A 227,048-nucleotide genomic window follows, 5' to 3' on the forward strand; every position below is an offset into this window, starting at 1 on the left:
GCAGATGTCGCAATCCACACCGAACCCGGAGGCCCTCCCTCATTCCAAGATCATCCGATCACGTGTCGCCCTGTTCACAACCTCTCCGGGCAGTACAGCTAGCCGAGCAGTTCGGCGAACCGGGCGAGGTAGAGCGGCCACCCGCCGTCGCCGCCGACGCCCTCGCCGACCGACTCCCAGCCGGGGCCGTGGCGGTCGAGGTGGCGGTGTTCGAGTTCGACGCGGGTCCGGCCCGGGGCCTCGGCGACGAACCGGACCTCGACCTCGCTGGTCCGCGCGGGATCGGTCTCGACCGTCCACTGCGGACCGATGTCCCAGCTGAACACGACGCGGTGCGGCGGCTCGTAGGCCAGGACGCGCGCCCAGCGGCACTCGGTGCCGTCGGTGGCGCGGTCGTAGACGTGCCCGCCGACGTGCGGCTCGAACACGGTCTCGGCGATCGGGGTCCGCATCAGGTTGTGCTCCCGCGGCTTGAAGTCCCCGAACCGCTCGGTGAAGGTCTTGAAGGCCTGCGCGATCTCCGCGTCGACCACGACGTGCCTGCGGACGACTTCGCTCATGCTTCCTCCTCGGTGGCTTGCGCGGCGACGTCGGCGTAGTTGGCGAGCGCCCGTTGCCAGAAGGTGTCGAGCTGGTCGCGCAACGCCGCCACCGCCGTCGGGTTCAGCCGGTAGATGCGCCGGGTGCCGACGGCGTGCTCGCTGACCAGCCCGGCGTTCTTGAGCACCTTGAGGTGCTGCGACACGGCGGACCGCGTGACGGGCAGGTGGTCGGCCAACTGCCCCACCGCCTGCGGCCCCTCGGCCAGGCGGTCCACGATGGCCCGCCGGGTGCCGTCCGCCAGCGCGCTCCAGACGTCTCCTGCTCCGTTAGTATCCACTAACGGTTAGCGTCCACTAATATTGCCGGGCGGTCAAGGGGTGCCGAGGAAGAAGGTCCGCTCCCGAGGAGCTAGAGGCGGTTGAAGGGTTCGGCGTAGCGGAACGCGCCCCGCACCTCCGGCCGGTACGCGCTCAACGTCCGCACCTGGAAGTACTGCGCCCACTCCGGGTTCGGCGGCACGACCCCGAACTCCGACGCCGCCCGGAACCCGTACCGGGAGTAGTAGGCCGGGTCGCCCAACAACGCCACCAACGGCTCGTCCAACGCGTCCGCCGCGCCCAGCACCGCGTGCACCAACGCCTTGCCGACACCCCGCCGCTGCACGTCCGGCCGCACGCTCAACGGCCCCAACCCCAACGCCGGCGTCTCGCCCACGAAGCCCCGCGTGCACACCACGTGCCCGACGACCTCGCCCTCGACCTCCGCCACCAGGGACAGCGCGGGCAGCCACCCCGGGTCCTCGCGCAACGCCCCCACCAGCCACACCTCGCCACCGGGGCGGTCCGCGAAGGCCGCCTCCGTGACGTTCGCGATCGCCTCGACGTCGGCCGCGCTCTCCCGGCGAATGATCATGCGCGCGACCCTACCGCTCGACCAGGTGAACCCCGGCGGGCATTTCCGCGCCCCTGAGAAAGCTGAGAAGCACGTCCTGGAAAGCCCGCGCCGCCGACGTCGGGGCCACGTCCGCCCGGTGCGCCAGACCCACGGTCCGGGACGTGCCCGGCGTGAGCGGCGTCCCGTGCAGGGACCGCGCCGCCAGCACGGTGCTCGGCACGATCGCCACGCCCAACCCGACCTCCACGAACCGCAGCACCGCGTCCATCTCGCCGCCCTCGACCGCGAACGTCGGCTCGAACCCGGCGCCCCGGCACGCGGCCAGGGTCGTCTCCCGCAGGTCGTAGCCCGGCCGGAACATCACCAGCGGGTGTTCGCGCAGGTCCAGCAACGACATCCGGTCCACGCCCAGCGGCGACGCGGAGGCGACCACCAACTCCTCCCGCAGCACCGGCGCCACGGTCAGCGCCCGGTGCGCGTCCACCGGCGACACGATGACCAGCGCCAGGTCCAGCGACCCCGCCTCCAACGCCTGCACCAGGTCCCGGGACCCGCCCTCGGTGACCGAGACCTGGATGCCGGGGTAGGCGTCGTGGTACCGCTTGATCACGTCCGCGAAGATGCTGCCGCACAGGCTCGGCGTCGCACCCACCCGCACCCGCCCGCGCCGCAGCCCGACCAGCTCGGCCACCTCCAGCCGGGCGGTGTCCACATCGGACAGGATGCGGCTCGCCACCGGCAGCAGCGCCTCACCGGCCGGGGTCAGCGTGACGTTGCCGCGCGCCCGGCTGAACAGCTCCGCCCCCAGCTCCTTCTCCAGCGCGTGGATCTGCTTGGACAGTGAGGGCTGCGCCACACGCACCTCCTCGGCCGCCCGCGTGAAGTGCCGCGTCCGGGCCACTGCCAGGAAGTACACGAGCTGCTGGAGGGTCATAGCCCCAGGCTATCCTCAGCCAGCTCACGATGTATTGGACGACTCGTCACGCCCGTTCCTAGCGTCGTCGGCGTGGACACGATCCGGCTCTACCGCAGCACGATCGGCAAGAAGGCCGTCATGGCGGTCACCGGCGCGGTGCTGTTCCTCTACGTCGTCGTGCACATGCTCGGCAACCTGTCGATCTTCGCCGGGCCGGGCGCGCTCGACGCCTATGGGAAGTTCCTGCGCGACATCAACGTCGTCTGGCCGACGCGGTTCGGGCTGCTCATCGCCGTCACGCTGCACTTCGTCGCGGCCTACCAACTGACCGCGAGGGCCCGCAAGGCCCGTGGCCGGTACGAGCACCGCCGGCCCGTCCAGGGCTCCTACGCCGCGCGCACCATGCGCTGGGGCGGCGTGATCATCGGCCTGTTCGTGGTCTACCACCTGCTGGACCTGACCGCCGGCGTGCTCAACCCGCACGGGGTGCCCGGCGAGATCCACGCGAACGTCGTCGCCGACTTCCAGCACTGGTACGTGGTGCTGGCCTACACGGTCGCGGTGGTCGCGCTGGGCTTCCACATCCGGCACGGCGTGTGGAGCGCGACCCGCACGCTCGGCGTCGTCACCTCGCGGACCATCGGGCTGGCCGTGGCCGTGGTCGTCTGCGCCGGCTTCCTCTCCGTCCCCTTCGCCGTCTTCACCGGATTGGTGGGCTGACATGAGCTTCCACACCGAAGGCCCGCCGATCGCCGACCAGCGCGTCCCGGACGGCCCGATCGAGAACCGCTGGGACCGCCGCCGCTTCTCCGCCCGCCTGGTCAACCCGGCCAACCGCCGCAACCGCACGGTCATCGTCGTGGGCACCGGCCTGGCCGGCGGGTCGGCCGCCGCGACCCTGGGCGAACTCGGCTACAACGTCAAGTCGTTCTGCTACCAGGACTCCCCGCGCCGCGCGCACAGCATCGCCGCGCAGGGCGGGATCAACGCGGCCAAGAACTACCGCAACGACGGCGACTCCGTGCACCGCCTGTTCCACGACACGGTCAAGGGCGGCGACTTCCGCTCCCGCGAGTCGAACGTGCACCGGTTGGCGCAGATCAGCGTGGAGATCATCGACCAGTGCGTGGCGCAGGGCGTGCCGTTCGCCCGCGAGTACGGCGGCCTGCTGGACACGAGGTCTTTCGGCGGGGCGCAGGTCTCCCGCACGTTCTACGCCCGGGGGCAGACCGGGCAGCAACTCCTCCTGGGCGCCTACCAGGCGTTGGAACGCCAGGTCAACGCCGGACGCGTCGAGGTGCACGCCCGCCACGAGATGCTCGACCTGGTCGTGGTCGACGGCCGGGCGCGCGGGATCGTCGTCCGCGACCTGGTGTCCGGCGAGGTCTCCACGCACTTCGCCGATGCCGTCGTGCTGGCCACCGGCGGGTACGGCAACGTGTTCCACCTGTCCACCAACGCCAAGGGCTGCAACACCACGGCGATCTGGCGGGCGCACCGCCGGGGCGCGCTGTTCGCGAACCCGTGCTTCACCCAGATCCACCCCACGTGCATCCCGATCAGCGGCGACCACCAGTCCAAGCTCACCCTGATGAGCGAGTCGCTGCGCAACGACGGCCGCGTGTGGGTGCCGAAGAACCCGAACGACCCGCGCGAGCCCAACGACATCCCGGAAGCCGAGCGGGACTACTTCCTCGAACGCATGTACCCCAGCTTCGGCAACCTGGTGCCGCGCGACATCGCGTCCCGGGCGGCGAAGAACATCTCCGACGAGAAGCGCGGTGTCTACCTCGACTTCGCGGACGCACTCAAGCGCCTCGGCCCGCTCGCGGTGCAGGAGCGTTACGGGAACCTCTTCGAGATGTACCAGCGCATCACGGGCGACGACCCGTACAAGGTGCCGATGCGCATCTACCCGGCTGTCCACTACACGATGGGTGGACTGTGGGTGGACTACGACCTGCGGTCGAACATCCCCGGCCTGTACGTGATCGGCGAGGCGAACTTCTCCGACCACGGCGCGAACCGGTTGGGCGCGAGCGCGTTGATGCAGGGCCTGGCGGACGGGTACTTCGTGCTGCCCGGCGTGATCGGCGACTACCTGGCGGACGGGCCGTTCGAGGCCTTGGACGGGACGCACCCGGCCGTCGCCGACACGGTGTCCGAGGTGCGCGGCCGGATCAAGACGCTGTTGGCGGTGGACGGCGACCGGACCGCGGAGTCGTTCCACCGCGAACTCGGCCGGCTGATGTGGGACGAGTGCGGCATGGAGCGCAACGAGGCCGGGTTGCGCAAGGCGTTGGACCGGATTCCCGAGCTGCGCGAGGAGTTCTGGCAGCGGGTCAAGGTGCCGGGCACGGGCGCGGAGCTGAACCAGCAGCTGGAGAAGGCGGGCCGGGTGGCGGACTTCTTCGAGCTGGCCGAGCTGATGTGCGTGGACGCGCTGCACCGCGAGGAGTCCTGCGGCGGCCACTTCCGGTCCGAGAGCCAGACCCCCGACGGCGAGGCGCTGCGCGACGACACCCGCTTCTCCTACGTCGCCGCGTGGGAGTTCACCGGCGACAAGCCCGTGCTGCACAAGGAAGAGCTGGTCTTCGAACACGTCCAGCCGACGACCCGGAGCTACGCGTGAAACTGACCCTGCGGATCTGGCGGCAGCACGGCTCGTCGGGGCGGCTCGTCGAGTACGCCATGGACGACCTGTCGCCGGACATGTCGTTCCTGGAAGCGCTGGACGTGCTCAACGAGAAGCTCATCCTGGCCGGCGAGGAGCCGGTGGCGTTCGACCACGACTGCCGTGAGGGCATCTGCGGCATGTGCGGCGTGATGATCAACGGTGTCGCGCACGGGCCGCAGAAGGCGACCACGGCGTGCCAGTTGCACCTGCGGCACTTCAAGGACGGCGACGTGCTCACGGTGGAGCCGTGGCGCGCGGACCCGTTCCCCGTGGTGCGGGACCTGGTGGTGGACCGGTCGGCGTTCGACCGGATCATCGCCGCCGGCGGGTACGTCAGCGTGCCCACCGGCAGCGCACCCGACGCCCACGCCCTGCCGGTGCCCAAGCCGGACGCGGACACGGCGTTCGAGGCGGCGGCGTGCATCGGGTGCGGGGCGTGCGTGGCGGCGTGCCCGAACGGGTCGGCGATGCTGTTCACCGCCGCGAAGGCCACCCACCTGGGCGTGCTGCCGCAGGGCCAGCCCGAGCGGTACCAGCGGGCGCGGAACATGGTGGCCGAGCACGACGCCCTCGGGTTCGGCGGCTGCACCAACACCGGCGAGTGCACTTCTGTGTGCCCCAAGGGCATCCCGCTGACCACGATCGCGCGCCTGAACGCGGACCTGTTGAAGGCTCACACCACCCGCAGCGACAGGTAGCTCACCGAGCACACCAGGAGCGTCGCCAGCAACCCGAGCAGCATGGCCCGCGGTCCGGTCGCGAGCAGTCGCCGCGGCCGGACCGCCGTGCCCAGCCCGAACATGGCGGCGGCGAACAGCACCGTCGTGAGCGTCTTCAGGCCGTCGAGCACCGGCGCCGGCACCACGCCGGTCGAGCGCACGGCCACCATCACCACGAAACCGACCAGGAACAACGGCACCGGCGGCGTGTCCCGCTGCCGCCCGACCAGCGCCGCGACCGGGGCCAGCAGCGCCACCCGGCTCAGCTTCACCGCCATCGCCGTCGCGGCGCCCGCCGCCGGCGCGGCCACGGCGACCTGCGCCACCTCGTGGACGCTCAGCCCGATCCACTCCGGCGACGCCCCGAGCAGCGGCAGGGCGATCATGGTCACCGTCCCGTAGAGCGTCACCAGCGCGACGCTGGTGGCCACGTGGTCCTCGTCCTCCTCGGACGCCACGGCGGCGATCGCCGACGCGCCGCAGATCGAGAACCCGCTCGCCATCAGCACGGCCAGCTCACGCGGCACCCGCAAACGTTTGCCCAGCCACAGCGTGCCGGTGAACGTGACGGCCACGGTGAGGACGGCGGCGACCAGGACGCCCGGCCCCAGGTCGAGGAGTTGCGGCAGGGACAGTTGCAGGCCCAGGAGCACGACACCGGCCCGCAGCAGCCGCCGGGTCACGGCGGCGAGCGGCGGCAGGTGTCCACCCAGGACGACCCCCAGCACCAACGCGCAGATCAGCACGGTTGTCAGCGTGCGGGCCCCGGCGGGGGCGCGGTAGGCGGCAACGTGCGATGAAGTCATACCCTGGGGCTATGACCGACCTGGAGTCGCTGCGGTTGTTGGTGCTGGTCGGCGAGCTGGGCAGCCTCGGCCGGGCGGCGCGGGAGCTGGGCATCGCGCAGCCGTCGGCGAGCAAGCGGCTGGCCACCCTCGAACGCGGCCTGGGCCTGGCGCTGGTCGACCGGGGCCGGCGGGGTTCCGCGCTGACCCCGGCGGGCGTGGTCGTGACCGAACGCGCCCGGGTCGTGCTGGACGAGCTGGACCGGCTCACCGAGAGCGCCCGCGCGCTGCGGTCGGCGCAACAGGCCGAACTGCGGGTCGCGGCGAGCATGACCGTGGCCGAGCACCTCGCGCCGGGTTGGATCGGCGAACTGCGCCGCACCCGTCCGGAGCTGCACGTGGGCCTGCGCGTGACCAACTCGGAGACCGTCGGCCGGCTGGTCCGCGAGGGCGCGGTGGACCTCGGGTTCGTGGAGACGCCCGGACCGCTCGACGGCCTGTCCACGCGCAAGGTCGCGGTGGACCGCTTGGCCGTGGTCGTCCCTCCGGGGCACCGCTGGGTCCGCCGCCGCCCGACCACCCGGGACCTGGCCGCCACCCCGTTGGTCGTGCGCGAACGCGGTTCGGGCACCCGCGACACCCTGGACCGCGCGCTGCCCGACGCGTGCCCACCCGCGCTCGAATTGGGCTCTACAACGGCCGTGCGCGGGGCAGTGGTGGCGGGCGTCGCACCGGCAGTCTTGAGCGTGCTGGCCGTGGCGCTGGACCTGGCCGACGGACGGCTGGTGGAGGTGCCGGTCGAAGGGCTGGATCTGCGGCGCGTGCTGCGGGCGGTGTGGCCGGGCGGGCGGAAGCTCGTGGGACCCGCGGCGGAACTCCTCGCCGTCGCCGTGCGCCGTAGTTCAATGGGGACATGAGCTGGTTCCGCCGACGCCCCGAGCCCACGCCCGCCCCGCGCCACCTGCCCAACCCGGACGAGGCGGCGGCGCAGTTCTGGCGGCGGTGGTTCGAGCTGCTGCCGGAGGTCAACGCGGCGCTGGGCGAGCGCGAGCCGCACCGGCTGGAGAACGAGCTGTGCGAGCTGGTCGCCGGCGTCCACCCCGACCTGCACTTCTCCCTCGACCGCGGCCAACGGGCCATCTACTCGCTGGTGCTCAGCGGCCAGGAGGACCCGCGGCTGCGGCCCTACACCGACGCGTGGAAGGCCGCCGCGCCGGCCGACGACATGATCTGGGAGTTCCACGACTCCGTCCCGCCGGTGCCCGACCCGACCGGGGTGACCGTCAACCTGGGCGCGAAGCGCGTGCCGCTGGCCGACGTGCGGGTCGTGGCGCAGGTCGGCGAGGGCCTGGTGGACGTCGCCGTCTACCACCCGGAGTTCGGCGCGCTGTCGGAGGAGCAGCGGCGGACCATGACGTTCCTGTCCCTGGACGTCACGCTCGGTGAGCGGTTGGCGGGGGAGCGGCTGGGCCGCGTGGAGACCGCGGTAGCGGAGCCGGCGAGCACGATCGGCCTGCTGGAGCTGCGCGAGCTGGTCCGGTCCCTCGTGGACTGAAATTGTCGTACCCGCTGGTTAACATCCTCCCGTGACCAGCGACCCACTCGACCAGACCAACGGTGCCGCGCAGGGCGTGGAGGACGTGCCCGCCCCCGCGCGGGAGCGCCACGCCGCGCTCGCGGAGGAGGTCCGGGGCCACCAGTTCCGCTACTACGTCCTCGACGCGCCCACGATCAGTGACGGTGAGTTCGACGGGTTGCTGCGCGAGCTGGAGGCGTTGGAGGCCGAGCACCCCGGGCTGGCCACACCCGACTCGCCCACCCAGCTGGTCGGCGGCACGTTCTCCACGGAGTTCGCGGCGGTCGACCACCTGGAGCGGATGCTGAGCCTGGACAACGTGTTCTCCGCCGACGGGCTGCGCGCGTGGTGCGAGCGGGTGGCGAAGGAGGTCGGGGACGACGCGCACTACCTGTGCGAGTTGAAGATCGACGGCCTGGCGGTCAACCTGCTCTACGAGCGCGGGCGGCTGGTGCGGGCGCTGACCCGCGGCGACGGGCGGACCGGCGAGGACGTCACGCTGAACGTGCGGACGCTGGAGGACGTGCCCGAGGTGCTGACCGGGACCGACGAGTACCCGGTGCCGGCGCTGGTCGAGGTGCGCGGCGAGGTGTTCTTCGCGGTCGAGGACTTCCTGGAGCTCAACGCGAAGCTGGTCGAGGCGGGGAAGGCGCCGTTCGCCAACCCGCGCAACACCGCGGCGGGGTCGTTGCGGCAGAAGGACCCGAAGGTGACGGCGTCCCGGCGGCTGCGGATGATCTGCCACGGCCTGGGCAAGCGGGAGGGCTTCGAGCTGACCCGCCAGTCCGAGGCGTACGAGGCGCTGCGGGCCTGGGGCCTGCCGGTGTCGTCGCACACGCGGGTGCTGACGTCGTTCGAGGAGATGAAGGCCCACGTCGAGTACTGGGGCAGCCACCGGCACGACGCCGTGCACGAGATCGACGGCGTGGTGGTGAAGGTGGACGAGGTCGCCCTCCAGCGCCGCCTGGGCTCCACCTCGCGCGCGCCCCGGTGGGCGATCGCCTACAAGTACCCGCCGGAGGAAGCGACGACCACGTTGCTGGACATCAAGGTGCAGGTCGGGCGGACCGGTCGGGTCACACCGTTCGCGGTGATGGAACCGGTGAAGGTGGCCGGTTCCACGGTCGCGCGCGCGACCCTGCACAACGCGAGCGAGGTCAAGCGCAAGGGCGTGCTGATCGGCGACCGGATCGTGATCCGCAAGGCGGGCGACGTGATCCCGGAGGTCCTGGGCCCGGTGATCGACGCCCGGCCGGCCGACGCGCGCGAGTTCGAGATGCCGGCCGCGTGCCCGTCGTGCGGCACGGTCCTGCGCCCGATGAAGGAGGGCGACGTCGACATCCGCTGCCCGAACGCGGCGACGTGCCCGGCGCAGCTGAAGGGGCGCCTGGAGTACCTGGCGTCCCGGGCGGCGCTGGACATCGAGGTGCTGGGGGCCGAGGGCGCGGCGGCCCTGGTCGACTCGGAGGTCTACGGCGACGAGGGCGACCTGTTCGCGCTGACCGCGGAGGAGTTGGCGGCGGTGGACCTGTTCCGGACGATGTCCGGCGAGCTGAGCGCCAACGCGGTGAAGCTGCTGGACAACCTGGAGGCGGCGAAGGACCGTCCACTGTGGAGGTACCTGGTGGCGCTGTCGATCCGGCACGTCGGCCCCACGGCGGCGCGGGCGCTGGCCCAGGAGTTCGGTTCGATCGAGCGCATCAAGGCCGCGTCGGAGGAGGAGCTGGCGGCGGCCGAGGGCGTGGGGCCGACCATCGCGACGGCGGTGCGCGAGTGGGTCGAGACGCCGTGGCGGCAGGAGGTCGTGCGCAAGTGGACCGAGGCCGGCGTGCGGATGGCGGAGGAACGCGACGAGTCGATCCCGCGCAACCTGGAGGGCCTGTCGATCGTGGTGACGGGTTCGCTGGAGAGTTTCTCGCGGGACGAGGCGAAGGAGGCGATCCTGTCGCGGGGCGGGAAGGCGGCGGGCTCGGTGTCGAAGAAGACGGCCTTCGTGGTCGTGGGCGAGTCCCCGGGCTCGAAGGCCGACAAAGCCCTGCAACTCAAGGTCCCGGTCCTGGACGAGGCGGGCTTCCGAGTCCTGCTGACCGACGGCCCGGACGCGGCCCGCGAGGTCGCCACGGTGGCCCCGGAGGCCGCAGAGGCCCCGGAGGCTCTGGAGGCCCCGGAGGCTCCGGAGGAAGATCACCCGAAGGAGTGAGCGCATCCTGACCGCGTTTTCGGCCCCTCGCGCGTCCCGGTAAACAAGGAGCGGCGGCACCCCGGCCCAACCGCCCCCACCCAGACCCCCACCGCCCTCCACCCCCCGCACCCAGCCGACACCCCAGCCACCTCACACCAACCACCCGCCGCTACCGCCGAACCCCCAACCACCGCCTCCGCCTCCCCACCGCCCCCGCCTCCCTGCCGCCCCCGCGCTGACGCCGCCCCGGCCCGGCCGGGGTCTGCCGCGGGGCGGCTGCGCTGGGCCGCCGTACCCGGGTGGCTACCCTCGGTACCTGCGTGACCACGCCGAGAGGGGTCGCCTGTGGACGTGCACAACGTGATGAGCGGGAACACCCGCATCTCCGTCCAGGCCGGGAGGATCGGCGGTTCCGTCGTCCTGCGGACCCCGTGGCTGCCGATCGCGCTGGTCGTGGCGCTGGTCGCCGCCGCCGCCACCTACGTCGCCGCCGTCGCGCAGCAACCCCGGTACGACGTCGCGCTCGCCACCCGCCTGCCGCGCGTCCCGCAGGTCACGCCGAGCCCGTTGCCGCCCGGCACCCGCCGGGCCTCCGAGTACGTCACCGCGCCCCTGTTCGGGTCGGGCGCGACGAAGGACGGGCTGGTCACCATCACCGTCATCCACGCCCAGTCGCTCAGCAACGTCAACGGCTCCTACGACGTCAGCGGCGGGCAGCAGGGGCCGGGGCGCGGCTCGGCCAGCGTCCACGCGCCGGAGCGGGGCGAGCCGGGCGGGGTGGCGTTCGGGGTGGCGGGGTTCACGCTGACGCTCCCGACCACGTCCTGCTCCGCGCCCAGCGTGCCGACCGGTGAGTCCGTGGTGGCCGTCGAGCGCAACGGCTGGTGGACCCGCGTGTCGGTGGTGCACGTCGGCCACTTCCCGCCGGACAGCGACGCCCTGCCGGTCCGCTTCCTGGTCGAGCGCGGCGACGGCGACCCGCCCGTCGCGGTCCGCCGGTGCGCCTAGACCCGCAGATGTGCGGGTCGCTCGGGTCGTGCCTTGATCGAACCCCGCCCGCAGGGTTGCCTTGAGCACGACCGGAGCGGGAGGGGAAAGCAGATGGCGGATGTGGTGGTGAGGCCCGCGCGCGAGGACGAGTGGGACGCGGCCGGTGCGATCACGGTGGCGGCCTACCACGCCGACCAGTACATCGAGAGCCGGACCGGCGGGTACGCCGACCAGCTGGCCGACACCCGCGCCCGCGCGCGGGACGCCGAGTTGCTGGTCGCCGTGGACACCGAGGACACGTTGCTCGGCACCGTCACCATCGCCCTGCCGGGCACCCCGTACGCGGAGGTCAGCCGGTCGGGCGAGCTGGAGTTCCGGATGCTCGCCGTGCACCCGGACGCCCGTGGCCGCGGGGTCGGCGAGGCGCTGGTGCGGGCCGTCGTCGCGCGGGCCCGGGAGGTCGGGGCCAAGCGGGTGGTGATGAGCAGCGGCGAGCACATGGCCGGCGCGCACCGGCTCTACCGGCGGCTCGGCTTCCGGCGGTTCCCCGAGCGGGACTGGAACCCCGTGCCCGGCGTGCACCTGATCGCCTACGGTTTCAGCCTCGAACTGACCTGAACGCGGGAACGGCCACGCCGCGACCCCGGCCGCGACCGGACCCGGCCGTGACGCCGAGCCCGACCGCGACCTCGACCGAGTCGTGACCCGACCGGGCGTGCGGCCGACCGGGGGTCCGCGGGTCGCCGGGAGCCGGGGCGCGTGCCACGCTGGAACCGTGCTCCAGGCCTGCCTCAACGGTGCCCGCAACCCACACAGCCACCCCGCGCTGCCCGTCACCCCGCAGCAGCTCGCCGCCGACGCCGCCGCCCTGGCCGAACTCGGCGTCACCCACTTCCACCTGCACCCGCGCGACGTCGTCGGCCTGGAGGTGATCGCCGGGCCGGAGGTCGCGACCGCCGTCGCCGTCGTGCGCGCCGCCGTGCCGCACGCCGAGTTGGGGGTCACCACGGCCGCCTGGATCCAGCCGGACCCGGTCCGGCGCGCCGAACTGGTCCGCGGCTGGGCGGGGCTGGCCGCCGGCCGCCCCGACGTCGCCTCGGTGAACGTCCACGAGGACGGCTGGCTCGACGTGGTCCGAGCGCTCCAGGACGCGGGGATCGGCATCGAACTGGGTGTCTTCCACGTCCGGGCCGCCCGCACCCTGGCCGCCGAGGGCGTGCCCGCCGGCACCCGGCGCATCCTGGCCGAGGTCCAGCCCGGCGAGACGGTCGAGCACGCCGCGGCCCTGCTGGAAGTCCTCGAACCCCTGCGCACGCCGATCCTGCTGCACGGCGAGGACGACAGCGCCTGGCCCGTCCTCGACTACGCCGCGCGCCTCGAACTGGACACCCGCATCGGCCTGGAGGACACCCTCCACAACCCCGACGGCAGCCGCACCAGCGACAACGCCGAACTGGTCGCCTACGCCCAGCGCACGCTCAAGGCCAACGCCATCCGCTAGTACGGCCACACCTCGACCACGATCAGCCCGGCCACACCCCGACCGCGATCAGTCCGGCAGCACCACGGCCGCGATCAGTCCGGCAGCACCACGGCCACGATGCCGGCCAGGTGGGCCAGCCGCGCCACCTCGGCGGCGCGGAACATCGGGCCGCCCGGCCGGCCCACCAGCAACACCCGGTCCGGCTTGCCCAGCGGGGTCGCGGCGAGTTCCGTGCCCAGCTCCTGCCAGGTCTCCGGGACCCAGCTCTCCTCGCCGTCCAGCACCGTCGCGCGGGCCAGCGGCATCCACGGCGGGTTCTGCATGCGGGTCTCCGGGGCCGCCGCCGACGCCGTCAGGCGGTGCACGCCCGCGCCGTCGTAGCCGACCACGACCGCCCAGCCCGCGCGGATGATCTTCGGGACGCCCTCGGTGAAGATCTCCAGCCCGCGCGCCGGCTCCTCGGCGACCTCCTCGACCAGCTCCAGCTCGCGGTGCGTGTCCAGGACACCCGCGTACGGCCGGACCGCGTCCACCTCGACGCCCTCGATGGACTCCGCGGCGGTGATGAGCGTGTCCGGCAACCGGCCGGACGGCAGCTCCACCACCAGGTCGTCGATGGCCACGCCGGAACCGCGCTCCACCACGTCCACGCTGAGGATGTCGGCCCCGATCTCGCCGAGCGCGGAGGCGACCGCGCCCAGGGTGCCGGGACGGTCCGGGAGCTGGACCCGGAGCAGGAAGGACACGGTGCACGCCTCCAAGGGCTGGTGTTCGACGACTGTCCGGCCGATGATTCTCGCAGACGCAGCTTCGCTTTCCGACCCACCAGCCGCGTTGCACAGCGGTAAAATCCCGCACCCCCGCGCGCGGCCCACGCACAACCCGGTCGGACCTCGCCCTGACCAGCCAATAGACTCGTCGGGTCCAATCCGAGAGAAACCGACCCACGGGGGTTGACGAGGTGCCCAGCATCTCCCGCGACGAGGTCGCGCACCTGGCCCGCCTGGCCAGGCTCGCCGTCACCGACGACGAGCTTGACCTGTTCGCCGGCCAGTTGGACGTGATCCTGCAGTCGGTGGCCACGGTGGGCGACATCGCCACCGCGGACATCCCGCCCACTTCGCACGCCGTTCCGCTGACCAACGTGTTCCGCGAGGACGTGGTGCGTCCCAGCCTCGGTCAGCAGCAGGCGCTCGCGGGCGCCCCCGCCGCCGAGGACGGCCGCTTCCGCGTGCCGCGCATCCTTGGGGAAGAAGCATGACCGACCTGATCCGCAGCACCGCCGCCGAACTCGCGGCGAAGATCGCAGGCCGTGAGGTCTCGGCCGTCGAGGTCGCCCAGGCGCACCTGGACCGCATCGCCGAGGTCGACGGCGCGGTGAACGCGTTCCTGCACGTCGACACCGAGGGCGCGCTGGCCGCGGCCAAGAAGGTGGACGACGACCTGGCGTCCGGCCAGGCCCCGGTGAGCCCGCTCGCGGGCGTGCCGCTGGCGCTGAAGGACGTCTTCGCCACCGAGGGCGTGCCCACGACGTGCGGCTCCAAGATGCTCGAAGGCTGGGTCCCGCCCTACGACGCCACGGTCACCCGCCGCCTGCGCGAGGCCGGCGTCGTGATCCTCGGCAAGACCAACATGGACGAGTTCGCGATGGGCTCCTCCACCGAGAACTCGGCCTACGGCCCGACCCGCAACCCGTGGGACCTGGACCGCATCCCGGGCGGCTCGGGCGGCGGGTCGTCGGCGAGCCTCGCGGCGTTCGAGGCGCCGCTGGCGATCGGCACCGACACCGGCGGCTCGATCCGCCAGCCCGGCGCGGTCACCGGCACCGTCGGCGTGAAGCCGACCTACGGCGGCGTGTCCCGCTACGGCCTGGTGGCGTTCTCCAGCTCCCTGGACCAGGGCGGCCCGTGCGCCCGGACGGTGCTGGACGCCGCGCTGCTGCACGAGGTCATCGGCGGCCACGACCCGCTGGACTCCACCTCCATCGACGCCCCCGTGCCGCCGGTGGTCGCCGCGGCCCGCGAGGGCGCGAACGGCGACCTGACCGGCGTGAAGGTCGGCGTGGTCACCCAGTTCAGCGGCGACGGCTACCAGCCGGGCGTGCTGCGGTCGTTCGAGGCCGCGGTGGCGCAGCTCAAGCAGCTCGGCGCGGAGATCGTCGAGGTGTCCTGCCCGAGCTTCGACTACGCGCTGCCCGCCTACTACCTGATCGCGCCGAGCGAGGCGTCCTCGAACCTGGCCCGGTTCGACGCGATGCGCTACGGCCTGCGGGTGGGCGACGACGCGACGCGCAGCGCCGAGGAGGTCATGTCGCTGACCCGCGAGGCCGGGTTCGGCGCGGAGGTCAAGCGGCGCATCATGATCGGCACCTACGCGCTGTCGTCGGGCTACTACGACGCCTACTACGGCTCGGCGCAGAAGGTGCGGACGCTGATCACCCGCGACTTCGAGCAGGCCTTCGCGTCGGTGGACGTGCTGGTCTCGCCGACCACGCCGACCACGGCGTTCCGCATCGGCGAGCGCGCGAACGACCCGATGGCGATGTACAAGGCGGACCTGTGCACCATCCCGGCGAACCTCGCCGGCACGCCCGCCATGTCCGTCCCGAGTGGACTGTCCGACGAGGACGGCCTGCCGGTGGGCCTGCAGATCATGGCCCCGGCGTTGCAGGAGCACCGGATGTACCGGGTGGCCGCGGCCTACGAGGCGGCCCGCGGCACGGTCTACGGCGAGGTCCCGGAACTGGCGGTGGCGCGGTGAAGAAGGCACGTGGCGCGTTCGCGCTGCTCGGTGCGGCGGGCGCGGCGACCAGCGCGTTCTCCACGCTGAAGGCCGCGCGGGGCAAGAACGACAAGCTCGCGCTGGCCAACGCGGTCGCGAGCATCCTGGTGGCGATCACCGGCGCGGCGCTGGCCGTGCGCAGCATGCGGAAGGGCGGCGACCGATGACGTCGGTGGACGAACTGATGGACTACGCCGAGGTCATCGAGCGCTTCGACCCGGTGCTCGGCCTGGAAGTGCACGTCGAGCTGCACACCAACACGAAGATGTTCTGCGGCTGCGCCAACCTGTTCGGCGGCGAGCCCAACACGCACGTCTGCCCGACGTGCCTGGGCCTGCCCGGGTCGCTGCCGGTGGTCAACGGCAAGGCCGTCGAGTCGGCCATCCGCATCGGCCTCGCGCTCAACTGCGAGATCGCCGAGTGGTGCCGGTTCGCCCGGAAGAACTACTTCTACCCGGACATGCCGAAGAACTTCCAGACCTCGCAGTACGACGAGCCGATCGCCTTCAACGGCCGGCTCGACGTGACGCTGGACGACGGCGAGGTCGTGCGGGTGGAGATCGAGCGCGCGCACATGGAGGAGGACACCGGCAAGTCGCTGCACGTGGGCGGCGCGACGGGCCGCATCCACGGCGCCGAGCACTCGCTGCTGGACTACAACCGGGCGGGCGTGCCGCTGATCGAGATCGTCACCAAGCCGATCACGGGCACCGGCGAGCGCGCGCCCGAGGTGGCCCGCGCCTACGTCACCGCGCTGCGGGACCTGTTGAAGGCGCTGGACGTCTCCGACGTGCGCATGGACCAGGGTTCGCTGCGCTGCGACGCGAACGTGTCGCTGATGCCGAAGGGCACCACGGAGTTCGGCACCCGCACCGAGACCAAGAACGTCAACTCGCTGCGCAGCGTCGAGCGCGCCGTGCGGTTCGAGATGACGCGGCAGGCCGCGGTGCTGGTGGGCGGCGGCAAGGTCACCCAGGAGACCCGGCACTTCGACGAGTCGACCGGCTCCACGTCGTCGGGCCGCACCAAGGAGACCGCCGAGGACTACCGGTACTTCCCGGAGCCCGACCTGGTCCCGATCGCGCCGTCCCGCGAGTGGGTCGAACAGCTGCGCGGCACGCTGCCCGAGCTGCCTTGGGAGCGCCGCAAGCGCATCCAGACCGAGTGGAGCCTGACCGACGCCGAGCTGCGCGACCTGGTCAACGCCGGTGCGGTGGACCTGGTGGCGGCGACGGTCGACGCGGGCGCGACGCCCGCCGAGGCCCGCTCGTGGTGGGTGGCCTACCTGACCAAGGAGGCCAACGCGCGCGGCGTCGAGCTGGGCGAGCTGGCCATCACGCCGGCCCAGATCGCCCGGGTCGTGGCCCTGGTGAACGCCGGCGAGCTGACCAACAAGCTCGCCCGCGAGGTGGTCACCGGCGTGCTGGCCGGCGAGGGCGAGCCGGAGGCGGTCATCGAGGCCCGCGGGCTCAAGGTGGTCTCCGACGACTCGGCGCTGGAGAAGGCCGTGGACGAGGCGCTGGCCGCGCAGCCCGACGTGGCGGCGAAGATCCGCGACGGCAAGGTCGCGGCGGCGGGCGCCATCGTCGGCGCGGTCATGAAGGCGACGAAGGGGCAGGCCGACGCGAAGAAGGTCCGGGACCTGATCATCACCCGCTGCTCGTAAGCACGTCCCTGTTCGTGGGCCCGGTCGCTCCGCGCGGCCGGGCCCACGCGCGTCCGCGGGACGCGCCGGTTCTGTGAACGTGATCATCGGCACGGTCGGTATCCGTATCTGGGGGCCGGTCCGCCGTTCTCATAGGGCGAGCCGGCGTGAATGCGGTGGCGATCCGTGACGAGAGGGGTGCCGACGGTGGCTATTCCACGTGGCCGGTCTGCGCGAATGTCCTCTTATTGCGGGTCCCGACACACCACCGCTGCGTCAACACGTTCCCCCATTCGAGTGGTAACGTCCGTTGAAACGCCTCTTTCGTGCTGGTCAGCGCCTCCCGCTATCCGGGAAGTGATTGCTCAGCGTGAATTTCCCCCGCACAGGTGCGTCCGTCTGTGTCAGGCTTGAGCCGTTCGGTCGGCGGGGGGCCGCCGAAATGATCGAAAACACCCGATGAACTTCCCCCGATTCAGGGGCCCGTTGTAGGGGAGGACAACACATGACCGCCGGAACCAACCGCAAGCGCGTCTCCGAAGTCGAGGGCGCGGACCTGGCCGACGAGTCGGCCGTCACCCTCACCGCCGCGACGACCGGGACCAAGCCCGCCGGCGACAAGGCCAGGGACAAGGCCAAGGCCGGCAAGGGCAAGCGCAAGGGCGGCGGCTCCGGTGCCGAGGGCGGCCCCTACGCGACCCACTCGGTGCCGGTGACCGACCCGGAGCAGCAGACCGAGCCCGAGCGGACCGAAGAGGAGCCGCAACCGGTCGGCCCCGAGGGCGGGCCGTACGCGACGCACTAGTCCCGGCCGCCACCCCGAAGTGGGCCGCACCGGGACGCCGTTCTGCCCACCGGCCGACAAAGCACCGACCGGTGGGCAGAATGGCGCGCTCCGTTGTGCTCTCATATGAACGTGCCCGCGACGCCACCCGCACCCCGACGGCGCGGTGCCAGCCGGAAGATCGACCCCGCGGAGGCCGTGACCCGGGCCCGCGAGTTCCACCAGCTGGCGAAGACGGCGGCCAACGCCGCCCGACCCGTGCGAGCCACCAAGCACCTCCACCGCGCGTTGGCGCTGCTCGAAGTGCCTGGTGTCGATCCCACCGCACGCCTCGAAGTGCGTGCCAGAGTCCTGTTCACCCTGTCCTACTGCCTCGCCGAGACCGGCTCCCTCGACGACGGGCTGCGCCAGTTGGAGGTCGCCCGCGCCGAGCTGGCCGACCTGCCGGACGTGGAGCTGCGCGAGGAACTGGTCAGCCTCCTCAACGGCACCCAGGCGGTGCTGCTGTTCCGCGTCGGCCGGATCGAGGAGGGCATCTCCTACGTCGACCTCGACATCGCGCACCACGAGCGCCGGCTGGCCGCGGGCGACGGGTCCGCCGTGCCGTCCCTGACCATCACGCTGGCCAACCGGGGCACCGCCTACGGCGAGATCGACCAGCCCGACGCCGCGGCGCGTGACCTCTTCCGCGTCGTGGAGCTGTGCCGCGAGCACGGTCACCCGATCCAGGGCGCTCGGGCCACCCACGCGTTGGGCAACGTGCTGCGTCGCGCCGGAGACATCCCCGGCGCGTTGCGCCGGTACGCCGAAGCCAACCGGGTCTTCCAGGAGCTCGAACCCGGCCTGCTGCTGCGCCTGCGCATCGACCAGTCCGAAGCCCTGATCAGCGTGGGCCTCGCCGACGAGGCGGGCCGCCTGCTCGACGAGGTGCTGCCGGACCTGCGCAGGCAGAAGGTCGGGCAGGACGTCGCCGAGGCCGAGCTGTACCGGGCGGCGGCGGCGTTGCTCGACGGGGATCTCGGGTTGGCCAAGCGGATGGCCGGGTCGGCGCAGCGGCGGTTGGTCCGGCGGGGTAGTCCCGGGTGGGCGGCCGTGGCCGCGTTGATCGCCCTGCGCGTGGACGCCACCAAGGCGTTGGAGTCGCGCCGGCCGTCGGAGAAGGTCGTCGCGCGGGCGATGGAGCTGGCCGGCGAGCTGGCCGCCCGCCGCCTGTACGACCAGGCCGCGTTCGCGCAGATCCTCGCCGCCCGGCTGGAGGTGCGGCGCGGTGACCCGGCGCGGGCCGAGCGGCTGTTGCGCAGCGTCCCCAAGTCGCGGCGGATCGAGCCGATCGACCACCGGATGGTGCTGCGGCTGTGCCGGGCGGAGATCGCGTTGGCGCGCGGCAACCGGCGGGTCGCGCTGGCGCAGGCCAAGGCGGGGCTCGCCGAGCTGGGTCAGCTGCGGGACAAGCTCGGCGGGCTCGAACTGGTGTCCGGGGCCGCCCTGCACGGCCGGGAGCTGGGTGAGCTGGCCGTGCGGCTGGTGCTGGAGGAGGGCGACTCGTCGGCCAGCGCCAAGCGGCTGTTCACCTGGCTGGAACGCACCCGCGCGCAGATGTACCGGTACGACCCCGTCGAGTCCACTTTGGACTCCGAACTGGGTGAGCGGATCACCGAGGTGCGCCGGCTGAGCCGCTCGCTGCTGCTGGCCCGCCTGGACGGCGCGCCGACGGCCGCGCTGGAGGCCCGGCTGGCCGCGAGCCAGCGCTCCGCGATGCGCCTGGGCTGGAGCGCCAGCCCGTGGGGCACCCCGCGTCCGGTCGCCACGCCGGCGGAGGTCATGGAACGCCTCGACGGCCGCGCCCTGGTGAGCTTCGCGGCCTCCGGTGACGAGTTGATCGCCCTCGCCCTGGCCGGCGGCCGGGTGCGCATGGTGCGGCTGGGATCGGCGGCGCAGGCCACCGAGTGCGCGCGCCGGCTGCACGCCGACCTCAACGCCCTCGCCCCCGACCTGCTGCCGCCGCCGCTGCGCGAGGTGATCGGCGCGTCCGCCCGCCGCGAGGCCGAGAAGCTGGACCGGATGCTGCTGCGCCCGCTGGCCGGCGTGCTCGGCGACCGGGAGCTGGTGGTCGTGCCGACCGGCGCGCTGCACGTCGTGCCGTGGGGCGTGCTGCCGACGTGCGCGGGCCGGCCCGTGGTGGCCGCGCCGTCGGCGACGTCGTGGCTGGGCGCGACCCGGCGGGACCGCGAGGCCGCGGGCGGCGTGCTGCTGGTGCGCGGACCCGGGTTGCAGGCGGCGCAGGCCGAGATCGACCGGCTCGCGGGCTACCACGTCGACGCCAAGCTGCTGGGCGTCACCGACGCCCGCGTGAGCACGGTGCTGGAGGCGCTGGACGGCGTCGGCATCGCGCACATCGCCGCGCACGGCGAGCACGAGTCGGAGAACGCCCTGTTCTCCCGGCTGGAACTGGTCGACGGCGCGTTGTTCGCGCACGAGGTCGGCCGGGTTCGCCGCCCGCCGCACCAGGTCGTGCTGGCCGCGTGCGAACTCGCGCTCAACCGCGTGCGGCCCGGTGACGAGCCGCTGGGGTTCGCGGGCGCGCTGCTCGCGGGCGGCGCCCGCACGGTGATCGCCGCGTCGAGCAAGGTCGGCGACCAGCCCTCCGCCGAGGCGATGGCGGACTTCCACGCCGGCCTCGCGACGGGTCGGTCCCCGGCCGTGGCGCTGGCCGAGGCGGTCGCGGCGGACCCGTTCCGGCGGCCGTTCGTGTGCCTCGGGTCCGGTTGACGCCTTGATCTGTTGACCGCGCCCCACCGGAACCACTAGTGAGATGAGGTGGTCCGGTGAACGGAGGGCGCACGGATGCGGTCGACACTGCTCGCCTTGCTGTTGGTGGTGACCTCCGCGGTGCCGGTGCAGGCCGCGCCGGCCGCCGGACGCGCCGCGGAACCGGGCAACGGCCCGGAGCGCAACGAGGTCGCCGCCGTCGACCCGCCGCTGCTCGCCGCCGCGCGCGGCGACAACCGGCCCGAGGTCGCGCAGGGCTACCCGCGCCGCACGCTGCTGCGCGTCTACCCCGAGGACGCCGGGGACCGGGCGGCCAAGCTCGGCCTCACCACCTACCACTCGCTCGCGCCGCGCCTGAACGACCTCCAGCGGCGCAGCGACCGCGTGTCGGTCGAGGTGGTCGGCCAGTCCACCGCGGGGCGCGACCTGTACCTGGTGACGCTGACCGCGCCCGAGACGCCCCGCGAGACCCGCCGGCAGGAGGCGTGGCGCTCGCGGATCGAGGACGACCCGGTGGCCGCGCGGCGAGACCCGTTGCTGCGCAACGCCTACAAGGCCCCGGTGTGGATCAACGCGAACATCCACGGCGACGAGTGGGAGGGCACCGACGGCGCGTTGCGCGTGATCGAGGACCTGGCGACGACGTCCGACCCGGCGAAGCTGGACCTGTTGCGCCGCAGCCGGGTGCACGTGAACCTCACGGCCAACCCGGACGGCCGCGTCGCCGGCACCCGCGCCAACGCGGCGGGCTTCGACCTGAACCGCGACTTCGTCACCGCCTCGCAGCCGGAGACCCGGGCCATGCGGGACGTGGTGAAGCGCATCCAACCGTTGGTGGTGCTCGACGAGCACGGGTACGTGACCAACACGCTCATCGAGCCCACCACCCCGCCGCACGGCCAGAACTACGACTTCGACCTCTACATCAAGCACGGTTACGCGGGCGGCCTGCGCATGGAGGCGGCCGTCGCGGCACTCGGTCACCCGGAGACGGCCAAGCCGGAGATCCCGTTCCGCGACTACGAACCCGGCGTCTGGGACGGCTGGGCCCCGATCTACACCGCGCAGTACTCGATGTTCCACGGCGCGGTGGCTTACACGATCGAGGTGCCCATGCGGGTCAACCGGGCCGACTACACGACGCTGCCGGTGGAGGAGCTGCGCCGGCGGTCCCGGATCAACACCGACGTGGTCGAGGCGACCGTACGCAGCGCCTTGGCCTACGTGCGAGAGCATCGGAGTGCGTTGGTGGACAACCAGATCGAGATCTTCCGGCGCGGCGACGCCGGCGAACCGCAGCGCCCGGTCCCGGACGGCTACGTGCCCGGCTTCGGCCCGGAGGACCGTTACACGACGGAGTTCCCGCGCGCTTACGTGATCCCGGTGGGGGCGGGGCAGCGTTCGGGTCCCGCCGCGGCCCGGCTGGTGGACCACCTGGTGGCCAACGACGTGCGCGTGTCGCGCGCGGACCGGCCGTTCGTGCTGGGTGGGCGGTCTTATCCGACCGGTTCGTACGTGGTGGACATGCACCAACCGAAGCGTGCCCTGGCCAACGTGATGCTGGAAGCGGGGCGCGACCTGTCCGGCGACGTGCCGGTCATGTACGACATCTCCGGCTGGAGCCACCGGTTGCTGTGGGGCGCGTCGGTGGACGTGGTGCGTTCGGGCCGGCTGGACGTGCCCGCGCGCGACGTGGTGGCGGCGTCCCCGACGGGGTCCGTGGACGTCGCGCCGGGGCGGGACCTGGCGTTGAGGTTGGCCGACGGCAAGGACGCGGCGGCGGTGAACGACCTGCTGGCGCGCGGGATCGAGGTGCGGCGGCAGGACGGTGGCGTGTTCGTCGTGCCGGCGTCGGCGCGGGCGTTGGCGGTCGAGGTGTCCGACCGGTACGGCGTCCGGTTCACCGAGGGGACGGCCGGCGGGGTGCTCGTGCGGCGGCCCGTGATCGCGGCGGCGGTGGCGTCGGACGAGCTGAAGGCGTTGCGGGACATGGGTTTCGAGGTGCGGCCCGTGTCCAACGCAGTGTTGGACGGCGGGTTCGACTTCAGCCGGGTGGACGTGCTGTTCGTGTCGTCGGGGTTGCGGTATTCGGCTTTGGGGGCTCCGGCTCGGGCGGCTGTGGACGGGTTCCTGGCGCGTGGCGGGTTGGTGACGCGCGGGGCGACGGGGGCGCGGTTCAACGCCGAGGCCGGGGTGTTGGCGGCTCAGGCTGTCGCGGGGAAGGAGGACGCGAACGGGGTCGTGGCCGTGGTCGACGGGGACGGGGAGACCGGCCACTCGTTCGTTTATGCGCCCCAGTGGTTCGTGGGGTTGGGGGACGGGGTGGTGGTGGAGCAGCGGTACGCCGGGTCGGTCTTGGTCGCCGGGCACTGGACCACTCGGGCCGACGGGTCGGGTGGTCAGGAGGCGGCGGCCGGGCAGGCGGCGGTGGTGTCCGGGGTTTCGGGGCGGGGTGGGAGGGCTGTGTTGTTCGGGACGGAGCCCTTGTTCCGCGACCATCCGAAGGGGTTGTACTGGCAGGTTGCCGATGCCGTCTTCTCTTGCTTGCCTGGGCTTGTCTGATGCGCTGATGCGCTCTAAAGCGGATGCGCGAGCGCTCTCAAGATCAAGATCAAGATCAAGAGCGAAGAGCGAGAGCGAAGAGCGAAAAGCGGCGCTCGCCGCGCGGCAGGCCCCCGGGGGGTGGAAGGGCGTCGGTTCGTCCCCCGCACGGCCTGCCGGAGGCAACCACAGATCGCCGGGGTCGGCCAAAAAACTTTCGCTCGTTCCTCGCGAAACTTTTTCAGGCCGACCCCGGCGATCTGTGGTTGGGCTGCGCCCAGGCCGTACGGGGGACGAACCGAGGCCCTTCCTGTGGCTTGGCAGCCCTTTGAAGTGCTTACCGCGCCGCGTGCGGCCGATTGTCGGTGCTCGGTGCGTCGATGGAAGCGGGGGCCGGAGGCCGAAGACCTGTGCGTTTTGCCTGGTCAGCGCGGGTTGGCTAGTCTCGGCCGCTGGTGCCGCCTTGCGGGCGGACCAGGATCACTACTCGGTCGTCGCTGGAGATCGGGGTGCCGCCCGGGGCCTTGTTCACCGTGCCGGCCAGGGCCGTGCGGTCGTCCAGGGCCAGCATCGGGCCCAGGCGGCCGAAGCCGTCCTCGCCGGTCAGCGTCGCCTCCGGTTTGCCGGTGAAGCTGCCGTCCGGGTTCATCGGCAGGGTCAGGGTGCCGGGTGTGTTCGCCGTCGTCAGCCACACCGCGTCCGACAGCGACGAGCAACCGCTGACGCCCGGCTTGTCCGGCCACGACCACGCCGGGGTCGTCAGCGCCTTGCCCGCCTCGACCCGGTAGAGCACGTCCGCCGACGGCGTCCAGTCGGTCACCCACGTCTTCGTCCCGTCCAGCGACGCGCACAGGCCGCCCGGCGAGCGCAGGCCCGACGCGAGCACGCGGGAGCCCTGGGTGGGGTTGCCGCGCGCCGGTTGGCCGGAGCCGTCGATGCGCAGGACCTTGCCGGCCAGCGAGTTCGGGTCGGCGGCCGACGCGGGGTTGCCGGCGTCGCCGGTGGCCACCAGCAGCGCGCCGGTGCGGTCGTAGGCCAGCACGCCCCGGTTGCCGGTCGGGCCCTTCGGGATGCCGGTCAGGACCGGCTTCGGGACGTCGCCCGGCGCGATGCGCAGCACGCGGTTGTCCGTCGCGGTGGTCGCGTAGACGTAGATCAGCTGGTCTTCGGCGTACGTGGGGGACAGGGTCAGGCCCGTCAGGCCGCCGTCGGACGACGCGTCGACTTCGAACGCGTGCACCAGGACCGGGTCCACGTCCTTGCTCACCCGGACCAGGCGGCCCGTGGTGCGCTCGGTGGCCAGGGCGGTGACCGCGCCGGTCGTCTCGTTCACGTCGGCCAGCGCCACGCCGGACACCGGCGCCAGGCACGTCCCGACCACGGCCGGGTGGAAGTCCTTGCAGCCCTGCGGCGGGGGGACGGGCGTGGGCTGCTGGCCCGGTTGCTGACCCTGGCCGGGGCCCTTGGGCAGCTCGCCGGGGAGTTCCGGGCGGGGGCCGGCCTGGGGGGTGAGCTGGGGCGCGGGGCTCCAGCCGGTCGGCGCCGGCTGCTCGGGGAAGCTCGCGCAGCCGACGGCCAGCAGGCCGACGGCGGACCCGATGAGCACCGCACGCAGTCGAGACACGACACCCAGGTTAGGCGCGCCGCCGTGAACGTGAGGTGAGCAGGTCTTGCAGGGCGTCCTCCACGCCCGCGACGCGGTCGAGCAGCAGGGCCAGTTCGGCGACCACGACGTCCGGGTTCTCCAGCGGCAGGAAGTGGGTGTTGCGCAGCACCCGCACCCTGGCCTGCGGCAGGCCGGCGACCGGGCCGAGCAGGCTGTCGGCGGACGCCAGCCAGTCGTACCGCCCGGCCAGCACGGTGGTGGGGCACGTCACACCGGTCAGGTCCAGGCGCGGCGTGCGGCCCAGCGCGAGCGCCAGCGTGAAGTACCAGCGCCAGTCGTGCTTGAGGAACTGCCGCAGCGTCCCGACCAGCGGCGACGGCAGGTCCGGCACGGGCAGGCGGTGCAGGACGGCGTCCAGCAGGGGACCGGCGAGGCGCAGCGCGGTCGCCGACGACACGCCCACCAGGCGGCGGACGTCCCGCGGCACGCCCGGCACGCCGAGCACGCTCGCGAACGGGTCGCCCGCCGCGCCCGCGACCAGCATCAGCCCGGACACCCGCTCGGGGTGCCGCAACGCGAGTTCGGCGGCGATCGTGACGCCCATGGACCAGCCCATCACCGGGCACCGCTCGACGCCCGCGTCGTCCAGGGCGGCGATGGCGTCGGCGACGTGGTCGTCCACGGTGATCCGCGCGGGGTCGTCCGGGCGGGCGGAGCCGAGGGTGCCGCGGTGGTACCAGCCGAGGACGCGCGCGGCGGGCAGGGCGGGCCAGGCGGTGGGCACCGCGCCGAGCCCGGGGCTCAGGAGCACGTCGGGCCCGTCGGTGTCGGTGCGCCAGACCCGGATCCGCGTGCCGTCCGCCGAGAAGACCTCGTGCTCCCGCATGGCGGCCAGTGTGCCGTAACGTGCGGTGCCGTGACATTCACCGTTCTGGTGCCCGACGACCTCGGTGTCCGCGTCCTGTCCGACGTGGAGGGTGTGCGGGCGGTCAAGTACGAGGTGGGCGCGCCGTTGCCGCCCGAGGCCGCGCACGCCGAGGTGCTGGTGCCGAAGTTCCTGCAGAGCACCGATCCGGCCGAGTTCTTCGCCCGGTTGCCGCGGTTGCGGTTGGTGCAGTTGCTGTCGGCCGGGGCGGAGCGGTTCATCGGTACGTTGCCCGATGGGGTGGTGTTGTCGACGTGCCGGGGCGCGCACGGCGGCTCGACGGCGGAGTGGGCGATCGGGGCGCTGCTCGCGATCTACCGGGACTTCCCGGTGTTCGAGCGGGCGCGGCGGGAGCGCCGGTGGGACTACCACGTGACGGACACGTTGCAGGGCAAGCAGGTCCTCGTGGTGGGCGCGGGTGACCTGGGTGAGCAGTTCCGGCGGCGGGCGGAGCCGTTCGACGCGTCGGTGACGCTGGTCGGGCGGACCGCGCGGGACGGCGTGCACGGGGTGGACGAGCTGCCCGAGCTGCTGCCGCGGTTCGACGCGGTGCTGGTGGTGGTGCCGCTGACCGACGAGACGACCGGGATGGTGGACGCGAAGTTCCTGGCCGCGATGAAGGACGGGGCGATCCTGGTCAACGCGGCGCGCGGACCGGTGGTGGACACGGACGCGTTGGTGGCGGAGTTGTCGTCGGGGCGGTTGCGGGCGGCGCTGGACGTCACGGAGCCGGAGCCGCTGCCCGCCGACCATCCGCTGTGGACGGTGCCGGGGCTGTTCCTGACGCCGCACGTGGCCGGGTCGTGCACCGGGCACGCCGAGCGGGCGTACGCGGTGGTCGCGTCGGAGGTGGCGCGCTTCGCCCGGGGTGAGGAGCCCCGGAACCTGGTGCGCGGCGCGTACTGACCACTCACCCCGGTAGGCAAATTAGCCCATTCGGGTGAAGGGTGGCGGCGTATCGGACGCTCGCGGTCCTCCTCCGAACCTCCTAACGTGCGGGTGCGTGGCTACCCACGACGACCGCTCGAAGTCCTCGGCTTCGAGCGGCTACTCCGACGACGGTTTCTACTCGACCTCGACATCGAGCGGAGGGGCGCACCACTTCGACGCCGGCACGCAGACGTTCGGGAAGGACACGACGGCGTTCACCGCGCCCAGCGCGTTCGACAAGGACACCAACACCTTCGACACCACGGGGTACACCCCGGTCGCCGACTACGACGACACCCCGGCCACCTCGCACCTGGATGACGAGGACGAGCGCAAGCCGTTCGGCTGGTCCGCCGGCGCCGACCTGGGCCTGCTGGTCCTGCGGCTGGCGCTGGGCGGGGCTTTCCTCGCGCACGGCCTGCAGAAGGTCTTCGGGCTCTTCGGCGGGCCGGGCATCAACGGCTTCGCGGAGTCCCTGCGGGAGGCGGGCTACCGCGAGGCGCAGATCCTGGCGTGGGTCACGGGGATCACCGAGCTGGCCGGCGGCGGCTTGCTGGTCCTGGGCCTGTTCACGCCGTTGGCGGCGGCCGGCCTGCTGGGCGTGATGGCCAACGCCATCGCCCTGCGGTACCGCGGCGGGTTCTTCGCGCCGAACGGGATCGAGCTGGAGGCGGCGTACGCGGCGATGGCCTTCGCGGTCCTGTTCGCCGGGCCGGGCCGGGCGGCGTTCGACTACAACCGCAGCTGGTTCCGCCACCCGCTGCTGTCCGGCTTCCTGTGCCTGCTCCTGGCGGCGGGCGCGACCGCGGCCACCCTCTACGTCTTCCGCTGACACCGCCCGGACACCCGCGACCCGCCCCCACTCGCCAGAGCGCGGGGCGGGCCGACGGGGCACAACCGGGTCAGCGGTTCACGTCGCGGACCGCGCCCATCGACGCGTCCGTGGCCATGCGGGCGTAAGCGCGCAGCGCCGACGTCACCGGGCGGACGCGGTCGGCCGGCTGCCACGGGCGTTCCGACGCCTCCATCTTCGCTCGCCGCTCCGCCAGCACCTCGTCCGGCACCAGCAGCTCCAACCGGCGCTCGTGGACGTCGATCAGGATGCGGTCACCGTCCTCGACCAGGCCGATCACGCCACCGCCGGCCGCCTCGGGGGACACGTGCCCGATCGACAACCCCGACGTGCCGCCGGAGAACCGCCCGTCCGTGATCAGGGCGCACTTCTTGCCCAACCCGGCGCCCTTCAGGAACGCCGTCGGGTGCAGCATCTCCTGCATGCCCGGACCGCCCGCGGGGCCCTCGTAGCGCACGACCAGCACGTCACCGGGCTGGATCTGCTTCCCGAGGATCACCGACACGGCCTGCTCCTGCGACTCCACGACCCGCGCGGGCCCCTCGAAGCGCCACAGGTCCTCGTCGATGCCCGCCGCCTTGATCACGGCGCCGCGCTCGGCCAGGTTGCCGTGCAGCACCGCCAGGCCGCCGTCCTTGGTGTACGCGTGCTCGACGTCGCGGATGCAGCCGCCCGCCGCGTCCGTGTCCAGCTTCGACCAGCGGTTGGTCGTGGAGAACGCCTGCGTCGTGCGCACGCCGCCGGGAGCGGCGTGGAACAGCTCGACCGCCTCCGGGGACGGCGAGGCGGCGCGGACGTCCCACTTCGACAGCCAGGACGCCAGGTCGGGGCTGTGCACCGTCCACACGTCCTCGTTCAGCAGGCCCGCGCGCCACAGCTCGCCCAGCAGCGCCGGGATGCCGCCCGCCCGGTGGACGTCCTCCATGTGGTAGTCGGAGTTCGGCGACACCTTCGACAGGCACGGCACCCGCCGGCTCAACGCGTCGATGTCGGCCAGGGTGAACTCGATCTCACCCTCCCGCGCCGCCGCCAGGATGTGCAGCACGGTGTTGGTCGACCCGCCCATGGCCATGTCCAGCGCCATCGCGTTCTCGAACGCCGCCCGGGACGCGATCGAGCGCGGCAGCACCGACTCGTCGTCCTCGCCGTAGTACCGCCGGCACAGCTCCACGACCGTCCGCCCCGCCTCCGCGAACAGCTCGCGCCGCGCCGCGTGCGTGGCCAGCGTCGAACCGTTGCCGGGCAGCGCCAGGCCCAGGGCCTCGGTGAGGCAGTTCATCGAGTTCGCGGTGAACATGCCCGAGCACGACCCGCACGTCGGGCACGCCGACCGCTCGACCACGGCCAGGCCCTCGTCGTCCACCTCGGGCGACGCCGACGCGGAGATCGCGGTGATCAGGTCCGTCGGCGCGACGGCCACGCCGTCCACCACGACCGCCTTGCCGGCCTCCATCGGACCGCCGGAGACGAACACGACCGGGATGTTGAGCCGCATCGCGGCGTTGAGCATGCCCGGGGTGATCTTGTCGCAGTTGGAGATGCACACGATCGCGTCGGCCTGGTGCGCGTTGACCATGTACTCGACCGAGTCGGCGATGATCTCGCGCGAGGGCAGCGAGTACAGCATCCCGCTGTGGCCCATGGCGATGCCGTCGTCGACCGCGATGGTGTGGAACTCGCGCGGCACCCCGCCGGCCTCGCGCACCGCCTCCGCCACGATGTCGCCGAGGTCGCGCAGGTGCACGTGACCGGGCACGAACTGCGTGTACGAGTTGGCGATGGCCACGATCGGCTTGCCGAAGTCGGAATCGGTCATGCCGGTCGCGCGCCACAGCGCGCGAGCGCCCGCGGCGTTGCGGCCGTGGGTCGTGGTGCGGGAACGGAGCGGTGGCACGGCTCCTCCAAGAGAGAGGTACTGCGAAGAACGTGTCCGAAGCGATCCAGTGCGTGGGGTGGGCACCGGGCGTGACGGGGGTGCGGTGACTTAGAGGCTACTCCGCCGCAAAGCGTCCGTGACCAGCACGCCGGCCAGCGCGAGTGTGATGACGTGCACGGCCGTGCACCACAGGCAGATCTTGCCGATCAGCAGCAACTCGGCCGCGACCAGGTAGACCACGAACAGCACGCCCACGGCCACCGACCCCAGGCGCAGCCAGTGCAGCCGCTGGTCGCGCCACGCGAACGGCAGGCACAGCACGGTCACGAACGCGAAGAACGCCAGCCCCAGCACCGCCACGGGGACGCCGAGCAGTTCCGACTGCTCACTGGTGGTGACGGTCCCGCAGTCGATCACCTCGCCCTCGGCGCACAGCAGCGCGCCGGCCGAGTAGTGGGCGACGGTGAGGTAGGTGGACACGGCGAGCCCGGCCAGCGCCAGCGCCAGGCTGACCCCGGGCACCCAGCGGGTCTGCGTGGTGGAAGTCACTCCGCTGACTCTACGGAGCCGGGCGCCGCGTTCGGGTCCGGCACCCGGCCGCCGCTGACCGACGAAAGGGCCCCCAGGTGCACCGCCCGGACGGCGGGCAGCCGAACCAGCGAGTCGTCCCGGAGGACCGCGCTCAGCCACCCCTTGGGGACGACCTTGATGGCCTTCACGTCGTCCCACGCCACGACCCGCTTGCCGAAGGTGCTGCGCGCCACGAGCTGGGACGAGTCCACCGTGGTCCGGTTGCGCAGCACCCACACCGCGTACCCGACGGGCACCGCGTAGAGCACCTGGAGGCCGGGCACGGTCCAGGCGACCGGCGTCACGCAGATCGCGATGGTCAGGGCGGCCAGCAGGGCGGGCGCGGGGATCCGGAACACGAGCTTGTCCACGTCACGTGATGCTGCCACCGTGCCACCGGACGGGTGACTCCACCCCTCGTTCACGCACGAAGGGGTGCCCACCATCCGGGAGTGCCGTCCCGCACAGTTGACGCCCCTTGCGGTTCACGGTTAACGTCACCGGCATGCAGCGCAACCTCGTTCTCGTACTTCCCAGGCGCGTCGACGCCTAGGCAGTAGCAAGGCTGCGTCGACGCGCGACCCTCGTACGACCCGTCCAGATCGGGTTGGCGAGGGTTTTTTCGTGCCCGGACCGTGCATTCTCCACACCCACGAGGCAGAGAAGATGACCAGCGCAACCTCGCGACCGGCTCCCGGCGAGTCGCCGTCGCCCCGCCCTGGACCGCGGCCGAAACCGGCCCCGCCGAGCGGTGCCCCCGTCCGCGTGACGGGCGCCCAGTCCCTCGTCCGCTCCCTCGAAGCGGTCGGCTGCGAGGTGGTGTTCGGCATCCCGGGCGGCACGATCCTCCCTGCCTACGACCCGCTGCTCGACTCCACCAAGGTGCGCCACGTCCTGGTCCGCCACGAGCAGGGCGCGGGCCACGCCGCGACCGGCTACGCGCAGGCCACCGGCAAGGTCGGCGTCTGCATGGCGACCTCCGGCCCCGGCGCGACGAACCTGGTCACGCCGCTGGCCGACGCCAACATGGACTCCGTCCCGGTGGTCGCCATCACCGGCCAGCAGACCCGCGGCCTGATCGGCACCGACGCGTTCCAGGAAGCGGACATCTGCGGCATCACGATGCCGATCACCAAGCACAACTTCCTGGTCACCGACCCGGCCGAGATCCCCCGCGCGATCGCCGAGGCGTTCCACCTGGCCTCGACCGGCCGCCCCGGCCCGGTCCTGGTGGACATCCCCAAGGACGTCCTGCAGGAGATGACGTCGTTCTCCTGGCCGCCGGAGCTGCGCCTGCCCGGCTACCGGCCGACCACCCGGCCGCACGGCAAGCAGGTCCGCGAGGCCGCCAAGCTCATCGCCGCGGCCAAGCGCCCGGTGCTGTACGTCGGCGGCGGCGTCATCAAGGCCGAGGCGTCGGCCGAGCTGCTGCGCCTGGCCGAGGAGACGAAGATCCCCGTCGTCACCACGCTGATGGCGCGCGGCGCGTTCCCCGACTCGCACCCGCAGCACCTGGGCATGCCCGGCATGCACGGCACCGTCGCGGCGGTCGCGGCCATGCAGAAGTCCGACCTGCTCGTCGCCCTGGGCGCCCGGTTCGACGACCGGGTCACCGGCCAGCTGTCCACGTTCGCGCCGGACGCGCAGGTCGTGCACGCCGACATCGACCCGGCCGAGATCTCCAAGAACCGCCGCGCGGACGTCCCGATCGTGGGCGACTGCAAGGAGATCATCAGCGAGCTGATCGACGCCGTCCGCACCGAGAAGGAGAACTCGAAGCGGACCGTGGACCTCGCCCCGTGGTGGGAGCAGCTCGACGCGCTGCGCGGCACGTTCCCGCTGGGCTACGACTGGCCCGAGGACGGCACGCTGTCCCCGCAGTACGTGATCGAGCGGATCGGCGCGCTCACCCCGGCCGACACCCTGTTCACCGCGGGCGTCGGGCAGCACCAGATGTGGGCGGCGCAGTTCATCAAGTACGAGAGCCCGCGCACGTGGATCAACTCCGGCGGCCTGGGCACGATGGGCTACGCGGTGCCCGCGGCGATGGGCGCGAAGGCGGGCGTCCCGGAGGTCCAGGTGTGGGCCATCGACGGCGACGGCTGCTTCCAGATGACCAACCAGGAGCTGGCCACCTGCGCCATCGAGGGCATCCCGATCAAGGTCGCCGTCATCAACAACGGCAACCTGGGCATGGTCCGCCAGTGGCAGACCCTGTTCTACGGCGAGCGCTACTCCAACACCGACCTGGGCACGCACAAGCACCGCATCCCCGACTTCGTGCTGCTGGCCGAGGCGCTGGGCTGCGCCGGGCTGCGCGCCGAGTCCAAGGACGAGGTGGACGCCGTGATCCAGCAGGCGATGGAGATCAACGACCGCCCGGTGGTCATCGACTTCGTCGTGGGCAAGGACGCGCAGGTGTGGCCGATGGTCGCGGCGGGCACCGGCAACAGCGAGATCATGGCCGCGCGGGGCATCCGCCCGCTGTTCGACGAGGACGAGTGACGATGACGAGGCACACCCTGAGCGTTCTGGTCGAGGACAAGCCCGGCGTCCTCGCGCGGGTGGCGGGCCTGTTCTCCCGCCGCGGCTTCAACATCGAGTCGCTCGCCGTGGGACGCACCGAGCACCCCGAGATCTCCCGGATGACCATCGTGGTCTCCGTGGACGAGCTGCCCCTGGAGCAGGTCACCAAGCAGCTCAACAAGCTCGTCAACGTCATCAAGATCGTGGAGCTGGAGACGACGGCGTCGGTGCAGCGCCAGCTCCTGCTGGTGAAGGTGCGCGCCGACGCCACCGTCCGCAGCCAGGTCCTGGAGACGGTGCAGCTGTTCCGCGCGAAGGTCGTCGACGTGTCACCCGAAGCGGTGACGGTCGAGGCCACCGGCACGTCCGAGAAGCTCGACGCGCTGCTGCGGATGCTGGAGCCCTACGGGCTCCGTGAGATCGTCCAGTCCGGCATGGTCGCCATCGGCCGTGGCGCCCGCTCCATCACCGCGACCGCGGTGCGCTGATTTTTCGGATCCACGAAGGGAAGTACTGAACAGTGAGCGTCGAGATCTTCTACGACGACGATGCCGACCTGAGCATCATCCAGGGGCGCAAGGTCGCGGTCATCGGGTACGGCAGCCAGGGCCACGCCCACGCGCTGAGCCTGCGCGACTCCGGCGTCGACGTGCGGATCGGTCTCCGCGAGGGCTCGAAGTCCGCGGCCAAGGCGGAGGAGGAGGGCCTGCGCGTCCTGTCCAACGCCGAGGCGGCGGCCGAGGCCGACGTGATCATGATCCTGGCGCCGGACACCGCGCAGCGGCACATCTACGCCCAGGACATCGCGCCCAACCTCAAGGACGGCGACGCGCTGTTCTTCGGCCACGGCTTCAACATCCGCTACGGCCTGATCGAGGCCCCGTCCAACGTGGACGTGGCCATGGTCGCGCCGAAGGGCCCGGGCCACCTGGTGCGCCGCCAGTTCGTGGACGGCAAGGGCGTGCCCGCGCTGATCGCGGTCGAGCAGGACGCGTCGGGCAACGCGCAGGCGCTGGCGCTGGCGTACGCCAAGGCCATCGGCGGCACCCGCGCGGGCGTCATCAAGACGACGTTCAAGGAGGAGACCGAGACCGACCTGTTCGGTGAGCAGGCGGTGCTCTGCGGCGGCGCGTCCGCGCTGGTGCAGGCGGGCTTCGAGGTGCTGACCGAGGCGGGCTACGCCCCGGAGGTCGCCTACTTCGAGTGCCTGCACGAGCTGAAGCTGATCGTGGACCTCATGTACGAGGGCGGCATCGCCCGCATGCGGTACTCCATCTCGGACACCGCCGAGTACGGCGACCTCACCCGCGGCCCGCGCGTCATCACGCCGGCCGTGAAGGAGGAGATGCGCAAGATCCTGGGCGAGATCCAGGACGGCACCTTCGCCACCGAGTGGGTGAACGAGGACGACGCCGGCCGCGGCAACTACAAGAAGTTGCAGCAGGAGGGCGAGCAGCACCCGATCGAGGAGGTCGGCAAGAAGCTGCGCGGCCTGATGTCCTGGGTCGACCGGCCGATCACCGAAACGGCCTGATCACGAGCCACTCACCAGACGGAGCCCGCGGTGTTCTCACTCGCCGCGGGCTCCGGTATACCTACCCGTCATGAGTGACAGCGCGCCGATCTACGACGACAAGGCCCACGTCCGGGGCAACCTGGACCTGACCGGCGCGTCGTGGATCCGCAGCGACGAGGGCGCGGAGGACGAGGACGAACACGTCGAGATCGCGTTCGTCGAGCACACCGACGGCGTGACGTACACGGCGATGCGCAACTCCGCCCACCCCGAGGGCCCGGTGCTGGTCTTCACTCCGGCCGAGTGGGAAGCGTTCATCCTGGGCGTCAAGGACGGCGAGTTCGACGAACCCTGGTGATCCCGCCGTGGTGTCGAGGATCGTTCCCGCGGGGACATTTGTCCAAGACCGGGAGCCGGTGGCCCGCGCAGCATCTCCCGCATGGGCGAGAACGGTGTTGAGCATTCGCACGGGATCCACGTGGTGCACGACGGCCCGCGGCAGGCGCCGCCGCTGTTGCTCATCCACGGGTCGGGGGCCTCGGGCGCCTCGTGGAGCCCGGTGGTCCCGGCGCTCGCCGACCACCACCACGTCATCCGGGTCGACCTCCCGGGCTGCGGCCAGTCCCCGCCCCCGGCGTCCTACGACGTGCCCGCGCAGGCGAGCCGGGTGGCGGCGGTGCTCGACGACCTCGGCCTGCGCCACGTCGCCGTCGTCGGGCATTCCAGCGGCGGCTACGCCGCCACCGCGCTCGCCGAACAGCGCCCCGACCTGGTGCGGTCGGTCGCGCTGATCAGCAGCGGCCCGCGCCCGGAGGCGCTGCTTCCCCAGCCGTTGATCTTCCGGGTCCTGATGGGGCCGCCCCTCGGCCCGCTGATCTGGTCGAGGCGTTCGGATGCCATGATCCGCACGGGAATCGGGGCAACGACCGCTCGCCCGGTGGAGATAGCCGACGAGGCGGTCGCCGATCTCAAGCGGACCTCATACCGCGCCTTCAGGATGTCGTTGCGCCGCAACACCGCGTACATCGCGGAGCGCGGCGTGCCCGATCGTCTCGCCGCCCTCGCCGTCCCGGTGCTGGTGATCTTCGGCGCCGCCGACCCGCGCTGGGACCCGTCGTCGGCGCACCAGTACGAGGTGGTGCCGAACGCGCGGATCGAGTTGCTGCCCGGCGTCGGGCACATCCCCATGCTCGAAGCACCCGAGACGACCGGCGAACTGCTGCTGGACTGGACCTCGCGGCAACGGGTCGTCGGCGCCCCGCCCACGGCCTCCGATGCCTAGACTGGCCACGTGACGCCGACCGGGGCACCACCGGACTGGACGACGGTGGACATCGCGGTCCCGCGCCGGCCGGATCGGCTGCCGGGGATCAGCATGGCCGGGTTCCGCCGGCGCGTCCCCGCTCCCCTGGACATCGCCATGGTCGCGCACCCGGCCGTCACCCTGCTCATCGACCTGGGCGGGGGAGAAGGCATCGTCTGCGACAGCCGCGGCCGGCACGAGCGCGGCAGCGTCGTCATCGGGCTGATGCCCGGCGAACTGCGGGCGGGCGGCGACGTGGGCGAGTGTCTCCAGATCCGGCTGGAGCCGGACGTGGCCGCCGCGGCGCTCGGCGCAGCACCCGAGCTGAGCGGGACGATGGCTCCCCTCGCGGACGTCTGGGGTCGCGACGCGAGGCGGGTCGAGGACAGGTTGCGCGCCGCCGCGTCGTGGGACGAGCGGTTCACCATCGCGGCCGACGCCCTCGGCCGACGGCTGGAGTCCCGCTCGCCGGTCGATCCGGAGGTCGCCCACGCTTGGCGGCGGACGCTCGCCGGCCGGGGACTGGTACGGGTCGACAGCCTGGCGGGCGAGGTCGGCTGGAGCCGCAAGCGCCTGTGGTCCCGCTTCGGGGCCCAGCTCGGAAGCAGCCCCAAACGCGTCGCCCGACTGGTGCGGTTCGACCACGCGGCCCACCTCCTCGCGGCGGGTCGCGCCGCCGCCGGCGTCGCCGCCGAGAGCGGCTACGTCGACCAGTCCCACCTCCACCGCGAGGTCAAGGCGTTCACCGGGCTCACACCCTCGGCCCTGGCCGTCGCGCCGTGGCTCGCGATCGACGACATCGCGTGGCCGGCCTCATCGCCGACGCGGAACCCCGCAGCGGCAGGCCGCCGCATCCCCGACGTCTGGTGAACCGCCATCGGGTTCGAGGACCTCCAGCGGACGTCCAAGTAGAACGGTCGTACCGGAAACCAGCAGGTGAGACACGGCACCCGGGTTCACCGGAGCGGACCGCCGCTGACTATGCTCGTTAACAACCCGGACACATCGCCGTGGCCGGCCGGCGCGGGTCTCGGCTCGCTGGATACGGCCCCGCGCTCCCCACCCGTCTTGCACACCACCGGGAGCACGTCCGTGACCAAGCCCGTTGTCCTGATCGCCGAGAAGCTCGCCCCGTCCGTGCTCGACGTGTTCGGCGACGGTCTCGAAGTGCGCCACGTCGACGGCACCGACCGTCCCGCGCTGCTCGCCGCCGTGGCCGACGCCGACGCGCTGCTGGTGCGCTCCGCGACCAAGGTGGACCGCGAGGTGTTCGAGGCGACCACGAAGCTCAAGGTGGTGGCCCGCGCGGGTGTCGGCCTGGACAACGTCGAGGTGCCGGTGGCGACCGAGCGCGGCGTGATGGTGGTGAACGCGCCGACGTCCAACATCGTCAGCGCCGCCGAGCACGCCGTCGCCCTGCTGCTGGCCACCGCCCGCCAGGTCCCGGCCGCGCACGCCACCCTGCAGAACCACGAGTGGAAGCGCAGCAGGTTCAACGGCGTCGAGGTCCACGGCAAGACCGTCGGCGTGGTCGGCCTGGGCAAGATCGGGCAGCTGTTCGCGGCGCGGCTGGCCGCGTTCGGCACCACGATCATCGCCTACGACCCCTACGTGAGCGCGCAGCGCGCCGCGCAGCTGGGCATCGAGCTGGTGACGCTGGAGGAGCTGCTGGAGCGCTCCGACTTCATCTCGATCCACCTGCCCAAGACGCCGGAGACCAAGGGCCTCATCGGCGCGGAGCAGCTCGCGAAGGCCAAGCGGGGCGTGATCATCGTCAACGCCGCGCGCGGCGGCCTCGTCGACGAGCAGGCGCTGGCCGACGCGGTGCGCGACGGCCAGGTCGGCGGCGCGGGCATCGACGTGTTCAGCACCGAGCCCACCACCGAGTCGCCGCTGTTCGGCCTGGAGAACGTCGTCGTCACCCCGCACCTGGGCGCGTCCACCACGGAGGCGCAGGACCGGGCGGGCACGGACGTGGCCAAGTCGGTGCTGCTGGCGCTGCAGGGCGAGTTCGTGCCGGACGCGGTGAACGTTCAGGGCGGTGGCGTGGTCGGCGAGGAGGTCCGCCCGTACCTGCCGCTGGTGCAGAAGCTCGGCACGGTCGTGTCGGCCCTCAGCTCCAAGGCCCCGACCAGCGTGACCATCGAGGTGCGCGGCGAACTGTCCAACGAGGACGTGGCCGTCCTGCCGCTGGCCGCGCTGCGCGGCGTGTTCTCCAGCGTGGTCGAGGAGCAGGTGACCTTCGTCAACGCGCCGAGCCTGGCCGCGTCGCTGGGCGTGGCGGTGGACCTGGTGAAGGAGCCGGAGAGCGCCAACCACCGCAGCCTGGTGACCATCCGCGCGGTCCACGCCGACGGCTCGACCACCACGGTGTCGGGCACGCTCACGGGTCTGGACCAGGTGGAGAAGCTGGTCGGCATCAACGGCCGCAGCTTCGACCTGCGCGCCGAGGGCAACGTGCTGCTGCTGGAGTACCCGGACCGGCCGGGCGTGATGGGCACCGTCGGCACCCTGCTCGGCGAGGCGGGCGTGAACGTCGAGGCGGCCCAGATCAGCCAGACCAAGGACGGCGCGGACGCGTTCATGCTGCTGCGCGTGGACCGCCCGGTGGACACCGCCGTGCTGGACCCGATCGGCGCGGCGGTCGGTGCCCGCACGGTGCGCGCGGTCGACTTCGAGTGAGCTGAGGTTCCTTCGGGGCCGGGGTCCGTCGCGGACCCCGGCCCTTCGCGTCCTGTGGGGGATGCGGCGCGGGTGGCGTGGCGCGGCGGCTTGGCGGGCGTGTTGCTCGGCGGCGGGCGTGCGCCGTGAGGGCGGGCGGTGCAGGCGTGCGGCGGGCGGGCGTGCGCCTGGCGGGCGCGGCGGGCCTGCGGCTGGCGTGCGGCTGGCAGGGCGGGCGTGCGGCTGGCGGGCGCGGCGGGCCTGCGGCTGGCGCGGCGGGCGTGCGGCGGGCGTGCGGCGGCGGGCGTGCGGCGGCGCGGCGGGCGTGCGGCTGGCGGGCGCGGCGGCTTGGCGCGGGCGTGTGGCTCGGCGTGTGGCGTTCGTGATGCGTGGCGTGGTCGGGTTGTTACCGGTTTCCCGATCTGGTTATATCGCCGCAGGTCCCGGTGGTGTGACAGTTCACCGTTGATTGTCAAATCTGTGGTTGTCGTCACTCGGTCGGAGTAATCGTCCGGCTCTCTAGAGCGATTAGGTTCCCCCACGAGGTTGACCCGGTGCCGTAGAGGGCACGGCACCACGCGGGCGCCTGCCCCCTACCCGATGTGGCTGGGCCGCCCGAGGGTCGTATCCGACCTCATTTGGGGCACGTTGTGAGCCGATCTCGCGTTGTCGCCAGATCAGCCGCACCGGTGCTGGCCGCGATCCTCCTCGCGGCTTCCACCGGGACGGCACTGGCCGCGGAAGATCAGCTGGCGGAGTCCGTCGCGACCGCGAACGGGCTGGACGCCGGCAAGTTGCAGTTGAAGGTGGGCAAGCGGCTGTCGTCCGCGCAGGGCAAGGTCACCGCGTTCGTCGAGCTGGAGGCCAAGCCCGCCGTCGACACCTACGCGGAGAAGACCAGCCAGGGCGCGTCGAAGCAGCAGGCGAAGGACGCCGCCAAGGCCACCAGGAACGACACCGGCCGCAAGGCCGACCAGGTCGTCGGCGAGCTGAAGGCCAAGGACTCCGCCACCAAGGAGCTCTACCGGACGTCCAACGGCGTGCCCGGCGTGGTCGTCACGGCCGACGCCGACAAGGTGCGCGAGCTGGCCCAGCGCCCGGACGTGAAGTCCGTGCGCACGGTCGTGCCGAAGTCCCGGCAGAACTCCAGCGCCGTGCAGCTGACCAACACGCTCAAGTCGTGGCAGCAGTACGGCAAGCTCGGTGACGACGTCCGCGTCGGCATCATCGACACCGGCATCGACTACACCCACGCCGACTTCGCCGGTCCGGGCACGATCGAGGCCTTCCAGGCCATCGACGAGACCAAGGTCGACGCGAGCTACTTCCCGACCGCCAAGGTCGTCGGCGGCTACGACTTCGTTGGCAACGCCTACGACGGCGGCAGTACCGACCCGGCGGTCAACACGCCGAAGCCGGACCCGAACCCGATCGACTGCAACGGCCACGGCTCGCACGTCGCCGGCACCGCCGCGGGCTTCGGCGTCAACGCCGACGGCACCACGTTCACGGGCGACTACACCAAGCTCACCGAGGACTCGCTCAACGCGATGCGCATCGGCCCCGGCACCGCGCCGAAGGCCCTGCTCTACGCGCTGAAGGTGTTCGGCTGCGACGGTTCGACCAACGTCACCGCGCAGGCCCTGGACTGGTCGCTCGACCCCGACGGCGACGGCGACTTCTCCGACCACCTCGACGTGGTCAACCTGTCCCTGGGCTCGGACTACGGCGCGCCGGACGACCCGGACAGCCTGTTCGTCCGCAAGCTCAACGCCTCCGGCGTGGTCACCGTGTTCTCCGCCGGCAACGGCGGCGACCTGTACGACATCGGCGGCTCGCCGGGCAGCACCCCCGAGGCGCTGACCGTGGCCAGCACGCGGGACGCGTTCGTGCTGCGCGACGCGGCCGAGGTCGTCGCGCCGACGCCGGGCCGCCAGGCCGGGCAGTACAGCCAGAACTTCAACTACGAGGGCAAGTCGGTCACGGCCGCCGTCGTCCCGTTGAGCGACCCGGGCAACAAGGACGGGTGCCTCCCGCTGTCGGCCGCCGACAAGGCCGCCGTCGCGGGCAAGATCGCCTGGCTGGAGTGGGACGACAACGACGCCAGCCGCCGCTGCGGCTCCGGTGGCCGGTCGAACAACGTCACCGCCGCGGGCGCGGTCGGCGCGGTGTTCTCCTCCACCCTGGAGCACTTCAGCGCGGGCATCGCGGGCAACGCCGCCATCCCGGTGCTGCAGTTCACCGGTTCGGCGACCAACGCCCTGCGCCCGGCCGTCACCGCCGGCACGCTGTCCCTGCGCCTCGCGGGCGACCTGCGCACCGTGCTGCCGACCTACGACCAGTCGATCACCGACACGCCCAGCTCGTTCACCTCGCGCGGCGTGCGCGGCCCGGTCGTCAAGCCCGACGTGGCGGCCCCCGGCGACTCCATCGCCTCCGCCCAGGTCGGCTCCGGCAACAAGACCCTGGTGATCAGCGGCACCTCCATGGCCGCCCCGCACACCACGGGCATCGCGGCGCTGGTCCGCCAGGCGCACCCGGACTGGACCCCGGAAGAGGTCAAGGCCGCGGTCATGAACAGCGCCTCCGCGGACGTGAAGGCCGACGGCAAGACCTACGCGCCCAACCGCGTCGGTTCCGGCCGCATCGACGGCAAGGCCGCCCTGGAGAACCAGGTGCTGGCCATGGTCCAGGACGACCCGGGCTCGGTGAGCGCGTCGTTCGGCACGGTCGAGGTGACCGGGCCGGTGTCGCTGACCAAGACCATCAAGGTGGTCAACAAGTCCACCAAGTGGGTCGACTACACCGTCGACTACCAGGCGCTGACCACCATCCCGGGCGTGCGCTACGAGCTGTCGCAGAAGTCGGTGCGGCTCAGCCCGCGCGGCGTCGCGCGGGTCCAGGTCACGCTGAAGATCGACAAGCCGGGTGACCTGCGCAAGACGGTCGACCCGACGATCGAGGCCACCCACCTCGACGTGCCGCGCCAGTTCCTGGCCGACGCGTCCGGCCGGGTCGTGTTCACGCCGAAGAGCGGCAGCACGGTCCCGCTGCGGGTGCCGGTGTACTCGGCGCCGAAGCCGGCCGCCGACATCAACGCCCCCGACCGCGTCACCTTCCGCGGGCCGGGCACGCAGTCGGTGCTGAACCTGACCGGCCGCGGCGTCAACCAGGGCGCCTACCGGTCCCTGGTGAGCGTCCTGGAGTTGCAGCAGACCTCGCCGAAGCTGCGCGAGTGCCGCCGGTCGGTGACGACCAACTGCACGCTCAACGACACCGCCAAGGGCGGCGACCTGCGGTACGTGGGCGTCACGTCCACCGCGCCGCTGGCCAAGCAGCAGGGCGCCCCGGAGCAGGCGCTGCTCGCGTTCGGCATCGCGACCTGGGGAAACTGGTACAACCTGGGCAACAACACCATCCCGTTCGTCGACATCGACACCACGGGTGACGGCACGCCGGACTACGAGGTCTACGCCAACAAGCTGACCGACACCGACCTCCTGGTCGCGGTCACGGTGGACCTCAAGACCGGCCAGACCGTCGACATCCAGGGCGTGAACGGCCAGTTCGGCGACGTGGACACCAACGTGTTCGACACCAACGTCGTGGTCCTGCCGGTGCTGCTCTCGGCGCTGGGCATCGACGTCAACGCCAACACGTCCCGCATCACGTACACGACCGGTGTGGCGGGCTTCTACGTCGCGCCGGGCACGACGAACGGCCTGGTCGACTCGATCGACACGCCGGCGTCGTTCGACCCGCTCAAGCCGGGCCTGTGGGTGCAGGGCGGCGGCGACGCCGCGCTGTCCTACCTGGCGCGGCCGGGCACGGCGCTCGTGGTGAACCGCGACGCCGAGGCCCTGGCGACCGACGGCTCCGACAGCCTGCTCGTCCTGCACCACCACAACACCACCGGTGACAAGGTGGACGTGGTCAAGACGCGGGTCCGGACCTCGTCGCAGGTGTCGTGACGTAGGACCCGGGGTTTAGCCCACTCTGGCCGGTCGGGACTGCTCCCGACCGGCCAGAGCCGTTTAAGACCATCGGGTGACGGCCGATCGGGGGCACTGAACCGTTCGGGTGTCCCGCAGTACGGGAGAAACGGCCACAGAAGGGTGTTCCGAGTGCGGCGAACGGGGTGTCGACCGGTAGCCTTTCGCAAAGGAAACTAGTCCCGCGCAATGGGACTGATACCTGGGAGGTGTGTGGATGCGGCTCGCAGTGATCCCAGGAGACGGGATCGGGCCCGAGGTCGTCGCCGAGGCCCTGAAGGTGCTCGGTGAGGTCGTTCCAGCGGCTGAGATCACCCGCTACGACCTCGGCGCGGCGCGCTGGCACGCCACAGGTGAGCTGTTGCCGGAGTCGGTGCTGGGTGAGCTCCGCCAGCACGACGCGATCCTGCTCGGCGCCGTGGGGGACCCGTCGGTCCCCAGCGGCATCCTGGAGCGCGGCCTCCTGCTCCGGCTGAGGTTCGAACTCGACCACCACGTGAACCTGCGCCCGGCCCGGCTGTACCCCGGGGTGCGCAGCCCGATCGCCGACCCGCCGGAGATCGACATGGTGGTCGTGCGCGAGGGCACGGAGGGCCTGTACGCCGGCAACGGCGGGCTGCTCCGCAAGGACACCCCGCACGAGATCGCGACCGAGGTGTCGATCAACACGTCGTTCGGGGTCGAGCGCGTGGTCCGGGACGCCTTCGCCCGCGCGGCCAACCGGCCCCGCAAGCACCTGACGCTGGTGCACAAGACCAACGTGCTGACGCACGCGGGTTCGCTGTGGTCGCGCGTGGTGGAGGAGGTGTCGTTGCAGCACCCGGACGTGACGGTGGCCTACCAGCACGTGGACGCGGCGACGATCCACCTGGTCACGGACCCGGCGCGGTACGACGTGATCGTGACCGACAACCTGTTCGGCGACATCCTGACCGACCTGGCGGCGGCGGTCACCGGCGGCATCGGTCTCGCGGCGAGCGGCAACCTCGACGTGACCCGGCGCAACCCGAGCATGTTCGAGCCGGTCCACGGCAGCGCCCCGGACATCGCCGGCCAGGGCATCGCCGACCCGACCGCGGCCGTCCTGAGCGTCGCCCTCATGCTGGACCACCTGGGCGAGCACGAGGCGGCCCGCCGGATCGAGGCGTCGGTGGCCTTCGACCTGGCCACCCGCGACCACTCGTCCCCCGGCGCCACCTACGCGGTCGGCGACCGCCTGGCGGCCCTGGTGAGCAGCAACGCCCGCGCCGGCGCCTGACCGGAACGGCACTTTCCACCGAAGGCCGCCCCACTCCCGGGGCGGCCTTCGGTTTTCCCGCGCTGCCCACGGCCACCACCCTCCCGCGATCACCGCGCCGCCCACCCCGTAGGGTCGGGCCAGTCACCTGATGGGGGAAGCCGGTCGAAATCCGGCGCTGACCCGCAACGGTAGGCCCGACCAGGGCGAGCCCGATCACCCGCAGGTGGCCGTTGTGCTCCTTACTCCTGCCGTGGTCTGCGGGACGGATGCGCGGGTCCTCGCCGCTGCGTTCCGCACGGCCACCTGTCCGGAAGGTCGAGGTGGCCATGACGTCCAAGCTCTGCTGGGCGCTCGGCTCCGCGTTGGCCCTGTCCATCGTCTGCGGTGTGGCGCTGGGGCCGGTCGGGGTGCCGTTCGACGATGTCGTGCGCTTGCTGCGGGCGGGGGTCACCGGGGGCACGATCGGGGCGCGGGACGCCGGGTTCTACCGGATCGTCTGGGACATCCGCCTGCCCCGCGTCCTCCTCGCCGCCGTGGTCGGGGCCGGGCTCGCCGTGGTCGGGGTGGCGATCCAGGCCATGGTCCGCAACGCCCTCGCCGACCCGTACGTGCTCGGCATCTCCAGCGGCGCGAGCGTCGGGGCCACGGCGGTCGCGACGACGGGCCTGTTCGCGTCGCTGGGCGTCTACGCGCTCTCCACCGCCGCCTTCCTCTCGGCCCTCGCCGCGATGGCGCTGGTCTACCTCGCCGCCCGCAAGAACGGCCTCACCCCGCTCCGCCTCGTCCTCACCGGCACGGCGTGCGCCTACGGCTTCTCCGCCATCGCCATGCTGCTGGTCTTCCAGTCCCCGCGCGGCGAGGCGGCGCGCGCCGCGATGTTCTGGTTGTTGGGCAGCCTCGGCGGGGTCACCTGGACGTCCCTGCCGGTGGCCGCCGTGACCGTCGCCGCGGGCACCCTCTACCTCCGGACCCAGGCCAAGCGCCTCAACGCCATGTCGATGGGGGACGAGACCGCCACCACCCTCGGCGTGGACGTCGCCCGCCTCCGCAAAGCGCTCTTCGTCGTGACCGCCGCGATGACGGGCGTGCTGGTCGCCGTCAGCGGCGCGGTGGGGTTCGTCGGGCTCATGCTCCCGCACCTGGTCCGCCTCGCGGTCGGCGCGGACCACCGCAAGGTGCTCGCCGTCGCACCCCTGGCCGGCGCCTGCTTCCTGATCTGGGTGGACATCGCCGCCCGCCTGCTCGCCGCCCCCGAGGAACTGCCGCTGGGCGTCATCACGGCCGCGCTCGGCGTGCCCTGCTTCGTCTTCCTCATGCGCGGTCGCGGTTACGTGTTCGGGGGCCGCTGATGGACGTCGTCCTCGACCGGCTCGCCGTCGACCGCATCCTCCACGACGTCACGCTCACCGTCGGCACCGGCGAGGTGCACGGCATCGTCGGACCCAACGGCAGCGGCAAGTCCACCACCCTGCGGTGCGTCTACCGGGCACTCAAACCGACCACGGGCGTCGTCCGCCTCGGCGGCACCCCGCTGGACCGGATGCCGGTCAAGGAGTCCGCCAAGTCCCTCGCCGCCCTCACCCAGGACAGCCACGTCGAGTTCGACTTCACGGTCACCGAAGTGGTCGCCATGGGCCGCCTCCCGCACCAGACCGGGTTCGACCGGGAAACCGCGCGAGACCGCGACATCTGCGCCGAAGCACTGTCCCGGATGGACGCGGACCACCTCGCCGACCGCAGCTTCCTCAGCCTGTCCGGCGGCGAGCGGCAACGCGTGCTGATCGCCCGCGCCCTCGCCCAACAGCCCGAGGTGCTCGTCCTGGACGAGCCCACCAACCACCTGGACATCAGCCACCAGCTCGCCGTGCTGCGCCTGGTGCGCTCCCTGGGCACCACGGTCCTGACCGTCCTGCACGACCTGAACCTCGCCGCCGCCCACTGCGACCGCCTCCACGTGCTCCACGAGGGACGCGTCCACACCAGCGGCACCCCTCGGGAAGTCCTGACGGGCGAGGTCCTGCGCGAGGTCTTCCGAGTCGAGGCCCACGTCGTCCCGCACCCCACGAGCGGGGTGCCGCAACTGCTGTTCGAACACTCGGAGGTCGGTTCGTGAAGAGGCTCGTCGCGCTGGTCGCCCTGCTCGCCACGGGGTGCGGCGCCACGGTCGCCGCGCCGGAGGGCGGCGGCACGGCGGTCACGGTGGAGAACTGCGGCCAGAAGGTCACCTACGACCGCACCCCGGCGAAGGTCGTCACCAACGACACGGGCATCACCGAGATGATGTTCGCGCTCGGCCTGACCGACCGCATGGCGGGCTACGTCGTCGGCGACAGCCAACAGGGCGACATCGCCGGTTCGCCTTGGAAGGACGACTACGCGAAGGTGCCCAAGCTGTCCGAGGAGATCAGCAAGGAGGTCGTCCAGGGCGCCGGCGCGGACCTGGTCTTCGCGGGCTGGAACTACGGGTTCTCCGAGAGCACCGGGTTCACCCCCGACGCCCTCAAGCAGCTCGGCGTCGCCACCTACCAACTGACCGAAGCGTGCCGCAACGGCATCGGCAAGCAGCGCGGCATCATGCCGCCGCTGGAGGCGCTCTACACGGACCTGAAGAACCTCGGCGCCATCTTCAAGGTCGAGGACCGCGCGGACGCCCTCATCGCCCAGTACCGCAAGCAGGTCGCGGACGCGGAGAAACTGGTGTCCGGCAAGCCCCGGCCGAAGGTCTTCCTGTACGACAGCGGCATGGACCAGCCTTTCACGGCCGGGAAGAACGCCGCGCCGCAGGACGTGATCGGGAAGTCCGGCGGGGACAACATCTTCGGCGACCTGGACGACAGCTGGACCACCGTCGGCTGGGAGGCCGTCGTCGCCCGCGCGCCCGAAGTCGTCCTGATCAACGACTACGCCGACGGCGACGCCACCACGCCCGAGCAGAAGCGGGCGTTCCTGGAGTCGTATGCACCGTTGCGGGAAGTCCCGGCCATCAAGGACAAGCGGTTCTTCGTGCTGCCCTACGCGGCCCTCGTGGAAAGCCCCCGCAACCCGGCGGCCATCGAGGCGTTCGCCCGGTACCTGGCCGGCTGACGCCCAGAGTGTGGGAACACCCGTCCGTGGCTTGGTATGTCGCGGACGGGTGTGGCAGTATCGCGGACGTGGCTCTCCACGCCGTGATCATTATTTCCCAGCGCGCCGGGTAAGTGCTCCCTCAGCACCCGGCGCGCCGACCTCTCGCATCCTGCGGGGGGTCTTTTTGTTTTCCAAGATCCTCATAGGAGACCCCGGTGACCACGCTCGGCGATTCCTTCCACGTCTACGACACGACTCTGCGGGACGGTGCCCAGCGCGAGGGCATCTCCTACTCCGTCACGGACAAGCTGGCCGTGGCGCGCCTGCTGGACTCGCTGGGGGTCGGGTTCATCGAGGGCGGTTGGCCGGGCGCGCTGCCCAAGGACACCGAGTTCTTCGCACGCGCCGCCGCGGGCGACCTGACGCTGAAGCACGCCCAGCTCGTGGCGTTCGGCTCGACCCGCAAGGCCGGGGTCAAGGTCCACGAAGACCCGCAGGTCAGGGCGTTGCTGGACGCCCACGCCCCGGTCGTGACGCTGGTGGCCAAGTCGGACCGCCGGCACATCGAACGGGCGTTGCGCACCGACGTCGAGGAGAACTGCGCGATGGTGCGCGACACCGTCCGCTTCCTGGTCGACGAGGGCCGCCGCGTGTTCCTCGACGCCGAGCACTTCTTCGACGGCTTCGCGTTCGACCCGGACACGTCGCTGCGCGTGCTGGAGTCCGCTGTGGAGGGCGGCGCGGACGTCGTCGTGCTCTGCGACACCAACGGGGGACAGCTGCCGCTGGGCCTGTCCGAGACCGTCGCCGACGTGATCGCCCGCACGGGCTTCCGCGTCGGCATCCACTGCCAGGACGACACGTCCTGCGCGGTGGCCAACACCGTCGCCGCGGTGCAGGCGGGGGCGACCCACGTCCAGTGCACCGCGAACGGCTACGGCGAGCGAGCGGGCAACGCGGACCTGTTCGCCGTCGTCGGGAACCTCGTGACCAAACTCGGCCTGCCCGTGCTACCGCGCGAATCGCTGGCCGAGCTCACCCGGGTCTCCCATGCCCTTGCCGAGATCGCGAACATCGCACCCGACACCCACCAGGCCTACGTCGGGTCGTCGGCCTTCGCCCACAAGGCGGGGCTGCACGCGAGCGCGATCAAGGTCGATCCGGAGCTGTACAACCACATCGATCCGGACACCGTCGGCAACGACATGCGGGTGCTGGTCACCGAGATGGCGGGCCGGGCCAGTCTCGAACTCAAGGGACGTGAGTTGGGGATCGACCTGGCCCGCCGGCCGGAGGCGCTGACCAACGTCGTGCGCACCGTGAAGGAGCTGGAGGCGGGCGGCTGGTCGTTCGAGGCCGCCGACGCCTCGCTGGAGCTGCTGCTCAAGCGCGAGCTGTCCGAACTGGACGAGCCGCCGTTCACGCTGGAGTCCTACCGGGTGGTGCTCGACCACCGGCAGGACGGGGCGATCGTGTCCGAGGCCACCGTCAAGGTGCACGTGGCCGGGGAGCGGGTCATCGCCACCGCCGAGGGCAACGGCCCGGTGCACGCGTTGGACGCGGCGCTGCGCAAGGCGCTGCTGCCCCACCTGTCCTGGTTGGACAGTGTGGAGCTGAACGACTACAAGGTGCGCATCCTCACCGATCAACACGGCACCGACGCCGTCACCCGCGTGCTGGTGGAGTCCACCGACGGCGAGCGCGAGTGGACCACCGTGGGCGTGCACGGGAACATCGTCGAGGCCAGTTGGCTCGCCCTGTGCGACGCGCTGGTGCACAAGGCTTCGCGCGTCACCCGGTGAGCAGGGTCAGCCCCTCGGCGGCGAGGATCCGGTTGACCGGCTGGAAGTAGGTCGAGCAGCCCGAGCCGCCGAGGACGTGCCCCTGGGCCTGGGTGCCGCTGGTCAGGGCCGCCCACTGGTCGCCCGGCTGGGCGCACAGGTTCACCCGGGTGAGGCCCGAGATCGTGCCCTGGGGGAAGGTGACCGTCGCGTTCTTGGCCGTGACGGTGCCGCAGCGGCGGCCGGTGGTCGGGCTGACCATGCACACCGTGCCGCCGACCGGGGCCTCGGCGCTGCCGGTGACGGTGGCGCCGGCGGCGCGGGGGAGCTGGTCCCACACCGTCGGGTCGAGGACCTTCACGATCGAGTAGGTGGGGCGGGCGGCGACGACGGGTCCGACGGTCCCGCCGCCGGGGCCCTTGACGGTCGCGCCCGCGCCCGCGCAGGACGGGTGCAGCAGCAGGTAGCCGTCGGCGTTGAAGCCGTTGACGCACCGGGCGCCGGTGCTGGAGGTGAGGGGCGTGCCCGCTTCGAGCGGGATCGCCGCTGTCGTCGGCGTGGTCGCGCTCACGAGGGTGAGGGCGAGGAGCAGGGTTCGCATGCCTTCGACGCTAGGGACGACGGGTGGCCGCACAAGCCGCCGGTTAGGGTGATCGGCGTGCGCATTGCCCGTATCGCCCAGCCGGATGGCCTCGCTTTCGCCGCGATCGAAGGCGAAGGCGACGACCTGACCGCCGTCGAGATCGCCGACGAGCCGTTCGCCAACCCCACGTTCACCGGGCGGAAGTGGCCGCTGGCCGACGTCCGCCTGCTCGCGCCGTTCCTGCCGCCCAAGATCGTGTGCGTCGGGCGCAACTACGCCGAGCACGCGGCCGAACTCGGCAACGAGGTGCCGGAGAACCCGCTGATCTTCCTCAAGCCCAACACCGCGGTGATCGGGCCCAACGCGGAGATCAAGCTGCCCGCCGTGTCCGAGCGGGTGGACTTCGAGGGCGAGCTGGCGGTCGTGGTCGGCGTCGGCGGGCGCGACATCCCGGCGGCGCGGGCGCGCCAGTCGATCCTGGGCTACACGATCGCCAACGACGTCACCGCGCGCGACCTGCAGAAGACCGACGGCCAGTGGACGCGGGCCAAGGGCTTCGACACGTTCTGCCCGCTGGGGCCGTGGGTGGAGACCGAGTTCGACCCGACCGACGTGGCGATCCGGACGACGGTGGACGGCGAGCTGAAGCAGGACTCCCGCACCTCGCTGCTCGTGCACGACATCCCGGCGCTGATCGAGTACATCTCGTCGGTGATGACCCTGCGCCCGCTGGACGTGATCCTGACCGGGACGCCGGCCGGCGTGGGCCCGATCACGGCCGGCCAGTCGGTGTCGGTGACGGTCGAGGGCCTGGGCACGCTGACCAACCCGGTCGCCAACCGCTGACGTCCCGCGCTCGGCGGCTCCTCCGTGCTTCGGAGCCGCCGAGCGCGGCTTCGTGCTTCCCGGGCGCGGCTCGGTCTCGGGTTCCCCCGAACGCGGGTGCGGCCTTCGGCCCCGGTTTCCCGGGTGCGGCCTCCGGCCCCCGGTTCCATTGTCCCACCGGGGTCCGACAATCAGCCCCGGGTGATGCGGCGTGGTGCGCGGCGGGCGAAGTGCGGGGCGTGTTCGGGGAGCAGGCCGATCGCCACCAGGTACGCCGGAACCGCTTGCAGCGCCGGGAAGCGTTGCAGCAGCGCGATGGGGCGCGGCATCTCCGCCGTCCCGCTCCTCTCGCCCTCCAGCGTGGGGCGCAGGAACGAGTCCTGGATCCGGCGTTGGAACGCCTGGGTCACCACGGTCGGGAACCAGCGCCTCCGCTGCACGCGGGCCAGCACGGCCGGGGTCAGCTCGCCCCGCCGGGCCGGCGCGGCCAGGACCCGGGCCGCCGCCACGGCGTCCTGCACGGCCAGGTTGATGCCGACGCCGCCGATGGGCGACATGGCGTGCGCCGCGTCGCCGATGCACAGCACACCGTCGCCGTGCCAGCGCGGAAGGCGATCGAGCTTCACGTCCAACAGCTTCACGTCGTCCAGGGACTCGATCGTCGCCAACCGGTCGGCGATCCACGGGGCCAGGTCCGCCACGCGCCGCCGGAACGCCTCGACGCCCTCCGCCCGCAACTGCCGGTCCGTGCCCTTCCGGATCAGGAAGGCGCACTGGTAGTAGTCGCCGCGCGGGATCATCGCCAGGCCCACGCCGCGCGAGAACCGGCCCAGGCCGTTGCTCGGCTCGTCGGCGTGCCGGGGCACGCGGAACCACCACACGTCCATGGGCGCGCCGAACTCCCGCACCGCCAACCCCGCCTCCCGGCGCACCGCCGAGCCGCGCCCGTCGGCGGCGACGACCAGGTCCGCGCCGAGCGTGCGTTCCCCGTCCGGGGTGCGGTAGCGGACGCCGGTGACCCGCGTGCCGGACTTCACCAGCCCCACGACTTCCGCGTCCATCAGCAACGTGAAGGACTCTTCGCGCTTGGCCGCGTCGGCGAGCAGGTCGAGGAAGTCCCACTGCGGCACCATCGCGATGTGCTTGTGCGGGCCCGGCAACCGGGACAGGTCGGCCATCGTGGCGACCCCGCCGTCGGTCACGACCTGCACCTTCTCCATGAGCTGGTGCGGCACGTCCGCGAAGGACGGGCCCAGGCCCAGCTCGTCCAGCAGCGTCAACGTGGACGCGTGCACCGTGTCCCCGCGGAAGTCGCGCAGGAAGTCGCCGTGCTTCTCCAGCACCGCCACCCCGACCCCCGCGCGCGCCAGCAGCAGCCCCAGCACCATGCCCGCCGGCCCTCCGCCGACGACCGCGACCGTGGTCCTCTCCATCGTCCCCACCTCGTTTTCAACACTGGTTGAATAACTTGAGGATGCTCCTGTCGGGGCCGCCGGTCAAGGCGGATACGCTGATCGGGTCATGAGCGAATCCGCAGTCACCCCAGAGGTCCGTGTCCGCTTCTGCCCGTCGCCGACCGGCACGCCGCACGTGGGCCTGATCCGCACCGCCCTGTTCAACTGGGCGTACGCGCGGCACACCGGCGGCAAGATGGTGTTCCGGATCGAGGACACCGACGCGGCACGGGACTCCCAGGAGTCCTACGAGCAGCTGCTCGAAGCGATGGCCTGGCTCGGCCTGGACTGGGACGAGGGCCCCGAGGTCGGCGGCCCGCACGCGCCCTACCGGCAGAGCGAGCGCCGCGCCGTCTACGCGGACATCGCGCAGAAGCTGCTCGCCGCGGGTGAGCTGTACGAGTCGTTCTCCACGCCGGAGGAGGTCGAGGCGCGCCGCAAGGCCGCGGGCCAGGACCCCAAGCTCGGCTACGACAACCACGACCGCTCGCTCACGGACGAGCAGAAGGCCGCCTTCCGCGCCGAGGGCCGCGAGCCCGTGCTGCGGCTGCGCCTGGCCGACGAGGACTACACGTGGGACGACCTGATCCGCGGCGAGATCACGTTCAAGGCCGGCGCGACGCCCGACCCGGTCGTCGTGCGCGCCAACGGTGACCCGCTCTACACGTTCACCAACCCGGTCGACGACGCGTTGATGCGCATCACGCACGTGCTGCGCGGAGAAGACCTCCTGCCGTCCACTCCGCGTCAGCTCGGCCTTTATGCGGCCTTGCAGCGAATCGGCGTGACCGATTTCACCCCGCGGTTCGGGCACATGCCCTACGTGATGGGCGAGGGCAACAAGAAGCTGTCCAAGCGCGACCCGCAGTCGAACCTTTTCAACTACCGCGACCGCGGATTCCTGCCCGAGGGTCTGCTGAACTACCTCGCGCTGCTCGGCTGGTCGATCGCGGACGACCGCGACATCTTCTCCGTCGAGGAGATGATCGCCGCGTTCTCGTTGGAGAAGATCAGCGCGAACCCCGCGCGGTTCGACCTGAAGAAGGCGGAGGCGATCAACGCCACGCACCTGCGCGCGTTGGACGCCGAGGACTTCGTCAACCGCGTGCTGCCGTACCTGGCGGCCGACGGCGTGCTGGTGGACCCGTCCGAGGAGCAGTTGGCGACGCTGCGCGGCGTCGCGCCGCTGGTGCAGGAGCGCCTGGTGGTGCTGTCCGAGGCCGCCGGCATGGTCCGCTTCCTGTTCACCGACGAGGACGGCTTCCGGCCGGAGGAGGAGTCCGCGGCCAAGGCGCTCGGCGCCGACGCGCGCCCCGTGCTGGAGGCGAGCATCAGCGCGCTGGAAGCGTTGGGGGACTGGACGACCGCCGCGATCGAGGACGCGCTGAAGGTGTCCCTTGTGGACGGACTGGGGCTCAAGCCGCGCAAGGCGTTCGCCCCGGTGCGGGTTGCCGTGACGGGCCGTACCGTCTCGCCTCCGCTGTACGAATCGATGGAGTTGCTCGGTCGGGATCGCTCGATCGGGCGATTGCGCCGCGCGTTGGGGTCAATCTGACTGGTGCGATCGGGCGGTTCAGCGGTGCTTGACCGTGCAAGAATCGCCAGATATCACCTCTCTGGTCGAGTCGGACGGGGGCTGCGCGCACCTAGCCTCACTGGGTGACAACCGCAGCCCCGACTTTCACCCCCCGGAGAACCGGCGAGATCCGCGCGGTGAGCCTCGATGTGGACGACACGCTCGTCGACTACAGCACCTCGTCCCGCGCCGCGCTGGCCGCGATGGTCGGCAACGCCGACAACTGGACGCTGTGGCAGCGCATCACCGACGAGCACTGTTCCCGGCTGCTCGCGGGCGAGCTCGAATACGAGTCCATGCGCAACATCCGCACCCGCGCCTTCTTCGCCGCGCTGGGTGAGGAACTCAGCCTCGCCGAGGCCACCCGTCGCGAGCTGCACCGCCAGGAGGTCCTGGCGTCGGGCTGGCGGCTGTTCCCCGACGTCGTGCCGTGCCTGGAATGGCTGCGCGCCGCCGGTCTGCCGCTCGCCGCGGTGAGCAACGCCTCGGGTCGCCACCAGCGCGTGAAGATCGCCGCGCTCGGCCTGGCCCAGTATTTCGACACGGTCCTGATCGCGGGCGAAGTCGGCGCCGCGAAACCGGACCGCGTGATCTTCGACACCGCCTGCAACGACCTCGGCGTCGCATTGGGCGACACGGTCCACGTGGGCGACCGCCTGCACGCCGACGCGATAGGCGCGCGGGACGCCGGCATGCAAGGCGTCTGGCTGAACCGCCAGGGCCCGCGCGAAGGCGCCCTGCCCACCGGCGTGCGAGCCATCAGCAGCCTCGCTGAGCTGCCCGAACTCCTCGTGTGCGAGCTGTCGGCCGCCTCGGCGTGACCCCCGATTTCCGTTCCGCCGGGGGCTTGGTCTAGTATTCTCCCCGGCGGAACGGACAGCCCCCCGAAGCAAGGCGAACGGGGAAGTTGATCGGAAAGCCAATGGGGTATGGTGTAATTGGCAGCACGACTGATTCTGGTTCAGTTAGTCTAGGTTCGAGTCCTGGTACCCCAGCTGCAAGCGGTGGAAAAAGATGTGCTAAGCTACCGCAGGCGAGCAGGACAGCAAGACCCGCTGAAAAAACTGAATGACCCGATCTGGTAGGATGTGGATCGGAAACCTAGGGCCCCGTCGTCTAGCGGCCTAGGACGCCGCCCTCTCAAGGCGGTAGCGAGGGTTCGAATCCCTTCGGGGCTACAAACAAGATCCCCCGGTGCGCGAGCACCGGGGGATCTTTCGTTTCCCGCCCGTTTTCGACTTCACCGCCGCGCACCACCCGACGGGGCCCGCGCCGGCCTGCCCGCCCGCCGCCAACGCTCTCGCGCACGACAAAGCCCCGGGCGCCCCCGCCACAACACAACAGGGAACCCGGGGCTTGACGAACGCCTACAGACGCGACTGGAGGGCTTCCGCGGCAGCCAACAGATCAGCCGCCCACCGCGCGCCAGGCCGCCGCCCCATCCGATCGATGGGCCCCGACACCGACACCGCCGCCACGACCGACCCCGTGCTGTCCCGCACCGGCGCCGAGACGCTCGCCACGCCCGGTTCCCGCTCGGCCACGGACTGCGCCCACCCGCGCCGCCGGACCTCCAGCAACGTGCGCTCCCCGTACACCGCGTCGGCCAACACCGAACGCTGCGTGCCCGGATCCGCCCACGCCGCCAGCACCTTCGCGCCCGAACCCGCCGTCATGGGCAGCCGAGCCCCCACCGGGACGGTGTCGCGCAGGCCGCTCGGGGGCTCCGCCGACGACACGCAGATCCGCTGCATCCCGTCCCGCCGGTAGAGCTGCACGCTCTCGCCGGTGATGTCGCGCAACCTCGGCAGCACCGAGGACGCCGCGTCGAGCAAGGGGTCCGTCGCCCCGCCCGCCAGTTCCGCCAATGCCGCGCCCGGACGCCAGCGGCCGTCGGAACCCCGTCGCAGCAACCGGTGCACTTCGAGCCCCACGGCCAACCGGTGCGCGGTTGCCCGAGGCAAGCCCGTCCGGTTGCACAGCTCGGCGAGCCCACACGGATCCTTTGCGACGGCGTTCAAGACGGCCACTGCCTTGTCCAGCACGCCGATCCCGCTATGCTGTCCCACAAGCCGATACTAACTTCCCACTGTCTGGGAAGTCCAGATCTATCGACTGTCCAGATCCTGGGAGAAGCGATGAGCCGCACGCTCGCGGAGAAGGTGTGGGAAGCACACGTGGTGCGCCACGGCAGTGGCGCGGAGCCGGACCTGCTCTACATCGACCTCCACCTGCTGCACGAAGTCACCAGCCCGCAGGCGTTCGACGGGCTGCGCCTGGCGGGCCGCCAGGTCCGCCGGCCCGACCTGACGATCGCCACCGAGGACCACAACGTCCCGACGATCGACATCGAGCTGCCGATCGCCGACCCGGTGTCGCGCACCCAGGTCGAGACGCTGCGCAAGAACTGCGCCGAGTTCGGCGTGCGGCTGCACCCGATGGGCGACGCGGAGCAGGGCATCGTCCACGTGGTCGGTCCGCAGCTCGGCCTCACGCAGCCCGGCATGACCGTCGTGTGCGGTGACAGCCACACCTCCACGCACGGCGCGTTCGGCGCGCTGGCGTTCGGCATCGGCACGTCCGAGGTCGAGCACGTCATGGCCACCCAGACGCTGCCGCTCAAACCCTTCAAAACCATGGCGATCACCGTCGAGGGCGCCCTCAAGCCCGGCGTGACCGCCAAGGACGTCATCCTCGCGGTCATCGCGAAGATCGGCACCGGCGGCGGCCAGGGCTACGTCCTGGAGTACCGGGGCAGCGCGATCGAGGCGCTGTCCATGGAAGCCCGCATGACCGTCTGCAACATGTCGATCGAAGCAGGCGCCCGCGCCGGGATGATCGCCCCCGACCAGACGACGTTCGACTACCTCAAGGGCCGTCCGCACGCCCCGTCCGGCGCGGACTGGGACGCCGCGGTGGAGTACTGGAAGTCGCTGCGCACCGACGACGACGCGACCTTCGACGCCGAAGTCCACCTGAACGCCGACGAGCTGACGCCGTTCGTCACGTGGGGCACCAACCCGGGCCAGGGCCTGCCGCTGGGCGACAAGGTGCCCGACCCGGAGACCATCGTCGACGAGAACGAGCGCGTGGCCGCCGAGAAGGCGCTGACGTACATGGGCCTGGAGCCGGGCACCCCGCTGCGCGACATCCACGTCGACACCGTCTTCCTCGGCTCGTGCACGAACGGCCGCATCGAGGACCTCCGCGCCGCCGCGGACGTGCTGAAGGGCCACAAGGTGGCCGACGGCGTCCGGATGCTCGTGGTCCCCGGGTCCATGCGGGTGCGCGCACAGGCCGAAGCCGAGGGACTGCACGAAGTGTTCCTCGCGGCGGGCGCCGAGTGGCGGCAGGCCGGGTGCTCGATGTGCCTGGGCATGAACCCCGATCAGCTCAAGCCGGGCGAGCGCAGCGCGTCCACCTCCAACCGCAACTTCGAGGGCCGGCAGGGCAAGGGTGGCCGCACCCACCTGGTTTCGCCACTCGTGGCCGCCGCCACGGCCGTGCGCGGCACCCTGTCCTCGCCCGCCGACCTGGTCTGAGGAGCCCAAGCGACATGGAAGCGTTCACCACCCACACCGGCGTCGGCGTCCCCCTGCGCAGGTCCAACGTGGACACCGACCAGATCATCCCGGCCGTCTACCTCAAGCGCGTGACCCGCACCGGGTTCGAGGACGGCCTGTTCGCCGCCTGGCGCGGGGACGAGCAGTTCGTGCTCAACCAGGAACCGTTCCGGGCCGGCAGCGTGCTCGTCGCGGGACCCGACTTCGGCACCGGCTCGTCCCGGGAGCACGCCGTCTGGGCGTTGATGGACTACGGCTTCCGGGTGGTCGTCTCCTCCCGGTTCGCCGACATCTTCCGGGGCAACGCCGGCAAGCAGGGCCTCGTGGCCGCCCAGTGCGAGCAGTCCGATGTCGAATTGCTGTGGAAGCTGCTGGAGAACGACCCCGGCACCGAGGTGACCGTCGACCTGGCCGCGAAGACGGTTGTGGCGAAGGACTTCACCGCCCCCTTCACCATCGACGAGTACACCCGCTGGCGGCTGCTGGAGGGTTTGGACGACATCGCCCTGACCCTGCGGCACGCCGATGACATCACCACGTTCGAGCGGAACCGGGCGGGTTGGTTGCCCACCACCGTTCCGGCGCCCGCCAGGTGACTTTCCCGGACCGGATTCCCCCTTCTATCAGCGGGAATCCGGTCCGGGCCACCCGCCGGACAGCCCCCGGGGCCATCCCTCGACCGGTCGTAATTGCCCACGCCACAACGAAAAATCTGGCGTGGCGATTGGTATTTCCTTGCATTTGGGCTTACCGTGGCCTTCAGTCGGCCCGACTAGGGCCGTGAGCGTCCTGGGAGGGACTGAAGGTGAACAAGGCCCAGCTCATCGAGGCGCTCGCCGAGCGCCTTGGCGACAAGAAGAACGCCGCCGCTGCCGTCGACGGTCTGGTCGACGTCATCGTCCGCAGCGTCCACAAGGGCGAGAAGGTCAACATCACCGGCTTCGGTGTCTTCGAGAAGCGTGCCCGCGCGGCCCGCACCGCTCGCAACCCGCGCACCGGTGAGACCGTGAAGGTCAAGAAGACCAACGTTCCCGCGTTCCGCGCGGGTTCGACGTTCAAGGACGTCATCAGCGGCACGAAGAAGCTGCCGAAGGTCACCGCGGCGAAGCCCGCCGCGTCCGCCGCGGCCAAGTCCGCCGCCTCGACCAAGGCCCCGGCCACCCGCAGCACCACCGCGCGCACGACCACCACGCGCGCCACGCGCAGCACCACCGCGCGTACCGCTGCGGCGGCCACGAAGGCCCCGGCCACGCGGAAGACCACCGCGGCGACCACCAAGGCCACCGCCGCCAAGGCCCCGGCCGCCAAGGCTCCGGCTGCCAAGGCTCCGGCTGCCAAGAGCACCGCGACCAAGGCGTCCACGGCCAAGGCCTCGACGGCCAAGGCGGCCACGGCGAAGTCCACGACCGCGGCGAAGAAGCCGGCCGCCCCCAAGGTGGCGGCGGCGAAGTCCACCACGACGGCAGCCGCCAAGAAGCCGGCCGCCCGGAAGACCGCGGCCAAGAAGTGAGAACCGGCCGGGCGCGCGCCCGGCCGGCGAAGTGAGCCAGACGCCCCAGGGGCCGGTGCGGACGCGCACCGGCCCCTGGGCTCTGTTTGATGGCGCGACTCCGTCGCGCGGCTCGGGCCGCCTGGCAGGCGGCGCGACAAGCCGACGCGGCCCTCGCGGTGGACAGTTGCCGCCACTCTTTTGGCGCAGTGCCGGGGATGGGCCTGGAAAGGGCTGTGCGGGCCGCAGAAGCGTCGGAGCGGCCGGGAAAGTGGCAGTGGGCCGGCCGGTTCCGACAGGGTCGCAGAAAGGCCCTCAGGCACGAAACAGGCCGCCCCCGCGGCCGGGAACGGCCTGTTTTCCGCGAAAGGGCGGCTACGGCGCCAAGGCGCGGGGCTGCCAAGCCAAGGCACGGGGGCCGCAAAGCTAAGGCACGGGGGCCGCCAACGAGGTCGGCAGGTAGTGCGCCGAGACCAGCCGGGGCCAGGTGCCGGTCGTGTCCGATGTGGACCAGCCCGGCTCCGGCCGCCGGAACGACAGGACCCAGGCGCTGCCCTTCTTGCAGGGCACCTCCGCCCCCAGCGGCAGCCCGGACAGGGACGCCAGGGTGGCCACCACGTCCGGGATGACCCCGCCCTGGCTGCACACCACCGGCACGCCCGGCCCGTCGGCGACCTCCAGCAGCCGCACGAGCCCGGCCTCCCGGTCGGGCCAGTAGCCCTCCTCGGACAGCCTCGGCTCCAGCAGCACGTCCAGCCCGAGGTCGTCCGCGACCCCCTGCACGGTCTCCACGCACCGCACGCGCGGCGCGGAGTGCACCCGGGACGGCCCCCACAGCGGCAGCAGCGCGCGCAGCCCGGCGGCCTGCCGCCACCCGGCGGAGCTGAGCGGGCGCAGGTCGTCGTCGCCCACCCAGTTGTCCCGCTTGCCCGCCTTGGCGTGGCGCACCAGCAGCAGCGTCGCCAGGTCCGGCGGGCACGCGGCGAACACGTCCAGCACCTCGCGGTCGCCGTCGCGGGTCACCAGCGCCGCCGCCTCCTCGACCGGCAGCCAGCGCAGCTCGTCCACCTCCTCGTTGGGCGTGAACGCGCCCGAGACGGCCCGCGCGCTGAAGAAGTCGACCTCCTTCGGCCTGCCGAACGCCGGGTAGGACAGGGTGTGCAGGTACCGCCCGAGGACTGCGGTGAACCCGGTCTCCTCCAGCACCTCGCGCACCGCCGCCGCGGGCACGGTCTCGCCCGGGTCGACCTTCCCCTTGGGCAGCGACCAGTCGTCGTAGCGGGGCCGGTGCACGACGGCGACGAAGCCGTCGCGCCACAGGACGGCGCCGGCAGCCCGGATCACGCGCCTCACCCCACCGCGCGGTGCGCGCGCAGCAACTCGGTCTGGTGGTCCCGCACGCGCCCGCCGTCGGTGGGGGACGCCTCCCACTCGCCGTCGGGTTGCAGCACCCAGCAGCGGGTGCTGGGCTCCAGCGCCGAGTCCAGCATGTCGTCGAGCTGGGCGGTCAGCTTCGGGTCGGTCACCCGCACCTGCACCTCCACCCGCCGGTCGAGGTTGCGGTGCATCATGTCCGCGCTGCCGATCCAGTGCTCGCCGCAGCCGACGAAGTGGAACACCCGCGAGTGCTCCAGGAACCGGCCCAGGATCGAGCGCACGTGGATGTTCTCCGACAGGCCCTTGATGCCCGGCTTGAGCGCGCACACGCCCCGCACGACCACCTGCACGGGCACGCCCGCCTGGGACGCCCGGTACAGCGCGTCGATGACCTGCTCGTCCACGAGCGAGTTCACCTTGATGCGCACCCCGGCCCGCTCGCCCGCGCGGGCCAGTTCGACCTCGCGCTCGATGCGCTCCACGATGCCGCGCCGCACGCCCTTGGGCGAGACCAGCAGGCTTCGGTAGTGCTCCTGCCGGGCGTAGCCGGTGAGGACGTTGAACAGGTCGGTGAGGTCCGCGCCGATGGTCGGCTCGGCGGTGAGCAGGCCGATGTCCTCGTAGAGGCGGGCGGTCTTGGGGTTGTAGTTGCCGGTGCCGATGTGGCAGTAGCGCTGGATCCGCGAACCCTCCTGCCGGACCACCAGCGAGGTCTTGCAGTGCGTCTTGAGGCCCATGAGGCCGTAGACGACGTGCACGCCCGCCTTCTCCAGCGCCCGCGCCCACTTGATGTTCGCCTGCTCGTCGAACCGCGCCTTGATCTCCACCAGCGCCACGACCTGCTTGCCCGCCTCGGCCGCGTCGATCAGCGCGTCCACTATCGGCGAGTCGCCCGACGTGCGGTACAGGGTCTGCTTGATGGCCAGCACGCGCGGGTCGGCGGCGGCCTGCTCGATGAACCGCTGCACGGACGTGGAGAACGAGTCGTACGGGTGGTGCACGAGCACATCGCCCTCGCGCAGGGTGGCGAAGATGCTCTTGGGCGTCTCCCGCTCACCGAACGCCGGGTGCGTGGCGGGCACGAACGGCGCGTCCTTGAGCTGCTTGCGGTCCACGCTGTAGAGCTGCCACAGGCACGACAGGTCCAGCAGACCGGGCACCTGCACGACGTCGTGCGGGTCCACCTCCAGCTCGCGCAGCAGCCGCTCCAGCATGTGCTCGGTCATGTCCCCGGCGATCTCCAGCCGCACCGGCGGCCCGAACCGGCGGCGCACCAGCTCCCGCTCCAAGGACTTCAGCAGGTCCTCGTCCTGGTCCTCCTCGACCTCCAGGTCCGCGTTGCGGGTGACCCGGAAGGCGTGGCACTCGATGACCTCCATGCCCGCGAACAGCTCGCCCAGGTGGGCGGAGATGAGCTCTTCCAGCGGCAGGAACGTGGCCGTCTCGCTGGTGCGGTCGGCCTCCACCCGGACCAGGCGCGGCACGTTGTCCGGCACCTTGATGCGCGCGAACCGCTCCGCGCCGCCTTCGGGGTCGCGCACGGTCACGGCCAGGTTCAGCGACAGGCCGGAGATGTAGGGGAACGGGTGCGCGGCGTCCACGGCGAGCGGCGTGAGCACCGGGAACACCTGGTCGGTGAAGTAGTTCGACAGCCGCAGCTTCTCGAAGTCGGTCAGCTGCGCCCAGTTGACGATGCTGATGCCGTGCTTCTCCAGCTCGGGCTGGACGTGGTCGAGGAACGCGCGGGCGTGCTGCTCCACCAGTTCCTGGGTGCGCTTGGACACCGCGGCCAGCTGCTCGCGCGGCGTGAGCCCGTCCGCGCTGCGCACCGACAGGCCCGTCTCGTCGCGGCGCTTGAGGCCCGCGACCCGCACCATCCAGAACTCGTCGAGGTTGGACGCGAAGATGGCGAGGAACTTCGCCCGCTCCAGCAGCGGCTGGGAGGAGTCCTCGGCCAGGGCGAGCACGCGGGCGTTGAAGTCCAGCCAGGACAGCTCCCGGTTGAAGTACCGGTCGTCGGGCAGGTCCGGCGCCTCGGCGTTGGCGGTGACGGCCGGGAGCGAGCCGGGGAAGGGGCGCTGCGGCGTCTCGGCCTGGGGCGCGCCCCGCGTGGTGCGACGGACTGCCGGTCGGGGGCGGCGGCGGGGCGCGCTCGCGGCCGGCTGGGTCCGCGGTGTCCTCGTGCGTCGCTTGGGCTGCTCGGGTGTGTTGTCCGTGCTCACAGTAGGCATTGTTCCCCACGTCGAGCCGCTCCGCGCTGATCGGAGCCGACGCCCGGGTGAACTCCGCGTCACACCGGACGGCGCAGGGCGCGGACCGCGCCGGCCTCGCCGCGCTCGACGGTCACCCGCTGGCCGGGCCGCAGCACCCGCCACCCGCCCGCGGTGACGGCCGCCGCCGGGACGTCCACGAGCACGCCGTCGTCGCGCAGCACGGTCGCCGACCCGTCCGCGTGGTGCGCGCTCACCGTCGCCTGCTCGACCACGGCGGCAACGCTAGCCGATCGGAGGTGGTGGCGCGCTCCGCCCACCTGCCACGCTCCGCGATGACCCCATTACCGAAAGGAGTGGCGGGCATGAGGGTTTTGGCAGGGGCCGTCGTCGCCCTGATGATCGGCTTCGCCGCGCAGGGCACCGCATCGGCGGCGCCCGTCGTGTTCACCGACGAGGGCGGGGAGCCGCTCCCGGCGGCGGCCCGCAACGTCGAGCTGCGCGCGACGATCCCGGAGACCGAGGGCGCGATCTCCATCAACTTCGTGCAGTACCGGCACCGGGACGTGATGTTCGTCAGCGGCACGTGGGGGCTCAAGACCTACGACGTCACCGACACCGACCACCCGAAGTTCCTCGACCACCTCACCAAGCAGGAGCTGGCCCTGCCCGGTGACGACCCGGCCCAGCGCTTCTGGGAGAACGAGGACGTCACCGTCGACGCCAAGCGCAAGCTGGTCTTCCTGGCCCGCGAGCGCAGCGCGTTCGGCCGCAAGCCGGGCAACGAGCGGCCCACGGGCGTCTACCTCATCTCGGCGGCCGACCCGGCGAACCTCGAACTGCTGAACTTCGCCCCGATGGGCACCGGCCACATCACCACGTGCGTCAACGACTGCACCTTCCTGTGGACGACCGGCTACGACGGCACCCCGTCCACCGACCCCGACACCTACCGCAGGTCCGGCAAGGTCTTCGTGACCGACATCCGCGACCCGCGCAACCCGAAGACCCTGCCGACGTTCGTGGACCTCAACCGCAACCAGGGCGAGACCCACATGACCCACGACGTCCAGGTGGACGCCGCGGGCGTGGCGTGGGTGGCGGGCACGGGCGGCACGCGGGGCTACTGGACGCGGGGTTGGCACCGCGACCCGTTGACCGGCAAGTGGCGCGAGGCGACGGCCGTGGACCCGATCCCGTACGCCGGCGGGGCGGCCCCGAAGCTGGACATGCCGACGTCGTTCTCGCACAACTCGTTCCGCCCGATCGGCCGGACCCTGGCGGACGGCCCCAAGCCGACGCCGGAGCACCCGGCGGGCAGCCTGTTGCTGCACACGGAAGAAGCCTTCGAGTCGGCCACGTGCAAGGACCAGGGCCGGTTCGTCATCTCGTCGCTGGCGGGTTCGACCGGCGGCGAGTCGTGGCGGGCGAGCCCGGACAAGCCGTTCACGCTCAAGACGGTCGGCGTGTGGAGCCCGGACGACCAGGAGGGCACGCTGCCCGGCCCGGACGTCTTCTGCTCGGCGCACTACTTCGACGTGCAGCAGCGGGTCGTCGCCTACTCCTGGTACGAGCAGGGGACGCGGTTCCTGGACATCACCGACCCGACGAAGCCCATCCAGATCGCCTACTGGCGGCCGGAAGGCGCGGTCTCCTGGGCCCCGTACTTCCACCGCGACCGGGTGTTCCTGGCCGACTTCGCGCGCGGCGTGGAGGTCCTGAAGCTCTCCAAGGCGGCGTACGACGCCCAGGAGACCCACACCAACGTCCAGTTGAAGACCACGCCCAACCCGGAGTCGGTCCGCCCGGCCGAACCACCGCGCAAACGCCTGCCGCTGGCTCCGGACCCGGACTACGGCTACGGCTGCCCGATGCTCTTCGGCCGTGGCTGCGGCGACGGCACTGCTTGTTGTTAGCCGCACACGGGGCTGAGGGTCGCGCACGTGCGTGGCCCCAGCCCCAGTCCGGCGGCGAGATCGAGGTCCTCCGCGGTGTCCACGTCGTTGCGCAGCGAAGGCCACGGCCCGATCAACGTCTGAGCGTCCCGCGCGTGCGCCTCGGCCGACCCGACCCCGAAGCGCGGCATCAGGTCACCGCCCGGCGCGGACAGCAACAGGGTGGTCCCGGTGCCCTGGCGGTCCGGGCAGAACGCGCGGCCCTCCGCCGACGCGAGCGCCAGTCCCAGCTCGTCGGTCCGCAGCGCCGGCAGGTCGGCTTGGAGCGCGCCCACGACCGACCGCCGATCCCGCGCCCGCAACACCGCCGCCCCGTGCCGCAACGCCTCGTTCAAGCCCTCCGGCCCGGCCACGGACTCCACCCCGAGGGCCGCCAGCTCGACCGCCACCGACGGGTCGTCTGTGATGGCAAGCACACTCCGGACGACCGGCAGCGCGGCGGAGATGGTGTCCAACGCGAACGCCAGCGCCAGCGCCGGGCGGTCGTCGGTCACCCCCACCAACCGGGTCTTCGCACGTCGCAGGGCCTTCACCGGCACCACGAGGTCCACGTCGGCACGCACACCAGCCATACTCCCCGATATCCGACGCCGACGAGGCGGGAGCGCGACTGGACCCGGGACCGACCCGCCGGGAAGACTCCAGGCGTCCGGCGGGTGACGAGAGGGAGTACAGGTGGCCAAGGAGAAAGGCGGCTTCTGGGTGGGGTTCGCCGCGGCGGTCTTCTACCCGGTGACCGCGCTGCTCGCGCGGCGGCGCAACGAGGGCGGCGAGCACATCCCCAGGACCGGCGGCGCGCTCCTGGTGATGAACCACGTGTCCCACCTCGACCCGGTCTACGACGCCGTCTTCACGCACAAGCAGGGCCGGGTGCCGCACTTCCTGGCCAAGCACAGCCTGTGGAACGTCCCGTTCGTCGGCACCGTCATCAAGGGCGCGAAGCAGATCCCCGTCTACCGGGGCACCTCCGACGCCCAGCAGAGCCTCCGCGCCGCCCACGACGCCCTGGAGCAGGGCCTGGTCGTGGTCATCTACCCCGAGGGCACGATCACCAAGGACCCCGACGGCTGGCCGATGACGTGCCGCACCGGCGTCGCCCGGCTCGCGCTGGAGCACGACGTCCCGGTGCTGCCCGCCGCCCGCTGGGGCACCCGCGAGATCTACGACCACTACCGCAAGCAGTTCCGGCCGTTCCCGCGCAAGACGATCGTGACCAGGGTCGGCGCGCCGGTGGACCTGTCGGCCTACCGGGGCAAGCCGGAGACCCTGCCGCTGCTGCGCGAGGTCACCGACGTGATCATGGGCGAGGTCAAGGACCTGCTGGCGGACGTGCGCCAGGAGACCGCGCCCGAGGGCTTCTACTCCGCGAAGAAGAGCTGACCGTGGAACGCGTCGCGGTGATGGGTGCGGGGTCGTGGGGCACGACCTTCGCGAAGGTGCTCGCCGACGCGGGCACGGACGTCGTCCTGTGGGCCCGCCGGGCGGAGGTCGCCGACGAGATCACCCGGTCCCGGGTGAACTCCGACTACCTGCCCGGCACGAAGCTGCCGGCGAACCTGGTGGCCACCCACGACCCGGAGAAGGCGCTCGACGGCGCGCAGGCGGTCGTGCTGGGCGTGCCGAGCCAGACCCTGCGGACCAACCTCGCCGAGTGGCGGCCGTTGCTGCCCGCCGGCGCGACCCTGGTCAGCCTGGCCAAGGGCGTCGAGCTGGGCACGCTCAAGCGGATGAGCGAGGTCGTGCGCGAGGTCGCCGACGTGCCCGAGGACCAGGTGGCCGTGGTGTCCGGGCCGAACCTGGCCAAGGAGATCGCGGCCGAGCAGCCGACCGCCACGGTCATCGCGTGCATCGACCACGACCGGGCCGTGGACCTCCAGCACGCGTGCTCCACCCCCTACTTCCGGCCGTACACCAACGTGGACGTGGTCGGCTGCGAGCTGGGCGGGGCGTGCAAGAACGTCATCGCGCTGGCGTGCGGCATGGCGGCGGGGCTCGGGTTCGGCGACAACACGATGGCGTCGATCATCACCCGCGGCCTGGCCGAGACCGCGCGGCTGGGCGCGGCGCTGGGCGCGGACCCGTTGACCTTCGCCGGGCTGGCCGGGCTGGGCGACCTGGTGGCGACCTGCGCGTCCCCGTTGTCGCGCAACCGGTCGTTCGGGGAGCGGCTGGGGCGCGGCGACACCGTGGCGCAGGCGCAGGAGGCCGCGCACGGGCAGGTCGCCGAGGGCGTGAAGTCGTGCTCGTCGATCCGCGAGCTGGCGGCGCGGCTGGGCGTGGACATGCCGATCACCGACGGCGTGCACCGCGTGTGCCACGAAGGGCTGGACCCGAGGCTGCTCACGGCCGCGTTGCTGGAGCGCGAGCGGAAGGCGGAGCGGCAGTGAACTGGGGCGACGGCACGCGGGTGGTCCACTCCGTCCCGCCGGTGCCCGGGGAGCCGTTCGGCGCCAACCCGGTGTTCGCCTCCGCCTACCACTTGGGCGGCGACGACACCTACGGCCGCCCGCACAACCCGACCTGGCGGGCGTTGGAAGCGGCGCTCGGGTCGCTGGACGGCGGCGAGGCGGTGCTGTTCCCGTCCGGGATGGCGGCGATCTCGACCGTGCTGCGGGTCGTCCTCGCGCCGGGTGACACCGTGGTCGTGCCGTCGGACGGGTACTACCTGACCCGGACGCTGGTCGCGGAGATGCCGGTGGAGGTCGTGGAAGCGCCCACCGCCGGGCCGTACCCGTCGTTCGAGGGCGTGCGGCTGGTGCTGTTGGAGTCGCCGTCCAACCCGGGCCTGGACGTGTGCGACATCACGGCGTTGGCGCGTTCCGCGCATGACGCCGGCGCGTTGGTCGCCGTGGACAACACCACCGCGACGCCGTTGGGCCAGCGGCCGTTGGAGCTGGGCGCGGACATCGTGGTGAGCAGCGACACGAAGGCCGTGGCCGGGCACAGCGACGTCCTGCTCGGGCACGTGTCCACGGCGGACCCGGAGCTGGCGGAGAAGGTCCGCACCGCGCGGACGGTCGGCGGCGCGATCCCCGGCCCGTTCGAGACCTGGCTGGTGCACCGCGGGCTGGGGACGCTGGACCTGAGGCTGGCCCGGCAGGCCGAGAACGCGGCGGCGCTGTACGAGGTCCTGAAGTCGCATGGGGCGGTGCGGAACCTGCGGTGGCCCGGGAGCCCTTCGGACCCCGCGCACGCCGTGGCGAGCAGGCAGATGCGGCGGTTCGGCGGGGTGCTGACGTTCGAGCTGGCTTCGGCGGAGGCGGTGGCCGGGTTCCTGGAGCGGTCGGCGTTGGTGGCGGCTTCCACGAGTTTCGGCGGCCTGCACACGACGTGCGACCGGCGGGCGCAGTGGGGTGACCCGGTGCCCGAGGGGCTGGTGCGGCTGTCCGCCGGGTGCGAGGACACGGCGGACTTGGTGGCGGACGTGCTCGCGGCTCTTGATCACTCGGCCGGCTGAAAACCGGTCCCACGGCGTGGGAGGGCTTGCCCGGGAGGGTCGGTGCTGTCACCCTCTCTGGCATGTCCTTCCGCGCCATGAGCCACGGGCGGGGTCACATCGACCTCAGCCTGGTCGCCAGCGCGCTGTGTTCCTGTCGGTGATCGATTCGCGTCCTGTGGGCTTCCGGCTCACGCTTCCGCACATCACCGAAGAAGAAGGAACCATGTTCGCCGTTCCGGAGAACACCATCGCCCTGCCCCAGTCGCACGCGGCCCTGCACCCGGTGCGGATCGCGCTCGACGTCGCGGCGCGGCGGGAGCGCTGGGCCCACCTGCTGCGCTACGACCCCGACACCCGCTTCGCCGCGCTGGTCGAGAAGACCGAGCGGCAGGAGGTGTGGCTGATGAGCTGGCTGCCCGGCCAGTCCGCCGACCTGCACGACCACGGCGCGACCAGCGGGGCGTTCACGGTGGTCAGCGGCGCGCTGACGGAGGTCGTCGCGCCCGGCCCGACCCAGGTGCTGCACCACCTGGTGGCCGGCCAGTCGCGGGTGTTCGGCCCGAACTACGTCCACCAGGTGCGCAACGACGGGGCGGACCCGGCCGTGACGATCCACGTCTACCGCGACGGCGAGCGCACGATGCGCCCGTTCGGCTTCGACCCGGTCACGGGGCCGGTGCCGCTCTAGGTGTGCGCCGCTCTAGGTGTGCGCCGCTCTAGGCGTAGGCCGCTCTAGGCGTACGGGGTGCCGGCGCGCTGCGCGACGTGCGGCGGCACGTCCCACTCGCCGACCAGCGTCGGGTCCGGCTCGGGCTTGCCCCACGCGGAGTGCAGCGGCAGGACGCCGGCCCACTTCTCGCCGGCCCGCACGTCCTCGTCCTCGTCGCCGGGCGGGCCGGAGCGGATCTTCACCGACGCCTCGGTGAGGTCCAGCGCCAGGACGGAGGTCGCGGCGAGTTCCTTCGCCGTGGGGCGGCGGGCGTAGTCCCACGAGCCGGGCGCGATGTGCTCGGTGAGCAGGCGCAGGGCGTGGGTCTTCTCCTCCGGGTCGGTGATCGGGACGGCGGTGCCGTGCACGACGGCGGCGCGGTAGTTCATGGAGTGGTCGAACACCGAGCGCGCGTAGACCACGCCGTCCAGCACGGTCACCGTGACGCACACCGGCACGCCGGTCGCGGCCTCGCGCAGGCTGCGCGCGCCGGTGGAGCCGTGCAGGAACATCCGGTCGCCGTCGCGGCCGAAGCCGGTCGGCAGCACCAGCGGCGCGCCGTCCACGACCACGCCGAGGTGGCACACGAGGGCCGCGTCCAGGACGGCGTGCAGGGCGGCCCGCTCGGTGACCGCGCGGTGCTTGCCGCGCCTGATCGTGCTGCGATCGGTGGGGGAGAGCGGGGTCGGCGTCGTCATGCGCCCACCCTCGCCGGTAAAGTGGCACCTCACAAGGGCCAATTTCCCGGCGATCGAGGAGGCCACTTTGGTCGAAACGGCACTGCCCGTGACCCTGGACCGCACCTCCGCCGAGCCGTTGGCCGTGCAGCTGGCCGACGCCCTGCGCGCGGCGGCGGCCGACGGGCGGCTGCGCCTGGGCGACCGGCTGCCGTCCACCCGGGCGCTGGCCGAGCGGCTGGGCGTGAGCCGGACCGTGACGGCAGCAGCATACGAGCAGCTGCACGCCGAGGGCTGGATCGCCGGGCGGCACGGGTCCGGGACGTACGTCACGACCACCCCGCCGGGCGCCCTGAAGGCCAAGCCGCGCAAGGCGACGGTGTCCGCCGCGCCCGCCGACGTGGTGGACCTCGCGCCCGGCGCCCCGTGGGCCGAGGGCCTGGACCGGGCGGCGTGGCGGCGCGCGTGGCGGGCGGCGGCGGACGCCCTGCCGCTGTTCCGGCCCCAGCGCGCCGGGCTGCCCGAGTACCGCGCGGTCGTCGCCGAACACCTGCTGCGGCACCGGGGACTGGCCGTGCGCGGCGGGCTGAGCGACGAGCAGGTCCTGGCCACCGGCGGGACCACGGCGGCTCTGGTGGAGTTGTCGGCGGCGGTGTTCAAGCCCGGTGACGCGGTGGCCGTGGAGGAACCCGGCTACCAGCGGGCGGTGTGGGCGTTGCGGTCGGCGGGGGTGAAGGTCGTGCAGGCCCCCGTGGACGAAGAGGGCCTGCTGGTCGAGGGCGTGCCGGCGGGCGTGCGGGGCGTGTACTGCTCGCCGGCCCACCAGTACCCGATGGGCGGCCGGATGTCGGCGGCGCGGCGGGTCGCGCTGGTCGAGCGGGCGCGGGCGGAGAAGTGGCTCGTGGTCGAGGACGACTACGACGGCGAGCTGCGCTTCGACGTGGCCCCGCTGCCGCTGCTGGCCGCGCTCGCGCCGGACGTGGTGGTGCACCTGGGGACCACGAGCAAGATCCTCACCCCGACGCTGGGCGCGGGGTGGATGGTCGCGCCCGAGCGGATCGCGTCCGACGTGCTGGCGCACCGGGACCGGACCGGGACGAGCCCGTCGGCGGCGGGGCAGCGGGTGCTGGTCGAGCTGGCGCGGCACGGCGACCTCGGGCGGCACCTGCGCAAGCTGCGGCGCGAGCTGTCGGAGCGGCGGGCGCTGGTGGCCTCGACGCTGGCGGCGGCGGGCGTGGCGGTGCTCGGCGACGACGCCGGGGCGCACGTGGTGGTCGTGCTGGAGGACGCGGCGGCCGAGCGGGAGCTGCTCGCCGAGGCCGAGGCGCGCGGGTTCCGGCTGGACGGCCTGGCCCGGCACCACGCCGGCCGGCCGAAGGTGTTCGGGGTGGCGATCGGGTACGGCGCGTGCTCCCGCGAGCAGCTCGACCGGGCGCTGCCGGTGTTGGTGGAGCTGCTGGGATCCCGCGTTACGCCATCCGGGTAGGGTCGCTGACCATGACACGAAAGACCAAGGTCGCCGTCGTGTTCGGCGGGCGAAGCAGCGAGCACATGGTCTCCTGCCTGTCCGCGGGCAGCATCCTCCCGCACCTGGACCGCGAGCGGTTCGAGGTGGTGCCGGTCGGCATCACCCACGAGGACGGCCGGTGGGTGATCGGCGCCGACGACACCAAGGCGCTGGAGGTGCGCGACCGCCAGTTGCCGTCGGTGAACTCGCTGGTGCCCGTGTCCGGCGGCGAACTGGTGCCGGTGTCGCCCGACGAGGTGCTGTCCGACGTGGACGTGGTGTTCCCGGTGCTGCACGGGGCGTGGGGCGAGGACGGGACCATCCAGGGCCTGCTGGAGCTGGCGTCCATCCCGTACGTGGGGCCGGGCGTGCTGGCTTCGGCGGTGGCGATGGACAAGGAGTTCACCAAGCGGCTGCTCCAGGGCGCCGGGCTGCCGGTGGGCGAGTTCGTGGTGCTGCGGCGGGACCAGGACACGCTGTCGGCGGACGACCGGGAGCGGTTGGGCTTGCCGGTCTTCGTGAAGCCGGCCCGGGCCGGGTCGTCGGTGGGCATCTCGAAGGTCGTGGACTGGTCGCACCTCGACAGCGCGATCGCGTTGGCGCGCAAGACCGACCCGAAGGTCATCATCGAGGCCGCGGTGTCGGGGCGCGAGGTCGAGTGCGGGGTGCTGGAGTTCCCGGACGGGCGGGTGGAGGCTTCCCTGCCGGCGGAGCTGCGCGTGGTCGGCGGTGCCGTCGACTGGTACGACTTCGACGCCAAGTACCTGGACGACGTGTGCGAGTTCGACATCCCGGCCAAGCTGGAGCCGCACGTGGCGGAGGCTTTGCGGGAGATGGCGGTCACGGCGTTCCGGGCGTTGGACTGCCAGGGGTTGGCCCGGGTGGACTTCTTCGTCACGGATTATGACGAGTTGGTGGTGAACGAGGTGAACACGATGCCCGGGTTCACCCCGATTTCGATGTATCCGCGGATGTGGGCAGAGACCGGGGTGGATTATCCCGACCTGTTGACCACGTTGATCGAGACTGCGTTGGCTCGGGGGACCGGGCTGCGCTGAGGTTGAGCGCTGAGGTTGAGCGCTGGGGTTGAGCGCTGGGGTTGAGCGCTGGGGGTGCTCGCTGGGGGTGCTCGCTGGGCTTCGTGCCTTGCCCAAAAGACAAAAGCGCCTCGCCGGCGGGCAGGCCGCCGGGGAGGAAGAGCGAAAAGCGGGGGCTTTTCCGTCCTCCCCGTATGGCCTGGCGGAGCCGACCACACTTCGGCGGGGTCGGTCGAAAAACTTTTGCTCGTTCCTCGCAAAACTTTTTGGCCCGACCCCGCCGAAGTGTGGTAGCCCTTCGGGCAGGCCATACGGGGAGGACGGAAAAGCCCAAAAGCGGGGGCGCTGCGCGCCCCTGGGCTGTGTGCGGGCTTTCAGCCCTTGGTGTCCACGGGTACTGGTGGGAGGGTGTCCCTGATCGTGGTCGAGATGTCCTGTAGGGGGCCTGTGCCCGCGTCTGCCGGGACGGTCAGCGCCACGTACACCGGGCGGTCGACCACGTACCACGTCGAGGCGCCTGCCTGGCTGATCTCCAGCCACTGCACGTCCGAGATGACCCGCAGCTGCGACGTCTGGGTCAGGTCGCTCGGCCGGTCCAGGCCGCAGCGCAGGATGATCGGCTCGTGCTTCGCGTCACCCCACGCCAGCGCGCCCGCCGGAGCGGGGCTCGCCAAGTCCCGGCGGGGCATCTGCGCGCCGTTGGAGACCAGTTGCATCGGCAGCTTGCTCAGCAGCGCCTTGCACTCCTCGGACTCCGCCTTCGGCGCGGGCACGGGGACCAGGGCCACCGGGCCCGAGCGGTCCGCGGTGGGGCCTGCCGGGTCTTCCTTGCCGCTCGCGCCCAGGAAGAGGCCCACGGCCGCCACGCCCGCCGCCAGCAGAGCGGGCAGGCCGATGGCCACCGCGAGCAGCGGGCGGGGGAGCAGGGACGTGCGTTCCGGTTCCTGTGCCACCCCGTTATGACAACACGGGCCTACAGGTGGACCACCGGGCAGGTCAGTGTTCGCGTGATGCCCTCGACGTTCTGGATGCGGGCGACCACGAGCTGTCCCAACTGGTCGACGGTGTCGGCCTCGGCGCGGACGATGACGTCGTACGGGCCGGTGACGTCTTCCGCGGTCGCGACGCCGGGGATGCCGGAGATCTCTGCCGCGACGGCGGCTGCCTTGCCGACCTCGGTCTGGATGAGGATGTATGCGTGCACCACGGCGTGCCCCTTCGTCGCGACAGGTTAGGTCGAGGTAGGAACGTGGTCAGCAACGTACCCCAGTTGGGGTTCCGAATGCTCAGAACGGGAGGCAATCTTGCGTCCGGAGCCGCCGCTGAACGCGGACACGGTCGCTGAAGTGGGTGAGTTCGGTCTCATCCGCCGGGTGACGGCCGGTAGGACGCAGCCGCCGACGACGCTCCTCGGACCCGGTGACGACGCGGCCGTCGTGGCCGCGCCGGACGGGCGGGTCGTGGTGTCCACCGACGTGCTCGTCGAGGGTGTCCACTTCAGACTCGACTGGTCGTCTCCCGAGCAGGTCGGCCGCAAGGCGGCGGCCGTCAACCTGGCCGACGTCGCGGCCATGGGAGCCGTGCCCACGGCCCTCACCGTGGGCCTCGCCTGCCCGGCCGACACGCCCTCCTCGGTGGTGGAGGGGATCACCGCCGGGCTGTGGCAGGAAGCCGCCGCCGCGGGGGCCGGTGTGGTGGGCGGGGACATGGTGTCCTCGGCGACACTGGTGATCTCCGTTACGGCCATGGGCGACATGAACGGTTTGGAGCCCGTCACCCGGTCGGGAGCCCAAGTGGGTGATGTCGTGGCGGTGTGCGGGCGGCTCGGCTGGGCGGCCGGTGGGCTGGCGGTGTTGCAGCGCGGGTTCCGGTCGCCGGTGGCGGTCGTCGGGGCGCAGCGGAACCCCGAACCCCCGTACCCGGCGGGACCCCAGGCGGCGGCGGCCGGCGCGACGGCGATGATCGACGTCTCCGACGGGCTGCTCGCCGACCTCGGCCACATCGCGGACGAGTCGGGCATCGGCATCGACATCCGCACCGAACTGCTGGAGGTCCACCCCCGCCTGCTGGACGTGGCCTCCGCCCTGGGCGCGGACGCCCGGCACTGGGTGCTCACCGGGGGCGAGGACCACGCGCTGGCGGCCACGTTCCCGGACCCGAAGACCGTCCCGGAGGGGTGGCGGACCATCGGCACCGTGCGGCACGGGAGCGGGGTGACCGTCGACGGCCGGGCCTACGAGAAGCCGCCTGGCTGGGAGCACTGGCGATGATGCCTGGACGCGCGGGTTAACCTGGTTGGTGTGGAACTATTCACGCGGGCGTATGACCATCCAGACTCGGCGAAGCTGATCGCGGACCTCCAGCAGGTCTTCGTGGTCCGCTACGGCGACCAGGACGTCACCCCGGTCGACCCCGCGCAGTTCGCCGCGCCCCTGGGGCACTTCGTCGTCGGCTACCTCGACGGCGTGCCGGTGGCGTGCGGCGGCTGGCGGGCGCACGACGTGGAGGACGCGTCGATCCGTCCCGGCGACGCCGAGATCAAGCGCATGTACACGGCGGACTCCGTGCGGGGGCGGGGTCTGTCGCGGGTGGTGCTGGCGGAGCTGGAGTCCTCGGCGCGGGCCGTCGGGCGCACGCGGATGGTCCTGGAGACCGGGACGCGGCAGCCGGAGGCGATCCGGCTCTACGAGACCAGCGGGTACGAGCGCATCGACAACTTCGGTGTCTACCGGCATCATCCGGACAGCCTTTGCTTCGCGAAGGAGCTGTAGGAGGACCGCTGTGCCGATCTGCGCGCTGGGCGTGACCCACCGCAAGGATCTTCGCCGGATCGACTGAGATAGGGTCCACCGCCGTGGCACGACCCCTTGAGGAAATCATGGAGGCCGGGTGGGCGCGCGCGCTCGCGCCGGTGGCCGACCAGATCGCGAAGATGGGCGAGTTCCTGCGTGCGGAGGTGGCCGCGGGGCGGACCTACCTGCCGGCCGGGGAGAACGTGCTGAGGGCGTTCCAGCAGCCGTTCCACGGGGTGCGGGTGCTGATCGTGGGCCAGGACCCGTACCCGACGCCGGGGCACGCGGTGGGCCTGTCGTTCTCGGTGTCGCCGGAGACGCGGCCGATCCCGAAGTCGCTGATCAACATCTACAAGGAGTACATGGACGACTTGGGGCACCCCAAGCCGTCCAACGGCGACCTGACGCCGTGGACCCAGCAGGGCGTGTTGCTGCTCAACAGGGCGCTGACCGTGCAGCCGGGCAAGTCGAACTCCCACCAGGGCAAGGGGTGGGAGGCGGTGACCGAGCAGGCGATCAAGGCGCTGGCGGAGCGGTCGGAGCCCCTGGTGGCGATCCTGTGGGGGCGCAACGCGCGCAACCTGCGGCCGATGCTGGAGCCGTTCCCGTGCATCGAGTCGGCGCACCCGTCGCCGTTGTCGGCGGCGGCCGGGTTCTTCGGGTCGAAGCCGTTCTCGCGGGCCAACGAGCTGCTGGTCGAGCAGGGCGCCGAGCCGATCGACTGGAAGCTGCCCTAGCGGGGTGCGGGCGCGGGCCGGCGCTGTGAGGTTCGCCGCCCGCGCCGCCGTGGGCTCCGCTGCCGCTTGGTGCCTTGCACGCCGAAAGGCCCCCGGAGCGAACCCCGGGGGCCTTTCGACAACGTTCGGACGCGGGTGTCAGCCGCGAACCACCTTGCCCGCCTTCAGGCACGAGGTGCACACGTTCAGCCGCTGCCGCTGCGAAGACGAGACCTTCGCGCGCACGGTCTGGATGTTCGGGTTCCACCGGCGGTTGGTGCGCCGGTGGGAGTGCGAGACCGACTTGCCGAAGCCCGGCCCCTTGCCACAGACGTCGCACACGGCAGCCACGTCAGCCACTCCTTAAGGTTTCTCCAGCGGTACTCACGCCCCGGCGGGCGCGCAAGCGTGCACAAGCCTCAGCCGGGCATGGCAACCTGGACAGGGTAGCCCGTCGGTCGCGACGCCTCCAAACCGGGGCCTGTCGGGATCGAATACCCTCCCCGCCATGCAGGCTCTCGATGCGGTCGCGGTGCGCCGGTGGGCGGACGCGTGTGTCCGGTCCCTGGACGCCAACCGGGACGACATCGACCGCATCAACGTCTTCCCCGTGCCCGACGGTGACACCGGCACGAACCTGACCCAGACCATGCGCTCCGCCCAGGACTCCCTCCTGCGCGCCCGCGCCGACGACGCCGGTCAGGCCCTCGCCGCGCTGGCCAGGGGCGCGCTGCAAGGCGCCCGGGGCAACTCCGGCGTGATCATCTCCCAGGTCCTGCGCGGCCTGGCCGAGGCCGCCCAGGGCGTGTCCGAGGCGGGCGGGGCGGCCATCCGGGCCGCGTTCAAGCGGGCCGACGAGCTGGCCACCGCCGCCGTGTCCAAGCCGGTCCCGGGGACCGTCCTCACCGTGCTGCACGCCGCCGCCGAGGCGGCCCGCGACTGCCCCTCCGACGACCTCGACGAGGTCGTCACGGCCGCCGCCAAGGCCAGTGCCGAGGCCCTCGCCGACACACCGCGCCAGCTCGCCGTCCTGGCCAAGGCCGGCGTGGTGGACGCGGGCGCGAAGGGCCTGGTCGTGCTGCTGGACACGCTGGTCGCGGTGATCACCGGCCAGCCCGTGGAGCACCGGAAGAGCACCGCGCCCCCGCGCACCGCCGAAGCCCTGACCACCGCCCGCGAGGCCGGGTCCACCGACTTCGAGTACGAGGTCATGTACCTGCTGGACGACCCGACCGACCCCGAGGACCTCAAGCAGCGCCTCAACGCCCTGGGCGACAGCGTCTCCGTGGTCGGCGACGGCGCGGGCCTGTGGACCGTCCACGTCCACTGCAACGACATCGGCGCGGCCGTCGAGGCGGGCGTCGAGCAGGGCCGGCCGCACCGGATCACGGTCGCCCGGTTCGCCGACCAGGTCGAGGCGCAGGCGGTCCGGTTCGGGCAGGACCGCGCGGTGGTCGTGGTGGTCGACGGGGACGGCGCGCGGGAGCTGTTCGAGGCCGAGGGCGCGGTCGCGGCGGCGCCCACCGCCGACCCGGCCGGCCTGCTCGCCCTCATCGCGGGCACCCGCGCGCGGCACGTGACCGTCCTGCCGACCGGCGAGGACATGCGCGGCCCGGTGGACGAGGCCGTCGCCTACGCGGTCGCGGCCGGGCAGGACGTGGTGGTCGTGCCGGCGTTCTCGCCGGTGCAGGCGCTGGCCGCGCTGGCCGTGCACGACCCGAACCGCCGCGCCGGCGACGACGTGGTGGCGATGGCCGAGGCCGCCGCCGCGACCCGGCGCGGCGAGGTGCGGGTCGCCGAACGGCAGGCCATCACGTGGGTGGGCCGCTGCGAACCCGGCGACCTGCTGGCCATGCAGGACGGCGAGGTGGTCATGGTCGAGCCGGCGGGCACCGACCCGGCCGCGCTCGCCTGCCGCCTGGTGGACCGGATGCTGGCCGGCGGCGGGGAGCTGGTGACCGCGCTGCTGGGCGAGGACGCCCCCGACGGGCTCGCGGAAACACTCGAAAGCCACCTCAGGATCGCCCATCCGGAGGTTGAAATCACGACGTACCGCGGTGGACAGCCCGGCGCCGCGCTCGTTGTCGGTGTCGAGTAGTTGAATGGTCCGCGATGACGACCTTCGACGACAAGCTGGTGTCGGTGCTGGGCAAGAAGAGCGCCGACGCGCTGGAGAGCGGACTCGGCCTGACGACGGTCGGTGAGCTGCTGCGGCACTACCCGCGCCGCTACGACGAGCGCGGCAAGCTCACCGAGATCAAGGGCCTGGAACTGGGCGAGCACGCGACCGTCCAAGCACGCGTGAAAAGCGTCCGGCACCGCAGGATGAAGAGCCGCAACGGGGAGCTGCTCGAAGCCGTGATCACCGACGGGTCCTCGGACCTGCACCTGGTGTTCTTCGGCCGCGGGTCGCGGACCGTGGAGCGGGAGCTGCTGCCGAACCGCGAGGCGATGTTCGCGGGCAAGGTCGGCATGTTCAACGGCAAGCTCCAGCTCGCCCACCCCGACTACCAGGTGCTCGACGACGCCACCGACGACGCCGCCGCGAAGTTCGCGGGCGCGTTCATCCCGGTCTACCCGGCGGCGCAGGGGATCCAGTCCTGGCACGTGTCCAACTGCGTCGAGCAGGTGCTGGCCGTGTGGGAGGGTCTGGACGAGGACCCGCTGCCGGAGCGGCTGCGCGAGTCGCAGGACCTGATCGGGTTGGAGAAGGCGATCCGGTTCGTCCACCGCCCGGGGAGCTGGGCCGAGATCACCCTCGCGCAGCAACGACTGAAGTGGGACGAGGCCCTCGCCGTGCAGCTCGCCCTGGCCCAGCGCCGCAAGTCCGCCACCGCCCGCCCCGCGCCCGCGTGCCCGCCCAAGCCGGGCATGGTCCGCGACGCCTTCGACGCGCGGCTGCCGTTCAAGCTCACCAAGGGGCAGGAGGAGGTCGGCGAGGCGATCGCGCGCGACCTGTCCGGCGAGCACCCGATGAACCGCCTGCTCCAGGGCGAGGTCGGCTCGGGCAAGGCCCAGCCGCTGGACGCGCTCGTGCTCACCCCCGAGGGCTTCGTGCCGATGGGGGAGATCGAGGTGGGCTCGGCGGTGGTCGCCGCCGACGGCACCACGACGACCGTCACCGGCGTCTTCCCGCAGGGCGAGCGCGAGGTGTACCGGGTGGTGCTCTCGGACGGGAAGTCCGTCGAGTGCGACCTCGACCACCTGTGGCAGGTGCACACCGGCGAGGTCAAGACGCTGCGCGAGCTGCGCGACGACCTCCACGACCTCGACGGCACGCCGAAGTGGCGGCTGCCGCTGGTGACCGCGCCGGACGTCGACTGCGTCGAGCTGGCGCCGGTCAAGGAACGCCACGAGCTGCTCCAGGGCCTGCTCACCACCGGCGGCCGGTGCGACGGCGTGGACGTCGTGTTCCGCACCGAGTCGGAGAACCTCGCCGAGTACGTCAGCGAGCTGGCCGAGTCGCTGGGCGGCACGGGCAGCATCGCGTTCGGCTACGAGCTGCACGAGGTGACCGTGCGGCTGCCCGAGGAGTTCCCGCCGTTCCGCGACGCCCTCGACCGCACCGCGCCGCCGGTGCGCCGGGTCGAGGCGGTCGAGTTCGTCGGCGTGAAGCCGGTGCAGTGCATCTCGATCGCGCACCCGTCCCGGCTGTACGTGACCGACCACTTCGTCGTCACGCACAACACGATGGTGGCGCTGCGGGCGATGCTCCAGGTCGTGGACGCGGGTCGGCAGGCCGCCATGCTCGCGCCCACCGAGGTGCTCGCCGCGCAGCACGCCCGGTCGCTGAGCGAGCTGCTGGGCGACCTCGGGCAGGCGGGCGAGCTGGGCGCGGCCGAGCACGCGACCCGGGTGACCCTGCTGACCGGGTCCATGAACACCGCCCAGCGCAAGAAGGCGCTGCTGGAGATCATGACCGGCGAGGCCGGGATCGTCGTCGGCACCCACGCCCTGATCCAGGACAAGGTCGAGTTCCACGACCTGGGCCTGGTGGTGGTGGACGAGCAGCACCGGTTCGGCGTCGAGCAGCGGGCCGCGCTGAGCGGGCGCGCGGGCGGGTCCACCCCGCACGTGCTGGTGATGACCGCGACCCCGATCCCGCGCACGGTCGCCATGACCGTCTACGGCGACCTTGAGGTTTCCGCGCTGCGCGAGCTGCCCGCCGGCCGGTCGCCGATCAGCACGTCCGTGGTGCCGGTGGCGCAGAAACCGTCCTGGCTGGACCGGGCGTGGCAGCGCATCCACGAGGAGGTCCGCAAGGGCCACCAGGTGTACGTGGTGTGCCCGCGCATCGGCGACGGGGAGAGCGAGGAGGACACCCCGCCGAAGAAGGACGACTCGTCGGACCGCCGCCCGCCGCTGGCCGTGGTGGACGTGGCGCAGAAGCTGTCCGAGGGGCCGTTGCACGGCCTGCGGATCGACATCCTGCACGGCCGGATGCCCCCGGACGAGAAGGACGCCGTCATGCGGGCCTTCGCCGCGGGCGAGGTGCAGGTGCTGGTCGCCACGACCGTGGTCGAGGTCGGCGTGAACGTGCCGAACGCGACCGTCATGGTGATCATGGACGCCGACCGGTTCGGCGTGAGCCAGCTCCACCAGCTGCGCGGCCGGGTCGGCCGGGGCAGCGCGCCGGGGCTGTGCCTGCTGGTGACGGAGATGCCCGACGGGACCTCGACCATGGAGCGGCTGCGCGCGGTGGAGTCCACACTGGACGGTTTCGAGCTGGCCCAGCTCGACCTGGAGCTGCGGCGCGAGGGCGACATCCTCGGCGCGGCCCAGTCGGGCAAGCGGTCGGGGTTGAAGATGCTCTCGCTGCTGCGCGACGAGGACGTCATCGCGCAGGCGCGGATCGTGGCCACCGAGGTCGTCGACGCCGACCCGGACCTCGTCGCCCACCCGGGCCTGGCCGGCCTGGTGGCCGGGCTGCTGGACGAGGAGCGGGCGGAATACCTGGAGAAGGCGTAACGCGGATGCCGGGGGACTACGCCCAAGCGCGCGCCGAGGCGCTGGAACTGCTGCGCGGCCGGCCGGACCTGAGCGAGGTGGTCGTGCGCTCGATGGTGCCGGGGTGGCTGGCCACGCGGTACCTGTGGTCGATGGAGGCCTCGGGCGCGGTGATGCTGCTGGGCGGGGTCCTGTCGTGGCTGGCCAACCCCGGCCCGTGGTTCCTGCACGCGGTGGACCTGCTGCTGCTCGTGCTGGGCGCGGCCACGCTGGTGCGGGTGTGGCACGAGATCCGGCACCGGCGGGCGGAGGCGATGCGGCTGCGCGAGCACGGTCCCGACGAGTGCGACACGCTGCTGGACTCCGGGGTGGTGTTCCACGCGCGACCGTGGTGGCGGCGGCTGCTGGGGCTGTCGTTCGACCTGGCGGTGGTCGCGCTGCCGGTGGTGGTGGCGGTGCGGGCGTGGACCGCCGGTGACGCCGGGCAGAAGCTGTTCGCCGTGCTCGCGGTGGGGTGCGTGCTGCTGGGGTCGGTGCTGATGGTGCACGCGGCGCGCACCAGTTGGCAGTGGCGGCGGGCGTTCCTGTGGGAGTTCGACCTGGACCTGCCGCCGGTGCGCGAGGAGTGGCACGTCCTGCTGCGGTGAGCCGTTCGCACCGGAATTCCCATCGAATTCCGATGCTCCTCGGCCGTAAATGTGCGGAACGGATGTGCGTCCGAACCGCCTATTGTTCGCTGTGCCACTATTCCCGGCATCTTTCCGCGGTCACCGGAGGCACGGTTGGCGCTGGTCGAGCGATTCGTCCTGGGCGTGGACGTCAAGGATTCCTCGGCGCTGCCCGCGCGCGTCCAGACCAAGCTCTACGAGGAGCTGGACCGGATGCTCGACGAGGCGTCGGCCCGGGTCGGGCTGGACCGGTCGGGGTGGACCAGGCAGCCCGGCGGCGACGGCGAGGTGGCCGTGCTGCCCGCGGACGTGGACCTGGTCGCGCTGGTGGGCGACTTCGTCCTGCGGCTGGACCGGCTGCTCACCGACCACAACGAGATCTCCGCGCCGACGGCCCGGCTGCGGGTGCGGCTCGCGATGCACACCGGGGCGTTGACGCCCAGCAGGTTCGGCTTCGCCGGTCCGGCCCTGGTCACGCTGGCGCGGCTGCTGGACTCGAAGCCGGTGCGCGCCGCCCTGGACGCCGCGCCCACCGCCAACCTGGCGCAGATCATCTCCGACTCGCTGTTCCACAAGGCCGTGGCGGCCGAGCTGGACGGGCTGCGCCCGCGGCAGTTCCGGCAGGTCAGGGTGGACGTGAAGACCTTCCACGAGACCGCGTACGTGCACGTGCCCGGCGGCCCGCACCCGCCGCCGCGGGCCTCGGCCGGCGGTTCGCCGCAGGGTTCACCGCACGGTTCGTCGCTCGGGCCGCCGCACGGTTCGTCGCTCGGGCCGCCGGCAGGTTCGCCGTACGGGCCGCCGCAGGGTTCGCCGCTCGGGCCGCCGCGGGGTTCGCCGTTCGCGCCGGGGCTTGAGCCGCTGATCACCATCGCGCGGCGTGCGGGTGGGCAGCCGGAAGGTTCGGCCCGGGGTGAGCCGGCGGGGTCGCCGGAGCCGGTGGGGTCGGGCGCGGCGGGGTCACCGGGGGTCGTGGAGCCGCCCGAGCTGGGCGAGGACGTCCGGCGGCTGCTGGCCGACCTGGGCGCCGCGCTGGGTGACCGCGCCTGGGAGCGGGCCGACGCGTTGACCACCGCCGCCCTGCTCACCGAGGCCGACCGGGTCGAGGAGGGCTGGCTGCGCTCGGGTGACGGCGCGAAGCTCACCGACCGGCTGCTGACCGAGCTCGACGCCGCCTGGTCGCGGCACTCCGGCGGCGCGTGGGGGTTCCGCGCCCAGTTGGAGGGCGTCGGCGGGACGTCCGCCGCCGGGTACTTCCGGTCGCTGTCCACCGCTTTCGGGTGGCGCGCGGACGACGACGGGACCGACCCCCCGTACGCCGAGTTCGGCCGGCGGGCGGACCGGTCCCGGCCGTTCTACCCGACGCTGCGCAACCCGGACCGCGAGCGGTTCCCGGAGTGGCACGACGAATGGTCGGACACGGTCGTGGCGACCCACGGGCGGCTGCGGTCCTGGGCGTGGTGACGGAGGTGCTGCTCGTGGCGGTGGTGTGGGCGCTCCCGGCGGTGGCGTTCGCGGTCTGGCTGGCGGTGACCGGCTGGTGGCGGCTGTCCGACGACGAGGTCGGGATCGTGGTGAAGCGCTTCGGGCGGCGGCGGCGCGACGACGACCCGAAGGTGAGCCTGTACGGGGCGAAGGGCGTGCAGGCGGCGGTGCTCGCGCCCAACTCGTTCGAGTTCCTGCCGAAGTTCCTCTACGACGTCCACCGGGTGCCGGTGACCCACGTGCCCAGCGGCACGATCGGGGTGGTGGTCGCCAAGGTCGGCCGGCCGCGCCCGCCGGGCCGGGCGATCGCGAAGCACGTCGAGTGCGACCACTTCCAGGACGCCGCCGCGTTCCTGCGCGCGGGCGGCGAGCAGGGCCGGCAGCAGGAGGTGCTGGTCAGCGGGTCCTACCGGATCAACACCCGGGCGTTCACCGTGATCACCGTCGACCGGCCGGAGGAGATGGCGCGCGAGCGCCTGACCGAGGCCGACCTGACCGACGTGGACGTCGAGGTCGGCGAGGCGGGCGTGGTGATCACCCGGCTGGGCGGCAAGCCGGACCCGAGCGAGGTCGGCCCGGTGGTCGAGGGCCACGAGGGGTTCCAGCTGCCGTGGGTGTTCCAGGAGCGCGGCGGGCGGCTGGGCGTGCAGCGGGAGACGCTGGACGGCGGTGGCCGGTACCCGCTCAACCCGTGGTTCGCGCACGTGGTGAAGGTGCCGACGCGGGTGCTGATCCTGGAGTGGAACCGCGAGCCCAAGCCCGGTGACAACCTGGACGTGTCGCTGGAGCAGATCGTGCTGGACGTGCAGGGCTACACGGTCCGCCTGGACATGAAGCAGACCGTCCAGATCCCGCCCGAGGTGGCGCCGGAGCTGGTCCTGCGCTTCGGCACGCGCGGCCCGGACGCCCAGACCCCCGTGCAGCAGTTCGTGCAGAAGGAACTCGCGCCGATCGTGAAGAGCTACTTCCGGCGCAAGGCCGCCACCTACCGGATCCAGGAGTTCATCACCAAGTACAGCGAGGTGAGCAACGACCTGGCCGACGCGGTGCGGCAGGCGATGAAGCCGATCGGGGTGCGGGCGATCCGGACCACGCTGGAAGAGTTCGAGTGCGACCAGCAGGACATCAACGACCTGCGCCGGGACATCGCCAACCAGGAGAAGCGCGCCGAGCTGGAGTCGGCGGAGCTGGCGGCGCTGACCAAGCGCGAGGCCGCGCGCGACCAGATCGAGCTGCAGCGGATGAAGGTCCGGGAGGCCGAGGCCGAACTGGCGCTGGTGGAGATCCGCGCGCTGGTCAAGCTGCTCGGCCCGGCGCAGGTGGCGACCGAGCGGATCGTGCGCGAACTGGCCAAGGCCCCGGTGCCGCAGGTGATCGGCGGCAGCGGCGACATGGCGCAGCAACTGCTCGGCGTCATGCCGATCGCCCAGGCCCGGGACATGCTGATGACCCTGCTCGACCAGAACCCGCCTCGACCCCGCGCGGTGGAAGAGTAGTAACGTCGCCGCACTGTGCGCCGTGTGCTGCTAGCCCTGATGCCGTTGTTGCTGGTCGCGTGCACGACCGGCGGCGAGGTCGCGCCCCCGACGTCGTCCTCGCCGCCCAAGGGCGACCTGGCGGTGCTGGCGGAGAGGATCGACCAGCGCCGGTCGGAGCTGAAGACGGCCCGGTTCCACACGGAGGGCTTCGCGTCGGACGGCGCGTCCACCGAGGTCCGCAACGTCGTGGACGGCACCCTGCGCCAGGAGCCCGAGGGCGTGCGGGGCGCGATGACGATGACCATGACCACCGCCGGCCAGAACCGGAAGATGGACATGGTGATCGCCCAGGAGGGCATCTACGTCCACGTCGACGGTGCCCCGATGCCCGAGGGCAAGCGGTGGGGCCTCTACACGTCGGGCAACAACGGCGAGGTGACGGCGTTGTTGCGGGGTTTCGGGCCCGGCGCGACGGTCGGCGCGGAACTCGACTACGTGCAGCCCCGGGCGGCGCTGATCGTGTCGAAGGCGTCCGAGGCCGTGGACGGGGTGGCGGCGACCCGGTACGACCTGGTGGTCGACCCGCTGAAGATGGCGAAGATCATCAAGGACTCGGACACCCAGTTGCAGCACACGCAGTTGGCGGAGCACGGGGTGACGATCAACGCCGTGGTGTGGGTGGACGGGGAGGGGACCCCGGTGAAGGCGGAGTACCGGTTCGAGCTGGACGGCAAGGTGGTGAAGCAGTCGACCACCCGGTTCATGGAGTGGGGCGGGACGTTCGACGTGCCGCTGCCCCCGGCCGCGGAGGTCGTCCCGGCCGACCAGCTCCCCGGCTGATCCCCCTCGGGGGAGGACCGGCCGGGAGCGCGGCTACTTCCGCTTCGGGACGGGGAGCTGCTTCGTGGGCTGCTCGGACACCGGGGTGTCGGTGGCGTTCGAGGGCTCGGCGACGGCCCCGGCCCCGGCCTCGGCCTCGGCTGAGGCCTCTTCTTCCGCCTCCACGTCCAGGGGCGTGAGGCTGGCCACCGCGTTCAGGACCGCCTCCTGCGCCGCCGTGAACTGCTCGGTCAGCGCCTTGTGGACGGTGTGCAGCTCGGTGAGCTTGCGGTCGGCGGCCGTGATGCGGCTGTCGGCGTAGGTGTCCGCCTCGGCGGTCTTCCGCTCGGCCGCCGCCTTCGCCTCGGCGAGGGTCTTCTCCGCCTGCGCGGACGCCTCGGCCAGCTGCTTCTCCGCCGCCGCGTTGGCCTCGGCCACGGCCTTCTCCGCCTTGGCCAGCGCCGCGGACTCCAGCTCGGCGACCTGCCGGGCGGACTCCGCGCGGAGCTTCTCCACCTCGGCGCGGGCCTCTTCCAGCAGCTTCGCGGCCTCGGCCTTGGCCTCCACGACGTGCACCTCGTGCTCCTTGCGGAGCGTGGTGCGCAGCTCGTCGTACTCCTTGTCGAGGTCGTCGTGGTAGCCCTTGTACTTCGCGTCGAGGTCCACCCGGCGCTTTTCCAGGTCCTTGGTCTTCTCGTCGAACTCGGCCGCCAGGCGGTCGTGGTCGGCGCGGGTCTGGGCGAGCAGGGCCTCGTGCTCGGCGGTCAGCTTGGCGCGCAGCTCCTCGTGCGTGCGCTCCAGCTCGGCCCGGCGCTCCTGGTACTGCTGCTCCAGCTCGGCCGTGCGCTGCTGGTGGGCCGCCTCCAACTGCTTGCGGCGCTCCTCGACCTCGCCCATCGCGCGCTGGTGGGCGGCGCGGCCCTCGGCGGCGAAGCGCTCGGCCTCGGCCCGGGTGGCGTTGGCCTGGTCGAGCGCGCCCTTGCGGATGTCGGCGATCTCCTCCTCGGCCAGGGTCATCATCACGCGCACGCGTTCGGTGACGTTCGAGGCGTTGACCGGGCTGTTGGCCAGGTTGCCCAGCTGCGCCTTGACCTTGTCCAGCTCCGCGCGGGTGCCGTTGAGGAGCTTGGTCAGCTCGCCCACCTGGGCCGCCGCCGCGTCGCGCGCCCGGTTGGAGTTCTTGAGGTCGAACTCCAGCCGTGTCACGCGCTCGTTGACCTGCCGCTGGTTGTACCCGCGCAGAACGACGTCGAAATGGGTGCGGGCAGCAGGCTGCCCCGTCCCTTCAGCCCCGGCCATAAGCCCAACCCTACCGAGAAGTCCAGTCCGTCATTCACCCGATGCAGCGAACGCGCTGTAACGGGTCGGTGATCCTGCGCTCACAGTCCACCGCACCCGCGGCCGTCCCGCAGTGTGAGCCGTTCGGTCGGGGGCTGCGGGTCGGACCTCCGCACGGGACAATCCCCCCGGCCGAGCCGTGCTTGACCGGGTGAGTGAACGATCACGATGACGTCCGTCACGTGGGATGAACCTCCCGACCAGCGGGAACCTCACGGTAGCGTGCCTTGATTGACCGCCGAGTGACCTGGGAGGGAACGCCGAATGTTCCGCAAGGTTCTTGTCGCCAACCGCGGCGAGATCGCGATCCGGGCTTTTCGCGCTGCCTACGAGCTGGGCGCCGGCACGGTTGCCGTCTTCCCCCACGAGGACCGCAATTCACTGCACCGGCTGAAGGCCGACGAGTCCTACGAGATCGGTGAACCCGGCCACCCCGTCCGGGCCTACCTCTCCGTCGACGAGATCATCAAGGCCGCCCGCAAGGCGGGCGCCGACGCGGTGTACCCGGGCTACGGCTTCCTGTCGGAGAACCCCGAGCTGGCCAAGGCGTGCGCCGACGCCGGGATCACGTTCGTCGGACCGCCGTCCGAGGTGCTGGAGCTGACCGGCAACAAGGCGCGCGCGATCGCCGCCGCCCGCGAGGCCGGGCTGCCCGTGCTGCGCTCCAGCGAGCCGTCCAGCGACATCGACGCGCTGGTGGAGGCCGCGAAGGGCATCGACTTCCCGGTGTTCGTGAAGGCCGTCGCCGGCGGTGGTGGCCGCGGCATGCGCCGCGTCGAGGACCCGGCCGCGCTGCGGGAGGCCCTGGAGGCCGCGTCCCGCGAGGCGGAGTCGGCGTTCGGCGACCCGACGGTGTTCCTGGAGCAGGCCGTCGTCGAGCCGCGCCACATCGAGGTGCAGATCCTCGCCGACGGCGAGGGCAACGTGATGCACCTGTTCGAGCGGGACTGCTCGGTGCAGCGCCGCCACCAGAAGGTCATCGAGATCGCGCCCGCGCCCAACCTCGACCCCGAGCTGCGCGAGCGCATCTGCAACGACGCCGTCCGGTTCGCCCGCCACATCGGCTACCGCAACGCGGGCACGGTCGAGTTCCTGCTCGACCCGCAGGGCCGGTACGTCTTCATCGAGATGAACCCGCGCATCCAGGTCGAGCACACGGTGACCGAAGAGGTCACCGACGTGGACCTGGTGCAGTCGCAGATGCGCATCGCCTCCGGCGAGACGCTCGACGACCTGGGCCTGAGCCAGGACACCGTGCAGCTGCGCGGCGCGGCCCTCCAGTGCCGCATCACCACCGAGGACCCGGCCAACGGGTTCCGCCCGGACACCGGCATGATCAGCGCCTACCGCTCGCCGGGCGGCTCGGGCATCCGGCTCGACGGCGGCACCACCGGCGCGGGCACCGTGGTCAGCGCGCACTTCGACTCGATGCTGGTGAAGCTGTCCTGCCGCGGCCGGACCTTCGCCGCCGCCGTCGCCCGCGCCCGGCGCGCCGTGGCGGAGTTCCGCATCCGCGGCGTGTCCACGAACATCCCGTTCCTGCAGGCGGTGCTGGACGACGAGGACTTCTACCAGGGTCGGGTCACCACCTCGTTCATCGAGAAGCGCCCGCACCTGCTCACCGCGCGGCACTCGGCCGACCGCGGCACGCGCCTGCTGACCTACCTGGCGGACGTGACGGTCAACAAGCCCAACGGCCCGCGCCCGTCCGCGGTGGACCCGAAGGACAAGCTGCCGGCCGTGGACCTGGGCGTCGAGCCGCCCGCCGGGTCCAAGCAGAAGCTGACCGAACTGGGTCCCGAGGGCTTCGCCCGCTGGCTGCGGGAGAGCAAGGCGCTCCAGGTCACCGACACGACCTTCCGCGACGCCCACCAGTCGCTGCTGGCGACCCGCGTGCGCACCAAGGACCTGCTCGCGGTCGCGCCGCACGTGGCGCGCCTGACGCCGCAGCTGCTGTCCCTGGAGGCGTGGGGCGGCGCGACCTACGACGTGGCGCTGCGGTTCCTCGCCGAGGATCCGTGGGAGCGGCTGGCGGCGCTGCGTGCAGCCGTACCCAACATCACGCTCCAGATGCTGCTGCGGGGCCGGAACACCGTCGGCTACACGCCGTACCCGGAGGCCGTGACTTCGGCGTTCGTGGAGGAGGCGACGAAGACCGGTATCGACATCTTCCGAATCTTCGACGCCTTGAACGACGTCGAGCAGATGCGGCCGGCGATCGAGGCGGTCCGGGAGACCGGGACGGCGGTCGCCGAGGTGGCCCTGTGCTACACCGCCGACCTGTCCAACCCGGACGAGCGGCTCTACACGCTCGACTACTACCTCAAGCTGGCCGAGCAGATCGTCGGCGCGGGCGCGCACGTGCTGGCCGTGAAGGACATGGCGGGCCTGCTGCGCCCGCCGGCCGCGGCCCGGCTGATCACCGCGCTGCGCAAGGAGTTCGACCTGCCGGTGCACCTGCACACCCACGACACGGCGGGCGGCCAGCTGGCGACCTACCTCGCGGCCATCCAGTCCGGTGTGGACGCGGTGGACGGCGCGGCGGCGTCCATGGCGGGGACGACGTCCCAGCCGCCGCTGTCGGCGATCGTGGCGGCCACTGACCACACCGAGCACTCCACGGGCCTGTCGTTGCAGGCGGTGTGCGACATCGAGCCGTACTGGGAGGCCGTGCGCAAGGTGTACGCGCCGTTCGAGTCCGGCATCCCCGGCCCGACGGGTCGCGTGTACCACCACGAGATCCCCGGCGGTCAGCTGTCGAACCTGCGCACCCAGGCGGTCGCGCTGGGCCTCGGGCAGAAGTTCGAGGAGATCGAGGCCATGTACGCGGCGGCGGACCGGATGCTCGGCCGCCTGGTGAAGGTGACGCCGTCGTCCAAGGTGGTCGGCGACCTGGCGCTGCACCTGGTGGGCGCGGGCGTGTCGCCGAAGGACTTCGAGGCCGACCCGGGCCGGTTCGACATCCCGGCGTCGGTCGTCGGGTTCCTGTCCGGCGAGCTGGGCGACCCGCCCGGCGGCTGGCCGGAGCCGTTCCGCAGCAAGGCGCTACAGGGTCGCGCGGCCCCGAAGGGCGTGGCCGAGCTGACGCCGGAGGACGAGGAGGGCCTGGCCTCGGACCGCCGCAACACCCTGAACCGCCTGCTGTTCCCCGCGCCGACGAAGGAGTTCCGCGCGCACCGGGACGCCTACGGCGACACGAGCGTGTTGACCAGCAAGGACTTCTTCTACGGCCTGCGGCCGGGCGAGGAGTACCAGGTCGACCTGGAGCCGGGCGTGCGCCTGCTGATCGGCCTGGAGGCCATCGGCGAGGCGGACGAACGCGGCATGCGCACGGTCATGGCCACCCTGAACGGCCAACTCCGGCCGATCCAGGTCCGCGACCGGTCGATCGCGGCGGAGATCCCGGCGGCGGAGAAGGCCGACCGCACCAACCCGGACCACGTGGCCGCGCCGTTCGCGGGTGTCGTCACGCCGTCGGTGGCGGAGGGCGACTCGGTGGAGGCCGGCCAGACGGTGGCCACCATCGAGGCCATGAAGATGGAGGCCGCCATCACCGCGCCGAAGGCCGGTCGCGTGAAGCGGTTGGCCGTGGGCGGGGTGCAGCAGGTCGAGGGTGGCGATCTGCTGATCGTGCTGGAGTGAGAGCCGGAGCCTGACCGGGCCGGGCGTCCCCGCGGGGGTGCCCGGCCCGTCCGCTGTCCGGGGGCGCCCGGCCGTCCTCCGCCACGTCGACTGGCGGTGACGCGGGTCTCGGGTTATCCCCTTCCGAGGGGGGAACCCGGTCGGGCGTCACGGCGTTGGAGGAGCCATGAAGAAGGTCACCGCGGCGCTGCTCGGGTTGACGGCCGGCGTGGTCGCGTGGGGGTTGCGGGACGTGCCCGGGGCGTTGGCCGGGCGGCCCGGCGGGGAGCGGGTGTGGCGGTCGCCGCGGTACTGGGACGGGAAGTTCCACAACACCGCGCGCACGCGCACCATGCCCCCCGGAAGTGCCGGGGACACCGCGCGCGAGCTGGTTTTCGGCGGGCAGCAGCGGCATCCCGTCGGGCCCGTGCCGCTGGTCCGCGCCGCGCACGACGTGGCGGGTGAAGGGCTGCACCTCACCTGGTACGGGCACGCGTCCACCCTGGTCGAGATCGACGGCGCCCGCATCCTGCTCGATCCCGTGTGGAGCGACCGCTGCTCGCCGTCCCGCCTCGTCGGGCCCAAGCGGCTGCACGCCGTGCCGCACACGCTGGCCGAGGTCGGGCCGGTCGACGCCGTCGTCATCTCGCACGACCACTACGACCACCTCGACCAGGCGACGGTCCGCGACCTGACCGCCACCACGCACGCCGTCTTCGTCGTGCCGCTGGGCATCGGGGCGCACCTGCGCCGCTGGAAGGTGCCCGAGGCGCGGATCGTCGAGCTGGACTGGGACGAGTCGCACGACGTCGCCGGCGTCCGGCTGGTCGCCGCGCCCGCGCAGCACTTCTCCGGCCGCGGCTTCCGGCGCGACAACACCCTGTGGGCGTCCTGGGTGGTCCTCGGCCCCGAGCACCGCGTCTACTACAGCGGTGACACCGGGTACTTCGACGGCTACAAGCGCATCGGCGACGAGTACGGCCCGTTCGACGCGTCCCTGATCCAGATCGGCGCGTACGGACCCGGCTGGCCGGACATCCACATGACGCCCGAGGAGGGCGTCGCCGCGCACCGCGACGTCCGGGGCGGGCTGCTCGTGCCGGTCCACTGGGCGACCTTCAACCTGGCCTTCCACGAGTGGTCCGAACCCGTCGACCGGGTGTGGCGCGAGGCCAAGGCGTGGGAGGTCCCGCTCGCCGTCCCCCGACCCGGCGAAAGGATCGACGTGAACGATCCCCCGCAGGTCGACGGATGGTGGCAGGCACTCGCATGAGCACGGGCACGAGCACGGGCACGGGCACTCGGACGGCGGTCGTGACCGGTGGCGGCACCGGCATCGGGCGGGCCATCGCGGCGGAACTGGTGGCGCGCGGCCTGGAGGTGGTCGTCACCGGCCGCCGCGAGGACGTGCTGGCGGCGACGGCGGCGGAGATCGGCGCGCGGGCGGTGGCGTTCGACGCGGCCGACCCGGACCAGGTCGAGGCCGCGCCGGCCGACCTGCCGTCCACTGTGGACGTCCTGGTCAACAACGCCGGCGGCCTCGCCGGGGGCGACGACCTGAAGAGCCAGTGGCTCGCGACCTGCGAGTCCAACGTCGTCACGGCCGTCCTGGTCACCACGGCGCTGGAACCCCGGCTGGCCGAGCAGGCCCGGGTGGTGACCATCGGGTCCATCGCGGGCCGGCGCGGCGGCGGCAGCTACGGCGCGGCGAAGGCGGCGGTCGAGGCGTGGACCGCCGAGCTGGCGTTCAAGCTGGGCGGGCGGGGCATCACGGCCAACGTCGTGTCGCCCGGCTTCATCGAGGACACCGAGTTCTTCGGCGGCGCGATGACCGACCAGCGCCGGGCGACGCTCATCGCCCAGACCGCGAACGGCCGCGCCGGCACCCCGGCGGACGTGGCCGCGACCGTGGCGTTCCTCACCTCGCCGGAGGCCGGCCACATCACCGGCCAGGTGGTCCCGGTCAACGGCGGCGCGCACCTGGGACGATGAGGGCGTGACCAGGATCGTGGCGGGCGTGGCCGGGGGCCGGCGGCTCCAGGTACCCCCGCGAGGCACGCGCCCCACCTCCGACCGGGTGCGCGAGGCGTTGTTCAGCTCCCTCGAAGCGCTCGTGGACCTCGACGGCGTCCGCGTCCTCGACCTCTACGCGGGCAGCGGCGCGCTGGGGTTCGAGGCGCTGTCCCGGGGCGCGGCGCACGCGACGTTCGTCGAGTCGGACAAGCGGGCTGCCGAAGTCTTGAAGGGCAACGCCCGGACGATCGGGCTGCCCGGCGCGGTGGTAGTCAACCGCACCGCGCTGGCCGCCGTCGCCAACCCGCCCGAAGCCCCGTGCGACGTGGTCTTCGCCGACCCGCCCTACGACGTGACCGACGCCCAACTGGCCGAGGTGCTCGCCGCGCTGGTCGCGAACGGGTGGACCACCACCGGCTCGGTGGTCGTCGTTGAACGGTCCGCGCGCACTCCTGAACCGATCTGGCCGCCCGCGCTGGAATCCTTGCGCAGCAAGCGATACGGCGACACGGCGTTGTACTGGGCGGAGCACGCCGGCCCGCACGGGTGATGCGGACCACGACCGGAGTGGACGCATCCGATCGGGTGCTACCGTCCGAAACCATGACGCGTGCCGTGTGCCCCGGCTCCTACGACCCGGCCACCAACGGACACCTGGACATCATCGGCAGAGCGGCGAAGCTCTTCGACGAGGTCGTCGTCGCCGTGCTCATCAACAAGAACAAGAAGACCCTGTTCTCGGTGGAAGAGCGCACGGAGATGCTGCGCGAGGTGACCGCGCAGTGGCCGAACGTGCGGGTCGACTCGTGGCACGGCCTGCTGGTCGACTACTGCCGGGAGAACGACATCCAGGCCATCGTCAAGGGCCTGCGCGCGGTCAGCGACTACGACTACGAGCTGCAGATGGCCCAGATGAACCACCAGCTCACCGGCGTCGAGACGCTGTTCATGCCGACCAACCCGATCTACAGCTTCCTGGCCAGCTCGCTGGTCAAGGACGTGGCGACCTACGGCGGCGACGTGTCCACGCTGCTGCCCCCGTCGATCATGGCCCGCCTGACCCAGCGCCTCGCCGAGCGCCGCTGAGGCGCGTCGAACACACTCCCCGTGGCCGGATCATCACACGATGTGGTGATTCGGCCACTCGCATGAATGACGTCACACCGGTCTGACCTGAGCCCATCTGAAAGCTTGATCACCTACGCCAACACGCGCCCCCGATCTCCCGGCGTGTCGTGATCGGGCAGGGCACACTAGGACGGGTACCGCAGTGTGGGCGTGGGGAGTGTGCCGTGTACCGGGTGTTCGAGGCCCTCGACGAGCTGGTCACGATCGTCGAGGAAGCGCGTGGCGTGCCGATGACCTCCGGGTGCGTCGTCCCCCGCGGTGACGTGCTCGAACTGCTCGACGACGTCCGCGACGCCATCCCGGCGGAGCTGGACGACGCGCAGGACGTCCTCGACCACCGCGACGAGCTGGTCGGCAAGGCCCAGCACGAGCTGGAGGCCGCCACCAGCAAGGCTCGCGCCGAGGCCGAGCGGATCGTCGCCGAGGCCCAGCACGAGGCCGAGCGGATGCTGTCGGAGGCCCGCTCGCGCGCCGAGCGCATGGTCGCCGAGGCCGAGGACCAGGCGCAGCGCACGGTCAACGCCGGTCGCCAGGAGTACGAGGACCTGGTCGGCCGCGCCCACGCCGAGGCCGACCGCATGGTGCAGGCCGGCCGCGCCAACTACGAGCGCGCCATCGAGGAGGGCCGCGCCGAGCAGGCCCGCCTGGTCGACGCCACCGAGGTCGTGCAGGCCTCGCACGCCGAGTCCGCGCGCATCCTGGAGGCCGCCCAGGCCGAGGCGATCCGGCTGCGCAGCGAGTGCGACGCCTACGTGGACGGCAAGCTCGCCGACTTCGAGGACCTGCTCGCGCACACCCTGCGCAGCGTCGGCAAGGGCCGCTCGCACCTGCGCGGCCCGGCGGTCAACGCCGCCGCCGCGCCGTTCGACTACCACGAGTCAGCGGCCCGCTGAGGCGGCGCGGACCGCGCGCCCACCGCGCGGTCACCGCCCGCACAAGCCCCTGAGCACCCGATTTCACGTCACGGCCGGTTGTCCCGTACCCTTGACCGGCTGGCCGTGGTAAGTCACCCGTCGGCGAAACCAACATCATGTCTGAGCACCGTCACGCCTCCGCGCGTCCCGCAGCCACCGGGCCCTGGGTCATCGACACCAGGGACCTCGGGCGTCGTGCGGGCTCTTCACGCGCGGTGACCCGGTCGGTGCCCGCCGAGGGAATGGGCCTCGAAGGCGTGATCGCGGTGCCGAAGGGTGGCGTCGTCGACCTGGACCTCCTGCTGGAGTCCGTGGTCGAGGGCGTCCTGGTGACGGGCACGGCCTCGACGGTGGTCGAAGGGGAGTGCTCGCGCTGCCTGGAGCCGCTGTCGGCGAAGGTCGAAGTGGGGCTCACGGAGCTGTACGCCTACCCGGACAGCACCACCGACGAGACCACCGAGGAAGACGAGGTCAGCCGTCTGCACGACGACCTGGTCGACCTCGAACCCGTGGTGAACGACGCCATCGTGCTGTCGTTGCCGCAGGTGCCGCTGTGCTCGCCGGACTGCCCCGGGCTGTGCGTCGACTGCGGTGGCAAGCTGGCTGAGCTCGGCCCCGACCACGGGCATGAGACGATTGACCCCCGGTGGGCCGCTCTGCGCGAGCGGTTCGACGGGAATCGTGACAATCCAGAGGAGAACTAGTCGTGGCCGTCCCGAAGCGGAAGATGTCGCGCTCGAACACGCGCTCGCGCCGCGCTCAGTGGAAGACCGCTGCCGTGCACCTGGTGGCCTGCTCGAACCGGGCCTGCCGCCAGCCGAAGCCGCAGCACGTCGCCTGCCCGGCCTGTGGCCAGTACGACGGCCGCCAGGTCGTCCAGCCGGCCTGACCTCCTCCAGCGAAGAGAAGCGGCGCACAGTGGGGGGCAGGTCGTCGCGCGGTCGGTCCGCCGACCGCGCCCCGTTGCTCGAAGCGCTCGGCGTCCCGTTGGACGCCGAGCTGCTGACGCTCGCACTGACACACCGGTCGTACGCGTACGAGAACGGCGGTCTGCCGCCGAACGAGCGACTGGAGTTCCTCGGCGACGCGGTGCTCGGCCTCGTCGTCACCGACCACCTGTACCAGACCCACCCGGAACTGCCCGAGGGCCAGCTCGCGAAGCTGCGGGCCAGCGTGGTGAACATGCACGCGCTGGCCGGTGTGGCCCGGGGCCTGGGCGAGGACGGTCTGGGCGGGCACCTGCTGCTCGGTCGCGGCGAGGAGCTGACCGGCGGCAGGGACAAGGCGAGCATCCTCGCGGACGGCCTGGAGGCCGTCATCGGCGCGGTGTACCTGCAGTTCGGCATCGACACCGCGCGTCAACTGGTCCACCGCCTGTTCGACCCGCTGTTGGCGGAGGCGCCGCTGCGCGGCGCGGGCCTGGACTGGAAGACCAGCCTGCAGGAGCTGACGGCTTCGGCCGGGCTCGGCGTCCCCGAGTACCGGGTGGACGACCAGGGTCCCGACCACCGCAAGGAGTTCACCGCCACGGTGATCGTGGGTGGCCAGTCCCACGGCGCCGGTGACGGGAAGACCAAGAAGGAAGCCGAGCAGAAGGCGGCCGAGGCCGCCTACCGGGTGCTGTCGGAACGGGTCCGCGCGGAGCAGGAAGCCGCCGCGGCCGGCAACGGGCACGCCCAGAACTCGGCGACACCGCGGACTTCACCCACCAAGGAAGACTGACGCCGATGTATGCCACGAACGTCCGGACGACCCGGCGCGTGCGCGACCGCCGACCCTCCCGACCGTTGAACGCCACCCGCAGCGGCGGCATCCAGGGCCTGGTCCTGGTCCGCGACACCGCGCAGAACGGTGGCTGGATGCTCAAGCCGACCAAGCCGCAGGCCGCCGCCTACGAGCTGCTGGAGGAGCTGGAGCAGGCCGCCGCCGAAGAGACCGCCGAGAACGAGGACTGACCACCCGCACGTGCCCGAGCTGCCCGAGGTCGAAGTAGTCCGCCGAGGCCTCCACGAGCACGTCGCCGGTCGGACCGTCGCCTCGGTCGAGGTCCTGCACCCCCGTGCGATCCGCCGCCACCTGTCCGGTGCGGCGGATTTCGCGCACCGGTTGACCGGTCGCACCATGGTCGAGGCCCGGCGGCGGGGCAAGTACCTGTGGGTGGACCTGTCCGAGGGCGACGCGCTGCTCGCGCACCTCGGGATGAGCGGCCAGATGCTGGTCCAGCCGCCCGGGGCGCCCGACGAGAAGCACCTGCGGGTGCGGGTCCGGTTCGCCGACGACGGTCCCGAGCTGCGGTTCGTGGACCAGCGGACGTTCGGCGGGCTCGCGCTGGCCGACCTGGTCGACGTGGACGGCACCGCCCTGCCCGAGCCGGTCGCGCACATCGCGCGCGACCCGATGGACCCGGCGTTCGACCTGGCGGCGGCGGTGGCCGCCCTGCGCAGGCGGCGCACCGAGGTGAAGCGGGCGCTGCTGGACCAGACGCTGGTGTCCGGTGTGGGCAACATCTACGCGGACGAGGCGTTGTGGCGGTCGAAGCTGCACGGCCTGCGGCCGACCGAGAAGTTGACGCGGGCAAAAGCGGAGGAACTGCTCGCGCACGCGTCCGACGTGATGCACGAGGCGTTGGGCGAGGGCGGGACTTCTTTCGACGCGCTGTACGTGAACGTGAACGGCCAGTCGGGGTACTTCGACCGTTCGCTGAACGTTTACGGGCAGGAGAACCGGCCGTGCCGCCGATGTGGCACGGCCGTGGTGCGAGAACCTTTCATGAACCGTTCGTCGTTCTCGTGCCCGCGCTGCCAACCGAGGCCGCGCGGGCTCGGGCGTTAACGGGTTCTCGGTTCCGCGAGGCGGCGCAGCAGCGGGGTGACCGAGCGGACGTGGTCGCGCTCCTCTTCGGACAGCCGCGACAGCCGTTCGGAGAGCAGCTCGGCCTCGCCGTGCGCGAGGGAGACGATCGTGTCCCGACCCGTGCCGGTCAGTTCCACGATGGTCGCGCGCCCGTCGGCCGGGTCGGCTTCGCGGCGCACCAGGCCGCTGGATTCCAGGCCCGTCACCACGGTCGTCGCCGTGGGTTGGGAGCACAGGGCGCGGACCGCGATCTCGCCGATGCGCATGGGGCCCTGGGCGGCCAGCTCGGCGAGGACGAGGAGCTGCGTGGGTTGGAGCCGTCGGACCGACGCCGACTGCCGCAGGCTGCGGACGAGCCGGTGGACGGCGACCACGAGCTGTAACGCGTCTTGGTTGGTCACACTGGTGGTCATCGTGGACCTCCTCGTGGCTCACCCACCGTGAGCACTTGTCCGAATTCGGACAGGACATTTGCACTATCGCGCGACCGATGTCCAGCAAATGGATTCATTCGCACCCGGATGTACTCACCCTTTCCGCACCGATGCGGTCAGGTACCCGCTAAAACGCCATAAAAGCGGTGATGGGAGGCGTCAAGACCACGTCAGAATCGGCCACGGACAGCGAGCGCGGCCGGTTTGGACGTAGTGTCGGACCGTGACGAAGGTGCTCGTGGTCGACGACGAACCGCAGATCGTGCGCGCCCTGCGGATCAACCTGTCCGCCCGCGGCTACGCGGTCCTGACCGCCCACGACGGGACGGCGGCGCTGAAGGCCGCGGCCGAGGGCAAGCCGGACGTGGTCGTGCTGGACCTCGGGTTGCCGGACGTGGACGGGACGGAGGTCATCGCGGGTCTGCGCGGGTGGACGTCGGTGCCGATCATCGTGCTGTCGGCGCGGACGGACTCGACGGACAAGGTCGAGGCGCTGGATGCCGGGGCGGACGACTACGTGACCAAGCCGTTCGGGATGGACGAGCTGCTGGCGCGGTTGCGCGCGGCGGTGCGGCGGTCGGCGGTGGCGGAGGGCGAGGACGCCGTGGTGCAGACGGCGTCGTTCACGGTGGACCTGGCGGCGAAGAAGGTGCTGCGGGACGGGGTCGAGGTGCACTTGACGCCGACCGAGTGGGGGTTGCTGGAGATCCTGGCGCGCAACCGGGGGCGGTTGGTCGCGCAGCGGCAGTTGTTGCAGGAGGTGTGGGGGCCGCAGTACGCGAAGGAAACTCACTACTTGCGGGTGTACTTGGCGCAGCTCCGGCGCAAGCTGGAACCGGAACCCTCGCACCCGCGCCACCTGGTGACCGAGCCCGGGATGGGCTACCGGTTCGAGCTGTAGCCGGCGGCGAGCGGATGGCCAGGCCGGGCCAGGCGGGGCCGGGCCAGGCGGGGCGGGGCCAGGCGGGGCCGCGCCGGGTTGGCCGCGCCGGGTTGGCCGCGCCGGGTTGGCGGGCCGCGCCGGCTCGGCGGTCAGCGGGTGCGTGGCTCGGCGGGCGGGTGAAGGGCTGGGGTGTGTGGGCCTCCACCCAATCCACGCGATCGAAGGTCGGACGGGTTGTCCTCAACTCCCCCTTTCACCCGTTTGACGGACAGCGTCACCCGGCCGGCAGAGTGGGGTGGCGTTCGAAGGTGACCGTGAAGCGGACCACCGCCTCCTTGTACCTCGCCGCCCACCGACCCGTCAGGACGCGGCTGCGCGGGCTGTCGTCCGGCCGCACGAACTGGATCAAGCCGTCCCGCCGCCCCAGGCTCACGCACTGGTTGATGTAGGAGAACCGGAACGGCTTCGGCGTCCGCCCCCGCAGCTTGTCCGCCAGGGCCCGCACCGCGCGCTGGGTGGTCGGCAGGCCCGTCGCGCAGGCCATCCGCAGCTCCTGGCCGTCGGGCCGGCGCATGGCAGCGGCATCACCCACGGCCACCACCTCCGGGTGCGAGACCGACGTCAGGGTGTCGTCGACGACCATCCGCCCCCGACCGTCCACCTCGAAACCGGCAGCCCGCGCCAACTCCGGCACCGCGAACCCGGCCGTCCACACGACGGTGTCCGCGTCGACCCGCCCCTCACCGACCACCAACCCGTGCGCATCCACCGCAGTGATCCGCACGTCCTCGTGCACCACCACACCCAACCGCCCGAACACCTTCCGCAGGTGCGCCCGTCCCGCAGGGGAAAGCGCCGCCCCCAACGTCCCCGCCGTCACCAGGTGCACCTCCAGGTCCGGCCGGGCCTCGGCCAGCTCGGCGGCTGCCTCGATCCCGGTCAAACCACCACCGGCCACCGCGACCACCCGCGCGCGCCCCAGCGCCGCCCGCAAACGCTCGGCCTCCTCCAAGGTGGTCACGGTGTGCGCGTGCTCCCGGACGCCGGGCACCGAACCCAGGTCCGCATGGCTGCCCAAGGCGTAGATCAACCGGTCGTAGGACAGCGCACCTCCGCGCAGCACGACCTTGCGCGCCGCCGGGTCGATCGCCGTCACCCGGTCCACCACCAGTTCCACCCCGGTGCCCGCCAGCAGTTCGGCCAGCGGCAGGTCGCGCAACGTCTGGCCGACCGCCAACTGGTGCAGCCGCACCCGCTCCACGAACCGGTCCCGCTCGTTCACCAGGGTGACCTTCGCACCGGTCCACCTCGCCGCGAGCTTCGCCGCCGCCAGACCCGCGTACCCAGCACCGATGACCACGATGTCCGTCATGTCGCCGTCCTTTCCTCGACGGTGGAGCGAGACAGGGACGCAATCCGTGACAGCGCGCCGCTGTGACGTGCGCCACGCGCCAACAACACCGCCGGCACCAGCACCAACCACCCCGGCACGGCCACCAGCACGACCGACAGCAGCAACGCCCACGCGCCGACGCCCCACCCGACGTACGCGGGCACGTGCCCGCCCCGGCGCGCGACACCGGCCACGACCAAGCCCAACAACAGCAACGGCACGCCGAAGCTGCCCAACGTCAGCCACAGGACGTACTGGTCCGCCGTGAACGCCGCCCCCGGCGGTGGCACGGCCGCCCACAGGCCCGTGCCGACCCACCGGGCCCAGCTCTCGTGGTTGAACGCGGTCGTGAGGACGATGTGGAGAGCGCCGAGTGCGGCGAGGAGGATTCCGGCGACGCGAGTCACGAGGAGGAAGTTACCAGTGGCAACATCGCCGCGTAGGCCCTACCACCACGGCGCCCTGCGGGAAGGTCTGGTCACGGCCGCCCGCGCCCTGGTGGACGCCGAGGGCGCGGAGGGCCTGACCCTGCGCAAGGCCGCCGCCGCGGCCGGGGTGTCGCACGCCGCCGCCTACCGGCACTTCGCGGACAAGGCGTCACTGGTCGCCGCCGTGATGGCACAGGGCTTCGAGGAGCTGGCCGCGCTCGCCGAACCCACCGGCACGCCCCTGGAGCGGCTGCACGGCATCGGCCGCGCCTACCTGGCGTTCGCGCTGGCCAACCCGTCCCTCTACCGGCTGATGTTCGGGTCCGCCGACGTCCCCCGCCGCGCCGACTTCCCCGACCTCGCGGCGGCCGAGCGACGCGTCTACGCCCGCATGGCCACCGCGGTCGAGGCGGCGCAGGAGTCCGGCGAACTCGCCCCGCACCCGGTCGCCGACGTGACGCTGCTGATGTCCTGCGTGATGCACGGCCTGTGCTCGCAGCTCCTGGCCGGCCTGTTGCCCGCGGACGCCGCCCCCGAGTTGGCGCGTACGGTGATGATGTTGGTCGACAAGGGATTGGGGGCCTGATGATCACGACCCTGCACACGTCGGACGTGGACGCCGACCTGCTCAAGGCCGCACGGGCGCTGTGCGACGACGCGTTCGACGGCGACTTCTCCGACGACGACTGGGAACACTCGCTCGGCGGCGTCCACGCGTTCGCCTGGGAGGGCGACGACCTGGTCGGGCACGGTTCGGTCGTGCAGCGGCGGCTGCTCCACGGCGGTCGCGCGTTGCGGGCCGGGTACGTCGAAGCCGTCGCCGTGCGGGAGGACCGGCGCGGGCGCGGCCACGGCGCGGGGGTCATGGCGGCGCTGGAGGGCGTCATCCGGCGCGCCTACGACCTGGGCGCGTTGAGCGCGAGCGACGCGGCGCTGGAGTTCTACACCGCCCGCGGCTGGGTGCTGTGGCGCGGACCGTCCTCGGTGCTGGCCCCGAGCGGGCTCGTGCGCACCGAGGACGACGACGGCGGTGTCCACGTGCTGCCCCTCGCGGTGCCGCTCGACCTCGACGGTGAGCTGGCGTGCGACTGGCGGGACGGGGACGTGTGGTGACTCAGGCCCTGGTGGCCTGGATGATCCACGCGGCGGACGCGTAACGCACGCCGTGCTCGTCGCAGTGCCGCGCCATGTCCTCCCGCGCGGCCTCGACGACCCGTGCCCGCGCGGTCTCGTCCAGTTCGGCCAGTTGGGCGGCCTGCCGGGCGGTGATGAACGCCAGCGCGTCCGCCACGTCGTCGCCGAGCCACACCGGTTCGCTGACGGCGTGCAGCTCGACGTCCGTCAGGCCCGCCCCGGTCAGCAGGGCGCGGACGCGGTCGGGGTCGCTGAGCGAGAACGGGTGCGGCGCGTCCGCCGGCGGCTCGGGCAGCGGCTTGCCGTCGGCGAACAGCCTGCGGAACGTCGAGGCGAACTCGTTGCGCGCCAACGGTTGCCACGTCAGCAACGCCATCCGGCCGCCGGGCCGCAACGCGCGGGCGATGTTGCCGAACGCCTTGTCCGGGTCGCCGAAGAACATCACCCCGTGGCGGCTGATCACGACGTCGAACGCGGCCTCGGGGAACGGGTGCACCTGGGCGTCGGCCTGCTCGAAGGCGACGTTCGCGACGCCCTCCCGCTCGGCGCGCCGCCGGGCGACGGCGATCATCTTCGAGGACAGGTCCACGCCCAGGACGTGCCCCCGAGCGGCCCGGCGCGCGGCGTCCCGGGAGGACTTGCCGGTGCCGCAACCGATGTCGAGGACGCGGTCGGCGGGGTCGATGCGGGCCGCGTCGAGCAGCCGTTCGTGGTAGCGGGCGGCGCCGCCGTCGAAGCGGTCGGCGTGGTCGGCCCAGAAGCCGCCCTGGTCGCCGTCCCACGCGGTGAACTGGTCGGAGTTGGTCGGATCCACCGGCACGGTCATCCGCCGGACGCTACCGAGGACGTCCCGGCCCGGCGACCGCGCTTCCGGTGTGATCCGCGCCGCGTGTTCGCTCACGTCCTAGGTGCCGCGCGCGGCGCCTCCTTAGCGTTGCCCCACCGGGGACGAGTCGCAGGAGGACGAGATGTGCGCGGCCTGTGGTGTACCGACGCACGTGCCGAGGCCGCCGCGGCGGTTCGCCGCGCTGCGCAACAAGGACTGCCGGCCGTACCTGTTCGGGGCCGGGCTCGCGATGATGGCCGACAACGTCGAGCACGTCATCACGTACTGGGTGCTGTGGGAGAAGTTCCAGTCGCCCGCGCTCGCCGGGTTCGCCGTGATCAGCCACTGGCTGCCGTTCCTGCTGCTGTCGGTCTGGTTCGGGTCGCTGGCGGACCGCTACGACTGCCGACGCGTCATCCAGGCCGCGCAGGTGTTGTTCATGGGGGTGTCGGCCGCGTGGGGGATCTTGTTCCTCACCGACACTCTTCAGGTGTGGCACGCGGGTGTCCTGTTGGTGCTGCACGGCATAGCGGGTGCGTTGTGGGGACCGGGCGAGCAGTTGATGCTGCACGACTTCGTCGGCCCGGACGAACTGCCCAGCGCAGTGCGGCTCAACGCGACGTTCCGCAGCCTGGGGGTGTTGTTCGGGCCGGTGGTCGGCTCGGTGCTGTTGCTCGGGTTGGGGCCGACCGCGGGCATCTTTGTCAACATCGCGTTCTACCTGCCGTTGACGCTGTTCTTGTTCCGCACCAAGTTCACCGGCCACACGCGCGACGCCCACGTCCGGCCGCGCGTGGGCGTGCTGGAGTCGTTGCGGGTGCTGCGGGAGTTGGGGTCGAACCGGACGCTGGTGGCGATGATCGCCGTGGCGGGCCTGGCGTCGTTCTTCGTCGGCGCTTCGCTCCAGTCGGCCATGCCGATCTTCGCGACCGACCTGGGCGCGGGTGACGCGGGCCTGGCGTACGGCGTGCTGCTGTTCGCCAACGGGGCGGGCGGTGTGCTGGGCGGCGTGCTGCTGGAGGCGACGACCCGGCTGCGGCCGACCGTGCGGACGGCGGTCGTGGCGACCGGGATCTACGGCGTGACCAGCCTGGGGTTCGCGGTGACCGGCAGTTATCCGTTGGCGGTGGTGTTGTTGCTGGTCGGCGGGGTGGCGCACCTGGCGTCGATGTCGATCACGCAGACCGTGGTGCAGTTGCTCAGCCCGCCGGCGGACCGGGGGCGGGTGCTGGGCGTGTACGGGATGTCGTCGGGGGGTTTGCGGGCCGGTAGTGGGTTCACCGTGGGGCTGTTGGGGGCGGCGGTGGGTGTGCACGCTTCGCTGGCTTGGAGTGCGATCGCGTTGTGCGTGGGCACTGCTGTTGCGGCTTGGTACGCGTTGCGGGATTAGCGGGGGAGCGGGGGTCAGCGGACGCGTCGGCCGCGCAGGATCACGGCGACCGGGTGCGCCAGTTGGTTCAGGTCGGTGCGCGGGTCTTCGGCGTAGACGACCGCGTCGGCCGGTGCGCCGGGTTCCAGGCCGGGGAGGCCGAGGAAGGCGCGGGCGTGCCAGGAGGCGGCTCCCAGGGCCTCGTGCGGGCCGATGCGGGCGGCCAGGGCGCGGATCTCGGCCAGGACGGCGTGGCGGTCGTGGGGGATCGAGTCGGTGCCCGCGAGCAGGCGCACGCCCGCCTCGGACGCCGCGCCGACCAGCTCGCGCAGCGCGTGCACGCCGCCGACGAACCAGTCCTTGCGGGGACCGTCCGGCTTGGCCAGCACGTCCGGGAGGGCGCGTTCGAAGCCGGACAGCGTGGGCGTGAGGGCGGTGCCCTGGCGGGCCATGCGGTCGAGCAGGTCCGGGTCCAGCCACATGCCGTGCTCGATCGAGTCCACGCCCGCCGCCACCGCCGCCGCGCTGCCCGCCGCGTGCTGGGTGTGCACGGCGACCCGGCCGCCCGCGGCGTGCACAGCCGTGACGATGGCGGTCATCACGTCCGGCGGGACCGGTTCGTCGTCCAGGCCCCAGTCGGCGATGATCTTCGCCCACCCCGACCGCCGGGCTTGCGCGGCGGCCAGGGCGGGCAGCTCGGCCAGGTCGGCGTGGCGGCCCCAGGTGTCGAAGAACTGGCCGTGGCGGGCGATCCAGGGACCCGCGTGGAAGGCGCGGGGGAGGTCGGGGTCGGTGCCGAACCACGCGGGCGGGTCGCCGGCCAGGCCGGGGAGCAGCCAGCCGCAGACCGTCTCGGTGTGGAGCGTCTCAGTGTGGAGCGTCTCGGCGGTGCTGACCGGGTCGTCGGTCCAGCGGTCGCCGTCCGCGTGCAGGTCCACTTCCTCGCCGTGCGGGAGCGCCCGCCCCCGGATCCTGATCGCCACGGTCCCCCCTCGTGTGGCGTCCAGCCAACCGGAAGTCGGCCGGGCTGTCACCCGGTGGTGGTCGTGGTGGTGGGTGGGGTGGTGCTGGACGAGCTGGTGGGACTGGGGGTCCACGAGGTCGGCGGGTTGCTCTGGGGTGGGGTCGTCGGGGGTTCGGTGGTCGTGGTGAGTTCGACCGGTGGCGTCGAGTCCGGGGGTGGTGGCTGGTGCGCGGGGGCGTCGGCGCGGGGCTTGTCCGGGGCCGGGACGGTGATGACCACGGTGGAGGTGTGGCCGTCCGTGGCTACGCGGACCCCGGTGCCGGTGGTGGTCCGGACGTCGGCCTGGGGCCTGGGTGGGCCGGCGTCGCGGTTCGCGTTGGGGTTGCCGTTGGTGTTGGCGTTGGGGTCGTCGCCGGTGGCCAGCATGGAAGCCAGGGTGGCCATGACGGTGGCGACGACCGCGCCGCCGGCGGCGAGCAGCACGACCGACGAGACCTTGCGCTTCGGTGACTCGTGATGATCTTCCTCGAACACACCATCTCCCTGTGGGAACCCGGTCGGATGGTCAGGTGTCCGAGTTATCGGCTCAACGCGTCGGCGGCCTCATCGTTCGAGCGGTCCTCCACACGTTTGTGTGGCAGCGCGTCACTGAGCGGTGACCGGCTCGTTTGGATCTCGCCTGCTGGGTGTTGAGCGACGTGCTGGCGTGCTGGCGTGCTTTCAAGATCAAAAGCGGAGAGCGGGGAGCGGAGAGCGGAGAGCGAAAGCGAAGAGCGAAAAGAGGCGCTCGCCGCGCGGCAGGCCCCCGGGGGGTGGAAGGGCGTCGGTTCGTTCCCCGTACGGCCTGCCGGAGGCAACCACCCTTGGGGGTTCTTGGCAACCGGTGGAGCGTGGTTGCCAAGCACCCCCAAGCGTGGTTGGGCTGCGCCCAGGCCGTACGGGGAACGAACCGAGGCCCTTCCTGTGGCTTGGCAGCCCATGCAAAGCCGCGCCACGCGAAGCGCGGCGCGGCTTGCGGTCGGGAGGGTGGCGTGGCTGGGCGGCCGGGTGGCCTCGGCGGTCAAGTTCCGGGCGGCGGGTCCTGAGTCGTCGTGGTGGTCGCGGTGGTGGTGGTCGTCGTGGTGGTCGTGGGTTCGGTGGTTGTCGGCTTGGTCGGCTGCGTGGTGGTCGTGGTCGTCGTTTGCGCCGGTGGCTGGGTGTCTTCGACCGTTGTGGTCGTGGTGGTGCCGTCCGGGCGTGTGACGGTGGTGACGCGCGTGCGCTTCGACGTCGTCGTCGTGGTCTCGCTCGTCGTCGTGGTGGTGTCGGTCGTGGTCAGGGTGACCGACGGGGCTGACGACGTGGTGGGGAGCGTGGTCAGGGTGCTGCGGTTGACCACGTCCTGGCGCGGGGTCTCCTTGGCCGGGGCCGCGCCTTCCTGGGCTCCCGCCAGGGACGCGATGGTGGCGAAGATCGTCGCCACGGCCACGCCGGACGCGGCCAGCAGGACGTTCGGCGACACCCGCGGCCGGTGGCGGTCGGGTTCCGGGGTCTCGTACAGCCCGTCGGTCACGTGCAGCTCCCTCTTACCAGCCGAAGTTCTGGGTCCAGTAGTGACCGTTGGTGTCCAGGCCGACGCCGATCGCGGTGAAACCGCAGTTCAGGATGTTGCGGCGGTGACCCTCGGAGTTCATCCAGCCCTTCATGACCGCCTCGGGCGTGCGGTAGCCCTGCGCGATGTTCTCGCCGCCCGGGTTCGGGTAGCCGGCCGCGCGCATGCGCTCGGCGAAGTCGACGCCCTCGGGGGTGTCGTGCGAGAAGTAGCCGCGGGTGGCCATGTCGGTGCTGTGCGCCTGAGCCGCGTTGACGATGCGCTGGTCCACCTTCAGGCCGGGGCAGCCGGCCGCCGCGCGGGCCTCGTTCACCAGTTCCACGACCCGCTGGGTGGTCGACACCGGCGGCGGTGTCGTGGTGGTCGTGGCGGGCGGCTGCGTCGGCGGCTCGGTGGTCGTCGGCGGTGCCTCGGTGGTGGTGGTCGTGGTCTCGGTGGTGGTGGTCGTCGTGGTCGGCTCGGTGGTCGTGGCCGCCGGCGGCGCGGTCGGCTGACCGGTCCGCACGGGCACGCCGACGCCGCCCACCCCGCCGACGCCCCGGTTGTCGCCCTCGGCCACCTGTGTTGAGCTGGGCGCCACGAAGGGGGCGAGCTGTTCGGGGCTTGCGAAGGCCACACCGGTCGCGCCGGCGGCCCCCAGCAGCAGCCCGACCAGTCCGCCCATCACGGATCGGTTACCGCGCCGCGCACTCACGGTCGCGCACCGTACCACTAAAGGGTGAAATGTCAGGATGGCCGCTGTGGCTGGTGCAGAGAACACCGTTCGGCTCACCGCGTGGGTCCGCGGGCACGTGCAGGGCGTCGGCTTCCGCTGGTGGACCCGCGCCAGGGCCCTTGAGCTGGGCTTGGTCGGCAGTGCGTCGAACCTGAGGGACGGTCGGGTCGAGGTCAACGCCGAGGGCACCAAGGAGGCTTGCGACGGCCTCCTGGACGCGCTCCGTTCCGGTCGTACCCCCGGTCGGGTGGACTCGGTCGTGGAACGCTGGTCCGAACCGCGCGGCGGCTTGACCGGTTTCGTCGAGCGTTGAACGCCTAAGGGGCCGGTGGCGTAGTAAAGCGATGTGGACCGAGGCGAAGAGGTGGTCAGGCAGCTGTACGGCCGGTGGCGCGGCCCGCTGCACGGCTACGTCCTGCGCCTGGTCGGCGGCGACCACCAGCAAGCCGAGGACGTCGTCCAGGAGACCCTCCTGCGCGCCTGGAAGCACGCCGACGAGCTGACCCCGGCCGACGCCGGCCCCTGGCTCTACACCGTCGCCCGCAACCTGGTCATCTCCGGGTTCCGCAAGCGCGGCGGGCGCAACTCCGAGGTGCCGATCGAGCCGGCCGACCTGCCGCCGGTCGCCGACCAGGTGGACCACGTGCTGCAGAGTTGGCAGGTCGCGGAGGCGCTGCGGGCGCTGAGCCCCGACCACCGGGCCGTCGTGGTCGAGCTGTACTACCGCCGCCGCACGGTCAAGGAGGCCGCGGCGGTCCTCGGCGTCCCGCCGGGGACGGTGAAGTCGCGCTGCTTCTACGCCCTGCGGGCGCTGCGCGACGCGTTGGAGGAACGGGGGGTGACCGAGTCGTGAGCTGCACGCACACCGTCGCGCTCGGCGCCTACCTGCTGGGCGCGCTGGACCCGGCGGAGCGCTCGGCGTTCGAGGTGCACCTGCGCACGTGCGCGGTCTGCCGCCGGGAGCTGGTCCGGCTCGCCCCGCTGCCCGGCCTGCTGGCGCAGGTGGACGTGGACGACCTGGACGTGCCGTTCGACGACCCGGCGCCCGCCCCGGAGCTGCTGCCCCTGCCGCCGCCGCGACCCGAGACGACCCGCTCGGCGGAGCCTTCCGCCCGTCGTCGCGGCTTGGTGCTGGCCGGCGTCGGCGTGCTGGTCGTCGCGCTGGTCGCGGTGGGCGTGCTGGTCCTCGCCCCGCGCGACCGCGACCCGGTCCGCCTCAGCGCCGCCGACAGCGGCACCGGGGTCACGGCCACCGCCGACCTGGTGGCCAAGGAATGGGGCACGGAGCTGTGGCTGACCGTCCAGAACGCACCCAAGGGCAAGAGGTGCAAGCTGGTCGTCCACGACCGCGCCGGCCGCGCCGAGATCGGCGGCTGGTGGGGCACCGACCACCCCGAAGACGCCCGCATCCCGGGCTCCACGTCGTTCCCCGTGGACCAGATCGAACGGCTCGACGTGGTCGTTGACATGCAGGTCCTGGTGTCGGTGAGGCCCTGAACTGGGCCGTTGGGCGGCGTGGCAGGCGTCTGGGCGTCCGAGCGCACGGGTAGTCTGCCCCGCGTGCACCTCAAGAGCCTGACGCTGAAGGGCTTCAAGTCCTTCGCCTCGGCTACCACGCTGCGCTTCGAGCCGGGCATCACGTGCGTCGTCGGCCCCAACGGGTCCGGCAAGTCGAACGTGCTCGACGCGCTGCGCTGGGTGATGGGCACGCAGGGCGCGAAGGACCTGCGCGGCGGCAAGATGGAGGACGTCATCTTCGCCGGCACGTCCGGCCGCGCGCCGCTGGGCCGCGCCGAGGTGACGCTGACCATCGACAACTCCGACGGCATGCTGCCGATCGAGTACACCGAGGTGTCGATCACCCGCCGGATGTTCCGCGAGGGCGCCACCGAGTACGAGATCAACGGCAACTCGTGCCGCCTGATGGACATCCAGGAACTGCTCTCCGACTCCGGCATCGGCCGCGAGATGCACGTCATCGTCGGCCAGGGCCAGCTCTCGGCGATCCTGGAGTCCAAGCCCGAGGAGCGCCGGGCGTTCGTCGAGGAGGCCGCCGGCGTCCTCAAGCACCGCAAGCGCAAGGAGAAGGCGCTGCGGAAGCTGGAGGCGATGCAGGCCAACCTGACCCGCCTCACCGACCTCACCGCCGAGCTGCGCCGCCAGCTCAAGCCGCTGGGCAAGCAGGCCGAGATCGCCCGCCGCGCCCAGGTCGTGCAGTCCGAGCTGCGCGACGCCCGGATGCGCCTGCTGGCCGACGACCTGGTCACCCAGCGCGAGGCGCTCGCCCGCGAGGAGCAGGACGAGGCCAAGGCCCGCGCCCGGCGCGCCGAGGTCGAGCAGTCGCTCCAGCAGGCCCAGTTCCAGCAGAACGAGCTGGAGGACCTCGTCGCGGCGGACGCGCCGAAGCTCCAGCAGGCCCAGGACACCTGGTACCGGCTGTCCGCGCTGGAGGAACGGCTGCGCGGCACCGTGCGGCTGGCCGTCGAGCGCGAGCGCCACCTGTCCGCGTCCGTGGAGGCCCCGCGCGGCGGGCGCGACCCCGACGAGCTGGAGGCCGAGGCCGAGCAGACCGCGCTGTTGGAGCAGGAACTCCAGGAGGGCGTGACGGAGGCCCGGATCGGCCTGGCCGAGGCCGTGGAGACCCGCGCCGAGCTGGAACGCATGGTGCAGGCGGCGGAGAAGGCGCACCTGGCGGCCGTGCGGGCGATCGCCGACCGGCGCGAGGGCCTGGCCCGGCTGTCCGGCCAGGTCGAGGCGCTGCGGTCGAAGACGTCCGCGACGGCCGAGGAGATCGAGCGCCTGTCGGTGACGCTGGCCGAGGCCGAGGAGCGGCTGGAGGTCGCCGCGCAGGAGCTGGCCGAGGGCCGCGAGGTCACCGGCACCGAGGACGAGGGCGACGCGGGCCTGGACGAGCGCCACCGGCAGGCCGTCGAGGCGGACGAGGCCGCCCGCCGCCGGGTGGAGGAGCTGGTCAAGGCCGAGCGCACGGCGGAGCGGGACATCGCGTCCTGGAAGGCCCGCGTGGACGCCCTGTCCCTGGGCCTGACCCGGAAAGACGGCGCCGGCGCGCTGCTGGCGTCCCGGCTGCCGGGCCTGCTCGGCTCGGTCGCGGCGCTGCTCACCGTCGAGCCGGGCCACGAGGTGGCGCTGGCCGCCGCCCTGGGTCCGGTCGCGGACGCCGTCGCCGTCGAGTCCGGGTCGGACGCCCTGGGCGCCCTCGAACTCCTCAAGACCCAGGACGCCGGCCGCGCGGGCGTCCTCATCGGCGGCCCCGGCCACACCGACCGTTCCGCCTGGCCCGCGCTCCCGCCCAACGCCCGCTGGGCGGTTGACCTGGTGCACGCCCCCGAGGCGCTGCGGCCTGCCGTGCACCGCGCCCTCGACCGCCTCGCCGTGGTGGACGACCTGCCGGCCGCCCGCGCGCTCGTCGAGACCCACCCGGACGTGCGGGCCGTCACCCGCGAGGGAGACGTGTTCGGCGCGGACTGGGCCGTGGGCGGCTCGGGGCGCAGCCAGAGCGTCATCGAGGTCCAGGCGGCCGTGGACGAGGCGTCGGAGAAGCTCGCGCTCGCCGAACGCGCTCTGGAGCACGCCGCCGCCGCGCTGGAGGGCGCGCGGGCCGAGCAACAGGCCAGGCGGGCCGAGGTCGGCGCGCTGAAGGAGCAGGTCAACGAGGCCAAGGTGCGCCGCGCCCGGTCGTCGGAGCGGCTCAACCGCCTGGCGGCGGCGGTCCGGTCGGCCGAGGCGGACGTGGAACGCGTGCGCGTCCAGCGCGGCAAGGTCGAGGCGGCCCGCGAGGAGAACCTGCTCAAGCTGGCCGAACTGGAGGAACGCCTCCTGGTCGCCGAGGAGCAGCCCCTGGACGACGAGCCCGACACGTCCCACCGCGACGAGGCCGCCGCCGAACTGGCCTCGGCCCGCCAGTCCGAGATGGACGCGCGCCTGGCCCTGCGCACCGCCGAGGAACGCGCCCGCGCCCTCCAGGGCAAGGCCGACAGCCTCCGCCGAGCCGCCCGAGCCGAACGCGAGGCCCGCGAACGCGCCGCCCGCGCCCACGCGGCCCGCGCCCGCGGCGCGGTAGTGGCGAAGGCCGTGGTCCGCGGCGGTGAGGCGGCCCTGGAACGCATCGCCGTCTCCCTGGCCCGAGCCGCCCGCGAACGCGACGCCGCCCAGGAGCGCCGCACCCGGCACGAGGCCCTGCTCACGCAGGTCCGCGGCCTGGTCCGGGAGATGTCGGTGGAGCTGGAGAAGCTGACCGACGCCGTCCACCGGGACGAGGTGCTGCGCGCCGAGCAGCGGATGCGCATCGAGCAGTTGGAGACCAAGGTCGCCGACGATTTCGGCATCGGCCTGGAAGACCTGATCGCCGAGTACGGCCCGGACGTCTACGTGCCCCCGTCGGCCGGCGAGATGGCCGAGTACGAGGCGGCGAAGGAACGCGGCGAAACGGTGTCCGCACCCCAGCCCGTGCCGTACGACCGCGACACCCAGGCCCGGCGCGCCAAGCGGGCCGAGCGCGACCTGTCCCTGCTGGGCAAGGTCAACCCGCTGGCGCTGGAGGAGTTCGCGGCGCTGGAGGAGCGCTACAAGTTCCTGTCCAACCAACTGGAGGACATCAAGGCGACCCGGCGCGACCTGCTGACCGTGGTGAAGGAGGTCGACGACAAGATCCTGGAGGTCTTCACGTCGGCCTATGAGGACGTGGCCCGCGAGTTCGAGGTGGTCTTCAAGGTCCTGTTCCCGGGCGGCGAGGGCCGCCTGGTGCTGACCGAACCGGAAGACATGCTGACCACGGGCATCGAACTGGAAGCCCGTCCGCCGGGCAAGAAGGTCAAGCGCCTGTCCCTGCTGTCGGGCGGCGAGAAGTCCCTGGCGGCGGTGGCGATGCTGGTGGCCATCTTCCGCGCCCGACCGTCACCGTTCTACGTGATGGACGAGGTCGAGGCGGCCCTGGACGACACCAACCTGCACCGCCTGATCGGCTTGTTCGAGCAGCTGCGGGAACGGTCGCAGCTGCTGATCATCACGCACCAGAAGCCGACGATGGAAATCGCAGACGCCCTCTACGGCGTTTCAATGCGAGGCGACGGCATCAGCCAGGTGATCTCCCAACGCCTACGCGGCCGAGAAGACCTCAAACCACCCAAACAACCCGAACCCGCGTAGCGAATCGCGGCGAAGCCGCAAGCGGGCAGTCCACCGGAGTGGACACAACCCAAGCCGGGCTTCTTGCTTGTGTCATCTCCGTATGGCCCGCCCGAAGGGCTACCGCATTTTCCCGGGGTTGGGCCAAAAAGTTTTGCGAGGAACGAGCAAAAGTTTTTCGACCAACCCCGGGAAAATGTGGTTGGCTTTGCCGGGTCATGCGGAGATGGCACAAGCAAGAAGCCCCTGCCTTGGCAGTTGTGTCCATCTTCGGTGGCTCGCCCGCCGGCGAGGCTCTTTTACGCTTTGAACTCACGCTTCGCTGCTCAAGCCCACGCTTCGCGGGTCCTCACAGGACGCGCTCCGCGCTAACTAAGGATGAACGCGCTTCGCGCTTGGGAGCGCTTCGCGCGTTGCGCGAAGCGCTATAAAGCTTAAAAGCGGCCGGGAGGCCTCCAGTGGGGGGAAGGGCCTGCGTGTTCCCCACCGCATGACCTGGCGGAGCCGACCACACTTTTCGGGGGTCGGTCGAAAAACTTTTTGCTCGTGCCTCGCAAAAACTTTTTGGCCCGACCCCCGAAAAGTGTGGTAGCCCTTCGGGCAGGTCATACGGTGGGGAACACGGAGGCCCCTTGTGGCTGGGAGCCCAGCCCGCCGCGCGGCGCGCGGCGAAGAGCGCCCGCGCTGCGCGGCGAAAGCGCTGCGCTGCGCGGCGGAAGCGCCGCGCTTCGCGCGGAAGCGGTCAGTCGCGTCGGCGGTCCAGTTCGGCGGCCTCCTCCGGCGTGGGCGCGGTGCCGCCCAGGTGTGCCGGCTGCCACCACTGCCCGTCGCCGTTCTCCGGGTATCGGGCCTGGGCCTCGTCCAACAACTCCCGCATCCGCTTCCGCAGTGCCTCGTCCGTCGTGGGCTCGATCGCCTCGCCCACGATGATCGTCACCGGCACGTGCCGCTGCGTCAGGTTCTTCGGCCGTCCCTTGGTCCACAGCCGCTGCGTGCCCCACACGGCGACCGGCAGCAACGGCACGCCGGCCTCCGCCGCCAAGCGCACCGCGCCGCTCTTGATGTCCTTCACCGTGAAGGACCGGCTGATGGTGGCCTCCGGGAAGATCCCGACCACCTCACCCGCCCGCAGCGCGTCCAACGCCTGCTGGAACGACTCCTGGCCGTTGGCGCGGTCCACCGGGATGTGGTGCATGCCGCGCATCAACGGGCCCGACACGCGGTGCTTGAACACCTCGTGCTTGGCCATGAACCTGACCAGGCGCTTCGCGGGCTGCGCGCCGTAGCCCGCGAAGATGAAGTCCAGGTAGCTGACGTGGTTGCTCGCCAGCACGGCCCCGCCGGTGGTCGGCACGTGGCGCGCGCCGTCCACGGTGATGCGCAGGTCGAGCACGCGGAACATGAGCTTGGCCGCGGCGATCACCGGCGGGTACACGCGATCTGGCATACCCCAACGGTACGCTACTGGCGGGTAATACCAGCCTCGTGCTCGCGGACCACGCGGGGGACTCCGGCCAGGTCCTCGTCGTTGCACAGCAACTTGAGGTTGTAGTACGGCGAACCCTTGGTGTCGTCGTAGTCCAGGTGGATCGCGATGACGTCTACCGCCTCGCCCAGCCAGTCCTGGGTCTGCCGGAGCCAGGAAGCGGCCCGTTCGAGTGCGCTGGGCAGGTCGTCGTCCCGGAATTCCACCGGCCGGTAGGGAACCTCCTGGATCGCGTCCCGCTGGTTGGCGGGCATCGGAAGGTCTACCGCCACCCCGCTGTCGTTGAGTTCGAGTTGGATCGTTTCCTCACTCACGCAGTCGAGGGTCCACCACACGCAGCCCGGCGGCAAGAGATGCGTCCGGTCAGGACACCTCCATGACAACGGTGTCGTCCGGCCCGAGCACCGCTCCCGACTCCGCGCGCACCTCCACCTGCGCCACAGGTCGGCCGTCCGCGCGGTCCACCAGGACGGTGTGCGGCTCGCCCGGCACGAAGCAGTGGCGTTCACCCCATTGGCGCAGCGCCACGATCACCGGGAAGAGGTCGCGGCCCTTCGGCGTCAGCACGTACTCGCGCTGGAACCCGCCGTCGGCCGGCGGGACCGGGACCATCACCCCGTTGGCCACCAGCGCCCGCAGCCGGGCGCTGAGCATGTTCTTGGCCACACCCAGGCTCCGCTGGAAGTCCACCAGCCGCCGGACGCCGTCGAACGCGTCCCGCACGATCAGCAGCGACCACCAGTCGCCGACCGCGTCCACCGACCGCGAGACCGGGCAACCCGCTTGCTCGAAGTGCACGCGCCGCACCGCCATGACGCCTCCCCGGAGGTGTTGCGGTCCCCATGGTGACCCGCCCCACGTCCGACCGCTCGCCGAGACCCGCTCAGGGCAGGGGCGCGGAGTGCCAGGTCCACTCGCCCCGCCGCGCCAGGTCGCCCAACGGCTGCCGCCCGGTCGCCCACAACAGGGTCTGCCACGGGTCGGTGTCCACCGGGGCCTCCGGGAACAGCCGCCGCAGCACCTTCGCCACCAGGTCCGCCGGCGGCTCGAACGGCACGCCCAGCGCCCGCGACGCGTCGTGCGCGTGGACGATCGACTCGATCGACCCCATCGCCGCGAACCCGGCCACGTCCGCCTCGCCCCACGGGTGCCAGCCGCGCGCGTCCGGCGGCGCGGTGGCGAGGACGCTGCCGAGCACCGCCCCGAACGTCCGCAGCGTGGCCACCAGCTCGGCGGGCGGCGTCGCGGGCCGCACCTCGACGTCCGCGGTGTGCAGGCCGCCGACGCCCGCGGCCATGTCGATCGCGTACCACATCAGGCAGTTGCCGACGTGCGCCACGGTCTGCGCCACCGTCCAGTCCATCCCCGGCACGCCCACCGCCCAGTCACGGTCCACCACCCCCTCCAGGAAGTCCGCGCCCACTCCGACGGCCCGCGCAAGATCAGCAGCGTCCACGTCCGAAAACTCCCTCGCGTTCGGTGCATCCGCGAGTGACTATTCCGGACATGTATGACACCCGTTTCGCCGGCCAGGACGACCTGGGCGCGGTGCTGGCCCTGCTCGTCCGGCTCCAAGCCGACACCGCGCACCACATCGGCTACCTCGGTGAGACGCTCGGGGAGCTGACCGAAGAACTCGCCGAATTCGAACCCGACTGGCCCTCCTGCACCGTCGTCGCCACCGACGACTCCGGCCGCGTCTGCGGCGTGCTCAGCGTCGAGGTGGACGCCGAGCTGGGCCGGGCGTTCCTGCACGGACCGTTCGTGGACGTCCCGGTCAACCACCCGGCGGGCAGCCGCATCTGGGACCAGACCTCCGACGCCCTCTACGCCCGCGCCCAACCCCTCCTGGCCGGCATCGCCGACCGCGAGGTCTACGGCCACACCCTGCACCGCAGGCTGGCGGCGTTCGCCGAGCGCCACGGCTTCACCGCGGGCCGGGCGAGCAGCATCCACATCCTCGACGGCGACGGCCTGCGCGGGCTGCTGCTGCGCGAGGCGAGCTGCCCCCGCACCGGCCCGGCGCGCGAGATGCGCGTCCTGCCGACCGAGGCCGCCGTCCACGAGGCGGTGGCCGTCCTGCACGAGCGCTGCTTCCCCAAGACCTACCTGTCCGGCCGGTCGCTGGTCGACGGCAGCCGGGACCACACCGTCGTCGTCGCCATGGACGGCGACCGGGTGCTCGGCTACGCCGCCGGCAAGGCCGAGCCGGGGGAGTACTACATCGACTTCGTCGCCGTGGAACCCGACGTGCGCGGCAAGGGCGTGGGCGCCGCGCTGATCACCGAGCTGGTCTGGAAGCTCGCTGAACGCCACGGCGCCCGGAACCAGGCCGCCGCCGCCATCCTGGCCGGCAACACGTCGTCCCACCGCATGTTCGACCGCCTCGGCTTCCGCCGGACCCTCGAACTGGTGGCCTACCGCTCCAAAGCCGCCTGAGCCGCCCAGGCCGCCTGAACGGCCCGGGCAGCCCGATCGCTCAAGCCGCCTTCACGCTCACGGCCTCGTCCACCTCGGGCGGCGTGTAGCCCTTGTGGCGCAACGACAGCAAGCCGCCCACGACCAACGTCACCAGCACACCCATCGGCGTGTACCACGGGTAAGCCAGCGGCTTGGAGGTCGCGGTGGCCGCCGAGAAGTCGAGGGTCGCCGCGGCCTCCGGGCCGACGAACTTCACGCCCAGGATCACGAACGCCATCACCACCACGGTCGTCACGAACGCCACGATCGCGTCGGTCTGCTTGGCCTTGCGGAACAGCAACCCCAGCAGGAACGCGCCCAGCAACGCGCCGTACGTGAACCCGGCGATCGACAGGCCCTGCTCCACGATCGGGTTCCCGCGCCGGGTCAGCGAGGCGAACAGGCCCGCGCACACGATGAGCAGACCCGCCCACACCACCGTCCAGATCCGGCCCTGCCGGAACACCTCCGCCTCGGTCATCGGCCGCCGCACCAGCTTCTGGTACACGTCGGTGACCGTGGAGGAGGCCAGCGCGCCCAGCGACGACGACAGCGCCGCCGCGAGGATGCCCGCGATCACGAACCCGGACAGCCCCGATGGCATGTCCCGCACGATGAAGTTCGCGAACAGCTCGTCGTTGTTGTTCAGCCCCAGGTCCTTGACCGGGTTCGCGCCCTTGTAGAACGCCCACAGCATCACGCCGATGAACAGGAACAACGCGAACTGGAGGAACACGACCACACCGCTGGCGATCAACGCCTTCTGCGACGCTCGCACGTCCTTGGTGGCCATCAGCCGCTGCACGATGAGCTGGTCCGCGCCGTGCGAGGCCATCGACAGCACCGCGCCGCCGATGAACGCGGTCGGGATCGCGTACGGCGAGGTGAACGGGCTGGCGGCGAAGTCGAGGATCTGGAACTTGCCCGCTTCGGCCGCCGCGGAGAACCAGCCGTCGGGCAGCTTGCCGGACAGCACCACGATCACCGCGATGGCGCCCAGGACATACCAGAGCATCTGGATGGCGTCCACCCACACCACGGCCCGCACGCCGCCCAGGAAGCTGTAGACGACCATCGCGATGCCCAACACGACCACGATCGCCCAGTAGGACGCGTTGACCCCGTACGCCGCGAGCACGACCTTCACCGGGATCGCGGTGGCGAACAGCCGGAGGCCGTCCGCGAGCAGCCGGGTCACCAGGAACGTCACCGACGCCGTGGACTGCAACCCGCCGCCGAACCGCTTGCCCAGGAACCCGTAGGCCGTGATCAGGTTGCCCGCGATGTACTTGGGCAGCAGCACGAACGACACCACGATCCGGCCGAGCAGGTAGCCGATCGCCAGCGACAGGAACGTCATCGTCCCGCCGTAGGCGACCGTCGGCACGGACAGCACGGTCAGCGTGGACGTCTCCGCGGACACCACCGACACGCACACGACCCACCACGAGATGCGCCGCTCGCTGACGAAGTAGTCCGTGGCGGAGCGCTGCCGGCCGCCGATCCACACCCCCAGCAGCGGCATCCCCACCAGGAACAGCACGATGATGGCGACATCAAGTGCGCGCACGGTGTCCTCCAATCACTTTGAGCCCGGTGACGGCGGTGGTCACGGGCTCGGGCAGGCGCAGGGGTTCGCGGCCGGGGGTGATCGAGCCGAGCGGGCGCGGGCCGGACGCGCCGGTGGCGGAGGGGACGTTGCCGGGCAGGCCGTGCCAGGTCAGGAAGCCGAGCAGGGCGGTCAGATAGGCCTCCTTGGCGTCGCCGGGCAGGCCCAGCTCGTCGCTGGTGCGCAGCTCGACCTTGGCGCGCAACGACTCCACCAGCACGGGGTTGCGCATCCCGCCGCCGGACCCGATCACCAGCCCGTCGCACTCGGCGGCGATCGTGCGGGCGGTCAGTTCGGTGAGGGTGGCGAGGAAGTCCTCGGCCTGGATCACCAGACCCTCGGTCATCCGGTCCAGGTAGGCGCGGTTGAAGTGCTCCTTGCCCGTCGACTTCGGCGCGGGGAGGGCGTAGTAGGGGTCGGCGAGGAGGCGGTCGAGCAGCTCCTCGTGCACCCGGCCGCGTGCGGCGAACTCGCCGTTCAGGTCGCACGTGCGCAGGCCGTTCGAGAGGACGGTCATGGCCGCGTCCATGAGCGCGTTGCCCGGCCCGGTGTCGTAGGCGATCACACCTTCGGGCGAAACCTTCGTGATGTTCGCGATGCCGCCGATGTTCAGGGCGACGGCGTTGCCCACTTCGGAGCCGGCCGGTTCGGAGCCGGCCAGCTCGGCGAGCCACAGGGCGTCGAGGGTGCTCGCGAGGGGTGCGCCGTGGCCGCCGGCGGCGACGTCCCGCACGCGGAAGTCGGCGACGACGGGCAGCCCGGTCGCCTCGGCGATCCACGCGGGCGCGCCGACCTGGAGCGTGCCCAGGCACCGGCCGTCCTCGACCCAGTGGTGCACGGTCTGCCCGAGCGAGGCCACCAGGTCGGCCTCGTGCTCCCGCGCCGCCGCCGCGAACACCTGGCCCAGCCGGGTGTCCAGCACGCACAGGTCGGCGGCGCTCGTGGGCGGCTCGCGCAGTTCGGGCGGGAACGGGTGCTCGGCGTGCGCGATGGGGCGCAGCGCGATGGTCGTGCCGTCGAACGAGAAGTCGCCGACGGCGACGTCGACGGCGTCCATCGACGTCCCGGAGATGAGCCCGATCACCCTCACGCCCTGTGTCCTATTCCACACAGACCGCAGGCGCAAGGGTGTAGGTGGGAAAGTTGCCGGAAATCAATCCAGCTTGTTGGATTGTCACGGACCGTGGCGTGCGAGGATTGCGGAGTGTCCACGGAGCTTGTGATCTGGATCGTCGTCGTTGTCGCGGCCCTGCTCGCGGTCGCCCTCGTCACCGGCGTCGTGCTGTCCCGGAAGCGGCGGATCAGCCTCGCCGAACCCGAGGAGGACAAGCCGGCCGTCAAGGGCTACCAGGCCGGTTCGGGGGTGACCTTCGCACCCAGGACGACCGAGCCGAAACCCGCGGACACCAAGCCGGCCGAACCGGTCGAGCGCGAACCCGCCGAGCGCAAGGCGGCCGAACCCGCCGAGCGCGAGCCTGCTGACCGGGAGCCGGTCGAGGCGGAGCGCGCCGCCGAGCCCACCGCAGCCGAGCCCACCGCAGCCGAGCCCACCGCAGCCGAGCCCACGGCAGCCGAGCCCACCGCAGCCGAGCCCGCCGCGGTCGAGCCCACTGCGGCCGAGCCGACCGGCGCGAGCCCCGCCCGGCCCGTCGACGAGGCCCCCACCCCGCCCCTGGACACCGCGACCCCGACCACGCCGTCCGACACCGCCCCGGTCGAGCACCCCGTCGCCGACCGCACCGAGGTCGACGGCCAGCCGGGCGTGGGCGACGACGCCAGCGTCCCCCGCGACTCCGTCAAGCGCGGGTTCGTGGACGTGGACCTGCCGGTCGAGGCGTCCGAGATCGAGGAGATCGAGCCCACCGCCGGTCGCCTGGAACGGCTGCGCGGCAAGCTGTCCCGCTCCCGCTCGGCCTTCGGCCAGGGCCTGCTGGGCCTGCTCGGCGCGGGTGACCTGGACGAGGACTCGTGGACCGACGTCGAGGACACCCTGCTGCTGGCCGACCTCGGCGCGGCGGTGACCGACCAGGTCGTCACCAACCTGCGTGAGCGCATCGCGAGCCGTGGCGTGCGCACCTCCGACGACGCCCGCGCGTTGCTGCGGGAGGTCCTCATCGAGGCGCTGCACCCGGAGCTGGACCGCAACGTCCACGCGCTGCCGCACTCGGGCAAGCCCGCCGTCGTGCTCGTGGTCGGCGTCAACGGCGTCGGCAAGACCACCACCACCGGCAAGCTGGCCCGCGTGCTGGTCGCCGACGGCCGCACGGTGCTGCTGGGCGCGGCGGACACGTTCCGCGCCGCCGCCGCCGACCAGTTGGAGACCTGGGGTTCGCGTGTCGGCGCGGCGACCGTGCGCGGCGCGGAGGGTGCGGACCCGGCGTCGGTCGCGTTCGAGGCGGTCAAGCAGGGCGTGGCGAAGGGCGTCGACACGGTGCTGGTCGACACCGCCGGCCGCCTGCACACCAAGACCGGCCTGATGGACGAGCTGGGCAAGGTCAAGCGCGTCGTGGAGAAGCAGGCCGAGGTGGACGAGGTCCTGCTGGTCCTCGACGCCACCACCGGCCAGAACGGCCTGACCCAGGCCCGCGTGTTCGCCGACGTGGTGGACGTGACCGGCATCGTGCTGACCAAGCTGGACGGCACGGCCAAGGGCGGCATCGTCTTCCAGGTCCAGCGGGAGCTTGGCGTGCCGGTCAAGCTCGTCGGCCTGGGCGAGGGCGCCGACCACCTGGCCCCGTTCGAGCCGGCCGCGTTCGTCGACGCCCTCCTGGGTTAGGCCCTCACGGGCAGTGGTGCCAGCACTCCTTGACCTCCCGGCGCTCCGGGAAGACGTGGTAGTGCAACGGTTCCAACGCCGACCGCACGACGTACGGCCGACCCGCGGGCGGCGGCTGCGGCACGACGTACCGCAGCCGCCCGCTCTCGGGCGCCCGCCAGTCGTCGCGGTTGGTGGCGCGGACCCGCGCGCCGGGGTAGGCGCGGCGGTACCGCGCGATCAGGTCCACCAGCCACTGCACCCGGTCCGCGGCGGGGTCCGCCGGCACGGGGTCCAGCCGGGACCCGTCGGACCAGCGGCCCACCACCTGGCGGTCGTCCCAGTGCAGGGTCAGCGTGCGTCCCTCGTAAGTCACGCGGGAGATCTTGACCGTTGGACGCGCACCCGGCACGCCGGGGTCGCTCGATGGTGGGAACCGTGCGGTGTCAGTCGCGCAGCTTCGCCAGCAGCGGCCCGAGTTCGCGGTCGCCGGTGACCGTGCCGAACGCGTCGCTCAGCGCCGCTTCGTAGACGGGCAGCGCCTCCGCGAGCACCGCGCGCCCCAGTTCGGTGATGCCCGTGTAGACGCGCCGCCGGTCGCGCTCGCAGTGGCGGCGCTCGGTCAGCCCGGTCCGTTCCAGGCGCACGACGAGCCGGCTGACCGAGCTCTGGTTGAGCTGGGTGACCTCTTCCAGTTCCTGCATGTGCAGCTCGCCCAGTTCGGCGTTGGCGAGGGCGACGAGGGCGAGGAACTCGGAGAACCCGATGTCGGCGCGCCGTTGCAGGACCTTCTGCATGGCGCCGCCGACCCGGGCGTGCAGCGCGGACAGCCGGGTCCAGAGCCGCCCGTCGCTGGAGAGGGCCACCGCGTGGTCCGAAGCGTCCGGCATGGTGGCCCTCCCGTTTCTATGGCCGTACATACATATGTTAGCTGGCCGGCGCCGCGCGTGACGTGAGCTTGAGACCGACCACGCCGCCGATGATGAGGAGGAAGCACAGGACCTTCGGCGCGGACAGCGACTCGTGGAAGACGATGCTGCCGAACACGACCGTGCCCACCGAGCCGATGCCGGTCCAGACGGTGTAGCCGACGCCCACGTCGAGGGTCTTCACGGCGAGGCTGAGGAAGAAGATGCCGCCGGCCGCGGCGACGATGGTGGTGATCGACCACCAGAGGTGGGTGAACCCGTTGGAGCCGTTGGTGCCGAGGGCGAAGACGACCTCGAACACGGCGGCGATCAGCAGGTAGGTCCAGGCGCGCTTGTGGTTGTGCATCTTTGCTCTGCTTCCGGTTCGGGGGCTGTCGGGTTCGGGGGCTGTGGGGTTCGGGGGGCTGTCGGATTCAGGCGCCGGCCGCGACGCGGAGGCCGACGACGCCGAGGATGATCACGCCGAAGCACACGGCGCGGGCGGCGGTCAGGCGTTCCTTGAACAGGAACGCGCCGATGACGACCGTGCCGATCGACCCGATGCCGGTCCAGATCGTGTAGCCGACGCCGACGTCCAGCGTGCGGAGCGCCAGGCTGAGGAAGAAGATCCCGCCCGCTGCCGCGACGAGCGTCACCACCGAGGGGAGCGGGCGGGTGAAGCCGTTGGCGGCTCGTGCGCCGAGGGCGAAGACGATCTCGAAGACGGTGGCGATGGCGAGGTGGAGCCAGTGCATGGGTCGACCTTCCGGTGTGACGAGTGCATGTGCATTAACTGTATGCGCATGAATATAACTCGGTCAACGGAGACCCACGCCACACGGTCCGCCGCGCGTCCGATTGCGTAGTTGACCGGTCGTCTACTTCGCCGTTGTATTAGTTGACCGGTCGTCTATTTGTGGGCGGACCGCAGTAATGGGCGGCTGTCCTGCTGCTCAGGCGAGTGCGGACTGGGCGGACAGGCGCTTCGCGATGGCCAGGACCTCCGGCAGGATGCGGTCCACGGCTTCCTTCGTCAGCCGACCCTCCGGGCCCGACACCGACACCGCCGCAAGGGTCGGCGCGCCCACCAGCGGCACGGCGATGCAGCGCACGCCCAACTCCTGCTCGCTCTCGTCCAGCGCGTACCCCCGCTCCGCGATCCGGTCCAGCGAAGCCAGCAGCTCCTCCGCGTCGGTGATCGTGTTCGGCGTGTAAGCCGGCAACCCGGTCCGCCCCAGCAACGCCCGCACCTCGTCCCGCGGCAGCTGCGACAGGATCGCCTTCCCGACCCCGGTTCCGTGCGGCAGCAGGCGGCGGCCCACCTCGGTGAACATCCGCATCGAGTGCCGCGACGGCACCTGCGCCACGTACACGACCTCGTCGCCGTCCAGCACCGCCAGGTTCGCCGTCTCCTCGACCTGGTCGACCAGCGCCGCCAGGAACGGCCGCGCCCACGTGCCGAACTGCCGGGACGCGCTCTCCCCGAGCCGGATGAGCCGCGACCCCAGGGTGTAGCGCCGGTTGCTGTTCTGCCGCACGTACCCCAGCGTGACCAGGGTGCGGATCAACCGGTGGATCGTCGGCAGCGGCAACCCCGACGTCGTCGCCAGTTCCGACAGGCTCGCCTCGCCGCCCGCGTCGGCGAGCCGTTCCAGCAGGTCGAAGGCACGCTGGAGGGACTGCACGCCACCCGAGGACTCCCGTGCCATCTCGACCAACCCTCCGTTGCCGTTCCGCGATGCGATAACTATAGTCCGCGAAGTAGAAATCAGCGCCAGGAAGGTGGGAACCATGTCCGGTATCCGCGTGCTCGGCGGCGAGGTCGAGCGCGGCGAGCAGATCCTGACCCCGGACGCGCTGGACTTCGTCGCCGGCCTGCACCGCGCCTTCGCCGCCACCCGGGACGAGCTGGTCGCCAGGCGCGCCGACCGCCGGCCGCTGGGCTTCCTCGACGAGACCGCGCACATCCGCGCGTCCGACTGGCGGGTGGCGGAGGCCCCGGAGCCGCTGCGCGACCGCCGCGTCGAGATCACCGGCCCCACCGAGCGCAAGATGACGATCAACGCCCTCAACTCCGGCGCCAAGGTGTGGCTCGCCGACCTGGAGGACGCCAACACCCCGCACTGGCACAACGTCGTCTCCGGCCAGGTCAACCTCTACGACGCCGCCCGCGGCACGATCGACCACCAGTCGCCCGAGGGCAAGTACTACTCCCTCAAGGAGGGCGACCACCCGACGATCGTGGTCCGGCCCCGCGGCTGGCACCTGCCCGAGCGGCACATCGAGGTCGACGGCCGGCCCGCCGTCGGCGCGCTGGTGGACTTCGGCCTGCACTTCTTCCACAACGCCTCGCTCGGCCGGCCGTACTACTACCTGCCGAAGATGGAGAGCCACCTGGAAGCCCGCCTGTGGAACGACGTCTTCACCGCCGCGCAGGCCGAGCTGGGCGTCCCGCACGGCACGATCCGCGCCACCGTCCTGATCGAGACGATCCCCGCCGCGTTCCAGATGGAGGAGATCCTCTACGAACTGCGCGACCACGCCTCGGGCCTGAACGCCGGCCGCTGGGACTACCTGTTCAGCATCATCAAGTACTTCCGCGACGCGGGCGCCGACTACGTGCTGCCCGACCGCAACAGCATCACCATGACGGCCCCGTTCATGCGCGCCTACACCGAACTGCTCGTGCGCACCTGCCACAAGCGGGGCGCGTTCGCGATCGGCGGCATGGCCGCGTTCATCCCCAACCGTCGCGACCCCGAGGTCACCGAACAGGCGCTGGCGAAGGTCCGCGACGACAAGACCCGCGAGTCCGACGACGGTTTCGACGGCAGCTGGGTCGCCCACCCCGACCTGGTCCCGGTGTGCCGGGAGATCTTCGACGCCAGGCTGGGCGACCAGCCCAACCAGCTCGCCAACCTCCGCGAGGACGTCTCGGTGCGGGCCGAGGACCTGCTCGACTTCGGGTCCGCCGGCGGCCACGCCACCCGCGCCGGCCTGGAGAGTGCCGTGGACGTGGGCGTGCGCTACCTGCTGTCGTGGCTCGCGGGTAACGGCGCGGCGGCGATCCACAACCTGATGGAGGACGCGGCCACCGCCGAGATCTCCCGGTCGCAGATCTGGCAGTGGGTGCACAACGGGGTCGTGCTGGACGACGGCACGCCGGTCACCGCCGACCTCGTCCGCTCGGTCCTCGCCGACACCCGGGCCAAGCTCGACGGCGACCACCTCGACCTGGCGGTGGAGCTGTTCGAGCAGGTGGCGCTGGCCGACGACTTCGTGGACTTCCTGACGCTGCCCGCCTACGAGCGGATCTGACGTGCCGCGGACGTCCCTGGACCCGGCGGCGGTCGCGGCGCTCACCGCGCGGCTGTCCGCCGTGGACCCGCGCTCGCCGTCGGGTCGCCAGCCGGTGCACACGTGCTACGTGCCGGCGGACCGCGTGCACGCCTCCACCCCCGCCGAGTGGGGCGCGCAAGCGCTTGCGGCACTGGAGAAGTACTCGCCGAAGGACTTCGCCGCGCTCTTGGGCGTGCCCGAGGACCTGTACGGGCGCGTCCGGGCGAAGCTCGAAGCGGAACCGGTGGAGGACCTGCGGATCGACTTCGAGGACGGCTACGGCGTCCGGCCAACCGAGGACGCCGAGGACGCCGACGCCGAGCGCACCGCCCTGGTCGTCCGCGACTGGGTGGCCGCGGGCCGTGCGCCGAGCCGGTTCGGCCTGCGCATGAAGTCCTTCGACACCAGGGCACTCCTGGAACGCGGCCTCCGCACCCTCGACGTCTTCGTCACCACCCTGGGCGAGGTGCCGCCGGGTTTCGTGGTCACGTTCCCGAAGGTGACCTCCGTGGCGCAGGTCGAGGTCTTCACCGACGTCCTCGACCTGCTCGGCGCGGACCTCCGCTTCGAGATCCAGATCGAGACCACGCAGTCCATTGTGGACACCAAGGGTCGCCTGACCGTCCCGCGGCTCATCGAGGCCGGCCGGGGACGCGTCACCGCCCTGCACTTCGGCACCTACGACTACACGGCGAGCTGCGGCCTGGGTGCCGCGCACCAGCACCTGGCGCACGGGGCGTGCGACTTCGCCCGCAACGTCATGCAGGTGTCGGCGGCCGGCCACGGCGTGGAATTGTCCGACGGTTCCACCAACGTCCTGCCCACCGGGGACAACGTCGAACACGGCTGGCGCACGCACTACGCGCTGGTCCGCCGCTCGCTGGCGCACGGCTTCTACCAGGGCTGGGACCTCCACCCGGCGCAACTGGTGACCCGTTACGCCGCCGTGTACGCGTACTACCGCGAAACCCTGGAGGCGGAAGCCGAGCGGCTGAAGGCATATGTCGACAAAGCGGGCGGGGCGGTCCTGGACGAACCCGCCACCGCCCAGGCCCTGTCCACGTCGTTCCTGCGCGCCCTGGACTGCGGGGCGGTGGACCAGGCCGAACTCCACGCCCTGACCGGTCTGGCCCTGTCCGACCTGCGCGCCCTGGCCCGCCGAACGCCCTGACCGACGCCGGCCGACGAGCAGGACCGCCACGGACGGCCTCCTGCGAGTCGGTGCGGGGAGGGTCGGTCAGAACGCCGGCAGCGAGTACCAGGCCTGGCCGGGGTCTTCGGCGTCGTCGCGCAGGACCGTGCCCTCGATCAGCCCGTACGGCCGGTCCGCCGCGTAGAACACCTCGTTGTCGTTCTCCAGCCCGAACGGCGAGAGGTCCACGACGAAGTGGTGCTTGTTCGGCATCGACAGCCGCACCTCCGCGACCTCCGGCCGTTCCTCCAGCACCGCCTCGCCCATGGCGTACAGCGTCTGCTGCAACGACAGCGAGTGCTTGGCCGCGAACGTCCGCAGCAGGACGGCCCGGATCTCCGCGAAGCTCTTCGCCCAGTCGATCCCGCTGCCCTGGTAGCGCCAGCGCGCGGTCACCGACGTGGCCAGGATGCGGTCGGTGACCTCCTTCAGGGTCGTGTACTTGTCGCGCGGGTAGCCGTGGAACTCCGAGCCCGTGGACTTCAGGACCACCAGGTCCTTCAGGCCCGACACGACCCAGGCCTGGTCGCCCTCCACCGTGACCGCGGTCGTCCGCTTCTCGTTCGAGCCTTGCACGAACGAGTGGTCGTTCTCCTCGATCCGGTTCCACGAGTGCTCGTCGATGAGGACGCGAGCGCCCGTGATGGCTTCCTGCGAGGACACGAAGTGGCGGCCGAGGCGCAGCGCGAAGTCCTCGATCTCGCCGACCGGGGCCTCCTTGGCGAAGGCGTAGACGGTGTTCTTCTGCGTGTCGGTGGCCAGGACCGCGGCGTTGTCGCCGGTCAGGTGGGTCTCGGCGAGGTCGCCGCGCAGTGAGGTGCTGACCGTCAGGTCCTTGATGGTGTGCACATCGCCGTCGCGGGTCACGGTGACGAGCCGGTTCTCCGCTTTGCCGTACTGGTTCGGGCCCAAGACGATGGCCATCGGTCAGCTCCCTTGCGTTTCGTGGGGGTGGAGCACCTTCCGCAGGCGCAGTGCGGCGATCTTGCGCAGCTCGCCGTTGACCACGCGCGTCTCGGTGCGCGGGTCGTTGGCCATGCGCGCGGCCAGGTCGTCCAACATCCGCTCGCCGCTCAGGCCGGTGGCGCACACCAGGTAGATGTGCCCGAACCGCTCCTCATACGCGGCGTTGGCCGCCTTGAGTCGGTCCGCGAGCGATTCGGCCACGCCGGACTGCTCGGCCGCCGACCACCGGGCGGACACGCCGCCGTGCTTGGCCTTCTCGCCGATGCGCGGGTGGCCCGCGATGGCGGCGCGCACCTCGTCGTCGGTGAGGGACGCGGCGTCGTCGGCGGCGGCGAGGAGCGCTTCCTCGCTCGCGTACGGGCGGCCGGCGAGGACGGCCTCGACCCACCGCGGCACGGCGAGGCATTCGGTGAGCAGCGGGCGGAGCTGCTCGGCCGGTGCGGAGTTGAACCCTTGCAGATCGGTCACCAGGGGCTCCCTTTTTCTGTATCGCGGAAACTCATTTCCGCCATAAGGGACGGTACGAGCGGCCTCCGAGCGTGTCAACAGTCTTGCGCCGGTCCGCGAGCCGTGCCTACTCTCTCGATGTACGGAAGATAGCTTCCGCATTGTGGAAGGAAGCCGAGAGATGCGGTACGACGTCAACCTGTCGATCCTGTTCACCGACCTGCCGGTGCTGGAACGGCCCGCCGCTGCGAGGAAGGCCGGGTTCGACGCGGTCGAGTTCTGGTGGCCGTTCGCCGAGGCCGTGCCCCCGACGGGCGAACTCGACGCGTTCGAGGCGGCGGTCCGGGACGCGGGCGTACGCCTGGTCGGCCTGAACTTCTTCGCGGGCGACCTGCCCGCCGGCGACCGGGGCCTGGTGGCGTGGCCCGGCCGCGAGGCGGAGTTCCGGGCGAACGTGGAGGTCGCGGTGGGCCTCGCCGACCGCCTCGGCTGCCGCACCCTCAACGCGCTGCACGGCTGTTTCCCGACCACCCCGGCGGCCCTGGAGAACCTCCGCCACGCCGCCGACGTCGCCGCCGAGATCGGCGCGACCGTGGTCGTCGAACCCCTCTCGGGCGCGCCGGACCACCCGCTGCGCACCGCGGCGGACGCGCTGGCCGTGCTCGACGCGGCGGGCCGCGACAACCTCGCCCTGCTCGCCGACCTCTACCACCTCGCCGTCAACGGCGACGACCTCGACGCCCTCACCGCGCACGTCGACCGCATCGGGCACGTCCAGATCGCCGACGCGCCCGGCCGCGGCGAGCCCGGCACCGGTGACCTCGACCTGTCGGGGCTGCTCGCGAAGCTCGACGCCGGCGGCTACGAGGGCTTCGTCGGCTTGGAGTACAAGGCGACGGTCTTCCGCGACGGCGTCCCCGACTTCGACTGGCTGTTCGGACCTAAGGACTACGCATGAGCAGGATCGGATTCATCGGGCTGGGCATCATGGGCACGCCCATGGCCGGCCACCTCGTCGCCGCCGGCCACGACGTGACGGGCTTCGACCTCAACCCCGACGCCCTGGCCAAGCTCACCGCGGCGGGCGGCACGGCGGCCGCCGACGTAACCGCGGCGGCCCGCGGCGCGGACGTCGTCATCACCATGCTGCCCAACCACCCGCAGGTGGAGGACGTCGTCCTGGGCACCGTGCTCGACGTCGTCGCCGAAGGCACGCTCCTGATCGACATGAGCACCATCCGCCCCGAGACCTCGCTGGCCGTTGCCGAAGCCGCCGCCAAGAAGGGTGTGCGGGTCCTGGACGCCCCGGTGTCCGGCGGCGAGACCGGTGCCAAGCAGGCCACGCTGTCGATCATGGTCGGCGGCGACGAGGCCGACTTCGCGGCGGCCCGGCCGATCTTCGAGGTGCTCGGCAAGACCGTCGTGCACGTGGGTCCGCACGGCGCGGGCCAGGTCGTGAAGGCGGCCAACCAGCTCATGGTCGGCGGCATCTACGCGCTGGTCGCGGAGGCCATCGTGCTGCTGGAGGCGTCCGGTGTGGACGCCAAGGCCGGCTTGGACGTGCTCGCCGGCGGCTTGGCCGCCAACCGCGTCCTGGACCTCAAGCGGGAGAGCATGGTCGCCCGCGAGTTCCAGCCGGGCTTCCGGATCGACCTGCACCACAAGGACATGGGCATCGCGCTGGCCGCCGCCCGCCAGGTCGACGTCGCGCTGCCCGTCACGGGCCTCATCGCCCAGCTCATCGCGTCCGCGCGCGCCCGGGGGTACGGCTCCCTGGACCACTCGGCGCTGCTCAAGGTCATCGAGAACTTCGCAGGGAGGGCCTGATGGCCAGGGTTCCCGTCATGCAGGCGGTCGTCGACGTCCTCAAGTCCGAGGGCATCGACACCGTGTTCGGCTGCCCCGGCGCGGCCATCCTCCCGCTCTACAAGGCGCTGGAGACCGACGGCACGATCGAGCACCTGATCGTCCGCCACGAGGAGGGCGCCACGCACATGGCCGACGGGTGGTCCCGCACCACCGGCAACGTCGGCGTCGCGATCGGCACCTCCGGCCCGGCTGGCACCAACATGATCACCGGCCTCTACACCGCGCAGGCCGACTCCGTGCCGATCCTGTGCGTCACCGGCCAGGCGGCGACCTCCAAGCTGCACCAGGAGGCGTTCCAGGCGGTGGACATCGTGGCCATCGCCGCGCCGGTCACCAAGTGGGCGGTCCAGGTCAAGGAGGCCGCGCAGGCGCCGTGGATCTTCCGCGAGGCCTTCCGGATCGCCCGCTCGGGCCGGCCCGGCCCGGTCCTCATCGACCTGCCGATCGACGTGCAGAAGCAGGAGATCGAGTGGGACGCGGCCATCGACGCCCCGCTGCCGGTCGCCAAGCCCGAACCGCACCCGGCCCGCGTCGAACGCGCGTTGGAGATGCTGCTGGCCGCCGAACGCCCGCTGCTGCTCGCGGGCGGCGGCGTGATCCTCGCCGAGGCGGGGGAGCAGTTGCGGGCCCTGGCCGAGCACCTCCAGGTCCCGGTCCAGGCGACGCTGATGGGCAAGGGCGCGATCGACGAGGACCACCCGCTGTACGCGGGCATGACCGGCATCCAGACCTCCCAGCGCTACGGCAACGCCTCCTTCCTGGAATCGGACCTCGTGCTGGCGCTGGGCGCGCGGTTCGGCGACCGGCACACCGGCGACCTGGCCACCTACCGGGGCGAGCGCAAGTTCATCCACGTGGACGTCGAGCCGACCCAGATCGGCAAGGTGTTCGGGCCGGACCTCGGTGTCGTGGCGGACGTGAAGCTGTTCCTGCAAGCGCTTCTGAAGCTCGCTCGCGAACGCGCGGCGGCGCGGCCCAACGCGTGGACCGAACGGTGCGCCGAGTTGAAGCGGACCCTGTTGCGGCGCGAGGACTTCGACACCGTCCCCGTGAAGGCTCCCCGGGTCTTCAAGGAGATCAACGAGTTCTACGGGCCGGACACGTACTTCGTCACCGCCATCGGGCTGTACCAGATCTGGTCGGGCCAGCACCAGAAAGCGCACAAGCCGCGGCACTACCAGGTGTGCGGCCAGGCCGGTCCGCTCGGCTGGGAGATCCCGGCGGCGATCGGCGTGAAGAAGGCGCTCAAGAACTCCGAGCCGGACGCCGAGGTGGTCGGCATCGTCGGCGACTACTCGTTCCAGTTCCTGGTCGAGGAGTTGGCCGTGGGCGCGCAGTACGACGTCCCGTTCGTGCTGATCATGCTGAACAACGAGTACCTGGGCCTGATCCGGATGGCCGAGGACCACGGCGGCTACGACATGGAGTACGAGGTGGACATCCACTACGACACCAACGGCTCGGACAACGTCAAGATCATGGAGGCCTACGGGTGCTCCGGCACGCGGGTCACCGAACCGGGCCGCATCCGGGAGTCGCTGGAGTGGGCCCGCAAGGAGGCCGAGCGCACCAGCCGGCCGGTCCTGGTCGAGATCATGATCGAGCGCGAGGGCAACACCGCCAACGGCACGTCCATCGCGGCGATGCGCGAGTACGAGCCGCTGCCCTGATGAGCCACGTCGTCGTCGCGCCCGACAAGTTCAAGGGGACGCTGTCCGCCCCGCGGGTCGCCGCCGCGGTCGAGCGCGGCCTGCGGGAGGCGGTCCCGGGCCTGGCGGTGCGCAGCCTGCCGGTGGCCGACGGCGGTGACGGCACGGTCGACGCCGCCGTGGCCGCCGGCTTCCTGCGGGTCGGTCGGTGGGTGACCGGCCCGGTGGGCAAGCCGGTGGCGGCGAGCTTCGCCGTGCGCGGCGCGACCGCCGTGGTCGAGGTGGCGTCGGCGGCGGGCCTGGCGCTGCTCGACGAGCCGGCCCCGCTGACGGCCACCAGCCGGGGTGTGGGTGAACTCCTGGTCAGCGCGCTGGACTCGGGCGCCCGGCGGATCGTGCTCGGGGTCGGCGGCAGCGCGTGCACCGACGGCGGTCGCGGGATGCTCGAAGCCATCGGCGACCGCGACTTCGCCGACGTGGAAGTGGTGCTGGCCGGCGACGTGGACAACCCGCTGCTCGGGCCGTCGGGCGCGGCGGCGGTGTACGGGCCGCAGAAGGGGGCCACGCCCGAGCAGGTCGAGGTGTTGGAGGAGCGGTTGGCGCGGTACGCCCGCGAGATCGGGCCGGAGTACGTCGACGTGCCGGGCGCGGGCGCGGCCGGCGGCATCGGGTTCGCCGCGCTGGCCGTGCTGGGCGCGTCCCGGCGGCCCGGCATCGAGGTGGTGCTGGAGCTGGTGGGGTTCGCCGAGGCGGTCGCCGGAGCCCGGCTGGTGGTCACCGGCGAGGGGTCGCTGGACGCCCAGACCCGCCACGGCAAGGCGCCGGCGGGGGTGGCGTCGGCGGCGGGGTCCGTGCCCACCGTCGCCGTCGCCGGCCGGACCTCCGTCGACCCCGCCGAGCTGGGCCTGCGCGCCGCGTACGCGCTGCTGGACGTGGAGCCCGACCTGACCCGCTGCCTGGCCGAGCCGGAGCCGCTGCTGGAGCGGTTGGCCGGTCGCATCGCCGCCGACTGGCTGGGAGAGTGACCCGCATGGACCTGGTGTTCCGCGCGAGCAGGGTGATCACGCCGCAGGGCGAGCGGGCGGCCGACGTCGGCGTCCGGGACGGTCGGATCGCGGCCGTCACCGGGCCCGACGAGCTGTCCGGCGACCGGGTGGTGGAACTGGCCGACGACGAGGTGCTGCTGCCCGGTCTGGTGGACACGCACGTCCACGTCAACGACCCGGGCCGCAGCGACTGGGAGGGGTTCCCGACCGCGACCCGCGCGGCGGCGGCCGGCGGCGTGACGACCATCGTGGACATGCCGCTCAACAGCCTGCCGCCGACCACGTCGGTGGCCGCGCTGGAGGTCAAGCGCGAGGCGGCCGAGGGCAACGCGCACGTGGACGTCGGGTTCTGGGGCGGGATCGTGCCCGGCAACGCGGCCGACCTGGTGCCGCTGCACGAGGCGGGGGTGTTCGGGTTCAAGTGCTTCCTGATCCACTCCGGCGTGGACGAGTTCCCGCACGTCGAGGACGACGAGCTGCGGGCGGCGCTGCGCGAGCTGCGGACCGTGGACGCGTTGGCGATCGTGCACGCCGAGCACCCGGGCCACGTGACCGAGTCCGGTCCCGGCTACCGCGACTTCCTGGCGTCCCGGCCGCACCACGCCGAGGGGCAGGCGATCAGCGGCCTCCTGGCGGCGGCCCGCGAGACCGACGCCCGCGTCCACGTGCTGCACCTGTCCAGCGGGGAGGCGTTGCCCGCGCTGCGGGAGGCCCGCGCTTCCGGGCTGCGCGTGACGGCCGAGACGTGCCCGCACTACCTGACCTTCGTCGCGGAGGAGATCGGCGACCGGGCCACGCACTTCAAGTGCTGCCCGCCGATCCGCGACGCGGCCAACCGCGAGCTGCTGTGGCGGGGGCTCGCGGACGGGCTGGTGGACCTGGTCGTCAGCGACCACTCGCCGTGCACGCCGGAGTTGAAGGAGGGCGACTTCGCCACCGCGTGGGGCGGGATCGCGAGCCTGCAACTGGGCCTGCCGGCCGTGTGGACGCAGGCCCGGCAGCGCGGCCACGCCCTCACCGACGTGGTCCGCTGGATGGCCACCGCCCCGGCCGACCTGGTCGGGCTGACCCGCAAGGGCGCGATCGCACCCGGTCGCGACGCCGACTTCGCCGTGTTCGCGCCGGACGACGCCTTCGTCGTGGACCGCGCGAAGCTGCACCACCGCAACCCCGTCACGCCCTACCACGGCCGCCCGCTGGCGGGGGTCGTGCGGCAGACGTGGTTGCGGGGCAACAGGATCACCGGAGACCGGCCCACCGGCCGGCTGCTGAGCAGAGGAGACGCATGACACCCACCTGGACCCGGCTGCCCGACCTGGCCTCCCGCGCGGTCGGCGGGAGCGTGGTGTGGGCCAACGACGAGCTGTTCGCCGAGCGGGAGAACCTGATCACCCCGGCGGAGGCCGAGTACCGGCCCCACACGTTCGGCCACAAGGGGCAGGTCTACGACGGGTGGGAGACCCGGCGGCGTCGGGAGCCGGGTTCGGACAGCGCCGTGGTGCGGCTGGGGATGCCCGGCGTGGTGCGCGGGGTCGTGGTGGACACGGCGTGGTTCAAGGGCAACTACCCGCCGTTCGCGAGCGTCGAGGGCACGCACGCGCCGGGCTACCCGAGCCCGGACGAGCTGACCGACTGGGAGCCGCTCGTGCCCAGGTCGCCCCTCGGCGGCGACCGGAAGCACTACTTCGACGTGGACGTGGAACGCCGGTGCACGCACGTCCGCCTGACCATCCACCCGGACGGCGGCGTGGCCCGCCTGCGGGTGCACGGCTCCCCCGTACCCGACCCGGCGCTGCTGGTCCCGGGCGCTCTCGACCTGGCCGCGCTGGAGAACGGCGCGGCGGTCGCCGGGTGCAGCAACGACTTCTTCGGCCGTCCCGGCAACCTGATCTCCCCCGGCGACGCGGCCTCGATGGGCGAGGGCTGGGAGACCGCCCGCCGCCGGGAAGAGGGCAACGAGTGGGTGGAGATCGCCCTCGCCGCGCCCGGTGTCGTACACCTCGCGGAACTGGACACCACCCACTTCAAGGGCAACGCGCCGGGCTGGGCGTCCGTGCGCGGCCGGGACGCCCGCAAGGACCCGGCCGAGTGGTTCGACCTGCTCCCGCTCACCCGCCTGCAACCCGACACGCGGCACCGCTTCCGCGTGGAGGGCCCGGAAGCCACGCACGCGCGCCTCGACATCCACCCGGACGGCGGTATGGCCCGGATGCGGCTGTTCGGCTCCCTGACCGCCACGGGCCTCGACCAGCTCACCGCCCGGTACGACGAACTCACCCGTTAGTGCGCGGTTGTCAGCCTTCGGGCTGACGCCGTCTGCGACTTCAGTCGGTTGTGCGCCAGTTCACGCCCCTGAAAGCCTGCGGTCACCCCAAAGGGTGACTGAACGGTGACAGGAACTAGGGAGGAACCTGTGCGACCGATCTTCCGAGCGTTGGGCGGTGTCGGCGCGGTGGTGGCGCTCGTCGCCGGCACCGCGTCGGTCGCGTCCGCGGACCCCGCGGACGCGACGCCGCTCGACGCCGACGTCCAGGCGCTCGCCGCGCCGATCGACTGGAAGCCGTGCCCCGAACTGCCCGAGGTGGAGTGCGGCACGCTCAAGCTGCCGATCGACTGGGCGAACCCGCGCGGCGAGAAGTTCGACCTCGCCGTGGCGCGGCGCAAGGCCCTCGACCCCGCCAAGCGGATCGGGGCGATGGTGATCAACCCGGGCGGGCCCGGCGGGTCCGGCGTGAACTTCGCGCTGGGGGCCGACCGGTTCTTCAGCAAGGACGTCCAGGACCGCTTCGACATCGTCGGCTTCGACCCGCGCGGCGTCGCGCGCAGCGCCGCGGTGAAGTGCTCGCTGGAGATGTTGGAGAAGCAGGTGTCGATCTACCCGGCCAACCAGGCCGAGTTCGACGCCCTCGCGCAGTACAACCGCGACCTGGCCGCGGACTGCCGCGAGCACAGCGGTCCGATCTACGACCACGCCGACACCATCGCGGTCACCAACGACATCGACGCGCTGCGCCGCGCGCTCGGCGAGCGCAAGATCAACTACTACGGCGTGTCCTACGGGACGCTGATCGGCCAGCAGTACGCCGAGCGCTACGGCCGCAACATCCGCGCCATGGTCATCGACTCGAACATGGACCACAGCCTGGGGACGTGGCGTTTCAACGAGACCGAGGCGGTGGCGGCGGAGGACGCGTTCACCGAGTTCGTGAAGTGGTGCGAGCGGACCACGTCCTGCGCGCTGCACGGCCGTGACGTGGCGAAGTTCTGGGACGACCTGCTGGCCCGCGCCGACCGCGGCGAGATCACCGCGCCGGGCGACCCGAGCCGCAAGATCCCGGCGGACCTGATCATCGGCAACGCCTTCAGCGCGTTCTACGGCCCGGACTGGGCACCGCTGGCGGAGTGGCTCCTGGCCCTGTCGGGCAGCGGCGCCGCGCCGACGGGCTTCGCGGCCGAGCCGGTGACGGTGAACAACCCGTTCCCGGCGGTGTTCTGCCAGGACTGGGCGATGCGCGTGAAGAACCACCGCGAGCTGGCGGCACTCGTCGCGCGGGCGAACCAGCTGGCCCCGCACATGCGCGGCTCCTCCCTGGGGCACTACGCGATCGCCGGCTGCGTCGGCCTGCCGGAGAAGGTGAACAACCCGCAGCACCGGCTGCGCATCAAGCACGCGCCGAAGATCCTGATGATGAACGCCCTGCACGACCCGGCGACGGGCTACGAGTGGGCCGTCAACGCCCACCGGCAGAGCCGCGACACCACGGTCCTGCTGACCTACGAGGGCTGGGGCCACGGCGTGTACGACCGGAGCGCCTGCACGATGGGGGCGACGGACAAGTACCTGGTCGAACTGAAGGCACCGCGCGACGGCACCCGCTGCGCGGCGGTCGAACCGCAGCCGTCCCTGACGACGGCGGACACGGGCATCTCCAAGCTGCCCGCGGGCCCGAAGCCCGGCCTGCCCGGCTGGCGCGGCTGACCCGCACCACTTCGAACGGGCCGTCCCCGATTCGGGGGCGGCCCGTTCGCCTTCCCGCGCACGGTCCGTCACGACGCACAACCGCACCTCCCGAGCTGGTTGCAGCCGAAAACCGTCCCTTCAAGCGTGCGAAACGTGCCCGTAACACCAGCCCCAGGACAGTTCACCCGCGCGAAACCTGGCACGTGACCGCGCGAAACAGGACGTATCGATGCTCCTCCGCAACCGACGTGCAGTGGAGGTCGACGTGGATACAGGGGACACCGCCTGGTTGCTCACCAGCTCCGCACTGGTGCTGCTGATGACCCCCGGACTTGCCTTCTTCTACGGGGGCATGGTCCGGTCCAAGAGTGTGCTCAACATGATGATGATGAGCCTGGGCGCGATCGGCGTGGTCGGTGTGCTCTGGGTGTTGGTCGGCTACTCCACCGCGTTCGGCACCGATGTCGGGGCCGGCCTGCTGGGCAAGCCGTTCGAGTTCTTCGGCCTGGACGGCCTGCTGGGCAAGGAGGCCCTCTCGGGCACCGTGCCGGCCACCGTCTTCGTCGGCTTCCAGGCCATGTTCGCGATCATCACCGTCGCCCTGATCTCGGGCGCGATCGCGGACCGCGCCCGGTTCGGTCCGTGGCTGCTGTTCGCCGGCCTGTGGGCGCTGCTCGTCTACTTCCCGGTCGCGCACTGGGTGTTCGACTTCGACGGCAAGGACGCCGACGGCAACGTCGTCGACCCCGGCGGCTGGATCGCCAACAAGCTCCTCGCGATCGACTTCGCGGGCGGCACGGCCGTCCACATCAACGCCGGTGCGGCGGGTCTCGCCCTGGCGATCGTGCTGGGCAAGCGCGTCGGCTGGCCCAAGGACCGCATGAAGCCGCACAGCCTGCCGCTGGTCGTCCTCGGCGCCGGTCTGCTGTGGTTCGGCTGGTTCGGCTTCAACGCGGGCTCCGCGCTCGCCGCGAACACCACCGCCGGCGTCACCTTCGTCAACACCCTGGTCGCCACGTCCGCCGCCATGCTCGGCTGGCTCGTGGTCGAGCGCGTCCGCGACGGCAACGCCACCACGCTGGGCGCGGCCTCGGGCATCGTCGCCGGCCTGGTCGCGATCACCCCGGCCTGCTCCGCCGTGACCCCGCTGGGCGCCATCGCGATCGGCGCGATCACCGGCGCGCTGTGCGCCCTGGCGGTCAGCCTGAAGTACCGCTTCGGCTTCGACGACTCGCTCGACGTGGTCGGCGTCCACCTGGTCGGCGGCCTGTCCGGCACCATCCTGATCGGCTTCTTCGCCAGCTCCGCGGCCCCGGCGGGCATCAACGGCCTGTTCTACGGTGGCGGCGTGGACCAGCTGTGGCGGCAGGCGGTGGGCGCGCTGGCCGTGCTCGCGTACTCCTTCGTCCTGAGCCTGGTCCTGGGCTACCTGGTCAAGCTGGTCGTCGGCTTCCGCGCCGACGAGGAGGCCGAGGTCGGCGGCATCGACGAGGCCGAGCACGCGGAGACCGCGTACGAGTTCGGCAGCGGCCTCGGTTCGCGTGGCAACACCAAGCCGAGTGTCGCCGCCGGCGCCACCGCGGTCCTTGAGGGGAGCAACAAGTCATGAAGCTGGTCACCGCCATCATCAAGCCGTTCACCCTGGACGACGTGAAGGCGTCGCTGGAGCAGCTGGGCGTGCTGGGCATGACCGTCAGCGAGGTCCAGGGCTACGGCCGCCAGAAGGGCCACACCGAGGTCTACCGGGGCGCCGAGTACGCCGTGGACTTCGTGCCCAAGCTGCGCGTCGAGGTGCTCATCGACGACGCCGCCGTGGACAAGGTGCTGGACGCGGTGGTCGAGGCCGCCCGCACCGGCAAGATCGGCGACGGGAAGGTCTGGGTGACCCCGGTCGACACGGTCATCCGGGTCCGGACCGGGGAGCGCGGCACCGACGCGCTGTAGAGATGGGGGACGGCCGTATGGACAACGCCGAGGCGGCCGTCGTCACGGCTGACGACCTGGTGCGAGCGAGGGACCGCCTGCTCGCGCCAGGTCGGCGCCGTCTGACGGGGGAGTCGTTGCGCGAGGCGCTGGTGGACCTGCACGAGTTCTGGCTCACCGCGCACGCCTCGCAGGCCGGCGTGGGTGGACCGGGCAGCGGGCTGGCCCTGGTCGCCGTGGGGGGACTGGGCCGGCGCGAGCTGGTGCCGTACTCCGACCTCGATCTGCTCCTGGTGCACAACGGGCACAAGGGCGTGGACGAGGTCGCGGAGAAGCTCTGGTACCCGTTGTGGAACTCGGGGATCGGGCTGGACCACTCGGTGCGCACGGTCGGCGAGGCGCTGCGCGTCGCCGCCGGGGACCTGCGCACCGCGTTGGGGTTGTTGGACATCCGGCACATCGCCGGGGACACCGAGATCAGCGCCCGGCTCGCCGACAGCGCGCGCCAGGCGTGGCGGACGGGCGTGCGGACCCGGCTGGACGAGATGGCCGAGTCGGCGCAACGCCGGTGGGCGCGCAGCGGCGAGATCGCGCACCGTGTGGAGCCGGACCTCAAGCACGGCCGGGGCGGGTTGCGGGACGTGACGCTGCTGGACGCGCTGTCCGCCGCGCAGCTGACCGACCGGCCGTCGGCCGAGGTGAACGAGGCCCGCAAGCTGCTGCTGGACGTGCGCACCGAACTGCGCCGGGTGGCCCGCAAGCCGCGGGACGTGCTGCGGGCGCAGGACGGTGACGAGGTCGCGGCGGCGCTGGGCCTGGCGGACCGGTTCCAGTTGGCGCGCGCGATGTCGTCGGCCGCCCGCACGATCGTGTACGCGGTGGACGTGGCCATGCGCACGGCTCGCGCGGCCGTCCCGAAGCGGGGCTTGGGCGTGTTCGCCCGGTCTCCGCTGCGCCGCCAGCCCGCGCGCCGTCCGTTGGACGAGGGCGTGGTGCTGCACGGCACGGAGGTCGCGCTGGCGAGGGACGCCGTCCCGAGCCGGGACCCGGCGCTGCTGCTGCGCGTGGCCACCGCCGCCGCCCGCAGCAAGCACCCGATCGCGGCGGGCACGCTGGCCAAGCTCGCCGACTCCGCGCCCGAGCTGCGCCAGCCGTGGCCGCGCGAGGCCCGCGAGGAGCTGCTGGCGCTGCTGGGCAGCGGAACGGGCCTGATCGACGTGGTCGAGGCGTTGGACCGCACCGGGTTGTGGGGCCGGCTCTTCCCGGAGTGGGGCGCGGTGCGCGACCTGCCGCCGCGCGACGCCGCGCACGTGTGGACGGTGGACCGGCACCTGGTCCAGGCGACCGCGCACGCCGCCCGCCTGGTCACCCGCGTGTCCCGCCCGGACCTGCTGCTGCTCGGCGCGTTGCTGCACGACATCGGCAAGGGCAGGCAACAGGACCACTCCGAGGTGGGCGCGGCCCTGACCACGCAGGTCGCCGAACGGCTGGGCCTGTGGCCGCAGGACGTCGCCACGCTCACCGCGCTGGTCCGCCACCACCTGCTGCTGCCGCACACCGCGACCCGGCGCGACGTCGAGGACGAGGCGACCGTGCGCCGCGTCGTGGACACCCTCGGCGGCGACCCGGTGCTGCTGGAACTGCTGTACGCGCTGGCCGAGTCCGACGCCATCGCCACCGGCCCGGGCGTGTGGTCGGACTGGAAGGCCTCCCTGGTCGGCGACCTGGTGGCGCGCTGCCGGGCGGCGATGGCGGGCGACCCGCTGCCCAAGCCGGAGCCGTTGGACCAGCGGCAACAGGACCTGGCGGCGGCCGTGCTCGCGTCCGGGAAGCCGGACGTGCTGGTCGACCCGGGCGACCACGCGGCGACCGTCACCGTGGTGGCCCCCGACCGGCCCGGTCTGCTGTCGCGGGCGGCGGGCGTGCTGGCGTTGAACTCGCTGGAAGTCCACTCGGCGGTTCTGGGGGCCCACAGCGTCGATCGTCTTGGGGCAGCCGCGGTGGACGTGTTCACGGTGTCCCCGCGGTTCGGGTCGCTGCCGGACGTGACGCTGTTGCGCGAGCAGTTGACGCGCGCGGTGGACGGGTCGCTGCCGTTGGCGGACAAGCTGGCCGCCAAGGAACGCGACTACGGCGGCCCGCCGCAGGACCCGCCCCCGCCGAAGGTGCTGTGGTTCGACGACGAGTCCTCGGGTTCGGTGGTCATGGAGCTGCGGGCGGCGGACCGCATCGGGCTGCTGCACCACGTGGCCGACGCGCTGGAGCAGTCCGGTGTGGACGTCGTGTGGGCCCGGGTGTCCACTTTGGGCTCGACGGTCGTGGATTCCTTCGCCATCACCACTTCCGGGGTCCTGGACGCGGCCCAGCGCAAGAAGATCGAACGCGCCGTCCTGGTAGCCGCCCGCTGAGGGGATGCGTAGGTCTACGCACAACCGATCGGGGGTGCTCACGCTGCCGTCGGCCCCGCGTCGTTGGGCAGGCTGTCACCCGTGACGCGAGGGGGCTGCCCGGTGCCGGGCGGTGCGGGAGCGTCACCGGCGGAAGACCCGGGGGCGGTCCGTTCGAGGGGTGCAGACCGCCTCCGGGTTCTGCCGGTTCCCGCCGGTTTTCGCCGGCGGTGCCGGGAACTCGGAGGCGTCCGGAACGTCTCTTTAGTATGGAAGCGATGACCGTCGTCGCCGTGGCGCCCCGATCCCTGGTCGTGCTCGCGGGACTGCCCGGGGCGGGCAAGACGACCATGCTCGCCGACGTCGACACCGGCGGCGCGGCGGCCGTGGTGCTGGACTCCGACCAGGTCCGCGGCTACCTGCGTTCCGTGCTGCCCGCGTCCCTCCCCTACCGCTTCTACCGGCCGTTGGTGCACCTGGTGCACCGGCTGCGCATCCTGTGGTTCGCCCTCTTCACCTCGGGGCTGCTCCTGGTCCACGAGCCCTCCACCCGGCCCACCACCCGCGCCGGCCTGGTCGCGGTCGGCCTGGTGAGCGCCCGGCCACGGCACTTCCTGTGGCTCGACGCGACCGCCGAACAGGCGTTGTCCGGGCAGGTCGGCCGCGGTCGGTTGATCCGGTCTCGGTCCTTCAGCCGGCACGTCAGGCGGGCGGATCGGTTGCGCCGCCGGTTCGCCGAGGGGCGTGCCCCGCGGGGCTGGCAGGCGATGACGCTCCTGGCCCGGGGCGACCGCCTGAGGCTGGCCGTGACCTGAGACCGGCTACCCTGGCGGGTGGTCATTGGTCCGACGACGTGCGAGGTCTGACGGCATCGTGTTCAACACCCTTTCCGACCGGCTCACCTCGGTCCTGAACAACCTGCGCGGCAAGGGGCGGCTCTCCGACGCCGACATCGACGCCACCGCGCGGGAGATCCGGGTGGCGTTGCTGGAGGCCGACGTCGCGCTGCCGGTCGTCCGGACCTTCATCGCCAAGGTCAAGGAGCGCGCCAAGGGCGCGGAGGTCTCCCAGGCGCTCAACCCGGCCCAGCAGGTCGTCAAGATCGTCAACGAGGAACTGGTCGCCATCCTCGGCGGCGAGACCCGGCGGCTCAACCTGGCCAAGAACCCGCCCTCGGTGATCATGCTCGCCGGCCTCCAGGGCGCCGGCAAGACCACCCTGGCGGGCAAGCTCGCCAAGTGGCTGCGTGGCCAGGGCCACACGCCGATGCTGGTCGCCTGCGACCTCCAGCGGCCCAACGCGGTCACCCAGTTGCAGGTCGTCGGCGAGCGCGCCGGGGTGCCGGTGTTCGCGCCCGAGCCGGGCAACGGCGTCGGCGACCCGGTGGACGTGGCGCGCCGCGGCATCGAGGAGGCCAAGCGGGCCCAGCACGACATCGTGCTGGTGGACACCGCGGGCCGCCTCGGTGTGGACGAGGAGATGATGCGCCAGGCGATCGACATCCGCGCCGCCGTGCAGCCCGACGAGGTGCTGTTCGTGGTCGACGCGATGATCGGTCAGGACGCGGTCAACACCGCGACCGCGTTCCGCGACGGCGTCGGCTTCACCGGCGTGGTGCTGACCAAGCTCGACGGCGACGCCCGCGGTGGCGCCGCGCTGAGCGTCCGCGAGGTGACCGGCCAGCCGATCCTGTTCGCGTCCAACGGCGAGAAGCTGGAGGACTTCGACGTCTTCCACCCGGACCGGATGGCGTCGCGGATCCTGGGCATGGGCGACATGCTCACCCTGATCGAGCAGGCCGAGCAGGCGTTCGACGCGGAGCAGGCCGAGGCCGCGGCGATGAAGATGGGGTCCGGCCAGCTCACGCTGGAGGACTTCCTGGAGCAGATGCTCACCCTGCGCAAGATGGGCCCGATCGCGAACCTGCTGGGCATGCTGCCCGGCGCGGGCCAGATGAAGGACCAGCTCGCGAACCTGGACGAGAAGCACCTCGACCGCGTGCAGGCGATCATCCGCGGCATGACCCCGGCCGAGCGCGAGGACCCGAAGATCATCAACGCGTCCCGCCGGCTGCGCATCGCCAACGGCTCGGGCGTCCGGGTCAGCGACGTGAACGACCTGGTCAACCGGTTCTTCGAGGCCCGCAAGATGATGTCGCAGATGGCCGGCCGGTTCGGCCTGCCCGGCGCGCGCGGGCCGAAGGGCAAGGGCAAGAAGGGGAAGAAGGGCAAGAAGGGGCGCGGGCCGACGCAGCCGAAGATCCGCGGCGGCTTCCCCGGCATGCCCGGGATGCTGCCCGGCGGCATGCCGCCCGGCATGGGCCAGCTCCCGCCCGGCCTCGACGGCGGTCTCAACGACCTGCCGCCCGGCTTCGACCCGACCAAGTTCAAGTTCCCGAAGTGACCGGCCTGCACCTGCGCGGGGTCGTCCTGCCCGACGGCGGCGACCCGCGCGACCTGTGGGTGGTCAACGGACGGGTGCGCACCCGGCCGGTGCCCGGCGCGCGGACCGTCGTGGACGGCGGCTACCTCGTGCCGGGCCTGGTCGACGCGCACTGCCACGTCGGCCTGGGCCCGGACGGGGCCGTCGACCTGCCGGCGGCGGCGGACCAGGCGCTGCTCGACCGCGCCGCCGGCACGCTGCTGATCCGCGACTGCGGCTCCCCGCTGGACACCCGGCCGCTGCAGGAACGCCTGGACCTGCCGCGGATCATCCGCGCGGGCCGGCACATCGCGCGGCCCAAGCGGTACATCAAGTACATCGGCGTCGAGCTGGAGGACGAGCGCGACCTGCCCGCCGCCGTGGCCGAGCAGGCGGCGCAGGGCGACGGCTGGGTGAAGCTGGTCGGCGACTGGATCGACCGCTCGACCGGCGACCTGGCCCCGCTGTGGTCCGACGACGTGCTGGCCGAGGCGATCAAGGTCGCGCACGAGGCGAAGGCCCGGGTGACCGCGCACGTGTTCGGCGGCGAGGCCCTGCCCGGCCTGCTCGCGGCGGGCATCGACTGCGTCGAGCACGGCACCGGCCTGGACGACGACACGATCGCCACGATGGCCGCCGCCGGCACCGCGCTGGTCCCGACCCTGATCAACATCGAGAACTTCCCGGGCATCGCGGACTCGGGCGCGGAGAAGTTCCCGAAGTACGCGGCCCACATGCGCCACCTCTACGCGCGCAACAAGGCCACGGTCGCGTCCGCGATCGAAGCCGGCGTGCCGGTGTACGCGGGCACGGACGCGGGCGGCGGCATCCGCCACGGCCGGATCGTGGACGAGGTCGCCGCCCTGCACGGCGTGGGCCTGAGCCGGGAGAAGGCGCTCGCGTCGGCTTCGTGGGCCGCGCGGGAGTGGCTGGGCTTCCCGTCGCTGACCGAGGGCGCGGCGGCGGACGTCGTGGTCTACGAGACCGACCCCCGGGTCGACCTGGAAGCCCTGAGGCACCCCAAGCTGGTGATGCTGCGCGGTCGCATCCACTGACCGTGCGGCCGTCAGGGTGATCTTGAGCCCTGCACAGGGTCCGTTCAGCCGGTGCCGCTACGTTCGGACGAGTGGAGGAACGGCGGGACACCGGGCGGGCGCACTGGGGCTTCCTCGCGCTGTTCGTCGGGCTGGGCGGCTACCACCTGTCCTCGCTGGTCTTCACCGCCGTCACGGCCGACCGGTTCGCCGAGGTCGACGTCACCGACCCGCCCGTGCTCGGCCCGTTGCTGCTGCTGGTCTTCCTGCCCAACGTCCTGCTCGGCCTCGGCCCCGTCGTCGTCTCCCGGTGGCGTGGTGACGGTCCGGAGCGGGACTTCGGGCTCATCCCCCACGCGCGTGACATCAAGGTGGGTTTGGCCTGCGGCGGGTTGTCGCTGCTCGCCGCGTGGGTACTCGGAGTCGTGCTGCTCCGCATCAACCGCGACTCCGGTTCCTCGCTGGAGCGGATCGGCGCGTTGAGCGGTGGTCAGTCCATTTGGCTGGCGTGCGCGGCGCTGTTCGTCTTCCTGGGCGCGCCCCTGACGGAGGAACTCCTCACCAGAGGCGCCCTGTGGAGCGCGCTGGAGCACTACAAAGTCCCCAGGTACGCCATCCTGGGCCTCACGGCGCTGATCTTCGCGTTCCTCCACGAAGAGTCGTGGCGCACCATCAGCCTGTTCGCCCAGGGCCTCGCCATCGGGGCCGCCCGGATGATCACCGGGCGGGTCGCGGCGAGCGTCGTGGCGCACGCGGCCAACAACCTCCTCCCCGCCGTCTACCTGTACGTAGGCGCCTCGTAGCTAGGGTTATCGACTGTGAATCCTCCGGATGAACCCCCGACAGGGCTGATCGAGGGCGTGCGCGCCGTCGGCCGTGAGCCGGTGCCCGAGCGCACCGGGCAGCGTTGGGGCTTTGGCGCGTTCCTGCTGGTGGAAGCGGTGTTCGTGCTCTCGGCGGTGTTCATCACCGCGGTCGCGCGCACATCCGGCACCGACATCGGGTCCTCGGTGGCGTTCATCCTGGTCGGCTCGATGGCGCCGACCGTCCTGGCCGCCGTCGTGGCGGTCGTCATCACGCGCGTGCGCGGCAACGGGCCGCTGGTGGACCTGCGGCTGGCGTGGAACTGGGCGGACGTCAAGGTCGGCCTCAAGCTCGGCGCGCTGGGCCTGGTGCTGACCTACCTGGCGGCGCTGGTCTGGTCGCGCGTCGTGGGCGACCAGAACGCCACCTCGGCGATCGGCGAGCTGGTGGACGGCGCGGCGCTCCCGCTGGCCGCCGCCATCGCGATGTTCCTGTACGTGTGCTTCGTCGGGCCGATCTGCGAGGAGCTGATCTACCGGGGGCTGCTGTGGGGCGCGATCGAGCGGCAGGGGTGGAGCCAGTGGGCCGCGTTCGTGCTGACCACCCTGATCTTCGCGGCCAGCCACCTGGAGCCGCTGCGCACGTCCCTGCTGATCGTGATCGCCCTGCCGATCGGCATCGCCCGGCTGATCACCCGCCGGCTCACCGCGAGCGTCGTGGCGCACGTGGTCAACAACTTCCTGCCCGGCCTGACGCTGCTGCTGGTCTCCATCGGGGTGATGCCCACGTGATCGACCTGAACTCCGACCTCGGCGAGGGGTTCGGCATCTGGAAGCTCGGCGACGACGCCGCCCTGCTCGACATCGTGACCAGCGCGAACGTGGCGTGCGGGTTCCACGCGGGCGACCCGTCCACGATGCGCCGGGTGTGCGCGGAGGCCGCCGCGCGCGGGGTCGCCGTGGGCGCGCAGGTGTCCTACCGGGACCTGGCCGGGTTCGGGCGGCGGTTCATCGACGCGGACCCGGGCGAGCTGGCCGACGAGGTGCTCTACCAGATCGGCGCGCTGGACGCGTGCGCCCGCGCGGCCGGGACGCGGGTGTCGTACGTCAAGCCGCACGGCGCGCTCTACAACGCGACCGTGCACCACGACGCGCAAGCGGCGGCCGTGGTCGCGGGTGTGCGGGCGTTCGGGGACCTGCCGGTGCTCGGGCTGCCCGGGTCGCGTCTTCTTCGTCACGCCGCCGACGCGGGCCTGCGGCCGGTGCGGGAGGCGTTCGCGGACCGCGCCTACACCCCCGAGGGCACGCTGGTGCCGCGCACCCGGCCCGGAGCGGTGCTGACCAGCACGGACGCCGTGGTGGAGCAGGTGCTGCGGCTCGCTGAGAAGGGTGAGATCGCCGCCGTGACGGGTGACGTCGTGCCCGTCGAGGTGGACTCGCTGTGCCTGCACGGGGACACTCCCGGAGCCGTCGAACACGCCCGCGCGGTGCGGGCCGCGTTGACCGGATCGGGCGTCGAGGTGGCCCGATTCGTGGTCGAGTGACCCCGTCTGGCAGAATGGTTGGCTGTTCGCCGTGGTCGGTCCCTCTCACCGTGCCCTGGCGCCAAGACCTCTGGGTCCTCCCACCCGTGCCCCACTCGGGTGAGGAGCGCCCGCACGATGCAAGAGAGAGCCTGAGGAGTACCCACACCCGTGGCCGTCAAGATCAAGCTTCAGCGGCTTGGCAAGATCCGTCAGCCGTACTACCGGATCGTCGTCGCCGACGCGCGCACCCGCCGCAACGGCAAGGCCATCGAGACGATCGGCAAGTACCACCCGAAGGAGGAGCCCTCGTTCATCGAGGTCAAGTCCGAGCGGGCGCAGTACTGGCTGGGCGTCGGCGCGCAGCCGACCGAGTCCGTCCAGCGCATCCTGGAGATCACCGGCGACTGGCAGAAGTTCAAGGGCCTGCCGGGCGCCGAGGGCACCCTGAAGGTCAAGGAGCCCAAGCCGTCCAAGGCCGACCTGTTCGCCGCCGCGCTCGCCGCGGCCGGTGACGCGCCGACGACCGAGGCGACCACGCCGAAGAAGAAGGCCGCCAAGAAGGCGGATGAGGCCGAGGCTCCCAAGGACGAGGCGTGAGCTTGTTGGCTGACGCCCTCGAACACCTCGTTCGGGGCATCGTCGACCACCCGGACGACGTCCGGGTGAACCTGGTCACGACCCGGCGCGGTCGCACGCTGGAGGTCCACGTCCACCCGGACGACCTCGGCAAGGTGATCGGCCGCTCCGGCCGCACCGCGACCGCGCTGCGCACCGTGATGGCCGGCATCGGTGGTCGTGGCGTGCGCGTCGACGTGGTCGACACCGACCGCTGAGCGCGCGCATGGACGTCGTCGTCGGCCGCGTGGCCAAGGCGCACGGCATCCGCGGCGAACTCGCCGTGGACGTGCGCACCGATTCACCCGAGCAGCGGTTCGCCGCGGGCTCGGCGCTGGTCGGCAAGCTGCGCGACGGCACGCGTCGCACCCTCACCGTCGCAGCCGCCCGGAACCACTCCGGGCGGCTGCTGGTGCGTTTCGAGGAAGTCCTGACCAGGGACGTCGCGGAACTGCTGCGCGGCACGCTGCTGTTCGTCAGCACCGAGGACCTGCCGCCGACCGACGACCCGGACGAGTTCTACGACCACGAGCTGGAAGGCCTGCGCGCCGAACTGCTCGACGGCACGCTCGTGGGCACCGTCCAAGAGGTCGTGCACGGTCCCGCCGGGGAGCTGCTGGTCATCAAGCGGGACGGCGGCGAGGTGCTGGTCCCGTTCGTCAAGCAGATCGTGCCCACGGTCGACGTGCCCGGCAAGCGCGTCGTGCTCGACCCGCCCGAAGGCCTGCTCGATGCGGATTGACGTCGTCACGATCTTCCCGGAGTACCTCGACCCGCTGCGCGCCGCGCTGCTCGGCAAGGCCATCGACAAGGGCCTGATCAGCGTCGATGTGCACGACCTGCGCAAGTGGACGCACGACGTGCACAAGGCGGTCGACGACAGCCCGTACGGCGGCGGTCCGGGCATGGTCATGAAGCCCCAGGTGTGGGGCGACGCGCTTGACGAGGTGTGCGCGGGGGAGAAGCCGCCGCGTCTCATCGTTCCCACGCCCGCCGGGCGCCCCTTCACGCAGGCTTTGGCGCACGAGTACGCCGCCGAAGAGCGTTTGGTGTTCGCGTGCGGCCGTTATGAGGGCATCGACCAGCGTGTGGTGGACGACGCGTCCCGCCGCATGCGTGTGGACGAGGTGTCCATCGGCGACTACGTGCTGGTCGGCGGCGAGGTCGCCGTGCTGGTGATCGTGGAAGCCGTGGTCCGGCTGCTGCCCGGTGTCCTGGGCAACCCCGCGTCCGCCGCGCAGGACTCCTTCTCCGACGGCCTGCTGGAAGGCCCCTCCTACACCCGCCCCGAGGTGTGGCGCGACCTCGCGGTGCCCGACGTGCTGCGCTCGGGCAACCACAAGGCGATCGACCGCTGGCGTCGCGACCAGGCGCTGCGCCGCACGTGGGAGCGCCGCCCGGACCTGCTCGCCGCCCTCCCCGAGGGCGCGCTGGACAAGCACGACCGCAAGCTGCTCGACGACCTGCGCTGAGCCCCGATTTCGTCGCCGACAGCCCCGTCTGGCACACTGGACAGGTTGCTGCACCCGGGTAGCCCGGTGTGCGCTTTGAGCCCGCCCCCATGCACGTGTGCTAGTTGAGATGGCACGTGCCTCTGGGGAAGTGAATGAAACGTAGAGGACGGACCATGAACACCCTGGACGCTCTTGACGCCCAGTCGCTGCGCTCCGACATCCCGAGCTTCCGGCCGGGCGACACGCTGAAGGTCCACGTCCGCGTCATCGAGGGCAACCGCGAGCGCGTCCAGGTCTTCCAGGGCGTGGTCATCCGCCGCCAGGGCGGTGGCATCCGCGAGACCTTCACCGTCCGCAAGGTCTCCTTCGGCGTGGGCGTCGAGCGCACCTTCCCGGTGCACTCCCCGAACATCGCGGAGATCGAGGTCGCCTCCCGCGGCGACGTGCGTCGCGCGAAGCTGTACTACCTGCGCGACCTGCGCGGCAAGGCCGCCAAGATCAAGGAGAAGCGCGAGGCCAAGCCGGCCTCCTGACGCCGGATTCACGCGTTACCGATAGCCTGCCCCACGTGGCAGAACCCGTGCACCGCTCCGCCGGCGAAGACGGTCAGGAACCCGACGCCGAGCCCACCGAGGGCTCGGCGTCGGGCGAGCAGCCCCAGGGCAAACCCCAGAAGAAGAAGCCCCCGCTGTGGCGCGAGCTGCTCGTCCTGGCGGCGACAGCCCTGGCGCTGACGTTCCTGATCCAGACGTTCCTCGCGCGGGTGTACGTCATCCCGTCGGCGTCGATGGAGCGGACGCTGCACGGCTGCACCTCCCCGTGCTTCGGCGACCGGGTCCTGGTCGACAAGCTGGTCTACGACTTCGGCGAGATCGAACCGGGTGAGGTCGTGGTGTTCCGCGGCCCCGAGGCGTGGGGCCAGAACGACTTCCAGTCGCCCCGGTCCGACAACCCCGTCGTGCGCGGCTTCCAGGGCCTGATGTCCCTGGTCGGCCTCGCGCCGCCGGACGAGCGCGACTTCGTCAAGCGCGTCATCGCGGTGGGCGGGCAGACCGTCGAGTGCTGCGACGACCAGCACCGCGTCAAGGTCGACGGCAAGCCGCTGGACGAGCCGTACATCTACTGGCAGCCGGGCACCGGTCCCGAGGACCACGAGCCGTTCGCGCCGGTCAAGGTGCCCGAGGGCCACCTGTGGGTGATGGGCGACAACCGCACCAACTCCACCGACTCGCGCCGGCAGGGCGGCGGCGGCGTCAACGGCGTCGTGCCCGAGGAGAACGTGATCGGCAAGGCTCGCGTGATCGTGCTGCCGCCGTCGCGCTGGCAGGGCATCGGCGACCACAACCCGCAGGCCGTGGCGCTGGGCGCGCCCGCGTGGCAGTCCGGGGTCCCGCTGGGCATGGGCCTGCTCGGGGCGTTCCCGCTGGTGTTCTTCGGCAAGCGGCTGCGGCGCCGGTTGACCAGGTCCACACAGGGTTGATCGGTACGCTGGGCCGGTGGTAGACGTCGCACCTTCGCACGGCCCCTCCGACGAGGACTCGTCTCGTGCCTCCGACGAGGAGAAGATCGAGGCGTGGCGTCGGCGCGCCCGCAAGAAGGAGAAGAAGAAGGGCTCCTTCTGGCGTGAGCTGCCGGTCCTGATCGTCGTGGCGGTCGGGCTCGCGTTCCTGATCCAGACGTTCCTGGCGCGGGTCTACATGATCCCGTCGGAGTCGATGGAGCAGACGCTGCACGGCTGCACCTCGCCGTGCTTCGGCGACCGGGTGCTGGTGGACAAGGTCACCTACAACTTCACCGACCCGGAGCCGGGTGACGTGGTGGTCTTCCACGGCCCCGACGCCTGGATCAACCAGGAGTTCGCGCCGGTGGAGCCGAGCAACCCGGTGGTCGGGTTCTTCCAGGGGCTGGGTTCGCTGGTCGGGGTGCCGACGGCGAACAAGGAGGACTTCGTCAAGCGGATCGTGGCCGTCGGCGGGCAGACGGTGTCGTGCTGCGACAACCAGAACCGCGTGCTGGTCGACGGCAAGCCGCTGGACGAGCCGTACCTGTACTGGGAGCCGGGCCGCGGGACGTCGCAGGACTCGTTCGCCGAGGTCAAGGTGCCCGAGGGGTACCTGTTCGTGCTGGGCGACAACCGCAATGACTCGTGCGACTCGCGGTGCCAGGCGCGGGACAAGGGTCCGCAGGCCGGGCTGGTGCCGGTGGACAACGTCGTGGGCAAGGCGCGGGTGGTCGTGCTGCCGCCGTCGCGGTGGCAGGGCATCGGCGACCACAACCCGCAGGTCGTGGCGTTGGGCGCGCCCGCGTGGCAGTCGGCCGTGCCGCTGGGCGTTGGCCTGCTGGGGGCGTGGCCGGTGCTGTTGGTGAGCCGTCGCGTCCGCGCCCGCGTCCGGTTGTTCCGCGACCGCCGTGGCTGAGGCCGGCACGCGCGGTCCCGGCCCGTGGCGGCTGGGATAAGGTCGGGTGGTGATCCGCAAGCCGCCTCGCGCGCAGGTACGGCAGACCGCGGGCATCTGGGCGTTCCAGGCCGCGTTGGACCGGCGCGGCCTCGGCCCGGTGGCCGGGGTGGACGAGGCCGGGCGCGGTGCGTGCGCCGGGCCGCTGGTGATCGCCTCCTGCGTGCTCAAGCCCGGTGACGCCGCGCGGTTCGAGGGCCTGACGGACTCCAAGCTGCTCACCGCCGCCGCCCGTGATCGCATGTACGACCTGGTGCTCAAGCGCGCCGTCGACTACGCGGTGATCGTGGTGCCCGCGGCCGAGGTGGACCTGATCGGCGTGCACGTGGCGAACATCGAGGGCATGCGGCGGGCCGTGGCGCGGTTGTCCGCGCACCCCGGTTACGTGTTGACCGACGGGTTCCCGGTGCCGGGCCTGACCGCGCCGAACATGCCGGTGGTCAAGGGCGACCGGGTGGCGGCGTGCGTGGCCGCGGCGTCGGTGCTGGCCAAGGTCACCAGGGACCGCATCATGACGTCGCTGCACGACGAACACCCCGTGTACGGGTTCGACGTGCACAAGGGCTACAGCACCGCCGAGCACCAGGCCGCGCTGCTGGAACACGGGCCGAGCGCGGAGCACCGCTGGTCGTATGCGAACGTGGCGTCGGCGGCGGCCCGGCACGGGTTGACCGCGCCGCACCGGGTGGCGCGCGACGTGCTTTCCGCCGCCGTGGTCCAGAATGGAACATCGCCGCAGACCAGCGGTGGCAGGCTCGCGACGAGGAGGGGCGCGGACTCGATGAGCACGACCCGCGCGGAGGCGTAATGAGTGCAGAGGATCTCGAAAAGTACGAGACCGAGATGGAGTTGTCGCTGTACAAGGAGTACCGCGACATCGTCAGCCAGTTCTCGTTCGTCGTGGAGACCGAGCGGCGGTTCTACCTGGCCAACTCGGTGGACGTGCAGGTCCGCAACGCGGACGGCGAGGTCTACTTCGAGGTGCGGATGTCCGACGCCTGGGTGTGGGACATGTACCGACCCGCGAGGTTCGTGAAGAACGTGCGGGTGATCACCTTCAAGGACGTGAACGTCGAAGAACTCGACAAGCCCGACCTGCGCCTGCCCGAGGACGGCCCGTTCAACTCCTGACCCGCCGCTCCGCTTGCGGAAGGGGTCCACCCGATCGGGTGGACCCCTTCTCCTTTTTCCGCCTTCCGAGCGCCAGTTGTCCACAGCCCTGAAGTTGTCCACAATCCCGGATTCGCTGCCGGCGCATCCCTTCCCTCCTCCGCCACAGTCGAGGCACACCACTCGACACCCCCGGAGGCGGAAATGAGCACGCGGGAACTGGGCAAGCGCGGCGAAGACCTGGCCTGCCGGTACCTGGAAGAGCAGGGCCTGGTGGTCCTGTCCCGCAATTGGCGCTGCAAAGCCGGCGAACTGGACGTCGTGGCGACCGATCGCGAACAACTGGTCGTCTGCGAAGTCAAATGCCGTTCGGGAACCACCCACGACCACCCGCTGGAAGCGGTGACCCCGGAGAAGCTGGGCCGAATAGGCGACCTGGCCCGCCGTTGGCTGAGGGCCCACGGCCTGGGCTGGCTGCGCATCCGGTTCGACCTCATCGGCATCCTGTGGCCGCCCACGGGCCCGGTCCGGCTGCACCACGTGCGAGGAGCCTGAGATGGCACTGGCACGAGCGTGGTGCGTCGCCCTCTTCGGGGTGGACGGCGTGCCGGTGGAGATCGAGGCCGATGTGGGCGCGGGCGCCGTGCTCACCAGGCTCATCGGCCTGCCCGACACGGCACTCCAGGAGTCGAAGGACAGGGTGCGCGCGGCCATCCGCAACAGCGGGCACGAGTGGCCAACCCAACGGGTCACCCTCGGCCTGTCGCCCGCCTCGCTGCCGAAGGTCGGTTCCAGCTACGACCTGGCCTTGGCGTGCGTGGTGCTGGCGGCCTCACAAGCGGTCCCCGCGGAGCGCCTGGAAGGCACGGTCCTGCTCGGCGAGCTGGCCCTGGACGGCCGGGTCCGCTCGGTGCGCGGCGTCCTACCAGCACTCCTCGCGGCCCGCCGCGCCGGCCTGCCCCGCGCGGTGGTCCCGACAGCATCCCTCCGCGAAGCAGCCCTGGTGGACGGCCTCGACCTGTACGGGGCGGATTCACTGGGCGACCTGCTGCGCTGGCTGGGCGGCGACTCGACGGCCTTGCGCGACCCGCCGCCGTTCACCCCGGCGCAGCCGCCGCCCGGTCCGGACCTGGCCGACGTGGTGGGTCAGCCGGAGGCCAGGTGGGCGCTGGAGGTCGCTGCGGCGGGCGGGCACCACGTCCTGCTCACCGGCCCACCCGGCACCGGCAAGACGATGTTGGCCGAACGCCTGGTGAGCCTCCTGCCGCCGTTGGGCCCGGAGGACGCGCTGGGCGTCACGGCGGTCCACTCCGTCGCCGGACTCCTCACACCGGAGACACCACTGGTCGCCACACCACCGTTCGTCTCCCTGCACCCGTCCACCTCCACGGTGGCCCTGGTGGGCGGCGGCTCCGGCTTGGCGAAACCGGGCGCGGTCAGCCGGGCGCACAAAGGAGTCCTCTTCATCGACGAGGCCTCGGAATTCGGTCCCACGAAACTCGACGCCCTGCGCACGGTCCTGGAAGAAGGAGAGGTCCGAATCGCGAGGAGGGACGGTGTGGCGCGCTATCCGGCCCGCTTCCAACTCGTATTGGCCACGAATCCATGCCCTTGCGCGCCCGCGAAGGACATCGACTGCACCTGTCTGCCGGGCGTCAGGCGCCGCTACCAATCAAAACTCTCCGGCCCACTCCTGGATCGCGTAGACCTGCGCGTTCTCATGCGTCCGCTCACCGTGATGATGGATGCCGGTCTCCCGGAACCGGAATCCACGGAAACAGTCCGCGAACGCGTGGCCAACGCCCGCGCCCGTGCCCATGCCCGCTGGTCCCGCCACGGCTGGCGCACGAACGCGGAGGTCCCGGGTCCCGTCCTCCGCCGCGAATACCGCCTGCCGAGGCAGGCGACCTCCCTGCTCGACCGAGCCCTGTCCCGGGGAGCGCTGACCGGCCGAGGCGCGGACCGCTGCCTGCGCGTCGCCTGGACCCTGGCCGACCTGGCCGGGACCGACCTGCCCACCGAGGACCACGTGGCGGCGGCCCTCGAATTCCGAGAACGGAGAAGCGCATGACCAGCCCCAACACCTGGCGCGTACGCCAAGTAACCCCCAAGCCACACCACCACCCACCCCCACCGGACACCGCCCGCGAAGGCCCCTACGCAGGCCGTCCAACCCTCCGCCGCCTACACCCCGCCACCCACACCTGGACGCTCGGCTACCCAGGCACCCGAATAGCCGCCCGAACCCCCGCTCACCACACCTCCGCCCGCACCGCCGACACCGGAAAGGCCGACACGCCATGACCACCGACTGCAACCCGCCGAACTGCCCCTGCAACCCCCACCACCGAAGCCGGCGCCCCACCCGTCAACTCCCCGACAGCCGCCCTTCCTGCCCGTGCGAGGCCACCCACCCACGCACGTGCCGCAGATGCTCGGCCGCCAGCCACAGCACCACAGCCAGCCACAGCAACACGGCCGGTCCGCACAGCAGCAACGCAGGCGCGCACTCGTCGGGTGAGAGCGGTCAGTCGTCCCTCGACGGGCGTGGCAGGTGTGCGTGTCGGGCCGACCGTGGTGGTCGGTGTTGGTGGGCGGTTCGCCGTGGTGGGTGGCCGTTGTGCGCCGGGGGCTGTGGGCCGTGTTCGGGTGGCGAGTGCGCGTTCGGTGGAGGTGGGCCGTGAGCGGTGGCGACGTTCGGCTCGCTCGGGCCTACCTCTCGCGGGTCGCCGAGCCGCCGGCACCCGCGTTGAGCGAGTTCGTCGCCGAGTGCGGGCCGGTCGAGGCCGCGCGGCGGGTTCGGTCCGGGGACGTGCCGGGTTCCGTCGCCAACCAGACCTCCGCCCGGCGCGGCGAGTACCGGGCCGAGGAGGACCTCGCGGCGGTCGAGGAGATCGGTGGTCGGCTGGTCGTGCCCGAGGACGACGAGTGGCCCGAGTGGCCGTTCAACGCGCTCACCATCGCCGCCGCCCACGGGCTCCGGTGCGGCCTGGCTCCGCTCGCCGTGTGGGTGCGGGGGAGCGGGGACCTCGCCGCGCTGACCGAGCGGTCGGTCGCGGTGGTGGGCAGTCGGTCGGCGACCGGGTACGGCCAGCACGTCGCGGCCGAGTTCGGGTTCGGGCTGGCCGAGGCCGGGGTGACGGTGGTGTCCGGGGCCGCGTACGGCATCGACGGCGCTGCTCACCGGGGCGCGCTGGCGGCGGGTGGTCCGACGATCGCCGTGCTCGCGTGCGGGGTCGACATCGCCTACCCGGCGGGCCACCAGGGACTGCTCGAACGCATCCCGCGGCACGGTCTCGTGGTGAGCGAGTACCCGCCCGGCTGCCGGCCCGCCCGGTACCGGTTCATCACGCGCAACCGGCTCATCGCGGCCCTCGGCGAGGGCACGGTCGTGGTCGAAGCCGGGCGGCGCAGCGGGGCGAAGAACACCGCCGCCTCGACGTCGGCGCTGGGACGGGTGCTGATGGCGGTGCCCGGGCCGGTCACGTCCTCGACGTCGTCGGGCTGCCACGAGCTGCTGCGCTCCGGCGAGGCGCAGCCGGTGACCAGTGTGGCCGAGATCATCGAGTCGACCGGACGGCTCGGTGTCGATCTCGTCGAGGCCACGCGGAACACCGAAGTCGGACTTCCACAGGGCGAGGCGCTGCGCGTCTACGAGGCGTTGGGCCTGCGGTCGGGCACGAGCGCGGAGGCGATCTCGATCGAGTCCGGGGTCGAGCTGTCCCGCGTCCGCGCCCTGCTGCCCGAACTGGAGCTGATCGACTTGGCCGAGCGGGTCGACGCGGGCTGGAAGCGCTCCCACGAGGGGAGTTCGCGTGGCGATACTTGACCAAGTCCGCCCGAGAGCGCAGCGTCAGGGTCTATGTCCCCGCCGCCGCCCGCTCGGACACCCCGCATCGACCTTGTCGGCCTGCGCCGCGAACTGCCCGAGGACGTGGCAGCCGTCGTCGACCGCTACGAACGCCACCTCGCGGTGGAACGCGCGCTGTCCCCGCACACGGTCCGCGCGTACCTCGCCGACGTCGTGGCCCTGCTCGTCCACCTCGCGTCCGGCACGCCCGGCGACGTCGCGGTGGAGGCCGTCGACCTCGCCGGACTCCGCTCGTGGCTGGCCGCCCAGCACGCGGCGGGCGCGAGCCGGACCACGCTCGCCCGGCGCGCGGCCTCCGCCCGCGCGTTCACGGCGTGGGCGACCCGCGCGGGCCTGTTGGCGACCGACCCGGGCCCGCGCCTGGCCGCGCCGCGACCGCACCGGACGCTGCCGACCGTGCTCCGTCCGGAGCAGGCGAAGGCGGCGATGACAGCAGCGGGAGTAGGTGCGGAACAGGGCGATCCGGTTGCGCTGCGTGACCAAGCCGTGGTGGAGTTGCTCTACGCCACAGGTGTTCGGGTCGCCGAGCTGTGCGGCCTCGACCTCGACGACATCGACTACTCCCAAAGGGTGATCCGGGTTCTGGGCAAGGGCAGGCGCGAACGCACCGTGCCGTTCGGCGTTCCGGCTGAACGGGCGGTACGGCGCTGGGTGGAACAGGGCCGGTCGGCGCTGGTCAGCGACCGTTCACACCGGGCGCTGTTCCTCGGTGCGCGCGGCGGTCGGCTCGATCCGCGTACCGCCAGGCGGGTTGTTCACGATGTAGTGGGTGCGGTACCGGAGTCGGCCGACACCGGCCCGCACGGTCTGCGGCACTCGGCGGCCACGCACCTGTTGGAAGGGGGAGCGGACCTGCGCACCGTCCAAGAGCTGCTCGGTCACGCTACGCTCGCAACGACCCAGCTCTACACACACGTCACCGTCGACCGGTTGAAGGCGATCCATGACCGAACCCACCCCCGCTCCTGACGTCGCAGGGGGAGGTTCGCGGACCGCAACCGTGACCTCTCCTGCCGCCGCGCACGTCGGGACCTCGTCGAAGGCGCCCGCGACGGCCGCGCCCGAGCCGACCGGGACGAACGGTCACGCAGCCTCCGACGACACCCGGCGCAACGGCCACCCCCACCCCCGCGCCGAAGCCGCCGCCCGAGCCGAAGCCGCCGACCGCGCCGAGACCGAGGGCGACCCGCTCGCCGCCGACCCGGCTGCCCGCGACCAGGCCGCCCGTGGAGTGGCGGCTCATGATCGGGCCGCCGGTCCGGCCGCTCCCGTCCTGGCCGCGCTCGCCGCGACCGCTCTCGACCCAGCCGCCCACGACCTGCCAACCTCGGACCCGATGGCCGACGACGACGCGGTGATCCCACCGTCCGCACGCCCCGCCCACCCGGCCTCGGAGTCGCGCACCGCCGACGACGTGGAAGCCGGGATCATCGCCCTCTGGCACACCTACGGCCAGTCCCACGACCAGGCGCTGCGCGACCGCCTGGTCCTGCACTACGCGCCGCTGGTCAAGTACGTCGCCGGCCGCGTCGGCACCGGCCTGCCCGCGCACGTGGACGTCGCCGACCTCATCCAGTCCGGCATCTTCGGCCTGGTCGACGCCATCGAGAAGTTCGAACCTGAACGCGGGCTGAAGTTCGAGACCTACGCGATGCAGCGCATCCGGGGCGCGATCCTCGACGACCTGCGCTCGCAGGACTGGGTCCCGAGATCGGTGCGCAGCCGCGCCCGGGACGTCGAACGCGCCCTCGAACGGCTCGGTGCCCGCCTCCAGCGCACGCCGACCGACCGCGAGCTGGCCGCCGAGCTCAAGATCGGCCTGGCCGAGCTGCGCGAGCTGTACGCCCAGCTCCAGCTCACCAGCGTCGTGGCGCTGGACGAGCTGATCGCCGCCGGTCGCAACGCCGGTGGCGCGGGCGCGTCGCTCGCCGAGTCCCTGCCCGACGAGGGCGCGGAGGACCCGATCGCGACCCTGGTCGACCAGGACAGCCGCCGCCAGCTCGCCGACGCGATCGCCCAGCTCGCCGAGCGCGACCGGGTCGTCGTGACGCTGTACTACTTCGAGAACCTGACGCTCGCGGAGATCGGCAAGGTGCTGGGCGTGACCGAGTCGCGGGTCTGCCAACTGCACACCCGGGCGGTCCTGCGCCTGCGGACGAAGTTGAACGAGCAGCTCGACTCCTAACCCGGCGGACCGGTCGGCAGCAGGCGGACGCGCGTGGCCGACAGGAGCCGCAGCGGGTCCAGGTACGTGCGGCCGGCCTTGGGCGTTGTTCGGTGCGCGCCCCAGTGGAGGCACGTCGTCGGGCAGCCCTCGTGGCCGGGGGTGAGGGTGGCTATCGGGGTTCCGCGGGTCACGGCGCGGCCGGTACCGACCGTCGGAGTGACCGGTTCGTAGGTGGTCCGGATGCCTCCTGCGTGGGACAGCGTGACCACCTGGCGGTCGGCCACCTGGCCGGTGAAGGTCACCGTGCCGTCGGCTGCCGCCAGGACCGGGGCGCCGGCGGGGGCGGCCAGGTCCACGCCCCGGTGGCCCGGGCCGTAGGGGGTCGCGGGGGCGTGGAAGGGCCGCAGCACCGTGTGGGGTGGCGCTAGTGGCCAGGCGTAGCGCGGTGGGCGGGCTGTCGCGGGTGCTGCGCAGGTCAGGAGGGTCGTGAGGACCACGGCCACGGTGATGGACGCGGTGCCTGCGGCGGCCGGGCGGAGGGCTGCGGTGGCTGGGCGAGGGGCTGCGGCGGCTGGGCGGAGGGTGGTCGTAAGCGGGTTCCGGGTGGTCATGTGTTCGACGGTCCTCACCTGGGTGGAGGGGTGCCAGGGGGTGGTCGCCGGCTGTGGACAACTCCGGGGCTGTGGACAACTTGAGGGGCGGTTCGGAGAGTCGCCGGGAGCGGCGTACACTCGTTGCGCGGCCCGTGTGAGTGCGGGGCGACTTCGCGTGCCATTGCAGATCCGATCCACCTCTCGTGGTCGAGTCACGGCGTCCGGCGGTCCTGAGGTCAAACTCCGGTTCGGGCGGCGGCAGGGGCACCAGGGCGGCGGTCCGACCCGGAACGCCGCGACCAACCGGAACGCGTGCCGGGCCACCCGGCGCGCCTGATCGAAGAGGTGCGTAACCGGCCATGGCCGTCGTCACCATGAAGCAGCTGCTCGACAGCGGCGTGCACTTCGGGCACCAGACCCGGCGCTGGAACCCGAAGATGAAGCGCTACATCTTCACCGAGCGCAACGGCATCTACATCATCGACCTCCAGCAGACGCTGTCGTACATCGACCGCGCCTACGAGTTCGTGAAGGAGACCGTCGCGCACGGCGGGTCCATCCTGTTCATCGGCACGAAGAAGCAGGCGCAGGAGGCCATCGCCAACGAGGCGCTCCGCGTCGGCATGCCCTACGTGAACCAGCGCTGGCTGGGCGGCATGCTCACGAACTTCTCCACCGTGCACAAGCGCCTCCAGCGGCTCAAGGAGCTGGAGTCGATGGAGCAGACCGGCGGTTTCCAGGGTTTCACCAAGAAGGAAATCCTGATGATGAACCGCGAGAAGGACAAGCTGGAGCGCACGCTCGGCGGTATCCGCGACATGTCCAAGGTGCCCAGCGCCGTGTGGATCGTGGACACCAAGAAGGAGCACATCGCGGTCGGTGAGGCGCGCAAGCTGAACATCCCGATCGTCGCGATCCTCGACACCAACTGCGACCCGGACGAGGTCGACTACCCGATCCCGGGCAACGACGACGCCATCCGGTCCGCCGCGCTGCTGACCAAGGTCGTCGCCGAGGCCGCCGCCGCCGGCCTCATGGCCCGTTCCGGCGCGCGCGCCAACGCCGCCGCCGGTGACGACAAGCCGGAGCCGGGTGTCGCCACCGACGAGCCGCTGGCCGAGTGGGAGCAGGAGCTGCTCGTCGGCGCGGAGTCGACGGAGAAGCCCGCCGCCGAGGGTTCCGAGACCGTCCAGTCCTGATCCGTCGCACGCCGCGCCCGCCGACTCGCGGGCGCGGCGTGCACCGGGCACTATCCCGCGCGTATCCCGCAGAAGGAACGGAAAACCGCACGATGGCGAACTACACCGCCGCTGACGTGAAGCGCCTGCGCGAGCTGACCGCCGCAGGCATGATGGACTGCAAGAAGGCGCTGGACGAGGCTGACGGCGACTTCGACAAGGCGGTCGAGATCCTGCGCATCAAGGGCGCGAAGGACGTCGACAAGCGCGCCGCGCGCACGACCTCCAACGGCCTGGTGGCCGCCGAGGACGGCGTGATGATCGAGCTGCGCTGCGAGACGGACTTCGTCGCCAAGAACTCCGACTTCCAGGACCTGGCTTCCCGGATCGTCGCCGTCGCCAAGGCCTCCCGCCCCGCGGACGTCGAGGTGCTCAAGGCGACCGACCTCGACGGCCAGACCGTCGACGCCGCCGTCCAGGAGCTGTCCGCCAAGATCGGCGAGAAGCTGGAGCTGGCCAAGGTCGCCGTCTTCGACGGCACCGTGACCACCTACCTGCACCGCCGTGCCGCCGACCTGCCGCCCGCCGTGGGCGTCGTGGTCGAGTACACCGGTGACAGCGAGGAGGCCGCCCGCGGCGCCGCCATGCAGATCGCCGCGATGCGCCCCCGCTACCTCACCCGCGACGAGGTGCCGGCCGACGTCGTCGCCAACGAGCGCCGCATCGCCGAGGAGACCTCGCGTGAGGAGGGCAAGCCGGAGGCGGCCCTGCCCAAGATCGTCGAGGGCCGCGTGAACGGCTTCTTCAAGGACGTCGTGCTCCTGGAGCAGGCTTCCGTGACCGAGTCCAAGAAGACCGTCATGGCTGTGCTGGACGAGGCCGGGATCGCCGTCACCCGCTTCGCCCGGTTCGAGGTCGGCGAGGCCTGATTCGCGTGAGGGCGGGGTTGCGCGAGGATGCAACCCCGCCCTTGCCGTGTCCAGAGGAGGACCTGTGAGCGCAGAGGTAGCCCACCCGGGGCCAGACAACAGCGAGTCCGGTGGTTACCGCCGGGTCATGCTGAAGCTCGGTGGCGAGATGTTCGGTGGCGGCGGCGTGGGTGTCGACCCCGACGTCGTGCAGACCGTGTCCCGCCAGATCGCCGCGGTCGTCCGAACAGGTGTCCAGGTCGCCGTCGTCATCGGTGGCGGCAACTTCTTCCGGGGCGCCGAACTCCAGCAGCGCGGCATGGACCGCAGCCGCGCCGACTACATGGGCATGCTCGGCACCGTCATGAACTGCCTCGCGCTGCAGGACTTCCTGGAGCGCGAGCACGGCATCGAGACCCGCGTGCAGACCGCCATCACCATGGGCCAGGTCGCCGAGTCCTACATCCCCCGCCGCGCCATGCGCCACCTGGAGAAGGGCCGCGTGGTCATCTTCGGCGGCGGCGCGGGCATGCCGTACTTCTCCACCGACACCACCGCCGCGCAGCGGGCGCTGGAGATCGGGTGCGAGGTCGTGCTGATGGCCAAGGCCGTGGACGGCATCTACACCGCCGACCCCAAGACCGACCCGGACGCGTTGATGTTCGACCACATCACCCACCGCGAGGTGCTGGAGCGCGGCCTCAACGTCGCCGACGCCACCGCGTTCAGCCTGTGCATGGACAACAACATGCCGATCATGGTGTTCAACCTGCTCACCGAGGGGAACATCGCGCGTGCCGTGCGTGGTGAGAAGATCGGGACACTGGTGAGCACCCCCGGTGGTCGCCCGTCCTTCTAGACCTGCTGGGATTCGAGCCGAACTGCGCACACCATAGGGAGTAGCCGTGATCGACGAGACCCTCCTCGACGCCGAGGAGAAGATGGAAAAAGCGGTGTCCGTGGCGAAGGAAGACCTCGCGTCCGTGCGCACCGGCCGCGCTACACCCGCCATGTTCTCCCGCATCGTCGTCGAGTACTACGGTTCGCCGACCCCGCTGAACCAGCTGGCCAGCGTCGCCATCCCGGAGGCGCGGATGGCGGTCATCAAGCCCTACGACACCAGCCAGCTCAACTCGGTGGAGAAGGCCATCCGCGACTCGGACCTGGGCGTCAACCCCAGCAACGACGGCTCGGTCATCCGCGTGGTGATCCCGCAGCTGTCCGAGGAGCGCCGGCGCGAGATGGTCAAGGTGGCCAAGGGCAAGGGCGAGGACGCCAAGGTCTCCATCCGCAACATCCGCCGCAAGGCCAAGGAAGAGCTGGACCGCCTGGTCAAGGACGGCGAGGTCGGCGAGGACGAGGGCTCCCGCGCCGAGAAGGAGCTGGAGAACGTCACCCACCGGTACGTCGCCCAGGTCGACGAGCTGGTCAAGCACAAGGAAGCCGAACTCCTAGAGGTTTGATTTGCCGGAGTCGTCGGGTTGGACCGGCCGGAACACCGGCCGTGCGGTGTCCCCGGCCGGGTGTCCGGCCGCATGGTTCGCTCGGCCGGGTAGCCGGTCGTGATGGGAGCACAGGTGTCAGGCGGCGGTGAGCAGGGCGCGGCCCCGAAGAGCCCGTCTCGGGCGGGACGGGACCTGCGCACGGCCATCGCCGTCGGCGTGGGGCTGGGCGCGGTCATCCTGTTCGCGCTGTTCACGGTGCGGCAGTTGTTCATCGGTGTGGTCGCCATCGCTGTCGCCGTGTCGGTCTACGAGCTGACGGGCGCGTTGAAGCGCGCCGCGGACATCCGGGTCGCGCTGGTGCCCGTGCTCGTGGGCGCCCAGGCCGTGGTGTGGCTGGCCTGGCCGTTCGGGCGCGACGGCGTGCTGACGGCGTTCGTCGTCACCGTCCTGGTGTGCCTGCTGTGGCGGCTCAAGGACGGCGCGGACGGCTACCTGCGGGACGTCACCGCGTCCGTGTTCACGGTCGTGTACGTGGCGGTCTTCGCCTCCTTCGCGGTCATGCTGGTGGTCCCCGAGGACGGGGTCTTCCGGGTCCTGTGCTTCCTGATCGGCGTGGTCCTGTCCGACACCGGCGGCTACGCGGCGGGCGTGTTCTTCGGCAAGCACCCCATGGCCCCCACCATCAGCCCGAAGAAGTCCTGGGAGGGCTTCGCGGGGTCGATGGTGGCGGGCGTGGTCGGCGGCGCGCTCACCGTGAACCTCATGCTGGGCGGCCAGTGGTGGCACGGCGCGCTGTTCGGCGCCGCGCTGGTGGTGACCGCGACGACCGGCGACCTGGTGGAATCGCTGATCAAGCGCGACCTCGGCCTGAAGGACATGGGCACCCTGCTGCCGGGCCACGGCGGCCTGATGGACCGCATGGACTCGCTCCTGCCGTCCGCGGTCGTCTCCTGGCTGCTGCTGAGCGCTTTCGTGCCCGCCTGAGCACCGCACCGGCGCAACGGCTCCGACCCCTCGAACGGGGCCGTTCCGCCGGTGGCGAAGCTCAGGCGTCCGGTGTTGTCCGGGACATGTCGACCAGCGAGAACGTCGAACCGTACGGGTCGCGCACCACCGCGATCCGGCCGTAGGGCGAGTCGAACGGCTCGACGGCGACCGTGCCGCCCAGCGCGGTCACCCGTTCCGCGGCCTTGTCCGTGCCCACCTCGGGTGTGACGCCGAAGTACAGCATCCAGTGCGGTTGCAGGTCGGGCGGGAACTCCGGGCCCATGCGCAGCCGCCCGGCGACCTCCTCGCCGCCCAGCGACCAGACCTTGTAGTCCAGCGCCTCGCCGTCGCCGAGCTGCCGCTCCTCGTAGGGGAACAGCGCGCCGTAGAAGGCGTCCGTCGCGGCGGCGTCGCGGGTGTTGACCTCCTGCCACGCGAGCGCGCCCGGACGGCCCGTGGCCAGGACGGTGTCCGATGTGGCCTGCCAGAACCCCACGACCGCGCCCGCCGGGTCGTGCACCAGCTGTACGTGGCCCGTGCCCGGGATCTCCAACGGCCCCATGACCGTCTTCGCGCCCAGCTCCGCCAGCCGCTCCGACGTGCGCGCGAGGTCGGCGGTGTGCAGGTAGAACAGCCAGCCCGGCGGTGTCGGCTCCTCCGACGGCGGGTAGAAGCCGGCGACGGGCTCGCCGTCGCTCATGGCGACGGAATAGCCCTCGTAGGCGTCGACGTAGGTCCAGCCGAACAGGCCCGTGTAGAAGTCGCGGGTCTGGGCGGGGTCGCCGGTGGGCGCCTCGATCCAGGCCGGGGTTCCAGGGGTGGACATCGCCTCTCCTCAGTCCGGTGCGGGTGTGGTGTGGATCGCATCGGACGCTACGGGAGGGGTACGACAATTTCGGGCGTGCGCGCTCGGGGAGCACTGCGGCCGGCTTTGGCCGGGCTCAGGCTCGGTGCGGCTGACCTGCTGTGGCCAGTTTGGCGCGGTGGGTTCGGCGCGGTGGGTTCGGGGCGGTGGAGTTTGGCGCGGCGGCATCGGAGCGGTGGGTTCGGGGCCGTGCGGCGGGTTGCGCGCGGGTCGCGGTCTAGCGTGGGTTTGGGCTGGCGTGGGTTTGGGCTGGCGTGGGTTTGGGCTGGCGTGGCCTCCGGCCCCCGGTTCCATTGTCCCATTGGGGGCCGACAATTCCCGGCGGGTGCGGGTGGGAGCGCCGGCGGATCAGTCGTCGAACGGGTCGTCGACGGGCGCGCCGATCTCCTGCTCCGACAGCGGCACCGCCCGGGACGGGTCGATCACCGAGAACACCGAACCGGTGTGGTCCGCGACCACCGTCACGCGTCCGTACGGGGTGTCGTAGGGCTCCACCGTGATGCGTCCGCCCAGCTCAAGCACCCTGGAGGCGACCGAGTCGGTGCCGATCTCGGGCGCGGCGGTGAAGTACACCATCCAGTGCGCGGGCGTGTCGGACGGGAACGCGCGGCCCATCCGCTGCCGCCCCAGCACGGTGTGCCCCTCGACGCCCCAAATCGTGTAGTCCACCGCGTGGCCGTCACCGATCTGGGTGATTTCGAAGCCGCACAGCTCGCGGAAGAACTCGTCCGCCACCGCGCCGTCCCACGTGTTCAGCTCCGCCCACGCGTACGCGCCGTGCCCGTCGGTGCCGAACAGCCAGTCCTGCGGGACGTGCCGGAACCCCACGACACCGCCGGTCGGGTCCGCGACCAGCGTGGACACGTCGTCCGGCTCGCGCAGGACGTGCCCGCCCAGCGCGTGCGCCTTCTCCGCCGTGGCGCGGGCGTGCGGGCTGTTGAGGTACAGCATCCACCCGAACCCGCCGTCGGCCGGCACCAGCTCCGCCACCGGCAGCCCGGCCACCATGGCGATCGTGCGGCCCCGCACGTCGGCGTAGGTCCAGCCGAACAGCCCGGCGTAGAAGTCGATGGCGGCCTGCTCGTCGACCACGGGCAGCTCCACCCAGCAGGGCGCGCCGTGGTGCAGCTCGGCCAAGGCGGGGGAGTTCGGGACGATCGACACCGGCTACCTCCTGCGAAGGGCCTCGGGATGATCACGCTACGGCTCTACAGTCGTCCCGTGAAGGGATTCGTCCGCGCCGCGTTGGCCGCCGTCCGCCCGGCCACGGTCCTGCCCAGTCCGAACATCTGGCACTGGCCCGACGTGTACGAGGTGGAGAACCGCGCACAGGACGTGACCGGCGCCATCTGGCAGGCGTTGCGCGAGGCCTGCGACTGGACCGGCGGGGACGTGGTGGACGTGGGTTGCGGCGACGGGTTCCACCTCGCCGAGTTCGCCAAACACGCGCGTTCGGTGATCGGCGTCGAACCGCACCCGCCGCTGGTCGAACGGGCCGCCAAGCGCGTCGCGGGCATCCCCAACGCCTCCGTCGTGGCCGGTCCGGCGCAGCGGTTGCCGCTGCCCGACGCGAGCGCGGACCTCGTGCACGCCCGCACGGCGTACTTCTTCGGTCCCGGCTGCGAACCGGGCCTGCGCGAGGCGGACCGGGTGCTGCGGCCCGGCGGCACGCTCGCGATCGTGGACCTGGACGGCACGGCCGAGCCGTACGGGCCGTGGCTGTGCGCCGACGAACCCCGCTACAACCCGGTCGACGTCGAGGAGTTCTTCACGGCTCAGGGCTTCGAGCTGCGCCGGGTGCGGGCGTTGTGGCGGTTCGAGCGGCGTGCGGACCTGGAGGCCGTGCTGCGCATCGAGTTCTCCGCGAAGATCGCCGCCCGCGCCATCGCGCGGACGCCGGGGTTGTCGTTCGAGGTCGGCTACCGGGTCCACACCCGACGCAAACCGACCGGTCTCGTGCTGCGATGAGAGCGTTCACATAGGATCGGGGTGTGGAGAACCGGAACGCGGTCAGGTTGGGACGCCGGGTCGGCGTGGTGGGTCTCGGGTGCTGGCAGCTCGGCGCCGACTGGGGCCAGGTGGACGAGAAGGACGCGCTGGCGGTGCTGCACGCCGCCGCCGACACGGGCGTGAACTTCTTCGACACCGCCGACGTCTACGGCGACGGGCGCAGCGAGACGCTCGTCGGCCGCTTCCTGCGGGAACGCGGGGACGACGGCATCACCGTGGCGACCAAGATGGGCCGCCGGGTCGAGCAGGCGCCGGAGAACTACTCGCGCGAGAACTTCCTGGCCTGGAACGACCGGTCCCGCGCGAACCTCGGCGTGGACACCCTCGACCTGGTCCAGCTGCACTGCCCGCCGACCCCGGTGTACTCCACCGACGAGGTGTTCGACGCGCTGGACGAGATGGTCGAGGCCAAGCGGATCGCCGCGTACGGCGTGTCCGTGGAGACCGTGGAGGAGGCGCTGACCGCCATCGCCCGACCGGGCGTGGCCAGCGTGCAGATCATCCTCAACGCGTTCCGGCTCAAGCCCCTGGAGCGGGTCCTGCCGGCCGCCGCCGAGGCGGGGGTGGCGATCATCGCCCGCGTGCCGCTGGCGTCCGGTCTGCTGTCGGGCAAGTACACCCGGGACACCCGGTTCGGTGAGGACGACCACCGCAACTACAACCGGCACGGCGACGCGTTCGACGTGGGCGAGACGTTCTCCGGCGTGCCGTTCGAGGTGGGCCTGGAGGCCGTGGAACGGCTGCGTCCCCTGGTGCCGGCCGGTGCGACGCTCGCGCAGTTCGCGCTGCGCTGGATCATCGACCAGCCGGGCGTGACCGTGGTGATCCCGGGCGCTCGCAACCCGGAGCAGGCGCGGGCCAACTCGGCGGCGGCGGACCTCGCCCCGCTGACCGTGCAGGACGAGGTCCGCGCCGTCTACGACGAGCTGGTGCGGCCGTTGGTGCACGACCGCTGGTAGGTCAGTCCTCGTCTTCCTCGACGTCGAGTTCGCCGAGGATCGCGTACAGCTTGCGCCGGGCCTCGTTGAGGACCTCCACGGCGCGGGTCTTCTGCTCACGCGTGCCCGCGTGGGCCATCTGGTGCATCGCCGCGCCCAAGTGCCGCGCGGCGGTGCGCAGCTTGGCCGCGCCCGCGTCCTGGTCGTCGGTCACCTGCTGCCACGGCGGGGTGTCCCCGAGCTTGGCCGCTTCGGCGCTGCCCGTCTCGGTGAGCGAGAACAGCTTCTTGCCGCCGGCCTCCTCGGTGGACGTCACCAGGCCTTCGTCGGCGAGCAGTTGCAGCGTCGGGTAGACGGAGCCGGGGCTCGGTCGCCACAGGCCGTCGGTGCGCTGCCCGATCTCCTGGATCATCTCGTAGCCGTGCATGGGCCGTTCGGCCAGCAGGCTCAACACCGCCGCGCGCACGTTGCCCTTGCGCTGCCGGCCGCGCCCGCCGCGGCGGAGGAAGTCCGGCGGACCCGGTGGGACCGGGGGACCGCCGAACCCGAAACCGCCGCCGAACCCGCGCCGCGGGTCGCCGAAGCCGTGCTCCCGCTGGTGGCGTTCGTGGAACCGGTGCCCTGGGTGGTGGGGGTGCATACGCATGTCGTTGCTCCTTCATCGATCGGTTCTGACACATCAACGATATATCGGAACCGGTCGCGATGCAACGGTCGGTGTTGTCGTGCGGTCGTGGGACACTGGGAGGTGCTATGACTGCACTCCCCCTCGTGTTCGACGCGCCCAAGCGCGGCCTGCCGCCGCGCCACCTCGCCGACCTCACCGCCGACCAGCGGAAAGAGGCCGTGGCGGCGCTGGGTGAGAAGCCCTTCCGGGCCGCTCAGCTCTCGCACCACTACTTCAGTCGGCTCACCGTCGACCCGGCGGAGATGACCGACATCCCGGCGGCGTCGCGCGAACGCCTGGTGACCGACCTCATGCCGCCGCTGTGGACCGAGCTGCGGTCGGTCGAGGCCGACGGCGGCACGACCCGCAAGACGCTGCTGCGCGCGCACGACGGGACGCTGGTCGAGTCGGTGCTGATGCGCTACCCGGACCGGGCGACGCTGTGCATCTCGTCGCAGGCGGGGTGCGGTATGGCGTGCCCGTTCTGCGCCACGGGCCAGGGCGGCCTGACCCGGAACCTGTCGACGGCGGAGATCGTGGACCAGGTGCGCCGGGGCGCGGCGGCCATGCGCGACGGCGAGCTGCCCGGCGGCCCGGGGCGGCTGTCGAACATCGTGTTCATGGGCATGGGCGAGCCGTTGGCCAACTACAAGCGCGTGATCGAGGCCGTGCACCGGATCTGCGACCCGGCGCCGGCCGGGCTGGGGATCTCGCAGCGGTCGGTGACGGTGTCCACGGTCGGCCTGGTGCCCGCGATCCGGAAGCTGACCGAGGAGAACCTGCAGGTCCGGCTGGCTGTGTCGTTGCACACGCCGGACGACGAGCTGCGCGACACGCTGGTGCCGGTGAACACGCGGTGGAAGGTCGCCGAGGTGCTGGAGGCCGCGCGCGGGTACGCGGACCGGACCGGGCGGCGGGTGTCCATCGAGTACGCGCTCATCCGGGACATCAACGACCAGGGCTGGCGGGCGGACATGCTCGGCAAGGTGCTGCGCAAGCACCTGGGCCAGCTGGTGCACGTGAACGTGATCCCGCTGAACCCGACCCCGGGCTCGAAGTGGGACGCGTCGCCGAAGCCGGTCGAGCGGGAGTTCGTGCGCCGGGTCAAGGAGCAGGGCGTGGAGTGCACCGTGCGCGACACGCGCGGCCAGGAGATCGCGGCTGCCTGCGGCCAGCTCGCCGCCGAGGGCTGACATCCACGTACGGCCCTCGCACCGTCATCCGAGGACTTCGAGCAGCAGTTCCGCGACGAGCGCGATGTCGTCCGGAGCGGCGCCGGCTCCGGCCGGGGTCGTGCGCACCAGGCCCAGGGTCCGGTCTGCTCGCCCGACGAACCAACTGCGGACGTGCAGGGCCGCGTCCTCCCTCAACCGCGCACCGGCCGCCGCCAGTTGGGCGCGAACCGCGGGCCCGGTCTGGCGGTCGAGGGTGAGCCGGACGATGTCGAGGAGGTCCGTGGCCTCCTTCGCCTTCGACCGGTCCGGCAGGGCTTGGAGCTTCGTGGCGACCAGTGGACCCGGCTCCGCGACCCGGACCGTGTGCTCGAACTCGGTCTCCCCTGCGGTGGCACGAATCCCGAGAGAGGTTGCCGTCCGCAGGGCCCAGTCGTGCGCGAGGGTGTAGAGGCGGCCGGTCGGGTCGGCGGGTAGGTGCAGGAGATCGGATTCGCTGATCTCAAGTACGTCGATCCGCACCTCGCCAGCCGGGGTCGCGACCACGGCGCCCGCACCGTCGACTGCCGTTGCACCGCTGTCGAGCAGGACCTCCAGCTGCCCGCGTTCCCCGTCGGCGCGCCGGTTGACGGTGTCCACGTCGGTGGTGACGCGGTGGGCTGCGGTTCCCAGCCGGGACAGCACGGCCAAACCGCCGACGAGGGTGATCGGCCGACCCAGCCGGTGTTCGACCTCGGGAATCGCCTGGAGCAGCGCGAGTGTGCCCTGGCCGAAGAGGTCGACTGTCGCGACCGGGTCACCAGACACGGGTCACGTCCGGAGGTGGCGTCCAGTTCTCGAGGATCTCGCGGCCACGTCCCGGGTCGGCGGCCAGGTCGAGGGCGACGTACATGGGATGGGCCAGGGGCCAGGGTGCCTGTGGACCTCGGGCGGGACGACGGGTGGCACACACCTGGGGAACCGGGGCGACGCGCAGGGTCGCGGCCCGGGCAACGTCGGACGACGGCGTCCCGAGCATCGTCGTCGCTCGTTGGGCCACCGTGGCGTCCGGCACGTAGAAGTCCGGGGGGTAGTCGGCGCGGACGCCCGCCGGTGCTCCGTACGCGGCTGCGGCCAGTGTGTCGGTGAGCGCCCAACCCGTGCCGGTTGCGTCGTCCCGGCCCGTGCGCAGCACCTTGGCGACCGTCGGGTCACCGAGCAGGTCGATCCTGCTCACGGTGATGGTGGCTGGTCGCCACGCGTCGGCGGCTTCCCAGAACAGATCGGGCACGACCGGGAGATTCCGGTCGTCGACGAGCCCGGCGTTCCGGAGCACGGTGACGGCGGTCGAGATGGTGCTGGGGGAACGGTCGAGTTCGCGGGCCAGGCTGCGTACCGAAGCCGGCCGGTCAGGAGTGAGGAGCATGGACGCGGCGACCTCAAGGGTGACCTTGCCGGCGAACACGCGCATGGGTCGCTCGGCCCGCGCCGCTACCGGAACGGTCGTGTCGATGTGCACGCCCGGCCCGGTCAGGCGCAGGTGCCCACGCAGGTCGAGCCAGCCCCAACCGCGGCCCACCAGCAGTTCACGCGCTCCGGAAACCACGCGGTCCGCGACGACGAGGCGAGCCGGGTCGTTCGCGGACGAGGAGGGGGGCAGTTCGCGAAGCCACTTGCCCACGCTCTCCGGCGTAGCGGTCGCCATGCTCTTCAACTCCACGGGCAAATGCGAACCGTGGATGTCGAGCACGAGGTCTGTGCCCGAGTCGGGCGGCGTCTGCGGCTCGGCCCTCACACCCACAGCGGCGAACGCGGCAATTGCGGCATCCAGCGCAGCTTCTGGACCGGTGGGCACCGCTTCATAATCAGCGCTGTTCGGTGTTCTGTCAATACCGAACACCGAACAGTGGAGTCATGGAAGGCGCACCACGATGGCGGTCGCGTTGTCGTTGCCGCCTGCGGCTTCCGAGTCGGCGAGCAGGGCGCTGACCGCCTGTTCCGGCGTGGACGTCCGGAGGATGTCCAGGATGCGGTGGTACGGGACCTGTTCGGCTACGCCGTCTGTGCACAGCAGGTAGACGTCGCCCGCCTGCGGCCGGATGTGGAGCAGGTCCGGGTCGGGGTGGGACGGGTGGCCCACGTAGCGGGTCAGTTGGTAGCGGGCCGCGTGGGCTTGTGCCGAGTCGTGGGGCCACCAGCCGTGCACCGCGCCCAGCCACGCCATCGTGTGGTCGACCGTCAGCAGTTCGAGCAGGCCCGAGCGCAGGCGGTACGCGCGGGAGTCGCCCAGTTGGCACAGCCACAGGCCGTCCGGGGACTCCGCCAGCGCGGTCAGGGTGCAGCCGGCCAGGGTGCCCGACGAGCGGCCGAAGTCGGAGACGGCTCGGTGGGCTTCCGCCAGCGCCGGGCGGAAGCCGGCCACACCCGAAGCGGCCACGTGGGAGACGACCAGGTCCACCGCCGTGCGGCCGGCCATGGCGCTGCCCGGACCGTCGCCCATGCCGTCGGCCACGACCGCGAGCAACGGGTCGGCGCCGAGGTGGGCGACGTCGAAGTTGGCGTGGTAGCGGCGGCCGGTGTCGGTGCCCGCCGCGGCGGTGGGCACCGCCGTCAGCGGCGCCAGGAGGTGCGGCTGCGGACCTGCTCCCAGATCAGCAGGATCGCCATGCCGGCGCCGAACGCGACCACCCAGATGTCCTCGGTGCGGCCGTGGTGGTTGCCGATGAGCAGCGAGAACGTCGCCAGCACGGACAGCCACCCGGCGATGCGGATGCCCTTGGGGAAGGTGCCGTGCCAACCCCACTCGGCCGACGGCTCGTCGTGGGTGTCGACCGCCGGACGCTTGTCCAGTTCAGAGGACGAAGACACAGCCGCACGACCTTCCTGCCCGATCAAGTTCACGTACGGCGTCATCGTCGCACATCATGAGCACGGGGGAGACGTGAGGTGCGCGGCACTGCCCCGACGTCTAACGTCACGCGCTGTGCCAGAGGTGACCAGTTGACCGACCAGCCCGGCTTCCACCCGGTCGAGGAGCCCACGCCGGACACGTTCGCCCCCGTCGAGGTCGGCCTGTACGGGGTCACCAAGCGGTTCGCCGACCAGACCGCCGTGGACGACCTCTCGCTGCGGGTCCACGAAGGCGAGTTCTTCTCCGTGCTCGGCCCGTCCGGGTGCGGCAAGACGACGCTGTTGCGCATGATCGCCGGGTTCGAGCACCCGGACGCGGGCCGCATCGAGCTGGACGGCGTGGACATGGTCGGCGTGCCGCCCTACCGCCGGGACGTCAACACCGTCTTCCAGTCCTACGCCCTGTTCCCGCACATGTCGGTGTGGGACAACGTGGCGTACGGCGTGAAGCGCAAGGGCGTCCGCGGCGACGCCTTGAAGAAGACCGTCGGCGAACACCTCGAACTGGTGCGGCTGAGCCAGTACGCCAAGCGCCGCCCGGCGCAGCTGTCCGGCGGGCAGCAGCAACGGGTGGCGATCGCCCGCGCGTTGGCCGCAGGCCCTCGGTTGCTCCTCTTGGACGAACCGCTGGGCGCGCTGGACGCCGTGCTGCGCAAGGAACTCCAGATGGAGCTGATGCGCATCCAACGCGAGGTCGGCACGACGTTCCTGTACGTCACGCACGACCAGGAGGAAGCGCTGGTCCTGTCGCACCGCGTGGCCGTGATGAACGCCGGACGGGTGGAGCAGGTCGGCTACCCCGAGGACGTCTACGAGCGCCCCGCGACCCGGTTCGTGGCCGGGTTCATCGGCACGTCCAACATCCTCGACGCCAAGGTGTCCGGTGTGGACGGTCGCTGGGTCGAGCTGGACGCCGCGGGCGCCACCCGGCTGCGCGCGCCCCTGAACGGCGAGGTCCGCCACGGGCAGCGGGTCGCCGCGACCGTGCGGCCGGAGAAGGTCCACCTCTACGACGACGACGCCGAGCCGCCGACGGGCTGGTGCGTGGTCGCCGGCACCGTCCGCGACGTCGTCTACACCGGGGTGTCCACCCAGTTCGTGGTGGACGTGCCCGGTGGCGGCGAACTCGTCGCGTTCGTGCAGAACACCCGCCGCATCGACGACGCGGGCGCGCCCGGCCAGCCCGTCCGGATGGGCTGGGACCCCGACTTCACCGTGCTGTTGGAGAGCGCCGATGACTGACCGAGACCTCCGGATCGCCCGCCTGTGGGACACCGGGGTGAGCCGCCGCGCGATGCTGCGCTCCACCGCGTTCTTCGCGCTCGCCGCGACCGGCGCGTGCGGCGTGGGCGAAGCGCCGTCGAACACCGCCGCGCCCACGTCGAAGGCCAAGGCGGTCAACGCCAAGGACGAGCCGAAGCTCAACTTCTACAACTGGACCGACTACATCGCGCCCGACACGCTGTCCGGCTTCAAGACCGCGACCGGCATCGACGTCACCTACGACAACTTCAGCACCAACGACGAGATGGAAGCCAAGATCGCCTCCGGCGCGGCGGGCTACGACCTCGTCGTGCCCAGCGACAACTTCCTGCGCCGGTTCCTGCGCGCGGGCCTGCTCTCGCCGCTGGACCACGACCTGCTGCCCAACCTCAAGAACCTGGAGAAGCGGTTCACCGAGGCCGACTACGACCCGGGCAACGCCTACTCGGTGCCGTGGGCGTGGGGCACGACGGGCCTGGCGTACGCGAAGTCCCAGCTCGGCGACGTGTCGGGGTTCTCCGCCTACGACCTGGCCGCCGCGCAGGGCCGCAGCACGATCCTGGACGAGGCCCGCGACGGCCTCGCCCTGGGCCTGCTCAAGGCGGGCCACGACCCGAACACCACCGACCCGAAGCACCTGGACGACGCGGTCAAGCTGCTGCTGGAGCTGAAGAAGAAGATCGGCCAGATCACCTCCGACGTCATCGAGCCGCTGACCGGCGGCCAGGTGCCGCTGGCGCAGGCCTACTCCGGTGACGCGTTCCAGGCGCGCGACGCCAACCCGGACATCGCCTACGCCATCCCGGCCGAGGGCGGGCTGTCCTATGTGGACCTGCTGTGCATCCCGAAGGACGCGCCGCACGCCGCCAACGCGCACCGGTTCATCGACTACGTCCTGGGTCCCGAGGTGGGCGCGGCCCTGGCGAACGCCGTCCGCTACGGCAGCCCGAACGCCGCCGCCAAGCCGCTGATCGACAAGGAGCTGCTGGACGACCCGCTGGTGTACCCGTCCGACGAGCAGTTGGCGAAGCTGCCGTTCACCAAGGACCTCGGCGGCGAGGTCGAGGCCCGCTACGCGGACGCGTGGACCAAGGTCAAGACCGGCTGACCGGCAACGTCGCGTCGCCCGGGTCGGTCGGCGGCGGACGCTCGGACGTCCGCCGTCGGGCACAATCACGGCTCGTGTCCTCGACCCGGCGCGGGTGGCTCGTCGCCACCGGCCTCCTCACCCCGACCGGCCTGTGGCTGGGCGTCTTCCTGATCGCACCGCTGGTGCTGGTCGTCCAGTTCAGCTTCGCCACGCGGGACACCGGCGTGGCGCGGGCCGTGCTGCCGTGGACGACCCGGGCGTACCGGACCGCGCTGGACCCGGCGTTCCTGCCGATCTTCGGGCGCACCCTGGCCTACGCCGGGATCACGACGGCGCTGTGCCTGCTGCTCGGGTTCCCGCTCGCGTGGTTCATCGCGCGGCACGGCGGGCGGTACCGGACGGCGCTGCTGGCGGCGGTGCTGGTGCCGTTCTGGTCGTCGTACCTGGCGCGGATCTACGCGTGGAAGGCGCTGCTGGACGGGGAAGGCCTGGTCAACCGGGTGCTGGAACCGCTGGGGCTGGACCGCGAAGGCGGGTTCCTGCTGACCGACGGCGCCGTGGTGCTGGGCCTGACCTACGGGTTCCTGCCGTTCATGGTGCTGCCGCTGTACGTGGCGTGCGAGCGCTTCGACCACCGGTTGGTGGAGGCGTCCCACGACCTCGGGCACGGGCGGGTCTCGACGTTCTTCCGGGTCGTGCTGCCCGGGGTGTTCCCGGGGGTGCTGGCGGGGTCGCTGCTGGTGCTCGTGCCGGCGGCGGGCGACTTCGTGACGCCGCGGCTGCTGGGCGGGGTGGACCAGTCGACGTTCGGCAGCGTGATCGACGACCAGTTCCGCGGCGGCAACAACTGGCCGCTGGGGTCGGCGATGGCGGTCCTGCTGCTGGTCCTGGTGGTCGTGGTGCTGGTGCTGCGCGGGCGGCGCGGGGAGGACGTGCTGTGAACCGGCGGCCGTGGGCGCTGGGCGCGGTGGCGGCGCTGGTCTTCGCGTTCCTGTACCTGCCGATCCTGTGGTTGGCGCTGGTGTCGTTCAACGAGTCGCGCTCGCTGAGCCGGATCACGGGGTTGTCCGGTCGTTGGTACGCGGAGCTGTTCGACGACGCGCGCGTGCTGGAGTCGCTGGGGCTGACCCTGCGGCTCGCCGGGGCCAGCGCGGTCGTGTCCACGGTCATCGGGACGTTGGCGGCGTTCGGGTTGCGGCGGGCGTTCCCGGGGCGCGGGTTGTGGACGGTGCTGTTGAGCCTGCCGCTGGTCGTGCCCGAGGTGGTGTTGGGCGTGGCGCTGCTGGGGTTCTGCGTGAAGCTCGCCGGCATCCCGCTCGGGTTCGGGGCGTTGCTGGCGGCGCACGTGGCGTTCTCGCTCAGCTTCGTCGTCGTGGTGGTGCGGGCCCGGGTCGCGGGGATGGACTCGCGGCTCGAAGAAGCCGCCGCGGACCTCGGGGCCGGGCCGTGGCTGGCGTTCCGGACGGTCACGTTGCCGCTGGTGGCGCCGGCCGTCGCGGCGGGTGCGGCGTTCGCGTTCCTGCTGTCGTTCGACGACGTGGTGACCTCCAGCTACCTGACCGGGGTCGGCTCGACCACGCTGCCGGTGTTCGTCTACGCGCAGGCGAGCAAGCGCGGGGTGTCGCCGGAGATCGTGGCGCTGTCCACGCTGCTGGTGGCCACGAGCGCGGCGCTGCTCGTCGCCGGTGTGCTGGTCGCCGCGAAACGCGCGCGGGCGTCAACTTTCGTCGGCTCGATCAGCGACGAATGAACGCCGTGGCGCGCCGGGGGAGTGTCTACCGTTGTCCGTTGTGACCTCTGTCGTCCAGCGCCTGCGGCCCGAGGCGGCGGCCCTGAAGGCCGCCCCGCGGGAGTTCCTCCGCACGCACGCCGAGCGGCTGCGCACGGTCACCGCGTGGCGGGTCGGCCGCGAACTGCTGGCGATCGCCGTGCTCGTGGTCCTGGACGTGTACCCGGGGTTCATCGCGGGCGAGAAGCCGTTCCAGGGCTGGTCGGTGGTGCTGGTCGGCCTCGGGTACGTGGGGCTGTACGTCCTGCGCCTGGGGTTCCCGGCGCTCGCGCTGCTGGCCGCCACCTGGGTGGCGTTCACCCTGGAGCACGGCGGGGTCGCGACGATCATCATGCTGTCCTACGCGGCCGGCTACCGGATCGGGTCGTGGCAGCGGTCGCTGGTGACCGCCGCGCTGGGCCTGGCCGTCTACATGGTCGCCTGGGACCTCTCCGCGCCCACGCTGAACGGGCCGCTCGGGTCGTGGATCGTCCTCACCGTCTACGGCATGGTCGTGGTCCTGCCGTTCCTCGTCGGCCGCTACACCGCGCAGCGCAACGCCCTGGTGGCGGCGTTGCAGGAGCGTGAGGAGCGGGTCGTGCGGGAACGGCGCATGGTGTCGCGCCAGGTCCGGCTGCGCGAGCGCAACCGCATCGCCCAGGACATGCACGACAGCCTCGGCCACCGGCTGAGCCTGATCTCGGTGCACGCGGGCGCGTTGTCGCTGGACTCGGAGCTGGGCGAGAAGCAGCGCGAGGCCGTGCAGGTGCTGCGCAGCGCGGCGTTGACGGCGATGGAGGAGCTGCGCGGCGTCATCGGCGTGCTGCGCCGCGACGAGCCCGACGAGGAGCAGGTCCGGCGCACCGTGGACGCCATCGACGAGCTGGTTGAGGGCGCGCGGCGGGCCGGGGTGCGGGTGAGCCTGGTGCGCGGCGGCCAGCCGTGCCCGCTGCCCGCGAAGGTCAGCCACGCGGCGTACCGGATCGCGCAGGAGGGCCTGACCAACGCCAGCAAGCACGCGCCGGGCGCGAGCGTGCAGGTGACCGTGAAGTACGAGCCGGACGCGCTGGTCGTGGAGGTCCGCAACAACCCGCCGCGGGTCAAGCCGCGCGACGGGGTCGGGTTCGGGCTGGTCGGGCTGGGTGAGCGGGTGCGCCTGGCGGGCGGCATGCTGCACGTCGGCGAACTGCCCTCCGGCGGGTTCCGGATCGCGGCCGTCCTCCCGTACGAGGACACGGCGGCGGCCGACGACGAGCCGTCCGACGACGGCATCCCGGTGGAGCAGAGCAAGCCCGCGACCGGCATCCGCAAGTGGGCCGGCGTCGGGTCGATCGTGCTGGCCGGGATGGTCGTGCTGGTCGTGGTCGCCGGGTACGTGTGGCTGGGCAGCCGGCCGCTGACCAAGGTCGTGCCGGCGCAGCTGTACGAGCGGGCGTCGGTCGGGGACGACGAGTCGGCGTTGCGGGCGGGGTTCCCCGGCGGGTCGTCGCCGGTCCTGGGCGACATCACGCAGGGCGCCGACCCCGAGCCGGCGGGCGCGGACTGCGAGTACTTCGTGACCGACGACCAGAGCTACACGTCGGGCGGGGTGAAGGTCGTGCGCTTCTGCTTCGCGGACGGCAAGCTCGTCGAGAAGAAGATCCACCTGCACCATGGGGCGTGAACGTTGATCCGGGTCCTGATCGCCGACGACGAGCCGTTGATGCGCGCGGGCATCAAGGCCATCCTCGGCACCGCCGACGACATCGAGCTGGTCGCCGAGGCCGGTGACGGGCGGGAAGCGGTGCGGATCGCCCAGGAACGGCGGGTGGACGTGGCGGTGCTGGACATCCGCATGCCCCGCCTGGACGGCTTGGCGGCGGCGCGCGAGCTGCGGTCCGTGGCACCGTCGGTGCGGGTGGTGATGCTGACCACGTTCGGTGAGGACGACAACATCGTGCGTGCGCTGTCCGACGGCGCGGCGGGGTTCCTGCTGAAGGACTCCGCGCCGGAGGAGCTGCTGCGGGCGGTGCGGGCGGTGCACGCGGGGGAGGCGTACCTGTCACCCATGGTGACCAGCCGGGTGGTGGGGATGGTCGCCCAGGTGGGTCAGCCGCGGCGGCAGGAGGCGATCCGGCAGGTCGAGGGGTTGACCGAGCGCGAGGTGGAGGTGCTGGCGCTGCTGGGGCTGGGGATGTCGAACGCCGACGTCGGGCAGCGGCTGCACATGAGCGAGGCGACGGTGAAGACGTACGTCAGCCGGTTGCTGGCGAAGTTGGGGCTTACCAACCGGGTGCAGGCGGCGTTGTTGGCGCGGGACGCCGGGCTGGCGGGCTGAGCCGGCGGCGGTTCCGCCGGTCCAGCCGGATGCGCGCGTGAAGCAGCCCCCTGCCGACCGGGGGGATGGTCGACAGGGGGCCGTGGGTCGCGGCGCGCGAGGGGGTGCGCGCTCCGCGAAGTGCGGTGCGGGTTATGCGCGTGCGCGGTTGCCCGTCACCAGGCGGTAGATGCCCAGCACGACCAGCGAGCCGAGGATGGCGAGCAGCCACGTGCTCAGGTCGAAGAACGTGTTGATGTCGGTGCCGAACAGGGCCTGGCCGATGAACCCGCCGATGATGGCCCCGACGATGCCGAGCAGCATCGTGATGATGATGCCACCCGGGTCGCGACCAGGCATGATCGCCTTGGCGATGGCGCCTGCGATCAACCCGAGTACGATCCAACCCAAGATGCCCACGGGGGCTCTCCCTTCCTGCCGGCCGCGACGGGCGGAATCCGTCGTGGCGCTTGATCAGGGGTTGCCCACGTTCGAGTGAGCCCACTCCTCCGTTACCATCTCGTGACCTGAGTACCGCTGTGCGGTCTATCAGCTCCCCTCCGGAACAATGGGCGGTGATGAGCACTCCACGCACGGTCCTGGTCCTCGGGTCCACCGGTTCGGTCGGCACCCAGGCCCTCGACGTCATCGCCGCCAACCGCGACCGCTTCTCCGTCGTCGGGCTCGCCGCCGGCGGCTCCGACCCGGCCGCGCTGGCCGCCCAGGCCGTCGAGCACGGCGTCGAGGCCGTGGCGGTCGCCAAGGCCACCGCCGTCGAGGACGTCACCCTCGCCCTCTACGCCGAGGCGCAGAAGCGGGGGTACGCGAAGGGCGGGTTCACGCTGCCGCGCGTCCTCGCCGGGCCGACCGCCATGGTCGACCTCATCGACTCGACCCCCGCGGACGTCGTCCTCAACGGCATCACCGGGTCCATCGGCTTGGAGCCGACTCTCCGGGCGCTCGACTCCGGCTCGACGCTGGCGCTGGCCAACAAGGAGTCGTTGATCGCCGGCGGGCCCCTGGTGCTCAAGGCCGCCAAGCCCGGTCAGATCGTGCCCGTGGACTCCGAGCACTCCGCCCTCGCCCAGTGCCTGCGCGGCGGCACGGACGCCGAGGTCGCCAAGCTCGTGCTGACCGCGTCCGGCGGCCCGTTCCGCGGTCGCAAGCGGTCCGAGCTGGAAGGCATCACCGCAGCTCAAGCCCTGGCCCACCCCACCTGGTCGATGGGGCCGGTGATCACCGTCAACTCCGCCACCCTGGTCAACAAGGGGCTGGAGCTGATCGAGGCGCAGCTGCTGTTCGGCGTCCCCTACGACCGCATCGACGTGGTCGTGCACCCCCAGTCGATCATCCACTCGATGGTCACCTTCACCGACGGCTCGACCCTCGCGCAGGCGTCCCCGCCGGACATGCGGCTGCCCATCGCGCTCGCCCTGGGCTGGCCCGAGCGCGTCCCCGGCGCCGCCGCCGCGTGTACCTTCGAATCACCGACCGCCTGGACGTTCGAGCCGCTGGACGACGAGGTCTTCCCGGCGGTCCGGCTGGCCAGGCAGGCGGGCTCCGGCGGGGGCTGCCTGCCGGCGGTCTACAACGCCGCCAACGAGGAAGCGGTCGCGACCTTCCTGGCCGGCGGCACGTCGTTCACGTCCATCGTGGACACGGTGGAACGGGTGCTGACGGAGGCGGACGGCTGGGCGCACGAGCCCGCCGACGTCGCCGAGGTGCTCGCCGCCGAGGATTGGGCCCGCACGCGGGCGCGGGAACTCGTGGCCACTTCGGTGGGGTCTGGAAGGGACTGAGAGTGGTCTTCTTTTTGGGCATCTTGCTGTTCGCCCTGCTGATCGGCATCTCGATCGCCCTGCACGAGCTGGGCCACCTGGCCACCGCGAAGATGTTCGGGATGAAGGTGACCCGGTACTTCATCGGGTTCGGGCCGAAGATCTGGTCGTTCCGCCGCGGCGAGACCGAGTACGGCCTGAAGGTCATCCCGGCCGGCGGGTTCTGCGAGATCACCGGCATGACCGCGCTGGAGGAGGTCCGGCCCGAGGACCGGCACCGCGCCTTCTACCGGCAGAAGACGTGGAAGCGGGTCGTGGTGCTCAGCGCGGGCTCCATCACCCACTTCATCCTGGGCTTCTTCATCCTCTACCTGATGGCCGCGATCATCGGCATCCCCAACCTGCGCAACACGCCGCTGGTGGCCGAGGTCGCGCCGTGCGTCACCAGCGTCACGGTCACCGAGTGCAAGCCCGGCGACACCTCGCCCGCGGGCAAGGCCGGGTTCCAGGCGGGCGACGAGATCGTCGCCGTGGCCGGCACCCCCACGCCGACCTGGACCGACGTGCTGAAGGTCACCCGCGACCGGTTCGGCGCCACCGACTTCACGGTCAAGCGCGGCGAGCGGGAACTGGTGCTCAGCGTGGACGTGACCCGGGTCGACCGGGAGTACGTGCGCAAGGACGGCTCGACCTACAAGAAGGAAGTCGGCGCGATCGGCATCCTCCACCAGACCGAGTTCAACTACAACGCGCTCACGGCCTTCGGCGGGGCCGCCAAGTACACCGGCGACATGTTCGTCAACACCTGGCACGGCCTGCTGAAGTTCCCGGAGAAGATCCCGGCGGTGGTCAAGGCCATCGGCGGCGGCGAGCGCGACCTGGACACGCCGGTCAGCGTGGTCGGCGCGTCCCGGCTGGGCGGCGAGGCGGTCGAGCAGGGCCTGTGGCCGTTCTTCTGGCTGATGCTGGCCGGCCTGAACTTCTTCGTCGGCGTGTTCAACCTGCTGCCGCTGCTGCCGCTTGACGGTGGTCACATCGCCGTCAACCTGTACGAACGGGTGCGAAACTGGATCCGGAAGCTGCGCGGTCTGCCCGCGGGCGCGCCGGTCAACTACCTGCGGCTGCTGCCGCTGACCTACTTCGTGATCTTCGTGGGCGGTGCGGTGACGTTGCTGACCGTGACCGCGGACATCGTCAACCCCATCCGGCTCCAGTGATCGTTGTGAGAGGTGTTTGTCCATGAGTGACGGCGTGCTGCTCGGGATGCCGGCGTTGCCGCCCCCGGTGCTGTCCGAGCGCCGCAAGACCCGCCAGCTGATGGTCGGGTCCGTCGGTGTGGGCAGTGAGTTCCCGGTGTCGGTGCAGTCGATGACCACGACGGTCACGGCGGATGTGAACGCGACGTTGCAGCAGATCGCGGAGCTGACCGCGGCCGGCTGCGACATCGTGCGGGTGGCGTGCCCGTCGCAGGACGACGCGGACGCGTTGTCGGCGATCGCGCGCAAGTCGCAGATCCCGGTGATCGCGGACATCCACTTCCAGCCCAAGTACGTGTTCGCGGCGATCGAGGCCGGGTGCGCGGCGGTGCGGGTGAACCCGGGCAACATCAAGAAGTTCGACGACAAGGTCCGCGAGATCGCCCAGGCCGCGAAGGACCACAACACGCCGATCCGGATCGGGGTCAACGCCGGGTCGCTGGACCCGCGGTTGATGGCCAAGTACGGCAAGGCCACCCCGGAGGCGCTCGCGGAGTCGGCGCTGTGGGAGGCCTCGCTGTTCGCCGAGCACGACTTCCACGACCTGAAGATCAGCGTCAAGCACAACGACCCGGTGATCATGATCCGGGCCTACGAGATCCTCGCCGAGCAGTGCGACTACCCGCTGCACCTGGGGGTCACGGAGGCGGGTCCGGCGTTCCAGGGCACGATCAAGTCCGCCGTCGCGTTCGGCGCGCTGCTGCGCCAGGGCATCGGCGACACCATCCGGGTGTCGCTGTCCGCGCCGCCGGTGGAGGAGGTCAAGGTCGGCCACCAGATCCTCCAGTCGCTCAACCTGCGCCCCCGCAAGCTGGAGATCGTCTCCTGCCCGTCCTGCGGACGCGCCCAGGTGGACGTCTACACCCTGGCCGAGCAGGTCACCGCCGGTCTGGAGGGCATGGAGGTCCCGCTGCGCGTCGCGGTCATGGGCTGCGTGGTCAACGGGCCGGGCGAGGCCCGCGAGGCCGACCTCGGTGTCGCCTCCGGCAACGGCAAGGGCCAGATCTTCGTCAAGGGCAAGGTCATCAAGACCGTCCCCGAGCACCAGATCGTGGAGACCCTGATCGAGGAGGCCATGCGGATCGCCGAGGAGCTGGGCGAGACCGCGGGTGACGGCGAACCGGTCGTCACGGTCGGCTGAGCGGGTGGCGAACGCGCGTGGAATGCGGTCCATCTGGCAGGCTTGAAGCGTGCTGAGGCTTGCCGGCGCGCGCGTCCTGGACGAGCGGGACCTCAACGAGGTCCTCGCGGTGTTGTCGGGCGACCCGGTGGCCGCCTGCATGGTGGCCGCCCGGGTCGAGGTCGCCGGGCTGGACCCGTGGCGGCTGGGCGGTGAGGTGTGGGCCTACGACCACCGGTCGCTGCGCGGCGCCCGGCTGGACGCCCTGTGCTTCGCCGGGCCCAACCTCATCCCGCTGTGCGGCAACGCCACCGCCATCCGCAGCTTCGCCGACCGCGCGCGGCGCCGGGGCCGCATGTGCTCGTCCCTGGTCGGGCCCGCCGAGCAGGTGCTGGCGCTGTGGGAGGAACTGGCCCCGGACTGGGGCCCGGCCCGCGAGGTGCGCGGTGACCAGCCGCTGATGGCGCTCGGGCGGACCCCGTCGGTGGCGCCGGACCCGCTGGTGCGGCCGGTGCGCCCGGAGGAGCTGGACCGGTACCTGCCGGCGGCGGTGGCCATGTTCATCGAGGAGGTCGGCGTCGACCCGTGCGCCGAGGACGGCGGCGCGTCCTACCGGGCGCGGGTGGCGGAGCTGATCTCCAGCGGTCGAGCGTTCGCCCGCTTCGAGGGCGGTGACGTGGTGTTCAAGGCCGAGATCGGGGCGATGTCGAACAAGGTCGGCCAGATCCAGGGCGTGTGGGTGCGGCCGGACCGGCGCGGGCAGGGCATCGGCACCGCCGGGACCGCCGCGGTCGCCGAACGCCTGGTCCGCGGCCTGGGCCGGACCGCCTCGCTGTACGTGAACAGCTACAACGACGTAGCCCGCGCGGCCTACCGGCGCATCGGTTTCACGCAGGTAGGCCAGTACGCGACAGTCCTGTTCTAGCCACTCCCGCCGCAGGCGCTCTTCACACGCCGCAGACGCGACGCCGTGCTGCAAGCCCACGGGAAGGGCCTCGGTCTCCCTCCGTACGGCCTGGGCGCAGCCCAACCACGGATCGCCGGGGTCGGCCTGAAAAAGTTTCGCGAGGAACGAGCGAAAGTTTTTTGGACGACCCCGGCGATCCGTGGTTGCCTCCGGCAGGCCGTGCGGAGGGAGACCGACGCCCTTCCCCTCCGGGGGCCTGCCGCGCGGCGAGCGCCGCTTTTCATCTTGAGAGCGCGCAGCGCGTCCGCTCAGACCCCAAGCTCAGCTAGGCCGGACAAACGGAAACAAGACCGTCTGCCGGATCGACGCCCCCGTCAACATCATCAACACCCGATCCACCCCCATCCCCAACCCGCCGGTCGGCGGCATGCCGTGCTCCAACGCATCCAGGAAGTCCTCGTCCAACTCCATGGCCTCCACGTCACCGCTGGCGGCCTTCAACGACTGGACCTCCAGCCGCCGCCGCTGCTCCAACGGGTCGGTCAGCTCCGAATACGCCGTCCCGATCTCCGCCCCGAACGCGACCAGGTCCCACCGTTCGGCCAGCCGCGGATCGGCGCGGTGCTGACGGGTCAGCGGAGAGACCGAAGTCGGGAAGTCCGTGTAGAACGTGGGCTGCACGGTCCGCGGTTCGACCAACTTGTCGTAGGCCTCCAGCACGACCTGCCCGTGGTCGAGGTCGTCCTCGACATGAACACCCCGTGCGCCGACAAGTCCGCGCAACGACTCGATCGGCGTGTCCGGACCGACCTCCGCACCCAAGGCGCTCGACACAGCCTCGTGCACGGAGACCACCGGCCACTCCCCCGAGATGTCCACCTCGACCCCGTCCCGCACGGCCACCTGCTTCCCGTGCGCCGCAACGGCCGCGTACTGCACCAGCTCGCGCATCAGGTGCAGCATGGTGGTGTAGTCGGCGTAAGCCTGGTACGCCTCCAGCATCGTGAACTCGGGGTTGTGGGTGGCGTCCGCGCCCTCGTTGCGGAAGTTGCGGTTCAGCTCGAACACCCGGTCCACGCCGGCCACGCACAGCCGCTTCAGGTACAGCTCGGGCGCGATGCGCAGGTACATCCGCATGTCGTAGGCGTTGATGTGGGTGACGAACGGCCTCGCGTTCGCGCCGCCGTGCACGGTCTGGAGCATCGGGGTCTCCACCTCCAGGTAGCCCCGCCCGTGCAGGAAGTCCCGGATGCCCCGGACCACGTCACTGCGAACCCGCAGCATCCGGGCCGAGTCCGGGTTCACCACCAGGTCCAGGTACCGGCGGCGGACCCGGGCCTCCGGGTCGGCCAGGCCCTTCCGCTTGTCCGGCAACGGGTGCAGGCACTTCGCCGTCACGGTCCACGAGTCGGCCAGCACGGACAGCTCACCCCGCCGCGACCGCGTCACCTCACCCCGCACACCCACGTGGTCGCCCAGGTCCACACCGGACTTGAACGCCGCCAAGCCCTCCCGCCCGAGGTGTTCGGCGTCGAGCATCAACTGGAGTTCGCCGCTGGAGTCCCGGACCCGGGCGAAGACCAGGCCGCCCAACTCGCGCAACGCCACCACGCGGCCGGTGACCGACAGGACCTCCCCGAACCGGTCGGGCACCTCGGCCAGCAGGCAGTCGCGCGGGAAGTCCACCGGGTACGGGTCGATGCCGCCGGCGCGCAACCGGTCCAGCTTCTCGATGCGCACGCGCACCTGCTCGGGTCGCCGCACGGGCTTCGGCTCGACCTTCGCCGCGTCGATCTCGGCGACCGCGGCGGCGAACCGGGCGCCCGTCGTCTCGTGGCGCAGCGCCCGCCCGGAACCGCGCTTGAACAGCGACCGCAGGTTGGGCACGAACCCCTCGGCGACGCCGGCGGCGATGCTCACCCGCGGCAGGTGCCGGGTCCGCGCGTAGCACAGGAACCGCGGCACCCAGTGCGGGTGGTACTTGGCGTTCGACCGGTACAGCGACTCCAGCTGGAAGAACCGCGACGCCAGGCTCAGCACCCGCCGCCACGCCCGCAGCACCGGTCCCGCGCCGATCTTCTCGCCCTCCTCGAACACCGCGCGGAACATGGCGAAGTTCAACGAGATCCGCTGCACCCCGAGACGTCCGGCGGCATCGGCCAACGCGGCGACCATGTACTCGTTGAGGCCGTTCTCGGCCGTGCGGTCGCGCCGCATCAAGTCCAGCGACACGCCCCGCCGGCCCCACGGCACGAACGACAGCAGGCCGCGCAGGGCACCCTCGGCGTCGTAAGCCTCGACCATCACGCACCGGCCGTCGGTGGGGTCGCCGAGCCGGCCCAACGCCATCGAGAACCCGCGCTCGGTCTCCGCGCCGCGCCACCGCTGCGCCGAGTCCAGCAGCGCCGCCATCTCCTCCGCCGGGATCTCGGAGTGCCGCCGCACCCGCGCGGTGTACCCGGCGCGCTCGACACGGCTCACCGCCTGCCGCACGGCCCGCCGCTCCGGCCCCGCCAGGCTGAACTCGCGGACGTCCAGCACCGCCTCGTCGCCGATCTCCAACGCCTTCAGCCCCGCCGCCGCGTACACGTGCGCGCCGCGCTCGCTCGCGCCCAGGACACCGGGCATCCACCCGTACCGGCGGGCCTCGGCCAGCCACGCGCCCACGGCCAGCGGCCACGCGTCCTCGTCGCCGATCGGGTCGCCGCTGGCCAGCGTGGTGCCGGCGAGCACCCGGTAGGTCAGGGCCGCGCGGCCGTTGTCGGCGAACACCACGGACTTGTCGCGGCGGGTCGCGAAGTAGCCCAGCGAGTCCGGCTCGCCGTGCGCGGCCAGCAGCCGCCGCACGCCCAACTCCTCGGTGTCGTCGAGCAGCCGGCTCGACCGCTCACCGCGGAAGAACACGTAGAGCGCGGCGATCGCGACCAGCGTGCCCGCGAGGCCCAGCACCACGCTGAGCCACTGCGGCCCCTCCCCGACCCCGGCGCGGCCCAGCGGCAGCACCTCGCCGGTGACCTGGTTGGCCGCCCACAGGAACTTCTCCCACCAGTCGATCAGCGTGCCCGGGAACACCTCGGTCACGCCCCAGCCGACCAGGCACGCGAGCACCATCCCGGTGGCGAACACCGCCAGGCCCTGCCGCCACGCGCCGCGCACCAGCCGGGCCGGGAACGCCGGGCGCAGCGACCACAGCAGCACCAGCAACGCGGCCGACACCACCGCGCCGCCGCCGATGAAGGTCGCCACCTCCACCCAGTCCACCGGCTCGGCCAGGCCCTGGAACTGGCCCGGGTCGACCAGGTAGACCAGCAGCACGACCAGCGTCACGCCGAACCCGAGCGCCTCGAACAGCAGCAGCGTCCACAGGGCGGCCTGCTTGCGCCGCCGCGCCGCCGCGCCCAGCACGAGCAGCACCAGCGCGATGAACAGGTTGGCGTCCACCGGCAGGCCCAGCCAGTACGCCACGATGAAGATGCCGGAGGCGAGGCCGGACTCCTCGTCGACCACCAGCAGGAGGAGGGACGCCAGGCCCGCGAGCTGCACGACCGTCGCCACCACACCCGCCGCGCGCCACTTCCACCCGGTGACCGCCACGACCACACCTCCGAGGAGAGCCTTGCGGACCATGATCGCCTCCCTGGCCGGTCGGGTGCATGTCGTGACCACCGGTCGGGTCGCCGACGACGGGTCGCCGGCCGTCGTGCTGGCCTCCGGGCTCGGGCACGCGTGGTTCGACTGGGACCGCGTGGTCCGGCTGCTCGCCCCGCACGCCCGCGTGCTGGTCTACGACCGGCCCGGCACCGGGGACAGCGGTCCCGCGCTCGCGCCCGCCACGCTCGCCCGGGAGGTCGCCGTGCTGGACGCGGTGCTCGCCGGCGTGCCCGGCGCGGTGCTGGTGGGGCACTCCATGGCGGCGCTGCACGTCGAGGCGTGGGCGCGGCTGCGGGCCGGGCGGGTGCGCGGGCTGGTGCTGGTGGACCCCGACCCCGAGGCGCCCGGCGCGGGCCGGCCGTTCGACCTGTCCGCGCTGGTCGCGCGGTGGTCGCTGCGGCTGCGCCTGGACCGGCTCGTCGCGCGGCACGGGGTGCGGCTGCGGCGGTGGGCGGTCACCGGGTCCACGCTCGGCCGCCGCGACCCAGCTCCACCCGATCAGGTGAGGGCGGTGTACGGGCGGCCGGAGGTGACGCGGGCGGTCCTGGAGGAGTTGGCGTCCTACCCCGGGCAGGTGGCCGCGCTGGAGCGGCTGCGCGCGTTCCGGCCGCTGCCGCGCGTGCCGTTCACCGTCCTCACCGCCGGGCGGCGGGTGTTCCCCGAGCACCTGGCGCTGGCCGGGCAGGTGCCGTGGGGCACGAACGTGCTGGTCCCCGGCAGCCGGCACATGGTCCCCGTCGACCGACCGGACGCGGTGGCGCTGGCCGTCCTCAAGGCGGTGCGCGGCGCCGCAGTGTGAGGTCACTCGCACACCGCGCACAAGCCCGGTCCTCGGTGTCACGCTGTCCCGGTAACCGTGCAACGAGGCCCGGAGACCCGCGACGAGGCGGGCTTCGAGGGAGGACGGTCGACGATGACCTCTGCCGAGGTAACCGCGCCCTACGGGACCGGAGCGTCCAACGCCCCGGCGAGCACCAAGAAGGTGCGCATCCACCACCTGCGTGAGCTGAAGGAACGCGGCGAGCCGTGGCCCATGCTCACCGCCTACGACATGTACACCGCCGAGCTCTTCGACGAGGCCGGCATCCCCGTGCTGCTTGTCGGCGACTCCGCGTCGAACAACGTCTACGGGTACGACACGTCCCTGCCGGTGACGGTGGACGAGATGATCCCGCTGGTGCGGGGCGTCACCCGGTCGGTGAAGCGGGCGCTGGTCGTGGCGGACCTGCCGTTCGGCTCCTACCAGGTGTCGGTCGAGCAGGCCGTGGCCACGGCGGTGCGGTTCATGAAGGAAGGCCGGGCGCACGCGGTCAAGCTGGAGGGCGGCCGGCACTTCGCGCCGCACATCAAGGCCATCGTGCAGGCCGGCATCCCCGTGATGGCGCACATCGGGTTCACCCCGCAGAGCGAGCACCAGCTGGGCGGGTACCGGGTCCAGGGCCGCAACGACAAGTTCGACGAGGTCGTGGCCGACGCGGTCGCCGTCCAGGAGGCCGGGGCGTTCGCGGTCGTGCTGGAGATGGTGACCGCCGAGGTGGCCAAGCAGATCACGCACGACCTGGCCATCCCGACCGTCGGCATCGGCGCGGGGCCCGACACCGACGCGCAGGTGCTGGTCTGGCAGGACATGCTGGGTCTGCGGCGCGGCAAGGCGCCGCGGTTCGTCAAGCGCTACGCCAACCTGGCCGACGTCATGCTGGGCGCGGCGCGCGAGTTCGCCTCCGAGGTGCGCGGCCACCAGTTCCCCGGCCCGGAGCACACCTTCCACTGAGCGTGACGCGACGGTGACCGTCGGTCGGCGTCGAGCGGGTGATCGGGTAAGAGTAGGGGTCATGTACCCCGAGATCGAGCCCTACGACCAGGGCCTGCTCGACGTCGGCGACGGCAACCGCGTGTACTGGGAGGTCTGCGGCAACCCCTACGGCAAACCCGTGGTGTTCCTGCACGGCGGGCCGGGCGGGGGCAGCGCGCCCGCGCACCGGCGGCTGTTCGACCCCGCCGCGTACCGGATCGTGCTGGTCGACCAGCGCGGCTGCGGGCGGTCGGTGCCGCACGCGAGCACCCCCGGCGCGGACATGTCGACGAACACGACGTGGCACCTGGTCGCGGACCTCGAAGCCGTGCGCGGACACCTCGGGATCGACCGCTGGCAGGTGTTCGGCGGGTCGTGGGGCAGCACGCTGGCGCTGGCGTACGCGCAGACCCACCCCGACCGGGTGACCGAGCTGGTGCTGCGCGGGATCTTCACCCTGCGGCAGCGCGAACTGGACTGGTACTACGGCGGCGGGGCGGGGTCCCTGTTCCCCGAGGTGTGGTCGCGGGTGGTCGAGCTGGTGCCCGACGGCGACGTGATCGGCGGGTACGCGAAGCTGCTGCACGACCCCGACCCGGCGGTGGCCGAGGCGGCGGCGGTCGCGTGGAGCGTGTGGGAGGCCTCGACGGTCACCCTGCTGGAACGGCCCGAGCTGGTGGCGGCGTTCGCGCAGCCCCGGTACGCGCTGGCGTTCGCCCGCATCGAGAACCACTACTTCCTCCACCGGGGCTGGCTGGAGGAGGGGCAGCTGCTGCGCGACGCCGGGAAGCTCGCCGGCATCCCCGGGGTGATCGTGCAGGGCCGGTACGACGTGGCCACCCCGGCGGTGACGGCGTGGGAGCTGCACCGGGCGTGGCCGGGGTCGGAGCTGGTGGTGGTGCCCGACGCGGGGCACGCCCACGACGAGCCGGGCATCCTGCGGGCGCTGGTCGCGGCTACCGACCGGTTCCGCTGAGCGCCCGTTCCAGGGCGGGGCGGGCCTCCACCAGGGCCGGGCCGTACCAGGTCAGGAAGCGGCCGGAGACGTGCACCGGGCGCTGGTGGGGGAAGAACTGCGGGCCGTCGTCCGGGGTGAACAGGTACGGCTCGTCCGGGAGCACGACCAGGTCCGCCGGTTGCGCCTGCAACTCCTCCAACGTGGGGCGGGGGTAGCGCTCGGCGTGCTCGGCGTAGGCGTTGAGCACGCCCAGGCGGCGCAGGACGTCACCGGCGAACGTGTCGCGGCCGACGACGACCCACGGCTTGCGCCAGACCGGGATGATGGCCCGCGCGCGGGGCGGTTCGACGTGCCGCCACAGGTTCTCGGCCTTGACCAGCCAGTCCGGTTCGGCGTCCCAGGCGGTGCCGAAGAGGCGGCGCAGCGAGCCGAGCGCGGCGGGCACGGACGCGGGCGCGGCCATCACCCAGACCGGGACACCGTTGGCGCGCAGGCGTTCCACGTCCTCGGGGCGGTTCTCCTCGCTGTTGGCCAGCACGAGGTCGGGCCGGAGCGCGAGGACCTGGTCGACCTTCGGGTACTTGGAGCCGCCGACCCGGTCGACCTCCAAGCCCTCCGGGTGGGTGCAGTAGTCGGTGGCGCCGACCAGGACGGCCGGGTCCACCGCCTCGGTCAGCGACGGGACGAGGCTGACCACGCGGCGCGGCGGGCCCGGCAGGGGCACTGGTTCGCCGAGGTCGTCCACGGGCAGCATCAGGCCTCCAGCGCGGTGGTCACGGCCGGACCCGGGCGAAGACGACCTTGCGGTCCTGCGGGTCGGCCTCGGTGAGCCGGACCCGGACCCGTTCGCCTTCCGGCAGGTCGTCGCCGGTGCAGCGGCCCATGACCGGCGGGTGCGCGACGAACACGTCCGCGCCGTTGTTGTCCGTCCGCAGCACCACGGCGTCGAACTCCTGGCCCACGCGGTCGGCCAGCACCCACGCCTCGACCTGGTCCAGGCAGGCGCGGTCCACCTTGCTCGCGAGGGTGTCGCTCGCGCCCATCAGGCCGGGCAGCAGCGGGAGGGCTTGGCGCAGCCAGTCCGGGACGTCCTCGCCTGCGGTGACCGCGAGGCAGACCTCGGTGGCGAACCGGTCCACCAGGCGGCGCAGCGGCGCGGTGACGTGCGTGTACGGGGCGGCGACGCCGGCGTGCGTGGTGACCGGCGGGATCTCCCCGTCGAACGCGGTGTACCCCGCGCCGCGCAGCAGCCTGGTGGCGTCCACGAACAGGGCCAGCGATTCGGGGCGGCCCGGGTCGAGGCTCGCGAGCAGCTTCGCCGGGGTCGTGCCGGGCGGCCACGGCACCTTCAGCGCGTGCGCGGACCGCTTGAGCGCGTCCACCGCGCCGTCGTCGGCGTCGGGGAGGGTCCGCAGGACGCCGATCCGGGCCTCGATCATGATCTTGGCCGCGGACATGCCGGTCAGCAGGGAGATCTCGGCGTTCCAGGAGTCCACGTCGACGCGGGGCCGGACGGCCAGCTTCCAGTCGCCGTCGCCGTTGGGGACGATCTCCTGCTCGGGGAGCTGGAGCTCGACCGCGCCCCGCTCGGCGGCCCGTTCCCGGCGCAGGCGGCCGAAGTCGGCCAGGGCCTCGATCGACGGGTGCGGGGTGCCGGCGTCGAAGGAGTGCTGGACGGTCTCGTAGTCGAACTGGGCGGTGGACCGGACCACCGCCCGGCGGACCCGGACGTCCACGGGTTCGCCCGTGCGGTCGCAGTCGAACGTCCACAGCACGGCCGGTCGCGTCTGGCCGGGCAGCAGGCTCGCCGCGCCCTCGGACAGGACCGTCGGGTGCAGCGGGACGTTGCCGTCGGGCAGGTAGAGCGTCTGGCCCCGCCTGCGGACCTCGGCGTCGAGCGCGCCGCCGGGGACCACGACCAGGCCGAGGTCGGCGATCGCGTAGTGGACGCGGAAGCCGTCGCCGACCCGTTCGAGGCAGAGGGCCTGGTCGAGGTCCTTCGCGCCGGGCGGGTCGATCGTGACGAAGGGCAGGGCCGTGGCGTCCTCGCGGGCCCCGGGCTCGCGGGACAGCGCCTGCTCGGCCTCCGCGAGCGCGGCGGCGGGGAACTCGGCGGGCAGCCCGAACTCGGCCCGGATCCCGCTGAAGTCCAGGTCCGCCCTGCCGGTACGGATCACCATCGAGGCCACAGGTGCACCTTAGCCCGCGCGCGAGGCGTCAGTCGGCCGCGCCGCGGGAGGCGGTCAACTGTTCTTCCACTTGCGGTCTTTCTCGTCCTCGGCCTCGGTGCGCTGCCGGGCGAGTTCGAGGGCGCGCGTCGCGGTGGCCTCGTCGGGGTAGGGCCCCATGCGATCACCGCCGCGGCAGCCGACGCCCTTCTCGGCCTTCTGGTGGGTCAGGCAGTAGTACCAGGCATTCGGATCACCCATGCGTCAAGGCTGACATGCGTGAGCGCGCATGTCATGTCCGGCGGAGGGGTGTCACCGCAGCACCACCCACCGCCAGTCGCGCGGACAGCAGCGCGCCGACCTGCCCCACCCACCACGCTCCCCGCCGACCCACCTCGCGCAGAACGGGCCGGCGGCGCGTCAGCGCTGGTGCGGGGCCTGCACCGGCAGCGGCCCGGAGTTCGGGTACGGCTGCCGGGGCGGCTGCGGGAACTGCGGCGCCGGGAAGCCGCGCGGCGGCGTGTTCTGGGTCGCGTTCGCGTAGTTCGCCGGGATCGGGTCCAGCACCGACACCAGCACCGTCTGGTTCTCCGGGTCCTCGATCCGCTTGCCCGAGCGGTCCCGGTAGACCAGGTCGCCGTCCGCGTCGATCTCCATGATCGCGCCCACCTCGGCCAACTGGTCCTCGTCCAGGTCGGTCAGGCGCTCCCGGCGCGACGGGACCACCCGGTACACCGGCCACCCCAGGTGCGCCACCGACCGGTGGAACTCGGCCAGCAAGTGGGTCATCTGCTGCTGCCACGACAGCGGCATCGCCTCCACCAGGCCGCGCGGCAGGACCGCGTACCCCGCGTCCACCCCGGGCGGTTGCGAGTTCAGGTAGTCGCGCAGCGGCGTGCTGGACGCGGGCGGACCGGCGTGGCGCTGGATGGGGTCGGGGGTGAACATCGGTGGTGCCTCCCTCACACGATCACACGCCCGGCCGGACGGCCAGTGGCATCAGCTCGTAGTAGTCCCAGTTGAGCTTGCTGATCTTCACCACGTCCCCCGTCTGCGGGGCGTGGATGTACTCGTCGTTGCCCAGGTACATGGCGACGTGGTGCACGGTGACCGGGTTGGCGGGGTTGGTCGCCCAGAAGATCAGGTCGCCCGCCTTCGCCTCGCGCACCGGCAGGTGCGCGCCGCCGGAGATGTACTGGTCGTTGGCCACGCGCGGGATCTTCACGCCCGCCTGCGCGAACGCCTTGACCAGGATGCCCGAGCAGTCCCACTGGTCCGGACCGTTGCCGCCCCACAGGTACGGCTCGCCCAACTGCTGCTTGGTGAACTCGATCGCGGTGCCGGCCGCCGACGACGCGAGCAGGTAGTTGCCCACGCCCTCCCCGCACCCGGCCGGGTCGGGGACGCCGCCGAGTTCGCTGATCAGGAAGGCCGCCATGGCCTCCCAGTTGTGGTAGCGGTCGGGGAAGGCCGAGCGCTCCACGGCCTGCGCCGAGTCGCCGGGCCGGCGGTTCTCCCAGTCCGGGACCTTCTCCAGCACGTCGTAGAACTTGTTGATCGCGTAGATCGGGTCGGTCACCTCCGCGGGCGACCCCCAGCCCATCGACGGGCGCATCTGGAAGATGCCCAGGGAGTCCCGGTCGCCGTAGTTCAGGCTGCGCAGCCCCGACTCGGTCATGCCCGCCTGGATCGCGATCTGCCACGCCAGCGGCGGCAGCTTGCGTTCCTGCCCGATGGAGATGATCTTGGCGACGGTGTCCCGCTGCTCGTCGTTCAGGCGGCTCGCGTCGTTGCGGCCCTTGTCCGCGCCGCCGCCCTCCCACGGGCCGATGGACGCGTTGCAGCCGACGGTCCGGTACTGGGCCGCCGCGCCCTCGGCGGGTTGGGTGCCGTTGACGACGGTGGAGACGCCGTTGGTCACGGCCACGGCGACCACGGCGACGACCGCCACCACCGCCAGCGCGATCTTCAGCATCTCAGCCCACCCTGCTGTACTTGTGCACGCGCCAGCCCTCAGGCAGCTTGACCACGGTCACCACGAGCTTGCCGGTTTCCAGGTCGGCTTCGAAATCGACCGAATCGGTGGTCGCGTTCTTCGGCGTGACCTTGCTCTTGAGCTCCTTGGGCACGTTCTGCGGGTCGACGGATTGCAGCGTCGGCAGCAACTCCTTCGACGTCCACCGCTCCATGCCCTGGAGCCACTTGGCGTTGGTGATGCCGGGCGGGTGGTTAAGCCAGGCGTCGATCCAGCTCTCCGCGACCAGCTGCGCGTCCGCGCTGACCGGTGCGGACGGCGCGGCGTTGGTGGGGCTCGGCGCCTTCGTCGGCAGGGGGGACGTGGTGCCCGTGCTCGGCAGCACGCCGATCTGGTTGCCGCCGGACGCCTTCGGCGCGCCGGACGTCGTCGTCACGACCACGCCGCCCGCACCGTTCTTCTTGTCCCCCAACGTCTTGTCCACCACGATGCTCACCGTCGCCACGACCGCGACCACCCCGACGATCGTCGCGACCAGGTGGGTGGGCGACTTGAGCGGCCACCCCCACAGGCGGCGGTAGACCGCCGCGCGCCCCCGGTTGGTCCTGATCGGCATCAGCTGTCCCTGACCTCAAGCCCGCGCGACGGCCGGTAGATCACGTGGACCTGCCGCCCCGCCACGACCTCCGTCTCCGCCCGCCGCGGCCCCGGCACGACGGTGCTGTCCGAGAGCCGCGAGAACCCCGGCTGCACCCGCGAGGGCACCAGCACGGCGTCGTCCAACCTGTCCCAGTTCCGATCGGCGACCGGCGGCGCGTCCACCACCCGCGACCTACCGGACGGCAACGCGGCCGGCCCGCCGTACCCGTTGCCGGGCAAGGCGTTGTGCCCGTTGACGGCCACCCCGCCACCCAGTTCGCCCGCCACACCGTTCCGGTCGAGCCGGTGCGCGGTCGCGACCACGGGGTTGGCGGCCTCCGGCCGAACCCGCCCACGAGCCCGCTGCGGCACATCGCCATCCGGATCCGTGTCCCGCACGGTGTCCCAGAACTCCTCCTGCGGCGAAGGCCCACTGTCCTTCCTGCGCCGCAACATGGACAGCAACCCGCCACGCATCGGCAGCGCGTTGGCCGCCGAACCGGCCGACATCTCGACCATCTGCCACATGCGCCGCATGGGCTTGCCGACCATGAAGCAGACCAGCGTCAGCATCAGGCCGAGCAACGTCCGGGTGAGCAGCGACAGGCCCGAGGCGTTGAAGATCGCCTGCAGCAGCAACGCGTGCGTGCCCGCCAGCACCGCCAGGACCAGCACGTTGAACACGGTCACGGCGGCGGCGCGGCCGACCTTGCGCAGCAGGTCGTGGTGCACCAGGGCGACCAGGCCGATCAGCGGCCCGGCGAGGGTCAGCACGCGCAGCAGGAGCTGGGCGAGCAGGACCGCGGCCTTGGCGAACAACTGGAACAGCGAGAACGCGATGGCCTGCAGCAGCGACAGGAAACCCGCGCCGGTCCGGCCGCCCGCCTCGCCGGTGAAGTAACCCTTGGCGGGACCGAGCTGCGCGTAGATGTTCTTGTACTCGTTGCGCTTGGCTTCCAGGGCGGCCTGGTCGCCGTCCTTGTGCTCGCCGATCTCCTGCACCGTCCACGCCTGGGCGGCCAGCAGCTTGGGCCCGAACTCGGTCGCCTGCGGCGCCTCGGGCGAGCCGAACTCGCCGCGCAGCCAGCTCTGGTAGACCACCGAGTCGTGCAGCCGCGACGGCAGCACGTCGAGGCTGTCCTTGTTCTCCTCGACGTCCACGAACCCGGCCTGGATCTCGGAGGTCCTGGTGACGAGCGTGTTGTCCAGCACGTCGTAGAACTGCGGCAGCGCGAGCGTGGAGGTCGCGAGCCACATCGCGGCCAGCGCCCACAGGCCGCGCTTGCTGATGTTGGCCAGGTCGCCGTTCCAGATCTGGCGGAACATCAGGATCGCCAGGATCAGCGCCACCAGGCCGAACCAGCGCAGGTAGACGTTGTCGTAGACCTTCTGCACGCCCGCCTTCACGGCGTCGTCCAGCGGCTGGAGCAGGCCCTGGCCCACGACGGTGTAGTGCAGGGCGTTGGTCGCGCCGACGATGTTCTTGCCGGCGTTGAACAGCTGGTTGCCCATCCACGTGTCCAGCACCGGGGTGGCGTTGGGCACCAGGCACTTCTCCTGGTAGGTGTGCCAGACCATGCCGGCGTACCCGTAGACCAGGTACGGCGAGTCCTTCACGCCGTTGCCGATCGGCGGGTCGATCGCGCCGACCATGCCCGAACCCGGCCGCTCGGGCCCGGGCGCCTCGCCACACGGCGCGGCGTGGGCGGCCGGTGCGCCGAAGACCACCTGGAGGCTCATGATCGCGGTCACGGCCGTCATGGCGGCCCAGCGCGTGCGACGGGGACTTGCCGGTGCCGCGGGGGTCGCGGCACGGGCGCGTCTGAAGCGCCGCCGCGCGTAGAGCGCGGCGGCGATGGCCGCCACCAGGAGGAGGGTGCTCATGCCGCACCTTCCCGGCCCTGGCGGCGGGTTCCTCCCTCACCGTGCGTCGAGTCGACCAGGTCGTCGACCAAGCCCACTTCGAGGTCGGCGGCCAGTTCGTCGTCGATGTCGTCGGTCAGGTCGTCCGCGTAGGCGAACGGGTCCTGCGGCGGGGACGACAGTTCGAGCTCCGCCTGGTCCGGGCCGTCGCGCAGCGCGTCCGGGGTGGTGTCCAGGGCGTTGCGGAGGTGTTCCAGGTGCGGGCCGGAGAAGTCGATGCGGATGCGTTCCACGCCGCCCGCGCCGTCGCCGAAGATGAACTGGCGGGGGGCGCGGTCGCGTTCGGTCGCGGTGCGGGCGCCGCCGGGGCGGCGGCCCAGGGACGCGACCACCTGCTCGTAGCCCGCGCCGACCGGGACCTTCAGCAGGCGCAACGCGTCCGCCTGGGCCTGGTCGTCGTCCAGGCGTCCCACGAAGACCGAGTCGAGCAGGGTCACGAAACCCTGGATCTTCAGGAAGTCCGCCGGGATCTGGGACGACAGCAGCACGCGCACGTTCCACTTGCGGGAGTCGCGGGCGAAGCGGTTCATCAGCACGCGGCCCGTCGGGACCTCGGACAGGAAGAACGCCTCGTCGATCCACACGCCCTTGCGGAGGTCCTTCGGGCGCTCGTAGATCGACCGCTGGGTCAGCCACGCGGCCAGGTTGAGCATCTCGACGCCGAGCGCCTCGGCGTCGGTCCAGTGCTCGCGGCCGACGCCGTCCTTCGGCAGGTTCAGGCCCGCCATGGTCAGCACGGTCAGGCGGTCGTCGCGCTGCTCGTTGTACGGGTCGGCGTCCTGTTCCGGGATGAGCAGCGACATGCGCTCGCGCATCTCGTCCAGGAAGTCCGCCACGACCACGGCGTGCTCGTGGTGCTCCGACGCGTCCCGCCGCAGCGCCTCGAACACCATGCCGGGGTGCGCGTCGGGCCGGCCGCCGACCGTGCGGACCGCGCGCAGCAGCACGATCCGGGTCTGCGGCAGCCGCGCCACCTCGAACGGCAGCAGGCCGGACAGCACGTCCAGGACCAGGCGGCGCCGGGTGGCCGCGGCCAGCGCGCGTTCGCGCCGCCACGCCCGTTCCGGGTCCTCCTCGTCCATGAAGTGCTCCAGCTGCGGCTCCGCCACCACGCGGTAGGGGTTGAGGATGCCGGGCTGGGCGTTGAGCAGGTTGATCGGCCGGGCGTAGGGCCGCAGCTCGGGCAGGTCGCACAGGGCGGCCAGCGGGCCGGACGGGTCGAGCAGCGTCCAGTGCGCGCCGGACCGCAGCGTCTTGTAGACGATGCCGCCGCCGAGGAACGACTTGCCCGCGCCCAGGCCCGCGACCATCGCGGTCAGGCCGGACGCGTCCCGCAGTTCCTGCGCCATCCACGGGTCCCACGCCACCGGGCGGCGGGTCGCGGTGACCGTCTCGCCGAGCAGGATGCCGCGCCGGTCGCCGACCTCGGCGGTCGCGGTGGGCACGGCCGACGCCGCCCACAGCACCGACCCGCGCCGCAGGTACGCCGACGACGACAGCGGCTCGCCCGGGATGAACTCCCGCGCGATCGCGTACTGCGCCTCGGGGTGCTCGATGGCGACCTTCGGCTTGTAGAGGTCCAGCAGCGCCTGCGCCAGGCGCAGCGCCTCGCGCTCGGTCGGCCCGGACACCGCCAGCCGCCACCAGCTGCGCACCCGCGTGCCCAGGGCGGTGAAGCCCGACGTCATCTCGTCGTCGATCTCCAGCACCCGCGACGCCTGCCGCGCCAACGACTGCGGCGGCTCCAGCTCGTGCTCGTCGGTGTAGTGCCGGACCTGCGAGCGGACCTTGGACATCTGCCGCTGCAGCTCGCCGGACACCTCCTCCGGCCGCCGCACGTAGATCCGCGCCGACCACTCGACCGCCGCGGGCAGCCGGTCGGACCGCTGCACCCACGGGTCGTCGACCTCGGGGATCTGGAGGCCGTGCATGAGCCCGACGGTGAGCACGGCGACGTGCCGCTTGATGCCCGCGTTGGAGCCGGTGCGGCCCCGGACGGTCACGGTCGGCGCGTACGGGTCCTGGTGGAAGTCCGCGGCGTCGGTGAACGACGCCAGGTCCTCCGGCTCCCACGGCGCGCCCGGCACGGCGGGCAGGTTGCGCGGCGCGGGCAGGCCCAGCGAGCACGACCGGTGCATCAGCCAGGACATCTCCTCGGCCGTCACCGGGCGGCCTTCGAGCCCGGCGGACCCGATGACCTGGTCGAGGTGGTCGATCTCGGACTCGATCGCGACCAGCTCGGCGTCCACGGCGTCGGGGAAGACCTTGCGCAGCACGGGCGCGGCGCGTTCGACGGCGCGGTCCATCATGTTGCGGGTCTGCACCTGGACGCCCAGGTAGACCTCTTTCTCCGCCATCGAGCGGCCCATGAGCTGCTGCTGCTCGCCGACCATGTAGTCGTCGAAGGACAGCGTGCCCGGGGTGTCGGGCAGGCGGCGCACCGCGTTGTGCACGTGCGCCTCGGCCCACATGCGGATCGGGTAGGGCCGGGTGGTCACCCGCAGGTGCATCCAGCGGCCCTGGAGCTCGGCGTACTGGCCCGCGATGGCGGCGATCAGGTCCTGGCGCTGCGAGTCCGAGCGGAACGACCAGCGCTGCGGCGCGAGCTTGTACCAGGCGTAGACCTCCTGGCCGGTGCGCAGCAGGTGGCCGTCGATGCTGCGCGCGGCGATCGACGGGGTGTAGCTCGGCACGGCCTGCTCACCGGGCAGGCGGCGACCGCGCTTGCTGTAGACCTTGCGGTCGTCCCGGGACGCCGCCGCGTGCTGGGCGACGTGCGCGGCGGAGCGTCGGTTGCGGTCACGCCGGCGTCCGAACACCGCGAACCTCCTTCTTACGGCGGTCTGACTGCCTGCGGTGCGGGGTCGGGGTGGCGGTCGCCGAGCGCTTCGCCCCCTTGTTCTTGGGACGCCTCCGGGGGCGCTGCGGGTTGACCCGGATGCGGGCGGCGCTGGCGGCGCCCCCCTGGCCGGAGGTCTTCTCCCGCGGCGCGGTCAGCTCCCGCACCCACATCGTCATGACCGACGACAGCGGGCGTTCGTGGCTGATCCGGGCGGTGATGAACCGGGTCAACGCGATCGTGATCACGAAGCCCCAGCCGGTGTTGATGAAGTCGAAGCCGAAGCCGATCTGCCGCTGAACCGCGGTGACCAGCAGGAACACCACGATCCCGACGCCCCAGGCCACGTAGCGGGCCCGCCACGGGAAGGTGGCCTTGGGCGGCCCGAGCCAGACGGCGTCGACCCGGTAGACCTCGTCGTCAGTGCGTACCCGCAAGGGTCACCCGCCGGTGAACAGGCCGGCGATCCACTGGCCGATGTTCGCCCCGGCGTTCGTGGTCACCGCCAGTCCGATGATCGCCAACGCGATGATGACGCCGCCGAGACGGCGCATGACCCCGGCGTTGTCGCCCTTGCCGCCGCCCAGCCACAGCAGGAGCAGGGCCACGGTCAGCAAGAGCAGCGGAACCAGGTTGTCGAGGATCCACTGGCGCAGGCCGCCTGTGCCGGGCGCGACCGGTTGCTGCTGCGCGAGTGTTACCAGGGTCTGGGCGGTCATCTCGTACTCCTGAGTACGCAGGACTTCGCCGGGCGGGTCGAGGGGTTCCCGTCCGGTTCGTGCGCTATCGAGTAGAACACGTCTTCGTCACGAGGTGTATCGGTCGGCTAGCGGTGGGTAGATCAATAGCGGTTCCCCTGGATGTTGATTACGTCTAATCTGACCACGCACATCATCGTTCGAGGGGAGCCGGTGGAGAACCGGCGACACTGGATTCTCCCGATTGCTGAGATAGTTCACCCGACTGCGAACTCCCTGGTCACGCACTGTGTGCACGACCCTGGTCCCCCTATCCAAACCGCCGCAGCGATGACCCGTCCGGCCGGGACGCGGACCCGATCGGGCCGCACCCCGGAGTGACGACGCCGAGGAGGCTCGCAGCATGGTCCAACCGCCTGAAGCCGCACCCGAACCAGCCTCCGGAGTGAAGGAAATCACGGTCTCCGTGGCCGTCCCGGGCACGGATCAGGCTACCGGGACGGACGGCCGCCCGGGGCGGCGGGTTCAGCGGACGGTCAACTTCGACCAGGACGTGCTGGAGCGCGCCCGGGCGGCGGCGACCTACCTGGCGGCGTACGAGCCGGCGGCGGGGGTGCGCAGCCTGGCGGACATCGTGAACCCGGCCGTGGAGGCGTACGTGGCCGAGCTGGAGCGGCGGTTCAACGAGGGCGAGCCCTTCCGCCCGGTCCACCGCATGCCCCCGGGCCGCCCGTCCCGCCGTTCCTGAAGTCCCCGTGCGACCCGTTCCCGAGGTTCCCGTGCCACGGTGGAAGCCATGCCCCGAACCGAAGTAGACCCGCGCTACGGCGACCCGGACGCCCCCGCCACCCCGTGGCCGGTGGCCGAGCGGGCGCTGTCCTCGGCGGAGCTGTACCGGCTGACCACGGTCCGCCCCGACGGCCGCCCGCACGTGACCCCGCTGATCGCCGTGTGGCACACCGACGCCCTGCACTTCTGCACGGGGGCCGACGAACGCAAGGCCCGGAACCTGACCGCCAACCCGCGGGTCGTGCTGACGACGGGCGACAACGCCCTGCACGGCGGCTTGGACGTGGTCGTGGAGGGGGTGGCGGTGCGCGTGGCGGACGAGGCGGGCTTGCGCGTGCTGGCGGCGGAGTGGGAGTCGAAGTACGGCCCGGAGTGGCGCTTCGAGGTGGTGGAGGGCGGCTTCGCGAACCCCCACGGCACCGCCCTGGTCTTCCGCGTGGAACCGACGACCGCCTTCGGTTTCGCGAAGTCCCCGTACTCCCAAACCCGCTACCGCTTCTGACGACGAGAGCCGGGATGGAATGGGGCCGGCCGCTGTTCCGCGCTCCTTGTTCACGGGACGCGCGAGTCGGCGATCGGTGCCGAGATCGACATGTCGCACGATCGGGTGAGGCTTTCGACCTGCCCCGAAGCGGCGGTCGGCGTCCTTCCGCCCCCAGTCGCGCGGAAGGACGCCGACCTCCCGATCAAGAGATCATCATCCGGCTCAGCTCGTGCCGGACAGGCGCCAGAAGCCCACCGTCGGCAGGGTGTCCGGGCCGACCGGGCCCTTGGTCCAGAAGTAGTCGTTGAAGTTCGCGATCCACGCGTTGCCGATCGGCCCCATGGTCGCCCACACCACCCACGCCGGCTGGGTGTCGATCGACGCCTGCGCCCACGCGTCGCGGACCTTCATCGGCTGGTTCCACCACAAGAACGGCGTCCGCAGCATGTAGTGGCCGAACCGCCCACCGTGCACCGCGCTGTGCATCGACACCGTGTCGAAGCTGTTGATCTGGTGCAGCCCCCGGAAGGCCTTGCCCCACCGCTGCGCCCAGTTCAGCCCGCCCGACGTGTGCTGCAGGATCGAGCACGTGAACAGGCTCATCCACTCGACGTCCCGGTTGCCCCACCGGGCGTCGTTGTTGGACAGGAAGCCGTCCGTGTTCGCGCTGCACCCCGAGAACGAGAAGCCGGTCGGCGAACCGTGCCCCTGCCAGTACGTCATGTCCACGTCGTCCGCGTACATGTGGTCCCAGCCGCCGGGGAACGCCGGGTCCTTGAAGTCCCGCTCCCACGCGTTCTGGTTGAGCCAGCTGAACTGGACCGGGATGCCCCGGCTGGTGAACTGGTTGTTGAACGCCCCCACGTTCAGGTGCGTCCACGGCAACCCGGAGCACGCGCCGGTGCCCTCGCTGCCGACGTCGACCCGCGAGGTCCACTGCGGCGCGATCGCGCCCTCCGTGCGCGGCGGCTGCTGGGGGCCGGGCTCCGGCAGGGAACCGTCGACCGCGGCGGGCACGGTCAGCGACTGCGCGGCCGAGCCGTCGGGGGTCGTGCCGGCGCAGCGGATGCTCGGCTCCAGCTTGTCGATGCGCTCGGACAACGCGGGCGCGTCGTAGACGTACGAGACGTCGGTGACCTTCGCCGCGCCGCCGAACTGCTTGGCGCACCGCTCCCGGCCGGCGGTCAGGTCGAGCACCGGGATCGTGCCCGCCTGCGCCAACTCGCGCGTGCTGTGCGTGAGACCGGCGACCGCGCCCTGGCCGTCGAACGCGACGCGCAGCTTCGCGCCGGCGCCTTCGAGCGGGATGCCGTCGAGGGTGAACGTGAAGGACACCGCGGTGTCGATGGGCGCCGAGTACAGGGGGCGCCCGTTGACGTCGAGGACCTCGAACGTCGTGTGCTTCGCGGCGGCGAAGGCGTTCGCGGGCAACAGGCCCGCGCCGCGCAGGGTCTCGACCGCGCGCTTGGTGGCGTCCTCGACGGGGAGCACGCGGATGCGCTTGAGGCCTTCGAGGTCCAGGGCGGTCTGGCGGGTCTCCAGACCGTCCTCGTCGGCGCGGCCGGCGCCCTGGTCCAGGCCCGGCACCTTCAGGTAGGTGGTCTCGTCGGCGAACGCGACCGCACCGCTGTCGTCGCGCTGCACGTCCTTCAGCCCGAACGCCCGTTGCAGGGCCGCGGCCTGGTCCGGGCTGAGCCCGGCGCCGCGGACCTCGTAGACCGGCAGTTCCGTGACCGCGGCCGAGGCGGTGACGGTGCTGGTGACCGACGCCGCGCCGATCAAGCCGGTCAGTGCGAGCCACGTGGCGGCCCGCTTGGTACTGGACATGGCTTTTCCTCCTCTTCGACGACCGCGGGAGCAGGGCCCCGCGGTTCGGCAGGAGGACTCGGTCCCGGACCCGGTGATACCGAGGACCACTCGAACGGCCCCAAATGTGTAACGACGTTGTGGCGCAAGGGACTTATAGGCGGACCAGTGCGCCCGAAACGCGTTTACCACCTGCGCCGGAGCCGAATGGCGCAACACGTTGCTCGTGCGGAAAACCGCAGTGGGTCGGATGAGTCGGCATGTAAGCCGGATTCTGTTCCCGGGCGCCTCGCGGCGGTCCCGTTCGGCGGCCATCCATCTCGGCCTGCCGTCGCCGACAGGCTCGTGCGGCCTACCCGCAGGCATCGGGCGGGCCGCCCTCGATCGCCTGCGCAGGTGCCCTGGGGCACCCTCTTGGCCTTGCTCCGGGTGGGGTTTACCTAGCCGCCCCGGTCACCCGGGGCGCTGGTGGTCTCTTACACCACCGTTTCACCCTTACCCCGGCTCGTCGCCGGGGCGGTCTGTTCTCTGTGGCACTGTCCCGAGGGTCGCCCCTGGTTGCCGTTAACAACCACCCTGCCCTGCGGAGTCCGGACTTTCCTCGGCGACAGACACGAAATCTGTCGACGCGACCGCCCTGCCGACTCATCCGGCCCCCATCGTACGCGACGACGTCCCAGGCAGTGGAACCGGCCGGCCGAAACCTTGTCGTGATGTGGAACGTGCTGCTCTACTCGGAACATGGCAGGAATCGGGGGACTCACCCGCCGCAGGCACATCGACTTCGGTCGGGCGGCCACCGCGATCTGTTGTCGCTGACACATTTCATCTCGTAGTCCGAGCCTTTTCCCGGAAGGTGTCAGCGAGCCATGTCGTCCATTTTGGTCATTTCCGGAAGCCCTTCTCCCGCGTCGCGCACCGGCGTGGTCGTGCGGTACGTCGACGACCTGCTCCGGGAGGCCGGCCACGACGTGCGGGTGCTGCACGTGCGGCAGCTCCCGACGCTGTCGCTGCTCACCGAGGACCTCCGGGACCCGGAGATCGGCGACGCGGTGAGCGCCGTGCTGCGCGCGGACGGCATCGTCGTGGCGAGCCCCGTGTACCGGGCGGCCTACAGCGGGCTGGTGAAGGCGCTGCTCGACCTGTTGCCGAAGAAGGCGTTGCGCGGCCGGGTGGTCCTGCCCCTGGCCACCGGCGGCAGCCAGGGCTTCCTGGTCGCGATGGACTACGCCCTCAACCCGCTGCTGGCGGGCAAGGGCGCGGACACCGTGCTGCGCGGCGAGTTCGTGCTGGACCCGGACATCGTGGACGACGTGATCGCGCCCGGCCCGGCCGACGACATCCGCACGGCCGTGGACAGGTTCACGCTGGCCGTGCGGGACGTCCGGTTCCGCCGCGAGGGAGCCCGGCTGCGCCCGGCCGGCTAGCCGAGGTGCGAGGTGTCGTTGACCAGCCGGACCGAGCAGTGCCCGTCGGGGTAGAACTCGACGACCGACAGCGACGCCAGGTCCAGGTGCAGCCGGAACAGCAGCGACGGGCCGGAGTCCAGCGCGATGCGCAGCAGCTGCTTGATCGGCGTGACGTGGCTGACCACGACGACGTTGCCGCCGGCGTGGCGGTCGAGCAGCTCGTGCAGGGCGCGGCGGACGCGGTCGTGGACCTCGTCGAAGCTCTCGCCGCCGGGCGCGGGGACGCCGGGGTCGCCCAGCCACAGCCGGTGCACCTGCGGGTCGCGCGCGGCGGCCTCGGCGAAGGTCAGACCCTCCCAGGCGCCGAAGTCGGTCTCGATGAGCCCGTCGTGCGTCGTGGCCTCCAGCCCGACGGCCTGCGCCACGGCCTGCGCGGTCTGGTGCGCGCGGTCCAGCGGTGAGGAGACGACGGCGGTCAGGCGGTCCACCTTGGCCAGGCGGCGCGCGGCGGCTTCGGCCTGCCGCCGGCCGACGTCGGTCAGCGGCGGGTTGCCGCGCCCGGAGTAGCGGCGGGCGACGGACAGCTCGGTCTGGCCGTGGCGCAGCAGGTAGAGCCGGGTGGGCTCGCCGATCGCGCCGGTCCACGAGGAGGGCGGCGCGGTCTCGGCCTGACCGACGCCCTCCTCGGCGGCCGACAGGTTCAGGTCGAGCATGCCGTCGGCGCTGCCGTCGCCGGCCGGGGCACCGACCCCCCGCCGCGCTCCAGCCGTTTCGTCAGCGCCGGCCGGGGCACCGGCCCCACGCCGCGCTCGGGCCGTTTCGTCAGCGCCGGCCCCACGCCGCGCTCCGGTCCTTTCGTCGGCACCGGCCGGGACACCGGCCCCACGCCGCGCTCCGGCCGTTTTGTCGGTGCCGGCTGGGACACTGGACCCCGAGGGCGCTCCGGCCGGATTGTCGGTCCCCCGTGGGACAATGGAAGCGGGGGCCGGAGGCCGCGCCTCGCCGCCCCGCGCGAGGCCGGCCTGGGTGTCCATCGCCTCGTTCGCCAGCCGGTCGGCGTGCTTGTTCTCGTTGCGCGGCACCCATTCGTAGGTCACCGACTCGAACGCCCGCGCCGCCTCACGCGCCTGGGCCGCCAGCGGCTGCATGGACGGGTGCTTGACCTGCCAGCGGCCGGACATCTGCTCGACGACCAGCTTCGAGTCCATGCGGGCGACGACCGTCGAGGCGCCCACCTCCGCCGCCGCGCGCAGGCCCGCGATCAGGCCCCGGTACTCGGCGACGTTGTTGGTGGCGACGCCGATGCCGGCCGACCGCTCGGCCAGCACGTCACCCGACGGCGTCCGCACGACCGCCCCGTAGCCCGCCGGGCCCGGGTTGCCGCGCGAGCCGCCGTCCGCCTCGACGACGACCTTCACAGGCCCGATTCCGCGGTCCGCACCATGATCGCGCCGCACTCCTCGCACTGCACGACCTCGTCCGGAGCGGACTCCTTGACGTTGTTGAACGCGCTGCGGTCCAGCTCGATGCGGCACGCGCCGCACCGCCGCGACTGCAGCAGCGCCGCCCCGATGCCCTTGTGCGCCCGCACCCGGTCGTAGAGCGCCAGCAGCGGCTCCGGGAACTGCTTGACCACGGTCGCGCGCTCGGCCGTGCGCTTGGCCTCGGTGGACTCCAGGTCGGCCAGCGCGCTGTCCCGCCGCCGCGCCGCGTCGGTCAGGGCCTCCTGCGCCTTGTCCAGCTCGACGCGCGCGTGCTGCACGTCCGCCTCGACGGCCTCGCGCCGCTCCATCAGCTCCAGCAGGTCGTCCTCCAGGGCGGCCTGCCGGCGCTCCAGCGTCGCCAGTTCGTGCTCCAGGTCGGTGAGCTGCTTGGCGCCGACCGTCCCGGAGGTGAGCAGCTTGCGGTCGCGGTCCTCGCGGGCGCGGACCTGGTCGATCTCGGTCTCCTGGCGCTTGACCTCGCGGTTGAGGTCGCCCAGCGTCGTCTCGATCGTGGTCAGGGCGTCCTGCTTGGCGCGCACCTGCTTCTCGGCCTCGGCGATCTCGGTGATCTCCGGCAGCGTCCGGCGGCGGTGGGCCGCGCGCGACAGCTCGGCGTCGACCTGCGCCAGGTCGAGCAGCCTGCGCTGCACGGCGGGTTCGGCTTTCACTTTCAGCGCCCTCCAGTTCGGCTCGTCGCACCCACGGTCCACGGGTCGGTCCGGCGGGTGGAGACGAGGACATCGACCGTACCGCCGAACGCGGCCCGCACGACTTCGGCCGCCTGCCCGCACCACGGCCACTCCCCGGCCCAGTGCGCCACGTCCACCAGCGCGGGGCCGCCCTTCGCCACGTGCTCGCCCGCCGGGTGGTGGCGCAGGTCGGAGGTGACGTAGGCGTCGACGCCCGCGCGGGTCGCGGCGGACAGGTAGCTGTCGCCCGCGCCGCCGCACACGGCGACGGTCCGGATCGGCCGCTCCGGGTCGCCGGCGGCGCGCACACCCCACTCGGTCGGGGGCAGGGCGTCGGCGACCCGCTGGGCGAACACGCGCAGCGGCTCGGGCTCGGGCAGCACGCCGACGCGGCCGATGCCGGTGTCCGACGGCAGCGCCGGCACCTCGTTCAGGTTGAACGCGACCTCTTCGTACGGGTGCGCGGCGCGCAGGGCGCGGACGACGTCGGCGCGCAGCCGGCGGTCGAGCACGATCTCGATCCGGGTCTCGGCGACCCGTTCCAGCTCGCCGACGCTGCCGATGGCCGGGTTCGCGCCCTCGACGGGCCGGAACTGGCCGGTTCCGTCCACGCTCCACGCGGTGTCGCGGTAGTCGCCGATCGAGCCCGCGCCGGCGGCGTGCAGGGCGTCGAGCACCTTCGCCGCGTCGGCCACCGGCACGTACGTGGCCAGCACGTCCAGCTCACGGCCGGGGTTCGGGGTCAGCGGACCGGTGACGGTCAGCCCGATGGCCTGGGCCAGCGCGTCGGAGACGCCGGGGTTCGCGGCGTCGGCGTTGGTGTGGGCGGTGTAGAGGGCGACGCCCGACCGGATGAGCCGGTGCACCAGCGCGCCCTTCGGGTCGTCGGCCGGGACGCCGGTCACCCCGCGCAGCAGCAACGGGTGGTGCGCCACCAGCAGCTGCGCGCCCACCTCGACCGCCTCGTCCACAGTGGACCGGTCGACGTCGACGCAGAACAGCACCCGGGACACCGGTTCCGCGCGGTCGCCGCACACCAGGCCGACCGCGTCCCACGACTCGGCGGTGGCGGGCGGGTAGGCCTGTTCCAGGGCGGCGAGGACGTCCCCCAGCGTGGTCACCGTTCCTCCAGCACGACTCGCAGCGCGTCCACCAGCAGCGCGAACTCCTCGGGCGCCCGCACGGCGACCCGCAGGTGGTCCCGGGTCAGGCCGGGGAACGTGTCCCCGCGCCGCACGGCGATCCCCTTGTCCCGCAACGCCAACCGCACCCGTTCGCCGTTCGGCACGCGCAGCAGCGCGAACGGCGCGTGCGGCGGGACGACCACCAGGTCACCCAGCGCCTCCACGGCGTGCCGGGTGTGCTCCCGGCACTGCACGGCCAGCGCCTCGGCCTCGGCGACCGCCGCGGGCTCGCAGCACGCCGTGACCGCCTCCAGCACGAAGCTGCTCACCGGCCACTGTGGACGGTGCAGGGCGAGCTTGGCCAGCAGCTCGGGCGCGCCGAGCACGTACCCGGCCCGCAGCCCCGCCAGCCCCCACGTCTTGGTCAGGCTGCGCAACACCAGCAACCCGGGCACGTCCCCGCGCCCGGCCAGCGACTCCGGCTCGCCGGGCACGGTGTCCGCGAACGCCTCGTCCACCACCAGGACGCGGCCGGGCCGGCTCAACGAGGCCACCACCTCGGCCGGGTGCAGCACCGACGTCGGGTTGGTCGGGTTGCCCACGACCACGAGGTCCGCGTCGTCGGGCACCAGCGCGGGCCGCAGCCGGTAGCCATCCGCCGCCGACAGGTGCACCCGCTGCACCGGCACACCCGCGTCCCGCAACGCCACCTCGGGCTCGGTGAACGAGGGGTGCACCACGGCCGCCAGCGACGGGTGCAGCGACGGCAGCAGCGCGAATCCCTCGGCCGCGCCGGCCAGGATCAGCACCTCGTCGGGCCGCCGGCCGTGCCGGGCCGCGACGACCTCGCGGGCCGCCCGGTCCGCCGCCGCGCTCGGGTAGGCCCCGAGGCCGTCCAGCACCGCCGCCAGCCGGTCCTTCAACCAGGCCGGCGGGGCGGGCATCCGCACGTTCACCGCGAAGTCGACAAGGCCGGGAGCCGCGTCGACGTCCCCGTGGTGGCGCAGCAGCGCCCGGCCGGAATCCTGGCTGGTCATCGCGGGAAGTCTAGGCGATCCCCACCCCCGGCCCGCACCGCGCTCAGGTGATCCGGGACGCCGCCCAGTCGAGGTAGGCGCGGGGCAGCTCGCGCAGGACGCCCAGCGCGTCGGACTCCGGCAGGTCCGGCAGCGCGTGCGCGGTCTGCGCCGCCAGGCTGGTGCAGTAGGCGAGCGTGTCCGGCACCAGGCTCGACCCGCGCAGCTCGTGCAACAACCCGGCGACCTCCGCGTCGGTCAGCTCACGCCCGCGTGTCGCCAGCAGTTCGCGCTGCTCGTCGGTCACCGCCCGCAGCAGCGGGAACGTGTAGACGCCCTGGCGGATGTCGTTGCCGGCGGGCTTGCCCAGGCGTTCGGTGGTGGACGCCAGGTCGAGCAGGTCGTCGAGGATCTGGAACAGCAGGCCGAAGTGCGCCCCGTACTCCGACATCCGCACGGTGGTCTCCTCGTCGGCGTCGGCCACGTGCGCCGCCAGCACGCAGCCGACCCGGAACAGCGCGCCGGTCTTCAACGCGATGGAGCGCAACGCGTTCTCCGGTGTCCGGTGCGGGTCGAACAGGTCGAGCACCTCCAGCACCTGGCCCTCCACCAGGTCGGCCACCGCCGCCGCGAGCTTGCCCGCCGCGAACGGGGAGATCCGCTCCAACGCGGCCTGGCTCGCCCGGGCCAGCATGAAGTCGCCGACCAGCACGGCGGGGCCGGCGCCCCACTCGGCGTTGACGGTGCGCACGCCGCGCCGCTCGACGGCGTTGTCCATCAGGTCGTCGTGCACCAGGGAACCGGCGTGCAGCAGCTCCACGCACGCCGCCGAGGTGACCGCCCTGGGCCCGATCTCGCCGGACAGGGCCAGCGCGCCGGACAGGATCAGCATGGAACGCAGGCGCTTGCCGCCGGCGGCGGTGATGCGGCCGGAGAACGTGTTGACGATCGGCAACGTGGACGACGTCGCCAGCCGCCGGATCTCGTCCTCGACCACCGGCAGCGCGTCGGCGAGCGCCGGGATGGTCGGCATGGTCGTGGTGCTCACGCCATCGATCGTCGCGCGGGCCTGCTGAGAGGCCGCTGAGATGCGAATGATCTACAGAATCGACGCCGCGACCGCGATGAGCACCAGTAGGACGCACAACACCCAATGCCACCGCATCGGCGGACGTGCGTCATGGGCTGCGAAGTCCCTCATGGGGTCGCTCAGGTCCTCTCAAGAGGATTTACCGCTACACACAACACTTCGCGCGAATACCCTTCGACGTTACTCCTGATCGCGTTTGCGGAGGTTTGCGTCCAGGTCGGAGATCAGCTTCGCCCGTTCGCGTCTGGCCTGCTCAAGACGCTCGCGCTCACGCACGAGAGCCACCACGTCACCCTCCGAACAACCGGCGGATTCGCGGTAGAAAGAGTCCTCGAACCACCACCAGGAACGGATACCGACCCGTGCCACCCGCACGGGCTGCACACGCCTGCGCACGTCCAGTGACGGGAAGTCCGCGATTCGGGTCGGCGGGCACCCGGTGGCGACGAAGAAATGCCGTTTCCGGAACAGGAAGCCGCGATCGGTGAAGAAGCCGGCGTTGGCGTCGGGCCACAACCCGCGCTCCACCGCACCCGACGGGCGGGGCCGGGCGAACACGGGCGTCTCCGGCCACGACCGCTGCCACCACGAGAGCGCGACGAACACCGCCGCTCCCGCGCACAGCAGCAGCACCACGCCGACGACGCCTGACATCGAAAAGTCCCCCAACGAGCCGGTGCTCGACGATGGTCGTGCGTGCCGGACGGCGCCGTCCAGAACCCTCACCCGGAGCGCCCAACCTGGCACACTCTCGTGCCGTGACGCTTTCGGTGACCTTTGTATGCACCGGCAACATCTGCCGCTCTCCCGTGGCCGCGATCATATTCCGCGAGCACCTGCGGCGGGCCGGGTTGGGTGATCACGTGACCGTCACCAGCGCGGGCACCGGCGGCTGGCACGTCGGCGACCCGGCCGACCCGCGGGCGGCGAAGTCGTTGGCGGACAACGGTTACCCGACCGAGCACACGGCCGCGCAGGTGGACGAGAACCACCTGGACGCGGACCTGCTGGTCGCCCTGGACTCCGGGCACGCCCGGTCGCTGCGGCGGATGGCGCCCGACCACGACCGGGTCCGCCTGCTGCGCTCGTTCGACCCGGACGCCGACGGCACGGACGTGCCGGACCCGTACTACGGCGACAAGGCCGGCTTCGACCTGGTGATCGAGCAGGTCGAAGCGGCGATGCCCGGCCTGCTGGCGTGGGTGCGGGAGAACCTGTGACCCCCGGCGAGGCCGCCGCCGAGCTGACCGGCGTCCCCGCGCTGGAGGTGCGGCCCCTCGGCGGCGCGGTGTTCGAGGTGGACCTCGCAGACGGCGACCTCGTGGTGGTCAAGCGGCACGACGACCCGAACGCCGTGCTCGCCGAGGCCAAGTCCCTGGAGTGGCTGGCCGAGCCCGAGGGGCCGCCGGTGCCCGGCGTGCGCGGCCACGGCGGCCACTGGCTGGTCATGGACCAGGTCGAACGCGGCCGGGCCACCCCGGGGGCCGCCGAGGAGTTCGGCCGCCGGCTCGCCGCCCTGCACGCCACCGGCGCGCCCGCGTTCGGCGCTCCCCCGCCCGACGGCCCCGAGCACGCCTCCATCGGCCTCGCCCCAATGCGCAACCGCCCCCACGACACCTGGGCGGACTGGTTCAAGGCCGACCGCATCGACTTCTACCTGCGCAGAGCCGTCAACCAGGGCGAGTTGACCACGGACCAGGCGAAGCTGGTCGACGCCGTCCGGGTCGAAGCGCCGGACGAGCCACCGGCGCGGCTGCACGGCGACCTGTGGAACGGCAACGTCCACTGGGCCGCCGACGGCCGGGCCTGGCTGATCGACCCGGCCGCCCACGGCGGGCACCGGGAGAGCGACCTCGCCATGCTCGACCTGTTCGGCTGCCCCCACCTCGACCGCGTCCTGGCCGCCTACCAGGAGGTCGCGCCACTGGCCGACGGGTGGCGCGACCGCGTCCCGTTGCACCAGCTCTTCCCGCTGTTGGTCCACGTGGTGGTCTTCGGCGGCAGCTATGTGCAACGAACCCTGACGGCCGCCCGCGCGCTGCCATGATGGCCGCATGGGGATCTCGGCGTTCGACCGCGACGACTGGCAGTGGCTCAACGAGCCCGCCTCCTGGTCCGACGAGGGCGGGCTGACCATCACCACCGACCCGGACACGGACTTCTGGCGCACCACGCACTACGGGTTCACCCGGGACACCGGCCACGTGCTGGGCGTCCCCCTGACCGGCGACTTCTGCCTGCTGGCCGCCTTCACCGCCGACTACGCCGCCCAGTACGACCAGGCGGGCATCGCGCTGCGCGTGGACGAGCGGAACTGGATCAAGGCGGGCGTCGAACTGGTGGACGACGAGTTCCAGGTCAGCACGGTCGTCACCCGCGACTTCTCGGACTGGTCGGTCGTCCCCGCCGGGCCGATCACCCGCGTCACGATCTCCGCCGCGCGCGAGGGCGACACGGTGACCGTCCGGTACGGCCTGGGCGACGACGAGCCGACTACGATGCTGCGGCTCGCGTACTTCCCGCCCGAGGTCGAGGTGCTGGCCGGGGTGATGGCGGCGGCGCCCACCGGGCCCGGTTTCGCCGCCCGGTTCGACCGGGTGCAGGTCACAACGGCCTAGGGCTTACCGTGGAACCGTGCGGTTGAGCTTCCTGTTGCGACCCGGCTGGCTCGCGTTGACGCTGGCGGTCTGGGTGTTCGCGGGCGCGTGCTTCGCGCTGCTCGCCCCGTGGCAGTTCAGCCGCGACACCGAGCGCGAGGCCCAGAACCACGCCGTGACCTCGTCCATCCGCGACCAGCCGGTGCCCGTCGCGCAGGTCCTGGGCGAGCCCAACGCGGCCAACGAGTGGCGGCGGGTCACCATGACCGGCCGCTACCTGCCCGAGGGGCAGGCCATCGCGCGGCTGCGGACCGTGCAGGGCGAGGCGGCCTCCGAGGTGCTGACCCCGTTCCGGCTGGACAGCGGCGAGACCGTGCTGGTCGACCGCGGGTACGTGCGGCCGGTGAACGGGCTGAAGGTGCCCGAGCTCAAGCCCGTGCCCACGGACACCGTGACGCTCATCGCCTGGGTGCGGGCCGGCGAGAACGACAACCGCGACGCCATCGAGCGCGACGGCCACCGCGAGGTCTACGCGATCAACTCGGCCGTCGTGGGCCGCGCGGCGGGCCTGGACATCCGCCCCGGCTACTTCCAGCTCACCGAGGGCCAGCCGGGCCTGGAAGAAGCGCTGCCGCTGCCCAAGCTGGACGCCGGCCCGTTCTTCTCCTACGCCCTGCAGTGGATCGCGTTCGGCGCGATGGCCCTGGCCGGGTGGCTGTACTTCACCGTCCGCGAGGCCCGGCCGGGCGGCGCGCTCAGCGAGCCGAGGCCGAAGCGGAAGTCCGTCGCCGAGATGCTCGCCGAGGACGAAGCAGGAGCGCCAGCGCCGAGGTGACCGCGGCGGCGCCCGCGCCGACCACCCGCGACAGCTCCACCGCCCGCGTCACGTGGCCCGCGTCCGGGTTGCGGCCGTGGCCCAGCACCGGGCGGTCCTCCGCGCCGTGCGCGTACACCGTGCGGCCACCCAGCCGGATCTCCAGCGCGCCCGCGAACGCCGCCTCCACCTGGCCCGCGTTCGGGCTCGGGTGGGCCGAGGCGTCCCGCCGCCACGTCCGCCACGCCTCGCCGCCCGAGCCGCCGACCACCGGCGCGCCCGCCGTGGTGAGCAGGGCCGCGAGCCGGGACGGCACCAGGTTGGCCAGGTCGTCCAGCCGGGCCGAGGCCCAGCCGAACCGGCTGTAGCGGGCGTTGCGGTGGCCCACCATGGCGTCCAGCGTGTTCGCCGCGCGGTAGCCGAGCAGGCCCGGCACGCCCGCGACCGCGCCCCAGAACAGCGGGGCGACGACGGCGTCGGACGTGTTCTCCGCCACGGATTCGACGGTCGCTTTGGCCAGGCCGAGGGTGTCCAGGCGGCTCGGTTCCCGGCCGCACAGGTTCGGCAGGCGGCGGCGGGCCGCGTCCAGGTCGCCGCCGTCGAGCTCGCGGCCCATCGCGGTGCCCTCGTCGGCCAGCGACGACCCGCCGAGCACGGCCCACGTGGCGGCGGCGGTGGTCACGGCCTGGAAGACGGGGTGCCGCTTGCCGAGGCGTTCGACGGCGACGCCCGCCAGCACGGCGCCACCGACCAGAGCGGCGGTGTAGGCGGCGCCGGCGGCCTCGTGGTCGCGGTAGACCTTGCGCTCCAGCGACGCGGCGACGCGGCCGAATCCCGCTACCGGGTGATATCTGCGGGGGTCTCCGAACACCGCGTCGGCGGCCACCCCCAGCACCAACCCGACCGCGCGTCCCACACTCACGGGGGCACGGTATCCCGCGAGGAGTCGGTGCCCCGCATTAGGGTGCCTCCCGTGGAACCGGCCCGTCTGAAGCTCTACGCGTACCTGGACGCCCGTGATCACCAGCGCACCTACCTGGCGATCATGCGGCTGTTCACGTCCACGCTGCTGGCCGACCTGTCCGCGGGCGAGGTCGCCGGCGCGCTGGCCGGGGCGGAGCGGGAGGGCCGGGTCGAACCGGGCGAGTCGCGCATCGAGAACGTGATCAACCGGCTCAAGCAGCTGGTCGAGTGGGGCAACCTGGTGCAGGGGCGGCGCGAGGTGGTGGCCTCCAGCATCGCGGAGTTCCAGCACGGCAGCGTGCGCTACCAGGTGTCCAAGCTGGCCGTGCGGGTGCAGCGGGACGTGGACGAGCTGCTGCGGGTGCCCGAGGGCGCGCGGGAGGTGTCCCGGGAGCTGCTGCCGGCCGTCGAACGCGGTCTGGGCGCGTTGGGGCGCACGCTGTCCGAGGCGCTGATGAGCGAGGGCCGCCGCCCGCGCGAGGTGCTGGCCGAGCAGGTGACCACGCTGTTCCTCCAGCACGCCGAGCTGGCCGCCACGGTCCGCGACTTCTACGCCTACCTGGGGCAGGTCGTGACCCGCCACCACCTGGCGCCCGAGGAGATCTCCGGCTTCCGCAACCTGCTGGTCGAGTACATCCAGATGGTCGTGGAGGACGTGCTGCGGCACACGCCCGCCATCGCCGACGCCCTGTCCCGGTTGACCGGCGCCCGCGGCGAACTGCTGCGCCTGCTGGGCCGCGCCGACCTGGGCGACCGGGTGGAGCGGGCGCGCGGGCGCACCGACGCGGACTGGCAGGAGCTGACCGACTGGTTCGTCGACCGGCCCGGCCGTCCCAGCCAGGTCACCGCGCTGCGCGAGGCGACCGCACGGGCCATCGGGTCGCTGCTGGCCAGCGTGAAACGGGCCACGTCCGGCGGCGGGCTGCTGCCGTCCCGGCGCGCGGACCTGCTCAAACTCGCCGCCTGGTTCGACGCGGGCACCCGGTCGCAGGCCCACACCCTGTACGCGGCGGCGTTCGGCCTGCACTCCGCGCGGCACCTGTCCCCGGCGCCCGAGCACGACAGCGACAACGAGCGCACCCCGTGGCGGGACGGCCCGGTGGTGGACGTGACGGTGAGCGTGCGCAGCCGCGCCGACCGGGCGGGCCGCGGCAAGACCTCGCGCATCCTGGACGACCCGATGACCGAGCAGTCCCTGCTCGCCGAGGCGCGCGAGGCCGACGAGCGGCGCGCGGCGTCGGTGGCCGAACTGTCCGCCGCCGCGCCCCGGCTGGCCACCACGACGCTGTCCGGCGAAGCGCTGGGCGTGCTGTGCGAGCTGCTGACCCTGGCGATGGCGCAACGCGACACCGCTTCGGACTCCGGGTCGGCCACGGACCCGGTGCGCGGCCTGCGCGTGACCGTGGCGCACGCGCCCGGCCAGTCGGCCGTGGTCCGCGCGCACGGCGGGACGCTGACCCTCCACGACTCGACGCTGGTGCTCGACTGATGTTCGACGACCTCTCCGACATCGACGCCGCCAACGTCGTCCGCTGCGCGCGGACCCTGCTGCGGCGGCCCCTGCTGCGCGCCGACGGGCCGGACGGCGAGCTGGTGGCCCTGGTGTACCGGCACCGGTTCGCGCTCCAGGACCTGTTCGCGCGGCTGCTGGGCTACCGGCTGGTGGTGGAACGGCGGTTCGCCCGGCTCTACAAGGCCGGTCCCGGCGAGGACGACTCGCGCGGCGTGCTGGGCCTGTCCCCGCGCGGGTACGCCTACGTGGCGCTGACCATGGCCGTGCTGATCGGCATCGGTCGGCAGACCCTGCTGTCCCGGCTGGTCGCGGACGTGCGGGCGGCGGCGGTGGAGGCGGGTCTGGAGGTCGTCGACGACGTCGTGGACCGGCGGGCGCTGACGGCGGCGCTGCGGCACCTGGTGTCGCTGGGCGTGCTGCACGAGACCGAGGGCACGGTCGACATGCAGACCGAGGCGCTGATCACCGTGGACACCGACCTGCTGGGCCAGTTGCTGACCGGTCCGGTGGGCGAGGCGTCGTCGCCGGAGCGGCTGGTGGAGCTGGCGGCCCGGCCCGGCCCGCGCGGGGTGGAGCACGCGGTGCGGCGCAAGCTCGTGGAGAACCCGGTGGTGCTGTACGCGGACCTGCCGCCGGAGCAGGCGGAGTGGTTGCGGCGCAACCAGCGCAAGGAGTCCGTGCTGCTGGAGACGTCGTTCGGGCTCTACACCGAGAGCCGGTCCGAGGGCGTGCTGGCGGCCGACCCCGAGGACTACCTGACCGACCTGTACTTCCCCGGCACCTCTACGGTGGCGCGGTTGGCGTTGCTGGCGCTGCCCGAGCTGTTGTCGGGGGAACCCCGCGCGGACGGGCGGCACCCCGTCGCGCGGGACCGGCTGCTTGAGGTGTGCGGCGAGCTGGTGGAGGACTACCCGGCGGCGTGGTCGAAGCAGTTCACCGACGACCTGGAGCGGTTGGCGGACGAGGTGCTGGAACTGCTGCGGCGCATGGGTCTCGCGGTGTCCACAGAGGACGGTTGGCTGGTCAACGCCGCCGCCCACCGGTGGCTGCCGCAACCCGACGGCGACCCGGAACGCGAAGTGGAGCGACCGGTGGCCGTCCCCGAGGTGCCGAGCTGGTCGTTGTTCGATGAGGAGAGCGTGTGAACAGGTGGCGGCTGCACCGCGGCGGCATCGTCAACATCTGGCAGTACACCGAGCAGACGTTCGACTTCTCCGGTGGCCGCGCGATCTTCCAGGGCACCAACGGGTCCGGCAAGTCGCGCACGCTGGAACTGCTGCTGCCGCTGTGCCTGGACGGCGACCTGCGGCAGGTCGGCTCCAAGGGCTTCGACACGGTGTCGCTGCGCCGGCTCATGCTCGACGACTACGACGGCGGCCCCAACCGGATCGGGTACGCGTGGGTCGAGCTGGTGCGCGGTGACGACGAGTTCCTGACCTGCGGGTTGGGGGTGAAGGCGTCCAAGACCTCCCAGGCGATCACGGACTCGTGGCGGTTCGTCACCGCCCGCCGGGTCGGGCACGACCTGACCCTGGTGGGCGCGGAGCGGACGCCGCTGGGACCGGCGCAGCTGCGGGACCTGATCGGCGCGGACTGCGTGCTGGAGGAGGCCGCGTTCCGGGCGAAGATCGCCGAGACGGTGTACGGCGTGCCCGCCGCCCGGTACGGCGACCTGCTGCACCTCCAGCGGACCCTGCGCAACCCCGACGTCGGGTTGAAGGTCTTGGAGGGGCAGCTGGAGCAGATCCTGTCCGACGCCTTGCCGCCGCTGGACCAGGCGATGGTGGAGCAGCTGGCGACGTCGTTCGACGACCTGGAGTCGATCCGGGAGAACATCGTGCGGCTGTCGTCGGCGGACGCGGCGCTCGGGACGTTCCTCAAGACGTACTCCGACTACGCCTTCGGTGGCCTGCGGGCGTCGGCCGAGCGGTTGGGGTCGGCCGAGGACTCGGTGCGCAAGCTGGAGCGGGCGTCGGCGAAGTTGTCCGCGTCGCTGACCGAAACCCTGGCCGAACGGGCCGCCGCCGAGGCGTCGCTGGAGGCGTTGGAGTCCGGTGAGCAGCAGGCCGAGGAGACCATCGGGGCGCTGAAGGAGCTGCCCGCGTTCCGCGACCTCCAGGACCTGCAGACGCGCGAGAAGCTGGTGGCGGAGAAGCGGTCCTCGGCGATCGCCGCCCTGGAGATGGCGAGCAAGCAGCGGTCGCAGGAGGACGGCGCGGTCGACGGCGTGCTCCGCCTGCTGCGCCGCCTGGCCGACGACCTGTCCGCGGCCGACGAGCTGGTCGAGCCCCTGCGCCACCACCTGCGCGTGGCCGGCCTGGACCCGGCGCTGGTCCCGGACGTGCCGCGGGTGCCGGTGCCGGAGGCGGAGGTGCGCACCGAGTCCGTGCGGGCCAAGCCGGACCCCGAGGCCGGGCCGCTGCCCATCGAACGCCGCGTGCCGCCGCCGGTGGCCGACCTCGACCTGTCCGCCGCCGACCGCACCGGCGAGATCGCCTCCCTGGCCCGCCGGCGCGGCGCCCTGGCCCTGGCCCTGCACCGGCAGGCCGAGGAGCTGGAGGCCGGGCAGCGCAAGGTGGACACCCTCCGCCAGACCGCCCGCGACGCCCAGCAGGCGGCGACCGAGGCGGCGGCGCTGCGCAACCGGGAGGCCCAGGAGCTGGCCGAGGTCGCCTTGTCCTGGCTGGAGGACGTGCGTGCCTGGCAGGACTCGGGCCCCGCCCGCCCCGCCGACGACCTGCCCCTGCCGACGACGGTCGACCCGACCACGGTCGATCCCTCAGCGGCCCGCAAGGTCACCTCCGCCGCCCGCGAGTGGGTCGGCCCGCTGGTCGCGGCGGCCCGCGACACCGCCCACGCCGCCACCGCCCGACGTGCCGAACTGCACGCCACCATCGACGCCCTGGACGCCGAACTCGCGGGCCTGCGCTCCGGCACGGCCCGGGTGCCCGAGCGGGCCCGGTTCGCGGTCGCCGAACGCGACCCGGCGGCGGGCTCGCCGTTCTACCGCCTGGTCGACTTCGCCCCCGAGGTGCCCGAGGCCGACCGCGCCGGCCTGGAGGCGGCACTGGAGGCGTCGGGCCTGCTCAACGCCTGGGTCACCGCCTCCGGCACGGTCACGAGCGCCGCCACCGGCCCGGCACCGAGCGACACCGGCTCGGCAGTGGACAGCGACGCCGGCCCGGCATTGGACAGCGGCGCCGGCGCGGCGGGCGACGGTGCCGACGGGCCGACGGGCGGGGATGTCGTCGCCGTGCCGCGCGAGCCGGTGCCCGGTCCGTCCCTCGCGTCGGTGCTCGTGCCGGCCGTGGAGCCCAGCTCGCCGGTGCCCGCGGAGGTCGTGGCGTCCCTGCTGGCGTCGGTGTCCCTGTCCCCCGCCGACGGCCCGTTCGCCGTGACGGCCGACGGCCGGTGGAGCGCCGGCGTGCTGACCGGCTCGTGGCACAAGGACGCGGCCGAGTTCATCGGCGCCGGCGCCCGCGAAGCCGCCCGCCGCCGCCGGATCGCCGAGCTGGAGGACGAGCTGTCCGCCCTCCGGACCGACCTGGGCACCGCCGAGGCCGACCTGGCCGCCGCGCGCAGCCTGGTCGAGCGGTGGGAAGCGCACCTGGACCGCCTCCCCACCGACCGCACCCTGGTCGCCAAGCACGGCCGCCTGCAGGCCGCGCAGGAGTCCGCCGACCGCGCCGCCAAGCGCGCCGCGGAACTGCGCGCCGAACTGGAGTCCGCCCAGGTCCGCGGTGAAGCGGCGCACGCCGAGGTCGTGCGCCAGGCCGGGGACGCGGGCCTGCCCGCCACCACCGAGGGCCTGCGCCAGGCCCAGGACGCCGCCGCCGAGGCCCAGCGCACCGCCGACCGGCTCGGCGACGTGCTGCGCCGCCAGTGCCGCGCGACCCTCGCCGACCTCACCGACGCCGGCCACCGCTACCACGCGGCCGTCGAGGACCGGGTGGCCGCCGAGGCCGACGCCGAGGCGCGGTGCGTGGACTACGCGACCCAGGCAGGCACGTTGGCCGAGCTGACCGACGCGATCGGCGGCGAGGCCAAGGAGATCGCCACCCAACTGTCCACGTTGGAGCGGTCGCGCCGGGAGATGCGCGACGAGCTGAAGGGCGTCCGGGAGCGGGTCGCGTCGGCCCGCGAGCAGGCGGCGAAGCTGTCCGCCCAGCTCGACACCGCCGCCGAGCAGCTGACGGCGGCGCAGGACGCGCGGGTGCGGGCGGTGGAGCAGTTCAAGGCCACCATCGCCGCACCCGGCGTGCTGGTGGCGGCGCTGCCCGACGTGCCGGAGGACGTCGAGTCGGTGCGGGCGGCGCTGACCATGTCCGACCGGCGCGGCGCGGGCGAGGCGACGGTGATCACCAAGCTCCAGGCGTTGCAGACGGCGTTGGCGGGCAGCCACGACATCGCGGCCGAGCAGCACGAGGGCCTGCTGACGGTGACCGTGACCGGCGAGGAGGGCGCGCGACCGGTCGCGGTGGCCGCCCGACAGGTGACCGCGAAGCTGGCCGAGCAGCGCGGGTTCCTGGACGAGCGCTACCAGAACATCTTCGCCGACTACCTCATCCGCGACCTCGCCGAGTGGCTGCGCGGGCAGATCGCCGTGGCCGAGGACCTGTGCCGGCGGATGAACGAGGTGCTCGGGCGGGCGCGGTCGTCGCAGGGCGTCCACGTGAAGCTCGCGTGGAAGCCCTCAGCGGCGCTGGAGGAGGAGACGCGCGACGCGCTGGCCCTGGTCCGCCTGCCCTACGCGGACCGCGACCCGGAGCAGGACGCCGTGCTCCGGCGGGTGTTCACCGAGCGGATCGAGGCCGAGCGCGACTCGCACTCGGGCAGCTACGCCGAGATCCTGTCCCGCGCGCTGGACTACCGGACGTGGCACCAGTTCACGGTGACCGTGGCCGACACCGGTCCCGACGGCAACCCCCGCGAGCGGCGGCTGCGGCAGCTGTCGTCGGGCGAGACGCGCCTGATCTCGTACGTGACCCTGTTCGCGGCGGCGGCGTCGTTCTACGACGCGGTGACCGGCGACTTCGCGCCCCTGCGCCTGGTGCTGCTGGACGAGGCGTTCGAGCGGCTGGACGACCCGACCATCGCGCGCATGCTCGGTCTGCTGGTGGACCTGGACATGGACTGGGTCATCACGTGGCCCAGCGGCTGGGGCGTGTCGGACAAGATCCCCCGGATGCACATCTACGACGTGCTGCGCCCCAAGAACGGCCGCGGCGTGGCCTGCACCCAGACCACGTGGGACGGCGCGGCCCTGGACCGCGTCGACCCCTGACCCCAGCGGGACGACACCCGCCCCGAGCACCGGCCGCGCCCACCGCAAGCCAGCCGGTGCACACGGCCGGCACACGCCGCACCCGCGAGCCGGGCCGGTGCACACGGCCGGTACACGCCGCACCCGCGAGCCGGCCGGGCGACCCCGCGCCGTCCCCGTGTGTCAGCCGACCCGGCCGGCGACCCGCTTCACCCCGCCGGACGCGAGCAGGTCGGCGACCGGCAGCGTGGCGGCCCCGAGCGCCACCGACTCGGGCCCCAGCTCGCACAGCGTGATCGACACCTGCTCGAACGGCCGCCGCAACGCGTGGGTCGCGGCCTCGGCCCGGATCTCGTCCAGCAACCGCTCCCCGAGCAGCAACCCGGCCCACCCGCCGAGCACCACCAGCGACGGGTTGAACAGGTTGATCAGGTTCCCGATGCCCACCCCGGCGAACCGCGCGGTCTCCGCCAGCACCTCCCGCGCCGCCGGCGAGTCGCTGCCGACCAACGCCCGCAACGCCTCCTCCTGCTCGACGGGCACCCCGTCCTCCAGCGCCCGGTACCGCTCCACAACCCCCGCCGCCCCGATGTAGGCCTCCAGGCACCCGGCCGCACCGCACCGGCAGGCCCGACCGTCCAGCGCGACGGTCGTGTGCCCCCACTCCCCCGCGCCACCGGACACCCCGCGGTAGGGCACCCCACCGGCGATGACGCTCGCGCCGACCCCGGACCCGATCAGCGCGACGACCACGTCGTCCGTCCCCCGCCCGGCGCCGAACCAGGACTCGGCCTGCCCGAGCGTGTTGGCCCCGTTGTCCAGGTAGAGCGGCAGGTCGGTGCCCTCGCGCAACATCCGCTCGAACGGCACCCCGTGCCACCCGACCGTCTGCGTGTAGACGACCCCCTGCTCGACCAGCCCCGGCAGCCCGACCCCGACCCCGAGCACGTCGTCCACCCCGGCCTCCGCCAGGCACGTGGCCAGCCCGGCGAGCACCTGGCGCGCGACCTCGTCCGCCGGGTACGCGCCGGGGTCCATCGGAAAGGTCGCCATCGCCAGCCGCCGCAACGTCAGGTCGAACACCTCGACCAGCACGTGCGTCTCCCCGACGTCCACCCCGACCACGGCCGCGAAGGACGGGTTGACCCGCAACAACACCCGGGGCCGACCGCCGTCCGAGTCGACCTGCCCGGCCTCCACCACGACCCCGTCGCCGATCAGCTCACCGACGACGTTGCTGACCGACGCCTGGCTCAACCCGGTGATCCCGGCGAGTTCCTGCCGGCTGCGCGGCTGGTCGAAGTACAGCGCGCGCAACACCCGCGCCCGGTTCCCGGCGCGCAGGTCGCGCACGGTCAGCTTGCGGTGCACCGTCACCCCCTCATCCAAGCCCAGTGGCGACGGTTCGTCATGGCGATCGCCCGGAACGACCCGGAGCAGGGGACCGGTCCCGCGGTCAGGAAGCCGGTCCCACGGTCAGGGGGCCGATCCGCGGTCAGGGGCGAACCGCTGGGCATCCCACTTGCCGTGCGCCTCAAGGAGCTTGCGCCCCACCCGCCGCAGGTCGGCGAGGTCGCGTTCGGTGAGCGTCCCCGCGAACTCCTCCGCCACGGCCGCCCGGTAGGCGGGCGCGGTGGTCGCCTTGAGCACCCGCCGGCCCTCGTCGGTCAGCGCCGCGTACACCACCCGCCGGTTCTCGGGCTGTTGCGACCGCTCCAACCACCCGCGCCGGACGAGCCGCTCCACCAGCCGCGTCACCCCGCTCGGGCTCACCGCGAGCAGGTCGGACAGCTCGGACATCGGCAGCCGCCCGTTCATGTCGATCCGGTACAGCGCCTCGTGCTCCAGCAGCGAACACCCGGCCGCCGCCTCCACGCGCTCACCCATCGCGACGCGCACGGCGTCCACCCCCTGCTGCACGTACAGCCACGCCAGCAGCGCCTCGCTCGGCTCGAACCGGTCCACGCCGACCATGCTACCAACTCGCTTGACGCCGGTACATTTTCAGTGACAACCTTTGAGCATGGAAACGACATTGGTGACCGGCGCGACCGGCGCCCAGGGCGGTGCCGTCGCCCGACTCCTCCTCGACCGCGGCCACCCCGTCCGCGCCCTCACCCGCGACCCGGAAAGCCCGGCCGCACAACGACTCCGCGCGGCCGGCGCGGAGATCGCCCACGGCGACTTCGACGACCCGTCGTCGCTCAAGGCGGCCCTGCACGGCGTCGGCTCGGTCTTCGCGGTCACCACCCCGTTCGGCACCGACCCCGACACCGAGACCCGGCAGGGCATCGCCTTGGTCGACGCCGCCCACGAGGTCGACCACATCGTGTTCACGTCGGCCTCCAACGCCGACCGCGGCACCGGCATCCCGCACTTCGACAGCAAGCAGCGCATCGAAGAGCACCTCGCGCGCGGGCACGTCCCGTGGACCGTCCTAGGCCCCGCCGCGTTCATCGACGACAAGTTCGGCGACTGGACCCTCGACGGCCTGCGCCGCGGCATCCTCGGCCTGCCGCTGCCGTCGGACAAGCCACTGCACCTGGTGGCCGTCGCCGACATCGCCGCCGTCGCGGTCCTCGCCCTGGAACAACCGGACCGCTTCACCGGCCGCCGCCTCGACCTCGCCGGCGAGGCCCTGAGCCCGGCGGGCATGGCGGCAGCGCTCACCGAGGCGATCGGCACCCCCATCCGCCACCACCGCCCGCCGCTGGAGGTGGTGGAACGGCACTCGGCCGACCTCGCCGCGATGTTCCGCTACTTCACCGAGGTCGGCACGGACATCGACGTGCCCGCCCTGCACGCCGAACTGCCCGAGATCACCTGGCGCCGGTACGCCGACGTCGTGCGCACCGTCCCGTGGGCGGACCTGCTCTGACCCGCGACGACCGGGTCAACCGCATCGGCCGCGAGGCCCGAGCACGGTCGACCCGGCGAGGCGCACGGAGGCGTCCCGGGATTACGGCTAGTCCGCCGCCGCCCACGACTGGATCATCCGGTACGCGATCGACGCGCCCGGCGCCAACAGCAGGTCCGGCACACTGCCCGGCACCGCCAGCGCCTGGCGCACCTCCGCCCGGGTGACCCACTTGGCCTCCGCGATCTCACCGTCGGCCGGCCGCAGCGGCTCGTCCGGGTCGCCGACCGCCTCGAACCCGACCATCAACGACCGCGGGAACGGCCACGGCTGGCTGCCGAGGTACCGGATGCCGGTCACCTCGACACCGACCTCCTCGGCGATCTCCCGGGCCACGCACGCCTCCAGCGACTCGCCGGCCTCGACGAACCCGGCCAGCACGGAGTACCGGCCCGCCGGCCAGCCCTCGCCGCGCGCGAGCAAGACCCGGTCGGCGCCGTCGTGCACCAGGCAGATCACCGCCGCGTCGGTGCGCGGGTACTCCTCGCGGCCACACCGCGAGCACACCCGCGCCCAGCCCGACTTCACCGACTCGGTGGACCCGCCGCACTTCGCGCAGAAGGACGCCGACCGGTGCCAGTGGAACAGGGCCACCGCGGAGGTGAACAGGCCGGCGCCGGTGTCGTCGAGCAACGCGCCGACCGCCCGCAGGTCGAGCCACTGCGGCTCGTCGGTCAGCTCGGGCGCGAACCACGCCCGGCCGGCGGGCGCGGCCACGTCGGTCTCGTCCGCCGTGGGCACCGCCCACCAGGCCACGCCGTCCTGCTCGCCGAGCAGGACGGCGGTGTCGGGCGGCCCGTCACCGAAGTCGGTGGCGGGCCGGTCGACCAGCCGCGTGCCGTGGTCCGCGACCAGGGTCCGCCCGTGCGTGTCCACGGTGATGGCCCTGGCCTTGGGCCACAGCTGTGCGATCCGCTCGGTGTCGCCGCGCAGCGGTTCCCGCCGGTCGACGGTGAACCGCGACAGGGCGGGCAGCTCCACCAGCTCAAAGCTCACGGCAGGGTGACACCACCCAGCGCGCGCAGCTGCGGCGCGAGCAGCTCGGCGTCGCCCACCAGGACCCCGGTGAACGCGGTGGGCGCGAAGAACTCCAGCGCCACCTCGGCCACCTGCTCGACGGTGACCGCCGCCAGCCGGTCCGGGTGCCCGGTGAACCACTCGATGTCCAGCCCGAGCCCGGCGAGGTTGACCAGGAACGACGCCAGCCCGCCCTGCGACGACGTCGCGGTCAGCAACGACCCGATGGCGTACCGCCGCGCGGTGTCCACCTCGGACTCGGTCGGCGGGACCAGCGCGAGCCGGCCCAGCTCGTACCGGGTCTCCATCAGCGCCGCCGCGGTGACCTCGCTCGCCGTGTCGGCGTCCACCAGCAGCGTCGCCCCGCCCGGCGTGAACTCCGGGTGCGAGCGGGCGCTGTAGGTGTAGCCCTTGTCCTCGCGGATGTTCTCCACCAGCCGCGAGGAGAAGAACCCGCCGTAGACCAGGTTCGCGATCTGCAGCGCCGGGTAGCGCGGGTCGGTGCGGACCAGGCCGCGCCCGGCTAGCCGGATCTGCGACTGGACCGCGCCCGCGCGCGGCACGAACAGCACGTCACCGCCCTGGACCGGCGGCAGCGGGCGCAGCGACACCGCGCTGCCCTCGCCCACCCACGAGCCCAGCGCGGCCTCGACCGCCCGCACGGCGGCGTCCGGCTCGACGTCGCCGACCACCACCAGCACGGACCCGCGCGGCAGGACGGCCCGCGCGTGCAGCGCGAGCACGTCCTCCCGCCCGACCTCGGCGACCTCTTCCGCCTCGGGCATCTCCTTGGCGAACGGGTGGTCGCCGTACAGGTGGCGCTGCAGCGCCTCCCGCGCGATCACGTTGGGCTGCGACCGCGCGAGCCGGATGCGCTCCACCAGCCGGGCCCGCTCCCGCTCGACCTCCTCCGCCGGGTAGGTCGCGCCGGTGAGCGCGTCCCGCAGCACGTCGAGGACCGTGTCGAGCCCCGACACCAGCGAGTTGCCGGAGAACGCGAGCCGCTCCGGGTCGACCACCGCGTCCAGCTCGCCGCCGACCAGCGCCAGCTCGGTGTCCACGTCCACCCGGCTCCGCGTCGCGGTCCCGGTCAGGATCGTGTTCGCCAGCACCTCGGCCCGCGCGGCGTGCGCGGAACCGGCGCTGGAGTCCGCCGGGTCCGCGAACGGGATCCGCAGCCGCACCTCGACCAGCGGCACCGACGACCGGCGCACCGCGATGACCCGCAGCCCGTTGGACAGCTCGACGTCCACCGAGGACAGGTCCGCGGCGGCCCGCTGCTCGCCCAGGTCGGGCAGCGGACGCGGCCCCCGCTCCGTGCGGCCGATCTCCTCGGCGCTGCGGTGCGTCGTCGGGGCGCTCACTCGGTACCTCCGTTGTTCTCGTCGTTCTCCACGTGACCCGCCGGCTTGAGCAGCAGGACCGCCCGCGAGTCCGCCCGCAGCGCCTTGGCCGCCGCGGCGACGTCCTCGGTGGTGACGGCGGCCAGCTTCTCCGGCAGCTCGTACAGCAGCTCCGCCCGCCCGAACAGCAGCTCCGCCGAGCCGAGGCCGAGGGTGCGGCTGGTCAACCGGTCGTGCTCGCGGTGCATGGTGGACACCCACCGCGCGGTGACCTTCGCCAGTTCCTGCGCCGAAGGTCCTTCCTCCGCCACCCGCAACAGCTCCTCGTCCACCGCCGCGATCACCCGCTCGGACGGGACGTCCGGCGCGTGGATCGCGGTGATGCTGAACGTGTCCGGGTCGCGCGCCTCCAGCGGGCCGAACAGCCCGCAGCCGGCACCGACGTCGACCACGATCGCGTCCCGGTGCACCAGCCGTTGCTGGAGCCGCGAGCCGTCGCCGTCGGTGAGCACACCGGCGAGCACCAGGTAGGTCAGGTACCCCTCGACGTCGGCCACCGGGTCCGGGATGCGGTAACCCAGCGCGATGGCCGGCATCGGGGCGTGCTGGTCCGTGTGCTCCGCCCGCAGCTCGCCCTTCGGCGGCGCCTCGGCGAACGACGGCCGCACGGGCACGGGCCGTGCGGGCACGTCGCCGAAGTGCTTCTCCACCAGCGCGCGGGCCGCCTCGGGCGCGAAGTCGCCCGCCACGGTCAGGACCGCGTTGCCCGGCGCGTAATAGGTGTCGAAGAATGCGGCGCAATCATCCACTGTTGCGTTTTCAAGGTCCGTGAAATCGCCGTAGCCGTTGTGCGCGTTGGGGAACGTCTGGAACAGGACCGGCGGCAGCAGGATCCAGGGGAACCCGCCGTACGGCCGGTTGAGCACGTTGAGCCGGATCTCCTCCTTCACCACGTCGATCTGGTTGCGCAGGTTCTCCTCGGTCAGCTTCGGCGCCCGCATGCGGTCCGCCTCCAGGAACAGCGCCCGCTCCAGCGCGGCGGACGGCAGCACCTGGTAGTAGTCGGTGTAGTCGGGGTGCGTGGACCCGTTGAACGTGCCGCCCGAGGACTGCACGTGCCGGAAGTGCGCGAGCTTCTCCAAGCTCTCGCTGCCCTGGAACATCAGGTGCTCGAACAGGTGCGCGAACCCTGTCCGGCCCTCCGGCTCCGAACGGAATCCCACGTCGTAGTGCACGCTCACCCCGACGACCGGAGCGCTCGGGTCTGGGGCGAGCACCACCCGCAGGCCGTTGGGAAGCGTGAACCTGTGCAGTTCGGGTAGCGCCATGGACGCAGCCTACGGGTTTCCACTCCCGCCGGGACCGCAGGTCGCCCGCCCGGACCGCCGGCCGGCGCGAGCCCTGCGCGAACTGGGCCGACACCCGCCACACCACTCCGCCCACCCGCCCCGATGCCCGTCGGTTCGAGTGGCCGGCCGAGTCGATTGTCGAACAGTAGTTCGACTCAGCGCAAGATCACGATCGGGTGATCATCGCAGCGAGCGCAGGTGCCCGGCCTGCGCCAGCACCCCGTCCAGGGCGCCGACGAAGTGCGGGAACCGCTGCGCGAACCGCCCGAGGTCCGCCGACTGGTCGGCCTGCCCGAACCAGTACAGCCCCGGCCGGCCGCCCGCGAACGTCGTGAGCCAGCGCTCGGTCTCGCCCAGCACCACCGCGTACGGAAGCGACCGCGAGAACACCATCTCCCGGTCCTGCTCGGGGATGTCCGAGGGCGAAGCCGTGTGCAGGTACCCCCGCAACCCGCGGACGTGCTCCAGCAACGCGGCACCGCGCTTGGTCCGCGCGGGCATCCACCGCGCGCCCAACGCGAGCCCGACGCCCGCGACGGCCACCACCAGGCCGAACAACGCGGGTCCGGAGATCAGCGCCAACCCCACCGTGGCCACGACGCCCAGCGCCACCACAGCGAGCCCGACCCACCACCACAGGCTGCGCTCGGCGTCCGGACGCCGCACGAACCAGTTACGCGCCACCACGTCCGCATAAAGCTCGTCACGCACGCGCGCCAGGTCTATCCGCCGGCCTCGCAGCTCCGACAGCAGCACGGAGTCCACACCGTCCGGCAGGACCGCCTCGTACACCGCGCGCTCGTAACCGGACAGCGAGGAGTCGGCCGGGTTGCGGCGCACGAACCGCCAGTCGCGCTCGCCGACCTCCTCGATCCACACGTAGTTGCGCACGGCGAGGTCCACGACGGTCGCGGTCACGTCCACGACGTCCACGTGCTCGTCCACCACGGTGCCGACCTGACCGGGCAGCACGCCGTCCGGCGACGCGAACGCCACCCGCCCCGAAGGGTCGGTGACCAGCACGTTCACCGGTCCGACCTCGCTGGCGAGCGCACGGGCGTCACGGCCGCGCAGGTACCACAACAGGGCCAGGCCGCCCAGCAGCAGCACGACCAGCCCGCCCAGGCCGATAGCGGTCGCCGGGGTCAGCGCGAACGCCGCCGCCAGGCCCGAGGTCTGCTCCACGCGGGCGTTCGCGGGCGCCGCACCGTCCTGCAACCCGACCGCCACGTCGATACGCTCACCTGCGGGAAGACCGATTTCGGTGGCACGGACGCCGCGGCCGTCGCCGAGGTCGGCGGACGTGCACGGCCTGGACGTGCCGGGCGGTCCGGCCAGGCAGTTCACCGATTTGGGGGCGTCCGGCGTGATGACGGAGACCTTCACCGAGTCCAGGGCGGTGTCCCAGCCGCTCGCGGGCTGCCAGCGCAGTTCCAGCGTGTCACCGATCTTGGCGACGGTGCCCACCACGGAGTACTTGACGGTGGAGGTCCCGGACTGCAGCGCGATGGTCAGTTCGCCTTCGGAGACCGTGGCCGACCCGTTGCCCTCTACAGAGGCGTCCGTCACGTCGAACACGCGATCACGGTCGTCTCCAACGGCGATGCGCAACGGCACTACGCGTTTGGCGCTCTTGCCGTCGGGGACGCTGACGACCTCGGTGACGGTCAACCTGCCGTCGCGCTCCAGCTTGAGGCGCACGTCGGCGCCGACCGTGCCGGGCAGCCCCGCGGGACTGCTCGGCTGCGCCGCCGCCGTGCCGACGAACGTGCACAGCGCGGCGGCGCACAAGATCGCCGCTCCCCAGTTTTTCAACACGGCCGCGGAGAATAGCGGAGCCACCCTATGCTTCTGTGCTGATTCGGGCATCCGCGATTTGGGGGATCACCAGCGATGACGCAACCACCGCCGCCGGGTGGCTGGCCGCCACCACGACCGGTTGGGCCACCACCCGTGCCCGCTCCGCTGA

The 227,048-nt window shown here is 72.1% G+C and carries 218 protein-coding genes, 2 tRNA genes, 1 other RNA gene and 1 riboswitch (1 of these 222 running past the window's edge); of the genes, 142 read left to right on the forward strand and 79 right to left on the reverse strand.

Annotated elements, in window-relative coordinates; translation table 11 throughout:
• Window positions 1-98 precede the first annotated feature (98 nt).
• From ABD126_RS03750 to ABD126_RS03765, 4 genes are all read right to left on the reverse strand, one after another.
• Window positions 99-560, reverse strand: a complete 462-nt coding sequence (locus ABD126_RS03750; protein WP_343932191.1) for an SRPBCC family protein — start codon at window positions 558-560, stop codon at window positions 99-101.
• Window positions 557-880 carry an ArsR/SmtB family transcription factor gene (locus ABD126_RS03755; RefSeq protein WP_343932192.1) on the reverse strand — a complete coding sequence of 108 codons (324 nt, stop codon included), beginning with the start codon at window positions 878-880 and terminating at the stop codon, window positions 557-559. The genes ABD126_RS03750 and ABD126_RS03755 overlap by 4 nt, the downstream gene beginning before the upstream one ends.
• A gap of 71 nt (window positions 881-951) precedes the next feature.
• Window positions 952-1,455 carry a GNAT family N-acetyltransferase gene (locus ABD126_RS03760; protein ID WP_343932193.1) on the reverse strand — a complete coding sequence of 168 codons (504 nt, stop codon included), beginning with the start codon at window positions 1,453-1,455 and terminating at the stop codon, window positions 952-954.
• 10 nt (window positions 1,456-1,465) lie between these two features.
• Complete coding sequence (locus ABD126_RS03765; protein ID WP_343932194.1) at window positions 1,466-2,371, reverse strand: LysR family transcriptional regulator; 906 nt, start codon at window positions 2,369-2,371, stop codon at window positions 1,466-1,468.
• A 72-nt stretch (window positions 2,372-2,443) separates the two neighbouring features.
• Here ABD126_RS03765 and ABD126_RS03770 point away from each other — a divergent pair, with 72 nt between their 5' ends.
• The 3 genes from ABD126_RS03770 to ABD126_RS03780 are packed head-to-tail and all read left to right on the forward strand — an operon-like array spanning window position 2,444 to window position 5,728.
• On the forward strand, window positions 2,444-3,073 hold the full coding sequence (locus ABD126_RS03770; RefSeq protein WP_343932195.1) for a succinate dehydrogenase cytochrome b subunit: 630 nt from the start codon (window positions 2,444-2,446) through the stop codon (window positions 3,071-3,073).
• 1 nt (window position 3,074) lies between these two features.
• Entirely contained in the window at window positions 3,075-4,985 is a 1,911-nt protein-coding gene (locus ABD126_RS03775; protein ID WP_343932196.1) for a fumarate reductase/succinate dehydrogenase flavoprotein subunit, read from the forward strand.
• Window positions 4,982-5,728 carry a succinate dehydrogenase/fumarate reductase iron-sulfur subunit gene (locus ABD126_RS03780; protein ID WP_343932197.1) on the forward strand — a complete coding sequence of 249 codons (747 nt, stop codon included), beginning with the start codon at window positions 4,982-4,984 and terminating at the stop codon, window positions 5,726-5,728. The genes ABD126_RS03775 and ABD126_RS03780 overlap by 4 nt, the downstream gene beginning before the upstream one ends.
• Here the strand turns inward: ABD126_RS03780 and ABD126_RS03785 are convergent.
• Window positions 5,704-6,555: a YeiH family protein gene (locus ABD126_RS03785; RefSeq protein WP_343932199.1), complete on the reverse strand. Its 852-nt coding sequence runs from the start codon at window positions 6,553-6,555 to the stop codon at window positions 5,704-5,706. The two genes, ABD126_RS03780 and ABD126_RS03785, sit on opposite strands and share 25 nt — an antisense overlap.
• Window positions 6,556-6,566: 11 nt before the next feature.
• On the opposite strand from ABD126_RS03785, the gene ABD126_RS03790 reads away from it, so the two are divergent.
• From ABD126_RS03790 to ABD126_RS03815, 6 genes are all read left to right on the forward strand, one after another.
• A complete protein-coding gene (locus ABD126_RS03790; RefSeq protein ID WP_343932200.1) occupies window positions 6,567-7,451 on the forward strand; it encodes a LysR substrate-binding domain-containing protein in 885 nt (294 codons plus the stop codon).
• Window positions 7,448-8,089 (forward strand): hypothetical protein, encoded by a 642-nt coding sequence (locus tag ABD126_RS03795; protein ID WP_343932201.1) that lies wholly within the window; start codon window positions 7,448-7,450, stop codon window positions 8,087-8,089. The genes ABD126_RS03790 and ABD126_RS03795 overlap by 4 nt, the downstream gene beginning before the upstream one ends.
• Window positions 8,090-8,120: 31 nt before the next feature.
• Complete coding sequence (ligA, locus tag ABD126_RS03800) at window positions 8,121-10,310, forward strand: NAD-dependent DNA ligase LigA (RefSeq protein WP_343932202.1); 2,190 nt, start codon at window positions 8,121-8,123, stop codon at window positions 10,308-10,310.
• Window positions 10,311-10,637: 327 nt separating this feature from the next.
• Window positions 10,638-11,300 (forward strand): hypothetical protein, encoded by a 663-nt coding sequence (locus tag ABD126_RS03805; RefSeq protein ID WP_343932203.1) that lies wholly within the window; start codon window positions 10,638-10,640, stop codon window positions 11,298-11,300.
• A 93-nt stretch (window positions 11,301-11,393) separates the two neighbouring features.
• On the forward strand, window positions 11,394-11,900 hold the full coding sequence (locus ABD126_RS03810; RefSeq protein WP_343932204.1) for a GNAT family N-acetyltransferase: 507 nt from the start codon (window positions 11,394-11,396) through the stop codon (window positions 11,898-11,900).
• A 157-nt stretch (window positions 11,901-12,057) separates the two neighbouring features.
• Entirely contained in the window at window positions 12,058-12,783 is a 726-nt protein-coding gene (locus ABD126_RS03815; protein WP_343932205.1) for a 3-keto-5-aminohexanoate cleavage protein, read from the forward strand.
• Between the two features lie 74 nt (window positions 12,784-12,857).
• On the opposite strand, the gene ABD126_RS03820 is transcribed toward ABD126_RS03815, so the two are convergent.
• Window positions 12,858-13,511 carry an ACT domain-containing protein gene (locus tag ABD126_RS03820; protein ID WP_343932206.1) on the reverse strand — a complete coding sequence of 218 codons (654 nt, stop codon included), beginning with the start codon at window positions 13,509-13,511 and terminating at the stop codon, window positions 12,858-12,860.
• A gap of 215 nt (window positions 13,512-13,726) precedes the next feature.
• Here ABD126_RS03820 and gatC point away from each other — a divergent pair, with 215 nt between their 5' ends.
• The 7 genes from gatC to ABD126_RS03855 all read left to right on the forward strand — a co-directional run bounded on the left by gatC (window position 13,727) and on the right by ABD126_RS03855 (window position 23,306).
• Window positions 13,727-14,026 (forward strand): Asp-tRNA(Asn)/Glu-tRNA(Gln) amidotransferase subunit GatC, encoded by a 300-nt coding sequence (gene gatC / locus ABD126_RS03825; RefSeq protein WP_015104569.1) that lies wholly within the window; start codon window positions 13,727-13,729, stop codon window positions 14,024-14,026.
• Window positions 14,023-15,525, forward strand: coding sequence for an Asp-tRNA(Asn)/Glu-tRNA(Gln) amidotransferase subunit GatA (gene gatA, locus ABD126_RS03830; RefSeq protein WP_343932207.1), 1,503 nt, complete (start codon window positions 14,023-14,025; stop codon window positions 15,523-15,525). Before gatC ends, gatA begins: the two co-directional genes overlap by 4 nt.
• Window positions 15,522-15,713, forward strand: a complete 192-nt coding sequence (locus ABD126_RS03835) for a hypothetical protein (protein ID WP_343932208.1) — start codon at window positions 15,522-15,524, stop codon at window positions 15,711-15,713. Before gatA ends, ABD126_RS03835 begins: the two co-directional genes overlap by 4 nt.
• Window positions 15,710-17,212, forward strand: coding sequence for an Asp-tRNA(Asn)/Glu-tRNA(Gln) amidotransferase subunit GatB (gene gatB, locus ABD126_RS03840; RefSeq protein WP_343932209.1), 1,503 nt, complete (start codon window positions 15,710-15,712; stop codon window positions 17,210-17,212). Before ABD126_RS03835 ends, gatB begins: the two co-directional genes overlap by 4 nt.
• Window positions 17,213-17,696: 484 nt before the next feature.
• On the forward strand, window positions 17,697-17,996 hold the full coding sequence (locus tag ABD126_RS03845) for a hypothetical protein (protein ID WP_343932210.1): 300 nt from the start codon (window positions 17,697-17,699) through the stop codon (window positions 17,994-17,996).
• A gap of 177 nt (window positions 17,997-18,173) precedes the next feature.
• The gene (locus ABD126_RS03850; RefSeq protein WP_343932212.1) at window positions 18,174-20,744 is read left to right on the forward strand and encodes a CHAT domain-containing protein; all 2,571 of its coding nucleotides are present in this window, start codon (window positions 18,174-18,176) and stop codon (window positions 20,742-20,744) included.
• Window positions 20,745-20,819: 75 nt separating this feature from the next.
• Entirely contained in the window at window positions 20,820-23,306 is a 2,487-nt protein-coding gene (locus ABD126_RS03855) for a M14 family zinc carboxypeptidase (RefSeq protein WP_343932213.1), read from the forward strand.
• 418 nt (window positions 23,307-23,724) lie between these two features.
• Here ABD126_RS03855 and ABD126_RS03860 read toward each other — a convergent pair whose 3' ends face one another.
• The gene (locus tag ABD126_RS03860; protein ID WP_343932214.1) at window positions 23,725-24,909 is read right to left on the reverse strand and encodes a PQQ-dependent sugar dehydrogenase; all 1,185 of its coding nucleotides are present in this window, start codon (window positions 24,907-24,909) and stop codon (window positions 23,725-23,727) included.
• A gap of 10 nt (window positions 24,910-24,919) precedes the next feature.
• Entirely contained in the window at window positions 24,920-25,777 is an 858-nt protein-coding gene (locus ABD126_RS03865; RefSeq protein WP_343932215.1) for an alpha/beta fold hydrolase, read from the reverse strand.
• Window positions 25,778-25,807: 30 nt separating this feature from the next.
• Between ABD126_RS03865 and ABD126_RS03870 the strand changes: the two genes are divergently transcribed.
• Both ABD126_RS03870 and ABD126_RS03875 read left to right on the forward strand, forming a co-directional pair.
• Window positions 25,808-26,722 carry a 2-hydroxyacid dehydrogenase gene (locus tag ABD126_RS03870; protein ID WP_343932216.1) on the forward strand — a complete coding sequence of 305 codons (915 nt, stop codon included), beginning with the start codon at window positions 25,808-25,810 and terminating at the stop codon, window positions 26,720-26,722.
• 97 nt (window positions 26,723-26,819) lie between these two features.
• Window positions 26,820-27,578: a DoxX family protein gene (locus ABD126_RS03875; protein WP_343932217.1), complete on the forward strand. Its 759-nt coding sequence runs from the start codon at window positions 26,820-26,822 to the stop codon at window positions 27,576-27,578.
• A 70-nt stretch (window positions 27,579-27,648) separates the two neighbouring features.
• Here the strand turns inward: ABD126_RS03875 and ilvD are convergent, their stop codons facing one another.
• The 3 genes from ilvD to ABD126_RS03890 all read right to left on the reverse strand — a co-directional run bounded on the left by ilvD (window position 27,649) and on the right by ABD126_RS03890 (window position 30,416).
• Entirely contained in the window at window positions 27,649-29,493 is a 1,845-nt protein-coding gene (gene ilvD / locus ABD126_RS03880; protein ID WP_343932218.1) for a dihydroxy-acid dehydratase, read from the reverse strand.
• Between the two features lie 90 nt (window positions 29,494-29,583).
• Complete coding sequence (locus tag ABD126_RS03885) at window positions 29,584-30,024, reverse strand: vitamin K epoxide reductase family protein (protein ID WP_343932219.1); 441 nt, start codon at window positions 30,022-30,024, stop codon at window positions 29,584-29,586.
• Window positions 30,021-30,416 (reverse strand): PH domain-containing protein, encoded by a 396-nt coding sequence (locus ABD126_RS03890; RefSeq protein ID WP_343932220.1) that lies wholly within the window; start codon window positions 30,414-30,416, stop codon window positions 30,021-30,023. The genes ABD126_RS03885 and ABD126_RS03890 overlap by 4 nt, the downstream gene beginning before the upstream one ends.
• A 295-nt stretch (window positions 30,417-30,711) precedes the next feature.
• Between ABD126_RS03890 and ABD126_RS03895 the strand changes: the two genes are divergently transcribed.
• The 14 genes from ABD126_RS03895 to cimA all read left to right on the forward strand — a co-directional run bounded on the left by ABD126_RS03895 (window position 30,712) and on the right by cimA (window position 48,151).
• On the forward strand, window positions 30,712-32,550 hold the full coding sequence (locus ABD126_RS03895; protein ID WP_343932221.1) for an acetolactate synthase large subunit: 1,839 nt from the start codon (window positions 30,712-30,714) through the stop codon (window positions 32,548-32,550).
• A gap of 2 nt (window positions 32,551-32,552) precedes the next feature.
• Window positions 32,553-33,059 (forward strand): acetolactate synthase small subunit, encoded by a 507-nt coding sequence (gene ilvN, locus ABD126_RS03900; RefSeq protein ID WP_343932222.1) that lies wholly within the window; start codon window positions 32,553-32,555, stop codon window positions 33,057-33,059.
• Window positions 33,060-33,091: 32 nt separating this feature from the next.
• Window positions 33,092-34,105: a ketol-acid reductoisomerase gene (gene ilvC, locus ABD126_RS03905; RefSeq protein ID WP_343932223.1), complete on the forward strand. Its 1,014-nt coding sequence runs from the start codon at window positions 33,092-33,094 to the stop codon at window positions 34,103-34,105.
• Window positions 34,106-34,175: 70 nt separating this feature from the next.
• Entirely contained in the window at window positions 34,176-34,445 is a 270-nt protein-coding gene (locus ABD126_RS03910; protein WP_343932224.1) for a DUF397 domain-containing protein, read from the forward strand.
• An 81-nt stretch (window positions 34,446-34,526) separates the two neighbouring features.
• A complete protein-coding gene (locus ABD126_RS03915; protein ID WP_343932225.1) occupies window positions 34,527-35,369 on the forward strand; it encodes an alpha/beta fold hydrolase in 843 nt (280 codons plus the stop codon).
• Window positions 35,370-35,378: 9 nt separating this feature from the next.
• A complete protein-coding gene (locus ABD126_RS03920; protein WP_343932226.1) occupies window positions 35,379-36,260 on the forward strand; it encodes a helix-turn-helix domain-containing protein in 882 nt (293 codons plus the stop codon).
• Between the two features lie 222 nt (window positions 36,261-36,482).
• The gene (gene serA, locus ABD126_RS03925) at window positions 36,483-38,072 is read left to right on the forward strand and encodes a phosphoglycerate dehydrogenase (protein ID WP_343932227.1); all 1,590 of its coding nucleotides are present in this window, start codon (window positions 36,483-36,485) and stop codon (window positions 38,070-38,072) included.
• Window positions 38,073-38,218: 146 nt separating this feature from the next.
• Window positions 38,219-38,437, forward strand: a complete 219-nt coding sequence (locus ABD126_RS03930; RefSeq protein ID WP_343932229.1) for a hypothetical protein — start codon at window positions 38,219-38,221, stop codon at window positions 38,435-38,437.
• A 264-nt stretch (window positions 38,438-38,701) separates the two neighbouring features.
• Window positions 38,702-42,022 (forward strand): S8 family peptidase, encoded by a 3,321-nt coding sequence (locus ABD126_RS03935; RefSeq protein WP_343932230.1) that lies wholly within the window; start codon window positions 38,702-38,704, stop codon window positions 42,020-42,022.
• A gap of 238 nt (window positions 42,023-42,260) precedes the next feature.
• On the forward strand, window positions 42,261-43,301 hold the full coding sequence (locus ABD126_RS03940) for a 3-isopropylmalate dehydrogenase (RefSeq protein WP_121226304.1): 1,041 nt from the start codon (window positions 42,261-42,263) through the stop codon (window positions 43,299-43,301).
• Between the two features lie 88 nt (window positions 43,302-43,389).
• A riboswitch (cobalamin riboswitch) is annotated at window positions 43,390-43,522 on the forward strand.
• Between the two features lie 87 nt (window positions 43,523-43,609).
• Window positions 43,610-44,632: a FecCD family ABC transporter permease gene (locus tag ABD126_RS03945; RefSeq protein ID WP_343932232.1), complete on the forward strand. Its 1,023-nt coding sequence runs from the start codon at window positions 43,610-43,612 to the stop codon at window positions 44,630-44,632.
• Window positions 44,632-45,396: a heme ABC transporter ATP-binding protein gene (locus ABD126_RS03950; RefSeq protein ID WP_343932233.1), complete on the forward strand. Its 765-nt coding sequence runs from the start codon at window positions 44,632-44,634 to the stop codon at window positions 45,394-45,396. The genes ABD126_RS03945 and ABD126_RS03950 overlap by 1 nt, the downstream gene beginning before the upstream one ends.
• Complete coding sequence (locus tag ABD126_RS03955) at window positions 45,393-46,367, forward strand: ABC transporter substrate-binding protein (protein WP_343932234.1); 975 nt, start codon at window positions 45,393-45,395, stop codon at window positions 46,365-46,367. The genes ABD126_RS03950 and ABD126_RS03955 overlap by 4 nt, the downstream gene beginning before the upstream one ends.
• Before the next feature lie 197 nt (window positions 46,368-46,564).
• Window positions 46,565-48,151, forward strand: coding sequence for a citramalate synthase (cimA, locus tag ABD126_RS03960; protein ID WP_343932235.1), 1,587 nt, complete (start codon window positions 46,565-46,567; stop codon window positions 48,149-48,151).
• Here the strand turns inward: cimA and ABD126_RS03965 are convergent.
• Window positions 48,141-48,731 carry a S1 family peptidase gene (locus ABD126_RS03965; RefSeq protein WP_343932236.1) on the reverse strand — a complete coding sequence of 197 codons (591 nt, stop codon included), beginning with the start codon at window positions 48,729-48,731 and terminating at the stop codon, window positions 48,141-48,143. The two genes, cimA and ABD126_RS03965, sit on opposite strands and share 11 nt — an antisense overlap.
• A gap of 57 nt (window positions 48,732-48,788) precedes the next feature.
• Between ABD126_RS03965 and ABD126_RS03970 the strand changes: the two genes are divergently transcribed.
• Window positions 48,789-49,559, forward strand: coding sequence for a fumarylacetoacetate hydrolase family protein (locus tag ABD126_RS03970; RefSeq protein WP_343932237.1), 771 nt, complete (start codon window positions 48,789-48,791; stop codon window positions 49,557-49,559).
• A 170-nt stretch (window positions 49,560-49,729) separates the two neighbouring features.
• On the opposite strand, the gene ABD126_RS03975 is transcribed toward ABD126_RS03970, so the two are convergent.
• On the reverse strand, window positions 49,730-50,971 hold the full coding sequence (locus tag ABD126_RS03975) for an FAD-dependent oxidoreductase (protein WP_343932238.1): 1,242 nt from the start codon (window positions 50,969-50,971) through the stop codon (window positions 49,730-49,732).
• Between the two features lie 88 nt (window positions 50,972-51,059).
• On the opposite strand from ABD126_RS03975, the gene gltX reads away from it, so the two are divergent.
• The 4 genes from gltX to ABD126_RS03995 all read left to right on the forward strand — a co-directional run bounded on the left by gltX (window position 51,060) and on the right by ABD126_RS03995 (window position 53,746).
• Window positions 51,060-52,547 (forward strand): glutamate--tRNA ligase, encoded by a 1,488-nt coding sequence (gltX, locus tag ABD126_RS03980; protein WP_343932240.1) that lies wholly within the window; start codon window positions 51,060-51,062, stop codon window positions 52,545-52,547.
• A gap of 104 nt (window positions 52,548-52,651) precedes the next feature.
• Window positions 52,652-53,389: an HAD family hydrolase gene (locus tag ABD126_RS03985; protein ID WP_343932241.1), complete on the forward strand. Its 738-nt coding sequence runs from the start codon at window positions 52,652-52,654 to the stop codon at window positions 53,387-53,389.
• Between the two features lie 102 nt (window positions 53,390-53,491).
• Window positions 53,492-53,563 (forward strand) — tRNA-Gln (locus ABD126_RS03990).
• Between the two features lie 110 nt (window positions 53,564-53,673).
• A tRNA-Glu gene (locus ABD126_RS03995) sits at window positions 53,674-53,746 on the forward strand.
• 189 nt (window positions 53,747-53,935) lie between these two features.
• On the opposite strand, the gene ABD126_RS04000 is transcribed toward ABD126_RS03995, so the two are convergent.
• A complete protein-coding gene (locus ABD126_RS04000; protein ID WP_170199751.1) occupies window positions 53,936-54,637 on the reverse strand; it encodes an IclR family transcriptional regulator in 702 nt (233 codons plus the stop codon).
• A 69-nt stretch (window positions 54,638-54,706) separates the two neighbouring features.
• Between ABD126_RS04000 and leuC the strand changes: the two genes are divergently transcribed.
• The 3 genes from leuC to ABD126_RS04015 all read left to right on the forward strand — a co-directional run bounded on the left by leuC (window position 54,707) and on the right by ABD126_RS04015 (window position 57,641).
• Window positions 54,707-56,110, forward strand: coding sequence for a 3-isopropylmalate dehydratase large subunit (leuC, locus tag ABD126_RS04005; RefSeq protein ID WP_343932242.1), 1,404 nt, complete (start codon window positions 54,707-54,709; stop codon window positions 56,108-56,110).
• A gap of 14 nt (window positions 56,111-56,124) precedes the next feature.
• Window positions 56,125-56,727 (forward strand): 3-isopropylmalate dehydratase small subunit, encoded by a 603-nt coding sequence (gene leuD, locus ABD126_RS04010; protein WP_343932243.1) that lies wholly within the window; start codon window positions 56,125-56,127, stop codon window positions 56,725-56,727.
• Between the two features lie 209 nt (window positions 56,728-56,936).
• A complete protein-coding gene (locus tag ABD126_RS04015) occupies window positions 56,937-57,641 on the forward strand; it encodes an HU family DNA-binding protein (protein ID WP_343932244.1) in 705 nt (234 codons plus the stop codon).
• A 405-nt stretch (window positions 57,642-58,046) separates the two neighbouring features.
• Here the strand turns inward: ABD126_RS04015 and ABD126_RS04020 are convergent, their stop codons facing one another.
• The 3 genes from ABD126_RS04020 to ABD126_RS04030 are packed head-to-tail and all read right to left on the reverse strand — an operon-like array spanning window position 58,047 to window position 61,482.
• Window positions 58,047-58,973: an NUDIX hydrolase gene (locus ABD126_RS04020; RefSeq protein WP_343932245.1), complete on the reverse strand. Its 927-nt coding sequence runs from the start codon at window positions 58,971-58,973 to the stop codon at window positions 58,047-58,049.
• Entirely contained in the window at window positions 58,970-61,228 is a 2,259-nt protein-coding gene (locus ABD126_RS04025; protein WP_358252443.1) for an RNA degradosome polyphosphate kinase, read from the reverse strand. Before ABD126_RS04025 ends, ABD126_RS04020 begins: the two co-directional genes overlap by 4 nt.
• A gap of 59 nt (window positions 61,229-61,287) precedes the next feature.
• On the reverse strand, window positions 61,288-61,482 hold the full coding sequence (locus ABD126_RS04030; RefSeq protein ID WP_343932247.1) for a hypothetical protein: 195 nt from the start codon (window positions 61,480-61,482) through the stop codon (window positions 61,288-61,290).
• 90 nt (window positions 61,483-61,572) lie between these two features.
• On the opposite strand from ABD126_RS04030, the gene ABD126_RS04035 reads away from it, so the two are divergent.
• Entirely contained in the window at window positions 61,573-63,123 is a 1,551-nt protein-coding gene (locus tag ABD126_RS04035) for an LVIVD repeat-containing protein (RefSeq protein WP_343932248.1), read from the forward strand.
• On the opposite strand, the gene cofC is transcribed toward ABD126_RS04035, so the two are convergent.
• Complete coding sequence (gene cofC / locus ABD126_RS04040; protein WP_343932249.1) at window positions 63,120-63,725, reverse strand: 2-phospho-L-lactate guanylyltransferase; 606 nt, start codon at window positions 63,723-63,725, stop codon at window positions 63,120-63,122. The two genes, ABD126_RS04035 and cofC, sit on opposite strands and share 4 nt — an antisense overlap.
• Window positions 63,726-63,837: 112 nt before the next feature.
• Here cofC and ABD126_RS04045 point away from each other — a divergent pair, with 112 nt between their 5' ends.
• From ABD126_RS04045 to ABD126_RS04060, 4 genes are all read left to right on the forward strand, one after another.
• Window positions 63,838-64,542: a lysophospholipid acyltransferase family protein gene (locus ABD126_RS04045; protein WP_343932250.1), complete on the forward strand. Its 705-nt coding sequence runs from the start codon at window positions 63,838-63,840 to the stop codon at window positions 64,540-64,542.
• A gap of 20 nt (window positions 64,543-64,562) precedes the next feature.
• Window positions 64,563-65,549 carry an NAD(P)H-dependent glycerol-3-phosphate dehydrogenase gene (locus ABD126_RS04050; RefSeq protein WP_425542758.1) on the forward strand — a complete coding sequence of 329 codons (987 nt, stop codon included), beginning with the start codon at window positions 64,563-64,565 and terminating at the stop codon, window positions 65,547-65,549.
• Window positions 65,546-66,619, forward strand: coding sequence for a cystathionine gamma-lyase (locus ABD126_RS04055; protein WP_343932251.1), 1,074 nt, complete (start codon window positions 65,546-65,548; stop codon window positions 66,617-66,619). Before ABD126_RS04050 ends, ABD126_RS04055 begins: the two co-directional genes overlap by 4 nt.
• Window positions 66,620-66,824: 205 nt before the next feature.
• Window positions 66,825-67,289, forward strand: a complete 465-nt coding sequence (locus tag ABD126_RS04060) for a cysteine dioxygenase (protein WP_343932252.1) — start codon at window positions 66,825-66,827, stop codon at window positions 67,287-67,289.
• Between the two features lie 44 nt (window positions 67,290-67,333).
• Here the strand turns inward: ABD126_RS04060 and ABD126_RS04065 are convergent, their stop codons facing one another.
• Window positions 67,334-68,008: a pyridoxamine 5'-phosphate oxidase family protein gene (locus tag ABD126_RS04065; RefSeq protein ID WP_343932253.1), complete on the reverse strand. Its 675-nt coding sequence runs from the start codon at window positions 68,006-68,008 to the stop codon at window positions 67,334-67,336.
• A gap of 67 nt (window positions 68,009-68,075) precedes the next feature.
• Between ABD126_RS04065 and pdxR the strand changes: the two genes are divergently transcribed.
• Entirely contained in the window at window positions 68,076-69,473 is a 1,398-nt protein-coding gene (gene pdxR / locus ABD126_RS04070) for a MocR-like pyridoxine biosynthesis transcription factor PdxR (protein ID WP_343932254.1), read from the forward strand.
• A gap of 11 nt (window positions 69,474-69,484) precedes the next feature.
• Window positions 69,485-70,552: a D-alanine--D-alanine ligase family protein gene (locus ABD126_RS04075; protein WP_343932255.1), complete on the forward strand. Its 1,068-nt coding sequence runs from the start codon at window positions 69,485-69,487 to the stop codon at window positions 70,550-70,552.
• A 353-nt stretch (window positions 70,553-70,905) separates the two neighbouring features.
• Here the strand turns inward: ABD126_RS04075 and ABD126_RS04080 are convergent, their stop codons facing one another.
• Both ABD126_RS04080 and ABD126_RS04085 read right to left on the reverse strand, forming a co-directional pair.
• Window positions 70,906-71,484, reverse strand: coding sequence for a DUF3515 domain-containing protein (locus ABD126_RS04080; RefSeq protein ID WP_343932256.1), 579 nt, complete (start codon window positions 71,482-71,484; stop codon window positions 70,906-70,908).
• Between the two features lie 20 nt (window positions 71,485-71,504).
• On the reverse strand, window positions 71,505-71,738 hold the full coding sequence (locus ABD126_RS04085) for an Lrp/AsnC family transcriptional regulator (RefSeq protein ID WP_015104517.1): 234 nt from the start codon (window positions 71,736-71,738) through the stop codon (window positions 71,505-71,507).
• 97 nt (window positions 71,739-71,835) lie between these two features.
• Between ABD126_RS04085 and ABD126_RS04090 the strand changes: the two genes are divergently transcribed.
• From ABD126_RS04090 to ABD126_RS04100, 3 genes are all read left to right on the forward strand, one after another.
• Entirely contained in the window at window positions 71,836-72,801 is a 966-nt protein-coding gene (locus ABD126_RS04090) for a thiamine-phosphate kinase (protein ID WP_343932257.1), read from the forward strand.
• 30 nt (window positions 72,802-72,831) lie between these two features.
• Entirely contained in the window at window positions 72,832-73,302 is a 471-nt protein-coding gene (locus tag ABD126_RS04095) for a GNAT family N-acetyltransferase (RefSeq protein WP_343932258.1), read from the forward strand.
• An 83-nt stretch (window positions 73,303-73,385) separates the two neighbouring features.
• A complete protein-coding gene (locus ABD126_RS04100) occupies window positions 73,386-74,060 on the forward strand; it encodes a uracil-DNA glycosylase (protein ID WP_343932259.1) in 675 nt (224 codons plus the stop codon).
• A gap of 138 nt (window positions 74,061-74,198) precedes the next feature.
• Here ABD126_RS04100 and rpmB read toward each other — a convergent pair whose 3' ends face one another.
• Complete coding sequence (rpmB, locus tag ABD126_RS04105) at window positions 74,199-74,390, reverse strand: 50S ribosomal protein L28 (RefSeq protein WP_015804671.1); 192 nt, start codon at window positions 74,388-74,390, stop codon at window positions 74,199-74,201.
• 157 nt (window positions 74,391-74,547) lie between these two features.
• Between rpmB and ABD126_RS04110 the strand changes: the two genes are divergently transcribed.
• The 6 genes from ABD126_RS04110 (at window position 74,548) to ABD126_RS04135 (ending at window position 83,457) form a co-directional block, all read left to right on the forward strand.
• Window positions 74,548-76,137 carry a DAK2 domain-containing protein gene (locus ABD126_RS04110; RefSeq protein WP_343932261.1) on the forward strand — a complete coding sequence of 530 codons (1,590 nt, stop codon included), beginning with the start codon at window positions 74,548-74,550 and terminating at the stop codon, window positions 76,135-76,137.
• Between the two features lie 14 nt (window positions 76,138-76,151).
• A complete protein-coding gene (locus tag ABD126_RS04115) occupies window positions 76,152-79,007 on the forward strand; it encodes a helicase-related protein (RefSeq protein WP_343932263.1) in 2,856 nt (951 codons plus the stop codon).
• Window positions 79,008-79,012: 5 nt separating this feature from the next.
• Window positions 79,013-79,633: a hypothetical protein gene (locus tag ABD126_RS04120; RefSeq protein WP_343932265.1), complete on the forward strand. Its 621-nt coding sequence runs from the start codon at window positions 79,013-79,015 to the stop codon at window positions 79,631-79,633.
• A gap of 135 nt (window positions 79,634-79,768) precedes the next feature.
• A complete protein-coding gene (locus ABD126_RS04125) occupies window positions 79,769-81,118 on the forward strand; it encodes a GUN4 domain-containing protein (RefSeq protein WP_343932267.1) in 1,350 nt (449 codons plus the stop codon).
• A complete protein-coding gene (locus ABD126_RS04130; RefSeq protein ID WP_343932269.1) occupies window positions 81,112-82,635 on the forward strand; it encodes an SPFH domain-containing protein in 1,524 nt (507 codons plus the stop codon). The genes ABD126_RS04125 and ABD126_RS04130 overlap by 7 nt, the downstream gene beginning before the upstream one ends.
• A 24-nt stretch (window positions 82,636-82,659) precedes the next feature.
• A complete protein-coding gene (locus ABD126_RS04135; RefSeq protein WP_343932271.1) occupies window positions 82,660-83,457 on the forward strand; it encodes an SCO4651 family lipoprotein in 798 nt (265 codons plus the stop codon).
• 33 nt (window positions 83,458-83,490) lie between these two features.
• Here the strand turns inward: ABD126_RS04135 and ABD126_RS04140 are convergent, their stop codons facing one another.
• Window positions 83,491-84,735, reverse strand: coding sequence for a coiled-coil domain-containing protein (locus tag ABD126_RS04140; RefSeq protein WP_343932272.1), 1,245 nt, complete (start codon window positions 84,733-84,735; stop codon window positions 83,491-83,493).
• Window positions 84,736-85,038: 303 nt separating this feature from the next.
• On the opposite strand from ABD126_RS04140, the gene ABD126_RS04145 reads away from it, so the two are divergent.
• The 11 genes from ABD126_RS04145 (at window position 85,039) to mutM (ending at window position 95,282) form a co-directional block, all read left to right on the forward strand.
• Window positions 85,039-88,416, forward strand: a complete 3,378-nt coding sequence (locus ABD126_RS04145) for a pyruvate carboxylase (RefSeq protein ID WP_343932274.1) — start codon at window positions 85,039-85,041, stop codon at window positions 88,414-88,416.
• 166 nt (window positions 88,417-88,582) lie between these two features.
• The gene (locus ABD126_RS04150; protein WP_343932275.1) at window positions 88,583-89,668 is read left to right on the forward strand and encodes an MBL fold metallo-hydrolase; all 1,086 of its coding nucleotides are present in this window, start codon (window positions 88,583-88,585) and stop codon (window positions 89,666-89,668) included.
• Window positions 89,665-90,387 (forward strand): SDR family NAD(P)-dependent oxidoreductase, encoded by a 723-nt coding sequence (locus ABD126_RS04155; RefSeq protein WP_343932277.1) that lies wholly within the window; start codon window positions 89,665-89,667, stop codon window positions 90,385-90,387. Before ABD126_RS04150 ends, ABD126_RS04155 begins: the two co-directional genes overlap by 4 nt.
• Window positions 90,388-90,391: 4 nt before the next feature.
• The gene (rsmD, locus tag ABD126_RS04160) at window positions 90,392-90,958 is read left to right on the forward strand and encodes a 16S rRNA (guanine(966)-N(2))-methyltransferase RsmD (RefSeq protein ID WP_343932278.1); all 567 of its coding nucleotides are present in this window, start codon (window positions 90,392-90,394) and stop codon (window positions 90,956-90,958) included.
• Window positions 90,959-91,011: 53 nt separating this feature from the next.
• Entirely contained in the window at window positions 91,012-91,494 is a 483-nt protein-coding gene (gene coaD, locus ABD126_RS04165) for a pantetheine-phosphate adenylyltransferase (RefSeq protein ID WP_343932279.1), read from the forward strand.
• 206 nt (window positions 91,495-91,700) lie between these two features.
• Window positions 91,701-92,429 (forward strand): SPFH domain-containing protein, encoded by a 729-nt coding sequence (locus tag ABD126_RS04170; RefSeq protein ID WP_343932280.1) that lies wholly within the window; start codon window positions 91,701-91,703, stop codon window positions 92,427-92,429.
• 137 nt (window positions 92,430-92,566) lie between these two features.
• Window positions 92,567-93,154, forward strand: a complete 588-nt coding sequence (locus ABD126_RS04175; protein ID WP_343932282.1) for a YceD family protein — start codon at window positions 92,567-92,569, stop codon at window positions 93,152-93,154.
• 2 nt (window positions 93,155-93,156) lie between these two features.
• Window positions 93,157-93,339, forward strand: coding sequence for a 50S ribosomal protein L32 (gene rpmF / locus ABD126_RS04180; RefSeq protein ID WP_015104500.1), 183 nt, complete (start codon window positions 93,157-93,159; stop codon window positions 93,337-93,339).
• Between the two features lie 29 nt (window positions 93,340-93,368).
• On the forward strand, window positions 93,369-94,172 hold the full coding sequence (gene rnc, locus ABD126_RS04185; protein ID WP_343932283.1) for a ribonuclease III: 804 nt from the start codon (window positions 93,369-93,371) through the stop codon (window positions 94,170-94,172).
• A 5-nt stretch (window positions 94,173-94,177) separates the two neighbouring features.
• Entirely contained in the window at window positions 94,178-94,405 is a 228-nt protein-coding gene (locus tag ABD126_RS04190) for a hypothetical protein (protein ID WP_343932285.1), read from the forward strand.
• A gap of 10 nt (window positions 94,406-94,415) precedes the next feature.
• Window positions 94,416-95,282, forward strand: a complete 867-nt coding sequence (gene mutM, locus ABD126_RS04195; protein ID WP_343932286.1) for a bifunctional DNA-formamidopyrimidine glycosylase/DNA-(apurinic or apyrimidinic site) lyase — start codon at window positions 94,416-94,418, stop codon at window positions 95,280-95,282.
• On the opposite strand, the gene ABD126_RS04200 is transcribed toward mutM, so the two are convergent.
• Window positions 95,279-95,716, reverse strand: a complete 438-nt coding sequence (locus ABD126_RS04200) for a MarR family winged helix-turn-helix transcriptional regulator (protein WP_343932287.1) — start codon at window positions 95,714-95,716, stop codon at window positions 95,279-95,281. The two genes, mutM and ABD126_RS04200, sit on opposite strands and share 4 nt — an antisense overlap.
• A 244-nt stretch (window positions 95,717-95,960) precedes the next feature.
• Between ABD126_RS04200 and ABD126_RS04205 the strand changes: the two genes are divergently transcribed.
• Entirely contained in the window at window positions 95,961-96,638 is a 678-nt protein-coding gene (locus ABD126_RS04205; RefSeq protein WP_343932288.1) for a response regulator, read from the forward strand.
• 256 nt (window positions 96,639-96,894) lie between these two features.
• On the opposite strand, the gene ABD126_RS04210 is transcribed toward ABD126_RS04205, so the two are convergent.
• Entirely contained in the window at window positions 96,895-97,992 is a 1,098-nt protein-coding gene (locus ABD126_RS04210) for an NAD(P)/FAD-dependent oxidoreductase (RefSeq protein ID WP_343932289.1), read from the reverse strand.
• The gene (locus tag ABD126_RS04215) at window positions 97,989-98,420 is read right to left on the reverse strand and encodes a DUF6463 family protein (protein ID WP_343932290.1); all 432 of its coding nucleotides are present in this window, start codon (window positions 98,418-98,420) and stop codon (window positions 97,989-97,991) included. The genes ABD126_RS04210 and ABD126_RS04215 overlap by 4 nt, the downstream gene beginning before the upstream one ends.
• Window positions 98,421-98,436: 16 nt before the next feature.
• Between ABD126_RS04215 and ABD126_RS04220 the strand changes: the two genes are divergently transcribed.
• On the forward strand, window positions 98,437-99,027 hold the full coding sequence (locus ABD126_RS04220) for a TetR/AcrR family transcriptional regulator (RefSeq protein ID WP_343932291.1): 591 nt from the start codon (window positions 98,437-98,439) through the stop codon (window positions 99,025-99,027).
• Complete coding sequence (locus tag ABD126_RS04225) at window positions 99,027-99,554, forward strand: GNAT family N-acetyltransferase (protein ID WP_343932293.1); 528 nt, start codon at window positions 99,027-99,029, stop codon at window positions 99,552-99,554. The genes ABD126_RS04220 and ABD126_RS04225 overlap by 1 nt, the downstream gene beginning before the upstream one ends.
• Window position 99,555: 1 nt before the next feature.
• Here the strand turns inward: ABD126_RS04225 and ABD126_RS04230 are convergent, their stop codons facing one another.
• A complete protein-coding gene (locus ABD126_RS04230) occupies window positions 99,556-100,401 on the reverse strand; it encodes a class I SAM-dependent methyltransferase (RefSeq protein WP_343932294.1) in 846 nt (281 codons plus the stop codon).
• A gap of 172 nt (window positions 100,402-100,573) precedes the next feature.
• On the opposite strand from ABD126_RS04230, the gene ABD126_RS04235 reads away from it, so the two are divergent.
• Window positions 100,574-101,791, forward strand: a complete 1,218-nt coding sequence (locus ABD126_RS04235) for an MFS transporter (protein WP_343932295.1) — start codon at window positions 100,574-100,576, stop codon at window positions 101,789-101,791.
• A gap of 14 nt (window positions 101,792-101,805) precedes the next feature.
• Here the strand turns inward: ABD126_RS04235 and ABD126_RS04240 are convergent, their stop codons facing one another.
• From ABD126_RS04240 to ABD126_RS04255, 4 genes are all read right to left on the reverse strand, one after another.
• Complete coding sequence (locus ABD126_RS04240; RefSeq protein ID WP_343932296.1) at window positions 101,806-102,753, reverse strand: amidohydrolase family protein; 948 nt, start codon at window positions 102,751-102,753, stop codon at window positions 101,806-101,808.
• 47 nt (window positions 102,754-102,800) lie between these two features.
• Window positions 102,801-103,268 (reverse strand): hypothetical protein, encoded by a 468-nt coding sequence (locus tag ABD126_RS04245; RefSeq protein ID WP_343932297.1) that lies wholly within the window; start codon window positions 103,266-103,268, stop codon window positions 102,801-102,803.
• A gap of 526 nt (window positions 103,269-103,794) precedes the next feature.
• Window positions 103,795-104,286 carry a hypothetical protein gene (locus tag ABD126_RS04250; RefSeq protein WP_343932298.1) on the reverse strand — a complete coding sequence of 164 codons (492 nt, stop codon included), beginning with the start codon at window positions 104,284-104,286 and terminating at the stop codon, window positions 103,795-103,797.
• A gap of 13 nt (window positions 104,287-104,299) precedes the next feature.
• Window positions 104,300-104,989, reverse strand: a complete 690-nt coding sequence (locus ABD126_RS04255; protein ID WP_343932299.1) for a CAP domain-containing protein — start codon at window positions 104,987-104,989, stop codon at window positions 104,300-104,302.
• 67 nt (window positions 104,990-105,056) lie between these two features.
• On the opposite strand from ABD126_RS04255, the gene ABD126_RS04260 reads away from it, so the two are divergent.
• The 4 genes from ABD126_RS04260 to smc all read left to right on the forward strand — a co-directional run bounded on the left by ABD126_RS04260 (window position 105,057) and on the right by smc (window position 110,206).
• Window positions 105,057-105,353, forward strand: a complete 297-nt coding sequence (locus ABD126_RS04260) for an acylphosphatase (protein ID WP_343932300.1) — start codon at window positions 105,057-105,059, stop codon at window positions 105,351-105,353.
• A 51-nt stretch (window positions 105,354-105,404) separates the two neighbouring features.
• Window positions 105,405-105,893, forward strand: a complete 489-nt coding sequence (locus ABD126_RS04265) for a sigma-70 family RNA polymerase sigma factor (RefSeq protein ID WP_425542732.1) — start codon at window positions 105,405-105,407, stop codon at window positions 105,891-105,893.
• Entirely contained in the window at window positions 105,890-106,537 is a 648-nt protein-coding gene (locus tag ABD126_RS04270; protein ID WP_343932302.1) for an anti-sigma factor family protein, read from the forward strand. Before ABD126_RS04265 ends, ABD126_RS04270 begins: the two co-directional genes overlap by 4 nt.
• Before the next feature lie 63 nt (window positions 106,538-106,600).
• Window positions 106,601-110,206: a chromosome segregation protein SMC gene (gene smc, locus ABD126_RS04275; RefSeq protein WP_343932303.1), complete on the forward strand. Its 3,606-nt coding sequence runs from the start codon at window positions 106,601-106,603 to the stop codon at window positions 110,204-110,206.
• Between the two features lie 721 nt (window positions 110,207-110,927).
• Here smc and ABD126_RS04280 read toward each other — a convergent pair.
• The 4 genes from ABD126_RS04280 to ABD126_RS04295 form a co-directional block, all read right to left on the reverse strand.
• Window positions 110,928-111,632 (reverse strand): lysophospholipid acyltransferase family protein, encoded by a 705-nt coding sequence (locus tag ABD126_RS04280; RefSeq protein WP_343932304.1) that lies wholly within the window; start codon window positions 111,630-111,632, stop codon window positions 110,928-110,930.
• A 14-nt stretch (window positions 111,633-111,646) separates the two neighbouring features.
• Window positions 111,647-111,985: a hypothetical protein gene (locus ABD126_RS04285; protein WP_343932305.1), complete on the reverse strand. Its 339-nt coding sequence runs from the start codon at window positions 111,983-111,985 to the stop codon at window positions 111,647-111,649.
• A gap of 49 nt (window positions 111,986-112,034) precedes the next feature.
• Complete coding sequence (locus ABD126_RS04290) at window positions 112,035-112,484, reverse strand: winged helix-turn-helix transcriptional regulator (protein WP_343932306.1); 450 nt, start codon at window positions 112,482-112,484, stop codon at window positions 112,035-112,037.
• Window positions 112,485-112,554: 70 nt separating this feature from the next.
• The gene (locus ABD126_RS04295) at window positions 112,555-113,127 is read right to left on the reverse strand and encodes a maleylpyruvate isomerase family mycothiol-dependent enzyme (RefSeq protein WP_343932307.1); all 573 of its coding nucleotides are present in this window, start codon (window positions 113,125-113,127) and stop codon (window positions 112,555-112,557) included.
• 50 nt (window positions 113,128-113,177) lie between these two features.
• Between ABD126_RS04295 and ABD126_RS04300 the strand changes: the two genes are divergently transcribed.
• Complete coding sequence (locus ABD126_RS04300; protein WP_343932308.1) at window positions 113,178-114,110, forward strand: GNAT family N-acetyltransferase; 933 nt, start codon at window positions 113,178-113,180, stop codon at window positions 114,108-114,110.
• 40 nt (window positions 114,111-114,150) lie between these two features.
• Here ABD126_RS04300 and ABD126_RS04305 read toward each other — a convergent pair whose 3' ends face one another.
• Window positions 114,151-115,701 carry a sodium:solute symporter gene (locus ABD126_RS04305; protein WP_343932309.1) on the reverse strand — a complete coding sequence of 517 codons (1,551 nt, stop codon included), beginning with the start codon at window positions 115,699-115,701 and terminating at the stop codon, window positions 114,151-114,153.
• Window positions 115,688-116,830: an anhydro-N-acetylmuramic acid kinase gene (locus ABD126_RS04310; protein WP_343932310.1), complete on the reverse strand. Its 1,143-nt coding sequence runs from the start codon at window positions 116,828-116,830 to the stop codon at window positions 115,688-115,690. The genes ABD126_RS04305 and ABD126_RS04310 overlap by 14 nt, the downstream gene beginning before the upstream one ends.
• 114 nt (window positions 116,831-116,944) lie before the next feature.
• Between ABD126_RS04310 and ftsY the strand changes: the two genes are divergently transcribed.
• A complete protein-coding gene (gene ftsY / locus ABD126_RS04315; RefSeq protein WP_343932311.1) occupies window positions 116,945-118,516 on the forward strand; it encodes a signal recognition particle-docking protein FtsY in 1,572 nt (523 codons plus the stop codon).
• A gap of 4 nt (window positions 118,517-118,520) precedes the next feature.
• On the opposite strand, the gene ABD126_RS04320 is transcribed toward ftsY, so the two are convergent.
• From ABD126_RS04320 to ABD126_RS04340, 5 genes are all read right to left on the reverse strand, one after another.
• Complete coding sequence (locus ABD126_RS04320; RefSeq protein WP_343932312.1) at window positions 118,521-118,871, reverse strand: hypothetical protein; 351 nt, start codon at window positions 118,869-118,871, stop codon at window positions 118,521-118,523.
• A gap of 70 nt (window positions 118,872-118,941) precedes the next feature.
• Window positions 118,942-119,385: a MarR family winged helix-turn-helix transcriptional regulator gene (locus tag ABD126_RS04325; RefSeq protein WP_343932313.1), complete on the reverse strand. Its 444-nt coding sequence runs from the start codon at window positions 119,383-119,385 to the stop codon at window positions 118,942-118,944.
• A gap of 37 nt (window positions 119,386-119,422) precedes the next feature.
• Window positions 119,423-119,770, reverse strand: a complete 348-nt coding sequence (locus ABD126_RS04330; protein ID WP_343932314.1) for a DMT family transporter — start codon at window positions 119,768-119,770, stop codon at window positions 119,423-119,425.
• A 67-nt stretch (window positions 119,771-119,837) separates the two neighbouring features.
• Window positions 119,838-120,158 carry a DMT family transporter gene (locus ABD126_RS04335; RefSeq protein ID WP_343932315.1) on the reverse strand — a complete coding sequence of 107 codons (321 nt, stop codon included), beginning with the start codon at window positions 120,156-120,158 and terminating at the stop codon, window positions 119,838-119,840.
• Between the two features lie 198 nt (window positions 120,159-120,356).
• Window positions 120,357-121,112: an IclR family transcriptional regulator gene (locus tag ABD126_RS04340; RefSeq protein ID WP_343932316.1), complete on the reverse strand. Its 756-nt coding sequence runs from the start codon at window positions 121,110-121,112 to the stop codon at window positions 120,357-120,359.
• Window positions 121,113-121,194: 82 nt separating this feature from the next.
• On the opposite strand from ABD126_RS04340, the gene aceB reads away from it, so the two are divergent.
• Both aceB and ABD126_RS04350 read left to right on the forward strand, forming a co-directional pair.
• Window positions 121,195-122,721 carry a malate synthase A gene (gene aceB, locus ABD126_RS04345; RefSeq protein WP_343932317.1) on the forward strand — a complete coding sequence of 509 codons (1,527 nt, stop codon included), beginning with the start codon at window positions 121,195-121,197 and terminating at the stop codon, window positions 122,719-122,721.
• Between the two features lies 1 nt (window position 122,722).
• Window positions 122,723-123,913: a DUF6986 family protein gene (locus tag ABD126_RS04350; protein ID WP_343932318.1), complete on the forward strand. Its 1,191-nt coding sequence runs from the start codon at window positions 122,723-122,725 to the stop codon at window positions 123,911-123,913.
• 66 nt (window positions 123,914-123,979) lie between these two features.
• Here ABD126_RS04350 and pucL read toward each other — a convergent pair whose 3' ends face one another.
• Both pucL and uraD read right to left on the reverse strand, forming a co-directional pair.
• On the reverse strand, window positions 123,980-124,858 hold the full coding sequence (gene pucL, locus ABD126_RS04355; RefSeq protein WP_343932319.1) for a factor-independent urate hydroxylase: 879 nt from the start codon (window positions 124,856-124,858) through the stop codon (window positions 123,980-123,982).
• A gap of 3 nt (window positions 124,859-124,861) precedes the next feature.
• On the reverse strand, window positions 124,862-125,371 hold the full coding sequence (gene uraD / locus ABD126_RS04360) for a 2-oxo-4-hydroxy-4-carboxy-5-ureidoimidazoline decarboxylase (RefSeq protein WP_343932946.1): 510 nt from the start codon (window positions 125,369-125,371) through the stop codon (window positions 124,862-124,864).
• 157 nt (window positions 125,372-125,528) lie between these two features.
• Here uraD and ABD126_RS04365 point away from each other — a divergent pair, with 157 nt between their 5' ends.
• The 30 genes from ABD126_RS04365 (at window position 125,529) to ABD126_RS04510 (ending at window position 155,657) form a co-directional block, all read left to right on the forward strand.
• On the forward strand, window positions 125,529-126,305 hold the full coding sequence (locus tag ABD126_RS04365) for a hydroxypyruvate isomerase family protein (RefSeq protein WP_343932320.1): 777 nt from the start codon (window positions 125,529-125,531) through the stop codon (window positions 126,303-126,305).
• A complete protein-coding gene (locus ABD126_RS04370) occupies window positions 126,302-127,174 on the forward strand; it encodes a 2-hydroxy-3-oxopropionate reductase (RefSeq protein ID WP_343932321.1) in 873 nt (290 codons plus the stop codon). Before ABD126_RS04365 ends, ABD126_RS04370 begins: the two co-directional genes overlap by 4 nt.
• Window positions 127,174-128,886 (forward strand): glyoxylate carboligase, encoded by a 1,713-nt coding sequence (gcl, locus tag ABD126_RS04375; RefSeq protein ID WP_343932322.1) that lies wholly within the window; start codon window positions 127,174-127,176, stop codon window positions 128,884-128,886. Before ABD126_RS04370 ends, gcl begins: the two co-directional genes overlap by 1 nt.
• Complete coding sequence (locus tag ABD126_RS04380) at window positions 128,886-129,890, forward strand: glycerate kinase (protein ID WP_343932323.1); 1,005 nt, start codon at window positions 128,886-128,888, stop codon at window positions 129,888-129,890. Before gcl ends, ABD126_RS04380 begins: the two co-directional genes overlap by 1 nt.
• Before the next feature lie 5 nt (window positions 129,891-129,895).
• Window positions 129,896-131,200 carry an allantoinase AllB gene (gene allB / locus ABD126_RS04385; protein WP_343932324.1) on the forward strand — a complete coding sequence of 435 codons (1,305 nt, stop codon included), beginning with the start codon at window positions 129,896-129,898 and terminating at the stop codon, window positions 131,198-131,200.
• A complete protein-coding gene (alc, locus tag ABD126_RS04390) occupies window positions 131,197-132,195 on the forward strand; it encodes an allantoicase (protein WP_343932325.1) in 999 nt (332 codons plus the stop codon). The genes allB and alc overlap by 4 nt, the downstream gene beginning before the upstream one ends.
• 129 nt (window positions 132,196-132,324) lie before the next feature.
• Window positions 132,325-133,890 carry an alpha/beta hydrolase gene (locus tag ABD126_RS04395; RefSeq protein ID WP_343932326.1) on the forward strand — a complete coding sequence of 522 codons (1,566 nt, stop codon included), beginning with the start codon at window positions 132,325-132,327 and terminating at the stop codon, window positions 133,888-133,890.
• Window positions 133,891-134,137: 247 nt separating this feature from the next.
• The gene (locus ABD126_RS04400) at window positions 134,138-135,481 is read left to right on the forward strand and encodes an ammonium transporter (RefSeq protein WP_343932327.1); all 1,344 of its coding nucleotides are present in this window, start codon (window positions 134,138-134,140) and stop codon (window positions 135,479-135,481) included.
• Complete coding sequence (locus tag ABD126_RS04405; protein WP_309113990.1) at window positions 135,478-135,816, forward strand: P-II family nitrogen regulator; 339 nt, start codon at window positions 135,478-135,480, stop codon at window positions 135,814-135,816. Before ABD126_RS04400 ends, ABD126_RS04405 begins: the two co-directional genes overlap by 4 nt.
• A 17-nt stretch (window positions 135,817-135,833) precedes the next feature.
• Window positions 135,834-138,203 carry a [protein-PII] uridylyltransferase gene (locus tag ABD126_RS04410; protein WP_343932328.1) on the forward strand — a complete coding sequence of 790 codons (2,370 nt, stop codon included), beginning with the start codon at window positions 135,834-135,836 and terminating at the stop codon, window positions 138,201-138,203.
• Between the two features lie 257 nt (window positions 138,204-138,460).
• Window positions 138,461-138,997 (forward strand): ATP-binding protein, encoded by a 537-nt coding sequence (locus tag ABD126_RS04415; protein ID WP_343932329.1) that lies wholly within the window; start codon window positions 138,461-138,463, stop codon window positions 138,995-138,997.
• A gap of 58 nt (window positions 138,998-139,055) precedes the next feature.
• Entirely contained in the window at window positions 139,056-140,585 is a 1,530-nt protein-coding gene (gene ffh / locus ABD126_RS04420) for a signal recognition particle protein (protein WP_343932330.1), read from the forward strand.
• Window positions 140,582-141,658, forward strand: coding sequence for an amidohydrolase family protein (locus ABD126_RS04425; protein WP_343932331.1), 1,077 nt, complete (start codon window positions 140,582-140,584; stop codon window positions 141,656-141,658). Before ffh ends, ABD126_RS04425 begins: the two co-directional genes overlap by 4 nt.
• 71 nt (window positions 141,659-141,729) lie before the next feature.
• Window positions 141,730-142,440 carry a CPBP family intramembrane glutamic endopeptidase gene (locus ABD126_RS04430; RefSeq protein ID WP_343932332.1) on the forward strand — a complete coding sequence of 237 codons (711 nt, stop codon included), beginning with the start codon at window positions 141,730-141,732 and terminating at the stop codon, window positions 142,438-142,440.
• Window positions 142,441-142,455: 15 nt separating this feature from the next.
• Window positions 142,456-143,232 carry a CPBP family intramembrane glutamic endopeptidase gene (locus ABD126_RS04435; protein WP_425542733.1) on the forward strand — a complete coding sequence of 259 codons (777 nt, stop codon included), beginning with the start codon at window positions 142,456-142,458 and terminating at the stop codon, window positions 143,230-143,232.
• Window positions 143,229-143,984, forward strand: a complete 756-nt coding sequence (locus tag ABD126_RS04440; protein ID WP_343932333.1) for a LamB/YcsF family protein — start codon at window positions 143,229-143,231, stop codon at window positions 143,982-143,984. The genes ABD126_RS04435 and ABD126_RS04440 overlap by 4 nt, the downstream gene beginning before the upstream one ends.
• A gap of 150 nt (window positions 143,985-144,134) precedes the next feature.
• Window positions 144,135-144,563 (forward strand): 30S ribosomal protein S16, encoded by a 429-nt coding sequence (gene rpsP, locus ABD126_RS04445; RefSeq protein ID WP_343932334.1) that lies wholly within the window; start codon window positions 144,135-144,137, stop codon window positions 144,561-144,563.
• Window positions 144,560-144,799, forward strand: a complete 240-nt coding sequence (locus ABD126_RS04450; RefSeq protein ID WP_015104447.1) for an RNA-binding protein — start codon at window positions 144,560-144,562, stop codon at window positions 144,797-144,799. The genes rpsP and ABD126_RS04450 overlap by 4 nt, the downstream gene beginning before the upstream one ends.
• 8 nt (window positions 144,800-144,807) lie before the next feature.
• Window positions 144,808-145,323, forward strand: a complete 516-nt coding sequence (gene rimM / locus ABD126_RS04455) for a ribosome maturation factor RimM (RefSeq protein ID WP_343932335.1) — start codon at window positions 144,808-144,810, stop codon at window positions 145,321-145,323.
• Window positions 145,313-146,053 (forward strand): tRNA (guanosine(37)-N1)-methyltransferase TrmD, encoded by a 741-nt coding sequence (trmD, locus tag ABD126_RS04460; RefSeq protein ID WP_343932336.1) that lies wholly within the window; start codon window positions 145,313-145,315, stop codon window positions 146,051-146,053. Before rimM ends, trmD begins: the two co-directional genes overlap by 11 nt.
• A gap of 155 nt (window positions 146,054-146,208) precedes the next feature.
• A complete protein-coding gene (gene rplS / locus ABD126_RS04465; RefSeq protein ID WP_309113981.1) occupies window positions 146,209-146,568 on the forward strand; it encodes a 50S ribosomal protein L19 in 360 nt (119 codons plus the stop codon).
• A 35-nt stretch (window positions 146,569-146,603) separates the two neighbouring features.
• Window positions 146,604-147,515, forward strand: a complete 912-nt coding sequence (gene lepB / locus ABD126_RS04470; RefSeq protein WP_343932337.1) for a signal peptidase I — start codon at window positions 146,604-146,606, stop codon at window positions 147,513-147,515.
• A 16-nt stretch (window positions 147,516-147,531) separates the two neighbouring features.
• Window positions 147,532-148,452, forward strand: coding sequence for a signal peptidase I (lepB, locus tag ABD126_RS04475; RefSeq protein WP_425542734.1), 921 nt, complete (start codon window positions 147,532-147,534; stop codon window positions 148,450-148,452).
• Between the two features lie 49 nt (window positions 148,453-148,501).
• Window positions 148,502-149,299, forward strand: a complete 798-nt coding sequence (locus ABD126_RS04480) for a ribonuclease HII (RefSeq protein ID WP_425542735.1) — start codon at window positions 148,502-148,504, stop codon at window positions 149,297-149,299.
• Complete coding sequence (locus ABD126_RS04485; protein ID WP_015104440.1) at window positions 149,299-149,622, forward strand: DUF2469 domain-containing protein; 324 nt, start codon at window positions 149,299-149,301, stop codon at window positions 149,620-149,622. Before ABD126_RS04480 ends, ABD126_RS04485 begins: the two co-directional genes overlap by 1 nt.
• A 183-nt stretch (window positions 149,623-149,805) precedes the next feature.
• The gene (locus ABD126_RS04490) at window positions 149,806-150,156 is read left to right on the forward strand and encodes a YraN family protein (protein ID WP_343932338.1); all 351 of its coding nucleotides are present in this window, start codon (window positions 149,806-149,808) and stop codon (window positions 150,154-150,156) included.
• 1 nt (window position 150,157) lies between these two features.
• A complete protein-coding gene (locus ABD126_RS04495) occupies window positions 150,158-151,672 on the forward strand; it encodes a YifB family Mg chelatase-like AAA ATPase (RefSeq protein WP_343932339.1) in 1,515 nt (504 codons plus the stop codon).
• A 609-nt stretch (window positions 151,673-152,281) separates the two neighbouring features.
• Window positions 152,282-153,430, forward strand: a complete 1,149-nt coding sequence (gene dprA, locus ABD126_RS04500; protein ID WP_343932340.1) for a DNA-processing protein DprA — start codon at window positions 152,282-152,284, stop codon at window positions 153,428-153,430.
• 33 nt (window positions 153,431-153,463) lie between these two features.
• Window positions 153,464-154,441 (forward strand): tyrosine recombinase XerC, encoded by a 978-nt coding sequence (locus ABD126_RS04505; RefSeq protein ID WP_343932341.1) that lies wholly within the window; start codon window positions 153,464-153,466, stop codon window positions 154,439-154,441.
• A 367-nt stretch (window positions 154,442-154,808) separates the two neighbouring features.
• Window positions 154,809-155,657 carry a FliA/WhiG family RNA polymerase sigma factor gene (locus ABD126_RS04510; RefSeq protein ID WP_343932950.1) on the forward strand — a complete coding sequence of 283 codons (849 nt, stop codon included), beginning with the start codon at window positions 154,809-154,811 and terminating at the stop codon, window positions 155,655-155,657.
• Here ABD126_RS04510 and ABD126_RS04515 read toward each other — a convergent pair.
• Window positions 155,654-156,049 (reverse strand): M23 family metallopeptidase, encoded by a 396-nt coding sequence (locus ABD126_RS04515; protein WP_343932342.1) that lies wholly within the window; start codon window positions 156,047-156,049, stop codon window positions 155,654-155,656. The two genes, ABD126_RS04510 and ABD126_RS04515, sit on opposite strands and share 4 nt — an antisense overlap.
• 542 nt (window positions 156,050-156,591) lie before the next feature.
• Here ABD126_RS04515 and rpsB point away from each other — a divergent pair.
• From rpsB to ABD126_RS04540, 5 genes are all read left to right on the forward strand, one after another.
• Window positions 156,592-157,431, forward strand: a complete 840-nt coding sequence (gene rpsB, locus ABD126_RS04520) for a 30S ribosomal protein S2 (RefSeq protein WP_343932343.1) — start codon at window positions 156,592-156,594, stop codon at window positions 157,429-157,431.
• A 92-nt stretch (window positions 157,432-157,523) separates the two neighbouring features.
• Complete coding sequence (gene tsf / locus ABD126_RS04525) at window positions 157,524-158,339, forward strand: translation elongation factor Ts (RefSeq protein ID WP_343932344.1); 816 nt, start codon at window positions 157,524-157,526, stop codon at window positions 158,337-158,339.
• 127 nt (window positions 158,340-158,466) lie between these two features.
• Window positions 158,467-159,177 carry a UMP kinase gene (gene pyrH / locus ABD126_RS04530; RefSeq protein WP_246030263.1) on the forward strand — a complete coding sequence of 237 codons (711 nt, stop codon included), beginning with the start codon at window positions 158,467-158,469 and terminating at the stop codon, window positions 159,175-159,177.
• Window positions 159,178-159,223: 46 nt separating this feature from the next.
• Window positions 159,224-159,781: a ribosome recycling factor gene (gene frr, locus ABD126_RS04535; RefSeq protein ID WP_343932345.1), complete on the forward strand. Its 558-nt coding sequence runs from the start codon at window positions 159,224-159,226 to the stop codon at window positions 159,779-159,781.
• Window positions 159,782-159,883: 102 nt separating this feature from the next.
• Window positions 159,884-160,747, forward strand: coding sequence for a phosphatidate cytidylyltransferase (locus ABD126_RS04540; protein WP_425542736.1), 864 nt, complete (start codon window positions 159,884-159,886; stop codon window positions 160,745-160,747).
• A 61-nt stretch (window positions 160,748-160,808) separates the two neighbouring features.
• Here the strand turns inward: ABD126_RS04540 and ABD126_RS04545 are convergent, their stop codons facing one another.
• A complete protein-coding gene (locus tag ABD126_RS04545; protein WP_343932347.1) occupies window positions 160,809-161,576 on the reverse strand; it encodes a VOC family protein in 768 nt (255 codons plus the stop codon).
• Between the two features lie 387 nt (window positions 161,577-161,963).
• On the reverse strand, window positions 161,964-162,779 hold the full coding sequence (locus ABD126_RS04550) for a VOC family protein (RefSeq protein WP_343932348.1): 816 nt from the start codon (window positions 162,777-162,779) through the stop codon (window positions 161,964-161,966).
• A gap of 57 nt (window positions 162,780-162,836) precedes the next feature.
• Between ABD126_RS04550 and ABD126_RS04555 the strand changes: the two genes are divergently transcribed.
• Window positions 162,837-163,583 carry a class I SAM-dependent methyltransferase gene (locus ABD126_RS04555; protein WP_343932349.1) on the forward strand — a complete coding sequence of 249 codons (747 nt, stop codon included), beginning with the start codon at window positions 162,837-162,839 and terminating at the stop codon, window positions 163,581-163,583.
• Between the two features lie 23 nt (window positions 163,584-163,606).
• Window positions 163,607-164,584 carry an aldo/keto reductase gene (locus ABD126_RS04560; RefSeq protein ID WP_343932350.1) on the forward strand — a complete coding sequence of 326 codons (978 nt, stop codon included), beginning with the start codon at window positions 163,607-163,609 and terminating at the stop codon, window positions 164,582-164,584.
• 1 nt (window position 164,585) lies between these two features.
• On the opposite strand, the gene ABD126_RS04565 is transcribed toward ABD126_RS04560, so the two are convergent.
• Window positions 164,586-165,209, reverse strand: a complete 624-nt coding sequence (locus tag ABD126_RS04565) for a PadR family transcriptional regulator (RefSeq protein ID WP_343932351.1) — start codon at window positions 165,207-165,209, stop codon at window positions 164,586-164,588.
• Window positions 165,210-165,316: 107 nt separating this feature from the next.
• Here ABD126_RS04565 and rlmN point away from each other — a divergent pair, with 107 nt between their 5' ends.
• Window positions 165,317-166,423, forward strand: coding sequence for a dual-specificity RNA methyltransferase RlmN (gene rlmN, locus ABD126_RS04570; RefSeq protein WP_343932352.1), 1,107 nt, complete (start codon window positions 165,317-165,319; stop codon window positions 166,421-166,423).
• Window positions 166,424-166,447: 24 nt separating this feature from the next.
• Here rlmN and ABD126_RS04575 read toward each other — a convergent pair whose 3' ends face one another.
• Genes ABD126_RS04575 through ABD126_RS04590 form a run of 4 tightly spaced genes read right to left on the reverse strand, consistent with a single transcriptional unit; the run spans window position 166,448 to window position 169,249 of the window.
• Window positions 166,448-167,209 carry a nucleotidyl transferase AbiEii/AbiGii toxin family protein gene (locus tag ABD126_RS04575; protein WP_343932353.1) on the reverse strand — a complete coding sequence of 254 codons (762 nt, stop codon included), beginning with the start codon at window positions 167,207-167,209 and terminating at the stop codon, window positions 166,448-166,450.
• On the reverse strand, window positions 167,199-168,281 hold the full coding sequence (locus ABD126_RS04580; protein WP_343932354.1) for a winged helix-turn-helix domain-containing protein: 1,083 nt from the start codon (window positions 168,279-168,281) through the stop codon (window positions 167,199-167,201). The genes ABD126_RS04575 and ABD126_RS04580 overlap by 11 nt, the downstream gene beginning before the upstream one ends.
• Before the next feature lie 12 nt (window positions 168,282-168,293).
• Window positions 168,294-168,986 (reverse strand): PP2C family protein-serine/threonine phosphatase, encoded by a 693-nt coding sequence (locus ABD126_RS04585; RefSeq protein WP_343932355.1) that lies wholly within the window; start codon window positions 168,984-168,986, stop codon window positions 168,294-168,296.
• A gap of 5 nt (window positions 168,987-168,991) precedes the next feature.
• Window positions 168,992-169,249, reverse strand: a complete 258-nt coding sequence (locus ABD126_RS04590) for a DUF2631 domain-containing protein (RefSeq protein WP_343932356.1) — start codon at window positions 169,247-169,249, stop codon at window positions 168,992-168,994.
• A gap of 132 nt (window positions 169,250-169,381) precedes the next feature.
• Between ABD126_RS04590 and ABD126_RS04595 the strand changes: the two genes are divergently transcribed.
• From ABD126_RS04595 to ABD126_RS04620, 6 genes are all read left to right on the forward strand, one after another.
• A complete protein-coding gene (locus tag ABD126_RS04595) occupies window positions 169,382-170,533 on the forward strand; it encodes an ABC transporter ATP-binding protein (protein ID WP_343932357.1) in 1,152 nt (383 codons plus the stop codon).
• Complete coding sequence (locus tag ABD126_RS04600; protein WP_343932358.1) at window positions 170,526-171,662, forward strand: polyamine ABC transporter substrate-binding protein; 1,137 nt, start codon at window positions 170,526-170,528, stop codon at window positions 171,660-171,662. The genes ABD126_RS04595 and ABD126_RS04600 overlap by 8 nt, the downstream gene beginning before the upstream one ends.
• A gap of 74 nt (window positions 171,663-171,736) precedes the next feature.
• Window positions 171,737-172,585: an ABC transporter permease gene (locus ABD126_RS04605; protein ID WP_343932359.1), complete on the forward strand. Its 849-nt coding sequence runs from the start codon at window positions 171,737-171,739 to the stop codon at window positions 172,583-172,585.
• Window positions 172,582-173,394 carry an ABC transporter permease gene (locus ABD126_RS04610; RefSeq protein ID WP_343932360.1) on the forward strand — a complete coding sequence of 271 codons (813 nt, stop codon included), beginning with the start codon at window positions 172,582-172,584 and terminating at the stop codon, window positions 173,392-173,394. The genes ABD126_RS04605 and ABD126_RS04610 overlap by 4 nt, the downstream gene beginning before the upstream one ends.
• A 40-nt stretch (window positions 173,395-173,434) precedes the next feature.
• Window positions 173,435-175,075, forward strand: coding sequence for a sensor histidine kinase (locus tag ABD126_RS04615; RefSeq protein WP_343932361.1), 1,641 nt, complete (start codon window positions 173,435-173,437; stop codon window positions 175,073-175,075).
• A 3-nt stretch (window positions 175,076-175,078) separates the two neighbouring features.
• Window positions 175,079-175,729: a response regulator gene (locus tag ABD126_RS04620; protein ID WP_343932362.1), complete on the forward strand. Its 651-nt coding sequence runs from the start codon at window positions 175,079-175,081 to the stop codon at window positions 175,727-175,729.
• A gap of 132 nt (window positions 175,730-175,861) precedes the next feature.
• Here ABD126_RS04620 and ABD126_RS04625 read toward each other — a convergent pair whose 3' ends face one another.
• A complete protein-coding gene (locus tag ABD126_RS04625) occupies window positions 175,862-176,128 on the reverse strand; it encodes a GlsB/YeaQ/YmgE family stress response membrane protein (protein ID WP_121226543.1) in 267 nt (88 codons plus the stop codon).
• Between the two features lie 158 nt (window positions 176,129-176,286).
• On the opposite strand from ABD126_RS04625, the gene dxr reads away from it, so the two are divergent.
• The 4 genes from dxr to ABD126_RS04645 are packed head-to-tail and all read left to right on the forward strand — an operon-like array spanning window position 176,287 to window position 180,787.
• The gene (gene dxr, locus ABD126_RS04630; RefSeq protein WP_343932363.1) at window positions 176,287-177,507 is read left to right on the forward strand and encodes a 1-deoxy-D-xylulose-5-phosphate reductoisomerase; all 1,221 of its coding nucleotides are present in this window, start codon (window positions 176,287-176,289) and stop codon (window positions 177,505-177,507) included.
• 2 nt (window positions 177,508-177,509) lie between these two features.
• A complete protein-coding gene (locus tag ABD126_RS04635; RefSeq protein ID WP_343932364.1) occupies window positions 177,510-178,703 on the forward strand; it encodes a M50 family metallopeptidase in 1,194 nt (397 codons plus the stop codon).
• Between the two features lie 46 nt (window positions 178,704-178,749).
• Window positions 178,750-179,883: a flavodoxin-dependent (E)-4-hydroxy-3-methylbut-2-enyl-diphosphate synthase gene (gene ispG / locus ABD126_RS04640; protein ID WP_343932951.1), complete on the forward strand. Its 1,134-nt coding sequence runs from the start codon at window positions 178,750-178,752 to the stop codon at window positions 179,881-179,883.
• A gap of 49 nt (window positions 179,884-179,932) precedes the next feature.
• Window positions 179,933-180,787, forward strand: a complete 855-nt coding sequence (locus ABD126_RS04645) for a GNAT family N-acetyltransferase (RefSeq protein WP_343932365.1) — start codon at window positions 179,933-179,935, stop codon at window positions 180,785-180,787.
• 303 nt (window positions 180,788-181,090) lie between these two features.
• Here ABD126_RS04645 and lysX read toward each other — a convergent pair whose 3' ends face one another.
• Window positions 181,091-184,396, reverse strand: a complete 3,306-nt coding sequence (gene lysX, locus ABD126_RS04650; RefSeq protein ID WP_343932366.1) for a bifunctional lysylphosphatidylglycerol synthetase/lysine--tRNA ligase LysX — start codon at window positions 184,394-184,396, stop codon at window positions 181,091-181,093.
• Between lysX and ABD126_RS04655 the strand changes: the two genes are divergently transcribed.
• From ABD126_RS04655 to pip, 3 genes are all read left to right on the forward strand, one after another.
• Window positions 184,395-185,219: an alpha/beta fold hydrolase gene (locus ABD126_RS04655; RefSeq protein WP_343932367.1), complete on the forward strand. Its 825-nt coding sequence runs from the start codon at window positions 184,395-184,397 to the stop codon at window positions 185,217-185,219. The genes lysX and ABD126_RS04655 overlap by 2 nt on opposite strands.
• Before the next feature lie 114 nt (window positions 185,220-185,333).
• A complete protein-coding gene (panB, locus tag ABD126_RS04660; RefSeq protein ID WP_343932368.1) occupies window positions 185,334-186,191 on the forward strand; it encodes a 3-methyl-2-oxobutanoate hydroxymethyltransferase in 858 nt (285 codons plus the stop codon).
• Window positions 186,192-186,252: 61 nt separating this feature from the next.
• Window positions 186,253-187,188: a prolyl aminopeptidase gene (gene pip, locus ABD126_RS04665; protein ID WP_343932369.1), complete on the forward strand. Its 936-nt coding sequence runs from the start codon at window positions 186,253-186,255 to the stop codon at window positions 187,186-187,188.
• Here pip and ABD126_RS04670 read toward each other — a convergent pair.
• The 10 genes from ABD126_RS04670 to ABD126_RS04715 all read right to left on the reverse strand — a co-directional run bounded on the left by ABD126_RS04670 (window position 187,169) and on the right by ABD126_RS04715 (window position 197,433).
• On the reverse strand, window positions 187,169-187,924 hold the full coding sequence (locus tag ABD126_RS04670; protein WP_343932370.1) for a helical backbone metal receptor: 756 nt from the start codon (window positions 187,922-187,924) through the stop codon (window positions 187,169-187,171). The two genes, pip and ABD126_RS04670, sit on opposite strands and share 20 nt — an antisense overlap.
• A 19-nt stretch (window positions 187,925-187,943) precedes the next feature.
• Window positions 187,944-189,350 carry an RNB domain-containing ribonuclease gene (locus ABD126_RS04675; RefSeq protein WP_343932371.1) on the reverse strand — a complete coding sequence of 469 codons (1,407 nt, stop codon included), beginning with the start codon at window positions 189,348-189,350 and terminating at the stop codon, window positions 187,944-187,946.
• Between the two features lie 63 nt (window positions 189,351-189,413).
• Window positions 189,414-189,599 (reverse strand): hypothetical protein, encoded by a 186-nt coding sequence (locus tag ABD126_RS04680; RefSeq protein ID WP_343932372.1) that lies wholly within the window; start codon window positions 189,597-189,599, stop codon window positions 189,414-189,416.
• Between the two features lie 159 nt (window positions 189,600-189,758).
• On the reverse strand, window positions 189,759-190,286 hold the full coding sequence (locus ABD126_RS04685; protein WP_343932373.1) for a hypothetical protein: 528 nt from the start codon (window positions 190,284-190,286) through the stop codon (window positions 189,759-189,761).
• A 22-nt stretch (window positions 190,287-190,308) separates the two neighbouring features.
• On the reverse strand, window positions 190,309-191,313 hold the full coding sequence (locus ABD126_RS04690; RefSeq protein ID WP_343932374.1) for a C40 family peptidase: 1,005 nt from the start codon (window positions 191,311-191,313) through the stop codon (window positions 190,309-190,311).
• Between the two features lies 1 nt (window position 191,314).
• On the reverse strand, window positions 191,315-191,929 hold the full coding sequence (locus tag ABD126_RS04695) for a hypothetical protein (RefSeq protein ID WP_343932375.1): 615 nt from the start codon (window positions 191,927-191,929) through the stop codon (window positions 191,315-191,317).
• Window positions 191,929-193,836 (reverse strand): hypothetical protein, encoded by a 1,908-nt coding sequence (locus tag ABD126_RS04700; RefSeq protein WP_343932376.1) that lies wholly within the window; start codon window positions 193,834-193,836, stop codon window positions 191,929-191,931. The genes ABD126_RS04695 and ABD126_RS04700 overlap by 1 nt, the downstream gene beginning before the upstream one ends.
• Window positions 193,833-196,694, reverse strand: a complete 2,862-nt coding sequence (locus tag ABD126_RS04705; RefSeq protein WP_425542737.1) for an ATP-binding protein — start codon at window positions 196,692-196,694, stop codon at window positions 193,833-193,835. Before ABD126_RS04705 ends, ABD126_RS04700 begins: the two co-directional genes overlap by 4 nt.
• Window positions 196,675-197,151, reverse strand: a complete 477-nt coding sequence (locus ABD126_RS04710) for a hypothetical protein (RefSeq protein ID WP_343932377.1) — start codon at window positions 197,149-197,151, stop codon at window positions 196,675-196,677. The genes ABD126_RS04705 and ABD126_RS04710 overlap by 20 nt, the downstream gene beginning before the upstream one ends.
• A gap of 3 nt (window positions 197,152-197,154) precedes the next feature.
• Window positions 197,155-197,433 (reverse strand): hypothetical protein, encoded by a 279-nt coding sequence (locus tag ABD126_RS04715; RefSeq protein WP_337727298.1) that lies wholly within the window; start codon window positions 197,431-197,433, stop codon window positions 197,155-197,157.
• A 424-nt stretch (window positions 197,434-197,857) separates the two neighbouring features.
• Here ABD126_RS04715 and ABD126_RS04720 point away from each other — a divergent pair, with 424 nt between their 5' ends.
• Together ABD126_RS04720 and ABD126_RS04725 are read left to right on the forward strand one after the other, a co-directional pair.
• Window positions 197,858-198,160 carry a ParB family protein gene (locus ABD126_RS04720; protein WP_343932378.1) on the forward strand — a complete coding sequence of 101 codons (303 nt, stop codon included), beginning with the start codon at window positions 197,858-197,860 and terminating at the stop codon, window positions 198,158-198,160.
• 48 nt (window positions 198,161-198,208) lie between these two features.
• Complete coding sequence (locus ABD126_RS04725; RefSeq protein ID WP_343932379.1) at window positions 198,209-198,703, forward strand: pyridoxamine 5'-phosphate oxidase family protein; 495 nt, start codon at window positions 198,209-198,211, stop codon at window positions 198,701-198,703.
• 204 nt (window positions 198,704-198,907) lie between these two features.
• Here the strand turns inward: ABD126_RS04725 and ABD126_RS04730 are convergent, their stop codons facing one another.
• Together ABD126_RS04730 and rnpB are read right to left on the reverse strand one after the other, a co-directional pair.
• Complete coding sequence (locus tag ABD126_RS04730) at window positions 198,908-200,512, reverse strand: DUF6345 domain-containing protein (RefSeq protein WP_343932380.1); 1,605 nt, start codon at window positions 200,510-200,512, stop codon at window positions 198,908-198,910.
• 226 nt (window positions 200,513-200,738) lie between these two features.
• Window positions 200,739-201,139, reverse strand: an RNA gene (gene rnpB / locus ABD126_RS04735) — RNase P RNA component class A.
• Window positions 201,140-201,360: 221 nt separating this feature from the next.
• On the opposite strand from rnpB, the gene ssuE reads away from it, so the two are divergent.
• Window positions 201,361-201,918, forward strand: coding sequence for an NADPH-dependent FMN reductase (gene ssuE, locus ABD126_RS04740; protein WP_343932381.1), 558 nt, complete (start codon window positions 201,361-201,363; stop codon window positions 201,916-201,918).
• Here the strand turns inward: ssuE and ABD126_RS04745 are convergent.
• The 6 genes from ABD126_RS04745 to ABD126_RS04770 form a co-directional block, all read right to left on the reverse strand.
• Window positions 201,915-203,318 (reverse strand): bifunctional RNase H/acid phosphatase, encoded by a 1,404-nt coding sequence (locus ABD126_RS04745; protein ID WP_425542738.1) that lies wholly within the window; start codon window positions 203,316-203,318, stop codon window positions 201,915-201,917. The two genes, ssuE and ABD126_RS04745, sit on opposite strands and share 4 nt — an antisense overlap.
• A complete protein-coding gene (locus tag ABD126_RS04750; protein ID WP_343932382.1) occupies window positions 203,315-204,052 on the reverse strand; it encodes a zinc ribbon domain-containing protein in 738 nt (245 codons plus the stop codon). Before ABD126_RS04750 ends, ABD126_RS04745 begins: the two co-directional genes overlap by 4 nt.
• Window positions 204,053-204,054: 2 nt before the next feature.
• Window positions 204,055-205,194, reverse strand: a complete 1,140-nt coding sequence (locus ABD126_RS04755) for a Nif3-like dinuclear metal center hexameric protein (RefSeq protein ID WP_343932383.1) — start codon at window positions 205,192-205,194, stop codon at window positions 204,055-204,057.
• On the reverse strand, window positions 205,191-206,234 hold the full coding sequence (gene cobC, locus ABD126_RS04760; RefSeq protein ID WP_343932384.1) for an Rv2231c family histidinol phosphate aminotransferase CobC: 1,044 nt from the start codon (window positions 206,232-206,234) through the stop codon (window positions 205,191-205,193). The genes ABD126_RS04755 and cobC overlap by 4 nt, the downstream gene beginning before the upstream one ends.
• Window positions 206,235-206,277: 43 nt before the next feature.
• Window positions 206,278-207,261 carry a polyprenyl synthetase family protein gene (locus ABD126_RS04765; RefSeq protein WP_343932385.1) on the reverse strand — a complete coding sequence of 328 codons (984 nt, stop codon included), beginning with the start codon at window positions 207,259-207,261 and terminating at the stop codon, window positions 206,278-206,280.
• Window positions 207,262-207,483: 222 nt separating this feature from the next.
• A complete protein-coding gene (locus ABD126_RS04770) occupies window positions 207,484-207,939 on the reverse strand; it encodes a hypothetical protein (RefSeq protein ID WP_343932386.1) in 456 nt (151 codons plus the stop codon).
• 173 nt (window positions 207,940-208,112) lie between these two features.
• Between ABD126_RS04770 and ABD126_RS04775 the strand changes: the two genes are divergently transcribed.
• From ABD126_RS04775 to ABD126_RS04790, 4 genes are read left to right on the forward strand one after another with little or no spacing between them, the layout of a single operon-like run.
• The gene (locus tag ABD126_RS04775; protein WP_425542739.1) at window positions 208,113-208,523 is read left to right on the forward strand and encodes a low molecular weight protein-tyrosine-phosphatase; all 411 of its coding nucleotides are present in this window, start codon (window positions 208,113-208,115) and stop codon (window positions 208,521-208,523) included.
• Window positions 208,520-209,350 carry a fructosamine kinase family protein gene (locus ABD126_RS04780; RefSeq protein WP_343932388.1) on the forward strand — a complete coding sequence of 277 codons (831 nt, stop codon included), beginning with the start codon at window positions 208,520-208,522 and terminating at the stop codon, window positions 209,348-209,350. The genes ABD126_RS04775 and ABD126_RS04780 overlap by 4 nt, the downstream gene beginning before the upstream one ends.
• Window positions 209,351-209,357: 7 nt before the next feature.
• Entirely contained in the window at window positions 209,358-209,921 is a 564-nt protein-coding gene (locus tag ABD126_RS04785; protein ID WP_343932389.1) for a DUF1349 domain-containing protein, read from the forward strand.
• Between the two features lie 16 nt (window positions 209,922-209,937).
• Window positions 209,938-210,735 carry an SURF1 family cytochrome oxidase biogenesis protein gene (locus ABD126_RS04790; RefSeq protein WP_343932390.1) on the forward strand — a complete coding sequence of 266 codons (798 nt, stop codon included), beginning with the start codon at window positions 209,938-209,940 and terminating at the stop codon, window positions 210,733-210,735.
• Here ABD126_RS04790 and ABD126_RS04795 read toward each other — a convergent pair.
• Window positions 210,656-211,636 (reverse strand): cobalamin biosynthesis protein, encoded by a 981-nt coding sequence (locus ABD126_RS04795; protein WP_343932391.1) that lies wholly within the window; start codon window positions 211,634-211,636, stop codon window positions 210,656-210,658. The two genes, ABD126_RS04790 and ABD126_RS04795, sit on opposite strands and share 80 nt — an antisense overlap.
• A 51-nt stretch (window positions 211,637-211,687) precedes the next feature.
• Between ABD126_RS04795 and ABD126_RS04800 the strand changes: the two genes are divergently transcribed.
• From ABD126_RS04800 to ABD126_RS04810, 3 genes are read left to right on the forward strand one after another with little or no spacing between them, the layout of a single operon-like run.
• On the forward strand, window positions 211,688-213,166 hold the full coding sequence (locus ABD126_RS04800) for a DUF2397 domain-containing protein (RefSeq protein ID WP_343932392.1): 1,479 nt from the start codon (window positions 211,688-211,690) through the stop codon (window positions 213,164-213,166).
• On the forward strand, window positions 213,166-214,335 hold the full coding sequence (locus tag ABD126_RS04805) for a TIGR02678 family protein (protein ID WP_343932393.1): 1,170 nt from the start codon (window positions 213,166-213,168) through the stop codon (window positions 214,333-214,335). Before ABD126_RS04800 ends, ABD126_RS04805 begins: the two co-directional genes overlap by 1 nt.
• On the forward strand, window positions 214,332-218,474 hold the full coding sequence (locus ABD126_RS04810) for an SbcC/MukB-like Walker B domain-containing protein (RefSeq protein ID WP_343932394.1): 4,143 nt from the start codon (window positions 214,332-214,334) through the stop codon (window positions 218,472-218,474). The genes ABD126_RS04805 and ABD126_RS04810 overlap by 4 nt, the downstream gene beginning before the upstream one ends.
• Window positions 218,475-218,636: 162 nt before the next feature.
• Here ABD126_RS04810 and ABD126_RS04815 read toward each other — a convergent pair whose 3' ends face one another.
• Together ABD126_RS04815 and ABD126_RS04820 are read right to left on the reverse strand one after the other, a co-directional pair.
• A complete protein-coding gene (locus ABD126_RS04815) occupies window positions 218,637-219,824 on the reverse strand; it encodes an ROK family transcriptional regulator (RefSeq protein WP_343932955.1) in 1,188 nt (395 codons plus the stop codon).
• A gap of 105 nt (window positions 219,825-219,929) precedes the next feature.
• The gene (locus tag ABD126_RS04820) at window positions 219,930-220,418 is read right to left on the reverse strand and encodes a MarR family winged helix-turn-helix transcriptional regulator (protein WP_343932395.1); all 489 of its coding nucleotides are present in this window, start codon (window positions 220,416-220,418) and stop codon (window positions 219,930-219,932) included.
• Between the two features lie 58 nt (window positions 220,419-220,476).
• Between ABD126_RS04820 and ABD126_RS04825 the strand changes: the two genes are divergently transcribed.
• The gene (locus tag ABD126_RS04825; RefSeq protein WP_343932396.1) at window positions 220,477-221,331 is read left to right on the forward strand and encodes an NmrA/HSCARG family protein; all 855 of its coding nucleotides are present in this window, start codon (window positions 220,477-220,479) and stop codon (window positions 221,329-221,331) included.
• A gap of 87 nt (window positions 221,332-221,418) precedes the next feature.
• On the opposite strand, the gene nudC is transcribed toward ABD126_RS04825, so the two are convergent.
• The 4 genes from nudC to ABD126_RS04845 all read right to left on the reverse strand — a co-directional run bounded on the left by nudC (window position 221,419) and on the right by ABD126_RS04845 (window position 226,897).
• Window positions 221,419-222,366: an NAD(+) diphosphatase gene (gene nudC, locus ABD126_RS04830; protein ID WP_343932397.1), complete on the reverse strand. Its 948-nt coding sequence runs from the start codon at window positions 222,364-222,366 to the stop codon at window positions 221,419-221,421.
• Window positions 222,363-223,751, reverse strand: coding sequence for a M16 family metallopeptidase (locus ABD126_RS04835; RefSeq protein ID WP_343932398.1), 1,389 nt, complete (start codon window positions 223,749-223,751; stop codon window positions 222,363-222,365). Before ABD126_RS04835 ends, nudC begins: the two co-directional genes overlap by 4 nt.
• On the reverse strand, window positions 223,748-225,058 hold the full coding sequence (locus tag ABD126_RS04840) for a M16 family metallopeptidase (RefSeq protein WP_343932399.1): 1,311 nt from the start codon (window positions 225,056-225,058) through the stop codon (window positions 223,748-223,750). Before ABD126_RS04840 ends, ABD126_RS04835 begins: the two co-directional genes overlap by 4 nt.
• Window positions 225,059-225,259: 201 nt before the next feature.
• Entirely contained in the window at window positions 225,260-226,897 is a 1,638-nt protein-coding gene (locus tag ABD126_RS04845) for a DUF2207 domain-containing protein (protein ID WP_343932400.1), read from the reverse strand.
• Window positions 226,898-227,032: 135 nt separating this feature from the next.
• Between ABD126_RS04845 and ABD126_RS04850 the strand changes: the two genes are divergently transcribed.
• Window positions 227,033-227,048 carry the 5' end (the start) of a neutral zinc metallopeptidase gene (locus tag ABD126_RS04850; protein WP_343932401.1) on the forward strand. The gene runs 1,253 nt beyond the window's last position, so the window shows 16 of its 1,269 coding nt (coding positions 1-16); its start codon is at window positions 227,033-227,035; the stop codon falls past the right edge of the window.

This window comes from Saccharothrix mutabilis subsp. mutabilis (genome assembly GCF_039521145.1).
Classification (GTDB): Bacteria; Actinomycetota; Actinomycetes; order Mycobacteriales; family Pseudonocardiaceae; genus Actinosynnema; species Actinosynnema mutabilis.

What these genes read in the sequence shown, in the direction of transcription:
- ABD126_RS03750 (WP_343932191.1), bottom strand. Translation starts at nt 560, where the DNA reads ATGAGCGAAGTCGTCCGCAGGCACGTCGTGGTCGACGCGGAGATCGCG.
- ABD126_RS03760 (WP_343932193.1), bottom strand. Translation starts at nt 1,455, where the DNA reads ATGATCATTCGCCGGGAGAGCGCGGCCGACGTCGAGGCGATCGCGAAC.
- ABD126_RS03765 (WP_343932194.1), bottom strand. Translation starts at nt 2,371, where the DNA reads ATGACCCTCCAGCAGCTCGTGTACTTCCTGGCAGTGGCCCGGACGCGG.
- ABD126_RS03775 (WP_343932196.1), top strand. Translation starts at nt 3,075, where the DNA reads ATGAGCTTCCACACCGAAGGCCCGCCGATCGCCGACCAGCGCGTCCCG.
- ABD126_RS03785 (WP_343932199.1), bottom strand. Translation starts at nt 6,555, where the DNA reads ATGACTTCATCGCACGTTGCCGCCTACCGCGCCCCCGCCGGGGCCCGC.
- ABD126_RS03790 (WP_343932200.1), top strand. Translation starts at nt 6,567, where the DNA reads ATGACCGACCTGGAGTCGCTGCGGTTGTTGGTGCTGGTCGGCGAGCTG.
- ABD126_RS03795 (WP_343932201.1), top strand. Translation starts at nt 7,448, where the DNA reads ATGAGCTGGTTCCGCCGACGCCCCGAGCCCACGCCCGCCCCGCGCCAC.
- ABD126_RS03810 (WP_343932204.1), top strand. Translation starts at nt 11,394, where the DNA reads ATGGCGGATGTGGTGGTGAGGCCCGCGCGCGAGGACGAGTGGGACGCG.
- gatA (WP_343932207.1), top strand. Translation starts at nt 14,023, where the DNA reads ATGACCGACCTGATCCGCAGCACCGCCGCCGAACTCGCGGCGAAGATC.
- gatB (WP_343932209.1), top strand. Translation starts at nt 15,710, where the DNA reads ATGACGTCGGTGGACGAACTGATGGACTACGCCGAGGTCATCGAGCGC.
- ABD126_RS03845 (WP_343932210.1), top strand. Translation starts at nt 17,697, where the DNA reads ATGACCGCCGGAACCAACCGCAAGCGCGTCTCCGAAGTCGAGGGCGCG.
- ABD126_RS03855 (WP_343932213.1), top strand. Translation starts at nt 20,820, where the DNA reads ATGCGGTCGACACTGCTCGCCTTGCTGTTGGTGGTGACCTCCGCGGTG.
- ABD126_RS03865 (WP_343932215.1), bottom strand. Translation starts at nt 25,777, where the DNA reads ATGCGGGAGCACGAGGTCTTCTCGGCGGACGGCACGCGGATCCGGGTC.
- ABD126_RS03895 (WP_343932221.1), top strand. Translation starts at nt 30,712, where the DNA reads ATGACCAGCGCAACCTCGCGACCGGCTCCCGGCGAGTCGCCGTCGCCC.
- ilvN (WP_343932222.1), top strand. Translation starts at nt 32,553, where the DNA reads ATGACGAGGCACACCCTGAGCGTTCTGGTCGAGGACAAGCCCGGCGTC.
- ABD126_RS03910 (WP_343932224.1), top strand. Translation starts at nt 34,176, where the DNA reads ATGAGTGACAGCGCGCCGATCTACGACGACAAGGCCCACGTCCGGGGC.
- ABD126_RS03915 (WP_343932225.1), top strand. Translation starts at nt 34,527, where the DNA reads ATGGGCGAGAACGGTGTTGAGCATTCGCACGGGATCCACGTGGTGCAC.
- ABD126_RS03940 (WP_121226304.1), top strand. Translation starts at nt 42,261, where the DNA reads ATGCGGCTCGCAGTGATCCCAGGAGACGGGATCGGGCCCGAGGTCGTC.
- ABD126_RS03945 (WP_343932232.1), top strand. Translation starts at nt 43,610, where the DNA reads ATGACGTCCAAGCTCTGCTGGGCGCTCGGCTCCGCGTTGGCCCTGTCC.
- ABD126_RS03950 (WP_343932233.1), top strand. Translation starts at nt 44,632, where the DNA reads ATGGACGTCGTCCTCGACCGGCTCGCCGTCGACCGCATCCTCCACGAC.
- ABD126_RS03965 (WP_343932236.1), bottom strand. Translation starts at nt 48,731, where the DNA reads ATGCGAACCCTGCTCCTCGCCCTCACCCTCGTGAGCGCGACCACGCCG.
- ABD126_RS03975 (WP_343932238.1), bottom strand. Translation starts at nt 50,971, where the DNA reads ATGGAGAGGACCACGGTCGCGGTCGTCGGCGGAGGGCCGGCGGGCATG.
- gltX (WP_343932240.1), top strand. Translation starts at nt 51,060, where the DNA reads ATGAGCGAATCCGCAGTCACCCCAGAGGTCCGTGTCCGCTTCTGCCCG.
- leuC (WP_343932242.1), top strand. Translation starts at nt 54,707, where the DNA reads ATGAGCCGCACGCTCGCGGAGAAGGTGTGGGAAGCACACGTGGTGCGC.
- leuD (WP_343932243.1), top strand. Translation starts at nt 56,125, where the DNA reads ATGGAAGCGTTCACCACCCACACCGGCGTCGGCGTCCCCCTGCGCAGG.
- ABD126_RS04025 (WP_358252443.1), bottom strand. Translation starts at nt 61,228, where the DNA reads ATGCCTACTGTGAGCACGGACAACACACCCGAGCAGCCCAAGCGACGC.
- ABD126_RS04035 (WP_343932248.1), top strand. Translation starts at nt 61,573, where the DNA reads ATGAGGGTTTTGGCAGGGGCCGTCGTCGCCCTGATGATCGGCTTCGCC.
- ABD126_RS04050 (WP_425542758.1), top strand. Translation starts at nt 64,563, where the DNA reads ATGGGTGCGGGGTCGTGGGGCACGACCTTCGCGAAGGTGCTCGCCGAC.
- ABD126_RS04060 (WP_343932252.1), top strand. Translation starts at nt 66,825, where the DNA reads ATGTTCGCCGTTCCGGAGAACACCATCGCCCTGCCCCAGTCGCACGCG.
- ABD126_RS04065 (WP_343932253.1), bottom strand. Translation starts at nt 68,008, where the DNA reads ATGACGACGCCGACCCCGCTCTCCCCCACCGATCGCAGCACGATCAGG.
- ABD126_RS04075 (WP_343932255.1), top strand. Translation starts at nt 69,485, where the DNA reads ATGACACGAAAGACCAAGGTCGCCGTCGTGTTCGGCGGGCGAAGCAGC.
- ABD126_RS04110 (WP_343932261.1), top strand. Translation starts at nt 74,548, where the DNA reads ATGCAGGCTCTCGATGCGGTCGCGGTGCGCCGGTGGGCGGACGCGTGT.
- ABD126_RS04115 (WP_343932263.1), top strand. Translation starts at nt 76,152, where the DNA reads ATGACGACCTTCGACGACAAGCTGGTGTCGGTGCTGGGCAAGAAGAGC.
- ABD126_RS04120 (WP_343932265.1), top strand. Translation starts at nt 79,013, where the DNA reads ATGCCGGGGGACTACGCCCAAGCGCGCGCCGAGGCGCTGGAACTGCTG.
- ABD126_RS04140 (WP_343932272.1), bottom strand. Translation starts at nt 84,735, where the DNA reads ATGGCCGGGGCTGAAGGGACGGGGCAGCCTGCTGCCCGCACCCATTTC.
- ABD126_RS04145 (WP_343932274.1), top strand. Translation starts at nt 85,039, where the DNA reads ATGTTCCGCAAGGTTCTTGTCGCCAACCGCGGCGAGATCGCGATCCGG.
- ABD126_RS04150 (WP_343932275.1), top strand. Translation starts at nt 88,583, where the DNA reads ATGAAGAAGGTCACCGCGGCGCTGCTCGGGTTGACGGCCGGCGTGGTC.
- ABD126_RS04155 (WP_343932277.1), top strand. Translation starts at nt 89,665, where the DNA reads ATGAGCACGGGCACGAGCACGGGCACGGGCACTCGGACGGCGGTCGTG.
- coaD (WP_343932279.1), top strand. Translation starts at nt 91,012, where the DNA reads ATGACGCGTGCCGTGTGCCCCGGCTCCTACGACCCGGCCACCAACGGA.
- ABD126_RS04175 (WP_343932282.1), top strand. Translation starts at nt 92,567, where the DNA reads ATGTCTGAGCACCGTCACGCCTCCGCGCGTCCCGCAGCCACCGGGCCC.
- ABD126_RS04190 (WP_343932285.1), top strand. Translation starts at nt 94,178, where the DNA reads ATGTATGCCACGAACGTCCGGACGACCCGGCGCGTGCGCGACCGCCGA.
- ABD126_RS04200 (WP_343932287.1), bottom strand. Translation starts at nt 95,716, where the DNA reads ATGACCACCAGTGTGACCAACCAAGACGCGTTACAGCTCGTGGTCGCC.
- ABD126_RS04210 (WP_343932289.1), bottom strand. Translation starts at nt 97,992, where the DNA reads ATGACGGACATCGTGGTCATCGGTGCTGGGTACGCGGGTCTGGCGGCG.
- ABD126_RS04225 (WP_343932293.1), top strand. Translation starts at nt 99,027, where the DNA reads ATGATCACGACCCTGCACACGTCGGACGTGGACGCCGACCTGCTCAAG.
- ABD126_RS04230 (WP_343932294.1), bottom strand. Translation starts at nt 100,401, where the DNA reads ATGACCGTGCCGGTGGATCCGACCAACTCCGACCAGTTCACCGCGTGG.
- ABD126_RS04255 (WP_343932299.1), bottom strand. Translation starts at nt 104,989, where the DNA reads ATGGGCGGACTGGTCGGGCTGCTGCTGGGGGCCGCCGGCGCGACCGGT.
- ABD126_RS04260 (WP_343932300.1), top strand. Translation starts at nt 105,057, where the DNA reads ATGGCCGCTGTGGCTGGTGCAGAGAACACCGTTCGGCTCACCGCGTGG.
- ABD126_RS04280 (WP_343932304.1), bottom strand. Translation starts at nt 111,632, where the DNA reads ATGCCAGATCGCGTGTACCCGCCGGTGATCGCCGCGGCCAAGCTCATG.
- ABD126_RS04290 (WP_343932306.1), bottom strand. Translation starts at nt 112,484, where the DNA reads ATGGCGGTGCGGCGCGTGCACTTCGAGCAAGCGGGTTGCCCGGTCTCG.
- ABD126_RS04300 (WP_343932308.1), top strand. Translation starts at nt 113,178, where the DNA reads ATGTATGACACCCGTTTCGCCGGCCAGGACGACCTGGGCGCGGTGCTG.
- ABD126_RS04325 (WP_343932313.1), bottom strand. Translation starts at nt 119,385, where the DNA reads ATGCCGGACGCTTCGGACCACGCGGTGGCCCTCTCCAGCGACGGGCGG.
- ABD126_RS04330 (WP_343932314.1), bottom strand. Translation starts at nt 119,770, where the DNA reads ATGCACAACCACAAGCGCGCCTGGACCTACCTGCTGATCGCCGCCGTG.
- ABD126_RS04335 (WP_343932315.1), bottom strand. Translation starts at nt 120,158, where the DNA reads ATGCACTGGCTCCACCTCGCCATCGCCACCGTCTTCGAGATCGTCTTC.
- ABD126_RS04340 (WP_343932316.1), bottom strand. Translation starts at nt 121,112, where the DNA reads ATGGCACGGGAGTCCTCGGGTGGCGTGCAGTCCCTCCAGCGTGCCTTC.
- aceB (WP_343932317.1), top strand. Translation starts at nt 121,195, where the DNA reads ATGTCCGGTATCCGCGTGCTCGGCGGCGAGGTCGAGCGCGGCGAGCAG.
- pucL (WP_343932319.1), bottom strand. Translation starts at nt 124,858, where the DNA reads ATGGCCATCGTCTTGGGCCCGAACCAGTACGGCAAAGCGGAGAACCGG.
- ABD126_RS04365 (WP_343932320.1), top strand. Translation starts at nt 125,529, where the DNA reads ATGCGGTACGACGTCAACCTGTCGATCCTGTTCACCGACCTGCCGGTG.
- ABD126_RS04370 (WP_343932321.1), top strand. Translation starts at nt 126,302, where the DNA reads ATGAGCAGGATCGGATTCATCGGGCTGGGCATCATGGGCACGCCCATG.
- gcl (WP_343932322.1), top strand. Translation starts at nt 127,174, where the DNA reads ATGGCCAGGGTTCCCGTCATGCAGGCGGTCGTCGACGTCCTCAAGTCC.
- ABD126_RS04380 (WP_343932323.1), top strand. Translation starts at nt 128,886, where the DNA reads ATGAGCCACGTCGTCGTCGCGCCCGACAAGTTCAAGGGGACGCTGTCC.
- allB (WP_343932324.1), top strand. Translation starts at nt 129,896, where the DNA reads ATGGACCTGGTGTTCCGCGCGAGCAGGGTGATCACGCCGCAGGGCGAG.
- alc (WP_343932325.1), top strand. Translation starts at nt 131,197, where the DNA reads ATGACACCCACCTGGACCCGGCTGCCCGACCTGGCCTCCCGCGCGGTC.
- ABD126_RS04405 (WP_309113990.1), top strand. Translation starts at nt 135,478, where the DNA reads ATGAAGCTGGTCACCGCCATCATCAAGCCGTTCACCCTGGACGACGTG.
- ABD126_RS04410 (WP_343932328.1), top strand. Translation starts at nt 135,834, where the DNA reads ATGGACAACGCCGAGGCGGCCGTCGTCACGGCTGACGACCTGGTGCGA.
- ABD126_RS04415 (WP_343932329.1), top strand. Translation starts at nt 138,461, where the DNA reads ATGACCGTCGTCGCCGTGGCGCCCCGATCCCTGGTCGTGCTCGCGGGA.
- rimM (WP_343932335.1), top strand. Translation starts at nt 144,808, where the DNA reads ATGGACGTCGTCGTCGGCCGCGTGGCCAAGGCGCACGGCATCCGCGGC.
- trmD (WP_343932336.1), top strand. Translation starts at nt 145,313, where the DNA reads ATGCGGATTGACGTCGTCACGATCTTCCCGGAGTACCTCGACCCGCTG.
- rplS (WP_309113981.1), top strand. Translation starts at nt 146,209, where the DNA reads ATGAACACCCTGGACGCTCTTGACGCCCAGTCGCTGCGCTCCGACATC.
- ABD126_RS04485 (WP_015104440.1), top strand. Translation starts at nt 149,299, where the DNA reads ATGAGTGCAGAGGATCTCGAAAAGTACGAGACCGAGATGGAGTTGTCG.
- ABD126_RS04490 (WP_343932338.1), top strand. Translation starts at nt 149,806, where the DNA reads ATGAGCACGCGGGAACTGGGCAAGCGCGGCGAAGACCTGGCCTGCCGG.
- ABD126_RS04495 (WP_343932339.1), top strand. Translation starts at nt 150,158, where the DNA reads ATGGCACTGGCACGAGCGTGGTGCGTCGCCCTCTTCGGGGTGGACGGC.
- ABD126_RS04505 (WP_343932341.1), top strand. Translation starts at nt 153,464, where the DNA reads ATGTCCCCGCCGCCGCCCGCTCGGACACCCCGCATCGACCTTGTCGGC.
- ABD126_RS04510 (WP_343932950.1), top strand. Translation starts at nt 154,809, where the DNA reads ATGGCCGACGACGACGCGGTGATCCCACCGTCCGCACGCCCCGCCCAC.
- rpsB (WP_343932343.1), top strand. Translation starts at nt 156,592, where the DNA reads ATGGCCGTCGTCACCATGAAGCAGCTGCTCGACAGCGGCGTGCACTTC.
- tsf (WP_343932344.1), top strand. Translation starts at nt 157,524, where the DNA reads ATGGCGAACTACACCGCCGCTGACGTGAAGCGCCTGCGCGAGCTGACC.
- pyrH (WP_246030263.1), top strand. Translation starts at nt 158,467, where the DNA reads ATGCTGAAGCTCGGTGGCGAGATGTTCGGTGGCGGCGGCGTGGGTGTC.
- ABD126_RS04540 (WP_425542736.1), top strand. Translation starts at nt 159,884, where the DNA reads ATGGGAGCACAGGTGTCAGGCGGCGGTGAGCAGGGCGCGGCCCCGAAG.
- ABD126_RS04545 (WP_343932347.1), bottom strand. Translation starts at nt 161,576, where the DNA reads ATGTCCACCCCTGGAACCCCGGCCTGGATCGAGGCGCCCACCGGCGAC.
- ABD126_RS04565 (WP_343932351.1), bottom strand. Translation starts at nt 165,209, where the DNA reads ATGCGTATGCACCCCCACCACCCAGGGCACCGGTTCCACGAACGCCAC.
- rlmN (WP_343932352.1), top strand. Translation starts at nt 165,317, where the DNA reads ATGACTGCACTCCCCCTCGTGTTCGACGCGCCCAAGCGCGGCCTGCCG.
- ABD126_RS04600 (WP_343932358.1), top strand. Translation starts at nt 170,526, where the DNA reads ATGACTGACCGAGACCTCCGGATCGCCCGCCTGTGGGACACCGGGGTG.
- dxr (WP_343932363.1), top strand. Translation starts at nt 176,287, where the DNA reads ATGAGCACTCCACGCACGGTCCTGGTCCTCGGGTCCACCGGTTCGGTC.
- ispG (WP_343932951.1), top strand. Translation starts at nt 178,750, where the DNA reads ATGCCGGCGTTGCCGCCCCCGGTGCTGTCCGAGCGCCGCAAGACCCGC.
- ABD126_RS04655 (WP_343932367.1), top strand. Translation starts at nt 184,395, where the DNA reads ATGATCGCCTCCCTGGCCGGTCGGGTGCATGTCGTGACCACCGGTCGG.
- lysX (WP_343932366.1), bottom strand. Translation starts at nt 184,396, where the DNA reads ATGGTCCGCAAGGCTCTCCTCGGAGGTGTGGTCGTGGCGGTCACCGGG.
- panB (WP_343932368.1), top strand. Translation starts at nt 185,334, where the DNA reads ATGACCTCTGCCGAGGTAACCGCGCCCTACGGGACCGGAGCGTCCAAC.
- pip (WP_343932369.1), top strand. Translation starts at nt 186,253, where the DNA reads ATGTACCCCGAGATCGAGCCCTACGACCAGGGCCTGCTCGACGTCGGC.
- ABD126_RS04670 (WP_343932370.1), bottom strand. Translation starts at nt 187,924, where the DNA reads ATGCTGCCCGTGGACGACCTCGGCGAACCAGTGCCCCTGCCGGGCCCG.
- ABD126_RS04675 (WP_343932371.1), bottom strand. Translation starts at nt 189,350, where the DNA reads ATGGTGATCCGTACCGGCAGGGCGGACCTGGACTTCAGCGGGATCCGG.
- ABD126_RS04680 (WP_343932372.1), bottom strand. Translation starts at nt 189,599, where the DNA reads ATGGGTGATCCGAATGCCTGGTACTACTGCCTGACCCACCAGAAGGCC.
- ABD126_RS04685 (WP_343932373.1), bottom strand. Translation starts at nt 190,286, where the DNA reads ATGTTCACCCCCGACCCCATCCAGCGCCACGCCGGTCCGCCCGCGTCC.
- ABD126_RS04690 (WP_343932374.1), bottom strand. Translation starts at nt 191,313, where the DNA reads ATGCTGAAGATCGCGCTGGCGGTGGTGGCGGTCGTCGCCGTGGTCGCC.
- ABD126_RS04695 (WP_343932375.1), bottom strand. Translation starts at nt 191,929, where the DNA reads ATGCCGATCAGGACCAACCGGGGGCGCGCGGCGGTCTACCGCCGCCTG.
- ABD126_RS04700 (WP_343932376.1), bottom strand. Translation starts at nt 193,836, where the DNA reads ATGAGCACCCTCCTCCTGGTGGCGGCCATCGCCGCCGCGCTCTACGCG.
- ABD126_RS04715 (WP_337727298.1), bottom strand. Translation starts at nt 197,433, where the DNA reads ATGACCGCCCAGACCCTGGTAACACTCGCGCAGCAGCAACCGGTCGCG.
- ABD126_RS04725 (WP_343932379.1), top strand. Translation starts at nt 198,209, where the DNA reads ATGCCCCGAACCGAAGTAGACCCGCGCTACGGCGACCCGGACGCCCCC.
- ABD126_RS04730 (WP_343932380.1), bottom strand. Translation starts at nt 200,512, where the DNA reads ATGTCCAGTACCAAGCGGGCCGCCACGTGGCTCGCACTGACCGGCTTG.
- ssuE (WP_343932381.1), top strand. Translation starts at nt 201,361, where the DNA reads ATGTCGTCCATTTTGGTCATTTCCGGAAGCCCTTCTCCCGCGTCGCGC.
- cobC (WP_343932384.1), bottom strand. Translation starts at nt 206,234, where the DNA reads ATGACCAGCCAGGATTCCGGCCGGGCGCTGCTGCGCCACCACGGGGAC.
- ABD126_RS04785 (WP_343932389.1), top strand. Translation starts at nt 209,358, where the DNA reads ATGGGGATCTCGGCGTTCGACCGCGACGACTGGCAGTGGCTCAACGAG.
- ABD126_RS04805 (WP_343932393.1), top strand. Translation starts at nt 213,166, where the DNA reads ATGTTCGACGACCTCTCCGACATCGACGCCGCCAACGTCGTCCGCTGC.
- ABD126_RS04825 (WP_343932396.1), top strand. Translation starts at nt 220,477, where the DNA reads ATGGAAACGACATTGGTGACCGGCGCGACCGGCGCCCAGGGCGGTGCC.
- ABD126_RS04840 (WP_343932399.1), bottom strand. Translation starts at nt 225,058, where the DNA reads ATGGCGCTACCCGAACTGCACAGGTTCACGCTTCCCAACGGCCTGCGG.